Source organism: Streptomyces sp. WMMC1477, from assembly GCF_027460245.1.
Taxonomy (GTDB): Bacteria; Actinomycetota; Actinomycetes; order Streptomycetales; family Streptomycetaceae; genus Streptomyces.
Window position 1 is genome coordinate 4,337,129 of the sequence record NZ_JAPZBD010000003.1, and the last position, 230,686, is coordinate 4,567,814.

At 73.0% G+C, this 230,686-nt stretch carries 194 protein-coding genes, 3 tRNA genes and 1 pseudogene (2 of these 198 cut by a window edge); 142 read left to right on the forward strand and 56 right to left on the reverse strand.

From position 1 onward, the window contains the following. Nucleotides 1-38, reverse strand: partial view of a formate/nitrite transporter family protein gene (locus tag O7609_RS19475; protein WP_269743972.1) — the start only. The gene continues 838 nt to the left of window position 1, outside the view; only the first 38 of its 876 coding nucleotides appear in the window; its start codon is at nt 36-38; its stop codon lies beyond the left edge, outside the window. A 116-nt stretch (nt 39-154) separates the two neighbouring features. Then, nucleotides 155-1,594, reverse strand: a complete 1,440-nt coding sequence (locus O7609_RS19480) for an aldehyde dehydrogenase family protein (protein ID WP_269743973.1) — start codon at nt 1,592-1,594, stop codon at nt 155-157. Between the two features lie 146 nt (nt 1,595-1,740). On the opposite strand from O7609_RS19480, the gene betA reads away from it, so the two are divergent. Together betA and betT are read left to right on the forward strand one after the other, a co-directional pair. Then, entirely contained in the window at nt 1,741-3,399 is a 1,659-nt protein-coding gene (gene betA / locus O7609_RS19485; protein ID WP_269743974.1) for a choline dehydrogenase, read from the forward strand. Between the two features lie 5 nt (nt 3,400-3,404). Next, on the forward strand, nt 3,405-5,501 hold the full coding sequence (gene betT / locus O7609_RS19490) for a choline BCCT transporter BetT (RefSeq protein ID WP_269743975.1): 2,097 nt from the start codon (nt 3,405-3,407) through the stop codon (nt 5,499-5,501). A gap of 58 nt (nt 5,502-5,559) precedes the next feature. Here betT and mnmA read toward each other — a convergent pair whose 3' ends face one another. Further along, nucleotides 5,560-6,711, reverse strand: a complete 1,152-nt coding sequence (gene mnmA, locus O7609_RS19495; protein ID WP_443072173.1) for a tRNA 2-thiouridine(34) synthase MnmA — start codon at nt 6,709-6,711, stop codon at nt 5,560-5,562. A 140-nt stretch (nt 6,712-6,851) separates the two neighbouring features. Here mnmA and O7609_RS19500 point away from each other — a divergent pair, with 140 nt between their 5' ends. Further along, nucleotides 6,852-7,571, forward strand: a complete 720-nt coding sequence (locus O7609_RS19500) for an N-acetylmuramoyl-L-alanine amidase (RefSeq protein ID WP_269735705.1) — start codon at nt 6,852-6,854, stop codon at nt 7,569-7,571. On the opposite strand, the gene O7609_RS19505 is transcribed toward O7609_RS19500, so the two are convergent. The 3 genes from O7609_RS19505 to ligD form a co-directional block, all read right to left on the reverse strand. Further along, nucleotides 7,561-8,202 carry a hypothetical protein gene (locus tag O7609_RS19505; RefSeq protein WP_269735704.1) on the reverse strand — a complete coding sequence of 214 codons (642 nt, stop codon included), beginning with the start codon at nt 8,200-8,202 and terminating at the stop codon, nt 7,561-7,563. The genes O7609_RS19500 and O7609_RS19505 overlap by 11 nt on opposite strands. 132 nt (nt 8,203-8,334) lie before the next feature. Beyond that, complete coding sequence (locus O7609_RS19510) at nt 8,335-9,504, reverse strand: cysteine desulfurase family protein (protein WP_269743976.1); 1,170 nt, start codon at nt 9,502-9,504, stop codon at nt 8,335-8,337. Between the two features lie 121 nt (nt 9,505-9,625). Continuing rightward, entirely contained in the window at nt 9,626-10,513 is an 888-nt protein-coding gene (ligD, locus tag O7609_RS19515) for a non-homologous end-joining DNA ligase (RefSeq protein WP_269735702.1), read from the reverse strand. A gap of 67 nt (nt 10,514-10,580) precedes the next feature. Between ligD and ku the strand changes: the two genes are divergently transcribed. Then, nucleotides 10,581-11,579 carry a non-homologous end joining protein Ku gene (gene ku, locus O7609_RS19520; protein ID WP_269735701.1) on the forward strand — a complete coding sequence of 333 codons (999 nt, stop codon included), beginning with the start codon at nt 10,581-10,583 and terminating at the stop codon, nt 11,577-11,579. A 41-nt stretch (nt 11,580-11,620) separates the two neighbouring features. On the opposite strand, the gene O7609_RS19525 is transcribed toward ku, so the two are convergent. Then, nucleotides 11,621-12,244, reverse strand: coding sequence for a hypothetical protein (locus O7609_RS19525; RefSeq protein WP_269743977.1), 624 nt, complete (start codon nt 12,242-12,244; stop codon nt 11,621-11,623). 47 nt (nt 12,245-12,291) lie between these two features. Here O7609_RS19525 and O7609_RS24620 point away from each other — a divergent pair, with 47 nt between their 5' ends. Further along, nucleotides 12,292-12,645 (forward strand): hypothetical protein, encoded by a 354-nt coding sequence (locus O7609_RS24620; protein WP_332328072.1) that lies wholly within the window; start codon nt 12,292-12,294, stop codon nt 12,643-12,645. Nucleotides 12,646-12,706: 61 nt separating this feature from the next. On the opposite strand, the gene O7609_RS19535 is transcribed toward O7609_RS24620, so the two are convergent. Continuing rightward, complete coding sequence (locus O7609_RS19535; RefSeq protein WP_269735699.1) at nt 12,707-13,180, reverse strand: Dps family protein; 474 nt, start codon at nt 13,178-13,180, stop codon at nt 12,707-12,709. 79 nt (nt 13,181-13,259) lie between these two features. Next, nucleotides 13,260-14,279: a rod shape-determining protein gene (locus O7609_RS19540; protein WP_269735698.1), complete on the reverse strand. Its 1,020-nt coding sequence runs from the start codon at nt 14,277-14,279 to the stop codon at nt 13,260-13,262. Nucleotides 14,280-14,423: 144 nt separating this feature from the next. On the opposite strand from O7609_RS19540, the gene O7609_RS19545 reads away from it, so the two are divergent. The 10 genes from O7609_RS19545 to O7609_RS19590 all read left to right on the forward strand — a co-directional run bounded on the left by O7609_RS19545 (nt 14,424) and on the right by O7609_RS19590 (nt 28,255). Then, a complete protein-coding gene (locus tag O7609_RS19545; protein ID WP_269735697.1) occupies nt 14,424-15,125 on the forward strand; it encodes an SDR family oxidoreductase in 702 nt (233 codons plus the stop codon). A gap of 201 nt (nt 15,126-15,326) precedes the next feature. Beyond that, complete coding sequence (locus O7609_RS19550) at nt 15,327-16,301, forward strand: methionine synthase (RefSeq protein ID WP_443072266.1); 975 nt, start codon at nt 15,327-15,329, stop codon at nt 16,299-16,301. A gap of 27 nt (nt 16,302-16,328) precedes the next feature. Continuing rightward, on the forward strand, nt 16,329-18,530 hold the full coding sequence (gene ligA, locus O7609_RS19555; RefSeq protein ID WP_269735695.1) for an NAD-dependent DNA ligase LigA: 2,202 nt from the start codon (nt 16,329-16,331) through the stop codon (nt 18,528-18,530). A gap of 429 nt (nt 18,531-18,959) precedes the next feature. After that, a complete protein-coding gene (locus O7609_RS19560; protein WP_269737194.1) occupies nt 18,960-21,041 on the forward strand; it encodes a putative bifunctional diguanylate cyclase/phosphodiesterase in 2,082 nt (693 codons plus the stop codon). 134 nt (nt 21,042-21,175) lie between these two features. Further along, nucleotides 21,176-21,472, forward strand: a complete 297-nt coding sequence (gene gatC, locus O7609_RS19565) for an Asp-tRNA(Asn)/Glu-tRNA(Gln) amidotransferase subunit GatC (RefSeq protein ID WP_219091506.1) — start codon at nt 21,176-21,178, stop codon at nt 21,470-21,472. A 5-nt stretch (nt 21,473-21,477) separates the two neighbouring features. Continuing rightward, nucleotides 21,478-22,971, forward strand: coding sequence for an Asp-tRNA(Asn)/Glu-tRNA(Gln) amidotransferase subunit GatA (gene gatA / locus O7609_RS19570; RefSeq protein WP_269735694.1), 1,494 nt, complete (start codon nt 21,478-21,480; stop codon nt 22,969-22,971). Next, nucleotides 22,968-23,210: a hypothetical protein gene (locus O7609_RS19575; protein WP_219091508.1), complete on the forward strand. Its 243-nt coding sequence runs from the start codon at nt 22,968-22,970 to the stop codon at nt 23,208-23,210. The genes gatA and O7609_RS19575 overlap by 4 nt, the downstream gene beginning before the upstream one ends. Before the next feature lie 18 nt (nt 23,211-23,228). Further along, nucleotides 23,229-24,737, forward strand: coding sequence for an Asp-tRNA(Asn)/Glu-tRNA(Gln) amidotransferase subunit GatB (gatB, locus tag O7609_RS19580; RefSeq protein ID WP_269735693.1), 1,509 nt, complete (start codon nt 23,229-23,231; stop codon nt 24,735-24,737). A 221-nt stretch (nt 24,738-24,958) separates the two neighbouring features. Continuing rightward, nucleotides 24,959-25,156, forward strand: a complete 198-nt coding sequence (locus O7609_RS19585) for a hypothetical protein (RefSeq protein WP_269735692.1) — start codon at nt 24,959-24,961, stop codon at nt 25,154-25,156. A 27-nt stretch (nt 25,157-25,183) separates the two neighbouring features. Beyond that, entirely contained in the window at nt 25,184-28,255 is a 3,072-nt protein-coding gene (locus O7609_RS19590) for a helix-turn-helix transcriptional regulator (protein ID WP_269735691.1), read from the forward strand. 86 nt (nt 28,256-28,341) lie between these two features. Here O7609_RS19590 and O7609_RS19595 read toward each other — a convergent pair whose 3' ends face one another. Continuing rightward, nucleotides 28,342-29,532 (reverse strand): PQQ-dependent sugar dehydrogenase, encoded by a 1,191-nt coding sequence (locus tag O7609_RS19595; protein WP_269735690.1) that lies wholly within the window; start codon nt 29,530-29,532, stop codon nt 28,342-28,344. 95 nt (nt 29,533-29,627) lie between these two features. Then, complete coding sequence (locus tag O7609_RS19600) at nt 29,628-30,626, reverse strand: aldo/keto reductase (RefSeq protein ID WP_269735689.1); 999 nt, start codon at nt 30,624-30,626, stop codon at nt 29,628-29,630. 109 nt (nt 30,627-30,735) lie between these two features. On the opposite strand from O7609_RS19600, the gene O7609_RS19605 reads away from it, so the two are divergent. The 7 genes from O7609_RS19605 to O7609_RS19635 all read left to right on the forward strand — a co-directional run bounded on the left by O7609_RS19605 (nt 30,736) and on the right by O7609_RS19635 (nt 41,617). After that, nucleotides 30,736-31,677: a 2-hydroxyacid dehydrogenase gene (locus O7609_RS19605; protein WP_269735688.1), complete on the forward strand. Its 942-nt coding sequence runs from the start codon at nt 30,736-30,738 to the stop codon at nt 31,675-31,677. 584 nt (nt 31,678-32,261) lie between these two features. Continuing rightward, entirely contained in the window at nt 32,262-35,237 is a 2,976-nt protein-coding gene (locus tag O7609_RS19610; protein ID WP_443072174.1) for a diguanylate cyclase, read from the forward strand. Nucleotides 35,238-35,538: 301 nt separating this feature from the next. Next, on the forward strand, nt 35,539-37,416 hold the full coding sequence (locus O7609_RS19615) for an acetolactate synthase large subunit (protein WP_269735687.1): 1,878 nt from the start codon (nt 35,539-35,541) through the stop codon (nt 37,414-37,416). A 36-nt stretch (nt 37,417-37,452) separates the two neighbouring features. Then, nucleotides 37,453-37,977: an acetolactate synthase small subunit gene (ilvN, locus tag O7609_RS19620; protein ID WP_269735686.1), complete on the forward strand. Its 525-nt coding sequence runs from the start codon at nt 37,453-37,455 to the stop codon at nt 37,975-37,977. Nucleotides 37,978-38,186: 209 nt separating this feature from the next. Further along, nucleotides 38,187-39,185 carry a ketol-acid reductoisomerase gene (gene ilvC, locus O7609_RS19625; RefSeq protein ID WP_269737192.1) on the forward strand — a complete coding sequence of 333 codons (999 nt, stop codon included), beginning with the start codon at nt 38,187-38,189 and terminating at the stop codon, nt 39,183-39,185. Nucleotides 39,186-39,463: 278 nt separating this feature from the next. Further along, nucleotides 39,464-41,056, forward strand: coding sequence for a phosphoglycerate dehydrogenase (gene serA / locus O7609_RS19630; RefSeq protein WP_269735685.1), 1,593 nt, complete (start codon nt 39,464-39,466; stop codon nt 41,054-41,056). A gap of 111 nt (nt 41,057-41,167) precedes the next feature. Continuing rightward, nucleotides 41,168-41,617 (forward strand): hypothetical protein, encoded by a 450-nt coding sequence (locus O7609_RS19635; RefSeq protein WP_269735684.1) that lies wholly within the window; start codon nt 41,168-41,170, stop codon nt 41,615-41,617. A gap of 6 nt (nt 41,618-41,623) precedes the next feature. Here the strand turns inward: O7609_RS19635 and O7609_RS19640 are convergent, their stop codons facing one another. From O7609_RS19640 to O7609_RS19655, 4 genes are all read right to left on the reverse strand, one after another. Beyond that, a complete protein-coding gene (locus tag O7609_RS19640; RefSeq protein ID WP_269735683.1) occupies nt 41,624-42,352 on the reverse strand; it encodes a hypothetical protein in 729 nt (242 codons plus the stop codon). Continuing rightward, the gene (locus tag O7609_RS19645) at nt 42,349-42,855 is read right to left on the reverse strand and encodes a SigE family RNA polymerase sigma factor (RefSeq protein WP_269735682.1); all 507 of its coding nucleotides are present in this window, start codon (nt 42,853-42,855) and stop codon (nt 42,349-42,351) included. The genes O7609_RS19640 and O7609_RS19645 overlap by 4 nt, the downstream gene beginning before the upstream one ends. A gap of 76 nt (nt 42,856-42,931) precedes the next feature. Beyond that, the gene (locus tag O7609_RS19650) at nt 42,932-43,597 is read right to left on the reverse strand and encodes a hypothetical protein (protein WP_269735681.1); all 666 of its coding nucleotides are present in this window, start codon (nt 43,595-43,597) and stop codon (nt 42,932-42,934) included. Nucleotides 43,598-43,665: 68 nt separating this feature from the next. Next, nucleotides 43,666-44,616 carry a LysR substrate-binding domain-containing protein gene (locus O7609_RS19655; protein ID WP_269743978.1) on the reverse strand — a complete coding sequence of 317 codons (951 nt, stop codon included), beginning with the start codon at nt 44,614-44,616 and terminating at the stop codon, nt 43,666-43,668. An 86-nt stretch (nt 44,617-44,702) separates the two neighbouring features. Between O7609_RS19655 and O7609_RS19660 the strand changes: the two genes are divergently transcribed. Further along, entirely contained in the window at nt 44,703-46,085 is a 1,383-nt protein-coding gene (locus O7609_RS19660; RefSeq protein WP_269735679.1) for an aspartate aminotransferase family protein, read from the forward strand. A 17-nt stretch (nt 46,086-46,102) separates the two neighbouring features. Here the strand turns inward: O7609_RS19660 and O7609_RS19665 are convergent, their stop codons facing one another. Continuing rightward, entirely contained in the window at nt 46,103-47,341 is a 1,239-nt protein-coding gene (locus tag O7609_RS19665) for a PucR family transcriptional regulator (RefSeq protein ID WP_269735678.1), read from the reverse strand. Nucleotides 47,342-47,539: 198 nt separating this feature from the next. Here O7609_RS19665 and O7609_RS19670 point away from each other — a divergent pair, with 198 nt between their 5' ends. The 8 genes from O7609_RS19670 (at nt 47,540) to O7609_RS19705 (ending at nt 59,522) form a co-directional block, all read left to right on the forward strand. Continuing rightward, nucleotides 47,540-48,466: a proline dehydrogenase family protein gene (locus O7609_RS19670; protein WP_269743979.1), complete on the forward strand. Its 927-nt coding sequence runs from the start codon at nt 47,540-47,542 to the stop codon at nt 48,464-48,466. Between the two features lie 70 nt (nt 48,467-48,536). After that, the gene (gene pruA, locus O7609_RS19675; protein WP_269735676.1) at nt 48,537-50,168 is read left to right on the forward strand and encodes an L-glutamate gamma-semialdehyde dehydrogenase; all 1,632 of its coding nucleotides are present in this window, start codon (nt 48,537-48,539) and stop codon (nt 50,166-50,168) included. A gap of 155 nt (nt 50,169-50,323) precedes the next feature. Then, on the forward strand, nt 50,324-50,653 hold the full coding sequence (locus O7609_RS19680; RefSeq protein WP_269735675.1) for a DUF6247 family protein: 330 nt from the start codon (nt 50,324-50,326) through the stop codon (nt 50,651-50,653). After that, complete coding sequence (locus tag O7609_RS19685) at nt 50,650-50,889, forward strand: hypothetical protein (RefSeq protein WP_269735674.1); 240 nt, start codon at nt 50,650-50,652, stop codon at nt 50,887-50,889. The genes O7609_RS19680 and O7609_RS19685 overlap by 4 nt, the downstream gene beginning before the upstream one ends. A gap of 278 nt (nt 50,890-51,167) precedes the next feature. Next, a complete protein-coding gene (locus O7609_RS19690) occupies nt 51,168-52,745 on the forward strand; it encodes a TIGR02677 family protein (protein ID WP_269735673.1) in 1,578 nt (525 codons plus the stop codon). Beyond that, nucleotides 52,742-54,004: a TIGR02678 family protein gene (locus tag O7609_RS19695; RefSeq protein ID WP_269735672.1), complete on the forward strand. Its 1,263-nt coding sequence runs from the start codon at nt 52,742-52,744 to the stop codon at nt 54,002-54,004. The genes O7609_RS19690 and O7609_RS19695 overlap by 4 nt, the downstream gene beginning before the upstream one ends. Before the next feature lie 38 nt (nt 54,005-54,042). After that, complete coding sequence (locus O7609_RS19700) at nt 54,043-58,185, forward strand: TIGR02680 family protein (protein ID WP_269735671.1); 4,143 nt, start codon at nt 54,043-54,045, stop codon at nt 58,183-58,185. A gap of 2 nt (nt 58,186-58,187) precedes the next feature. Then, entirely contained in the window at nt 58,188-59,522 is a 1,335-nt protein-coding gene (locus O7609_RS19705) for a TIGR02679 family protein (RefSeq protein WP_269743980.1), read from the forward strand. Between the two features lie 39 nt (nt 59,523-59,561). On the opposite strand, the gene O7609_RS19710 is transcribed toward O7609_RS19705, so the two are convergent. Together O7609_RS19710 and O7609_RS19715 are read right to left on the reverse strand one after the other, a co-directional pair. Next, nucleotides 59,562-59,993, reverse strand: coding sequence for a GNAT family N-acetyltransferase (locus O7609_RS19710; protein WP_443072175.1), 432 nt, complete (start codon nt 59,991-59,993; stop codon nt 59,562-59,564). Nucleotides 59,994-60,105: 112 nt separating this feature from the next. Further along, the gene (locus tag O7609_RS19715) at nt 60,106-60,321 is read right to left on the reverse strand and encodes a hypothetical protein (RefSeq protein ID WP_269735670.1); all 216 of its coding nucleotides are present in this window, start codon (nt 60,319-60,321) and stop codon (nt 60,106-60,108) included. A 117-nt stretch (nt 60,322-60,438) separates the two neighbouring features. On the opposite strand from O7609_RS19715, the gene O7609_RS19720 reads away from it, so the two are divergent. From O7609_RS19720 to O7609_RS19735, 4 genes are all read left to right on the forward strand, one after another. After that, nucleotides 60,439-61,149 carry an HAD family hydrolase gene (locus tag O7609_RS19720; RefSeq protein WP_269735669.1) on the forward strand — a complete coding sequence of 237 codons (711 nt, stop codon included), beginning with the start codon at nt 60,439-60,441 and terminating at the stop codon, nt 61,147-61,149. A gap of 254 nt (nt 61,150-61,403) precedes the next feature. After that, entirely contained in the window at nt 61,404-61,532 is a 129-nt protein-coding gene (locus O7609_RS19725) for a hypothetical protein (protein WP_269743981.1), read from the forward strand. Between the two features lie 107 nt (nt 61,533-61,639). Further along, nucleotides 61,640-62,683: a 3-isopropylmalate dehydrogenase gene (locus tag O7609_RS19730; protein ID WP_269735668.1), complete on the forward strand. Its 1,044-nt coding sequence runs from the start codon at nt 61,640-61,642 to the stop codon at nt 62,681-62,683. A gap of 219 nt (nt 62,684-62,902) precedes the next feature. After that, complete coding sequence (locus tag O7609_RS19735) at nt 62,903-64,006, forward strand: branched-chain amino acid aminotransferase (RefSeq protein WP_269743982.1); 1,104 nt, start codon at nt 62,903-62,905, stop codon at nt 64,004-64,006. 53 nt (nt 64,007-64,059) lie between these two features. Here the strand turns inward: O7609_RS19735 and O7609_RS19740 are convergent, their stop codons facing one another. The 3 genes from O7609_RS19740 to O7609_RS19750 form a co-directional block, all read right to left on the reverse strand. Continuing rightward, on the reverse strand, nt 64,060-64,530 hold the full coding sequence (locus O7609_RS19740; RefSeq protein ID WP_269743983.1) for a hypothetical protein: 471 nt from the start codon (nt 64,528-64,530) through the stop codon (nt 64,060-64,062). A gap of 64 nt (nt 64,531-64,594) precedes the next feature. After that, nucleotides 64,595-66,406 carry an alpha/beta hydrolase gene (locus tag O7609_RS19745; protein WP_269743984.1) on the reverse strand — a complete coding sequence of 604 codons (1,812 nt, stop codon included), beginning with the start codon at nt 66,404-66,406 and terminating at the stop codon, nt 64,595-64,597. Then, nucleotides 66,400-66,921 carry a hypothetical protein gene (locus O7609_RS19750; protein WP_269735664.1) on the reverse strand — a complete coding sequence of 174 codons (522 nt, stop codon included), beginning with the start codon at nt 66,919-66,921 and terminating at the stop codon, nt 66,400-66,402. The genes O7609_RS19745 and O7609_RS19750 overlap by 7 nt, the downstream gene beginning before the upstream one ends. Nucleotides 66,922-67,391: 470 nt before the next feature. Between O7609_RS19750 and cimA the strand changes: the two genes are divergently transcribed. Further along, nucleotides 67,392-69,020, forward strand: a complete 1,629-nt coding sequence (gene cimA, locus O7609_RS19755; RefSeq protein ID WP_269735663.1) for a citramalate synthase — start codon at nt 67,392-67,394, stop codon at nt 69,018-69,020. A 1-nt stretch (nt 69,021) separates the two neighbouring features. Here cimA and O7609_RS19760 read toward each other — a convergent pair whose 3' ends face one another. The 4 genes from O7609_RS19760 to ureA form a co-directional block, all read right to left on the reverse strand. Continuing rightward, on the reverse strand, nt 69,022-69,618 hold the full coding sequence (locus O7609_RS19760; protein ID WP_269737189.1) for a TetR/AcrR family transcriptional regulator: 597 nt from the start codon (nt 69,616-69,618) through the stop codon (nt 69,022-69,024). Between the two features lie 167 nt (nt 69,619-69,785). Beyond that, nucleotides 69,786-70,850, reverse strand: a complete 1,065-nt coding sequence (locus O7609_RS19765; protein ID WP_269735662.1) for an agmatine deiminase family protein — start codon at nt 70,848-70,850, stop codon at nt 69,786-69,788. Nucleotides 70,851-70,963: 113 nt separating this feature from the next. Beyond that, nucleotides 70,964-72,652, reverse strand: a complete 1,689-nt coding sequence (locus O7609_RS19770; RefSeq protein WP_269735661.1) for an urease subunit alpha — start codon at nt 72,650-72,652, stop codon at nt 70,964-70,966. Continuing rightward, complete coding sequence (ureA, locus tag O7609_RS19775) at nt 72,649-73,413, reverse strand: urease subunit gamma (protein ID WP_269743985.1); 765 nt, start codon at nt 73,411-73,413, stop codon at nt 72,649-72,651. The genes O7609_RS19770 and ureA overlap by 4 nt, the downstream gene beginning before the upstream one ends. A 246-nt stretch (nt 73,414-73,659) precedes the next feature. On the opposite strand from ureA, the gene O7609_RS19780 reads away from it, so the two are divergent. From O7609_RS19780 to O7609_RS19790, 3 genes are all read left to right on the forward strand, one after another. Next, complete coding sequence (locus tag O7609_RS19780) at nt 73,660-75,084, forward strand: cytosine permease (protein WP_269735659.1); 1,425 nt, start codon at nt 73,660-73,662, stop codon at nt 75,082-75,084. Nucleotides 75,085-75,337: 253 nt separating this feature from the next. Further along, nucleotides 75,338-76,933 carry an acyl-CoA carboxylase subunit beta gene (locus O7609_RS19785; protein ID WP_269735658.1) on the forward strand — a complete coding sequence of 532 codons (1,596 nt, stop codon included), beginning with the start codon at nt 75,338-75,340 and terminating at the stop codon, nt 76,931-76,933. Between the two features lie 212 nt (nt 76,934-77,145). Then, complete coding sequence (locus O7609_RS19790; protein WP_269735657.1) at nt 77,146-77,361, forward strand: acyl-CoA carboxylase subunit epsilon; 216 nt, start codon at nt 77,146-77,148, stop codon at nt 77,359-77,361. Nucleotides 77,362-77,513: 152 nt separating this feature from the next. On the opposite strand, the gene O7609_RS19795 is transcribed toward O7609_RS19790, so the two are convergent. Continuing rightward, nucleotides 77,514-77,666 (reverse strand): hypothetical protein, encoded by a 153-nt coding sequence (locus O7609_RS19795; protein WP_269737310.1) that lies wholly within the window; start codon nt 77,664-77,666, stop codon nt 77,514-77,516. A 563-nt stretch (nt 77,667-78,229) separates the two neighbouring features. Here O7609_RS19795 and O7609_RS19800 point away from each other — a divergent pair. The 13 genes from O7609_RS19800 to O7609_RS19860 all read left to right on the forward strand — a co-directional run bounded on the left by O7609_RS19800 (nt 78,230) and on the right by O7609_RS19860 (nt 91,331). Beyond that, entirely contained in the window at nt 78,230-81,673 is a 3,444-nt protein-coding gene (locus O7609_RS19800) for a sensor histidine kinase (protein WP_269735656.1), read from the forward strand. A gap of 9 nt (nt 81,674-81,682) precedes the next feature. Then, nucleotides 81,683-82,096: a roadblock/LC7 domain-containing protein gene (locus O7609_RS19805; protein WP_269735655.1), complete on the forward strand. Its 414-nt coding sequence runs from the start codon at nt 81,683-81,685 to the stop codon at nt 82,094-82,096. Between the two features lie 66 nt (nt 82,097-82,162). After that, nucleotides 82,163-82,573 carry a DUF742 domain-containing protein gene (locus tag O7609_RS19810; RefSeq protein WP_269735654.1) on the forward strand — a complete coding sequence of 137 codons (411 nt, stop codon included), beginning with the start codon at nt 82,163-82,165 and terminating at the stop codon, nt 82,571-82,573. After that, entirely contained in the window at nt 82,554-83,132 is a 579-nt protein-coding gene (locus O7609_RS19815) for a GTP-binding protein (protein WP_269735653.1), read from the forward strand. The genes O7609_RS19810 and O7609_RS19815 overlap by 20 nt, the downstream gene beginning before the upstream one ends. A 353-nt stretch (nt 83,133-83,485) precedes the next feature. Further along, entirely contained in the window at nt 83,486-86,740 is a 3,255-nt protein-coding gene (locus O7609_RS19820; RefSeq protein ID WP_269735652.1) for a sensor histidine kinase, read from the forward strand. A 10-nt stretch (nt 86,741-86,750) separates the two neighbouring features. Then, a complete protein-coding gene (locus O7609_RS19825; protein WP_219091459.1) occupies nt 86,751-87,164 on the forward strand; it encodes a roadblock/LC7 domain-containing protein in 414 nt (137 codons plus the stop codon). A gap of 114 nt (nt 87,165-87,278) precedes the next feature. Continuing rightward, nucleotides 87,279-87,827: a DUF742 domain-containing protein gene (locus O7609_RS19830; RefSeq protein ID WP_269735651.1), complete on the forward strand. Its 549-nt coding sequence runs from the start codon at nt 87,279-87,281 to the stop codon at nt 87,825-87,827. After that, the gene (locus O7609_RS19835; RefSeq protein ID WP_219091389.1) at nt 87,808-88,386 is read left to right on the forward strand and encodes a GTP-binding protein; all 579 of its coding nucleotides are present in this window, start codon (nt 87,808-87,810) and stop codon (nt 88,384-88,386) included. The genes O7609_RS19830 and O7609_RS19835 overlap by 20 nt, the downstream gene beginning before the upstream one ends. A 128-nt stretch (nt 88,387-88,514) precedes the next feature. Continuing rightward, a complete protein-coding gene (locus O7609_RS19840) occupies nt 88,515-89,297 on the forward strand; it encodes a fumarylacetoacetate hydrolase family protein (protein ID WP_269735649.1) in 783 nt (260 codons plus the stop codon). After that, on the forward strand, nt 89,290-90,777 hold the full coding sequence (gene gltX, locus O7609_RS19845) for a glutamate--tRNA ligase (RefSeq protein WP_269735648.1): 1,488 nt from the start codon (nt 89,290-89,292) through the stop codon (nt 90,775-90,777). Before O7609_RS19840 ends, gltX begins: the two co-directional genes overlap by 8 nt. A 281-nt stretch (nt 90,778-91,058) precedes the next feature. Next, nucleotides 91,059-91,130 (forward strand) — tRNA-Gln (locus O7609_RS19850). Between the two features lie 27 nt (nt 91,131-91,157). Next, nucleotides 91,158-91,230: transfer RNA gene (locus O7609_RS19855), tRNA-Glu, on the forward strand. A 28-nt stretch (nt 91,231-91,258) separates the two neighbouring features. After that, nucleotides 91,259-91,331: transfer RNA gene (locus tag O7609_RS19860), tRNA-Glu, on the forward strand. Nucleotides 91,332-91,433: 102 nt separating this feature from the next. Here the strand turns inward: O7609_RS19860 and O7609_RS19865 are convergent. Beyond that, complete coding sequence (locus tag O7609_RS19865; RefSeq protein ID WP_269743986.1) at nt 91,434-92,078, reverse strand: MerR family transcriptional regulator; 645 nt, start codon at nt 92,076-92,078, stop codon at nt 91,434-91,436. A 138-nt stretch (nt 92,079-92,216) separates the two neighbouring features. Here O7609_RS19865 and O7609_RS19870 point away from each other — a divergent pair, with 138 nt between their 5' ends. Further along, on the forward strand, nt 92,217-92,717 hold the full coding sequence (locus tag O7609_RS19870; protein WP_269743987.1) for a DUF4188 domain-containing protein: 501 nt from the start codon (nt 92,217-92,219) through the stop codon (nt 92,715-92,717). Nucleotides 92,718-92,965: 248 nt separating this feature from the next. Here the strand turns inward: O7609_RS19870 and ndgR are convergent, their stop codons facing one another. Continuing rightward, nucleotides 92,966-93,691 (reverse strand): IclR family transcriptional regulator NdgR, encoded by a 726-nt coding sequence (ndgR, locus tag O7609_RS19875; protein ID WP_191211955.1) that lies wholly within the window; start codon nt 93,689-93,691, stop codon nt 92,966-92,968. Nucleotides 93,692-93,843: 152 nt separating this feature from the next. On the opposite strand from ndgR, the gene leuC reads away from it, so the two are divergent. The 5 genes from leuC (at nt 93,844) to O7609_RS19900 (ending at nt 97,607) form a co-directional block, all read left to right on the forward strand. Then, a complete protein-coding gene (gene leuC, locus O7609_RS19880) occupies nt 93,844-95,268 on the forward strand; it encodes a 3-isopropylmalate dehydratase large subunit (RefSeq protein WP_269735645.1) in 1,425 nt (474 codons plus the stop codon). A 5-nt stretch (nt 95,269-95,273) separates the two neighbouring features. Continuing rightward, nucleotides 95,274-95,867, forward strand: a complete 594-nt coding sequence (gene leuD / locus O7609_RS19885) for a 3-isopropylmalate dehydratase small subunit (protein ID WP_269735644.1) — start codon at nt 95,274-95,276, stop codon at nt 95,865-95,867. Between the two features lie 229 nt (nt 95,868-96,096). Beyond that, nucleotides 96,097-96,321 carry a hypothetical protein gene (locus O7609_RS19890; protein WP_269735643.1) on the forward strand — a complete coding sequence of 75 codons (225 nt, stop codon included), beginning with the start codon at nt 96,097-96,099 and terminating at the stop codon, nt 96,319-96,321. Nucleotides 96,322-96,447: 126 nt separating this feature from the next. Next, nucleotides 96,448-97,080 (forward strand): HU family DNA-binding protein, encoded by a 633-nt coding sequence (locus O7609_RS19895; RefSeq protein ID WP_269743988.1) that lies wholly within the window; start codon nt 96,448-96,450, stop codon nt 97,078-97,080. A gap of 278 nt (nt 97,081-97,358) precedes the next feature. Then, entirely contained in the window at nt 97,359-97,607 is a 249-nt protein-coding gene (locus O7609_RS19900; protein ID WP_269735641.1) for a hypothetical protein, read from the forward strand. Here O7609_RS19900 and cofC read toward each other — a convergent pair. Beyond that, nucleotides 97,579-98,238 carry a 2-phospho-L-lactate guanylyltransferase gene (gene cofC / locus O7609_RS19905; protein ID WP_443072176.1) on the reverse strand — a complete coding sequence of 220 codons (660 nt, stop codon included), beginning with the start codon at nt 98,236-98,238 and terminating at the stop codon, nt 97,579-97,581. The two genes, O7609_RS19900 and cofC, sit on opposite strands and share 29 nt — an antisense overlap. A 159-nt stretch (nt 98,239-98,397) precedes the next feature. Here cofC and O7609_RS19910 point away from each other — a divergent pair, with 159 nt between their 5' ends. From O7609_RS19910 to O7609_RS19920, 3 genes are all read left to right on the forward strand, one after another. Beyond that, nucleotides 98,398-99,261, forward strand: coding sequence for a lysophospholipid acyltransferase family protein (locus O7609_RS19910; RefSeq protein ID WP_269735639.1), 864 nt, complete (start codon nt 98,398-98,400; stop codon nt 99,259-99,261). After that, on the forward strand, nt 99,258-100,259 hold the full coding sequence (locus O7609_RS19915) for an NAD(P)H-dependent glycerol-3-phosphate dehydrogenase (protein ID WP_269743989.1): 1,002 nt from the start codon (nt 99,258-99,260) through the stop codon (nt 100,257-100,259). Before O7609_RS19910 ends, O7609_RS19915 begins: the two co-directional genes overlap by 4 nt. Nucleotides 100,260-100,401: 142 nt before the next feature. Beyond that, complete coding sequence (locus O7609_RS19920) at nt 100,402-101,559, forward strand: D-alanine--D-alanine ligase family protein (protein ID WP_269735637.1); 1,158 nt, start codon at nt 100,402-100,404, stop codon at nt 101,557-101,559. Between the two features lie 205 nt (nt 101,560-101,764). Here the strand turns inward: O7609_RS19920 and O7609_RS19925 are convergent, their stop codons facing one another. Further along, nucleotides 101,765-101,998 carry an Lrp/AsnC family transcriptional regulator gene (locus tag O7609_RS19925; protein WP_269735636.1) on the reverse strand — a complete coding sequence of 78 codons (234 nt, stop codon included), beginning with the start codon at nt 101,996-101,998 and terminating at the stop codon, nt 101,765-101,767. Between the two features lie 98 nt (nt 101,999-102,096). Here O7609_RS19925 and O7609_RS19930 point away from each other — a divergent pair, with 98 nt between their 5' ends. Together O7609_RS19930 and thiD are read left to right on the forward strand one after the other, a co-directional pair. Continuing rightward, nucleotides 102,097-103,083 (forward strand): thiamine-phosphate kinase, encoded by a 987-nt coding sequence (locus tag O7609_RS19930; protein ID WP_269743990.1) that lies wholly within the window; start codon nt 102,097-102,099, stop codon nt 103,081-103,083. A 68-nt stretch (nt 103,084-103,151) separates the two neighbouring features. Next, nucleotides 103,152-103,952 (forward strand): bifunctional hydroxymethylpyrimidine kinase/phosphomethylpyrimidine kinase, encoded by an 801-nt coding sequence (gene thiD, locus O7609_RS19935; protein WP_269735634.1) that lies wholly within the window; start codon nt 103,152-103,154, stop codon nt 103,950-103,952. An 81-nt stretch (nt 103,953-104,033) separates the two neighbouring features. On the opposite strand, the gene rpmB is transcribed toward thiD, so the two are convergent. Beyond that, a complete protein-coding gene (gene rpmB, locus O7609_RS19940; protein ID WP_219091405.1) occupies nt 104,034-104,219 on the reverse strand; it encodes a 50S ribosomal protein L28 in 186 nt (61 codons plus the stop codon). A gap of 439 nt (nt 104,220-104,658) precedes the next feature. Here rpmB and O7609_RS19945 point away from each other — a divergent pair, with 439 nt between their 5' ends. The 9 genes from O7609_RS19945 (at nt 104,659) to mutM (ending at nt 113,951) form a co-directional block, all read left to right on the forward strand. After that, nucleotides 104,659-106,254, forward strand: a complete 1,596-nt coding sequence (locus O7609_RS19945) for a DAK2 domain-containing protein (protein WP_269743991.1) — start codon at nt 104,659-104,661, stop codon at nt 106,252-106,254. 84 nt (nt 106,255-106,338) lie between these two features. Then, on the forward strand, nt 106,339-108,582 hold the full coding sequence (gene recG / locus O7609_RS19950) for an ATP-dependent DNA helicase RecG (RefSeq protein ID WP_269743992.1): 2,244 nt from the start codon (nt 106,339-106,341) through the stop codon (nt 108,580-108,582). Nucleotides 108,583-108,750: 168 nt separating this feature from the next. Beyond that, nucleotides 108,751-109,338, forward strand: coding sequence for a 16S rRNA (guanine(966)-N(2))-methyltransferase RsmD (gene rsmD, locus O7609_RS19955; protein ID WP_269735631.1), 588 nt, complete (start codon nt 108,751-108,753; stop codon nt 109,336-109,338). 26 nt (nt 109,339-109,364) lie between these two features. Further along, nucleotides 109,365-109,844, forward strand: a complete 480-nt coding sequence (coaD, locus tag O7609_RS19960; RefSeq protein WP_269735630.1) for a pantetheine-phosphate adenylyltransferase — start codon at nt 109,365-109,367, stop codon at nt 109,842-109,844. A 71-nt stretch (nt 109,845-109,915) separates the two neighbouring features. After that, a complete protein-coding gene (locus O7609_RS19965) occupies nt 109,916-111,196 on the forward strand; it encodes a cell division initiation protein (protein WP_269743993.1) in 1,281 nt (426 codons plus the stop codon). Nucleotides 111,197-111,409: 213 nt separating this feature from the next. After that, the gene (locus tag O7609_RS19970; RefSeq protein ID WP_269735628.1) at nt 111,410-112,021 is read left to right on the forward strand and encodes a YceD family protein; all 612 of its coding nucleotides are present in this window, start codon (nt 111,410-111,412) and stop codon (nt 112,019-112,021) included. A 2-nt stretch (nt 112,022-112,023) separates the two neighbouring features. After that, nucleotides 112,024-112,197 carry a 50S ribosomal protein L32 gene (gene rpmF, locus O7609_RS19975; RefSeq protein WP_191211935.1) on the forward strand — a complete coding sequence of 58 codons (174 nt, stop codon included), beginning with the start codon at nt 112,024-112,026 and terminating at the stop codon, nt 112,195-112,197. A gap of 19 nt (nt 112,198-112,216) precedes the next feature. Then, a complete protein-coding gene (rnc, locus tag O7609_RS19980) occupies nt 112,217-113,029 on the forward strand; it encodes a ribonuclease III (protein WP_269735627.1) in 813 nt (270 codons plus the stop codon). Between the two features lie 7 nt (nt 113,030-113,036). Further along, nucleotides 113,037-113,951: a bifunctional DNA-formamidopyrimidine glycosylase/DNA-(apurinic or apyrimidinic site) lyase gene (mutM, locus tag O7609_RS19985; protein WP_269735626.1), complete on the forward strand. Its 915-nt coding sequence runs from the start codon at nt 113,037-113,039 to the stop codon at nt 113,949-113,951. 23 nt (nt 113,952-113,974) lie between these two features. Here mutM and O7609_RS19990 read toward each other — a convergent pair whose 3' ends face one another. After that, the gene (locus tag O7609_RS19990) at nt 113,975-114,790 is read right to left on the reverse strand and encodes a CAP domain-containing protein (RefSeq protein WP_269743994.1); all 816 of its coding nucleotides are present in this window, start codon (nt 114,788-114,790) and stop codon (nt 113,975-113,977) included. Between the two features lie 222 nt (nt 114,791-115,012). Between O7609_RS19990 and O7609_RS19995 the strand changes: the two genes are divergently transcribed. From O7609_RS19995 to ftsY, 5 genes are all read left to right on the forward strand, one after another. Next, nucleotides 115,013-115,330, forward strand: coding sequence for an acylphosphatase (locus tag O7609_RS19995; RefSeq protein ID WP_269737188.1), 318 nt, complete (start codon nt 115,013-115,015; stop codon nt 115,328-115,330). Between the two features lie 325 nt (nt 115,331-115,655). Beyond that, nucleotides 115,656-115,862, forward strand: a complete 207-nt coding sequence (locus O7609_RS20000) for a hypothetical protein (RefSeq protein ID WP_219091414.1) — start codon at nt 115,656-115,658, stop codon at nt 115,860-115,862. 216 nt (nt 115,863-116,078) lie between these two features. Continuing rightward, the gene (smc, locus tag O7609_RS20005; RefSeq protein WP_269743995.1) at nt 116,079-119,654 is read left to right on the forward strand and encodes a chromosome segregation protein SMC; all 3,576 of its coding nucleotides are present in this window, start codon (nt 116,079-116,081) and stop codon (nt 119,652-119,654) included. A gap of 240 nt (nt 119,655-119,894) precedes the next feature. Continuing rightward, nucleotides 119,895-121,316: a sugar porter family MFS transporter gene (locus O7609_RS20010; protein WP_269735622.1), complete on the forward strand. Its 1,422-nt coding sequence runs from the start codon at nt 119,895-119,897 to the stop codon at nt 121,314-121,316. Nucleotides 121,317-121,479: 163 nt separating this feature from the next. Continuing rightward, nucleotides 121,480-122,700, forward strand: coding sequence for a signal recognition particle-docking protein FtsY (gene ftsY / locus O7609_RS20015; protein WP_269735621.1), 1,221 nt, complete (start codon nt 121,480-121,482; stop codon nt 122,698-122,700). Between the two features lie 94 nt (nt 122,701-122,794). On the opposite strand, the gene O7609_RS20020 is transcribed toward ftsY, so the two are convergent. Beyond that, on the reverse strand, nt 122,795-123,520 hold the full coding sequence (locus O7609_RS20020; protein ID WP_269735620.1) for a bifunctional DNA primase/polymerase: 726 nt from the start codon (nt 123,518-123,520) through the stop codon (nt 122,795-122,797). Between the two features lie 325 nt (nt 123,521-123,845). Here O7609_RS20020 and nsdA point away from each other — a divergent pair, with 325 nt between their 5' ends. The 5 genes from nsdA to ffh all read left to right on the forward strand — a co-directional run bounded on the left by nsdA (nt 123,846) and on the right by ffh (nt 131,657). After that, a complete protein-coding gene (nsdA, locus tag O7609_RS20025) occupies nt 123,846-125,357 on the forward strand; it encodes a transcriptional repressor NsdA (protein WP_269735619.1) in 1,512 nt (503 codons plus the stop codon). A gap of 364 nt (nt 125,358-125,721) precedes the next feature. Next, nucleotides 125,722-127,026 (forward strand): ammonium transporter, encoded by a 1,305-nt coding sequence (locus tag O7609_RS20030; protein ID WP_269743996.1) that lies wholly within the window; start codon nt 125,722-125,724, stop codon nt 127,024-127,026. Continuing rightward, on the forward strand, nt 127,023-127,361 hold the full coding sequence (locus O7609_RS20035) for a P-II family nitrogen regulator (protein ID WP_219091420.1): 339 nt from the start codon (nt 127,023-127,025) through the stop codon (nt 127,359-127,361). The genes O7609_RS20030 and O7609_RS20035 overlap by 4 nt, the downstream gene beginning before the upstream one ends. A gap of 63 nt (nt 127,362-127,424) precedes the next feature. Continuing rightward, on the forward strand, nt 127,425-129,929 hold the full coding sequence (locus tag O7609_RS20040; protein WP_269743997.1) for a [protein-PII] uridylyltransferase: 2,505 nt from the start codon (nt 127,425-127,427) through the stop codon (nt 129,927-129,929). Between the two features lie 162 nt (nt 129,930-130,091). Next, on the forward strand, nt 130,092-131,657 hold the full coding sequence (ffh, locus tag O7609_RS20045; RefSeq protein WP_269743998.1) for a signal recognition particle protein: 1,566 nt from the start codon (nt 130,092-130,094) through the stop codon (nt 131,655-131,657). Between the two features lie 61 nt (nt 131,658-131,718). On the opposite strand, the gene O7609_RS20050 is transcribed toward ffh, so the two are convergent. Then, nucleotides 131,719-132,513: a methyltransferase domain-containing protein gene (locus O7609_RS20050; protein ID WP_269743999.1), complete on the reverse strand. Its 795-nt coding sequence runs from the start codon at nt 132,511-132,513 to the stop codon at nt 131,719-131,721. Nucleotides 132,514-132,789: 276 nt separating this feature from the next. Here O7609_RS20050 and proS point away from each other — a divergent pair, with 276 nt between their 5' ends. The 17 genes from proS (at nt 132,790) to O7609_RS20135 (ending at nt 147,615) form a co-directional block, all read left to right on the forward strand. Continuing rightward, on the forward strand, nt 132,790-134,205 hold the full coding sequence (gene proS, locus O7609_RS20055; RefSeq protein WP_269735614.1) for a proline--tRNA ligase: 1,416 nt from the start codon (nt 132,790-132,792) through the stop codon (nt 134,203-134,205). 280 nt (nt 134,206-134,485) lie between these two features. Continuing rightward, on the forward strand, nt 134,486-135,076 hold the full coding sequence (locus O7609_RS20060) for a hypothetical protein (protein ID WP_269735613.1): 591 nt from the start codon (nt 134,486-134,488) through the stop codon (nt 135,074-135,076). A gap of 342 nt (nt 135,077-135,418) precedes the next feature. Then, a complete protein-coding gene (gene rpsP / locus O7609_RS20065) occupies nt 135,419-135,868 on the forward strand; it encodes a 30S ribosomal protein S16 (RefSeq protein ID WP_269744000.1) in 450 nt (149 codons plus the stop codon). A gap of 2 nt (nt 135,869-135,870) precedes the next feature. Beyond that, nucleotides 135,871-136,110, forward strand: a complete 240-nt coding sequence (locus O7609_RS20070; RefSeq protein WP_219091427.1) for an RNA-binding protein — start codon at nt 135,871-135,873, stop codon at nt 136,108-136,110. Nucleotides 136,111-136,279: 169 nt separating this feature from the next. Beyond that, nucleotides 136,280-136,924 carry a ribosome maturation factor RimM gene (rimM, locus tag O7609_RS20075; RefSeq protein ID WP_269735611.1) on the forward strand — a complete coding sequence of 215 codons (645 nt, stop codon included), beginning with the start codon at nt 136,280-136,282 and terminating at the stop codon, nt 136,922-136,924. Beyond that, nucleotides 136,921-137,730: a tRNA (guanosine(37)-N1)-methyltransferase TrmD gene (gene trmD, locus O7609_RS20080; RefSeq protein WP_269735610.1), complete on the forward strand. Its 810-nt coding sequence runs from the start codon at nt 136,921-136,923 to the stop codon at nt 137,728-137,730. Before rimM ends, trmD begins: the two co-directional genes overlap by 4 nt. 128 nt (nt 137,731-137,858) lie before the next feature. Then, on the forward strand, nt 137,859-138,209 hold the full coding sequence (gene rplS, locus O7609_RS20085; protein ID WP_269735609.1) for a 50S ribosomal protein L19: 351 nt from the start codon (nt 137,859-137,861) through the stop codon (nt 138,207-138,209). Between the two features lie 343 nt (nt 138,210-138,552). Further along, nucleotides 138,553-139,275 carry a signal peptidase I gene (lepB, locus tag O7609_RS20090; RefSeq protein ID WP_269735608.1) on the forward strand — a complete coding sequence of 241 codons (723 nt, stop codon included), beginning with the start codon at nt 138,553-138,555 and terminating at the stop codon, nt 139,273-139,275. Then, nucleotides 139,268-140,515, forward strand: coding sequence for a signal peptidase I (lepB, locus tag O7609_RS20095; protein ID WP_443072178.1), 1,248 nt, complete (start codon nt 139,268-139,270; stop codon nt 140,513-140,515). The genes lepB (O7609_RS20090) and lepB (O7609_RS20095) overlap by 8 nt, the downstream gene beginning before the upstream one ends. Continuing rightward, on the forward strand, nt 140,505-141,320 hold the full coding sequence (gene lepB, locus O7609_RS20100; RefSeq protein ID WP_269744001.1) for a signal peptidase I: 816 nt from the start codon (nt 140,505-140,507) through the stop codon (nt 141,318-141,320). The genes lepB (O7609_RS20095) and lepB (O7609_RS20100) overlap by 11 nt, the downstream gene beginning before the upstream one ends. 96 nt (nt 141,321-141,416) lie before the next feature. Continuing rightward, entirely contained in the window at nt 141,417-142,160 is a 744-nt protein-coding gene (gene lepB, locus O7609_RS20105) for a signal peptidase I (RefSeq protein WP_269735607.1), read from the forward strand. Nucleotides 142,161-142,198: 38 nt separating this feature from the next. Continuing rightward, the gene (locus tag O7609_RS20110) at nt 142,199-142,522 is read left to right on the forward strand and encodes a DUF2469 domain-containing protein (protein ID WP_219091434.1); all 324 of its coding nucleotides are present in this window, start codon (nt 142,199-142,201) and stop codon (nt 142,520-142,522) included. Between the two features lie 135 nt (nt 142,523-142,657). Continuing rightward, nucleotides 142,658-143,032, forward strand: a complete 375-nt coding sequence (locus O7609_RS20115) for a YraN family protein (protein WP_269735606.1) — start codon at nt 142,658-142,660, stop codon at nt 143,030-143,032. 1 nt (nt 143,033) lies between these two features. Further along, nucleotides 143,034-144,641 (forward strand): YifB family Mg chelatase-like AAA ATPase, encoded by a 1,608-nt coding sequence (locus O7609_RS20120; RefSeq protein WP_269735605.1) that lies wholly within the window; start codon nt 143,034-143,036, stop codon nt 144,639-144,641. Continuing rightward, the gene (gene dprA / locus O7609_RS20125) at nt 144,638-145,819 is read left to right on the forward strand and encodes a DNA-processing protein DprA (protein WP_269744002.1); all 1,182 of its coding nucleotides are present in this window, start codon (nt 144,638-144,640) and stop codon (nt 145,817-145,819) included. The genes O7609_RS20120 and dprA overlap by 4 nt, the downstream gene beginning before the upstream one ends. A 304-nt stretch (nt 145,820-146,123) precedes the next feature. Continuing rightward, nucleotides 146,124-146,966: an RNA polymerase sigma factor WhiG gene (whiG, locus tag O7609_RS20130; protein WP_269735604.1), complete on the forward strand. Its 843-nt coding sequence runs from the start codon at nt 146,124-146,126 to the stop codon at nt 146,964-146,966. 88 nt (nt 146,967-147,054) lie between these two features. Beyond that, on the forward strand, nt 147,055-147,615 hold the full coding sequence (locus O7609_RS20135; RefSeq protein WP_269737184.1) for a TetR/AcrR family transcriptional regulator: 561 nt from the start codon (nt 147,055-147,057) through the stop codon (nt 147,613-147,615). Here O7609_RS20135 and O7609_RS20140 read toward each other — a convergent pair. After that, the gene (locus O7609_RS20140; RefSeq protein WP_269744003.1) at nt 147,578-148,378 is read right to left on the reverse strand and encodes a M23 family metallopeptidase; all 801 of its coding nucleotides are present in this window, start codon (nt 148,376-148,378) and stop codon (nt 147,578-147,580) included. The genes O7609_RS20135 and O7609_RS20140 overlap by 38 nt on opposite strands. Before the next feature lie 431 nt (nt 148,379-148,809). On the opposite strand from O7609_RS20140, the gene rpsB reads away from it, so the two are divergent. The 10 genes from rpsB (at nt 148,810) to O7609_RS20190 (ending at nt 159,272) form a co-directional block, all read left to right on the forward strand. Then, a complete protein-coding gene (gene rpsB / locus O7609_RS20145; RefSeq protein WP_269735602.1) occupies nt 148,810-149,685 on the forward strand; it encodes a 30S ribosomal protein S2 in 876 nt (291 codons plus the stop codon). Nucleotides 149,686-149,847: 162 nt separating this feature from the next. Beyond that, nucleotides 149,848-150,684 (forward strand): translation elongation factor Ts, encoded by an 837-nt coding sequence (gene tsf, locus O7609_RS20150; RefSeq protein ID WP_269735601.1) that lies wholly within the window; start codon nt 149,848-149,850, stop codon nt 150,682-150,684. 137 nt (nt 150,685-150,821) lie between these two features. Further along, nucleotides 150,822-151,571, forward strand: a complete 750-nt coding sequence (gene pyrH / locus O7609_RS20155; RefSeq protein ID WP_269735600.1) for a UMP kinase — start codon at nt 150,822-150,824, stop codon at nt 151,569-151,571. A gap of 151 nt (nt 151,572-151,722) precedes the next feature. Then, nucleotides 151,723-152,280: a ribosome recycling factor gene (gene frr, locus O7609_RS20160; RefSeq protein WP_219091442.1), complete on the forward strand. Its 558-nt coding sequence runs from the start codon at nt 151,723-151,725 to the stop codon at nt 152,278-152,280. 30 nt (nt 152,281-152,310) lie between these two features. Beyond that, nucleotides 152,311-153,414, forward strand: coding sequence for a phosphatidate cytidylyltransferase (locus O7609_RS20165; protein ID WP_269735599.1), 1,104 nt, complete (start codon nt 152,311-152,313; stop codon nt 153,412-153,414). Between the two features lie 48 nt (nt 153,415-153,462). Beyond that, nucleotides 153,463-154,005 carry a GNAT family N-acetyltransferase gene (locus tag O7609_RS20170; RefSeq protein ID WP_269735598.1) on the forward strand — a complete coding sequence of 181 codons (543 nt, stop codon included), beginning with the start codon at nt 153,463-153,465 and terminating at the stop codon, nt 154,003-154,005. 30 nt (nt 154,006-154,035) lie between these two features. Beyond that, nucleotides 154,036-155,142: a 23S rRNA (adenine(2503)-C(2))-methyltransferase RlmN gene (rlmN, locus tag O7609_RS20175; protein ID WP_269735597.1), complete on the forward strand. Its 1,107-nt coding sequence runs from the start codon at nt 154,036-154,038 to the stop codon at nt 155,140-155,142. 200 nt (nt 155,143-155,342) lie between these two features. Further along, nucleotides 155,343-156,446 carry a thiamine ABC transporter substrate-binding protein gene (locus tag O7609_RS20180; protein ID WP_269735596.1) on the forward strand — a complete coding sequence of 368 codons (1,104 nt, stop codon included), beginning with the start codon at nt 155,343-155,345 and terminating at the stop codon, nt 156,444-156,446. 77 nt (nt 156,447-156,523) lie between these two features. Further along, nucleotides 156,524-158,137 (forward strand): ABC transporter permease, encoded by a 1,614-nt coding sequence (locus O7609_RS20185; protein ID WP_269737183.1) that lies wholly within the window; start codon nt 156,524-156,526, stop codon nt 158,135-158,137. Nucleotide 158,138: 1 nt separating this feature from the next. After that, nucleotides 158,139-159,272: an ABC transporter ATP-binding protein gene (locus O7609_RS20190; protein ID WP_269735595.1), complete on the forward strand. Its 1,134-nt coding sequence runs from the start codon at nt 158,139-158,141 to the stop codon at nt 159,270-159,272. On the opposite strand, the gene O7609_RS20195 is transcribed toward O7609_RS20190, so the two are convergent. From O7609_RS20195 to O7609_RS20210, 4 genes are all read right to left on the reverse strand, one after another. Then, entirely contained in the window at nt 159,229-160,359 is a 1,131-nt protein-coding gene (locus O7609_RS20195; protein ID WP_269735594.1) for a hypothetical protein, read from the reverse strand. The genes O7609_RS20190 and O7609_RS20195 overlap by 44 nt on opposite strands. Next, entirely contained in the window at nt 160,341-161,144 is an 804-nt protein-coding gene (locus tag O7609_RS20200; RefSeq protein ID WP_269735593.1) for an ABC transporter ATP-binding protein, read from the reverse strand. The genes O7609_RS20195 and O7609_RS20200 overlap by 19 nt, the downstream gene beginning before the upstream one ends. A 353-nt stretch (nt 161,145-161,497) precedes the next feature. Continuing rightward, entirely contained in the window at nt 161,498-162,877 is a 1,380-nt protein-coding gene (locus tag O7609_RS20205; protein ID WP_269737182.1) for an aspartate aminotransferase family protein, read from the reverse strand. Beyond that, nucleotides 162,862-163,356, reverse strand: coding sequence for an Lrp/AsnC family transcriptional regulator (locus O7609_RS20210; RefSeq protein WP_219091451.1), 495 nt, complete (start codon nt 163,354-163,356; stop codon nt 162,862-162,864). The genes O7609_RS20205 and O7609_RS20210 overlap by 16 nt, the downstream gene beginning before the upstream one ends. A gap of 164 nt (nt 163,357-163,520) precedes the next feature. Here O7609_RS20210 and O7609_RS20215 point away from each other — a divergent pair, with 164 nt between their 5' ends. Then, on the forward strand, nt 163,521-164,954 hold the full coding sequence (locus O7609_RS20215; protein ID WP_269735592.1) for a gamma-aminobutyraldehyde dehydrogenase: 1,434 nt from the start codon (nt 163,521-163,523) through the stop codon (nt 164,952-164,954). A gap of 147 nt (nt 164,955-165,101) precedes the next feature. Here O7609_RS20215 and O7609_RS20220 read toward each other — a convergent pair whose 3' ends face one another. Further along, nucleotides 165,102-166,178 (reverse strand): adenosine deaminase, encoded by a 1,077-nt coding sequence (locus O7609_RS20220; protein ID WP_269735591.1) that lies wholly within the window; start codon nt 166,176-166,178, stop codon nt 165,102-165,104. A 118-nt stretch (nt 166,179-166,296) separates the two neighbouring features. Between O7609_RS20220 and O7609_RS20225 the strand changes: the two genes are divergently transcribed. Continuing rightward, nucleotides 166,297-167,055, forward strand: a complete 759-nt coding sequence (locus tag O7609_RS20225) for a DUF4190 domain-containing protein (RefSeq protein WP_269735590.1) — start codon at nt 166,297-166,299, stop codon at nt 167,053-167,055. A gap of 45 nt (nt 167,056-167,100) precedes the next feature. Here the strand turns inward: O7609_RS20225 and O7609_RS20230 are convergent, their stop codons facing one another. Both O7609_RS20230 and O7609_RS20235 read right to left on the reverse strand, forming a co-directional pair. Next, nucleotides 167,101-167,682, reverse strand: a complete 582-nt coding sequence (locus O7609_RS20230) for a TetR/AcrR family transcriptional regulator (protein WP_269735589.1) — start codon at nt 167,680-167,682, stop codon at nt 167,101-167,103. A gap of 73 nt (nt 167,683-167,755) precedes the next feature. After that, nucleotides 167,756-168,313, reverse strand: a complete 558-nt coding sequence (locus tag O7609_RS20235; RefSeq protein WP_269735588.1) for a TetR/AcrR family transcriptional regulator — start codon at nt 168,311-168,313, stop codon at nt 167,756-167,758. A 240-nt stretch (nt 168,314-168,553) separates the two neighbouring features. Between O7609_RS20235 and O7609_RS20240 the strand changes: the two genes are divergently transcribed. The 6 genes from O7609_RS20240 (at nt 168,554) to O7609_RS20265 (ending at nt 174,731) form a co-directional block, all read left to right on the forward strand. Then, a complete protein-coding gene (locus O7609_RS20240; RefSeq protein WP_269735587.1) occupies nt 168,554-169,402 on the forward strand; it encodes an SDR family NAD(P)-dependent oxidoreductase in 849 nt (282 codons plus the stop codon). Between the two features lie 251 nt (nt 169,403-169,653). Further along, entirely contained in the window at nt 169,654-170,685 is a 1,032-nt protein-coding gene (gntD, locus tag O7609_RS20245) for a guanitoxin biosynthesis L-enduracididine beta-hydroxylase GntD (RefSeq protein WP_269735586.1), read from the forward strand. A gap of 11 nt (nt 170,686-170,696) precedes the next feature. Beyond that, nucleotides 170,697-171,551, forward strand: coding sequence for an SAM-dependent methyltransferase (locus O7609_RS20250; RefSeq protein WP_269735585.1), 855 nt, complete (start codon nt 170,697-170,699; stop codon nt 171,549-171,551). Further along, entirely contained in the window at nt 171,548-172,819 is a 1,272-nt protein-coding gene (locus O7609_RS20255) for an ATP-grasp domain-containing protein (RefSeq protein ID WP_269735584.1), read from the forward strand. Before O7609_RS20250 ends, O7609_RS20255 begins: the two co-directional genes overlap by 4 nt. Next, the gene (locus tag O7609_RS20260; RefSeq protein ID WP_269735583.1) at nt 172,816-173,406 is read left to right on the forward strand and encodes a hypothetical protein; all 591 of its coding nucleotides are present in this window, start codon (nt 172,816-172,818) and stop codon (nt 173,404-173,406) included. Before O7609_RS20255 ends, O7609_RS20260 begins: the two co-directional genes overlap by 4 nt. Next, nucleotides 173,403-174,731, forward strand: coding sequence for an MFS transporter (locus O7609_RS20265; RefSeq protein WP_269735582.1), 1,329 nt, complete (start codon nt 173,403-173,405; stop codon nt 174,729-174,731). The genes O7609_RS20260 and O7609_RS20265 overlap by 4 nt, the downstream gene beginning before the upstream one ends. Before the next feature lie 68 nt (nt 174,732-174,799). Here O7609_RS20265 and O7609_RS20270 read toward each other — a convergent pair. The 3 genes and pseudogenes from O7609_RS20270 to gabT all read right to left on the reverse strand — a co-directional run. Further along, nucleotides 174,800-175,294: pseudogene (locus O7609_RS20270) on the reverse strand (amino acid transporter); the annotation flags it as partial. Between the two features lie 8 nt (nt 175,295-175,302). Then, nucleotides 175,303-175,896, reverse strand: coding sequence for a phosphatase PAP2 family protein (locus O7609_RS20275; protein WP_269735581.1), 594 nt, complete (start codon nt 175,894-175,896; stop codon nt 175,303-175,305). 376 nt (nt 175,897-176,272) lie between these two features. Continuing rightward, nucleotides 176,273-177,619 (reverse strand): 4-aminobutyrate--2-oxoglutarate transaminase, encoded by a 1,347-nt coding sequence (gabT, locus tag O7609_RS20280; RefSeq protein WP_269735580.1) that lies wholly within the window; start codon nt 177,617-177,619, stop codon nt 176,273-176,275. A 272-nt stretch (nt 177,620-177,891) separates the two neighbouring features. On the opposite strand from gabT, the gene O7609_RS20285 reads away from it, so the two are divergent. The 9 genes from O7609_RS20285 to O7609_RS20325 all read left to right on the forward strand — a co-directional run bounded on the left by O7609_RS20285 (nt 177,892) and on the right by O7609_RS20325 (nt 192,352). Then, nucleotides 177,892-180,414, forward strand: a complete 2,523-nt coding sequence (locus O7609_RS20285) for an ATP-binding protein (protein ID WP_269744004.1) — start codon at nt 177,892-177,894, stop codon at nt 180,412-180,414. Between the two features lie 69 nt (nt 180,415-180,483). Beyond that, nucleotides 180,484-182,073 (forward strand): PucR family transcriptional regulator, encoded by a 1,590-nt coding sequence (locus O7609_RS20290; RefSeq protein ID WP_269737181.1) that lies wholly within the window; start codon nt 180,484-180,486, stop codon nt 182,071-182,073. A gap of 234 nt (nt 182,074-182,307) precedes the next feature. Beyond that, nucleotides 182,308-183,375 carry an IS110 family transposase gene (locus tag O7609_RS20295; protein WP_269733058.1) on the forward strand — a complete coding sequence of 356 codons (1,068 nt, stop codon included), beginning with the start codon at nt 182,308-182,310 and terminating at the stop codon, nt 183,373-183,375. A gap of 249 nt (nt 183,376-183,624) precedes the next feature. Then, nucleotides 183,625-185,079 carry an aldehyde dehydrogenase family protein gene (locus tag O7609_RS20300; RefSeq protein WP_269735578.1) on the forward strand — a complete coding sequence of 485 codons (1,455 nt, stop codon included), beginning with the start codon at nt 183,625-183,627 and terminating at the stop codon, nt 185,077-185,079. Between the two features lie 217 nt (nt 185,080-185,296). Beyond that, entirely contained in the window at nt 185,297-187,255 is a 1,959-nt protein-coding gene (locus O7609_RS20305) for an acyl-CoA dehydrogenase family protein (protein WP_269735577.1), read from the forward strand. Nucleotides 187,256-187,343: 88 nt separating this feature from the next. Further along, nucleotides 187,344-188,606 carry a 1-deoxy-D-xylulose-5-phosphate reductoisomerase gene (dxr, locus tag O7609_RS20310; protein ID WP_269735576.1) on the forward strand — a complete coding sequence of 421 codons (1,263 nt, stop codon included), beginning with the start codon at nt 187,344-187,346 and terminating at the stop codon, nt 188,604-188,606. Further along, nucleotides 188,606-189,910, forward strand: a complete 1,305-nt coding sequence (locus tag O7609_RS20315) for a M50 family metallopeptidase (protein WP_269737180.1) — start codon at nt 188,606-188,608, stop codon at nt 189,908-189,910. Before dxr ends, O7609_RS20315 begins: the two co-directional genes overlap by 1 nt. A gap of 153 nt (nt 189,911-190,063) precedes the next feature. Continuing rightward, the gene (gene ispG / locus O7609_RS20320; RefSeq protein ID WP_269744005.1) at nt 190,064-191,218 is read left to right on the forward strand and encodes a flavodoxin-dependent (E)-4-hydroxy-3-methylbut-2-enyl-diphosphate synthase; all 1,155 of its coding nucleotides are present in this window, start codon (nt 190,064-190,066) and stop codon (nt 191,216-191,218) included. A 288-nt stretch (nt 191,219-191,506) separates the two neighbouring features. Then, a complete protein-coding gene (locus tag O7609_RS20325) occupies nt 191,507-192,352 on the forward strand; it encodes a GNAT family N-acetyltransferase (protein WP_269735574.1) in 846 nt (281 codons plus the stop codon). A 112-nt stretch (nt 192,353-192,464) separates the two neighbouring features. On the opposite strand, the gene O7609_RS20330 is transcribed toward O7609_RS20325, so the two are convergent. Both O7609_RS20330 and O7609_RS20335 read right to left on the reverse strand, forming a co-directional pair. After that, a complete protein-coding gene (locus O7609_RS20330; protein WP_269735573.1) occupies nt 192,465-193,808 on the reverse strand; it encodes an NAD(P)/FAD-dependent oxidoreductase in 1,344 nt (447 codons plus the stop codon). Nucleotides 193,809-193,910: 102 nt separating this feature from the next. Continuing rightward, nucleotides 193,911-194,186 (reverse strand): phosphopantetheine-binding protein, encoded by a 276-nt coding sequence (locus O7609_RS20335; RefSeq protein WP_269735572.1) that lies wholly within the window; start codon nt 194,184-194,186, stop codon nt 193,911-193,913. Nucleotides 194,187-194,388: 202 nt separating this feature from the next. On the opposite strand from O7609_RS20335, the gene O7609_RS20340 reads away from it, so the two are divergent. Continuing rightward, nucleotides 194,389-195,054, forward strand: a complete 666-nt coding sequence (locus O7609_RS20340; RefSeq protein ID WP_269735571.1) for a TetR/AcrR family transcriptional regulator — start codon at nt 194,389-194,391, stop codon at nt 195,052-195,054. 234 nt (nt 195,055-195,288) lie between these two features. Then, complete coding sequence (locus tag O7609_RS20345) at nt 195,289-196,356, forward strand: IS110 family transposase (RefSeq protein WP_269733058.1); 1,068 nt, start codon at nt 195,289-195,291, stop codon at nt 196,354-196,356. On the opposite strand, the gene O7609_RS20350 is transcribed toward O7609_RS20345, so the two are convergent. Then, nucleotides 196,299-197,165: a thioesterase II family protein gene (locus O7609_RS20350; RefSeq protein WP_269735570.1), complete on the reverse strand. Its 867-nt coding sequence runs from the start codon at nt 197,163-197,165 to the stop codon at nt 196,299-196,301. The two genes, O7609_RS20345 and O7609_RS20350, sit on opposite strands and share 58 nt — an antisense overlap. 158 nt (nt 197,166-197,323) lie before the next feature. On the opposite strand from O7609_RS20350, the gene O7609_RS20355 reads away from it, so the two are divergent. The 3 genes from O7609_RS20355 (at nt 197,324) to O7609_RS20365 (ending at nt 211,730) form a co-directional block, all read left to right on the forward strand. Continuing rightward, complete coding sequence (locus O7609_RS20355; protein WP_269735569.1) at nt 197,324-203,533, forward strand: type I polyketide synthase; 6,210 nt, start codon at nt 197,324-197,326, stop codon at nt 203,531-203,533. A 70-nt stretch (nt 203,534-203,603) separates the two neighbouring features. Further along, nucleotides 203,604-210,389, forward strand: a complete 6,786-nt coding sequence (locus O7609_RS20360) for a type I polyketide synthase (RefSeq protein WP_269744006.1) — start codon at nt 203,604-203,606, stop codon at nt 210,387-210,389. A gap of 267 nt (nt 210,390-210,656) precedes the next feature. Further along, the gene (locus O7609_RS20365; RefSeq protein WP_269735567.1) at nt 210,657-211,730 is read left to right on the forward strand and encodes an ABC transporter permease; all 1,074 of its coding nucleotides are present in this window, start codon (nt 210,657-210,659) and stop codon (nt 211,728-211,730) included. A 189-nt stretch (nt 211,731-211,919) separates the two neighbouring features. On the opposite strand, the gene O7609_RS20370 is transcribed toward O7609_RS20365, so the two are convergent. After that, the gene (locus tag O7609_RS20370) at nt 211,920-213,572 is read right to left on the reverse strand and encodes an NAD(P)/FAD-dependent oxidoreductase (RefSeq protein ID WP_269735566.1); all 1,653 of its coding nucleotides are present in this window, start codon (nt 213,570-213,572) and stop codon (nt 211,920-211,922) included. A gap of 289 nt (nt 213,573-213,861) precedes the next feature. Between O7609_RS20370 and O7609_RS20375 the strand changes: the two genes are divergently transcribed. The 3 genes from O7609_RS20375 to O7609_RS20385 all read left to right on the forward strand — a co-directional run bounded on the left by O7609_RS20375 (nt 213,862) and on the right by O7609_RS20385 (nt 216,254). Next, nucleotides 213,862-214,035 (forward strand): hypothetical protein, encoded by a 174-nt coding sequence (locus tag O7609_RS20375; protein WP_269735565.1) that lies wholly within the window; start codon nt 213,862-213,864, stop codon nt 214,033-214,035. Nucleotides 214,036-214,189: 154 nt separating this feature from the next. Continuing rightward, nucleotides 214,190-215,857 carry a hypothetical protein gene (locus O7609_RS20380; protein WP_269744007.1) on the forward strand — a complete coding sequence of 556 codons (1,668 nt, stop codon included), beginning with the start codon at nt 214,190-214,192 and terminating at the stop codon, nt 215,855-215,857. A 67-nt stretch (nt 215,858-215,924) separates the two neighbouring features. Beyond that, nucleotides 215,925-216,254 (forward strand): acyl carrier protein, encoded by a 330-nt coding sequence (locus O7609_RS20385; protein WP_269735563.1) that lies wholly within the window; start codon nt 215,925-215,927, stop codon nt 216,252-216,254. An 85-nt stretch (nt 216,255-216,339) separates the two neighbouring features. On the opposite strand, the gene O7609_RS20390 is transcribed toward O7609_RS20385, so the two are convergent. The 4 genes from O7609_RS20390 to O7609_RS20405 are packed head-to-tail and all read right to left on the reverse strand — an operon-like array spanning nt 216,340 to nt 220,885. Continuing rightward, entirely contained in the window at nt 216,340-216,891 is a 552-nt protein-coding gene (locus O7609_RS20390) for a flavin reductase family protein (protein WP_269735562.1), read from the reverse strand. Beyond that, complete coding sequence (locus tag O7609_RS20395) at nt 216,891-218,357, reverse strand: amino acid adenylation domain-containing protein (RefSeq protein WP_269735561.1); 1,467 nt, start codon at nt 218,355-218,357, stop codon at nt 216,891-216,893. The genes O7609_RS20390 and O7609_RS20395 overlap by 1 nt, the downstream gene beginning before the upstream one ends. Beyond that, the gene (locus O7609_RS20400) at nt 218,354-219,508 is read right to left on the reverse strand and encodes an acyl-CoA dehydrogenase family protein (protein WP_269735560.1); all 1,155 of its coding nucleotides are present in this window, start codon (nt 219,506-219,508) and stop codon (nt 218,354-218,356) included. Before O7609_RS20400 ends, O7609_RS20395 begins: the two co-directional genes overlap by 4 nt. Before the next feature lie 21 nt (nt 219,509-219,529). Next, nucleotides 219,530-220,885, reverse strand: a complete 1,356-nt coding sequence (locus O7609_RS20405) for a cation:proton antiporter (protein WP_269735559.1) — start codon at nt 220,883-220,885, stop codon at nt 219,530-219,532. Between the two features lie 383 nt (nt 220,886-221,268). On the opposite strand from O7609_RS20405, the gene O7609_RS20410 reads away from it, so the two are divergent. After that, the gene (locus O7609_RS20410; protein ID WP_269735558.1) at nt 221,269-221,811 is read left to right on the forward strand and encodes a GNAT family N-acetyltransferase; all 543 of its coding nucleotides are present in this window, start codon (nt 221,269-221,271) and stop codon (nt 221,809-221,811) included. Between the two features lie 28 nt (nt 221,812-221,839). Here the strand turns inward: O7609_RS20410 and O7609_RS20415 are convergent, their stop codons facing one another. The 3 genes from O7609_RS20415 to O7609_RS20425 all read right to left on the reverse strand — a co-directional run bounded on the left by O7609_RS20415 (nt 221,840) and on the right by O7609_RS20425 (nt 223,920). Next, nucleotides 221,840-222,745 carry an aminoglycoside phosphotransferase family protein gene (locus O7609_RS20415; protein WP_269735557.1) on the reverse strand — a complete coding sequence of 302 codons (906 nt, stop codon included), beginning with the start codon at nt 222,743-222,745 and terminating at the stop codon, nt 221,840-221,842. 118 nt (nt 222,746-222,863) lie between these two features. Continuing rightward, the gene (locus O7609_RS20420) at nt 222,864-223,337 is read right to left on the reverse strand and encodes a ferritin-like domain-containing protein (protein ID WP_269744008.1); all 474 of its coding nucleotides are present in this window, start codon (nt 223,335-223,337) and stop codon (nt 222,864-222,866) included. 1 nt (nt 223,338) lies between these two features. Next, nucleotides 223,339-223,920: a hypothetical protein gene (locus tag O7609_RS20425; RefSeq protein ID WP_269744009.1), complete on the reverse strand. Its 582-nt coding sequence runs from the start codon at nt 223,918-223,920 to the stop codon at nt 223,339-223,341. A gap of 340 nt (nt 223,921-224,260) precedes the next feature. Between O7609_RS20425 and rimP the strand changes: the two genes are divergently transcribed. The 7 genes from rimP to truB all read left to right on the forward strand — a co-directional run. Next, nucleotides 224,261-224,797, forward strand: a complete 537-nt coding sequence (gene rimP / locus O7609_RS20430) for a ribosome maturation factor RimP (RefSeq protein WP_269744010.1) — start codon at nt 224,261-224,263, stop codon at nt 224,795-224,797. A 2-nt stretch (nt 224,798-224,799) separates the two neighbouring features. Continuing rightward, nucleotides 224,800-225,813, forward strand: coding sequence for a transcription termination factor NusA (gene nusA, locus O7609_RS20435; RefSeq protein ID WP_269735553.1), 1,014 nt, complete (start codon nt 224,800-224,802; stop codon nt 225,811-225,813). A gap of 106 nt (nt 225,814-225,919) precedes the next feature. Next, nucleotides 225,920-226,240: a YlxR family protein gene (locus O7609_RS20440; protein WP_269735552.1), complete on the forward strand. Its 321-nt coding sequence runs from the start codon at nt 225,920-225,922 to the stop codon at nt 226,238-226,240. A gap of 154 nt (nt 226,241-226,394) precedes the next feature. Beyond that, the gene (infB, locus tag O7609_RS20445) at nt 226,395-229,403 is read left to right on the forward strand and encodes a translation initiation factor IF-2 (RefSeq protein ID WP_269735551.1); all 3,009 of its coding nucleotides are present in this window, start codon (nt 226,395-226,397) and stop codon (nt 229,401-229,403) included. 259 nt (nt 229,404-229,662) lie between these two features. Continuing rightward, the gene (locus tag O7609_RS20450; RefSeq protein ID WP_269735550.1) at nt 229,663-229,959 is read left to right on the forward strand and encodes a DUF503 domain-containing protein; all 297 of its coding nucleotides are present in this window, start codon (nt 229,663-229,665) and stop codon (nt 229,957-229,959) included. 93 nt (nt 229,960-230,052) lie between these two features. Beyond that, nucleotides 230,053-230,586 (forward strand): 30S ribosome-binding factor RbfA, encoded by a 534-nt coding sequence (rbfA, locus tag O7609_RS20455; RefSeq protein WP_269735549.1) that lies wholly within the window; start codon nt 230,053-230,055, stop codon nt 230,584-230,586. A 3-nt stretch (nt 230,587-230,589) separates the two neighbouring features. Continuing rightward, nucleotides 230,590-230,686, forward strand: the start of a protein-coding gene (gene truB, locus O7609_RS20460) for a tRNA pseudouridine(55) synthase TruB (RefSeq protein WP_269735548.1). 836 nt of this gene lie beyond the right edge of the window; only the first 97 of its 933 coding nucleotides appear in the window; it begins with the start codon at nt 230,590-230,592; its stop codon lies off the right edge, out of view.

Below are 230,686 nucleotides of genomic sequence, written 5' to 3' on the forward strand. Positions count from 1 at the left end.
ATCTTGACGGCGAGTTCCGACGGACTCAGATACGACATGGCGGCATTCTTGCGCTGTCGGGCCTCCAGCGGGAGAGCCCTTCCCGCCCCGGGGGAGACGTCTGCGCGAAGGCGCGGGGACGGCGAGCGGGGCCCCGCGCCTTCGCGCACTGGTGTCAGCGGGCGAACCAGCGTTGCGGCTCCGGTGCGGTGTTCTCGTAGATGTGCTTGGCCTGCCGGTACTCGGCGAGCCCGTCGTGGCCGAGCTCCCGGCCGATGCCGGAGCGCTTGAACCCGCCCCACTCGGCCTGTGGCAGATACGGTCCGAAGTCGTTGATCCAGACCGTGCCGTGCCGCAGCCTCCGCGCCACCCGCTCGGCCCGGCCGGCGTCCCTGGTCCACACGGCCCCGGCCAGCCCGTACTCGGTGTGGTTGCCCAGCTCGACGGCCGTCGCCTCGTCGCTGAACCGCTCCACCGTCAGGATCGGCCCGAAGGTCTCCTCCTGGACGATGCGCATGTCCCGGCTGCAGTCGTCGAACACCGTGGGCCGGAAGAAGAAGCCGCCCAGCAGCTCGGGGTCCTCCGGTCGGGAGCCGCCCGCGACGAGCCGGGCCCCCTCCTTGCGGCCCAGTTCCACGTACGCCTCCACCTTGGCCAGGTGCGCGGCCGAGACCAGGGGCCCGCTCTCGGTGGCCTCGTCCATGCCGTTGCCCAGCCGGATGCGCTCGGTGCGCTCCACCAGATGGGCGACGAACTCCTCGTGCAGCGACTCCTCGACGATGAGCCGGGTGCCGGCCGAGCAGACCTGCCCGGCGTGGAAGAACACCGCCATGAGGGCGTAGTCGATCGCCGCGTCGAAGTCGGCGTCGGCGAAGACGATGTTGGGGTTCTTGCCGCCGAGCTCCAGCGCGATGTCCTTGACGGTGTCCGCGGCCGAGCGCATGATCCGGCGCCCGGTCTCCAGCCCGCCGGTGAAGGACACGAGATCGACCGCCGGGCTCTCCACGAGCGGTGCGCCGGTGGCCGCGCCGTCGCCGAGCACCAGGTTGACGACGCCGCGCGGGGCGCCCGCCTCCGCCAGCAGCTCCACCATCCTGATGGTGGACAGCGGGGTGATCTCACTGGGCTTGACGACCATGGTGTTGCCCGCCGCCAGTGCCGGGGCCACCTTCCAGGAGGCCTGCAGCAGCGGGTAGTTCCAGGGGGCGATGAGGGCGCAGACGCCGACCGGCTCGTACACGACCCGGCTGCGCACACGGGGGTCGCCCGCGTCCACCACCCGGCCGGCGTCCGCCTCGGCCTGCCCGGCGTAGTACTCGAAGACCCGGGTGACGTCGTCGACGTCGATGCCGCTCTCCACCAGCGTCTTGCCGGTGTCGAGTGTCTCCAGCCGGGCGATCTCCGCCTTGTCCCGCTGGAGGTACTCGGCCATCCGGCGCAGCAGCGCGGCGCGTTCCCGGGGCGCCCAGGAGGGCCACTCACCGCCGTCGAACGCGGAGCGCGCCGCGGCGACCGCGGCCCGGGCGTCGGCCGGACCGCCCTCGTCCACGGTGCGGACCACGGACTGGTCGTAGGGGTTGATGACTTCGCGTGTGGCGCCACCGGCCGCCGCCACCCACTCTCCGTCGATATACAGACTGGACGTGGGAAGTCCTTTCCCGGTTGCGCCGAGTGCGGCCTTACCGTTGTGCGTCGGAATTCGCTACGCATTACGTTAGGCGCGTAATGCAGCGGAGTGCAACGAATAGCCCAGGGAGCGGCATGGGTCAGGCAGAGTACGACTACATCATTGTCGGCGGCGGCTCCGCGGGATGCGCGCTGGCGAACCGGCTGAGTGCGGACCCGGCCCAACGTGTTCTGGTGCTGGAGGCCGGGCGTCCGGATTACAAGTGGGATGTCCTCACCCATATGCCCGCCGCCCTCACGATGATCATCGGAAATCCGCTCTACGATTGGTGCTACGAATCCGAGCCGGAGCCGTATATGAACGGCCGTCGGGTCAGCCATGGCCGGGGTAAGCTGCTTGGCGGATCGAGTTCCATCAATGGGATGATTTTCCAGCGCGGCAATCCGATGGACCTGGAACGCTGGGCCTCCGACCCGGGAATGGAGACCTGGGACTACGCCCACTGCCTGCCCTACTTCAAGCGGATGGAGCACTGCGCGGCCGGGGCCGACGAGTGGCGGGGGCAGGGCGGGCCCCTGTGGCTGGAGCGCGGGGAGGCCGCCAACCCCCTGTTCTCCGCCTTCCTGGAGGCGGCCCAGCAGGCCGGCCACTCGCTGACCTCGGACGTCAACGGCTACAAGCAGGAAGGCTTCGCCCGCTTCGACCGCAACATCAAGGACGGCCGCCGGTGGTCGGCCGCCCAGGCGTATCTGCACCCCGTCATGAAGCGGCGCAACCTCACCGTCCAGTGCTTCTCCCAGGCCGACACGGTGCTGTTCCAGGGAAAGCGGGCGGTGGGCGTCGCCTACCGCCGTTTCGGCCGGGACCGCCGCGAGGTGTACGGCGGCGAGGTGATCCTGTGCGGCGGCGCCATCAACACCCCCCAGCTGCTGCAGCTCTCCGGCGTCGGAAACCCGGGCGAGCTGACCCGGGTGGGCGTGGAGATGGTGCACGAACTGCCCGGCGTCGGGGAAAACCTCCAGGACCACCTGGAGGTCTACGTCCAGCACGCCGCCAAGCAGCCCGTCTCCTTCAACCCGCTCATCAAATGGCGTAACCGGCCCGGCGTCGGGCTGCGCTGGATGACGTCCCACACCGGGCCCGCGGCCACCAACCACTTCGAGGCCGGCGGTTTCGTGCGCGGCAACGACGAAGTGGAATACCCCAACCTCATGTTCCACTTCCTGCCCATCGCGGTGCGCTACGACGGCACTCCGGTGGACGCCGAGCATGGCTACCAAGTGCACATCGGCCCGATGTACTCCGACGTGCGCGGCTCAGTGAAGATCACGTCGGGACACCCCGACGAGCACCCGGCGCTGCGGTTCAACTACCTCTCCACCCCCAACGACCGCAAGGAGTGGGTGGAGGCGATCCGGGTGGCGCGGGACATCCTGAAGCAGCCCGCCTTCGCCGAATACGACGCGGGCGAGATCTCCCCCGGCCCCGAGGTCGCCGACGACGAGTCCGTCCTGGAGTGGGTCGCCCGCGACGCGGAGACGGCCTACCACCCGTCCTGCACCGCCCGGATGGGCGTCGACGAGATGTCCGTCGTGGACCCGGCCTCCATGCGCGTCCACGGACTCGAGGGGCTGCGGGTGGTCGACGCCTCGGCCATGCCCTATCTGACGAACGGCAACATCTACGCGCCCGTGATGATGCTCGCCGAGAAGGCCGCCGACCTGATTCTCGGCAACACCCCCCTGCCGCCCTCCGACGCACCGTTCTACCGCCACCGCGCACAGGAGGACTGACGTCCGTGACCGAACCCACCAGCGGCGCCACGGCCGTCACTCCGCCGCCGCACCAGGTGAAGACCCTCGTCTTCGCCGGTTCCGCCACGCTGATCCTCGCGGTGTCGATCTGGGCGATCATCACACCGGAGGGAGCAGAGGAGGCGATCGGCCACGTCGTCGGCTGGGTCTCCGACGGACTCGGCTGGTACTACTTCGTCGCCGCGACCCTGTACCTGCTCTTCGTGGTGTTCGTCGCGGTGTCCCGGTACGGGCGCATCAAGCTGGGCCCGCAGCACTCCCGCCCGGACTACGGGCTGTTCGCCTGGGCGGCCATGCTCTTCGCCGCGGGCATCGGCATCGACCTGATGTTCTTCTCCGTCGCCGGGCCGGTCAGCCACTACCTGGCCCCGCCCGAGGGCGATCCGGAGACCGTCGAGGCGGCCCGGCAGGCGGTCGTGTGGACGCTGTTCCACTACGGCATCACCGGCTGGGCGATGTACGCCCTCATGGGCATGGCGCTGGGCTACTTCTCCTTCCGCTACCGGCTGCCGCTGGCGATCCGCTCGGCCCTGTACCCGATCATCGGCCGGCGCATCCACGGCAGGATCGGCGACGGCGTCGACCTCGCGGCCGTCCTCGGCACCGTCTTCGGCATCTCGGTCTCGCTGGGTATCGGTGTCGTCCAGCTCAACTACGGGCTCAACTTCCTCTTCGACGTCCCCGAGGGACTCTCCGCGCAGATCGGCCTCATCGTGGTCGCCGTCGTCCTCACCACGGTCTCCGCCGTCGCGGGCGTGGACCGGGGCATCCGCCGCCTGTCCGAGCTCAACGTGGTGCTCGCCATCGGTCTGATGCTCTATGTGCTGATCGCCGAGAGCCCGACCCGGCTGCTCAACGCCCTCGTCCTGAACATCGGCGACTACGTCAGCCGCTTCCCGTCGATGACGCTCAACACCTTCGCCTACGACCAGCCGACCGACTGGCTCAACGCCTGGACCCTGTTCTTCTGGGCCTGGTGGGTGGCCTGGGCGCCCTTCGTCGGGATGTTCCTCGCCCGGATCTCGCGAGGCCGCTCCATCCGGCAGTTCGTCGCCGCCACGCTGGTGATCCCCTTCTTCTTCACGCTCACCTTCCTGTCCATCTTCGGCAACAGCGCGCTGTTCATCGTGCGCGGCGGCAACACCGCGTTCGGCGAGACCGCCATGAACCTCCCCGAGCAGGGCTTCTACGGGCTGCTGGACCAGTACCCGGGCGTGGGGTTCAGCGCGGGCCTCGCGACCCTGGTGGGGCTGTTCCTCTACGTCACCTCGGCCGACTCGGGCTCGCTCGTGCTGGGCAACCTCAGCTCCCACCTGCCGAGCCCGATCACCGACTCCCCGCCGTGGCTGCGGGTCTTCTGGGCGTGCACCATCGGCCTGCTCACACTCGCCATGCTGATCGTCGACGGCGTGGACGCGCTGACCAACGCCACCATCATCATGGGCCTGCCGTTCTCGCTGGTGATGTTCCTGATCATCGCGGGCCTCTACAAGGCGCTACGGGTCGAACGGATGCGGGAGGACGCGCTGACCACCACCCTGCCGTCCTCCCTCTCCGGACGGACGTCGAGCGCCGGGCCGGCGGCCGAGCGCAACTGGCGGCTGCGGCTCGCCCGCGCCATGAGCTTCCCCAGCCGGCGCACGGCCCTGCGGTTCGTCGACGAGGTCTGCCGCCCGGCCTTCCACGAGGTCGCGGGGGAGCTGCGGGACCAGGGCGAGGAGGCCACCGTCAGCGAGATCGCCGACGAGGAGAACGGCGTCCCGGCCCTGGAGCTGCGGGCGCCGATGGGCCGCACGGAGGAGTTCGTGTACCAGCTCTGGCCGATCGAGCGGCCCACGCCGGCCTTCGCCACCAGGACGATCGGCGAGCACGACACCTACGTGCGCTTCGAGGTGCACCTCGCCGACGGCAGTCAGGGCTACGACGTGATGGGCTACAGCAGGGAGCAGCTCCTCGGCGACATCCTCGACCAGTACGAGCGCCACCTGGAGTTCCTGCGGCTGCACCGCGAGGCGATCGCCCACGCCCGGCTGCCCGACCACCGCCCGGACACCGCGGACCTCCAGCTCCCCCAGGACTGACGCCGCCGTTCCCCCGGGACCACGGGGCCCGGGGGAACGGCGGAGGGGAACGTGAGGTTCAGCCGCCGACGCGGGCGGCCCGGGTCGTCGTGGCGATCGTGGCGGAGCCCACGACGCGCGTTCCGTCGTACAGCACCACCGCCTGGCCCGGGGCCACCCCGCGGACCGGGGAGGCGAAGGCGACCCGCAGCTCCCCGCCGGCCAGCTCGGCCGTCACCGGCGTCTCGTCCCCGTGCGCCCGCAGCTGCGCGGTGTACGCCCCGGGACCGGTGGGCGGGGTGCCGCACCAGCGCGGCCGGATCGCCGTGAGCGCGGTGACGTCCAGCGCCTCGGCCGGGCCGACGGTGACCGTGTTCGTCACCGGGGAGATGTCGAGCACGTAGCGGGGCTTGCCGTCCGGCGCCGGGCGGCCCAGCCGCAGGCCCTTGCGCTGCCCGACGGTGTAGCCGTACGCGCCGGTGTGCGTGCCGAGCCGCTCCCCGTCCTCGTCGACGATGTCGCCCTCGGACGTCCCCAGCCGGCGGGCCAGGAAGCCCTGGGTGTCGCCGTCGGCGATGAAGCAGATGTCGTGGCTGTCCGGCTTCTTGGCCACGGCCAGATCCCGGCGCCCGGCCTCTTCCCGGATCTCCTCCTTCGTGGCCCGGGTGTCGCCGAGCGGGAACATGGCGTGCGCCAGCTGCCGCTCGTCCAGCACGCCGAGGACGTAGGACTGGTCCTTGGCTGCGTCGCTCGCCCGGTGCAGCTCCCGGCCGCCGTCCGGCCGCGTCACGACCGTCGCGTAGTGCCCGGTGCACACGGCGTCGAAGCCGAGCGCCAGCGCCTTGTCGAGCAGGGCCGCGAACTTGATCTTCTCGTTGCAGCGCAGGCACGGGTTCGGGGTGCGCCCGGCCTGGTACTCGGCGACGAAGTCGTCCACCACGTCCGCCCGGAAGCGGTCGGCCAGGTCCCACACGTAGAAGGGGATGCCGATGACGTCGGCGGCCCGCCGCGCGTCCCGGGAGTCCTCCAGGGTGCAGCAGCCCCGGGCTCCGGTGCGGAAGGACTGCGGGTTCGCCGAGAGGGCCAGGTGCACTCCCGTCACGTCGTGGCCCGCCTCCACCGCGCGGGCGGCGGCCACGGCGGAGTCCACACCGCCGGACATGGCGGCGAGCACCCGCAGCCGACGGTGCGGGCCGGGAACGGCGGGGAGGTCAGCGGTGGAGTCAGTCATAGCGCCTCCCAGGGTACGGTCCCGCCGGAGCGGGGCGCGGCCCGGAACCGCGCGGAGCCCCACGGCGTTATGGCTTCGGAAGGACGGAGGCGCGGCCCGGCCCGGTGGGCGGGCGAGCGCGAGCGAGACCAGGGGGAGCCATGGCGGCGGAACGCGGGACGAGCCCGGCCGGCGGCGGCCGGAGCCGGGGCCGCCGGGGCGTCAGCAGGAGGACCCTGCTCGTCGGCGGCGGGACGGCCGCGGTGCTCGGCGGCGTCGGCTACGGCATGCGGGAGGACCTGCGCGGCCTGTGGTACCGCATCCCGGGCAACGCCGCGCCCCGCATCGAGGGCGAGGTGGACTTCCCCGAGGCCCGCTGGGTCGCGGCATCGGGCGCCAACTGGCGCCTGGCCAGCCGCCCCCACGACTTCACCGTCGACCGGGTGGTGATCCACGTCATCCAGGGCAGCTACGCCACCGCGCTGCGGGTCTTCCAGGACGCGGGGCACGGCGCGGCCACGCACTACGTCGTGCGCACCTCCGACGGCCGGGTCGCGCAGATGGTGCGCGAGCTGGACGTCGCCTACCACGCGGGCAACCGGAGCTACAACGAACGCAGCGTCGGCATCGAGCACGAGGGCTTCGTCGACCGCCCCGAGGACTTCACGGACGGCATGTACCGCGCCTCCGCGCGGCTGACCGCCGACATATGCGACCGCTACTCCCTGCCCAAGGACCGCGAGCACATCGTGGGGCACAACGAGGTGCCGGGCGCCGACCACACCGACCCGGGTCCCCACTGGGACTGGGAGCGCTACCTGCGCATGGTGCGCGACGCCCGGCCGGTGCCGCGGCCCTCGGCCACCCCGGTCAGCGGTTGAGGTCCTCCTCGAACTCCCGGTTGCACTCGTCGATCTTCGACTGGTCGGTGCCCGCGTTCTCGATGCACTCCCGGTAGGTGTCGAACTCCTCGGTGTTCCAGAACGCGATGCCCACCGCGAGGGCGATGGTCGAGCCGATCAGGGCCAGGGCGCCGAGCACGAGTCCGACGACGCCGAGGGCCGGGCTCGTCGCCTCGCCGCGGTTCTTGCGCCGCACGTGCAGGATGCCGAAGATCACCGCGAGCAGCCCGAGCAGCAGCCCGCCGAGCACCGTCCAGAACAGCAGTGCGGCGATGATGCCGAGCACCAGTGCCGTGATGCCGAAGCCGTTGCGCGGGGGGCGCGGTGGCGCGCCGTAGGGGCCGCCGTAGCCGCCCGGTCCGCCGTACCCGCCGGGTGGGCCGCCGTACCCGCCAGGTGGGCCGCCGTACCCGCCGGGTGGTCCGCCGTATCCGCCCGCGCCGCCGGGCCCGCCCGGCCCCGGCGGCCCGCTCCAGCCGGGGGGCTCGCCCCCGCCGCCGGTTCCGCCCGTGCCGGGTGACGGGCCGTACGGGTCCCGGGGAGGCTCCCCGTGCCCGCCCTGCGGTTCCTCGGGGCCGCGACCTGGCGGAGGCGGGGGGTTCGACGTCATGGCGCAATCCCTTCGGACGGGGCCGGAGCATGGAACACCTCGGCGGTGAGGTGCCGACCCGTGCCGGTTACCCGGATCCGGCCGGCTGTAACGGACCCTCGTCCGTTCGGGGGAGTGCGGATGCCGCGCGGGTCAGCTCAGCCCGGCCGTACGGGCTCGCGCGACGGCCGGGCCGATGGCCGCGGCCAGGGCGTCCACGTCGGCCCGGGTGGAGGTGTGGCCGAGCGAGAAGCGCAGGGTGCCGCGCGCCAGCTCCGGGTCGGCGCCGGTGGCGAGGACGACGTGGCTGGGCTGGGCGATGCCGGCCGTGCAGGCGGACCCCGTCGAGCACTCGATGCCCTGGGCGTCCAGCAGGAGCAGGAGGGAGTCGCCCTCACAGCCGGGGAAGGCGAAGTGGGCGTTGGCGGGCAGCCGGCCGCCCGGGTCCGGGTCGCCGCCGAGTACGGCGTCGGGGACGGCGGTGCGGACGGCGTCGACCAAGGCGTCCCGCAGGGCGCCGACTTCGCGGGCGAAATCGGCGTGCTGCTCCGCCGCGCGCTCGGCGGCCACCGAGAAGGCGGCGATGGCCGGTACGTCCAGGGTGCCCGAGCGCACGTCGCGCTCCTGGCCGCCGCCGTGCAGGAGGGGCTCGGGCGCCTGGTCCCGGCCGAGGACGAGCGCGCCGATGCCGTAGGGGCCGCCGGTCTTGTGCCCGCTGACGGCCATCGACGCGAGCCGTGAGGCGCCGAAATCCACCTCGGTCTGGCCCAGCGCCTGGACGGCGTCCGAATGCAGGGGCACCTCGGCCGCGCGGGCCACCTCGGCCAGCTCCGCCACCGGCTGGAGGGTGCCGATCTCGTTGTTGGCCCACATGACGGTGGCCAGGGCCACGTCCGCCGGGTCGCGCTCGATCGCCTCGCGCAGCGCCTCGGGGTGCACCCGGCCCACGCCGTCGACGGGCAGCCACTCCACCCGGGCGCCCTCGTGGTCGGCCAGCCAGTGCACGGCGTCCAGCACGGCGTGGTGCTCGACGGGACTCGCGAGCACCCGGGTGCGGCGCGGGTCGGCGTCCCGGCGCGACCAGAACAGGCCCTTGACGGCCAGGTTGTCGGCCTCGGTGCCGCCGGAGGTGAAGACGATCTCGCTGGGGCGGGCCCCCAGCGCGGCGGCCAGGCGTTCTCTGGCCTCTTCGACCGTGCGCCGGGCCCGGCGCCCCGCCGCGTGCAGGGAGGAGGCGTTTCCGGTGACGGCGAGCTGGGCGGTCAGCTCCCGGACCGCCTCCGGCAACATGGGCGTGGTGGCGGCGTGATCGAGGTAGGCCATGGTGCGGCAATTCTACGAGCCCCCGTCACCCGTCCGGAGGCACCTACCGGTCGACTGCCGCCGGGACGCCGGTGGCGGCCCGATCGTGCGGGGGGAACGCGCCGTGCGCCGGGCCCGGGCGTCAGTGGCCGGGCAGCCGGCGGGCCCGGGCGGCGTCGAGCAGCGGGGCGAGGAGGTCGCCGTGCTCCGCGATGCGGCCGGGCAGGGCGTGGATGTCGAAGCTCAGGGGGCGGCCGGCGCGGCCTGCGGCGACTTCTTCCCAGGTCAGCGGCGTGGATACGGTCGGCGTCGGGGCCGCCCGCGCGGTGTAGGGCGCGGCGGTGGTCTTGGCCGCGTTGTTCTGGCTGTGGTCGATGAAGACCCGGCCCGGGCGCAGGCTGCGGTCCATCCGGTGGACGGCGAGGCCGTCCAGCTCGCGTTCGGCGCGGGCGGCGAGCCGTTTGGCGTAGCGGCTCACCTCGTCGGACGGCGTCGGGCGCAGGGCGGCCATGAGGTGGAGGCCCTTGCCACCCGAGGTCTTCGGCCACGCCTCCAGTCCGTCCTCGGCGAGCCGCTCGCGCAGCCACTCCGCGACGGCGCAGCACTCGGCGACGCTGGCCGGCGCGCCGGGGTCGAGGTCGAGGACCAGCCGGTCGGCCCGGGCCGGGGTCTCGTGCCGCCACTGCGGCACGTGCAGCTCCGTGACGAGGTTGGCCGCCCAGACGAGGGCGGGCAGGTCGTCGATGACGACCTGTCGGCCGGTCGAGCGGCTGGAGCGGGGCACGTCGGCGACCGTCACCCACTCGGGGGTGCCCGGGGGCACGTTCTTGCTGAAGAACGCCTCGCCCGTCGAGCCGTCGGGGTAGCGCAGGAAGCTGACCGGCCGCCCGGTGAGGTGGGGGAGGAGGGCGTCGGCGCAGGTCGCGTAGTAGTGGAGCAGCTCGCCCTTGGTGGTGCCGTCGGGGTACAGGACCTTGTCCAGATTGCTGAGGGCCAGCCGTCGGCCCGCCACGTTCGTCATCGGCGGCATAACCTGATAATCCCATGGAATGCTCACAAACAGGGCGTAGTGGACGACTCCGGCGAGGAGTGATGACGTGCGGTCCATCTGGAAGGGCTCGATCTCGTTCGGCCTGGTCAGCATCCCCATCCAGCTCTACGGCGCGACGCAGAGCCACACGGTCGCCTTTCACCAGGTCCACACGGCCGAGGGCTGCGGTGGGCGCATCCGCTACCGCAAGTTCTGCGAGCTGGAGGAGGTCGAGGTGCCGCCCGAGGAGATCGGCAAGGGGTACAGGACGGCCGACGGCGACACCGTCCTCCTCACCGACGAGGACCTGGCCTCCCTGCCCCTGCCGACCGCCCGGACCATCGACATCCTCTCCTTCGTGCCGCTGGACGACATCGACCCGATCCAGCTCGACCGCGCCTACTACCTCAGCGCCGAGACGGCCGCGGCGGGCAAGCCCTACGTCCTGCTGCGGGAGGCGCTGAAGCGCAGCGGCAAGGCAGCCGTGGCCAAGTTCGCCCTCCGCGGGCGGGAGTCGCTCGGCCTGCTGCGGTCCGTGGACGACACCCTCGTGCTGCACTCCATGCTCTGGCCCGACGAGGTGCGCTCCTCCGGCGGCCTCGCGCCCGCCGCCGACGTCACCGTCCGGGACGCCGAACTGGACATGGCCGAGACGCTGATGGACTCCCTGGGCGAGCTGGACTGGGGCGAGCTGCACGACGACTACCGCGCCGCCGTCGAGGAGCTCGTCGAGGCCAAGCAGGAGGGGCGGGAGCCGGCCGAGGTGGTCCCCGAGCCGCGCGGCCGCGTCATCGACCTGATGGCCGCGCTCGAGAGCAGCGTGGCCGCGGCCCGGGAGGCGCGCGGCGGTGAACCGGAGGGCGCCGGCACCGTCACCGAGCTGCGGCGCGAGGAGGAGAAGCCCCGCAAGCGGGCGGCGAAGAAGGCCGCCGCGAAGAAGCCACCGCCCCGGAAGCGCGCCGAGAGGCAGACCGCCTCCGGTGAGACGCCCCCGCGCAAGGCGGCGAAGAAGCAGCCCGCGAAGAAGACGGCCGCCAGGAAGACCACGCGCAAGCGGGCCTCCTGAGCGCCGCGCGGGGCTCAGGAGGCCCGCCACGGGAGGCGGGCTCAGGCCTGCCACAGGAAGAGGGACTCCCGGCACGGCTCGCAGGCGAAGCCGTAGCCGCAGCCCCCGCCCCCGAAGTAGGCCGCCGTCCGGTGGTCGTGGCCCTCCTCCCACTGGGCCACGAAGGCCGTCCGCCGGCCGCAGCGCGCACACGTCGGCGTCTCGTCGCCCTGGAGCCACGAGGGCTCGCCGCCGAGCTGTCCCAGGACGTCGCCCAGCGGCCGGTCCCGCGTCTTGGCCCAGCCCGTGGACGCGTCGTAGTAGGTGGCGGCGTCGACGTCCGCGTACCGCACGGCGCAGACCTCACCCAGACGAGTGCGCCCCGACGGCGGTGCCTGCGCCGGGCTCACCCCTTCGGCGGGCAGGAGCAGCGCCCGGTTGCCGCCGGAGTGCGGAGCCCAGGCCGCGCAGTTGCCGCGGTCGTTGTCGCACATGAAGACGGCGAACAGCCCCCGGCCCGTGCCCCCGAGGTCGTCCATCCGCACCTGCGCGAGGAACTGCAGGGCGCCGTCGCAGGTCGAACAGCGCGGCCACGTGAACCCTGTGGGCACGAGCGGCAGCCCGCCCGTCCGCGTCACCGCCACGTCCTCGGCCGCCGTGCCGCCGTACGTCATCAACCTGATCACAGCCCCAGCCTGACACCCGCCGCGTCCCCCGCGCATCCGCGGCCCGAGTGCGGCCCTACGCCAACCTGCCCTACAACATCTGGGACCGCCCGCCCCGCGGCCCCTACGCCGCGTCCGCCGAGGCGGCGGACGCCCGGCTCCACGCCGGAGGCAGCAGCATGACCACGGCAGCCCGCAACCTGCTCACCGAGCCGGAGTTCACCTCCGTCCGTTCCACGGTCCTCGACGGCAACCCCGGCATGAGCGAGGCCATGGCCTCCCGCATCGTCGACGAGGCGCTCAAGTTCGTTGTCGCCTGCGCCAAGAACCCCGGCATCGGACTCGCGCCGTCCCGGGTCGTCGACGAGGGCTGGCACGCCCTCCTCCTCGTCCCGGGCTCCGGTCAGTCCACAGTGGGCTGACCCCGACCGCCTCCCGTCCGCCAGCGCCTCTGGTGCGGGCGGAGGGGAGGGCTACCCGGCCTTACTGCTTGTGCTCGGCCTGGAACATCCAGTGGTGCTTCTCGAGGTCCCCGGTCAGGCCGATGAAGACGTCCTCCGTGACCGGGTCGACCTTGCCGACGGCGCCCATGCGCTCGCGCATGCGGGCCACCACGGTGCCCAGCGCGGCCGTCATGGTGGCGACGGCGTCGACGTCCTGCTGCCAGCCGTCGACCACGTGCTCGATGCCGCTGTCCGAGGCGACGGTGCCGACCCGGCCGTCCGGCGGCAGCCCGAGGGCGGACGCGCGCTCGGCCACGGTGTCCGAGTACTGGCGCGCGGTGTCGACGACGTCGTCGAGCTGGAGGTGGATGGTGCGGAACCGCGGGCCGATGACGGTCCAGTGGATCTGCTTGGCCACCAGCGACAGGTCGACGAGGTCGACGAGGGCGCCCTGCAGCGCCTCACCGACCACCTTGAGGTCCTGCTCGGGGAGAGTGCTCTTGACGGCGTACATCCGTTGACCTCGCTCCTTGCGTGTCGGGGGTACGAGTTGTGGGGAGTTGTCCGAGGCGGGTACCCGGGTCGCGGGCGGATCACGCCACCGCGACGGTGGCGGGTGCGGCGAAACTCGTCTCCAGCCGGGCGAAGTCCTCCAGGCAGCGGCCCGTGCCCACCGCCACGCAGTTCATCGGCTCGTCCGCGACCGTGACCGGCATGCCGGTCTCCCGGGAGAGGCGCTCGTCCAGCCCGTGCAGCAGGGCGCCGCCGCCGGTCAGGACGATGCCGCGCTCCATGATGTCGCCGTACAGCTCGGCGGGGCACGCGTCGAACGTCCCGCAGACGACGTCGACGATCGACTGGACCGGGGCCTCCAGCGCCTCCAGCACCGCGTCCGAACTGAGCTGGACCGACTTCGGCATCCCGGTGACCTTGTCCCGGCCGCGGACGACGATCTGGCCGTCCCGGCCCAGCGCCACCTTGATCTGCTCGGCCGTGCGCTCGCCGACGGCGATGGTGTGCTGCTTCTCCACGTAGGTGGAGATCGCCGCGTCCAGCGAGTCGCCCGCCACCCGGGAGTGCCGCGCCGCCACCACGCCGCCGAGGGAGATGATGGCCACCTCGGTGGAGCCCGCGCCGATGTCGACGATCATCGAGCCGCACGGCTCGTAGACCGGGAGCCCGGCGCCGATCGCGGCGGCCATCGGCTGCTCGATCAGGTGCACCGAGCGGGCCCCGGCGCGAGAGGTGGCCTCCAGCACCGCCCGCCGCTCCACCCCGGTGACGCCGCTCGGTGTGCAGACGACGATCCGTGGCGCGCGGCTGCGGCTGCGGCGCGCCTTGGCGATGAAGTGCCGCAGCATGCCTTCCGCGGCCTCGTAGTCGGAGACGACGCCGCCCTTGAGGGGGCGGGTCGCGACGATGGTGCCGGGGGTCCGGCCCACCGCCTGGCGGGCCTCGTCTCCGACGGCGAGCACGTTCCCGTTGCGGGAGTCGATGGCCACCACGGAGGGTTCGTCGAGTACGACGCCGCGCCCGCGGGCGTACACGAGGGTGTTGGCGGTGCCGAGGTCTATGCCGAGGTCACGGGTGCTGAACGACGTCATGTTGGCCATGGACGTGACTTTCGCTTTCGTGGTGGTTCACGGGTCTTGTATGTGATTGTCGTGGTTTTCGCGGGGGCTGCCACCGGGCGCCGGACCGGCTGTGGCAATCGGGTCACCGGCCCGTCCGGGCGGCGGCGGCCATAGGGTGGCCGCATGGCTACGCATCTGATCACCGGGGCGGGTTCGGGCATCGGCGCGGCGCTCGCCCGCGAACTCCTCGCGCGAGGGGACACGCTGTGGCTGCTGGCCCGGAACGCCGGACGGGCCCGTGAGCTCGCGGAGGAGTTCGGCGACGGCAAGGGCACCGTGCACACGCTCGTCGGCGACCTCGCCGAACCCGAGCGGCTGTCCTGGGCGTTCGGGCACCAGACCCTGCCCGGGGAGCTGGACTCGCTCGTCCACAGCGCCGGGGTGTGCGACCTGGGCGAGGTCGGCGAGCTGACCCCCAAGGTGTGGCAGGCAACCCTCGCCGCCAACCTCGTCGCCCCCGCGGAGCTGACCCGGCTCCTGCTGCCGCAGCTCCGGCTCGCCCGCGGGCACGTCGTCTTCGTGAACTCCGGCGCCGGGCTGCGCGCCAACCCGCGGTGGAGCGCGTACGCCGCGAGCAAGCACGGGCTGAAGGCGCTCGCCGACTCCCTGCGCGGCGAGGAGACCGGGAACGGGGTGCGGGTCAGCAGCGTCTACCCCGGGCGCACGGCGACGCCGATGCAGGAGAAGGTGCACCGCCAGGAGGGCCGGACCTACCGCGCGGAGGACTGGATGACGCCCGAGTCCGTGGCCCGCACCGTGCTCACCGCCCTCGACCTGCCGCGCGGCACCGAGATCACCGACCTCAGCGTCCGTCCCACCGGCTGACCCGTCGCGCCCGGGCCCGGCTCATCCCCGACTCGCTCCGGCTCCGGGGCCCGGGCCCCGGGCCGCGGGCCCCGGCTTCGTCCCCGGCCCGTGGCCTCCTCGCCTTCCGGACCGCCACGGCGCGCACCGTAGGCTGCGGCTGTGAGTGAGAGCGAGTCGAGGTTCAGCTGGGGTCCGGGCGCGGCGAGCGGCATCGGTTCGATGCCCGGCGAGGATGTGCGGGAGGCCGTCCGCACCGTCGTGGGAACGCTGGAGGGCCCACGCCACCTGCCCTTTCTGCCGGAGCTGCCCGCCCGCGGCCCCGGCGCCGACATGACCGGGCGGACGGTCGGGCTGCTGGTGGAGATGTTCGCCCACGTCGAGCCGAGCGGCTGGCGGATCAGCGACCGGCCCGGGCGCGACACCCGCAGGGCCCGGGCCTGGCTCGGCGAGGACCTGGACGCGCTGGAGGAGTTCACCCAGGGGTACACCGGCGGGCTCAAGCTCGCCGTCACCGGCCCCTGGACGCTGGCCGCCACCGTGGAGCGGCGGTCCGGCGAGGCCATGCTCGGCGACGCCGGGGCCTGCCGCGACCTGACGGCGTCCCTCGCCGAGGGACTGCGGGCCCACCTCGCCGACGTCCGGCGCCGGATCCCCGGTGCCCGTCCGGTAGTCCAGCTCGACGAGCCCGCGCTCACCTCCGTCCTCGACGGCTCCGTCCCCACGGCCAGCGGGTACCGCAGGCATGCCGCGGTCGACCGCGCCGTCGTCCGGGACGCGCTGGCCGAACTGGTGCGCGCGGCGGTCGAGGTGCCCGTCGTCGTCCACTCCTGCGCCCCCCGGGTGCCGTTCGCGCTGCTGCGCCAGGCCGGCGCGGCCGGGGTCTCGTTCGACGCGGCGCTGCTCACCGAGCGTGACGACGAGGCGATCGGCGAGGCGGCCGAGGCGGGCTTCGCGCTCTTCGCGGGTGTCGTGCCGGGCACGGGCACGGCCCCCGAGGCATTGTCAGACCCGGCCGGTAGCGTCATGGGTGTCAGGTCGCTGTGGCGCAGGCTGGGGCTGTCGCCCGGGCTCCTCCCGGAGTCCGTGGTGGTCACTCCCGCCTGCGGTCTCGCCGGTGCCGCACCGGGCTATGCCCGCGGCGCGCTGGCCCACTGCGTCCGGGCGGCACGATCACTGGCCGACAACCCGGAGTGACGGCCCGAGCAACGGGAGGACGAGACGGTGGCTGCCGAGGAGCGCTCGATCGAGCACGGGGCCGTGCCCGCCGAGGCGCGGGAGGAGCACAAGCGTCTGGCGGAGGAGGTCGAGGAACACCGCTTCCGTTACTACGTGAAGGACGCGCCCGTCATCTCCGACGCCGCGTTCGACCGGCTGCTGCGCGAGCTGGAGGCCCTGGAGGAGCGCTACAGCGCGCTGCGCACGCCCGAGTCGCCCACGCAGCGCGTCGCGGGGCGGTACGAGACGGAGTTCACCGAGGTCGCCCACCGCCAACGGATGCTCTCCCTGGACAACGCGTTCGACGACGAGGAGCTGGCCGGCTGGGCCGAGCGCGTCGCCCGGGAACTGGGGGACGTGCCCTACCACTTCCTGTGCGAGCTGAAGATCGACGGCCTGGCCGTCAACCTCACCTACGAGCACGGGCGGCTCACCCGGGCCGCGACCCGTGGCGACGGCCGCACCGGCGAGGACATCACGCCCAACGTCCGCACCATCGCCGGCATCCCCGAGCGGCTCGCCGGCGAGGGCGTCCCGGAGCTGGTGGAGATCCGCGGCGAGGTCTACTTCCCGATGGAGCGCTTCCAGGAGCTCAACGCCGGGCTCGTCGAGGCCGGCAAGCCGCCCTTCGCCAACCCGCGCAACGCCGCGGCCGGTTCGCTGCGGCAGAAGGACCCGCGGGTCACGGCGAGCCGCTCGCTGCGCATGCTCGTCCACGGCATCGGCGCGCTGGAGGGGATGAGCGTGGCCAGCCTCTCCCAGGCCTACGCGCTGCTGCGCGGCTGGGGCCTGCCCACGTCCGAGCACAACCGCGTGGTCGACTCGTTGGAGGGCGTGCGGCAGTTCATCGCCGACTCCGGCAGACGCCGGCACGACCTCGGCCACGAGATCGACGGCGCCGTCGTCAAGCTGGACGAGATCCCCCTGCAGGGCCGGCTGGGCTCCACCTCGCGAGCGCCGCGCTGGGCCATCGCCTGGAAGTTCGCCCCCGAGGAGGTCAACACCAAGCTGGTGGACATCCGGGTGGGCGTCGGCCGCACCGGGCGCGTCACCCCGTACGCCGTCGTGGAGCCGGTCACCGTGGCCGGCAGCGAGGTCGAGTTCGCGACGCTGCACAACCAGGACGTCGTCAAGGCCAAGGGCGTTCTCATCGGGGACACGGTCGTGCTGCGCAAGGCCGGTGACGTCATCCCGGAGATCCTCGGCCCCGTGGTGGACCTGCGGGACGGTGGCGAGCGCGAGTTCGTCATGCCCGCGGAGTGCCCGGAGTGCGGCACGGCGCTGCAGCCCATGAAGGAGGGCGACATCGACCTGCGCTGCCCCAACGCCCGCTCCTGCCCCGCCCAGCTGCGCGAGCGCCTCTTCTACCTCGCGGGCCGCAAGTGCCTGGACATCGAGCACTTCGGCTACGTCGTCGCCTCCGCGCTCACCCAGCCGCTGGAGCCCGCCGAACCGGTCCTGAAGGACGAGGGCGGACTGTTCGACCTGGCGGTCGAGGAGCTCCTCCCCATCCGGTCGTACGTGCTCGACCCGGACAGCGGCCTGCCCAAGCGGGACCCGAAGACGGGGGAGAAGAAGGTCGTCACCCTCTTCGCCAACCAGAAGGGCGAGCCGCGCAAGAACACCGTCGCGATGCTGGAGAACATCGGGGCGGCCCGGGAGCGCCCGCTGGCCCGGATCATCACCGGTCTGTCCATCCGGCACGTCGGGCCCGTCGCCGCCGAGGCGCTGGCCCGGGAGTTCCGCTCCATCGACCGCATCGCCGAGGCGAGCGAGGAGGAGCTGTCCGCCACCGAGGGCGTCGGTCCCACCATCGCCGCCTCCCTCAAGGCCTGGTTCGCGGTGGACTGGCACCGCGACATCGTCGAACGCTGGCGGGCGGCGGGCGTGCGGATGGTCGAGGAGGGCGGCGAGGAGAGCGGCCCCCGTCCGCTGGAGGGCCTGACCATCGTCGTCACCGGCACCCTGGAGACCTACACCCGGGACGGCGCCAAGGAGGCGCTGCAGAGCCGGGGTGCCAAGGTCACGGGTTCGGTGTCGAAGAAGACCTCGTTCGTCGTCGTCGGCGACAATCCCGGATCGAAATACGACAAGGCGGTCCAGCTCAAGTTGCCGATTCTTGACGATTCAGGGCTCACGCTCTTGCTCGAACACGGGCCCGACGCCGCGCGGGAAGCGGCCCTGACCACGGCGGAAGAGGGCTCCTGACGTGCTGTCATGCACCAGGCGTCACCGCCGCCCCTCTGGTAACACCCTTGATTTCCGGGTCAGATGACGGAGAATTAGCCGACCCGCGCGGATAACCACGGCCCGATCGGTGCCTCCGACGCCAGCTCGGCACCTACTGTGGGAATCGTGCGCCTGCCGTGGCGCGGTGCACCGACGGCCGTGAGAGGGACGCGCATGCAGCAGACACCCGAAGAGCGCGACGCCGCCTCCGCGAGCGGTGGGCGCGGCCGCGCCCACACGGCCGTCGGGGGCGCCGGCTCGCGGGCGCCGCGCGGCGGGCCGCGGACCCCGCGTGGCGGCGAGCGCCGGCTCTCGGCCGCCGCCTTCGTCCGCCCCGGCACCCTCAGCCAGCCCGTCTGCGGCCCCGAGGGCGCCTCGGCCCCCGTCTCCGCCGTGCGCCGCGCCGTCATGGCCTCCGTCCCGTGGCTGCGCGGGTTCGTCGTCACCCTGGGCGCGGCGGCGCTGCTGGTCTGCCTGTTCCTGTCGGCTCGCGCGGGCCGGGCCCTGTTCCCCGGCGGTACCGCCGGCTGGGCCTTCGCGGCCCTGACCGGCATCGTCGTCATCCACCTCGTCGCCCTCGGCCGGGACCGCTGGTGGGGCGGCACCGGCTCCGGCTCCGCCCTCACCCTCGCCATCCTGTTCCTCTACGGCTGCGCCCCGGCCAGCCTCGTCAGCATCGCCGTCGTCGTCTTCGTCGGGGCCGCCCGGCACCGCAGCTGGCGCCAGTCCGTCGTGCACGGCGCCGTGGACATCCTGGGCATTGTCAGCGCCACCCTCGCCCTCGCGGCCTTCGGTACCCGGCCTACCGTCGAGGACCCCTGGGGGCCCGTCAGCTGGACGTGGGCCGCCGTCCCCGAGATGCTCGCCGTCGCCTGCGTGTACCTGTTCGTGACCCGGGTCCTGGAGTGGTACTGCCGCAGCCGCCGCACCACCCTGCCCGCCCCCGCCGTGCCGACCGCCGCCCGCACCGCGCTGATCCGCCAGGGGCTGATGTGCGTCGCTCTCGTCGGCATCTCCCCGCTCATCGTCGTCGTCGCCGAGGCCAGACCGCTCGTCCTGCCGCTGTTCGCCGTCCCGCTCATCGCCCTCGACTCCACCCTCTGGATCGCCCGTGTGCGCGCCGAGGAGCAGCTGCGCGACCCCCTCACCGGGCTGCCCAACCGGCTGTGGCTGATGGAGCGCACCTGGACGGCCCTCGACGACGCCGACCGGCAGAAGGCCCGTTCGGCCCTCGTCCTCATCGACCTCGACCGCTTCCGCTCCGTCAACGACACCCTCGGCCACCTCGCCGGCGACCGGCTCCTCCTGCAGATCGCCGACCGGCTGCGGCTCGCTCTGCCCCGCGGCGCCGAGGCCGCCCGGCTCGGTGGTGACGAGTTCGCCGTGCTGCTGCCGCTCGCCGCCTCCGCCACCAGCGCGCAGCGCGTCGCCCGCAACCTCGTCTCCGCGCTCAGCTCCCCCCTCCACCTCGACGGCCTCAGCCTCGTGCTGGAGGCCAGCGCGGGCGTCGCCGTCTTCCCCGACCACGCGCTGGAGGCCGAGGGGCTGCTGCGCCGCGCCGACGTGGCGATGTACGCGGCCAAGCGCGACCGCAGCGGCGTCGAGGTCTACGACGCCGCCCGCGACGGCAACACCCCCGACCGCCTCGGCCTCCTCGGCGATCTGCGGCGCGCCCTGGACGCCGGTGAGGTGGAGCTGCACTACCAGCCCAAGGTCCGCTTCGACGGCCAGGTGACGGGCCTGGAGGCGCTGGTCCGCTGGGTCCACCCCGAGCGCGGCCGGGTCCCGCCCGACACCTTCATAGCCATCGCCGAGACCTCCGGGCTGATGCCCCGGCTCACCGAGTACGTGCTGGAGACGGCGCTCAGCCAGGTCGCCCGCTGGCGCGCCGCGGGGCTGGCCGTGCCCGTCGCCGTCAACGTCTCGCCGCGCGACGTGCACACGCCCGGCTTCGCCGGTGCCGTCGCCGCCCGGCTCGCCCGGCACGGCGTCCCGGCTGGCGCCCTTCAGCTCGAGATCACCGAGCACGTCCTCCTGGAGGACCCTCAGCAGGCCGCCGACACCCTCGCCGGGCTCACCGGACACGGCGTCAAGATGTCCCTCGACGACTTCGGCACCGGCTACTCCTCCCTCGTCCACCTGCGCAGGCTGCCGGTCAGCGAGTTGAAGATCGACCGCTCCTTCGTGGCCCGGCTCGCAGTGGACACCCAGGACGCCGAGATCGTGCGCTGCACCGTCGACCTGGCGCACTCCCTCGGCCTGCTCGTCGTGGCCGAGGGCGTGGAGGACGACGAGACCTGGGAGCGGCTGCGTGATCTCGGCTGCGACGCCGTGCAGGGCTGGCTGGTATCCGCCGCGATGCCGGCCGCCGAGACGACGGCCTGGCTGCGCGCCCGGGGCGTCGGCCCCGCCCTGCCCGCCCCCGTCCCCACGGTCGCGCCCGCGCTCCCGCCGGGCATGGCCCATCCCTCGCTCCCCTCGGCGGACTGAGCGCGCCTCTCCGTGCCGCCCGCCCGCGCCGGTGCCGTGTCCCCTCGTCGTCGGCTGTCGGGCGCGGGAGGCGAAGCGCATAGGATTGGGCGGCAACCGGAACATCCCATGCCCAGACCCGTAAGGACCGCCGCATGCCTGGCATCACGCGCGAGGAGGTCGCGCACCTCGCCAAGCTGGCACGCCTGGAGCTGAAGGACGAAGAGCTCGACCACTTCGCCGGACAGCTCGACCAGATCCTCGGAGCGGTCGCCGCCGTCTCCGAGGTGGCCACCGAGGACGTGCCGCCGACCTCCCACCCGCTGCCGCTGACCAATGTCATGCGCCCGGACGAAGTCCGTCCGAGCCTGACGCCCGAGCAGGCGCTCTCCGGCGCCCCGGCCCAGGAGCAGCAGCGTTTCAAGGTGCCGCAGATCCTGGGTGAGGAGTGACCGGTATGACCGACCTGACGAAGCTCACCGCCGCGCGGACGGCCGAGCGCATCGCGCGTGGCGAGAACTCCGCGGTCGAGGTGGCCGAGGCGCACCTCGCCCGCATCGAAGCCGTGGATGAGAAGGTGCACGCCTTCCTGCACGTCGACCGGGAGGGCGCGCTCGCCGCCGCCCGCCGGGTGGACGACAAGCGCGCGGCCGGCGAGCCGCTCGGCCCGCTCGCGGGCGTCCCGCTCGCGCTCAAGGACATCTTCACCACCGAGGGCGTGCCGACCACCGTCGGCTCGAAGATCCTCGAGGGCTGGGTGCCGCCCTACGACGCGACGGTGACGCGCCGGCTGAAGGAGGCCGGCGTCGTCGTCCTCGGCAAGACCAACATGGACGAGTTCGCCATGGGGTCCTCCACCGAGAACAGCGCCTACGGCCCCACCGCCAACCCGTGGGACCTCACCCGCATCCCCGGCGGTTCCGGCGGCGGCTCCTCGGCCGCGCTCGCCTCCTTCCAGGCCCCGCTGGCCATCGGCACCGACACCGGCGGCTCCATCCGCCAGCCCGCCGCCGTCACCGGCACCGTGGGCGTCAAGCCGACCTACGGCGGCGTCTCGCGCTACGGCATGGTGGCGTTCTCCTCCTCGCTGGACCAGGGCGGCCCCTGCGCCCGTACCGTGCTGGACGCGGCGCTGCTGCACGAGGCCATCGCGGGCCACGACCCGATGGACTCGACCTCCATCGACGCCCCCGTGCCCGCCGTCGTCGAGGCCGCGCGCAACGGTGACGTCAGGGGACTGCGCGTCGGCGTCGTCCGGGAGTTCTCCGGCGAGGGCTACCAGACCGGCGTCATGCAGCGGTTCACCGAGTCGGTCGAGCTGCTGCGCGAACTGGGCGCCGAGATCGTGGAGATCTCCTGCCCGTCGTTCACCAAGGCGCTCGCCGCCTACTACCTGATCGCCCCCAGCGAGTGCTCCTCCAACCTGGCCCGCTTCGACGCGATGCGCTACGGCCTGCGCGTCGGGGACGACGGGAGCCGCTCGGCGGAGGACGTCACGGCGCTCACCCGCGAGGCCGGCTTCGGTGCCGAGGTCAAGCGCCGCGTCATGCTCGGCACCTACGCGCTCAGCTCCGGCTACTACGACGCCTACTACGGCTCGGCGCAGAAGGTCCGCACCCTCATCACCCGGGACTTCCAGCGGGCCTTCGAGTCGGTGGACGTCCTGGTCTCCCCGACGACGCCGACGACCGCGTTCCCCATCGGCGAGCGCGCCGACGACCCGATGGCGATGTACCTGGCCGACCTGTGCACCATCCCGTCCAACCTGGCCGGCAACGCCGCCATGTCGCTGCCCTGCGGCCTGGCGCCGGAGGACGGGCTCCCCGTGGGGCTGCAGATCATCGCCCCCGCCATGGCCGACGACCGGCTCTACCGGGTGGGCGCCGCCGTCGAGGCCGCGTTCCAGTCCCGGTGGGGACACCCGCTGCTGGAGGAGGCACCCGTACTGTGAGCAAGATCAAGAAGGCCACGCGGTTCAAGAAGACCAAGGCCGGCACCTACCTGTCCATCGGCAGCTCGCTGTTCGGCGCCGTCAGCGTGGTCCGGCAGGCGCGGCAGGCGCGCGAGGAGAGCGACGGGCTGCGGCTCGTGGACGCCGTCGTCTCGGCCGCCGCCATCACCACCGGCGTCCTCCTCCTCGTGCGAGAGCTGCGCAGCTGGGGCAGCGACGACGTCCTCGCCGGTGACTGATCGAGAGGCTGTACTTCCGTGACTCTGCTCGACCTGGTGTCGTACGAGGACGCCCTCGCGACCTACGACCCCGTCATGGGCCTGGAGGTCCATGTCGAACTCGGCACCGAGACCAAGATGTTCTGCGGCTGCGCCACCGAACCGGGCGCACCCGCCAACGCACAGACCTGCCCGACCTGCCTCGGCCTGCCCGGCTCCCTGCCCGTCGTCAACGCGACGGCCGTCGAGTCGGCGGTGAAGATCGGCCTCGCGCTCAACTGCTCCATCGCCGAGTGGTGCCGCTTCGCCCGGAAGAACTACTTCTATCCGGACATGCCGAAGAACTTCCAGACCTCCCAGTACGACGAACCGATCGCCTTCGACGGTTATCTGGACGTCCAGCTGGAGGACGGGGAGATCTTCCGCGTCGGCATCGAGCGCGCCCACATGGAGGAGGACACCGGCAAGTCGACGCATATCGGCGGCGCGACGGGCCGCATCCACGGCGCCTCCCACTCGCTGCTGGACTACAACCGGGCCGGCATCCCGCTCATCGAGATCGTCACCAGGCCGATCACCGGCGCCGGTGACCGCGCCCCGGAGATCGCCCGCGCCTACGTCGCCGAGCTGCGCGAGCTGATCCGCGCCCTCGGCGTCTCCGAGGCCCGCATGGAGATGGGCCAGATGCGCTGCGACGTCAACCTCTCGCTCATGCCGAAGGGTTCCGAGACCTTCGGCACCCGCAGCGAGACCAAGAACGTCAACTCGCTGCGCAGCGTGGAGCGCGCCGTGCGCTTCGAGGTCCAGCGGCACGCCGCGGTCCTGGACGGCGGCGGCGTCATCGTCCAGGAGACCCGCCACTTCCACGAGGACGACGGCAGCACCACCTCCGGCCGGGTCAAGGAGGAGGCGGAGGACTACCGCTACTTCCCCGAGCCGGACCTCGTGCCCGTCGCCCCGGCACGGGAGTGGGTCGAGGAGCTGCGGGCCGGCCTGCCCGAGCTGCCGCGGCTGCGCCGCAACCGGCTCCGCGAGGAGTGGGGCATCTCGCAGCACGAGATGGAGTCCGTGCTCAACGCGGGCGCCCTCGACCTCATCATCGCCACGATCGACGCCGGGGCCCCCGCGGACCAGGCGCGCAAGTGGTGGATGGGCGAGCTGGCCCGGCGGGCCAACGAGACCGGCACCGAACTGGCGGCGCTGACCATCACCCCGGAGCAGGTCGCCCGGGTGTGCGCGCTCGTCGCCGAGGGCTCGCTCAACGACAAGCTGGCCCGGCAGACCATCGAGGGCGTCCTCGACGGCGAGGGCGGCCCGGACGAGGTCGTCGAGAAGCGCGGGCTGAAGGTCGTCTCGGACGAGGGCGCGCTCGGCGCGGCCGTGGACGAGGCCATCGCGGGCAACGCGGCCATCGCCGACAAGATCCGCGGCGGCAAGGTCGCGGCGGCCGGTGCTCTCGTGGGTGCCGTCATGAAGGCGACCCGCGGCCAGGCCGACGCCGCCCGGGTCCGCGAGCTGATCCTGGAGAAGCTCGGCGTCGAGGGCTGACACCCGGCCGGACCGCCCGCCGGACCCCGGCCCCGGGGTCCGGTGGACGGCGCGTCCGAAGTCCGGACTAAGGCGTCCGGGCTTCGGCCTAAGGCCCCGACGCCAGGGGACTGAGGCCGCCGGGGCGCCGGGGCCTAAGCCCGCGGCGCCCCGGAGATCGGGAAGTCGTCCGATGCGCACCGGCCTCCTCAGAGCGGAAGCTGAAGGAGCCTCACCGAACGGTGGGGCTCCTGTCGGCTCCCGAGGAGACCACCATGTACGAGGACTTCCTGGCGCACGAGGCCCGCACCCGCATCGACCGGCTCCGCGCCGAGGCCGCGCAGCAGCGGCTGGCCGACGTGGTCCGGCGGGACGCCTCGGACGACGGACGACGGAGGGAGGGGCCCTGGCACCGGGGCCGCTGGGTGAAGGCCGCCTGAGGCGCGGGCGGAAAAAGCTCTGCCACCATGTCCATCCCCTGTGCGATGCTCGACGGCGTGCAAGCCTCCAGCATCAGTCCCGTGTTCGTCGGCCGCGGCGCCGAGCTGTCCGAGCTGACCGATGCGCTCGCCCGCGCGGCCGTGGGTGAGCCCCAGGTCGTGGTGGTGGGCGGAGAGGCCGGCGTGGGCAAGACGCGCCTGCTGGAGGAGTTCCTCACCGCCGCCCGCCGCGCCGCCGCGGTGACGGCCGTCGGCGGCTGCATCGAGATCGGCGCCGACGGGCTGCCCTTCGCCCCCGTCTCCACGCTGCTCCGCTCGCTCTACCGCCAGTTCGAGGCCGAGCTGTCCGCCGCCGTGGCGGGCCAGGAGGGAGAGCTGGCCCGGCTGCTGCCGGAGCTGGGAGAGCCCACCCACCAGTTCGACGACGAGGTCGGCCGCGCACGGCTCTTCGAGCTCACGGCCCGCCTGCTGGAGTCCCTCTCCAAGGAGTGGACCCTCGTCCTGGTCGTGGAGGACCTGCACTGGGCGGACCGCTCCACCCGCGAGCTGCTCGCCTACCTCATCCGCTCCGTCCACCACGCCCGCCTGGTCCTCATCGCCAGCTACCGGTCGGACGACATCCACCGCCGCCACCCGCTGCGGCCCTTCCTGGCCGAGCTGGACCGCCTGAGAACGGTCCAGCGGGTCGAGCTGCCCCGGCTGGGCAAGGAGGAGGTACGCGGCCAGATAGCCGGCATCCAGGGCGTCCCCGAACCGGCGGGCGAGCTGGTGGAGGACGTCTTCCAGCGCTCCGAGGGCAATCCGTTCTTCGTCGAGGAGCTGGTCGCCCACTGCGCCACCTGCGACATCAGCGAATCCCTGCGCGACCTGCTGCTCGTCCGCGTCGAGGCGCTCCCCGAGGCCGCCCAGCGCGTCGTCCAGATCGCCGCCGAGGGAGGCACGACGGTCGAGTTCGGCCTGCTGGCCGCCGTCGTCGGGGCTCCGCAGGACGAGTTGCTCGCCGCTCTCCGTGCCGCCGTAGGCGCCCACGTCCTCGCCCCCACGGAGGACGGGGACGGCTACCGTTTCCGGCACGCGCTCGTCCGCGAGGCGGTCAGCGACGACCTGCTGCCCGGTGAGCGCGCCGCGCTCAACCGCCGCTACGCCGAAGCCGTCGAGGCGAACCCGGAGCTCGTCCGGGCCGAGCACTGCGCCGCCCGGCTGGCCAGCTACTGGTACCACGCGCACGACACCGCGAAGGCGCTGCCCGCCGTGCTGGAGGCGGCCGTCGAGGCCCGCCGCCGCTACGCCCACTCCGAGCAGCTGCGGCTGCTGAACCGGGCCCTGGAGCTGTGGGAGAGCGCCACCCCCGAGACCCGCCGCTCCCTGCGGCCCTTCGACCACGCCGACGCCTACCCGGCCTGCGGCTGTGAGGACGACGCCGTGCGCTACATCGACCTCCTCGCCGAGACGGTATCCACCGCGCTGCTGGCCGGCGAGCGCAAGCGTGCCCAGACCTCCATCAAGCAGGCGCTGCGGATCCTGGAGGAGGCCGAGGGCGGCCACCTCGGCGACCCGCTGCGCGCCGCCTGGTTCTGGACGCAGAAGAGCAAGCTGAAGGGGCTCAACCGGCAGGGCGACGGCTGGGACGAGCTGGCCAGGGCCCAGGACCTCGTCCGGGGGCTGCCGCCCTCGCCGGTGCACGCCGAGGCGCTGGCCAACGTCGCCGCCTACGCAGCCCTGCACCCGCACGGCCCGGACACCATCACCACCGCCCAGCGCGCCGTCGACCTGGCCGGGGTCGTGGGCGCCGAGGCCATCGAGCTCCACGCCCGCGTCACGCTCGGCTACCTCCTCGTCGAGTCCGGGAACGCGGAGGCGGGCGTCACCGAGATGCGCGCCGCCGCCCGCCGCAGCGGCGAGCAGGGCATGGTGGCCGTCGTCGGGCGGGCCTACACCAACCTCGGGGACGTGCTGCACAGCCTGGGGCGCTTCGCCGAGGCGCTGGAGGTGCTGGAGGAGGGGCTGCGCCTGCTCAAGCGCTTCGGCCAGCCGAGCTTCCGGGGCTGGCTGCACGGCAACCGGGGGGAGACGCTCTACGCCCTGGGCCGCTGGAACGAGGCCGAGCGGGCCTTCTTCGACTCCCGGCAGAACGCCGACAGCCCCTGGTCGCTCATCACCTCCTCGCTGGTGGCCGGGCAGCTCGCGGTGGCCCGCGGCCGCCCCGGCGCCGCCGCCGAAGCGCTGGAGGAGGTGCGCCGGCTGTGCGGCACCCACGACCCGCAGCCGCAGCACATGATCCCGATGTTCGCCCTGGAGATGGACATCGAGGCGGCCCGGGGCCGGCTGGACGCCGCCCGGGAGCTGTTCGCCAAGGCCGTCGAGATCGGCTTCCCCATGGGCAGCGAGCGCTACGCCTGGCCGCTGCTGTTCTCGGCGGCCACGGCCGAGTCCGAGGCCCGGGGGCTGCCCTCGGCGGAGCCGGGCCGTGCCGAGGTCCTGGCCGTCATCCGCCGCACGGCACGGCGGTTGCCCCGGCTCTACCCGGCCCCGACGGTCTACGGGCTGCTGATCGACGCCGAGGTGCTGCGGGCGGAGGGACGCAGCGACGTCACGCGCTGGGAGGAGGCCATCGCCGGGCTCGGCCGGCTCGACATGCCCTACCTGCTGGCCTTCGCCCGGTGCCGGCTGGCCGAGGCCCTGCTGGACGCGGGAACCGACCGCGCGGGGCGCGAGCGGGCCGCCGGCCTCCTGCGCCAGGCCCACGCGGTGGCCGACGGGCTGGACGCCACCCCGTTGCGGGACGCGGCCGAACTGCTGGCCGCCCGGGCCCGGCTCGCCCTGCGGCCGGAGCCGGACGGGCCGGCGGCGCTGGCCCCGCCGCCGGACACCGCGGGGGAGTCCTTCGGCCTCACGCGGCGCGAGCGGGACGTGCTGACGCTGGTGGCGGCGGGCCGCAGCAACCGCCAGATCGCGGAGGAGCTGTACATCTCACCGAAGACGGCGAGCGTCCACGTCTCGAACATCCTGTCCAAGCTGGACGTCGGCAACCGGGGGCAGGCCGCCGCGCTGGCGCACCGGATGGGCATGGTCTCCCCGCAGCCCGCCACGGCACGCTGAGCGGCGGCGGGCGGGCCGGAGCACCCCGGCCCGCCCGCGTCTCACCGCCGCCCCGGTCGCCGCGGGTCCGACGGGACGCCGCGCGGTCACCGCACCTCCAGCTTCAGGACGCGGTCGTCGTCCCCCTCCGGACTGCCCCGGCCATCCGTCTCGTTCGTCACCAGCCACAGCTCTCCGCCCCGGTCCGCGACGACGGTACGCAGCCGCCCGTACTCGCCCTCCAGGAACGCCTCGGGCTCGGCCACGGTCTCCTCGCCGTCCAGCGGGACGCGCCACAGCCGTTCGCCGCCCAGCCCCGCCATCCACAGTGAGCCCTCGGCCCAGGCCAGCCCGGACGGCGAGGCCTCGGCCGGGCGCCACTGCGCGACGGGGTCGACGAAGCCCTCCTCGCCCGCGGCGCCCTCGGCCTCGGGCCAGCCGTAGTTGCCCCCGGACTCGATCAGGTTGACCTCGTCCCACTCGTCCTGCCCGAACTCCGAGGCCCACAGCCGCCCCTGGCCGTCGAAGGCGAGCCCCTGCACGTTGCGGTGGCCCAGCGAGAACACCCGCGAGCCCGGCTCGGCGTTGCCCTCGGCCGGCGCGCTGCCGTCCGGCTCGACGCGCAGGATCTTCCCGGCCAGCGAGTCCAGGTCCTGGGCCGCGCCGCGCCGGTCCGCGTCCCCGGTGCCGACGTAGAGCATGCCGTCGGGGCCGAAGGCCATCCGTCCGCCGTTGTGCCGCGGTCCCTTGGGGATGCCCCGGACCAGGATGTCCGGCTGGCCCAGATCGGATTCGGGGTCGTCGGCGTCGTAGGCCATGCGCACCACGCGGTTGTCGGAGTTGGTGGTGTAGTACGCGTAGAGGTGGCCGCCCGCCGCGCCGCCGCCGAGCGCGATGCCCAGCAGCCCGCCCTCGCCCCCCGGCTCCACGCCCGTCACCTCGCCGACCTCGGTGACGCTGCCGTCCTCCCCGCTCACCCGCAGGATCGTCCCCGTGTCGCGGGAGGAGACCAGCAGGTCCCCGCCGGGGAGCGGTGCCAGGCCCCAGGGGGAGTCCAGCCCGGTGGCGACCGTGTTCAGCACCTCGACCGAGCCCTCGGCCGGAGGCGGCTCGACGGGACGCGTCGGGCGGGGTTCGCTGGCTGAGGGAGCCTCCGATGGCGGAGTCCGCTGCTCCTGCGCCGAGGGGCGCGGGGCCGTCCGCCCCGCGGTGCCGTCGTCCGCCGGGCCGCCCGCGCAGGCGGCGGTGAGCAGCAGTGCGGTGATGGCCAGCGCGGCTGCGCAAGCGGGGCGTCGCACGGTGGATTCCTCTCTTCGGCCTGTCCCTCTCAGGACACCACATCGGGCCGACGGATGCGGGGTGATCGTCAGGACGGACGGGCGTCGCCCGGCCGTCAGTCCCAGGAGCCCTGGGCGGGCGGCAGGCCGCGGATCTCGGCCAGGTCCTCGGCGGTCAGCCGCAGCCGCGCGGCGCGGGCGTTCTCCACCGCCCAGCGGGCCTTCTTGGTGCCGGGGACGGGGATGACGTGCGGGCCCTGGGCGAGCAGCCAGGCCAGCGCCACCTGGGCCGGGGTGGCCTGCGGGTGCCGGGCCGCGACGCGCCGCAGCCCGGCCACGACCGGCTGGTTCGCGGCCATCATCTCGGCGGTGAAGCGCGGGTGCCGGGCGCGGATGTCGTCGGGCTCGAAGCCGCTGCCCGGGGTCAGGGTGCCGCTGAGGAAACCGTGTCCGAGCGGCATCGCCGCCAACAGGCCGACGCCGCGCTCCGCGCACCACGGCAGCAGCGCGCCCAGCGCCTCCCGCGACCACACGGACAGCTCCGCCTGTACCGCGCTGACCGGGAACACCTGCTGGAGCCGGCGCAGTTGGGCCAGCGTCGGCGCGTGCAGGTCCGTGCCGGGGCCGCGCCGGTGTGCGCGGGCGTCGACCGCGCACAGCCCGAGAGCGCGCACCTTCCCCGCCGTCACCAGCTCGGCCATGGCGCCCCAGGTCTCCTCGACGGGCACCTCGGGGTCCGGACGGTGCAGTTGGTAGAGGTCGATGACGTCGGTCTGCAGCCGCCGCAGCGAGGCGTCGCAGGCGCGGCGGATGTAGCCGGGGCGGCCGTTGGCCACGATGTGCTGGTCGCCCACGAGCAGCCCGGCCTTGGTGGACACGAAGGTCTCCGCCCGGCGCTGCCTGAGTACCCGTCCCACCAGCAGTTCGTTGGTGAACGGCCCGTACATGTCGGCGGTGTCCAGCAGCGTCGTCCCCTCGTCGAGGGCGGCGTGCAGGGCCCGCAGCGCGCCCTCGCCCCCCTGCTGGGACGTCGTGTAGGCCCAGCTCATCGGCATGCAGCCGAGGCCGATCGCCCCCACGCGCAGCGCCGCAGCGCCGAGTGTCCTGCCCTCCACCGGCTCCGCTCCCCCTTTCACCGTCGAAGCCCCCAAACTAACGGGTCGGCGCGACCCCGCTCGCCCGAGGTCACGGCGGTTCCGAGCCGACGGCATAACCTGGACCGCCATGAGCGCAACAGACGTGTGGCTTCCGCTGCCTCCGGACGAGTTCGACGACCTTCCCGGCGCCTTCACCTACCGGTACTGGAACGCCGACGGCCCCCACCCGGCGGACCCGGCCGACTGCCTCGCCTACGTCGTCCCCTACCTCAGGCCGCCTGCTGACGTGCTGGCCCCGCTGGAACGGATGCGCTCCGTGCGGCTCGTCCAGACCCTCACCGCGGGCACCGAGCACATGCTCCCCGGGCTGGCCGCCCTGCCGCCCGGAGCCGTGCTCTGCAACGCCGTCGGGGTGCACGACGCCAGCACCGCCGAGCTCGCCCTGACCCTGATCCTCGCCTCCCTGCGCGGCGTACCCGACTTCGTCCGGCAGCAGGACGCGGGCCGCTGGCGCGGGGGGTTCCGGCCCGCGCTCGCCGACCGCCGGGTGCTGATCGTCGGCTACGGCGGGATCGGGCGCGCCGTCGAGGAACGGCTGCTGCCCTTCGAGGTGGCCCGCGTCGACCGGGTGGCCCGTACCGCGCGCGCCGAGCGGCACGGCCCGGTCCAGAGCCTCGACGCCCTGCCCACGCTGCTGCCCGAGGCCGATGTCGTCGTCGTGGCAGTGCCGTTGACCGAGGGCACGCGGCACCTGGTCGACGCCGGCTTCCTGGCCCGGATGCCGGACGGTGCGCTGCTGGTGAACGTCGCCCGCGGCGGCGTGGTGGACACCAAGGCGCTGCTGCCGGAGCTGGAGTCCGGCCGGCTGCGGGCCGCCCTGGACGTGACCGACCCCGAACCGCTGCCCGAGGACCACCCGTTGTGGCGTGCGCCGGGTGTCCTGATCACGCCGCACGTCGGCGGCCCCTCGACCGCGTTCCGGCCCCGGGCGCGCGCCCTGGTGCGGGCTCAGCTCGACCGGCTCGCGGCCGGCGAGCCCCCCGGGCACGTCGTCCACCGGGCCGCCTGACGGCGCGGCCGGGCCGCCGCGCGCCCGTCGCCGAACCCGTCGAAACCGGCACCTCCCGCGCCCCCTTGGCAACGCGCCGGAGGCGCTCGGGTGCGGAGTGTATCGGTAAATCCCCAAGTCGTCACGTTCCGTAGAGGCCCTATACCCGTGTGTGACGGAACTGGTGTATCGTCCGGACGGGGAGATACCAGGACACCCAGGGGGGGCGACGGGCGAATGCGTGGCCAAAGGACGAACTGCCTGAACGGGGACGGTCGCCGGTGCGACGCGCCCGCGCGGGCCGGTTGGCTGGAAGCCGCTCCCGGCGGGCGGGAGGTGGTGCCGTGACCACTGACGGAACGACCCTGGCGAACGCCGGTCCGGCCGCCCCGCCCCCGCGGGCCGCCCGGACGCCGCAAGCCGGCCGTCGAAGGGACGCTCGTCCGGGGGCGGCGGCGGGCCCGGCGTCGGGGGCCGAACCGGCGTCGGCACCGCTGGAACCGGCGCCGCTGGAACGCGTACACCCTGAACGCGTCCCCCCGGAACGGGCGTCGCAGGAACCCGCACCCCCGGAACCGGCGCCGCCGGGAGCCGCGCCGCCGGGCGTGGCGCGGCTGGGCGCGGACCCGGCGGCAGCCGCGCCGCACCCCCGGCCGCCGTCGGCCCCGGCCCGGCAGCCCCTGCTGCCCCAACTGGCCCTCGCCGCCATCTGCCTGGGCTACGCCGTCGGCGCCGCGCTCGGCTGGGGCTCGCGTGGCGCCGCACTGTTCATGGGGGACTTCGGGCTGAGCGCGGCCGCCTTCCTGGCCACCGGCTCCTGCTACTGGTACGCCCGCTCCCGCTCCGGGGCCTTCCGGCCCGCCTGGTACCTCTTCGCGTTCTCCTCCGCCATGGCCGGCGTCGGCAACGCCGTCTGGGGCTACTACGAGGTCGTCCTCGGGCGCCCCGTGCCCTCGCCCTCCCCGGCGGACTTCACCTTCCTGCTCTTCGCCCCGCCCGCGGTGGTCGGCCTGCTCGTCCTCGCCAAGCGCCCGGTCACCCGGGCGGGCTGGGCCTGCCTCGGGCTGGACGCCTGGCTGGTCGGCGGTTCCCTGCTCACCCTGTCCTGGAGCCTGGCCCTCTCGCACACCGACGACTGGCAGCGCGGTTCCGTGGCCCACCTGGCGCTGAGCCTCGCCTACCCGTTACTCGACATCGTGCTGGTGACCATGGTGCTCGTGCTGCACCTGCGGCGCGGCTCGGCCCAGCGGTCGGCGATCAACACGGCGGTGGGGGCCCTCGCGCTGACGGTGCTGTGCGACGCCCTGTTCACCTCCCCGCTGCTCCAGGCCCACTACCGCTCCGGGCAGCTGCTCGACGCCGGGTGGTTCGCCGGATCGCTGCTCCTGGCCTACGCGCCCTGGGCCAGCGGGGCCCGCCCGGCGCCGGAGCCCCCCACCGTCCCCGGGGCCGGGCGGCCGGTCACGGGCTCCCTCGCCGCGCTGACGCCCTACCTCGCGGGCGCGGTGTGCACCCTGGGCGTCCTCTACAACGTCCGGGACGGCAGCCCCGTGGACCCGGTCGTCCTGTGGACGGCCTGCACCGTCGTGCTGGCCCTGGTCGTGCGGCAGGGTGTCATGCTGCTGGACAACATCCGCCTCGCCCGCGAACTGGCCCACAAGGAGAAACACTTCCGCTCCCTCGTGCAGGGGTCCAGCGACGTCATCATGATCACCTCCTCCTCGGGGCTGCTGCGGTACGTCAGCCCGGCGGCGGTCGGCGTCTTCGGGCGGCGGGCGGACGCCCTGGTCGGCGCCGAGCTGGACCGCCTCGTACACCCCGACGACCTGGGCCGCCTCCACCACGAGGTGCGCCGCTATCTGGCCACCGCCCCGGAGGAGGGGGCGGCCACCCGCATCGAGTGCCGCTTCCGGCACTCCGGCGGCGACTGGCTCAACGTCGAGTCCACGGTCAGCCGCTACCAGGGCGGGCTCATCTTCAACAGCCGGGACGTGACCGAACGCGTCCGTCTCCAGGCCCAGTTGCAGCACAACGCCTCCCATGACCCGCTCACCGACCTGCCCAACCGCGCCCTGTTCACCGACCGGGTGCGCCAGGCCCTCACCGGCCGCCGCGAGGGAGACGGCCCCGACCGGGACGCGGCGGTCCTCTTCATCGACCTCGACGGCTTCAAGGCCGTCAACGACCGCCTGGGCCATCAGGCCGGGGACGAGCTGCTCGTCCAGGCCGGGCGGCGGCTCCTGGAGTCGGTGCGGGCGGGCGACACCGCGGCGCGGCTCGGCGGGGACGAGTTCGCCGCCTTCATCCTCGGTGACGGCTCCGGCGGCCAAGCCGAGCGTGAGGTCCGGGTGCTGGAGATAGCCGACCGGCTGCGCGCCCGCCTCTCCCAGCCGTATCCGCTCGACGGCTCGGCGGCCGAGCCCGAGGCGCGCGTCGCGGCCTCCATCGGCGTCGCGTTCGCCGAGCCCGGCATCACTCCGGCGGCCCTGATGCGCAACGCAGACCTGGCGATGTACCGGGCCAAGCGGCTCGGCAAGGGGCGCGTCGAGCTGTACGCACCCGAGCTGCTCAGCGACCCGCAGCCGCCGCCCCCGCTCGTCGCGGGCACCCGGCAGCCGACGGCGCCGTCCGTGCCGTCCGGCCGCGCGCCCCAAAGCTCCCGGACCCACGGTGGCCGCCGCCCCGGGGCGAGCGGCCCGGGCCGGGCGGGCGCGGGGGAGGAACCCGTCGTGCTCGTGCACCAGCCCGTCGTCGCGCTGGCCACCGGCGAGATCACCGCGGTCGCAGCCCTGCCGCGCCGCCGTTCCCCGCACGGTCTGGTGGCCGACAGCCGCCACGAGTGGCCCCTGCTGCGGGAGGCCGTGGTCCAGGCGGCCCGGCGGCAGCGGTCGGGATTCACCATCCCGGTCGTCGTCCGGGTGCACGCCCGCGCCCTGTGCGGGGGTGCGGGGCGCCGCAGCCGCGTCGAGCGGCTGCTGGAGCGCCACGCGCTGCCCGGCGAGGCCCTCGTCCTGGAGCCCGTCGGGTTCCCCGGTCCGCCGCTGAACCGGCGGGAGCTGGCCGAGGTGACCGACCGGCTCGCCGTGCTCCGCGGGCTCGGCGTCTCCGTCGTGCTGGACGGGTTCGGCGGCGGGCCGGGCGGGCTGGCCACCCTGCACGGCGTCCCGGCGGGCTGGATGCGGCTGGAGGCCGCGCTGGTCGCGGGTGTCGTGGACGCGCCCCGGCTGCACACCGCCGCCGCCGGGCTGCTGCGGATCGCCGTCGACCTCGGCCTGGACTCGCTGGCGGCCGGGGTGGACACGGCGGAGCAGGCCAGCGTGTTGCGCAGGCTGGGCTGCACCCACGGGCAGGGCGCGGCCCTGTGCGGGCCGCTGGACGAGCACCGGCTCCGGCACGCGCTGCGGCAGCGCAGCCTCCCGGTGCCGCGGCACCCCGCGACGGTCCCGGCGGCCCGCGGCGCGGAACGCTCCGTCGTCGTGGCCGGCGCACTGCCGGTGCGGCGGAGCGGCGCGCTCGGTCCCGACGCCGTCACGCATCCCCCATTGAGACCAAATAGTGAGACGTCTGTCCCACCCACTTGACACCTTCCGTACCGCCGGAGGAAGGTCAATGGCATGCGCACCCGAATTCTCGTACTTGGACAGCGCGTCGGCTGACCCGGGCCCCCACCGCCCCGTGAACCCAGCGACGCGCTCCCCTCGCTTGCCACCTCGGCACGGGGGGTTTTTTGTTGCACCAGCACCCTGAACAATCCCCTGCCAAACGTGACAACCGTCACCGGACGTCACACCGCACGACCCGCCCGAAACCGCCCGCGCCCCTCCAGCGTCACGCTCCACAGGGCGGCACCACCACCCTCACCTCGCCGAGAAGAGAAAGCCGATGACCGAGCACGCCACCGGGACACCCCGACCCACGCCGAGGGCCCGTAACGGCGGAGCGCCGCAGCCCGCCACCGTCGAGCACGTCACGGGCGCGCAGTCCCTCATCCGTGCGCTGGAGGAGGTGGGAGCCGACACCGTCTTCGGCATTCCGGGCGGGGCGATCCTTCCCGCGTACGACCCGATGATGGACTCCGGCCGGGTGCGGCACATCCTCGTGCGTCACGAGCAGGGCGCCGGGCACGCGGCCACCGGCTACGCGCAGGCCACCGGCAAGGTCGGCGTGTGCATGGCCACCTCCGGGCCGGGCGCCACCAACCTGGTCACCCCGATCGCCGACGCCCACATGGACTCCGTCCCGATCGTGGCGATCACCGGCCAGGTCGCCTCCAAGGCCATCGGCACGGACGCCTTCCAGGAAGCGGACATCTGCGGTATCACCATGCCGGTCACCAAGCACAACTTCCTGGTCACGGACGCGGCCGACATCCCCCGCACCATCGCCGAGGCCTTCCACATCGCGAGCACCGGCCGCCCGGGTCCGGTGCTGGTCGACATCTCCAAGGACGCCCTCCAGGCCAGGACGGTCTTCTCCTGGCCCCCGGTCCACGACCTGCCCGGCTACCGCCCGGTCACCAAGCCGCACGCCAAGCAGATCCGCGAGGCGGCCAAGCTGATCGGCGAGGCCCGGCGCCCCGTGCTGTACGTCGGCGGCGGCGTGCTCAAGGCCGGGGCCACGGCGGAGCTCAAGGTCCTGGCGGAGCTGACCGGCGCCCCCGTCGTCACCACGCTGATGGCGCTGGGTGCCTTCCCCGACAGCCACCCGCAGCACCTGGGCATGCCGGGCATGCACGGCTCGGTGGCGGCCGTCACCGCCCTGCAGAAGTCCGACCTGATCATCGCGCTCGGCGCCCGCTTCGACGACCGGGTCACCGGCAAGCTGGACTCCTTCGCCCCGCACGCCAAGATCGTCCACGCCGACATCGACCCGGCCGAGATCGGCAAGAACCGCGCCGCCGACGTGCCGATCGTCGGCGACGCCCGCGAGGTCATCGCCGACCTGGTCGTCGCCGTCCAGGCCGAGTACGAGGCCGGGCGCCGGGGCGACTACACGGCCTGGTGGCAGATGCTGACCCGCTGGCGCGACGCCTACCCGCTCGGCTACGACCTGCCGGAGGACGGTTCGCTCTCCCCGCAGCAGGTCATCGAGCGGATCGGCCGGCTCGCCCCGGCGGACACCATCTACGCGGCCGGCGTCGGCCAGCACCAGATGTGGGCGGCCCACTTCATCGGCTACGAGCAGCCCGCCACCTGGCTGAACTCCGGCGGCCTGGGCACCATGGGCTACGCCGTCCCCGCCGCCCTCGGCGCCAAGGCCGGCGCTCCCGACCGTCCGGTGTGGGCGATCGACGGCGACGGATGCTTCCAGATGACCAACCAGGAGCTGGTCACCGCCGCTCTCAACAACATCCCCATCAAGGTCGCCGTCATCAACAACGGCGCCCTGGGCATGGTCCGGCAGTGGCAGACGCTGTTCTACAACCAGCGCTACTCCAACACCGTCCTTCACTCCGGCCCCGGTTCCGAGGCCGAGGAGGCCGGGGAGGCAGGGGCCGGGCAGCCGGCCCTGGGCACCCGCTGCCCCGACTTCGTGAAGCTCGCCGAAGCCATGGGCTGCGTCGGCCTGCGCTGCGAGGACCCGGCCGACCTGGACGCGGTGATCGAGAAGGCCAACGCCATCAACGACCGGCCCGTGGTCGTGGACTTCATCGTCCACGAGGACGCCATGGTCTGGCCCATGGTCGCGGCCGGCACCTCCAACGACGAGGTCATGGCGGCCCGCGGGGTCCGCCCGGACTTCGGCGACAGCGACGACTGAGACCACCGGCGCGAGTAGCGAGAGAGACCCCAACCCATGTCCAAGCACACCCTCTCCGTCCTGGTGGAGAACAAGCCCGGCGTCCTGGCCCGGATCACCGCCCTGTTCTCCCGGCGCGGCTTCAACATCGACTCCCTGGCGGTCGGCACCACCGAGCACCCGGAGATCTCCCGCATCACCATCGTGGTGAACGTCGAGGACCTCCCGCTGGAGCAGGTCACCAAGCAGCTCAACAAGCTCGTCAACGTGCTGAAGATCGTCGAGCTGGAGCCGGGCGCGGCCGTGCAGCGCGAACTCGTTCTGGTGAAGGTCCGCGCCGACAACGAGACGCGCTCCCAGATCGTGGAGATCGTCCAGCTGTTCCGGGCCAAGACCGTCGACGTCTCCCCGGAGGCCGTCACCATCGAGGCGACCGGCAGCAGCGACAAACTGGAGGCCATGCTCAGGATGCTGGAGCAGTACGGCATCAAGGAGCTCGTGCAGTCCGGCACCATCGCGATCGGACGCGGCGCGCGCTCCATCACCGACCGCTCGCTGCGCGCCCTGGACCGCAGCGCGTAGCGGCCGGCCGGGAGCGGGGGCCCCTCACGGGCGTCGCCTCGCTCCCGGCACCGGCCGCTCCGCCGCACCCACCACCCTGACCGGTGTCAACACCGTGGACCGCATCGCGAGACCCGGCGGTACGCACCGGCCGATCACCATACGGTTGGACCCGACGCGGGGCTCCCGTGCCGGGTCCGCGAAAGAAACACAACAAGGAGATGTCCGAAGTGGCCGAGCTCTTCTACGACGACGACGCCGACCTGTCCATCATCCAGGGCCGCAAGGTGGCCGTGCTCGGCTACGGCAGCCAGGGCCACGCCCACGCGCTGTCGCTGCGCGACTCGGGCGTCGACGTGCGCGTCGGCCTGCACGAGGGCTCCACGTCCAAGGCGAAGGCCGAGGAGCAGGGCCTGCGCGTCGTCACCCCGGCCGAGGCCGCGGCCGAGGCCGACGTCATCATGATCCTCGTCCCGGACCCGATCCAGGCCCAGGTCTACGAGGAGTCCGTCAAGGACAACCTGAAGGACGGCGACGCCCTGTTCTTCGGCCACGGCTTCAACATCCGCTTCGGCTTCATCAAGCCCCCGGCCAACGTCGACGTGTGCATGGTCGCCCCGAAGGGCCCCGGCCACCTCGTCCGCCGTCAGTTCGAGGAGGGCCGCGGCGTGCCGTGCATCGCGGCCGTCGAGCAGGACGCCACCGGCAAGGCCTTCGAGCTGGCCCTCTCCTACGCCAAGGGCATCGGCGGCACCCGCGCGGGCGTCATCAAGACGACCTTCACCGAGGAGACCGAGACCGACCTCTTCGGCGAGCAGGCCGTCCTCTGCGGTGGCGCCTCCGCTCTGGTCAAGGCCGGTTTCGAGACCCTCGTCGAGGCGGGCTACCAGCCGGAGATCGCCTACTTCGAGTGCCTGCACGAGCTGAAGCTCATCGTCGACCTGATGTACGAGGGCGGCCTGAGCAAGATGCGCTGGTCCGTCTCCGAGACCGCCGAGTGGGGCGACTACGTCACCGGCCCGCGGGTCATCACCGACCAGACCAAGGCCGAGATGAAGAAGGTCCTCGACGACATCAAGGACGGTACCTTCGCCAACAACTGGATGGCCGAGTACAAGGCGGGCCTGCCCAAGTACAACGAGTACAAGAAGGCCGACTCGGACCACCTCCTGGAGACCACGGGCAAGGAGCTGCGCAAGCTCATGAGCTGGGTCGACGACGAGGCCTGAGCCGCCGGGCGCCGCGGCGGCCGAGGCCGTCGCGGCGCCCCGCCTCCCTGCCCGCGCCGGGCAGGCCATCCGTACGGGGGATGATCGGCGTCTGCGCGGAATCGGCCCCGGATCACGGCTAGACTGCGCAGCAGATTCGCGTCACAGGCTCACAGCGTCGTGCGTCTCCACGCGGCTGCCAACCTCCACCGCCTTCGGCCGTCGAGACGCGGCCGTCCTCCCCCTCGCCCAGGCGGGCGCGGGCGGTACTCCCAGGACTAGTGAGGACTGAGACCGAAGTGAGCAAGCCCGTAGTACTCATCGCCGAGGAGCTCTCCCCGGCCACCATCGACGCCCTCGGCCCGGACTTCGACGTCCGGCACTGCAGCGGGGCCGACCGTGGCGAGCTGCTGGCCGCGATCGCCGACGTCGACGCCATCCTGATCCGCAGCGCGACCAAGCTGGACGCCGAGGCCATCGGCGCCGCCCGCAAGCTCAAGGTCGTGGCGCGCGCCGGCGTCGGCCTGGACAACGTGGACGTCGCCGCCGCCACCAAGGCCGGCGTGATGGTCGTCAACGCACCGACCTCCAACATCGTCACCGCGGCCGAGCTGGCCTGCGGCCTCCTCGTCGCCACCGCCCGCAACATCCCGCAGGCGAACTCCGCCCTCAAGCAGGGCGAGTGGAAGCGCAGCAAGTACACGGGCGTCGAGCTGTCCGAGAAGACGCTCGGCGTCGTCGGCCTCGGCCGCATCGGCGTGCTCGTCGCCCAGCGGATGTCCGCCTTCGGCATGAAGGTCGTCGCCTACGACCCCTACGTGCAGCCCGCCCGCGCCGCGCAGATGGGCGTCAAGCTGCTGACGCTCGACGAGCTGCTCGAGGTCTCGGACTTCATCACCGTCCACCTCCCCAAGACGCCGGAGACGCTCGGCCTCATCGGCGACGAGGCCCTGCACAAGGTCAAGCCGAGCGTGCGCATCGTCAACGCAGCCCGCGGCGGCATCGTGGACGAGGACGCGCTCTACGCCGCCCTCAAGGAGGGCCGCGTCGCCGGCGCCGGGCTCGACGTCTACGCCTCCGAGCCCTGCACCGACTCCCCGCTCTTCGCCTTCGACCAGGTCGTGTGCACCCCGCACCTGGGCGCCTCCACCGGCGAGGCCCAGGAGAAGGCGGGCGTTGCCGTGGCCCGTTCCGTGCGGCTCGCCCTCGCCGGTGAGCTCGTGCCGGACGCGGTCAACGTCCAGGGCGGCGTGATCGCCGAGGACGTCCGCCCCGGGCTGCCGCTGGCCGAGCGGCTCGGCCGGATCTTCACGGCGCTGGCCGGCGAGGTCGCCGTCCGGCTCGACGTCGAGGTCTACGGCGAGATCACCCAGTACGACGTCAAGGTGCTGGAGCTGTCCGCGCTCAAGGGCGTCTTCGAGGACGTCGTCGACGAGACCGTCTCCTACGTCAACGCGCCGCTGTTCGCCCAGGAGCGCGGCGTCGAGGTCCGCCTCACCACCTCCAGCGACTCGCCGGACCACCGCAACCTCGTCACCGTGCGCGGCACCCTGAGCAACGGCGAGGAGATCGCCGTCTCCGGCACGCTGGCCGGGCCCAAGCACGTGCAGAAGATCGTCGGCGTCGGCGACCACGAGATCGAGCTGTCCCTCGCGGAGCACATGGCCTTCCTCCGCTACGGCGACCGCCCCGGTGTCGTCGGCACCCTGGGCCGCATCCTCGGCGAGGCCGGCATCAACATCGCCGGCATGCAGGTCTCCCGCGCCGAGGAGGGCGGTGAGGCGCTCGTCGCCCTCACCGTGGACGACACCATCCCGCCGTCCGTCCTCGCGGAGATCGCCGAGGAGATCGGCGCCACCTCCGCCCGCGCGGTCAACCTCCTCGACGGCTGACGGCTGACGGCACGCGGATCGAGCTGATGGCGGGTCACCGGGCTCCGGTGACCCGCCATCGGCGTTCCAGCCCCGTCCCCGCCCTGCTGCTCGGCCCGCTACTCTGCGTGCATGCATCCCCAACAGCCGTTTCCGCAACAGCCGCCCCCGCCGATAGGCCCGCCCCCGCCGCCCGTGCCCCCGCGCAGGCCTGTCGGCCTCCTCTTCGCCGCTCTGCTGGCCGGGGCGCTCCTCGGCGCAGTGGGAGGCGCCGCAGCCGTCGCGCTCGCGGGTGACGACGACGCGTCCGGCGCGCGCGCCGACGCGCTGGCGGCCTGCGGGGCGCTGGAGCGCTTCGACCACGAGAAGTACTACGACGAGGGACAGGACGGTATCGTCCACCTCCACCGCTGGAGCGGCGCGCACACACTGTCCCGGGCCGCCGGTGAGGCAGACTCCCGGTACCTGCCCCTGGCCGAGAACATCGACGAGGTGCGGTTGCAGGTCAATCAGCAGTACGAGTTCACCGATGCGGCGAAGCGTCACCTGGACGAGGCGCGGCGGCTCTGCGGCGAGCTCTGACCCGCCTCAGGCGCCGTCAGACCATCGGCCGACGTCGACCCTGTCGAAGACTTCCCCCTCCGCGTCGTACGCCGTGACCGTGAAGGTGTCGAAGCGGGGCAGCGCGGTGGTGTCGAGGAAGTACACGCCCCAGCCGGGGTCACCGGGCAGCGTGAACAGCTCAGCCGGGTACTCCTTTCCCGCCACGGTCACCACGATTCGCCGCGGCGGCTCCGGCAGCCGCCAGGCACCCTCGACCCGCTCGACGCCCGTGCCCGCCATGGCCAGGTACCCGGCACTGATGCTGCGGGGACGGATGTTCTCCCCCAGCCCCTGCTCGCGGGCGTGTTCCACGGCCTCCCGGAACCCCTCCGGCTCGGCGAGGACGTAGGTCTGCCGCCCCCCGGGCAGCAGCCCGAGCCGCAGTCCCGGCGCGACGGTGACCGGGGCGTAGGGCTCGACCGTCCGCGGCCCGGTGCCGGACGGGTCGGCGGGTGCGGGTGAGGGCACGGCGGGCTCCACGCGTCCCGGGTCGGCGGCGCCGGGCAGCAGGGGTAGTGCGGCCAGCACGGCCACGGCCGCCGCCGAGCCCAGGACGACGGCCCGCCGGGTCCGCCGTCGGGACCGGCCCGCCCGTACCACGGCGTCCACCGGCGCCGGGCCGGTCGGCAGCGCGTCGGCCTCCCGGCGCAGGGCGGCGCTCAGTTCGGCCTCCGCCCGCTCCGGCGCGGCCGGGAACTCTCGCTCGTCTCTCATACCGTCTCGCTCGTTGTGAGTCGGGGCAGTTCGGCGCGCAGCCTGGCCAGCGCCCGGGCCGTGTGGCTGCGCACGGTACCCACGCCGGTGCCCAGCAGCTCGGCCACCTCCGTCTCGCTCCGGTCCTCCAGGTACCGCAGCACCACGGTGGCGCGCTGCCGGGCGGGCAGGCGGCGCAGGGCGTCCAACAGGAGGCTGCGTTCGACGAGTTGGTCGGTGCGGTCCGGTGCCGCCCGCTCCGGCAGCCATTGGGTGAGCCACTCGCCGAGCCTGCGGCGGCGTATCCGGTCCGCGTTGGTGTTGATCAGAATGCGCCACACGTACGCCTCCGGGTCACGGGCGTTCCGCACCCGCTCCCAGCGCGTGTACGCCCGCGCCAGTGCGGCCTGCACCAGGTCCTCCGCGTCCTGGTGATGGCCGGTCAGCAGATAGGCCGTACGCAGCAGGCGCGGCCAGCGGCCCTCGACGAACGAACGGAAGTCGTCCTCCGCGCTCTTGTTCACCTGGCTCCTGTGTCCGGTCGTCGGTCTCCGGGCCGCGCCGGGGCCCCCATCACCCGGCGCGGCGGTCGGTCGAGGGTCAGCCGGCCGGCCAGGGCTCGACGTCCATGGTGTCGAAGACGTCGCCGTCGGCGTCCTTGGCGATCACCGTGAAGCTGTCCGGCAGCTCCTGGCCCCGGAGGTCGAGGTAGTAGGTGCCCCAGCCGGGCTCGCCCGGGAGCCGCACGATCTGCGCCGCGTAGTCGACGTTGTCTCCGAAGGAGACGATGATCTCGCGCGGCGTCTCGTCCAGCCGCCACGCACCGTCGATGATCTGGACCTCGCCCGACTCGGAGTAGACGCCGACGCTGATGCTGTCGGGGCGGATGTCGGAGCCGACGTAGCCCTTGGCGGACTCGATGTCCTCCGCGAAGCGCTCGTTCGGGCTGACCACGTAGTTCTGCTTGCCCGTGGGCAGCAGACCCATCCGCCAGTCCTCGCCGATGGCCACGGGCTCGTACGGCTCGACGACCTTCACCTCCAGGCCGCCGAACGTCTCCAGGCCGGAACGCGCGCTCTCCGACGCGGGGGCCTCTCCGGGCACCGCGGCCTCCGGGGCGGCGGCCTGGGCCCGCGTCGGCGCGGGCTCGGGCTGGTCCGCTGTCGCGATGCCGGCCCCGGCCAGCAGCAGCGTCGCCATCGCGCCGGTGGTGGCGGCCAGCCGACGACGCGTGGCCCGGCCGTGGCGGGTGCGGTTCTCGTTCATGGTGTGACTCCCGAAGGTGGCGGCGGGCCCGTGCGCGGCCCGCCTGGTTGCCTGTCACCTCTCAGACGTCACGCCGTGCCGGGATCTATGTCACGGCCGGAGAATTCTTCGTCGGCGGAGCCGGCGGGCAGGACGTCCGGACCGTGACGGAGCGTCTCCAGCAGGGCGCGTACCGCCGCGCGGCGGGGCGGGCCGCGGCGGAGTGCCGCGGTGATCGTGCGGGTCACCGGAGTCGTGAGTTCCCTGGTGACGACGTGATACCGGCGATCGACCGCCAGCCCGGGAAGCAGGGCGATCGACAGGCCGGCCTCGACGTGCTGCAGGGACATCAGGTAGTTGCTGAACCGGCAGACCACGCGCGGCTCGAACCCCGAATGACGGCACAGCCGCACTGCGAGGTTGGCCATGTAGGACTGCGGCACGTCGAACGCCCACGGCTCGTCCGCGACGGCCGTGAGGTCCACGGGGCCTCGGCCGGCCGCGGGGTGGCCCGGCGGGAGGACCAGCAGGACGGGGTCCGTGGCCAGCGGCACGAGGTCGAGGTCCGGGCCGAGCGGCAGCTCGTCGAAGTCCGTGGTCGTGATGACGAGGTCCGCGTCACCGGCGCGCAGGGCGGGGATGCTCGCGTGCGGTTCGAGCTCCAGCAACTCGACGTCCAGGTGCGGGTGTGCGCGGGCGAGACGGGTCACCGCCGGCACTGCCACGGAGTGGATCGCGCTCTGGAACGCGCCGAGCCGCACCAGCCCCGACGGCTCCTCGCCGAACCCGCGCAGCTCCGCCTCGATGCTCTCCATGTGGTCGAGGAGCGCTCGCGCACGCCGCGCGAGGATCACCCCGGCCGAGGTCAGTCGTACCCGGCGGCCCGTCCGCTCGAAGAGCTGGGTGCGGGTCTCGGCCTCGAGCACGGCCAACTGCTGCGAGACACTCGACGGACTCATGCTGGCGGCCTGGGCGACGGCCCGGACGGTGCCGAGGGTGTCCATCTGCGTGAGGAGGCGGAGCCTCCAGGGGTTCATCATGCGCCCATTGTTGTGCGGTTTCACCGAACAGCAGAGCCGGAAATGTGAGATGGACGTGCCGCTCGCCGTCTCCCTACCGTCGGGGCATGGTTGCTCCGTCCACGGACCCGACGTCCCCCGTTTTCACGACGACCGTTCCCACGACGACCGATCCCACCGCGCCCGCGTCCGGCGACGCCTTCTGGGCCGATGCCGAACGGCATCTCGTCCGCTACGGCGGCGCGTTCACCCCGGAGATCATCGATCGCGCCGCAGGGAGCTTCGTGTACACCGCGGCGGGCCGGAAGATCCTCGACTTCACCTCCGGCCAGATGAGCGCGATCCTCGGCCACTCGCACCCGGCGATCGTCGAGACCGTCCAGCGGCAGGTCGCGCACCTGGACCATCTGTACAGCGGCATGCTCAGCCGCCCGGTCGTCGACCTCGCCCGGCGCCTGTCCGACACCCTGCCCGCACCGCTGTCGAAGGTGCAGATCCTGACCACCGGCGCCGAGTCGAACGAGGCCGCGATCCGGATGGCCAAGCTCGTCACCGGCAAGCACGAGATCGTCTCGTTCGCACGGTCCTGGCACGGCATGACGCAGGCCGCCGCCTCCGCCACCTACAGCGCGGGCCGCAAGGGGTACGGCCCGTCCTCGCCCGGCAACTTCGCGCTCCCGGTGCCGAACGCGTACCGGCCCGACTTCACCACGCCCGACGGCTCCTTCGACTGGCGCCGCCAGCTCGACCTCGCCTTCGAACTGATCGACGCCCAGTCGACCGGCAGCCTGGCCGCCTGCCTGGTGGAGCCGATCCTCAGCGCGGGCGGCATCATCGAGCCGCCGCCCGGGTACTTCGCCGCCCTGCGGGAGAAGTGCCGGGAGCGCGGCATGCTCCTGATCCTCGACGAGGCACAGACGGGCCTGTGCCGCACCGGGACCTGGTACGCGTTCGAGCGCGACCGGGTCGTGCCCGACATCCTCACCCTGTCCAAGACGCTCGGTGCCGGACTGCCGGTCGCGGCCGTGGTCACCAGCGCCGACATCGAGCAGGAGGCGTACGAGCGCGGGTTCCTGTTCTTCACCACCCACGTCTCCGATCCGCTGGCGGCGGCGGTCGGCAACACGGTCCTCGACGTCCTGACCGCCGAACGGCTCGACGAACGGGCCCGGTCGCTCGGTGCCTTCCTGCGCCGGGGGCTGGAGGACATCGCCACGCGTCACGCGTGCGTCGGCGACACCCGCGGCCGGGGCCTGCTCGCGGCGCTCGAACTCGTCGCCGAGGACGCCGACGGCCCCGGCGTCGACGAGCTGGGCGCGGGGGTCACTCGCCGCTGCCTCGAACTCGGCCTGCACATGAACATCGTGCAGCTCCCCGGCATGGGTGGCGTGTTCCGGATCGCGCCGCCGCTGACCGCGACGCAGGACGAGCTGGCCCTCGGTCTGGAGATCCTGGACACGGCGATCGGCGACACGCGAGCCGCCCGCTGACCGTCCCGCCCCCCGCGTCACAGGCGGGTGGCCTTGAGGGCCATGTGGAGGAGGAGCCGGGACTCGCCGTCGCCCAGATCGAGCCCGGTGAGCTGCTCGACGCGGGAGAGCCGGTAGTAGAGGGTCTGCCGGTGGACGCCGAGGGCCGCGGCGGCCCGTCCGGCCTGCCCGGCGCAGTCGAGGTAGACCTCGGCGGTGCGCGCCATCTCCCGGTGGGCCGGGTCCAGCAGCCGTCTGAGGACCGGGTCGGCCCTGACGGTGTCCGGCAGGGCCGTCAGGAGACGGTACGGGCCCAGCTCCGGCCACAGGGCGACGGGCCCCAGCCGTGGCTCCGCCCGGGCCGCGCGGGCGGCGGCGAGGGCCTGCCGCCAGGCCTCGGCGGGCTCGGCGAGCCCGGGCAGCCCGGCGCTGACCCCGGCCGTGGCGACCGGCCCGGCGCCGGGCACGACGACCGGCCCCGGGCCCGCCCCGGCGCTCGTGGCGGAGCCGGTGCCGTCCGGGGCGCCGCTGCGGGGCGAGCGCAGGAGCCGCTCACCGGCGCTGCGGGCGGGGTCGAGCCCCTCGGGCGTGTGCAGCCGGACCAGGGCCGCCAGGGCCCCCTCGGCTGGGGCGGCGGCGTCCCCGGGCCGTACCGGGCACGTCACCGGCACCTGGGGGAGGCGGGTGGCCGGGGGCCCGGCGCCCTCGGCGCGCCACGGGGTGACGGCGACGACGGCCAGCGGGCGCCCGGCCGCCGGGCCGAGCGCCGAGCGCAGCTCCTCCGCGGCGGTCAGGCGCTCACCGGCCGGACCGGTGAGCGCGGTGTGCAGCAGCTCGCCCAGGCGGGCACCGGAATGGGCCTCGGCCGCCAGGAGCGCCCCGATGCGGTCGGCCGTGGCGAGAGCCTCGGTGAGCCGGGGGTCGTCGAGCTCCAGGGTGCCGTCGTCCAGGAGCCAGATGTAGCCGTGCGCCACGCCGCCGTGCCGCACGGGCAGGCAGATCCGGCCCTTGACGACCCCGGCGGCCGGGTCGGGCGGGATCCGGACCGGGCCACGCGCCCGGGTGATCCCGAACCGCTCGAACCAGGCCCGGACGGCGGCCGAGGAGCGGCGCTGCATGATCGACCGCGTGCGGACGGGGTCGAGCACGAGGTCGTCGTCGCTCTCGGTGCTGTGGGCGCCGAAGGCGATCAGCGTGAAGTCGCGGTCCTCCAGGGTGGCGGGGGCGCCCAGCAGCGCCGACACCTCGTCGATCAGGCCCTGGTAGTCCTCGCGCATCGCCGGTCCGCCCCTCTCGTCGCAGCCTGTGGCGCCGGCCCCGGCGCCGACGCGTCCCGCCCACCCCATTCTCATACAACTGTCTGAGATTCGTGCCACGCGAGCGTGACAGGTGTCGATGGCCGGTCGCCGGCGCGATCCTTAGATTTTGCGGCGGCTCACCCCGCCGTTGAAAGAATGTCCTGTTGGAGGTGCCCGTTGCTGGGTCCTGTGCTTCTCGCCGCCGCGCGCAGTGACGGCATCCGCCGCCTCGTCTCGGCCGCCCCGTTCACCCGGCCCGTCGTGGACCGTTTCGTGGCCGGAGAGCGCCTGGAGCACGCCGCGTGGGCCGTGCGCGACCTGACCGGTCGCGGGCTGGAGGTGACCCTCGACCACCTCGGCGAGGACGTCACCGACCCCAGCGAGGCCCTCCGCGCCCGCGACGCCTACCTCGCCCTCGCCGACGTCCTCGGGGAGGAGGACCTCGACGGGCGCGCCGAGATGTCGGTGAAGCTGTCCGCGTTCGGCCAGGCACTGCCCGGCGGCCACGACATCGCCTACGCGAACGTGCGCCCCGTCGTCGAGGCCGCGGCGGCGGCCGGGACCACGGTGACCCTGGACATGGAGGACCACACCACCGTGGACTCCACGCTCGCCATCCTCGCCGAGCTGCGCAAGGACTTCCCGCAGACCGGAGCCGTCGTCCAGTCCTACCTCTTCCGCACCGAGGAGGACTGCCGCGCGCTGGCCGGGGAAGGCTCCCGGGTGCGCCTGGTGAAGGGCGCCTACAAGGAACCCGCCGAGGTCGCCTATCAGAACAAGCACGACGTCGACCGGGCGTATGTACGCTGTTTGAAGATCCTCATGGCCGGTCAGGGCTACCCCATGATCGGCTCGCACGACCCGCGGATGGTCGCCATCACCCAGGAGCTCGCCCGCCGCTTCGGCCGCAAGCCGGACGAGTACGAGTTCCAGATGCTCTACGGCATCCGCGAGGCTGAACAGGAGCGCCTGGTCGCCGCCGGTCACCGGATGCGCGTGTACGTGCCGTACGGCACCGACTGGTACGGCTACTTCATGCGCCGCCTCGCCGAGCGCCCGGCCAACCTCGCGTTCTTCCTGCGCTCGCTCGCCACCCGCGGCTGAGCGCGGGCCCACCCGGCGGCCCACCGCCACTGCCGTCCCTCTCCCCGACCCCGAAGGAGACATGCCAGCCATGGATGCTGTGACCCAGGTCCCCGCCCCGTACAACGAGCCGGTGCACGGCTACGCCCCCGGCAGCCCTGAGCGGGCCCGCCTGGAGCGCAGGCTGAAGGAGCTGGCCGAGAACCCGATCGACCTCCCCATGACGATCAACGGGGAGAAGCGCATGGGCGGCGGCGAGCGCTTCGACGTCGTCCAGCCGCACGCCCACGCCAAGCGGCTGGGCACCTATGCGAACGCCACCCGGCAGGACGCCAAGGACGCCGTCGACGCCGCCCTGGCCGCCGCCCCGGCCTGGCGCGCCCTGTCCTTCGACGACCGCGCCGCCATCATCCTCAAGGCCGCCGAGCTGCTGGCCGGCCCCTGGCGCGAGACGATCGCCGCCTCCACCATGCTGGGCCAGTCCAAGACCGCCCAGCAGGCCGAGATCGACGCGCCCTGCGAGCTGGTCGACTTCTGGCGCTTCAACGTGCACTTCGCCCGCGAGCTGCTCACCGAGCAGCCCCCCATCCAGCCCAAGGGCGTGTGGAACCGGCTGGACCACCGTCCGCTGGAGGGCTTCGTCTACGCGATCACGCCGTTCAACTTCACGGCCATCGCGGGCAACCTGCCCACCGCCCCCGCGCTGATGGGCAACGTCGTCGTCTGGAAGCCCTCGCCCACCCAGACCCACTCCGCCGTGCTGCTCATGGAGCTCCTGGAGGAGGCCGGGATGCCCCCCGGCGTCATCAACCTGGTCACCGGTGACGGCAAGGACGTCTCCGAGGTCGCCCTGCCGCACCCGGAGCTGGCCGGCATCCACTTCACCGGCTCCACCGGCACCTTCCAGCACCTGTGGCGCGAGGTCGGCAACAACATCGCCGGCTACCGCTCCTACCCGCGTATCGTCGGCGAGACCGGCGGCAAGGACTTCATCGTCGCCCACCCCACCGCCGACCCGGCGATCCTGAAGACCGCCATCACCCGCGGCGCCTTCGAGTACCAGGGCCAGAAGTGCTCCGCCGCCTCCCGCGCCTACGTCCCGCGCACCCTGTGGGAGGGCGGCCTGCGCGACGAGCTGGCCGCGGAGGCCGAGGGCCTGACGATGGGCGACGTCACCGACCTGTCCAACTTCATCGGCGCCGTCATCGACGACCGTGCCTTCGCCAAGAACAAGGCCGCCATCGACGCCGCCAAGGCCGACCCGTCCTGCGAGATCATCGCGGGCGGCACCTACGACGACTCGGTCGGCTATTTCGTCCGCCCGACCGTCATCGCCTGCTCCGACCCCGAGAACGACGTCTTCAAGACCGAGTACTTCGGGCCCATCATCGCCGTCCACGTCTACGAGGACGAGAAGTTCGACGCCATGCTGGAGCAGATGGAGTCCGTCTCCGCCTACGCGCTGACCGGCGCCGTCCTCGCCAAGGACCGGGCCGTCCTCGCCAAGGCCTCGGACAAGCTGCGCTTCGCGGCCGGCAACTTCTACCTCAACGACCGTCCCACCGGCTCCATCGTCGGCCAGCAGCCCTTCGGCGGCGCCCGTGCCTCCGGCACGAACGACAAGGCGGGCTCGAAGTTCAACCTGCTCCGCTGGATGTCGCCGCGCTCCATCAAGGAGACGCAGGTCGCCCCGACCGACTACCGCTACCCGCACATGGGCTGACCCCCAGCCCCACCGGGCCCGGCCCCCGCACCGCGGGCGCCGGGCCCGCCCCTTTCCCGCCGGGGTTCGCTGCCGCGCCCCGTGCGCCCCTGCCGGCGCCGCTCCGCGCCTGCGTAGCATCGGCAGCACCGTCAGTCCCCGTACGAGGAGCCGCCGTGGCCCGCGAAGTCGACACGACAGCGTGCGAGAAGACACCTGCCGCGATCCGCGCGGCGCTGGAGCGCCGCCCCGACTGGCTACGCGGCTTCGAGCAGGACTTCCTCAGCGCGGCGGCGGAGTTCGACCAGGCGGCGCTGGACACCGCCGTGGACCGCTGGTTCCCCGCGGCCTGCGCCTGCGCGACGCCCGGCTACCTGGATCAGGTCGAGAACGACGTCCGCCGGGTACAGCAGGGCGACACCGAGGGCATGATCTTCCGGGACGCGGAGGGGAACGCCTACGACGCCCAGGGAACGCCCCTGTCCCTCTGCGCGGGTGAACGATGAGCACGTACGCGATCCGGTACGCCGAGCGCGCGGCTCGCCGCAAGGCGGCGTTACCGGCACCTCAGCGCAGTGCACTGGAACGGCTGGAGAAACAGCTCAGCGCCAATCCCTTCGGGAACGGCGCGCGGAGCAACCAGGACAACAGCTGGACGGCGTTCTTCACCGGCGGAATGACCGTCTACGTCGTCTCCAACCGCCACGTCGTGATCAACGTCATCGACCTGGTCGCCGTGTGACGGCTCCGCCGTCACTGTCCTCCACCCGCGGAACTACGCAACGTCGCCCTCCGAACACCCCTTAGGGTGGTCTGTTCGACCTCCGAGCCTCGGGAGGCCTGGTCGGCCTGGATCTTCCGCCAAGGGAACCGGAAGCCAGGCTGGACGCACTGGCACACCGGCTCGTGGCCCTGCGCACCACCGCGTCCGGCGGCCGTGCTGAGCAGGTTTCCGAGGCGCGGGGAGGATACGCCACTTCCCTGCGCCGGGATCGCCCGATGCGGGATGATGGCGCCGGTATGACTGATCCCGCAGAGCGGCCCACGCGGGCCGAGTACAGCCCGTTCGCCCACCTGACGGCGCCGAACGCCCCCTTGTACCGGCAGGTCACGGGCGCCTTCCTGGCCGCGAAGGACAGGTTCGCCGTCCATCTGCGCCCCGAGGACGTCCACGCCGCGCTGCCCGCTGACCAGCGTCCGGAGGCGGAGGCGCTCGTCCAGGCCCTCGACCGGCTCGTGGAGTGGGGCAACCTGCGGTCCGACCCGGACACCGCCCGGGTGACGGCGGTCGAGGACTTCTACCGCAAGCGGTTCATCTATCAGCTCACGCGGGAGGGCGAGGCGGCAGAGGCGGCGCTCGGCACCTTTGACGAGGCGCTGGGGCGACGGGGCGAGCTACAGGCCGTCGCCCTGCACGACATCGTCACCCAGCTTCGGGCGCTGCTGGTGATCGCCTCCGAGGGCGATCCAGATCCGAGTAAGGCCCACCTCGCACTGGACGCGCTCACCGGACGGTTCAGCGCACTCGCCGAGAACGCCCGCGTCTTCATGGGGTCGCTCCAGCGCACCATCGACCTGCACGATGTCGAGGTCGACGCGTTTCTCGCCTACAAGGACCGGTTGATCCAGTACCTGGAGCGGTTCATCCAGGATCTGATCACCCTGGGCGGCCGGATCGCCGCGCTCATCGGCGAGCTGGAGTCCCAGGGCCGGGTGCAGCCGCTGCTGCGGCTGGCCGCCGCCCGTGAGGCGACCGACGCGGTACCGGAGGAAGCGGAGCTCGCGGAGGCGGCGGCCCACGAGCGCTGGTCGGCGCGCTGGTCAGGGCTGACGCGGTGGTTCGTCTCGGGGGAGGGACGCGAGTCCCAGGCCCGGCTGCTGCGCGGCCGTGCCCTGGGCGGAATCCGGCAGCTCCTGGCGGTCGTCCGGCAGCTCAACGAGCGGCGCTCCGGTCGCTCGGACCGCTCGGCCGACTTCCGCACCCTCGCCCGCTGGTTCGCCGAGGCCCCGGATGACGCGGCGCGGCACCGGCTGTGGCGGGTCGCGTTCGGCCTGTACTCCTCGCGGCATCTGACCGTGGACGCCGACACCCTCGCCCAGCGCACTGCCGAGCCCGTACCGGCGGCGACGCCCTGGGCGGCGGCCGAGCCGCTGCGGATCAGCCCGCAACTGCGCCGCACCGGAAGCTACGAACGGCGCGGCAAACCGCGCCGGGTCGCCGATCGCGGCGCGGCCCGGGCCCGGTTGGCGGAGATCGCCGCCCGTGAGGCCGAGCAGACCGCGCAGGCGCGCAGACGTCTGGTCACACAGGGCGAGCTGCGGCTGTCACAGCTGAGCGAGTTCGACCCCCGTGCCTTCGAGCTGTTCCTGCGGCTGCTCGGCGACGCCCTGGCCACCTGGCGGCCGGGCATGACGACGACGTACGCCACCAGCGGCGACGGCTCGCTGGACATCCGGCTCACCGCCCTGGACGACGGCTCGACAGCCGAGATCCACACCCCGGCGGGGATGTTCCGGGGCCCGGACCACCTCGTGGAGATCACCGACCTCTCCTCGGACCGGCCGGCACTGCGGGCGGAAGGGAGGCCGAGGGGATGAGCACCCACCTCGCCGACGTGCTCGAAGGCCAGCGCGCCGCCGACGTCCGACGGGCCGCACGGGCTCTGCTCAAGGAGCCGCTGCTGACCTCCGAGGGCCCGTCCGCAGACGCCTTCCGCCTGGTGCGCCAGCACCAGGCCGAGCTGCGGGAGTGGTTCGAGCGCAACACCGGCTGGAGCCTGCGCGTGGACGCGGAGGCCGCGCGGCTGCGCAAGACGCCCGGCACCCTGTCCGACGCCACGCACCCCGCCCGGGAGGCCCGCCGCACCCCGCTGCCCTTCACCCGCCGACGCTACGTGCTCCTCTGCCTGGCCCTGGCCGCGCTGGAGCGGGGCGAGGCACAGGTCGCCCTCGGCCGGCTGGCCGAACAGGTCGTGCTGGCCGCGGCCGACCCACGGCTGAGCGAGTCCGGCATCACGTTCACCCTGGAACGCCGCGAGGAGCGGAGCGATCTGGCCGCGGTCGTCCGGGTGCTGCTGAGCCTGGGCGTGCTGCGCCGGGTCGCCGGGGACGAGGACGCCTACGTCAGCGGCTCAGGTGACGCGCTCTACGATGTGCGCCGCCGCGTCCTGGCCGGGATGACGGCGACGAGCCGTGGCGCCTCCCTGGTCACCGCCGAGGAGTTCGACGACCGACTGGCCGAGCTGACGGCCCAGAGCGCGCTGGAAAGCGACGAACTCCGCTTCCGCGCCATCCGCTGGAAGCTCACCCGCTGCCTGCTGGACGACCCGGTCCTCTACTACGAGACGCTGAGCGACGAGGAGCTGGCCTACCTCACCCGGCAGCGCGGTTTCATGACCGTGCGGATCACCGAACTCACCGGGCTCGTCCCGGAGGTGCGGGCTGAGGGCATCGCCATGGTGGACCCGCTGGACGACCTGACCGACGTGCGGATGCCGGAGCAGGGCACCCATGGCCATGTCACGCTGCTGCTCGCCGGGCACCTGGCGGCAGCCGACAGCGCGGTGCGGCCCGCTGAACTGGAGGGCCGGGTACGGGAGCTGGCCGTGGAGCACGGCGGCTTCTGGTCCAAGACCGCCCGGGAGCCGGGAGCGGAGCCCGAACTGGTTGAGCAGGCACTGAGCAAGCTCGTGGCTCTCGGCCTCGTGCGGCGAACGCCGGAAGGCGTCGTCCCGCTGCCCGCGCTCGCCCGGTACGCCGTCGGCGAACCCGAGGTGCGAGAGCCCGGGGCCACACGTGCCCGGCGCCCGTCGGGGAGCCCACGGACATCACGCCGCTCGGCCGACAGAAGCCCATGACGCCCCTCCAGCCCCTCCGCGAAAGGCGGCCCGCCGCGTTGACCGCTCTGCCCATCCCCGCCGCCGGCCGGTGGCGCCCGCTGCGCATCGGCCTCGTCGACATGTTCCACTACGACGCCGAGGAGTTCTGGTTCCACGACGGACGGCTCCTGCTGCGGGGCAACAACGGCACCGGCAAGTCCAAGGTGCTGGCGCTCACCCTGCCCTTCCTCCTGGACGGCGACCTCTCGGCCCGCCGTGTCGAACCCGACGGCGATCCCGGCAAGCGGATGGAGTGGAACCTGCTGCTCGGCGGTGAGCATCCGCACCCCGAACGGCTGGGCTACGCCTGGATCGAGTTCGGCCGCGTGGAGGAGACGACGGGCCAGGAGCGGTTCCGCACCCTGCTGTGCGGCCTGAAGGCGGTCAGCGGGCGCGGCATCGCCCGTCACTGGTTCGCCGTCACCGAACAGCGGATCGGGGCCGGGCTGCACCTGCTCGATGCTACGGGCACCGCCCTGTCCCGGGACCGCCTGGCGGAGGCCATCGCAGAACACGGCATGGTCTACGACACGGCGACGTCCTACCGCAGGGCCGTCGACGAGTCCCTCTTCGGCCTGGGTGAACGCCGCTACGCGGCCCTGGTCGACCTGCTCATCCAACTGCGCCAGCCGCAGCTCTCCAAGCGCCCCAACGAGGCCGCCCTGTCCCGGGCGCTGACCGAGGCGCTGCCGCCGATGGACCAGGCGGTGATCGCCGACGTCGCCGAGGCGTTCCGGTCCCTCGACGAGGAGAAGGACGAGCTGCGCGCCGCGCAGGATGCGTCGGCGGCCTCATCCACCTTCCTGGAGCATTACCGCCGCTACGCCCGGATGGCGTCCCGGCGCAGGGCTCGCCTCCCGCGCACCGAACACGCCCGCTACGAGAGCGTGCAGCGTGATCTGAGCAGGGCGCAGGCAGAGCGGGAACAGGCTGTCGCCGAGCGGGCGGAGGCCGAGGAACGTCTCGTCCAGCTGGAGGAGCGGGCCACCCGGTTCGCCGCCCAGGACGCTGCGCTGCGCGCAGGCCCCGAGATGCGCGACGCCCGGGCGCTGGAGCGGGCCACAGAGGACGCCGCCCGTACCGCCGCCGAGCTGAGCCGGGCCCGGCAGGACCGGGAGCAGGCCTCCCAGACGCACACCCGGGCGCAGGGCCGCACCCGGACCGCCGAGAACCGCCTCGCCCTCGCCCAGGAAGCGTTGGACGGGCTGCGCAAGCGCCTGGACGAGAGTGGGAACATCGCCGGGCTGGACGGAGCCGTGCGCACCGACGGCGCGTCCGAGGCCGAGCTGCGGCGGGCGGCCGAAGAGACGCGGGCCCGCCGTCTGCGCGCTGTGGAACACGTTGAGGGGCTGGCGGCGCGGGCCGGGCGCGCGGAACGGGAGCGGCGTGCCGCTCTCCTGCGCGCCGAGGAGGCCGAAGCGGACGTCACGCACAGCGCGGAACACCTCGCCGGGACGGAGGCCCGGGCGGCGGAGGACGGGCGCGCCCTGGTGGAGCGCGTGCGCGACCACCTGACCGCGAGCACCGAGTTGCGCGTGCCCGGCCTGCCGGGGGTGCTGGACGCCACGCAGGAGTGGACCGGCCGGCTGGACGGGGCGAACCCCGCGCGGCAGGCCGCCACCGGAGCGCACCGTGAGGCCACCGCGCGGCTGGCCGAGGAGTCGGCCCGCTGGGAGCACCGCTCGGCGGAGACGGAGGAACACCGCGGCCGGCTGGCCGAGGAACTGGCCGGACTCGAAGCGGGCGGGCAGCGCGCTCCTCGCCCACCGGGCACCCGGGCACCCGGAGCCCGCGACCACAAGGCCGGCTCCCCCTTCTGGCGGCTGGTCGACTTCCGGCCGTACGTCACGGCAGCCGAACGCGCCGGACTGGAAGCGGCCTTGCAGGCGTCCGGGCTGCTCGACGCCTGGGTGTGCCCCGACGGCACCGCAGTTGGCGCCGACGAGCACGACGTGCTGCTGACGGCCGATGGGAAGGCTGCAGGAGCCTGTCTCGCCGAGGTGCTGCGGCCCGCGATCGACCAGGGTGACCCCCGCGCCGCCGCGGTGGGTGAGGCGACCGTCGACCGCCTGCTCGCGTCGGTCGGACTCGTCCGCGCCGGCACGCCCGCACGACCCTCGCCGGAGACCGGCACGTGGATCGCGGAGGACGGCGGGTTCCGCGTCGGCGCGCTGAACGGGAGCTGGACCAAGGCGCAGGCGGAGTACGTCGGAGAGGGCGCCCGGGAGGAGGCGCGCCGTGCCCGGATCACCAGGCTGCGCCAGGAGCACGGGGCGCTGACGGCTGAGCGGGATCGGATCGGCGCCGCGCTGCGGGAGCTCGTCGCACGGCAGGGCACGCTCGACGCCGAGCTGGCGGCGCTGCCCGACGACGACGCCGTGCGCCGCGGTCACGCCGGAACCGCCGCCGCCCTGGAGGCCCTCACCCGGGCCCGCGAGCGCCACGAGGAACGGTCGGCGGAACTGGCGCGGGCGACGCGGCTGGCCGTCGCGGCGGCGGAGGAGCTCACCACCACCGCCACGGACATGCGGCTGCCCTCCGACCCCGCCGGGCTGGCCGGCGCCCGCGAGGCGCTCACCGAGCACGCGCTCCTCCTGGCCGGGCTGTGGCCCGCGCTGCGCGAGGCCAACGACGCCGGGCGCGCGCTGGGCGAGGAGCGGGAGGACGCGACTCGCGCCGCGCGGCAGGTCGCGGAGCTCGCCGAACGCGCCGACGAGGCAGCCCGTTCGGCCGCCGCCGCGGACGAACGCCGCACCACCCTCGCCGCCACCGTCGGCTCGGCCGTGGCCGAGCTCCAGCGGCGTCTGGAGGAGACGGCCGCCGCGGCGCGGGAGTGCGAGGGGCAGCGACGACGCACTCGCGCCGCCCACGGCGAGGCCGACCGTCTGGCCAGCCGCGTCGAGGGACGCATCGAGCGCCTGGAGCAGGAGATCACCACGGTGACTGCGGCCCGGGAGGAAGCCATCACCGCCCTCCAGCGGTTCGCCCGGACGGGACTGCTCGCCGTCGCTCTTGCGGAACTCGCGGTGCCCGACGCGGACGGGGAGCCTTGGGCCGCCACCCCGGCCATCGCCCTGGCCCGGACGATCGAGGCCGAACTGGCCGCCACAGACGAGTCCGACAGCGCCTGGGAGCGCGTGCAGAAGCGACTGAGCGAGGAGTTCACCAAGCTTCAGGACGCTCTCTCCCGGCACGGCCACACGGCCTCCGCCTATCCCGGCGACGACGGCATGCGGGTCGAGATCGTCTACCAGGGCCGTAGCCGCTCCGTGCCCGAACTCGCCCGCGCGCTCGGCGAGGAGGTGACGGAGCTGGAGCGCATCCTGTCCGCCCACGAGCGGGAGATCCTGGAGACCCACCTGATCACCGAGGTGGCGGGTACGCTGCACGAACTGATCGGCGCGGCCGAGCGGCAGGTGCGGGCCATGAACGCCGAGCTGGAGCAGCGCCCCACGTCCACGGGGATGCGGCTGCGGCTGGCCTGGCGCCCTTCGCGCAAGGCGCCCCCGGGGCTGGCCCAGGCCCGGGAACGGCTTCGGCAGAGCGTCGACGCGTGGTCGGCGCAGGACCGTGCGGCGGTCGGGGAGTTCCTCCAGGAGCAGATCGCGCGGCAACAGGCCGCCGACAGTTCGGGGAGCTGGCTGGAGGATCTCACGGCGGCTCTCGACTACCGGGCCTGGCACGAGTTCGGCGTCGAGCGCCACCAGAACGGCACGTGGGTTGCGGCGACAGGACCCGCCTCCGGGGGTGAGCGGGTGCTCGCCGTCTCCGTACCGCTGTTCGCGGCGGCGTCCTCCCACTACGCCAGCGCCGCGGTGCCCCACGCGCCCCGACTGGTCACTCTCGACGAGGCTTTCGCTGGCGTGGACGACGACTCCCGGGCGAAGTGTCTGGGGCTGCTGCACGCCTTCGACCTGGACGTGGTGATGACCAGCGAACGCGAGTGGGCCTGCTATCCCCAGGTGCCCGGCATCGCCATCGCCCAGCTCTCCCGCGTCGACGGCATCCCGGCCGTTCTGGTGACCCGCTGGCAGTGGGACGGCGCACAGCGGCTGCGCGGCCCGGAGCCCGACCTCCGGGTGCCCACAGCGGCGGTGCCGCCGCAGAGCCGGACGAGCGAGTCGGGCACGACGCTCCGACCGACGACCCCCCGGGAGTGACGGTGGAGCTGAATCACGCGCCGGACCCGGGGGCACGGAGCCCGAGGGAGGGCATACTGTCGCCGTTTGAGGCCGACACCGACGGCAGTGAGAACGTGGACGCCGAGCGGCTGGAGCGCCTGCTCGGTGTTCCGGCCATGTCCTGGCTGGTGGCCCGGGTCCGGGACCGGCTGGTACGCGGCCGGCCGCTGACCGGCGCCGTCTCGCTCAAGGCGCCGGACGACGCCCAGCGGGCGGCGGTCGAACGGCTGCTGGGCCGCGCGCCGAGCTCTGGCGGCTCGCTGACCGTGCGCCTTGACACGGTCGACGCGACGCTGCGCCGTTCCGGCGTCAGCCCGCACGGGCTGGCGGTGGCCGTGGCGTTCCTCGATGGCCCGGTGACTCCTCGAAGCGAGCTGCGCGACCGGGAGACCCGGGCATGGGATGAGGCCTGCGCCCCGTTGAGCACGCTCGGCCCCGAGCTCGCCGGCTGGGCCGAGCGCATCCGCGGCGAGGGTCTCCTCCGACGGCTTGCCCGCACCCCGGAGACGGCCCGGCCCCTGCTGGCCGACGCGGTGACGGTGCTGCGCGCACTGCCGGTCGAGCCCGCCACGTCGCTCGCCGCCTTCGCCGCCCGCACGCTGGGGCGCTCCCACGCACTGGACGCCGGAACACCCCTGGCCACGCTGACCCTGTCCGGCGCTCGCGCGCTCACCGGCTTCCCCGACGGCTCGGGTGCCGAGTGGCGCCGCGAGGCGTGGGCATCGGCCGGGCTGCTGAAGGACGACCTCTCCTCGACGGTTCTCGTCCTGAACCTCCGCGGCACCCTGGCACTGGACGCGCTGGCCGACGCGGGAGAGCCCGCCGTCCTCACCCTGCGTCAGGTCGCCCGCCAGTACCCGGCGCGGGGCGGAAGCCCCGCCGGAGCGGTCTACGTCTGCGAGAACCCGACCGTGCTGTCGTCCGCGGCTGACGCCTACGGCCCGCACTGCCCGCCGGTGGTCTGCCTGGCCGGACATCCCTCGACCGCCGCCGTTCTGCTGCTGCGCCGCCTGGTAGCCGGTGGGGCGACTCTGCGCTACCACGGAGACTTCGACTGGGGCGGGCTGCGCATCGCCGGCGCGCTGCGCCGGCGGGTGCCCTGGGAACCGTGGCGCTACACGGCGTCCGACTACCGTGCCGTTGTAGGTGCCGGTGTCGGCTTGGTGCGCGGCTGGTCGCGCCTCAGCGGCCCGGCGGCCGAGTCGCCCTGGGACGAGGGCCTGGCCGTGGCCCTGGCCGAGCACGGGGTCCGGGTCGAGGAGGAGGCGGTGCTCCCCGATCTCCTGTCCGACCTCCGGTCACCGACCAAGCGCTGAGGAGCACACTCGGGCCACGCCGGCGGTCGACCGGGGGCGTCAGCGGTCGGTGCGCACGGGGAGGGCGGTGACGATCTCGTCGTCCTCCACCTCTCCGGTCGGGGTGAAGCCGAGCGACTCGTACAGCCGGGCCGAGGCGTGGTTGGCCGGATGGTAGGAGAGGCGCAGTTCGCGGCAGTCGGGCTGCTCGGACAGCCACCGCATGAGCGTCCGGAGCGCCGCCCGTCCGATGCCCTGCCCCTGGTGGTCCGCGTCGATCAGCAGGCCGCCCAGCCAGTGCGCACCGTCCGCCGGGTCGAAGCCCCACATCACGTGCCCGACGACGTGGCCGTCCGCGCGGACGGCCACCGAGTTCCACGCCTCCTCGCGCATCGACAGCAGCAGGTAGCGGGCACCCAGCGCCGCGACGAAGGCGCGCTGCTCGTCGCGCGGGGCGACGTCGGCGACCGCCCGCCAGTTGTCCTCGGTCACCGTTTCGAGTGAGACCGTCCGTCCCCGCCGGTCGCTGAGTCCATAGTCGATGGCATCCACAAGCAGGCATCCGACCACGTTTCCCGGCCGGACGCACCCCGGTAAGGCGCCCCTACGCGGTACGCAGGACGGGGCCGGTGATCTCCTCGGTGATCGTGAAGCCCTTCGCCGGCCCCTCCGGGATCGTCACGTCCTTCCCGTAGGGCACGCGGGTCTCGGCGGCGTAGACGGCCTCGTCCGGCGCCGGGTCGGTGAGAACGGTGACTCGGCGGCAGCGGGGACGGAGCTGGTCATCGGCGCCTCCGGGGCGACAGTGGTCATGGGACACCTCCTCCTCAGGTCTGGGCGTGTGGGTACACGTCGCACAAGCGACGCGGTCACGCCAAGCAGCCGGGTATACGAGGAACCGATACTGCGGTCGGACCGTCACTCCTAAGGTGGGCACATGGCGATTCGGGCGATTCTGTGGGACGTCGACGACACCCTCTTCGACTACACCGGGGCCGATCGGGCCGGTGCGCTGCGGCACCTCGCCGAGGAGGGGCTCCTGGGCGCCTACCCCACGCCCGAGGCCGCGCTGGAGCGGTGGCGGGAGGTGATGGAGGAGCAGTTCGCGCTGTTCCTCGCCGGGGAGCTGGAGTTCCACGAGCACCGCCGGGGGCGGGCGAGGGGCTTCCTCGGGAACGCCGGGCTGTCCGACGCGGAGGCCGACGCCTGGTTCAACCGCTACGTCGTGCACTACGAGGCCGCCTGGTGCCTGTTCCCGGACGTCCTGCCCGCCCTGGACGCGCTCAGGGACGGCTACCGGCACGGAGTGCTGTCGAACTCCTCCACCCGCAACCAGGATCGCAAGCTGCGCAGGCTCGGCATCCGGGACCGGTTCGAGGTGCTGGTCTGCGCCGACGACATCGGCTGCGCCAAGCCGGACCCCGGGGCGTTCCGGGCGGCCTGCGCCGCCCTCGGGCTGCCGCCACACGAAGTGGTCTACGTGGGAGACCAGTTGACGACGGACGCGCTGGGTGCCCTGGACGCGGGGCTCGCCGGGGTGTGGCTCGACCGGCTCGGCCGGGAGGCCCCGGACGGGATCTTGTGCATCAGGGGGCTGGACGAGCTCCGGCAGGCACTCCTGTCCCACCCGCCCCAGAATGCTCAGTAACCCCTGCTGACCTGCCGTGATACCGCAGGGGAGTGGTGTTCGTCTCAGATAGTAGGAAGGCCAACTATTTGGCGAGACATCACAGCCGATCGCTCGTACCTTAGGAGGAGCCGAACGTCTCGCTCTATCAGCGAACGGCGGATGAGGCACCGTGCCCGACGCAGGTCACCCCTGCCGCGCGGAGGCCCCCGCCCCCTCTCCGGCGTTTCCGTATTTCTCTTCTCGGGGTCCGCCTGCCTGAAGGAGCCTTGATCATGGACGCCAACACCCGCCGCCGCACCCGCCGTGTTGCCCGCACCACCGACCCCGCCCGCAAGAACGCCGCCGCCGCGCTCCAGCGTGCGCTGGACCGTCGTGACAACGGCGGAGCCACCGGCCACTGAGTCCCGCAGGGCGGCTCCGGGTGGCGGTAGGGCCCCTACCGCCACCACGTCGTCCGTATGGTGGACGAAGTCTGGTCGAGGCATGGGACGGGAGTAGGGTCCGGCGCATGGCGCGAAGCATCAATCTCGCAGTGATTCCCGGTGACGGCATCGGCCCGGAGGTCGTGGCCCAGGGTCTGAAGGTCCTCACCGCCGTCCTCCCGCAGGACGTCAAGCTGGAGAGCAGGGAGTACGACCTCGGCGCGGCCCGCTGGCACGCGACGGGGGAGACGCTCCCGGACGACGAGCTGGAACAGCTGGGGCAGCACGACGCGATCCTGCTCGGCGCCGTCGGCGACCCGAGCGTGCCGTCCGGTGTGCTGGAGCGGGGGCTGCTGCTCAAGCTGCGCTTCGCGTTCGACCACTTCGTGAACCTGCGCCCCTCGAAGCTGTTCCCCGGCACTGCCACGCCGCTGGTCGGCAGCCCCGACATCGACTTCGTCGTCGTCCGCGAGGGCACCGAGGGCCCCTACACGGGCAACGGCGGCAGTCTGCGCGCGGGCACGCCCGCCGAGGTCGCCACCGAGGCGAGCGTCAACACCGCCTACGGCGTCGAGCGCGTCGTGCGGGACGCCTACGCGCGCGCCCAGGCGCGTCCGCGCCAGAAGCTGACCCTCGTGCACAAGAACAACGTCCTCGTGCACGCCGGCTCCCTGTGGACGCGCGTCTTCGAGCGCGTCGGCCAGGAGTACCCGGACGTCACCACCGACTACCTGCACGTCGACGCGGCGACGATCTTCCTGGTCAACGACCCCGCGCGGTTCGACGTCATCGTCACCGACAACCTCTTCGGCGACATCATCACCGACCTCGCCGCCGCCGTCACCGGCGGTATCGGCCTGGCCGCCTCGGGCAACGTCAACCCGACGGGCGCCTTCCCCTCGATGTTCGAGCCGGTGCACGGTTCCGCCCCGGACATCGCCGGCAGCGGCAAGGCCGACCCCACCGCCACGGTCCTCTCCGCGGCTCTGCTGCTGCGCCACCTCGGCTACGAGGCCGAGGCCGCCCGCGTCGAGGACGCCGTCACCGCGGACCTCGCCGAGCGCGAGGGTGCCGCGGCGCGCTCCACCGACGAGATCGGCGACGTGCTCGCCGCACGCGTAGCCGGCTGAGTCCGGCTTCCGCTGCCCAGCGTGCCGGACTCCGCGTCCGGTCGCTGTGCCTCGCGGCGGCCGGGTGCGACCATCTCACCCAGGGCCGCCGCACACCCGTCTCCTTGACGCGGCACCCCACGCGCGATAATCGGACGTGGGGCCGCCGCGTCAGGAGAAGCTAGGACGTCCACGTATGTGCGCGCGGTCCGCCACACCACCACAGTGAAGGACGCGCTCATGACGACGCCCCGAATCGCATTCGGCCTCAAGCCCTCCGCCCACCCGCTGTCGGCCGCGGAGCGTGACAAGGTGCTGGCAGCCCCGGGCTTCGGTCGACACTTCACCGACCACATGGTCACCATCCGGTGGACCGAGGGCCGCGGCTGGCACGACGCCCGGCTGGAGCCGTACGCGCCGTTCCAGATCGACCCGGCGAACATGACGCTGCACTACGCGCAGACGATCTTCGAAGGGCTCAAGGCCTACCGCCAGGCCGACGGCACGGTCGCCACCTTCCGTCCCGAGGCCAACGCGCGGCGCTTCCAGCGTTCCGCCCGCCGCCTGGCCATGCCGGAACTGCCGGTCGAGACGTTCATCGAGGCCTGCGACCTGCTGGTCCAGCAGGACGTCGACTGGGTGCCGGGCGTCGGCGAGGAGTCCCTCTACCTGCGGCCGTTCATGTTCGCCAGCGAGGTCGGTCTCGGCGTCCGGCCCGCGGGCGAGTACCTCTTCGTCGTCATCGCCTCCCCGGCCGGCCCGTACTTCCCGCAGGGCGTCAAGCCCGTCTCCGTCTGGCTCTCGGAGGAGTACGTGCGCGCGGCCCCCGGTGGCATGGGCGAGGCCAAGACGGGCGGCAACTACGCCGCCTCCCTGGTCGCCCAGGCCGAGGCCGCGGCCCAGGGCTGCGACCAGGTCGTGTGGCTCGACGCCATCGAGCGCCGCTACATCGAGGAGATGGGCGGCATGAACCTGTACTTCGTGCTCGGCAGCGGTGACGACGCCAAGGTCGTCACCCCCGAGCTCACCGGCACCCTGCTGCCCGGCATCACCCGCGACTCCCTGCTGACCATCGCCGCCGACATGGGCCACGCCACCGAGGAGCGCCGCATCTCCACCGAGGAGTGGCACGAGGGCAACGCGAGCGGCACGATCACCGAGGTGTTCGCCTGCGGCACGGCGGCCGTCATCACGCCGGTCGGGTCCGTGAAGTCGGCCCGCGGGAACTGGACCGTCGGCGACGGCGAGCCCGGGCCGATCACGATGAAGCTGCGTGAGTCGCTCCTGGCCCTCCAGTCGGGCCGCCGCCCCGACCCCCACGCCTGGATGCACCGCCTGGCCTGACGGCTACTTCGTTGGGGGGCTCGCGCCGCGAGCTCCCCAACGTGCCGCTCGCATCAGTAGTGCTCGACTGTCTGGCCGGCTGGCACCTGGTAACACGCAGATGCCACGCTGACGAGAATCATCGGTGTGGCATCTTCCTTGCGCTTATCCCAGAGCTGGATATTGATGCCGAATTGGCGCGCAGGGTGGTCTGCGACCAACGTCAGGGTGCGGGCACGGCTTTTGTTCGGGCCGTAACTCACAATCTCCCACCCTTTTTCGGGGAGTACGTCACGTAGGGACTCCATGGACGTGGCGAGACCGCCCTCGTCGTTGCTGGAAATGCTCCACGTGTGCCGCATCATGAAGTGTTGATCCGAATCCGTATCATCCCCCGGGCAGGCACCTACGCCCGGGCCTGGCTCCGAGACCTCACCTATCAACGCGATGATGTTCAGGATTTCACTGGACACGTCTTGTGTATCGGACCGTACCTCTGATACGGCGCGGATTTCGGCCGGTTCGCTTGCAGATTCCTTTTCCATGAAGCCACATCCCGTGAGAACTATCGCGAGCAAGGGTACCCACAGGGGGGTGCGGAGGTTCTGGCTATTCTTCAAGGGTGACCCTGTCATAATTTCCGGTCACAACGGCTGCCTGGTTCAGTAGGCTCTCAGAGTCCTCTTTCCAGTAATCGCTGTGCCCGTGGGTGTCGGTGGACATTTGGTTGGAGCCGAAGATCTCGTCACTTGGGACGATGCGGACGCCACCCTCGTATTCCCACTGCTCACCGCCATGACTCCACCGGCCGATGTCAGGGACGGCGTCACCCTCCGCCTCCTGGTTCCATACGTGACCCTTCGGTACGTCCATTTCGGAAGCCTTGCCCACTTCGACGCCGGGGCTCCCCGCCAAGACGATGTCGTCTGCCTGTAGATCGTGTAGACGTGCTGTCGCTCCGATGAGCGTAGTGCCGTAGGAGTGCCCGACCGTCGTGTAATGTCCACCTGAGTTCGTTGTGTTTGACTCGTGTACGCCGTTCATGAATTTCGCGAACCCCTCGGACCCGTCGTGAGCGTAATGCGAGAATGGGGCGTCCTTCACTACGGAGTCTGGCGCATCGTAGTCCATCCACACGATGGTGGAGACGTTTTCTCCGGAAGCCATTGGTGCTGAGGCACCCCAAAGGCTGTTGACGCGCTTGATGTCGCCTTCCACTTTGCTCAGTTCGGACCCTGTTCCTGGAACGTAAACGGCGGTGTGATCGGCTGTATCCGGGTTGCCGTTGGCGATGACGACACGGCCGTCTGCTTCAGGGATGAACTTGAGAAGATACGCTTCAGGGAGCCCCTGGACTCCGGTGGAGTCGAAGCGGTCCTCAATTGCTTCCATGCCCTTCAGGGCTTTGGTCAGCCTTTCGTGCTCATCGCCGTACTTGTCCTTCCACTCCTGGACCTTGGCCGCTCGCTCCCGCCAGTCCGTCTGCTCGGACTGTCCAGGCTGGGCATAGAGCGCGGGCGTTGGCGGGATGGCCGTGAGTCGGGTCTCGTAATCGCCCTTGGTCTGGGCGAGGACGGCGCGGTTAGCCTCGTCGCGGACGTCGGAAGGGATGCCGTCGAGGGCGCCGATGGAGGCGGGGTAGAGGGCCGTGTAGTCGGCCTGCTCCTCCGGGGTGAGGCCGTTCCACCAGGCGGCGTTCTCCTTGGGGGGCCTGCCCTCGGGGATGTACTTCTCGTCGAGGTAGACCCCGGCGACCTCCTGGACGGCTTCCCGGTCGCCGTGGACGTCCGCCCAGTCCTTGGAGCTGACGGTGAGGTCGTTCTGGGCCTTCAGCTCGCGGAGCTTGGGGGCCCAGGTCTGGTCGGCCTCGGTCGCCTCCTTGAGGGCCTGGGCGATGCGGTCGGCACAGTCCTTGGCCACGGCGTGCTTGGGGTTGGGGTCGAGGTGGGCGGCCTGGTCGGCGAGTCCGTTCGCCGCCGCGTCCTCGTAGGACACCGCGGTGCCGCCCTCGGGAGTCTTGCCGTCGGCCTTCTCACCCGCGGCCGGGTAGCTGACGGAGCCGTCGCCGTTCACCGTGAGGCCCGAGGCCGCGGCGTCGTCGAGGGCAGCGTCGAGCTTCTTTCTCGCCGCCCTGAGGTCCGCCGCGAAGCCGTTGAGGGTGGCGCGGACCAGCCCGCACTCGACCTGGGTGTAGTGGAGGTTCTCGCCGAGGCGTTCCAGGCGTCGGCGGGCCGCGGAGGCGGCTTCGCCGACGAGGCCGTCCGACCCGCCTTCGGCGGGTGCGGGCATGGTCTTGGCGATGATCTCGTTGGACAGGCGGTCCTTTGCGGTGCTGGCCGCGGTGCTCACCGCGTGGTAGCCGTCCGCCGCTTCCTCGAACTCGTCCGGGTTCACGGCGCGGAGCGTTGCGAGCGTCACCATGGCAGCGCATCGCTCCAGGAGGGCAGGTCCGCGAGCGGGGGAGGGGCGCTGCCCGGGCCGGACTCGACCGGCCGTGTCTGCTGCTGCCGGAAGGCCGCGGCGGTGGCCTCCTCGTTCTTGTAGTGGTCATTGCCCGCCTTGGTGAGCTTGTCGCCGAGTTCGTCGGCCTCGCGCCGGATCAGGTCCAGGTAGCGGTCCCATGAGTGGTGGACGGTCGACTGGGCGGAGCCGGTGAGGAAGCCCGTCGCGGCCTTGTCGCCGGTGCTCATGCCGTTCTGGCTCTCGTCGAGCCGGGTGATGGCCGTGCCGAGGTTGCCGCGCAGGGCGCCGACGCCTTCTGACGCGGTGTTCCACAGCTTCGTGCCGGACTTGAGGCTGGGCGGCCCGCCGGCCGGGCCGGAGGTGTCGTTCCCGGGGCCGTCTGCTGATGCCAGCGACAGGTGTACCTCGGCCCCCGCGTCCCGAGGCTCGCTCCCCTGGATCAGGGTCCAGATGGCTGAACTGTGCTCTCGCACGGTGAGTGGTCCCCTCCCCGCGCGGCCGGGACAGCCGCGCGCCGGTCTGTGTTCGTCGCGGTCGGAGACATTCTGCATACGGAGGGTGAGAGCACGCCTGAGTACGGATACTCAGATCAGGGGAGGGAGAGCCCGGAGTGGACACGGAGTCCCGGATGCTGAGACGGCGGCCACCGCCGGACGTCGGTGTGGTTGACTTCCGTCGTGCTCTCGTTCGCCATGATGATTGGTGACAGCGCGCCGGTCCGCAGTGACCGCTGAACCGCAGGTAACCCGATGGCGGCAGTGGACACCGTGTCCCAGACCCGCGCGCCGACCTCTCGCACCCGCGAGGGGTTTTTTCGTTATCCGGCACCTTCCGGTCCACCCGCACCGGAGGAATCCGGGGCGCGGGGGATGATGGGGACAAGTGGAGCTGTGTCAGACAGAACTACCGGTCCCACTCGTTTCGCGTAGGAGTCGAACCCACCATGACCACGGCAGCCCCCGACGATTCGTTCCACGTCTTCGACACGACGTTGCGGGACGGTGCCCAGCGTGAGGGCATCAACCTCTCCGTATCCGACAAGCTGACCATCGCCCGGCACCTGGACGAGTTCGGCGTGGGGTTCATCGAGGGCGGGTGGCCGGGGGCGAACCCGCGGGACACCGAGTTCTTCGAGCGGGCCCGCACCGAGCTCGATCTCCGCAACGCGCGGCTCGTCGCGTTCGGGGCGACCCGCAGGGCGGGGGTGGCGGCGGCCGACGATCCGCAGGTGCGGGCGCTGGCCGACTCCGGCGCACCGGTGGTGACGATCGTCGCCAAGTCCCACGACCGCCACGTGGAGCTGGCGCTGCGCACCACGCTGGAGGAGAACCTGGAGATGGTCGCGGACACCGTGGCCTACCTGCGGGAGCGCGGCTGCCGGGTGTTCGTGGACTGCGAGCACTTCTTCGACGGCTACCAGGCGAACCCGCAGTACGCGAAGCGGGTCGTGCGGGCCGCGCACGAGGCCGGGGCGGACGTCGTCGTGCTGTGTGACACGAACGGCGGCATGCTGCCCGCGCAGGTGCAGGCCGTGGTGCGGACCGTCGCGGCGGACACGGGCGCGCGGCTGGGCATCCACGCGCAGGACGACACCGGGTGCGCGGTGGCCAACACGCTGGCGGCGGTGGACGGCGGGGCGACACACGTCCAGTGCACGGCCAACGGGTACGGGGAGCGGGTGGGCAACGCCAACCTCTTCCCGGTCGTCGCCGCGCTGCAGCTCAAGTACGGCAGGACGGTCGTCCCGCCCGAGGCGCTGCCGGAGATGACCCGCATCTCGCACGCCATCGCCGAGGTGGTGAACCTGACGCCGTCGACACACGAGCCGTACGTGGGGGTGTCGGCGTTCGCGCACAAGGCCGGGCTGCACGCGTCCGCGATCAAGGTCGATCCGGACCTGTACCAGCACATCGACCCGGACGCCGTGGGCAACTCCATGCGCATGCTCGTCTCGGACATGGCCGGGCGGGCCTCCGTCGAGCTCAAGGGCAAGGAGCTGGGCTACGACCTGGCCGGTGACCGGGACCTGGTGGGCCGGGTGGTGGCGCGGGTCAAGGAGCAGGAGCTGCGGGGCTACACCTACGAGGCCGCGGACGCGAGCTTCGAGCTGCTGCTGCGCGACGAGGTGCACCGTGCGGCGCGGGACGACGCGGAGGGGCGCGGCGCGCCGCGGTTCTTCCGGGTGGAGTCGTGGCGGGCCATCGTCGAGGACCGCCCGGACGGCACCCACGCCAACGAGGCGACGGTGCGGCTGTGGGCCAAGGGGGAGCGGGCCGTGGCGACGGGCGAGGGCAACGGGCCCGTCAACGCGCTGGACCGGGCGCTGCGGGTGGCGCTGGAGAGCGTCTACCCGGAACTGGCCCGGCTGGAACTGGTGGACTACAAGGTGCGCATCCTGGCGGGCACGCACGGCACGGAGTCGACGACGCGGGTGCTGATCTCCACGACGGACGGAACCGGTGAGTGGTCCACGGTGGGGGTGGCGGACAACGTCATCGCCGCGTCCTGGCAGGCCCTGGACGACGCCTACACCTACGGGCTGCTGCGGGCCGGCGTCGAGCCGGCGGAGTAGCTCAGCCGCCGGCGGAGGGTGCCCCGGACGGTGCCCCGGACGGAGGCCCGGACGCGGGCTCGGCCATGAGCGAGTCGTCGAAGTAGTCGCGGATGTGGCCGAGCACCGTCCGCCGGTCCATGCCGGGCAGGCCGACGACGAGGTGGACGGCGAGGCCGTCGAAGAGGGCGCGGGAGCGGGTGGCGAAGCGGTCCGCGTCCACGGTCCGGAACTCGCCGCGGGCCATGCCCTCGACGAGCAGGGCGACGAGGTCGCGGTGCCAGGCCAGCTCCAGTTCGAGCTGGCGGGTGCGCACCTCGTCGTCGGCGTTCTGGGAGCGGTTCCACACCTCCAGCCACAGCGCCCAGGCCGGGTCGCGAGGCCCGTCGGGGAGGTAGAGGTCGACGAGGTGGTCGAGGCGCTGCCGTGCGGGGACCTGGCGGGCGAGGGCGGCGCGGCGTTCGACGCCGAGCCGCTCCTCGCTCCACTGCAGGGTCTGGAGCAGCAGCTCGTCCTTGGTCTTGAAGTAGTACAGGAGGTGGCCGCTGCTCATGCCGACCTGGCGGCCGAGCCCGGCCATGGTGAGCCGTTCGAGCCCGAGCTCGGCGATGGTGTCCATGGCCGCCGCCAGCAGTCGTTCGCGTGGCTGGGCGGGCCTGCGGGAACGGCTCTCGCGTGTCGTCGTCCCTTTGCCGGCGTCCGCCCGACCTGCCACGTTCCCACTCCCTGTGCGCCTGTGCGCCTGTGTGCCGCGGGCCCCGGCCGTCCGGGGCCGCGGGCGGTGCTCTACCGGCTCGTCGTGACCCCTGGTCCCTGGGCCGCGACGCGCGGCTGCTGCTGCGTGATGCAGTGGATGCCGCCGCCCGCTGCGAAAATCGTACGTGCGTCGACGAGGGTGACCGTACGGTCGGGGAAGAGGCGGCGGAAGATGTCCGCGTTGTGCTCGTCCATCGGGTCGTCGAAGCCGCACAGGACGACGCCGTCGTTGCACAGGTAGTGGTTCACGTAGGAGTAGTCGGCCAGCTCGCCGTCCACCTCGGTGACCGTCGGCGCGGGGAGCTCGACGACCTCCAGCGGGCGGCCCCCGGCGTCGGTGGAGGCGCGCAGCAGCTTGACGGTCTCCTGGCAGAGGGCGTGGTCGGGGTGGGCCGGGTCGGGCTGCACGTGGGCGACGACGACGCCGGGGGCGACGAACGCGGCCGCCAGGTCCACGTGGCCGCGGGTGCCGAACTGGCCGTAGTCGGCCGTGAGTCCGCGCGGCAGCCAGATGGCCTTGGTGGTGCCCAGGTGGTCGTGGACCTCCCGCTCGACCTGCTCGGCGGTCCAGCCGGGGTTGCGGCCGGGGTCGAGCTGGACGGTCTCGGTGAGCAGGACGGTGCCCTCGCCGTCGACGTGGATGCCGCCGCCCTCGTTGACGAGGAGGGAGGCGTAGGTCCGGGCGTCGGCGAGCGAGGCGACGTGGGCCCCGGCCTTCGCGTCGTGTTCCCAGCGGGCCCAGGGCTGGGCGCCCCAGCCGTTGAAGATCCAGTCCACGGCGGCGAGTCGGCGGCCGTCGGTGACGAACGTGGGGCCGATGTCGCGCATCCACGCGTCGTCGACCTGCTGTTCGACGACGGTGATCTCCGGGCCGAGCTGAAGGGCGGCCGCGGCGGCCTGGTCGGGGGAGGCGACGACGGTCACGGGCTCGAAGCGGCTGATGGCCCGGGCCACGTCGGCCCAGGCGGTGCGTGCCTCGGCCAGCGACTCCTCGGTGTCGAAGGTCGGGTTCGGGCCGGGCCAGGCCATCCAGGTGCGGTCGTGGGGCGCCCATTCGGGCGGCATGTGGAAACCGTGCGCGGCAGGGGTCGGCATGGTGGGTGTCCTTCGCGGGAAGCGGCGGCCCGGACTGCGGGCCGCGGAATCGGCTCGGTTGGCGGGAGGCGAGGGGGAGTCGGGGAGACTCGGCGGAGGGGTGTTGAGCGTGCTCAGAGGAAGTAGAGGCGGTTGAGCGACACGCTCTCGGCCGGCTCGGAGCTCAGCGGTTCCCCGTCGAGGGTGACGAGACCGGTCCGCTCGTTGACGTTCACGTGCCCGATGCGGGCGTTGTGGACGAGGTCGGCCGGGCCGATGCCGCGGGTGCCGCGGACGGCGACGCGGCGGCGGCGCGTGGGCAGGGTGTCGCGCCCCTCGGCGAGGGCGGCCTGGGCGACGAAGGCGACGGAGATCTCCGCGGGTGTGGCCCCGTGGGATCCGAACTGCGGGCCGAGCACGAGCGGTTCGCAGGTGTCGGTGGCGGCGTTCGGGTCGCCGGTGACGCCGTAGGCGGGGAAGCCGGACTTGAGGACGAGCTGCGGCTTGGCGCCGAAGTAGGCGGGGTGCCAGAGCACGATGTCGGCCATCTTGCCCACCTCGATGGAGCCGATCTCGTGGGAGAGGCCGTGGGCGATGGCGGGGTTGAGGGTGAGCTTGGCGATGTAGCGCAGCACGCGGGCGTTGTCGTCGCCCTCGCCGTCGCCCTCCATGGGGCCCAGTTCGTGCTTGAGCTTGGCGGCCATCTGGAAGGTGCGGCGGATGGTCTCGCCGGCGCGGCCCATGCCGAGGGCGTCGGAGGAGGTGATGCCGATGGCGCCGAGGTCGTGGAGGACGTCCTCCGCGCCCATGGTCCCGGCCCGGATGCGGTCGCGGGCCATGGCGGCGTCGCCCGGGAGGTCCGTCTTCAGGTCGTGGACGGAGACGATCATGCCGTAGTGCTCGCCGACGGCATCCCGTCCGAAGGGGAGGGTCGGGTTGGTGGAGGAGCCGATGACGTGGGGGACCCCGGCCATCTTGAGCACGTTGGGGACGTGTCCGCCGCCGCAGCCCTCGATGTGGAAGGCGTGGATCGTGCGGCCGTCGAGCACCGCGAGGGTGTCCTCGACGGCGAGGCACTCGTTGAGTCCGTCGCTGTGCAGGGCGACCTGCACGTCGTGTTCCTCGGCGACGCGCAGCGCGGTGTCCAGGGCGCGCCGGTGGGCGCCCATGTCCTCGTGCACCTTGAACCCGCAGGCCCCGCCCTCGGCGAGGGCCTCGACGAGCGGGGCGGGGTGGGAGGAGGAGCCGCGGCCGAGGAATCCGATGTTGACCGGCCAGGCGTCGAAGGCGCTGAACGCGTGGCCCAGCGCCCAGGGGGAGTTGACGCCGACGCCCCACACCGGGCCGAACTCCTGGCCGATGATCGTGGTGACGCCGGAGGCGAGGGAGGCCTCCATGACGCGGGGGGCGAGCAGGTGGACGTGGGTGTCCACGGCGCCCGCGGTGGCGATCATGCCCTCGCCGGAGACGATGGTCGTCCCGGTGCCGACGACGACGTCGACGCCGTCGAGCGTGTCCGGGTTGCCGGCGCGGCCGATCGCGTGGATGCGGCCCTCGCGAATGCCGACGGACACCTTCCGGATGCCCTGCACGGCGTCGATGACCAGCACGTTGCTGATGACGACGTCGCAGGTCTCGCGGACGGCGGCGGCCTTCAGATGCAGGCCGTCGCGCGCGGTCTTGCCGAACCCGGCCAGGAACTCGTCGCCCGGCTTCTGGGAGTCGGACTCGACGCGGACGACGAGGCCCGAGTCGCCGAGGCGGACCCGGTCGCCCGCCCGGGGGCCGTGGACCGAGGCGTACTCGTGCGGGTCGATCGTCATCCTTCGCTCCCGTCGGTGGTCGTGCCCGGTGTCGTCCGCGGACCGGAGGGCGTGGTGTGGGGGCCGTCCTGGGACCCCTCCTGTGGCGCGGGCGCGCCCAGGTAGCCGCAGGCGGCGGCGCGGCGCAGGGCCTCTTCGCGGGCGCCGGGGGCGTCCAGCGGGCCGTCGACCAGCCCGGCGAAGCCGATCGCGACGCGTTCGCCGCCGATCGGCACGAGCGGGGCGCGCACGCTCTCTCCGGGGCCGAAGCGCCGGGAGGAGCCGGCCGGGACGGCGAGGCGCATGCCGTAGGCGGCGGCGCGGTCGAAGTCGAGCCGGGGGTTGGCCTCGAAGAAGTGGAAGTGAGAGGTGACGCTGACGGGGACGGACGCGGTGTTCCGCACCGTCAGCGTCACCTCCGGCTCGGGCTCCGCGGATGCGGGCCCTGGCAGTACCGCGCCCGGTCCGTCCACCGTCGCGGCACCGATCGGCTCGGGTACCACTGCGAGCCGTGAGCCGTCCTCGAACACCGCCTCGACGTTGACCTCGGTGATCACCTCGGCCACGCCGGGCAGCACGTCGTCGGGGCCGAGCACCGTCTGGGCGGCGGAGATCGCTTCCGCGAGGCGGGCGCCGTCGCGGGCGGCCTCGCAGACGGTGTCGGCGATGAGCGCCGTCGCCTCGGGGACGTTCAGCCGCAGGCCGCGGGAGCGGCGTGCCCTGGCCAGCTCGGCGGCGCTGAACAACAGCAGCCGGTCGCGTTCCGTCGGGGTGAGCCGCACCCGGCACCTCCTGCTCGTCGTGGCGTGTCGGTCCCGATCCGCGGGCCCGCTCGACGGGTCCCGGGCCGGGGCGGGGCCTACGACGGGCCCCGGTGTTTGAGCGTCACTCTAAACGTTATCGCGAGTTTCGTGGAAAGTCTTGACCTGGGTGCTGTGGCGCCTCACATTGAAACGCATGTCTGGTTAGAGCAGTGCTCTAAGTAAATGAACTGAGTAGTAACCGCCACGTCCCCAGGAGATCCGCGCATGGAGATCGAGCAGTACGGCGTCGACACCATTCCCGAGAAGGACCGCACCAGTCGCCCGCGCGACCTGGTCAGCTTCCTCATCGGCTCGAACCTGGCACTCGGCGTGGTCATCTTCGGCTGGCTGCCGGTCTCCTTCGGCCTCGGCTTCTGGCCCTCCGTCTCCGCTCTCGTGCTGGGGACGGTCGTCGGCACGCTGCTGATCGCACCGCTCGCCCTCGTCTCCCTGCGCACGGCCACCAACCTGTCCACGTCCAGCGGCGCCCAGTTCGGCGTGCGCGGCCGGCTCGTCGGGTCGACGATCGGGCTGCTGCTCTCCCTCGGGTACTCGGCGCTGACCCTGTGGGTCGGCGGTGAAGCGATGGTCGCCTGCCTGCACCGGATGTTCGGGCTGCCGGAGAGCTCGACCGGCTACGCGGTCGTCTACGCGCTGCTCGCCGCCTGTACGGCCTGCGGCGCGCTGTACGGCTACAAGCTGCTGCTGCGGGTGAGCAAGATCCTGGCCATCGGCATGACCGCCCTGCTGGTGCTCGGGCTGTTCGCCTACGCCCCCGACTTCACGACCGCGCCGGTCGCCGACACCCCCTACCTGCTGGACGGCTTCTGGCCCACCTGGGTGCTCGCCGTCGTCGCCGCCGGACTGAGCGGCCCGGTCGCCTTCATCCTGCTGCTGGGCGACTACACCCGCTACATCTCCCCGAAGCGCCACTCCTCCCGCGGCGTGTGGCTGGCCACCTGCCTCGGCCTGGTCGCCGGCCTGCTGATCCCGCAGCTCTTCGGCACCTTCACCGCCCTGGCCGTGGGAGCGGGCGCCGACTACGCGGGCCCGCTGGTCGCCGGCGCCCCCGTCTGGTTCCTGGCTCCGCTGCTGCTGGCCGCCTCGGCCGGTTCGGTCGGCAACGCCGGGCTGATGCTCTACTCCATGGGCCTGGACCTGGACGCCATCGTCCCGCGCACCACCCGGCGGCGCGCCACCTACGCCGTGGCTGTGGGCTCGACCGCGCTCGTGTACCTCGGCCACTTCGCCTGGGCCGCGCAGGACGCCATGACCTCGTTCGTCCTGCTGCTGACGGCGGTGGGCACGCCCTGGGCCGTCATCGTGCTGATCGGGTACGTGCGCTGCCGGGGCGCGTACGACAGCGAAGCGCTGCAGGTCCTCAACCGGCGGGCGCACGGTGGCGCCTACTGGTATCGGAGCGGCTGGAACCCGCTGGCCACCGGTGCCTGGGCGGCCGGTTCCGTGGTGGGGCTGTTCGCCGTGGACACCCCGCTCTACACCGGCCCGCTGGTGGACACCCTCGGCGGACTGGACTTCAGCTTCCTGCTGTCGGCCGCCGTCGCCGCCGTCCTGTTCTGGCCGTTCTCCCGGCCCGCCGCGCCGGTGCCCGCCCCCGCCCCCGACCCGGAGCCGGCCGTCGCAGCCTGACCCTGCGCCCCGCCTCGCGTCGCGTCCTGACCTGCGATGGTGCCGTCCGGACAACGCCCGGCGAACCGCGGGTAACCAGCGAGTGGCGCCGCACTGTGGAACCCCTACAGCGCGGCGCCACTCGCTTCTGTGGCATCACCGCTGGAGCTCCCCCGTGACAGGGGGGTTCTGTCCAGCGCGGCCATGAAATTCCGGCGGAGACTGTACGAATCCAACGACAGGGATAGCGCCCCCGGTTTCGTAGGGTCTATACATGACCGATCTCTCCCAGGCCCCGGAGGCCGCCGCCGTGAACGCGACGGACGCGCGTGGCCGCACCGCCGAACTGCATGCCCTCCGTGAGCAGGCCCACCGCGGCCCCAGCGAGCGGGCGACCGAGGCGCAGCACGGGAAGGGGAAGCTGACGGCGCGGGAGCGGATCGCGCTGTTGCTGGACGAGGGGTCGTTCCGTGAGGTGGAGCCGCTGCGGCGGCATCGTGCTTCGGGGTTCGGGCTGGAGGCGAGGCGTCCGTACACCGATGGTGTGGTGACGGGGTGGGGGACGGTGCACGGGCGGACGGTGTTCGTCTACGCGCACGACTTCCGGATCTTCGGCGGGGCGTTGGGTGAGGCGCATGCGACGAAGATCCACAAGATCATGGACATGGCGATCGCGGCGGGTGCGCCGCTGGTGTCGTTGAACGACGGTGCGGGGGCGCGGATCCAGGAGGGGGTGACGGCGCTGGCGGGGTACGGGGGGATCTTCCAGCGCAACACGCGGGCGTCGGGGGTGATTCCGCAGATCTCGGTGATGCTGGGTCCGTGTGCGGGGGGTGCGGCCTACTCGCCGGCGTTGACGGACTTCGTGTTCATGGTGCGGGACACCTCGCAGATGTTCATCACGGGTCCGGACGTGGTCAAGGCGGTCACGGGCGAGGACATCACGCAGAACGGGCTGGGCGGTGCGGACGTCCACGCGGGCACCTCGGGGGTCTCGCAGTTCGCCTACGACGACGAGGAGACCTGCCTGGAGGAAGTCCGCTACCTGCTCTCCCTCCTCCCCCAGAACAACCGCGAGAACCCGCCCGGCGTCGTCACCGAGGACCCGGCGGACCGGCGGTGCGAGTCTCTTCTGGACCTCGTCCCCGCGGACGGCAACCGGCCCTACGACATGCGGAAGGTGATCGAGGAGCTCGTCGACGACGGCGAGTACCTGGAGGTCCACGAGCGCTGGGCCGAGAACATCATCTGCGCCCTGACCCGCCTCGACGGGCAGGTCGTGGGCATCGTGGCGAACCAGCCGCAGAACCTGGCCGGGGTGCTGGACATCCACTCCTCGGAGAAGGCCGCGCGGTTCGTGCAGATGTGCGACGCCTTCAACATCCCGATCGTCACCCTGCTGGACGTGCCCGGCTTCCTGCCCGGCGTCGACCAGGAGCACGGCGGCATCATCCGCCACGGCGCCAAGCTCCTGTACGCCTACTGCAACGCCACCGTCCCCCGGGTCTCGGTCGTCCTGCGCAAGGCCTACGGCGGTGCCTACATCGTCATGGACAGCCAGTCCATCGGAGCCGACCTCACCTTCGCCTGGCCGACGAACGAGATCGCCGTCATGGGCGCCGAGGGGGCCGCCGGAGTGATCTTCCGTCGGCAGATCGCCGAGGCCGACGACCCCGAGGCCATGCGCAGCCGCATGGTCAAGGAGTACAAGACCGAGCTCATGCACCCGTACTACGCCGCGGAGCGCGGACTGGTCGACGACGTCATCGACCCGGCCGAGACCCGGGAGGTCCTGGTCCGTTCGCTCGCCATGCTCCGCACGAAGCACGCCGACCTGCCGTCCCGCAAGCACGGCAATCCGCCGCAGTGACCCTGCCGCAGTGAAAGGGAGAAGCTCTGTGAGCGACGCACGCGCGGCCGTTCGGCCGCGGATGACGATGATGCCCGCACTTCTGCGCCGCGCGGGCGGAGAAGCGAACGGAGAAGCCCTGTGAGCGACGCACGCGCGGCCGTTCGGCCGCGGATGACGATGATGCCCGCACCTCTGCGCCGCGCGGGCGGAGAAGCGAACGGAGAAGCCCTGTGAGCACCACCGAAGCCGCCAGTCTGGTCCGCGTCGAGAAGGGGCGCGCGAGCGACGAGGAAGTGGCCGCCGTCACCGCGATCCTGCTGGCCCGGGCCGCCGGGAGCGGTACGGCCCACCCTGCCGCCGGACACCGGCCGACGCGTACGGCCGCCCGCTGGCGGCGGCTGGAGCGCACGCCGGGGTTCCGTGCCCCGCACAGCTGGCAGCTCTGAGACGCCGTCACACGCGATGAGGCCCGCACCGGTGCGGGCCTCATCGCGTGTGACGGCCTGCGGAGGCGGGGGCCTGTGGCTCCGGTGCGCCGCCCGGGGGCTTCGCTCCCGTCCGGCCGCTCCCGTCCAGCGCCACGATCCGCCGCCCGAGTTCAGCGCTGGGGCGCGTCCATCAGCGTCGTGCGCCGGGGGTTGGCCGTCGCCTCGGGCAGCTCGGTGCCGTGGTCGTGGCCTTCCGGCAGGAGCTCTTCGGTATCCGTGAGGTGTGCCAGCGTGGTGCGCTGGGGGTTGGCAACGCTACGCATGCTCAGGGTCGTCTTCACGGTGACTATGCCTCTTCGTCGTCCGGACGCGGTTACTGATCAGTGTGCAAATCACGAGAGTAAAACGATCTGCCCGTCGGATGGTCGTCACAGTCACTCCGAGGCTTGTGATTTTGCTCACCCATTGAGCGACAAAACGGGCAAAGGATTCCAGGGGATAGGGGTGGTGAAAGCGGCGAAAGTGGATAGACCGTTACGTTCCACTTCGGGCTGCGACGAGCGGGGCGGTCGGCACCTCTGACCATCTCGTGGGGAAAAGTCCGAAATTACGTGTCGCGAATTCTGCAATCAGTGACGGAATTGCTGCACACGGTCATTGCGTACCCGGGGTGATCCGTGGCCCTTGTTGGGAGATCGGGCACTGTGCTGGAATCTCACGGACCGCCGTAGGGCTTCAGCCGGCGCGCAGGGGGCGCTCAGCGCCGCGCGGCGGGTTGCGGACTCGCGTCGGTCGCTCACGACCGTCGGACGGACCATGCGGTCCACCGACTCGATACCGTCTCCCCGGACCCGGGGAGACGCCTGGTCCAGAGGTTGCGACGCTAGTGCAGGGACGTTTCAAGAGGGATGGCAGCGCTGCGGGGGACCCGGAGCTGCGCGGTGCAGGTGACCGCGGCTCCGCCCCTCAGCGCGCACAGGACGGCGGTTCCGGCACCGTCGCACCGGACGGCATGGACGGCCGGTCGCCGGTCAAACCCTCGGCAGCCACACCGGCGTCGGGTGCCGCGGAGGGTGGCGAGCCGTCCGGCTCCGCGCCCAAGGCGCCCAAGGGCGCCGGCTCCCGCCTGGCCCTGAAGAACTGGCGCATCAGCACCCGTCTGGTCTCGCTCCTCGCTCTCCCCGTCGCCGCGGCGACCGTCCTCGGTGGCATCCGCATCGCGGACGCCACCAGCGAGGTCGAGCAGCTGGAGAACATGCGGCTGCTCACCGAGATGACCGAGCAGGCGACCCAGCTCGCCATCGCCCTCCAGGAGGAGCGCGACCGCTCGGCCGGTCCGCTGACCGCGCACGGCAACGCCAAGGACGACACCGTCGTCGGCCCGCGGGAGGCCACCGACCGGGCCCGGAAGGCGTTCAACGACGCCGCCGAGGCCCTCACCGAGGACAAGGACAACCACCTCACCGGTGTCCAGGCGACGATCATCGACATCGGCCGCCAGCTCAACACGATCAAGAACATCCGGGATCGGGCCTACGACGACCCGAAGGCCGTCGGTGACACGGTCAGCGAGTACAACGGCCTGATCGACTCCCTGCTCGCCCTCTCGCGGGACATGGCCCAGGCCACGAGCAACCCGGAGATGATCCAGAGCACCCGCGCGCTGGCCGCCTTCTCCACGGCCAAGGAGTACGCCTCCATCCAGCGTGCGGTCATCAGCGCCGGGCTCGCCCACCCCGACGGGCCGCAGCTGTCCGAGAACGACCGCCGCTACGGCCGCTCGGCCAACGAGAACGAGACGGCGTTCCTCAACCGCTTCAACGTCATCTACGGCCCGGAGGGGGCCGCCGAGCTGATGACGCCGCTGAACGGCGGCGACCACAACATCACCTCGGCCAACGAGTACGCGGACCGCGTCTTCAAGCGGCCCCACGGCATCACGTCCGAGACGCGCTCGTACATGGACTGGTACGACCAGGACCGGACGAAGATCGACGCGATGAAGCGCATCGAGCAGACCCTGCTCGACGAGATGGACGACCAGGCCCGCGAACTGCGCGCCGAGGCACAGCAGGACGCCCTCATCAACGGCGCCGTGATCCTGCTCGTGCTCGGCATCTCGCTGGTCGGTGCGTTCGTCGTCGCCCGCTCCATGGTCCGCTCCCTGCGCCGGCTCCAGGACACGGCCCAGGACGTCGCCCGCAAGCGGCTGCCCGAACTCGTCCGGGAACTCTCCGAAGCCGACCCGCAGGACGTCGACACCACCGTCGAGTCCGTCGGTGTGCACAGCCGCGACGAGATCGGCCAGGTGGCCGCGGCCTTCGACGACGTGCACCGCGAGGCCGTCCGGCTCGCCGGTGACCAGGCCATGCTGCGGGGCAACGTCAACGCGATGTTCACCAACCTCTCGCGGCGCAGCCAGGGCCTTATCCAGCGTCAGCTCTCGCTCATCTCCGAGCTGGAGTCCCGCGAGGCCGACCCGGACCAGCTCTCCTCGCTGTTCAAGCTCGACCACCTCGCCACCCGCATGCGCCGGAACGGCGAGAACCTCCTCGTCCTCGCCGGTGAGGAGCCGGGCCGCCGCTGGACGCGCCCCGTCCCGCTCGTCGACGTGCTCCGCGCCGCGGCCTCCGAGGTGGAGCAGTACGAGCGCATCGAGCTGAGCGCCGTGCCCGCCACCCAGGTCGCCGGACGCGTCGTCAACGACCTCGTGCACCTGCTCGCCGAGCTGCTGGAGAACGCCACCTCGTTCTCCTCGCCGCAGACCAAGGTCAAGGTCACCGGCCACGCCCTGCCCGACGGCCGGGTGCTGGTCGAGATCCACGACACCGGTATCGGCCTGTCCCCCGAGGACCTCGCGGCGATCAACGACCGGCTCGCCAACCCGCCGACGGTGGACGTGTCCGTCTCCCGCCGCATGGGTCTCTTCGTGGTCGGCCGGCTCTCCCTGCGGCACAACATCCGCATCCAGCTCCGCCCCTCCGAGTCGGGCGGCACGACGGCCCTCGTCATGCTCCCCGTCGAGGTCAGCCACGGGGCCAAGGCCAAGCCGGCCGCCCCCGGCGGGACCGGAGCACCGGGTGGTCCCGGCGCTCCCGGCGGCAGCGGTGCCCCCGGCGGCAACGCCGGCATGGCGAGCGCCTCGCTCCAGCGTGAACCCCGGGGCGGCTCGGGTGCCCCCGGCCCCGGCGGCAGCAAGCTCGCCGCCCTGCACACCCGCGGTAAGGGCCCGGGCGGCTCGCGACCCGCGCTCCCGGCCAACCCCGGCTCCGGGCCCGGTGGCCCCGGGGGCGGCAACTTCGGCGGTGCGCCGGGCAGCCCCGGCCCCGCGCCGGGCAACCCCGGAATGGGGAACTCCCGCGCGGGCAGCCCCGCGGCCCGTCCCGGCCCGGGTGCGCCCGCGGCAGGCGGCCGGCCCGGTCCTGCCGGCCGGCCCGGTCCCGGGGGCCGGCCCGGTGCCGGGGGCGGCCCCGGTTCCCTCGGCGGCCCCGGCTCTCACGGCGCGGGCAACCGACCGGCCGCCCCCCAGGGCGTCCCCGGTACGCCGCCGCCGTCCGCGCCGCGCCCCGTCGCCGAGCTGCCCACGCGCGACCGGCAAGCCCAGGGCCAGGCCCCGGCCCACGGCCAGCAGCAGACACCGGGCGACCGTGCGGGCGGGCAGCGTCCGAGCTGGGCACGGGACACGGCGGAGCAGATACCCGACGGCCGGGGCTCCGGCCGGGAGGCCTCGCGCGGCCATGGGGACGCCGAGTCCACGGGAGGGCACCCGCTGCCGCCCTTGCCCGCGGGCCGGGCGGAGGCCCCGTCCGCCAGGCCGGACGACACCAGCGAACTGGACCTGCCCATCGCCCCGACGGCCGCGGCGTCCGCCCGGACGCCGATATTCGAGGAGATGGAGTCCAACTGGTTCTCCTCCCGGCGCGCGAGCCGGGAGGCCGAGCCGGACCACGGGCAGTCGCCCCCCGGCTCCGCCCCCGGCCCGCAGGAGCGGGTCAACGGGCACGCCGGCGGTCCGGCTCCCGCCGAGGCCTCCTGGCAGGCCTCGCCCAACGACGAGCGGTGGCGCCGCGCGGAACAGGTCCGCGAGCCCGCCGCCGGGGGTATCACCACCTCCGGCCTGCCGCGCCGCGTACCCCGTGCGAACCTCGTCGCGGGTACCGCGCAACAGCAGAACGAGACCCGCTCGGGTCCGCAGGTCTCCCGCGCTCCCGACGACGTGCGCGGCCGGCTGACCAACCTCCGTCGAGGCATCCAGCAGGGCCGCGAGGCCGGCGGTGCCTCGGACAGCACCAACCGGGGCTCCGGCCCCACGTACCGGCAGGAGCGTTAGTTGAGTCCGATGAGCCAGGCGGCGCACAATCTGAACTGGTTGATCACTAACTTCGTGGAGAACACCCCGGGGGTGTCGCACACGGTGGTGGTCTCCGCCGACGGTCTTCTTCTGGCGATGTCCGAGGGTTTTCCGCGGGATCGTGCCGACCAGTTGGCGGCGGTGGCTTCTGGGTTGGCGTCGTTGACCCAGGGGGCGTCGCGGATCTTCGAGGGCGGCGGTGTCAATCAGACGGTGGTGGAGATGGAGCGTGGTTTCCTCTTCATCATGGCGATCTCCGACGGTTCGTCCTTGGCGGTGCTCGCGCATCCCGACGCGGATATCGGTCTGGTGGGGTACGAGATGGCCCTTCTGGTCGACCGGGCCGGTACCGTACTGACTCCCGAAGTTCGGGCCGAACTCCAAAGCACTATTCTCAACTGACGGAAAGCTCCCCCCACATGAGCACCACAGTCCGCTTAGACGCCTCATGCCTCGCCCGGAGGAGCCATGACCCCGCCGCCCGCCTCGTCTGATCCCTACGGCATGGACCATCACGTGCCGTACGACGACGAGGGCGATCAGCCACTGGTGCGCCCGTACGCCATGACGGGGGGTCGTACCCGGCCACGCTACCAGCTCGCCATCGAGGCACTGGTCAGCAACACCGCCGACCCCGGGCTCATGGACGGACTGCTCCCGGAGCACCAGCGCATCTGCCACCTGTGCCGCGAGGTGAAGTCGGTGGCAGAGATATCGGCGCTGCTCGGGATTCCGCTCGGTGTGGCCCGCATTCTTGTCGCCGACCTCGCCGAGGCCGGGATGGTGGCCATCCACCAGCCCGGCGGCAGCGACGAGCCCGGCGGCTCTCCGGACGTGACACTGCTCGAAAGGGTGCTCAGTGGACTTCGCAAGCTCTAGCGGCGCGGCGCGCGCCACCACCTCCGCGAAGATCGTGGTGGCCGGTGGATTCGGCGTGGGCAAGACGACCTTCGTGGGCGCCGTGTCGGAGATCAACCCGCTGCGCACGGAGGCGGTGATGACGTCGGCGTCCGCGGGGATCGACGACCTCACCCACACCGGCGGCAAGACGACGACGACCGTCGCGATGGACTTCGGCCGCATCACGCTGGACGACGACCTGATCCTGTACCTGTTCGGTACGCCGGGACAGGACCGGTTCTGGTTCATGTGGGACGACCTGGTGCGGGGTGCGATCGGTGCGGTGGTGCTGGTCGACACGCGGCGGCTGGCGGACTGCTTCCCGGCGGTGGACTACTTCGAGAACAGCGGTCTGCCGTTCGTGATCGCGCTCAACGGGTTCGACGGTTACCAGCCGTACAACCCGGAGGAGGTGCGGGAGGCGCTGCAGATCGGCCCGGACACGCCGATCATCACCACCGACGCCCGGCACCGCGCCGACGCCAAGAGCGCACTGATCACCCTGGTGGAACACGCGCTGCTGGCTCGCCTGCGCTGACGAGCCGCATACACCTTCCCGTCGGACCGGGCAACGGCTGCGACAAGGCTGTGTGGTTGACCACACGGCCTTGTCGCCGTACTCGCGGACATTCATAACGTTTCGACAGAGAATCCCCGGTCGCCGACCACGCGCGGCTACGAGATCGCTTCGGTCTGCGTACGTTTCTCTCGTCATTTGCCGACGAATGCACCTTGTGTCTGTTTTGTTGATTGAAGGTTCAGTGAAACCGGGTCAGTTCGTCACTCCTTCAAATATTTGGAAAGCACCCTCCGGCGTGCTGGAATTCGCTGAACTCAGCAGTAGTCGCGGCACCCCGAATCCGAGGTGCCGACGCCGAGAGGTTTGGTCGAGTGAGGCGAAGCAAGACGGCGCCCCCGCCGCCGGAGTCGCGGGGCAACTTCACCCCGCATGCCGCGGCCGTGCCCACCGGGGACACCGAACCGGCCGGAGGCGGCGGGAACTCCAGCAAGCTGGCGGTGCGCAACTGGCGCGTGGCCACGCGGCTGAACGCGATCCTGCTCATCCCCGTGATCGTGGCCCTGATCTTCGGTGGCTTCCGGGTGCAGAGCTCCATCGAGACGCTGACCGAGGCGCAGGACGCCGAGGCCACCGCCGAGCTCGTCCGTGCCGCGTCGGCCTACGGCCACGCGCTGCTCGACGAGCGTGACCGCACCGCCGCGCCGCTGCTGCGCGGGGAGCGGGACGCCCCCGAGGTGTCGGAGGCCCGCCGCGCCACCGACGCGGCCAAGGCCGCCTTCGACGAGGCCGCCGAGGCCGCGCCGAGGACGGCCGGCCTCGAACGCCGGCTGAACGCCATCCGCGACGTCGAGGCCAGGCTCGGTCCACTGCGGGAGGCCGCCTACAGCGAAGAGCTCAGCGGCGTGGAGACCGAGCTCGGCTACGTCGAGGTCCAGCACCCGCTGATGAACCTCTCCAACGAGCTGGGTCTGGGCACGGGCAACGTCACCTCCTACGGCCGCACCGTCTATGCCATCTCCCTCGCCAAGGCTGCCGAGTCGCTGACGCGTTCGATCGGCACGCACCTCCTGGTCGCCCCCGGGCCCTCCAAGGAGGACAAGCAGGAGCAGGTCGTGAACCTCTCCTCCTACGCCTACCTGGAGAGGATCGCCCTCACCGAGTACACGAACGCCGGTACCGAGGAGGACGTTAAGCGGCTCCGCTCGGAGCTGGCCGCGCTGCAGAAGCAGGCCAACGAGAACGCCGCGGAGGCCAGGGCGGCCGCCGAGGCCGCCGACCGGCCCTTCGTCACGCCGCCGCCCTTCGAGGAGATGGTCACCCTCATCGCCTCGGGCGCCGAGCCCGAGGACCTGGCGAAGAAGGGCGTGACCGAGGAGGTCTGGTACCAGGCCACCACCGCGAAGTTCGACGTCTACCGGGGCATCGAGCAGGACCTCGCCAACCGCGCCGTGGCCGAGTCACAGCAGATCGCCTCGGACGCCAAGACCGAAGCCGTCATCAACTCCGCGATCGTGCTCGTGGCCCTGCTCTTGGCCTTCATCGTGGCCGGGCTGATGGCCCGTTCGATGAGCAAGTCGATGATCCGGCTGCGCACCGCCGCGTTCGACGTCGCCGAGCAGCGGCTGCCGATGCTGGTCGACCAGCTCTCGCGCACCGACCCCGGCCGTGTCGACACCCAGGTCAAACCGATCGACATCGACACCAAGGACGAGATCGGCGAGGTCGCCCGGGCCTTCGACCAGGTGCACCGCGAGGCCGTCCGGCTGGCGGCCGAGCAGGCCCTCCTCCGGGGCAACGTCAACGCGATCTTCACCAACCTCTCCAGCCGCAACCAGGGCCTCATCGAGCGCCAGCTCGGCCTGATCACCGACCTGGAGAACAACGAGGCCGACCCGGACCAGCTGGAAAGCCTCTTCAAGCTGGACCACCTGGCCACCCGTATGCGCCGGAACGGCGAGAACCTCCTCGTCCTCGCGGGCGAGGAGCCGGGCCGCCGCTGGAACCAGCCGGTTCCCCTGGTGGACGTCATCCGCGCGGCCTCCTCCGAGGTGGAGCAGTACGAGCGGATCGAGATCACCGGAGTCCCCGAGAGCGACATCCACGGCTCCGTCGTCACCGACCTCGTGCACCTGCTCGCCGAGCTGCTGGAGAACGCCACCTCGTTCTCCTCGCCGCAGACCAAGGTCAAGGTGACCGCGACCCGGCTGCCCGACGGCCGCGTCATGATCGAGATCCACGACAAGGGCATCGGCCTCACCGCCGAGGACTTCGCGGACATCAACCACAAGCTCGCCAACCCGCCCACCGTGGACGCGGCGATCTCCCAGCGCATGGGCCTGTTCGTGGTCGGCCGCCTCTCCGACCGGCACGGCATCCGCGTCCAGCTCCGCCCCTCGGGCGAGCAGGCCGGTACGACGTCGCTGGTCATGCTTCCGGACGCCATCACCCACGGTGGCGGCGGCGAGGAGCTGATGGAGGAGGACTTCACCGTCTCGCGGATCATGCCCGAGGCCACGGAGACGACCCAGGCCACGCCCAGCCCCCTCCAGGGCGGGGCCACCGCGGCCGCGCTCGGCTTCGACGACAGCCGCTACGGCGGCGAGGTGTCCGTGCCGGACGACCTCTCCGCCCTGGAGCCGGGCGGCCGTGCTCCGCACCGTGACGATCACCGTTCCTCGCCCGAGCGGCCGGTCGCGGGCGGGAACGCCTTCGACGCCCCGCAGGACGCGTTCGGCGGCCGGGACAGCCACGCCGCACCGGCGCAGCCGTTCGCGGAGCAGGCCGGACCCGCCCGGGAGTACGACACGGGCGGGGGCTACGACGCGGGGCAGGTCTACGACGCCGGTCAGGACTATGACACCGGTCAGGGGTACGACGCGGGCGGCTATGACCAGTACGGTCAGGACGCTTTCGCGCCGGGCGGCTACGGCTCCGGCTATCCCCAGGACGTCCGTCAGCAGGGGCAGGGCGGTCCGGGCCACGACGGCGGCTACGGTGACCGCGCCGCGTTCGAGGAGCAGTCGGCCACCGGCCCCTCCTACGAGGAGAGCGGGTTCGAGGCGACGGCCCAGATTCCGCAGGTCCAGGACGGCGGCCAGCAGCGGCAGTCGGTCTTCGGCGTGCAGGAACCACGCCCCGGCACTCCCGCGGCGGCGGATGAGCGCGTAGGCTTCGAGCCTCCGACCGGCTCGGCCGTCGGCTCCGTCACCGAAGCCGGTCTGCCGCGCCGGGAGAAGCGGTCCAAGCCGTCCGACGGCGCCGGTGCGGTTCAGCAGCCACCGCCCCGGCAGGACGTTCCGGCCCCCCGCGAGGAGCCGGAGTCGTCCGACTGGCGTTCGGCCAACGACGACCGCTGGGAGCGCGCGGAAGGCCTGCGCGACCCCAGGGCCGGTGGTATCACCTCCTCCGGGCTGCCCCGACGCGTGGCCGGGGCCAACCTCATCGAGGGCACCGCCGAACAGACGGACCCCGGAGGCCCGCAGGTCTCCAGGAACCCGGAGGACGTGCGGGGCAGGCTGAGCAACCTGCACCGCGGTGTCCGCCGGGGGCGCGGGTCCGCGCCCCAGAACCCGCAGAACGAGCGACCGGGCGACAACCCCGGCAGCACCTACGAGCAGGAGCGTTAGTGTGAGCCCGATGAGCCAGGCGGCGCAGAACCTGAACTGGTTGATCACTAACTTCGTGGAGAACACCCCGGGGGTGTCGCACACGGTGGTGGTCTCCGCCGACGGTCTTCTTCTGGCGATGTCCGAGGGTTTTCCGCGGGATCGTGCCGACCAGTTGGCGGCGGTGGCTTCTGGGTTGGCGTCGTTGACCCAGGGGGCGTCGCGGATCTTCGAGGGCGGCGGTGTCAATCAGACGGTGGTGGAGATGGAGCGTGGTTTCCTCTTCATCATGGCGATCTCCGACGGTTCGTCCTTGGCGGTGCTCGCGCATCCCGACGCGGATATCGGTCTGGTGGGGTACGAGATGGCCCTTCTGGTCGACCGGGCCGGTACCGTACTGACGCCGGACCTCCGCGCGGAACTGCAAGGCAGTCTTCTCAACTAACAGACACGTGTGCGTGTCGCGTTGTCCGCGCCATAGGGTGCGGGAACGCGGACGCCGTTGCAGCACTTCGGGAGTGCGGCGGTTCCCCGCAAGCCGGCAGTTGGAGGAGGAAACGTGACAACGCCCCAAGGCGGTCCGTACGGCAGCGAGCAGCAGGGCGATTTCGGCTATTCGCGCTACAACTTCCCCTCGACGCCGAGCCGGCAGCAGCCGCAGGCGGGACAGGACTCCCAGCAGCAGGTGCCGCAGCAGAACCGGTCCCCGCAGCGTTCGGCACGCGGCGGGGGAGCGGACGGCGGAGCCGGATCCGGTGGCGGTCAGCCCCACCCTCTGGTGCGCCCGTACGCCATGACGGGCGGTCGCACCCGCCCGCGGTACCAGCTCGCCATCGAGGCGCTGGTCAGCACCACGGCGGACCCGGCCCGGCTGCAGGGCCAGCTCCCGGAGCACCAGCGGATCTGCCGCCTGTGCTACGAGATCAAGTCGGTCGCCGAGGTCTCCGCACTCCTCTCCATTCCTCTTGGCGTCGCCCGGATCCTCGTCGCCGACCTCGCCGAGGCCGGACTCGTCGCCATCCATCAGCCCGGCGGCGACGAGACCGCCGGTGGTCAGCCAGACGTGACACTGCTCGAAAGGGTGCTCAGTGGACTTCGCAAGCTCTAGCGGTGCCGCCCGTTCCACCACCTCCGCGAAGATCGTGGTGGCCGGTGGATTCGGCGTGGGCAAGACGACCTTCGTGGGCGCCGTGTCGGAGATCAATCCCCTGCGCACCGAAGCCGTCATGACCTCCGCCTCCGCGGGGATCGACGACCTCACCCACACCGGCGACAAGACGACGACGACCGTCGCCATGGACTTCGGCCGCATCACCCTCGACCAGGACCTGATCCTGTACCTGTTCGGTACGCCGGGACAGGACCGGTTCTGGTTCATGTGGGACGACCTGGTGCGGGGTGCGATCGGTGCGGTGGTGCTGGTCGACACGCGGCGGCTGGCGGACTGCTTCCCGGCGGTGGACTACTTCGAGAACAGCGGTCTGCCGTTCGTGATCGCGCTCAACGGGTTCGACGGTCACCAGCCGTACAACCCGGAGGAGGTGCGGGAGGCGCTGCAGATCGGCCCGGACACGCCGATCATCACCACCGACGCCCGGCACCGCGCCGACGCCAAGAGCGCACTGATCACCCTGGTCGAGCACGCCCTCATGGCCCGCCTGCGCTGACCTGGGCCCGGACCGCCCCCGGTGCCCGGCCCGGGGGCCGCGGCCTCCCCCGCGCGGCCGGTGAACGGCAGCGGATACGCTGAAACCCCACCGTTCGTCCGAGGCCACCCGAAAGGGCACCGTTCACCGTGCGCATCGCCAGATTCTCCATCGACGGCAACGTCGGATTCGGCGTCGTGGAGGGCGACGCCGACACCGAGCCCGGCCTGGTGCTCGATCTCATCAAGGGTCACCCCTTCGGCGAGTTCGAGCGCTCCGGCCAGAAGGTGCCGGTCAGCCAGGTCCGGCTGCTCGCCCCGGTGCTTCCCAGCAAGGTCGTCGCCGTCGGGCGGAACTACGCGGAGCACGCGAGGGAACTGGGCCGGACCGTCCCCGAGACCCCGGTCGTCTTCTTCAAACCGTCCACGTCCGTCGTGGGCCCCGGCGACCCGGTGGCCTACCCCGGATTCTCCGCGGAGGTGCACCACGAGGCGGAGCTCGCCGTCGTCATCGGCCGCATGTGCCACCAGGTGCCCAGGGAGCGCGTGTCCGAGGTGATCCTCGGCTACACCTGCGCCAACGACCTCACAGCCCGGGACGTCCAGCGCCGCGAGGAGCAGTGGGCCCGGGCCAAGGGCTTCGACGGCGCCTGCCCGCTCGGCCCCTGGGTCGAGACCGACCTGGATCCCTCCGACCTCACCGTCGGGTGCACCGTCAACGGGGAGCAGCGGCAGCTCGGCCGCAGCGCCGAGATGGCCCACTCCGTGGCGGACCTGGTCGTGCACATCAGCGAGGCGATGACCCTCCTGCCGGGCGACGTCATCCTCACCGGCACCCCCGCGGGCGTCGGCCCCCTCAACGTCGGCGACGAGGTCGCCGTCACCATCGAAGGCATCGGCACTCTCACCAACAAGGTGATCAAGCGTGGCTAGCGCAACCACCCCGGCACCCGTCCGGGTCCGTTTCTGTCCGTCCCCGACCGGCAACCCGCACGTGGGACTGGTCCGCACCGCCCTGTTCAACTGGGCGTTCGCCCGCCACCACGGCGGCACCCTGGTCTTCCGCATCGAGGACACCGACGCCGCGCGGGACTCCGAGGAGTCCTACGAGCAACTCCTGGACTCCATGCGCTGGCTCGGGTTCGACTGGGACGAGGGCCCCGAGATCGGCGGTCCGCACGCCCCGTACCGCCAGTCGCAGCGCATGGACATCTACGCGGACGTCGCCCGGAAGCTGCTGGAGTCCGGCCACGCCTACCGCTGCTACTGCACGGCCGAGGAGCTCGACGCCCGCCGCGAGGCCGCCCGCAAGGCGGGGCGGCCCTCGGGCTACGACGGCCTGTGCCGCGAGCTCACCCCCGAGCAGATCGCCGCGCACGAGGCCGAAGGCCGCACGTCCATCGTGCGCTTCCGGATGCCGGACGAGCCGATCACCTTCACCGACCTCGTCCGCGGTGAGCTGACTTTCCAGCCCGAGAACGTGCCGGACTTCGGCATCGTCCGGGCGAACGGCGCGCCGCTGTACACCCTGGTCAACCCGGTGGACGACGCGCTGATGGAGATCACCCACGTGCTGCGAGGCGAGGACCTGCTCTCCTCGACGCCGCGCCAGATCGCGCTCTACCGCGCCTTGGCGGAGATCGGCGTCGGCAGCGGCCGGACGCCCGAGTTCGGCCATCTGCCGTACGTCATGGGGGAGGGCAACAAGAAGCTCTCCAAGCGGGACCCGGAGTCGTCCCTCAACCTCTACCGGGAGCGTGGCTTCCTGCCGGCGGGGCTGCTCAACTACCTGTCCCTGCTGGGCTGGTCGATCGCCGAGGACCGGGACATCTTCTCCATGGACGAGATGGTCGCGGCCTTCGAGATCACCTCGGTGAACGCCAACCCGGCCCGCTTCGACCTCAAGAAGTGCGAGGCGATCAACGCCACGCACCTGCGCGAGATGCCGGTGGCGGACTTCGTCACCGCGTGCGAGCCGTGGCTGCGGGCGCCCCACGCACCGTGGCGTCCCGAGGCCTTCGACCGCGCCGAGTTCGACGCGCTCGCCCCACTGGCCCAGACCCGGCTGACCGTGCTGTCGGACATCACCGCCAACGTGGACTTCCTCTTCCTCGACGAGCCGGCCGAGGACGAGGCGTCGTGGAAGAAGGCGATGAAGCCCGGAGCCGAGGCCCTGCTCGCGACGGCCCGGGAGAAGCTGGCGGCGGCCGACTGGAACGCCGAGGCCCTCAAGGCGGCCGTGCTGTCGGCCGGCGAGGAGCACGGCCTCAAGCTCGGCAAGGCCCAGGCGCCGGTGCGGGTGGCGGTCACCGGCCGGACGGTCGGTCTGCCGCTGTTCGAGTCCCTGGAGGTGCTCGGGCGGGAGCGCACGCTCGCCCGCGTCGACACCGCCCTGAAACGCCTGACGGCCTGAGCCCGGGCCCGGAGCCCGCTCCCGGCGCCCCGCGGCCCCGCGCTCCCGCTCCCCGCGCCCCCGGTACCCGCTGGCACCGGGGGCGCGGGCGTTCGTGTCCCGTTCCCGTTCCGGTGGACGACGGGTCGGCCTACCCGCCGGTGGCCGGGGCGTAACCCGTTTTGGAGCACCGCACGCGATCAGGTAATGTTCTTCCTGTCGCCGAACGGGGCAGGCCGAAAGGCCGGAACACCGGGAAGCGGCTCACCTGAATGAAACCCCCTCAGGGGGTTGAGTTTTGGTGGGGTATGGTGTAATTGGCAGCACGACTGATTCTGGTTCAGTTAGTCTAGGTTCGAGTCCTGGTACCCCAGCGCGATCTTCGCCCAGCAAGATCGAATGCCCCCGTTGTGTAGCGGCCTAGCACGCCGCCCTCTCAAGGCGGTAGCGCCGGTTCGAATCCGGTCGGGGGTACTGGCTCTCTTCGGAGAGCCGAGCTGGGGCCCCCGTTGTGTAGCGGCCTAGCACGCCGCCCTCTCAAGGCGGTAGCGCCGGTTCGAATCCGGTCGGGGGTACTCGATCAGGAAGACCCCGCACCTCGTGGTGCGGGGTTTTTCGTTCTCGGCCTTCCGTGCCGAGGGGGCCGCCCGTCGGGCGTCCCCCTCCCGGCGGCGTGCTCAGGCCCCGTCCGGCGCGCCCGAGTAGCGTCGCGTCGACTCCTCGGCGTGCGCCATGCGCCGCAGGCCCAGCAGTACCGGCTCGTACAGCACCGTCAGGGCCACCGCGGCCTCGAGCTGAGTGGTCGGCGCGGCGAAGCGCTCAATCATGTCCACGTCGTGCACGGCGAGCTCCCCGGTCAGGCGGGCGTACGGCAGGAGGTCCTCCAGGGCGCAGGGGTAGCCGAGCTGCATCAGGGTGGCTACCGCCTCGACGAGCGCCTCCTGGCCGCAGGACGTGGTGACCTGCTGCCAGCCGAGCCGCTCCCGCAGCTCGGCGACCCGGCTCCGGGCTGCTTCCCGCTCCTTCGGCCCGGCCGTGGACGGCCGTCCGCCCGGCACCGCCTCCACGGCCGTACTGAGCCGCGAGCCCTGGTCCAGCCCCTCGTCCTCGATGGCGCTCAGCACGTCCCGCGCCGTCGCGACCGGTACCCGGCCGACCTGGATCAGGGCCCGTGCCAGGCCGAGTCGCCGCAGGTGTTCCTCGCCGTACTCGGCCTGCGTCGCGCTCACCCGCTCGCCGGGCGGCAGCAGCCTCTCCCGCAGGTAGTACTTGATCGTCGCGGTGGGGATGCCGCTGCGTTCGCTCAGTTCGGCCAGTCGCATACCGGCCATTCTCGCCCGAGGCGGCCCGCGTCATGCCCGCGTCGTCGGCCGGGAGCCTGCTTGCGATCTTCATTGGAGAGTGGCACTATCCAAGTGGGGAGTGAGCGGCGCTCCCGTGGTTCGAGGGGTGGATTCGTCATGGCCGAGCAGGTGCGCGAGGGACGGATGACCGCGGCCGCGCAAGGGGAGCTGACCGTGTTCCTCATCGGGATGCGCGTCAACCGGATGCTGGCGGTGCGCACGTGGTGGCCGGTGCTGCGGGCCATGCCGCGCATGCTGCGGGAGCTGAGCCGGGACGACGAAAGCGGGCTGCTCGGTTTCCAGACGCTGATCGGGGGCCCGCAGCTGGTCTACGTCGTCCAGTACTGGTCCTCGCACGAGAAGCTGATCGCCTACGCCTCGGCCCGGGGTGCCGAGCATCGCCCGGCGTGGGCGGCCTTCAACCGGCGGGCGAGGGGGTCCAGAGGCGCGGTGGGGATCTGGCACGAGACGTACGTGGTCCCGGACGGGGCTTACGAGAGCGTCTACGTCTCGATGCCGCCCTTCGGGCTGGCTGCGGCCACTGGCGTCGAGCCGGTGGGGCACCGAGGCGAGCGTGCCGCTCAGCGGCTGCGGCTGGGCCGCAGTCCGCTGGGCTGACGCCGCGCGCCCCCAGGGGTGCGGGGAGCTGCGCGAATAGTCACAGTGCGCCCGCAGTCCGCGCTGCGTGGGAGGGGGCAGCGTCCTGCCCCGCGCAGCGCCTGGGGCCGGTGGCTGCGCTTGCCAGCCCTGTGCCTTCGCGCAGACTTCCCCAGCGCGGGGGCGTGCGTCCAGCCCTGGGCCGGGGGAGGGGTGATGCGCGGAGTGGGGGAGCCTCCTGGTCCGGGCTGGTTTCACCTCGGGCAGCCTCAACCGCGGCGCAGGGCCTCGGAGAGCCGGTTGGCGGCGTCCACGATGGCTTGGGCGTGCATCCGGCCCGGGTGTCGTGTCAGGCGCTCGATCGGTCCGGATACCGAGACGGCGGCGACGACGCGGTTGGACGGGCCGCGCACCGGGGCGGATACGGAAGCCACCCCCGGCTCGCGTTCGCCGACGGACTGGGCCCAGCCCCGCCGTCGCACGCCAGAGAGCGCTGTCGCGGTGAACCGGGCGCCCTGGAGTCCCCGGTGTAGCCGCTCCGGCTCCTCCCAGGCCATGAGGATCTGGGCGGCGGAGCCGGCCTTCATCGGCAGCGTCGAGCCCACGGGCACGGTGTCGCGCAGGCCGGAGAGCCGCTCGGCCGCAGCCACGCAGATGCGCATGTCGCCCTGACGCCGGTAGAGCTGCGCGCTCTCTCCGGTGACGTCGCGCAGGTGCGTGAGCACCGGGCCGGCGGAGGCCAGGAGCCGGTCCTCCCCGGCCGCGGCGGCCAGCTCGGAGAGCCGGGGGCCGAGTATGAACCGGCCCTGCATGTCCCGTGCCACGAAGCGGTGGTGCTCGAGAGCCACCGCGAGCCGGTGCGCCGTGGGGCGCGCCAGGCCGGTCGCGCTCACCAGTCCGGCGAGCGTGGCCGGACCGGACTCCAGAGCGCTCAGTACCAGAGCTGCCTTGTCGAGAACGCCCACACCACTTGAGGCGCCGCTAGAGTTGTCCATGCGTCGATACTTGCGTCTCACATTACGAAACGCAAGTTCAATATCCCGGAGAACCCGCCAGTCTGGGGTGACGGCTACCACCTGGGCACACCAGTGGGTGGGGCGAGGATCTCTATGTGTGGTCGGCGGCGCGGCCGGCCGGAGGGACAGCGATGGGACGGACACTCGCGGAGAAGGTCTGGGACGACCACGTCGTCCGGCGTGTGGAAGGCGAGCCTGACCTGCTCTACATCGATCTTCACCTGCTGCACGAGGTGACCAGCCCGCAGGCCTTCGACGGTCTGCGCAAGAGCGGGCGTGCCGTGCGTCGCACCGATCTCACCATCGCCACCGAGGATCACAACACCCCGACCCTCGACATCGACAAGCCGATCGCCGATCCCGTCTCCCGTACGCAGCTGGAGACCCTGCGGAAGAACTGCGCGGACTTCGGTGTGCGCCTGCACCCGCTGGGCGACGTCGAGCAGGGCGTCGTCCACGTCGTGGGACCGCAGCTCGGCCTCACGCAGCCGGGTATGACCGTGGTGTGCGGTGACAGCCACACCTCCACGCACGGCGCCTTCGGCGCGCTGGCCTTCGGTATCGGCACCAGCCAGGTCGAACACGTTCTGGCCACCCAGACGCTGCCGCTGGCGCCGTTCAAGACGATGGCGATCACCGTCAACGGCGAGCTGCCGGCCGACGTCACCGCCAAGGACCTGATCCTCGCGGTCATCGCGAAGATCGGCACCGGCGGCGGCCAGGGCTACGTGCTGGAGTACCGGGGCGAGGCCATCGAGAAGCTCTCGATGGAAGCGCGCATGACCATCTGCAACATGTCGATCGAGGCCGGTGCCCGCGCGGGCATGATCGCCCCGGACGAGACGACGTTCGCGTACGTCAAGGGCCGTCCCCACGCCCCCGAGGGCGCCGACTGGGACGCGGCCGTCGAGTACTGGCGCACGCTGCGGACCGACGAGGACGCGGCGTTCGACCGTGAGGTCGTCATCGAGGCCGCCGAGCTGGCCCCGTTCGTGACCTGGGGCACCAATCCCGGCCAGGGCGCGCCGCTGTCGGCCAGCGTCCCGGACCCGGCGTTCTTCAGCGACGAGAGCGAGAAGCTGGCGGCCGAGAAGGCTCTGGAGTACATGGGCCTGTCCGCGGGCCAACCGCTGCGGGACATCGCGGTGGACACCGTCTTCGTCGGCTCGTGCACCAACGGCCGCATCGAGGACCTGCGCTCGGCCGCCGCCGTCATCGAGGGTCGCAGGGTCGCCGACGGCGTCCGCATGCTGATCGTGCCCGGTTCCGTGCGGGTCGCCCTGCAGGCCGTGGAAGAGGGCCTGGACAAGGTGTTCACTGCCGCCGGGGCCGAATGGCGGCACGCGGGTTGCTCGATGTGCCTGGGTATGAATCCCGACCAGCTCGCCCCGGGGGAGCGCTCGGCTTCCACCTCCAACCGCAACTTCGAGGGCCGGCAGGGCAAGGGTGGACGCACCCATCTGGTCTCGCCGCCGGTGGCCGCCGCGACCGCGGTGCTGGGCCACCTCGCCTCGCCCGCCGACCTGTCCGACAACGCCGTGCCCGCGGGAGTCTGATCACGATGGAAGCCTTCACGACCCACACCGGCCGGGCCGTTCCGCTGCGCCGCAGCAACGTCGACACCGACCAGATCATTCCGGCGCACTGGCTGAAGAAGGTCACCCGCGACGGGTTCGAGGACGGACTCTTCGAGGCGTGGCGCAAAGACGACGCGTTCGTCCTGAACCAGCCCGAGCGCCAGGGCGCGACCGTCCTGGTGGCCGGGCCGGACTTCGGCACCGGTTCCTCGCGTGAGCACGCTGTCTGGGCCCTGCAGAACTACGGCTTCAAGGCGGTCATCTCCTCCCGCTTCGCCGACATCTTCCGGGGCAACTCGCTCAAGAACGGCCTGCTCACGGTCGTTCTGCCGCAGGAGACGGTGGACGCCCTGTGGAAGCTGACCGAGTCCGACCCCGCGGTCGAGGTCACCGTCGACCTCGTAACCCGCAAGGTCGTCGCCCCGGGCGTCGAGGCGGACTTCGAACTGGACGAGAACGCCCGCTGGCGCCTCCTGGAGGGGCTGGACGACATCAGCATCACGCTGAAGAGCGAAGCCGACATCGCGACGTACGAGGGTCGGCGCCCCGCCTTCAAGCCGCGCACGCAGGCGGCCTGAACTCCCTGCGGCAGACCCCCGTTCGCAGCAACGCGGTGCCCCCGTTCTCCGGAACGGGGGCACCGCGTTTTTGTCCGCTCTGGGCGGGTACGGGAGCGCTGAAGTCGGGGGGGTTATCGTGCAGTTGGCTGGATAGGTACCCTGGGTGGCTGGAACCGCACGGGTCTGGCGGGGTGGAGCGTTGACGCCCCCTGAGGCGACAACTCCCCCCAGATGGCACAATCGGTGCATGGAAGGCGACGACGAACTGGCTCTGTACGGTCTCGTCGCCGACCGGCTCAAGGAAGCACACCGCAAGGTGCGCGCACTGCAAGTCCCGGAGAGTGAACGGGAGGCGCTCATCCGGAAGCTGCTCGTTGTCACGGCCGCGGCGAAGCACGACCTGGCCTCGGCGGCGCAGCGGCTCGAACGGCTGATGGAGGAGATCGACGGCCGCCGCTTCCCTTCTGCGTGACCGACGGAGTTCGTTGCGGCACAAGGGTGATTAGCCCGTTTCGTGTTTGATTTGCGGTATATATCTGCCTACCGTGCGAAAAAGCTTGAACACCATTCGTTACGGAATGCCTCCGAAGGGGAAGACGTGAACAAGGCGCAGCTCGTTGAAGCGATCCAAGACAAGTTGGGCGGTCGCCAGCAGGCCGCCGACGCGGTCGATCACGTGCTGGACGCGATCGTCCGCACGGTGTGCGCGGGTGAGCGCGTCTCGGTCACCGGCTTCGGCTCGTTCGAGAAGGTCCAGCGGCCCGCCCGCTACGCTCGCAACCCGCAGACGGGTGAGCGGGTTCGGGTCAAGAAGACGGCCGTGCCCCGCTTCCGCGCCGGTCAGGGCTTCAAGGACCTGGTGAGCGGCGAGAAGAAGCTCCCCAAGAACGACGTCGCGGTGAAGAAGGCGCCCAAGGGCAGCCTCTCCGGGGGTACCACCACCAAGAAGGCCGCCACCAAGAAGGCGGCAGCCAAGAAGGCGGCGGCGAAGAAGACGACGGCCAAGAAGGCGCCCGTGGCGAAGAAGACCATGGCGAAGAAGACGACGGCCAAGAAGGCGCCCGCGGCGAAGAAGACCACGGCGAAGAAGACGACCGCCAAGAAGGCCGGCGCGGCGAAGAAGACGACCGCCAAGAAGGCGCCCGCGAGGAAGAGCAACGCCAAGAAGGCGCCCGCGCGCAAGACCACCGCGCGCAAGACCACCGCGAAGAAGACCGCGCGCAGCCGCTGAGCACCGCTCGGGCAGCCGGGCCGGGCCCCCTGGGTCCGGCCCGCGGCATGTCCGGCCCCGGTGGCGCCCCGACGGGGCGCGGGGGGCCGCGCGAAGGGCTTCGGCCTCTCTCGGGGCGCGCCGTGGGTGAAGGGGCAGTTCCCGTGCGGGCCGGGCCTGGAGGCCTGGGCCCTGGGCCTGCCGGCCGCGCGTCTTCGGGCGGCCTTCCCCGGCGCGAGGCGGCGAGGAGCGCTCCCTCCCTTAAGGCCCGTCCGCCGGACAGGCCTTAGGCTCTGGGTATGCAGGCCACCGCGTACACCTACGATCCGCAGACCCGCACGGGCAGCGTCCTGTTGGACGACGGTACTCCCGTGCCCTTCGACGCCGCCGCCTTCGACGCGGGCGGCCTGCTCCTCCTGCGCCCCGGCCAACGGGTCCGCATCGAGACCGAGGGCGGCGAGGCCGAAGGCGGTGAGCCCAAGGGGGACGAGACCGAGGGCGCCAGGGCGGAGCGCCGCATCACCCTGGTGACGTTGCAGACGCTGTGAGGGTGTGACGCCCGACGCCCAGGGTCAGCGCCGCACCGAGATCCGCGCCGGTGTCCACGTCCCGGCGCACGCTGTCCACCCCGGTGACGCAGAGCTCCACCGCGCCGGACGCCCGGTGCCGCCGCCGGGACGTTCCGCCGAAGGCCGGTGAGAGGGCCACTCCCGGGCGTGCGGTCAGGAGCGTCGTCCCCACTCCGGCGGCGTCCGCCAGAAAGGCGCGGGGGAATCGCGCCGCGACGGCGAGGGCCCGGCCCAGTTCCGCCGGGCGCAGCGCCGGCAGATCCGCGTTGAGGGCCGCCAGATGCGTGTGCGGGGCCTCGGCCCGCACCCGCTCGGCGCCGTGGCGCAGGGCCGGGTTCAGGCCGGCCCCCGGTGTGTCCGGCAGGACCCGCGCCCCCAGCGACGCCAGCTCGCGGCTCGCCAGCGGGTCGTCGGTGACGACCACCACACCGCGCACCTCCGGGCAGGCCAGCGCCGCCGTCACGGTGTCCAGGGCGAAGGCCAGCGCGAGCCGCGGGCGCAGGGCGTCGTCGAAGGTGGGAGCCAGTCTGCTCTTGGCCAGCCCCAGGGTCTTGAGGGGAACGACGACCGACCAGCGCGCTCCGGCCACCCCTCGCGTCTCCTGCTGCATCGGGCCCATTCTCACCCGGCTGTGAACCCTGGGGTTACGGTGTCCTCGACAGGGTGGTGGCCGAGGGCCACACTTGTGCGGTTGTCCCCGGCGCACAGCGCGAGCCGGCCGGTCCGGTGCGACCGCCCGGTGAGAAGAGCAAGAGGAGATGGTGTCCCGGTGTCCCGCCGAAAGATCGGGTTCTGGTATCGCTTGGCGGCGGTCATCGCCAAACCCCTGTTGCTCCTCCTCTTCAAGAGGGATTGGCGCGGAATGCAGAACATTCCGGCATCGGGCGGATTCATCGTCGTGGTGAATCACAACTCGTATCTGGACCCGCTGTCCTACGCGCACTTCCAGTACAACACCGGACGGGTTCCCCGCTTTCTCGCGAAGGTGAGCCTTTTCGGCCGCGGCTTCGTGGGCGCCGTGATGCGGGGCACCGGTCAGATCCCCGTGTACCGCGAGTCCGCCGACGCCATCGGCGCCTTCCGGGCGGCCGTGGAGGCAGTCAACAAGGGAGAGTGTGTGGTCTTCTACCCGGAGGGCACCCTCACCCGCGATCCGGAGCTGTGGCCGATGGAGGGCAAGACGGGGGCCGCCCGGGTCGCCCTGCTGACCGGGGCACCCGTCATCCCCGTCGCCCAGTGGGGCGCTCACGAGGTCGTGCCGCCGTACGCGAAGCGCAAGCGCGTGCGGCTGTTCCCGCGCAAGACGCTGCGCGTCCAGGCCGGGAAGCCGGTCGACCTCTCCGCGTTCCTCGGCCGGGAGCCGACCGCCGAGTTGCTGCGCGCCACCACCGACGCCCTCATGGACGCCGTCACCGCCGAGCTGGCCGACCTGCGCGGTGAGCCCGCGCCGCGGGAGCGCTACGACCACCGCAAGGCCGTGGCGGAACGTCGCCGCACCCGCCGCCCGGCGGCAGCGGAGGCCGCCCCGGGCGCGGAGGCCGGCCAGGAGGGGCAGGCCGGCCGGGAAGAACAGGCCGCCCCGCCCGCGCAGGACCGCCCGCGCACCTCGGCCGCAGGGGAGGACCCCGCGTGACGAAGGCAGCCGTGTTCGGCACCGGCTCCTGGGGCACCGCCTTCGGCATGGTGCTCGCGGACGCCGGCTGCGAGGTGACGCTGTGGGGGCGCAGGCCCGAGCTGGCCGAGGCGGTCAACATGCGGCACACGAACCCCGACTATCTCCCCGGCGTGGTACTGCCCGCGTCGCTGCGGGCCACGACGGACGCCGCGGAGGCCGCCGCGGGCGCCGAGTTCACCGTCCTGGCCGTACCTTCCCAGTCGCTGCGCGGCAACCTGGCCGCCTGGGCGCCGTTGCTGCCCACGGACACCGTCCTCGTGTCGCTCATGAAGGGCGTGGAGCTGGGCAGCACCAAGCGCATGAGCGAGGTCATCCAGGAGGTCGCGGGCGCCCCGCCGGAGCGCATCGCCGTCCTCACCGGGCCGAACCTGGCCAAGGAGATCGCGGCCCGGCAGCCTGCGGCCTCGGTCGTCGCCTGCCGGGACGAGGAGGTCGCGCGGCGGCTCCAGAAGGTCTGCCACACCCCCTACTTCCGGCCCTACACCAACACCGACGTCGTCGGCTGCGAGCTGGGCGGCGCCGTGAAGAACGTCATCGGGCTCGCCGTGGGCATCGCCGACGGCATGGGGCTCGGCGACAACGCCAAGGCCTCGCTCATCACCCGCGGCCTGGCGGAGACCGCCCGCCTCGGCGTCCGTCTCGGCGCCGACCCCGCGACCTTCGCCGGTCTGGCGGGCCTCGGCGACCTGGCGGCGACCTGCTCCTCCCCGCTCTCCCGCAACCACACCTTCGGCGCCAACCTCGGCCGGGGCATGACGCTGGAGGAGACCATCGCCGTCACCCGGCAGACGGCCGAGGGCGTGAAGTCCTGCCGGTCCGTGCTGGACCTGGCCACCCGGCACGGCGTCGAGATGCCCATCACCGAGACGGTCGTGGAGATCGTGCACGAGGGCAAGGCGCCCCTGGTGGCACTCAAGGAGCTGATGGGACGCAGTGCCAAGGCAGAGGGCCGCTGACGGTTCCGTCCGGGGCTCCGCGCGCCCTCAGGAGCCGCGGGGCGGCGGCCGCACAGGCCCGGTCGTGCGCGGTGCGTAGCGTGGGGGCCACCGCCCGTGCCGTGCCTGCGCCGGAAGCCGATCAGCCGGTAATCTCAGCGCGATGAGCACGTCAGACACCTCCAGCACCTCCCCCCGTCCGTCGCGCAAGCCGCGCGTCGCCGTCGTCTTCGGTGGGCGCAGCTCCGAGCACGGCATCTCCGTCCTGACCGCGGGAGCCGTGCTCCGCGCGATCGACCGCGAGAAGTACGACGTGCTGCCGATCGGCATCACACCCGACGGGGGCTGGGCGCTCACCAGTGACGCGCCCGAGCGCATGGCGATCACCGACCGCCGACTGCCCAGCGTGCCGGAGCTGACCGAGTCCCGAACCGGCAGTGTGGTCATGCCCGTGGACCCGGCCAGCCGCGAGGTGGTCTACAGCGAGCCCGGCCGCGTGCCCGAGGCGCTGGGCGACGTCGACGTCGTCTTCCCCGTCCTGCACGGCCCCTACGGCGAGGACGGCACCCTCCAGGGCCTGCTGGAGCTCTCCGGCGTCCCCTACGTCGGCTCCGGCGTGCTGGCCTCGGCGGTCGGCATGGACAAGGAGTACATGAAGCGGGTCTTCCTCTCCTACGGCCTGCCGGTCGGCCCGTTCACCGTGATCCGGCCCCGCGAGTGGGAGCAGGACCAGGCCGCCGCGCGCAAGAAGATCGTCGACTTCGCCGCCGAGCACGGCTGGCCGGTGTTCGTGAAGCCCGCCCGGGCCGGCTCCTCCATGGGCATCACCAAGGTGGACGACCTCACCGGGATCGACGAGGCGATCGAGGAGGCCCGGGCACACGACCCCAAGATCCTCGTCGAGTCGCTGCTGCGCGGCCGGGAGATCGAGTGCGGCGTGCTGGAGTTCGGCGACGGCCCCCAGGCCAGCGTCCCGGCCGAGATCCCGCCCGTCACCAGCCACGACTTCTACGACTTCGAGGCCAAGTACATCGACTCGGCCACCGGCATCGTGCCCGCGCCGCTCACCGACGAGCAGACCGCCGAGGTCCGCGCACTCGCCGTCCGGGCCTTCGACGCCGTCTCCTGCGAGGGCCTGGTCCGGGCGGACTTCTTTCTTCTGGAGGACGGCCGGTTCGTCATCAACGAGATCAACACGATGCCCGGCTTCACGCCGATCAGCATGTACCCGCGGATGTGGCAGGAGTCGGGCGTGGGCTACGCCGAGCTCGTGGACCGGCTGATCCAGGCCGCGCTGCACCGCTCCACGGGTCTGCGCTGACCCCGGCGGCGTCCGCCCCCGGGTTGTAGGGTTCGCTCCCGGGGGCGGGGCCCGGGCTCCGGAATGCGGACGCGGAAGCGTGCCCGGGCCGGACGGAAAGGGTGCGCGCAACGCGCGCAGAGGCCGCGAGGAGGCCGCGCGGAAGGCGCGCGGGCAGGGTGGAACGACGGCGGGAGCCAGGGCTCCCGCCGCGACTGCGGGGGAGCTACAGATGGACGACCGGGCAGGTCAGCGTCCGGGTGATGCCGTCCACCTGCTGGATGCGGGCGACCACGAGCTTGCCCAGTTCGTCCACGGTGTCGGCCTGGGCTCGGACGATCACGTCGTAGGGTCCGGTCACGTCCTCGGCCTGGACGACACCCGTGATCTCCCCGATCACCTGCGCGACGGTCGACGCCTTGCCGACCTCGGTCTGGATCAGGATGTAGGCCTGTACCACGGGACCTCCAGGGCGGCTTCGAGGATCATGGGAGTGGGAGGGACGCTACGGTATCGCGTCGTCACCACCAGCGGCGAGCTTTGTGAAAGGGCAGACGGATGCTGAGTTTCCCCGGGGGCCGTCCCCCGACTCCTGGGACCGTCGGCGATCTCGGGGAGTTCGGCCTGATCCGGGAGCTGACCGCCCGGCTGACGGCCACGCCGGCCGTCAAGCTGGGCCCGGGCGACGACGCCGCCGTCGTCGTCGCCCCGGACCGCCGTGTCGTCGCCAGCACCGACGTGCTGCTGGAGGGGCGGCACTTCCGGCGGGACTGGTCCACCGCCTACGACGTCGGGCGGAAGTCCGCCGCCCAGAACCTCGCCGACATCGCCGCCATGGGCGCGGCGCCCACCGCGCTCCTGCTCGGCCTCGTCCTGCCCGCCGACCTGAACGCCAACTGGCCGGTGGAGCTGATGGACGGGCTGCGGGACGAGTGCGACGTCGCCGGAGCCGCCGTGGTCGGCGGGGACGTGGTGCGCGGTGAGACGATCACCATCGCCATCACGGCCCTGGGCGACCTGAGGGGGCGGGAGGCGGTCACGCGCGCCGGGGCCCGGCCCGGAGACGTCGTCGCCGTCACCGGCTGGCTGGGCTGGTCGGCCGCCGGGTACGCGATACTCAAGCGCGGCTTCCGGTCCCCGCGGGCGTTCGTCGAGGCCCACCGCCGGCCCGAGCCGCCCTACCACGCGGGCCCGGCCGCCGCGGGGCTCGGCGCCACCGCCATGACGGACGTCAGCGACGGCCTCGTCGCCGACCTCGGGCACATCGCGGAGGCCAGCAAGGTCCGCATCGACCTGAGCACCGAGGCGTTCGACATCCCCGCGCAGATGCACGACATCGGACAGGCCGTCGGCGTCGACCCGCTGCGCTGGGTCCTGACCGGGGGAGAGGACCACGCGATCGTCGCCACGTTCCCGCCCGGACGGAAGCTGCCCGCGCGCTGGCGCGTCGTCGGCGAGGTGCTGCACCCCTCGGCCTCCTCCCGCGTCACCGTCAACGGCGCGCCCTGGCACGACGGCGGCGGCTGGGACCACTTCGGCGCCTGACCCCGGCCCCGGACGGCCCCCGACCCGGACGCCGAGGGCGGCCACGGGCGTTGCGTAGGCTTCCGCCCATGCGCATACCCCCAAGGGTTCTCACCATCGCCGGCTCCGACTCCGGGGGCGGGGCGGGCATCCAGGCGGACCTGAAGGCCATGCTGGCCCTGGGCACCCACGGCATGAGCGTCCTGACCGCCGTCACCGCACAGAACTCGCTCGGCGTGCAGGGCGCCTGGGAGCTCCCGGCCCAGGCCGTGCGGGCCCAGTTCCGCAGCGTGGTGGAGGACATCGGCGTCGAGGCCGTGAAGACCGGCATGCTGTCCTCCGCCGAGCTGGTCCTCACCGTGGCCGGGCTCCTGCGGCGGCTGGAGGTGCCCGTCGTCGTCGACCCGGTCGGCGTCTCCAAGCACGGAGACCCGCTGCTGGCCGCCGAGGCGCTGGAGGCGGTGCGCACGGAGCTGCTGCCGACGGCCACGGTGGCCACCCCGAACCTGGACGAGGTGGCTCAGCTCACCGGCATCACCGTCACCACGGAGGGCGAGCTGCGCAAGGCGGCGTCGGCGGTCCTCGGTTTCGGCCCGCGCTGGGCGCTGATCAAGGGCGGCCACCTGCGCGGGGAGGCCACCGACCTCCTCACCGACGGCGACCGGGAGCACTGGCTGCGCGCACCCCGCCACCTGAACCGCCACACCCACGGCACCGGCTGCACGCTCGCCAGCGCCGTCGCCGCCGAGCTGGCCAAGGGCGCGGACGTTCCCGCGGCGGTGGCGGCGGCCAAGGAGTACGTCACCGGGGCCATCGCGGCCGGCTTCGCCCTCGGCTCCGGCATCGGCCCCGTCGACCACGGCTGGCGTTCCCGTCGCGACACCCGGTGACGACGGCCGGGCAGCACAAAGCCGGTCCGCCCGAGACGGACCGGCTTGCGGCAACCGGGAGGCTGCGCTGCGACTAGGGCGTCAGCGCGAGACCTTGCCGGCCTTGATGCACGAGGTGCAGACGTTGAGGCGCTTCGGCGTCCCACCGACCGTGGCACGCACGCGCTGGATGTTGGGGTTCCAGCGACGCGGGGTGCGGCGGTGCGAGTGGGAGATGCTGTTGCCGAAGCCCGGCCCCTTGCCGCAGACGTCGCAGTTGGCAGCCACGGGTCACTCCAAAGACTTCAGATACACGTACGGTGGGTCCTGGCCTCGCGGAGATCAGACCGAACGCTTCGGAGCGAAGTCCCGATCCGACGGGATCGGACCGAACGCTCACAGGACTGACCGGCTTTGCCAGGGAGATGGTCACCTGACTCAACGCATCGCGTCAGGCAACCGAAGCAGCATACAACGACTGCTTACAGACCCTGAAATTACCACGGGTCGCCTCGCTCCCGCCCGGCGCCCTTCCCCGCAGCCCGCCCACCCGCCGACGCATCCCTGCTCCCGGCACGGACGGCACTCCCGTCCCGATCGGCACTCCGCCCCGGACGGCCGCCGCGGCGTGCGACTACCCTTCCCGGCTGGGCCCCGTGGGCCGGGCGCACCGCGCCGGTCACGGGAAGGGCGGGGCCGGACACGAGCTGAGGAGGTGCGTCGCCCGGTGCCGCACACGCTGGACGCCGCCACGGTCCGCACCTGGTGTGCCCGCGCACTGGACGCCCTGGGCAGCGCCCGGGAGACGATCGACGCGATCAACGTCTATCCCGTCGCCGACGCCGACACCGGCACCAACCTGTACCTCACCGTGGAGGCCGCCGCGCAGGCCGTGGAAGCCGCGGGAGCGGGCGAGCCCACGCTCGCCGAGGCCACGGCCGCCATGGCCCACGGTGCGCTGCTGGGCGCCCGCGGCAACTCCGGCACCATCCTCGCCCAGCTCCTGCGCGGTCTGGCCGGGGAGATCGCGGCGGGCCGTGACCTGCGCTCCGCGCTGCACGGCGCGGCCCGGCTGGCCCGGGCCGCGGTGGCCCACCCCGTGGAGGGGACCATCCTCACCGTCGCGACGGCCGCCGCGGAGTCCGCCGAGTGCGCCGGGGGCGGGGACGCCGAGGTGGTCCGGGCCGCGTGCGAGGGCGCGCGGGCGGCGCTGGCCGCCACTCCCGCACGTCTGACGGTGCTGGCGGGCGCCGGAGTGGTGGACGCCGGCGGCTACGGCCTCGTCACCGTGCTCGAAGCGCTGCTCACCGCGCTCACCGGTGAGCAGCCGGCGGCGCCGCCCCCCGAGCGCGTCCGCCCCGCCGGAAGCCCGCCGTCTGCGTTCGGCGGCTGCGCGGCCGGCCCGGAGGCAGGCGCGGAGACGGAGGGGCCGGAGTTCGAGGTGATCTACCTCCTCGACGCCGCCGAGCCCGCCGTCGACCGGCTCCGGGAGCGGCTCGACGGGCTCGGGGACTCCCTCGTCGTCGTGGGCGGGGACGAGCTGTGGCACGTCCACGTGCACGTCGACGACGCGGGTGCCGCCGTCGAGGCGGGCATCGAGGCGGGGCGTCCGCACCGGGTGCGCATCAGCCACCTGGCCGGACGGCACGCCGCCCCGGAGCCGGCGGAGCGCGCGGTGGTCGCCGTCGTCCCGGGTGAGGGGCTGGCCCGGCTGTGCGACGAGGCGGGCGCCCTCGCCGTCACCGTGCGCCCCGAGGAGCCGCCGGGCAGCGGCGAACTGGCCGCCGCTGTGCGGCGGGCGCACGCCCGCGAGGTCGTTCTGCTGCTCGGCGGGCCGGAGCTGCGGCACACCGCGGCCGCCGCGGCCGAACAGGCGCGATCGGAGGGCGTCCGGGTGGCGATCATCCCGGCCCGCTCCCCGGTGCAGTCCCTGGCGGCGCTCGCCGTGCACGAGGCGGAGCGGCGCTTCGACGAGGACGTCGTGGCGATGACCGCCGCGGCCGGAGCGACCCGCTACGCGGAGCTGACCGTCGCCGAGCGGCGCTCGTGGACGACGCGGGGGGTGTGCCAGGCCGGGGACGTGCTCGGGCTCATCGACGGCGACGTCGCCGTGATCGGCGGGGACCTGACGGACTGCGCGGCCGAGGTCCTGGACCGGATGCTCGCCGCGGGCGGCGAACTCGTCACGCTCGTCCTCGGCGGCGGGGCGCCCGAGGGGCTCGTCCGCGTCCTCACCGACCGGGTGCGCCGTTCGCACCTCGGGGTGGACACCGTCGTCTACGAGGGCCGCCAGCCCTCGCCGCTGCTGATCGGCGTGGAGTAGCGGGCCCGGCGGCGAGGGCGGCACCGGCGTGGGACGCGGTGCTCCCCGCCGTTGTCGGCGTCGTGGGGGAAGATGGGCCGCACGATGGAGAGTCCACTGGCCGAGCCGCTGAAGAAGACGGTCGGCGGCACCACCGCGAAGGTGCTCGCCGACCACCTCGACCTGCACACCGTCGGCGACCTGCTGCACCACTATCCGCGCCGGTACGCGGAGCGCGGTGAGCTGACGCGCCTGGCCGACCTGCCGTTGGACGAGCACGTCACGGTGGTCGCGCGGGTGGCCGACGCCCGGCTGCTGTCGTTCAACCGCGGCCGGGGCCAGCGGCTGGAGGTGACGCTGACGGACGGCAGCGGGCGGCTCCAGCTCGTCTTCTTCGGCCGGGCGGCCTACGCGCACGAGAAGAAACTCGTCCCCGGGCGGCGGGGCATGTTCGCGGGCAAGGTCTCCGTCTTCAACCGCAAGCTGCAACTGGCCCACCCCGACTACAAACTGCTGGACGAGGACGGCGACGCCGCGGCGGTGGAGCGCTTCGCCCGGGCACTGCTGCCGCTCTACCCGGCCGTCAGACAGCTCAACTCGTGGAAGATCGAGCAGGCCGTGGAAACGGTCTTGACCTCGATGGAGGCCATCGGGTGGAAGGGCCTGGGCGATCCGCTGCCCGCCTCCCTGCGGGAGGGCCGGGACCTCCTGCCGCTGCCCGAGGCCCTGCGGTCCGTCCACCGCCCGCGGTCGTGGGCGGAGGTGGGGGCGGCACGGCGGCGGCTGAAGTGGGACGAGGCGTTCGTCCTGCAGGTCGCGCTGGCCCGCCGCCGCTCGGCGGAGGCGCAGCTGCCGGCCGTGCCCCGCGCCGCGCGGGACGACGGCATCCTCGCGGCCTTCGACGCCCGGCTGCCGTTCACCCTGACGGAGGGCCAACGCCGCGTCAGCGAGGAGATCTTCACCGATCTGGCCGCCGCCCACCCCATGCACCGGCTGCTCCAGGGCGAGGTGGGCAGCGGTAAGACGATGGTGGCGCTGCGGGCGATGCTCACCGTGGTGGACGCCGGCGGCCAGGCGGCCCTGCTCGCCCCGACCGAGGTGCTGGCGCAGCAGCACCACCGGTCCATCGTGGAGATGCTGGGCGAGCTGGCCGAGGGGGGCCTGCTCGGCGGCGCCGAGCACGGCACCCGGGTGGTTCTCCTCACCGGCTCGATGGGCGCCGCCGCGCGCCGTCGGGCGCTGCTGGAGCTGACCACGGGCGAGGCCGGGATCGTCATCGGCACGCACGCGCTCATCGAGGACAAGGTGCGCTTCCACGACCTCGGGCTCGTCGTCGTGGACGAGCAGCACCGGTTCGGCGTCGAGCAGCGGGACGCGCTGCGCGCCAAGGGCGAGCAGCCGCCGCACCTGCTGGTGATGACGGCGACGCCGATTCCGCGCACCGTGGCCATGACGGTCTTCGGCGACCTGGAGACGTCCGTGCTGGACCAGTTGCCCGCGGGGCGGTCGCCCATCGCCAGCCATGTCGTTCCCGCGGCCGACAAGCCGCACTTCCTGGCCCGCGCCTGGGAGCGGGTGCGCGAGGAGGCCGAGGGCGGGCACCAGGCCTACGTCGTCTGCCCGCGCATCGGGGACGAGGAGACAGCCGGCGGGGCGGCGGAGGAGGACGCGGCGGGCTACGGGGCCGAGGAGGACGAGGAGGCCGGGAGTGGCGGTGCCGAGGGCGGCGAGCGGCGGCAACCCCTCGCCGTGCTGGACCTGGCCGCGCAGCTCACCGGGGGACCGCTCGCCGGGCTGCGGGTCGAGGTGCTGCACGGCCGCATGGCCCCGGAGGCGAAGGACGACGTGATGCGCCGCTTCGCGGCGGGCGAGGTCGACGTGCTCGTGGCGACGACGGTCATCGAGGTCGGCGTCAACGTCCCCAACGCCACGGTCATGGTGATCATGGACGCCGACCGCTTCGGCGTCTCCCAACTGCACCAGCTCCGCGGCCGGGTCGGGCGCGGTTCCGCGCCCGGGCTGTGCCTGCTGGTGAGCGAGATGCCCGAGGAGAGCGCGGCCCGCACGCGGCTGGACGCCGTGGCGGGCACGCTGGACGGCTTCGAACTCTCCCGGATCGACCTGGAACAGCGGCGGGAGGGAGACGTCCTGGGGCAGGCCCAGTCGGGGGTGCGCTCCAGCCTGCGGATGCTCACGGTCGTCGAGGACGAGGACGTCATCGCCGAGGCCCGGGCCGAGGCCACGGCCGTCGTCGCGGCCGACCCGGGTCTCGACGACCATCCGGAGTTGCGCACGGCCCTGGCGGCCCTGCTCGACGAGGAGCGCGAGAGCTACCTCGACAAGGGCTGAACCGCCCGGCGAGCCGGTCCGGGAGCCGGGCGGGCGGCCGGACGGCCCGTGGGCCCGGCCGGAGTGCGGCCCGGGGCATATCGTGGGGGCGAGGCGGCCGGTGGCCGTCGCGACCGATCAGGCCGGCACGTCGCACGTGCCCACGTCAGCAGCTAAGGAAGCCTCGCCATGACCCGCGTGATCGCCGGAGCCGCAGGGGGGCGGCGGCTGGCCGTGCCGCCGGGGCAGTCCACCCGGCCCACCTCCGACCGGGCCCGGGAGGGGTTGTTCTCCAGCTGGGAGGCCCAACTCGGCGGCGGCTGGGAGGGGCTGCGCGTCCTGGACCTCTTCGGGGGCTCGGGAGCCGTCGGTCTGGAGGCGCTCTCCCGGGGCGCCGAACACGTCCTGCTCGTCGAGTCGAACGCCCGGGCGGCCCGCACCATCAGGCAGAACGTCGCGGCTCTCGGGCTGCCCGGCGCGGAGGTGCGGGTCGGCAGAGCCGAGCAGGTCGTCGCGGGTGCACCGGGCGTTTCCTTCGATGTCGTCTTCCTGGACCCGCCGTACGTGGTCCCGGACGACGATCTTCGCGAGATCCTCCTCACACTCGCCGGTCAGGACTGGTTTGCGGACGGCGCACTGGTCACCGTGGAGCGGAGCACCAGGGGCGGGGAGTTCCGTTGGCCCGAGGGCTTCACGGCGCTGCGCTCCCGGCGCTACGGCGAGGGGACGCTCTGGTACGGTCGCGCCGCCCGAACGGAAGTCACCGCCGCGTCATGAACAGCCCGGAGAGCGAGGGAAAGCCAGTGCGCCGCGCAGTCTGTCCGGGGTCCTTCGACCCCATCACCAACGGCCACCTCGACATCATCGCCCGCGCGGCCAGGCTGTACGACGTCGTGCACGTCGCCGTGATGATCAACAAGAGCAAGCAGGGGCTGTTCACGGTCGAGGAGCGCATCGAGCTGATCGAGACGGTCACCTCGGAGTTCGGCAACGTCGTCGTCGAGTCCTTCCACGGGCTCCTGGTCGACTTCTGCAAGCAGCGCGACATCCCGGCCATCGTCAAGGGCCTGCGCGCCGTCAGCGACTTCGACTACGAACTCCAGATGGCGCAGATGAACATCGGCCTCTCGGGCGTGGAGACGCTCTTCGTGCCGACCAACCCCACCTACAGCTTCCTCTCCTCCAGCCTGGTCAAGGAGGTCGCCACCTGGGGCGGCGACGTCTCCCACCTGGTGCCGCCGCAGGTCTCCGCGGCGCTCGCCCAGCGGCTCACGCGTCCCTGACGGTGCGCCGCGGCCGCCCGGGCGTCCCTCGCGCTGTTCCCCCGGCCGTCCCTGCCCGTACAGTCGCTCCCGTGGACGTACAGTCAAGACTCGACGACATCGTCGCGGCGGTCCGTAACGCCCGAGCCATGCCCATGTCCGCCTCCTGCGTGGTGAACCGGGCGGAACTGCTCGGCCTGCTGGAAGAGGTGCGCGACGCCCTCCCGGGCTCCCTCGCGCAGGCGCAGGAACTGCTCGGTGGCCGGGAGCAGATGGTCGCCGAGGCCCATGAGGAGGCCCGGCGCATCATCGAGGCCGCCCGCACCGAGCGCGGCTCGATGGTCTCCGACACCGAGATCGCCCGCCGCTCCCAGGCGGAGGCCGACCGCATCCTGGCCGAGGCGCGCCGGGAGGCGGAGACCATCCGGGCCGAGGCGGACGACTACGTCGACAGCAAGCTGGCCAACTTCGAGGTCGTCCTCAGCAAGACCATCGACTCGGTCGGCCGTGGCAAGGACAAGCTGCTGGGCCGCGCCACCGACGCGGACGCCGCCTTCGGTCACGATCCGGATCAGGGCCACGAGGGCCTCGCGGCCCCGGAGCGGTCCGCGGACCCGGACGAACTGCGGGAGCGTGCGGACACGTACGTGGAGGCGCAGTTCCAGGCGTTCGAGTCGGTGCTGACGAAGACGCTCGGCGCCGTCGGTCGGGGCCGCAAGAAGCTCACCGGGCACCGTCCGATGGACGAGCTGGGAGCCCATCTGGCGGCCCAGGAGGAGGCCGGAGCGGAGGGGCACCACCACGTCCACGTCTCCGACGCGGAGTATCTGGCCGGGCTCGCGGAGCCGCAGGCTGACATCCCCGCCCAGGCGCGGCAGCCCGTCGCGGAGCCCGCTCCCACCGGGGGCGTGCCCGAGCCCCTCGCCGCGCCGCAGCCGGCCCCGCCGCCCGCCGATCCCTACGCCCCGGCCGCTGTCTACGACCAGGGCGGCTTCCAGACCGCCTACGGCCAGGAGGCCGACCCGTACCAGCAGGGCGGCTACGCCTACCCGCCCCAGCCCGGCTACGCCCAGCAGGGTTACCCCCCGCAGCCGGTGCCCGAGGCCCGGCAGCAGGGGCACCCCGGGGGCTACGCCGAGACCGACCCTTACGGTTACCCGCAGCAGGCCTACCCGGACGGCTACGGCCAGGTCCCGGCGTACGGCACCGAGGCGGGATACCCGCAGCAGGCGGCGGGCGACGGCTACCCGCAGCAGCACGCCCAGCACCAGGCCCACGCCCAGCACCAGGCCCCGGCCCTGGACGAGACCAGCTTCTTCGACACCAGCATGATCGACATGGAGGAGCTGCGCCGCTACGAGCAGGGGCGCTGACCGGCCACGGAACCGCGTGTTCCGGGTCGGCCGGGCCGTCCGTCCCGGCCGGTCGGTGGCGATTGGGCCGATCGGAGCCGGTGAAGTATCCTGGCTCATCGGTCGCGCGTACGCCCGCGGCTTTCGGCTGCCCGGCGATGCCGGGCCGGGCCGCAGTCACACCGATGAAAGCAGGAAGCCCTGAACGCCCCCCTCGACCACCGTGCCCCGCTCGTGTTCGACACACGCGAGCTGGGTCGTCGTCCCGGTGCGCTCAAGCGGCTCTCCCGCACCGTCGAGGCGCCCCGCGACCTCGGCACCGAGGTCATCGGGGTGCCCGAGGGCGCGTCGGTCGAGCTGGAGCTGCGGCTTGAGGCGGTCATGGAGGGCGTGCTCGTCACGGGGACCGCCCGCGCACCGCTGACCGGCGAGTGCGTAAGGTGTCTGGAGCCGCTGGAGCAGGAGTGCGAGGCGGACTTCCAGGAGCTGTACTCCTACCCCGAGACCGATGACCGCGGCCGCGCCGTGGCCGCCGGTGACGACGCCGAAGGCGCCGAGGACGAGGAGGACACGCTCTTCCTCGAGGCCGACCTGTTCGACCTCGAACCCGTGCTGCGGGACGCGGTGGTGCTGTCGCTGCCCATGCAGCCCGTGTGCCAGGAGGACTGCCCGGGGCTCTGCCCGCGGTGCGGCGCCCGGCTCGCGGATGAGCCGGACCACCAGCACAACGAGGCCGCCGACATCCGGTGGGCGGCCCTGGAGGGACTCGCCGAGAGCATCCGCCACGGCGAGAAGGACAACGTGAACGGCACCCGACCGGGTGCCGACGAGAAGCAGGAGAAGTAGCCGTGGCCGTTCCCAAGCGGAAGATGTCGCGCAGCAACACGCGCCACCGCCGGTCGCAGTGGAAGGCTGCGGTCCCCACCCTGGTGGCGTGCGAGCGCTGCTCGGAGCCCAAGCAGCAGCACATCGCGTGCCCCAGTTGCGGTACCTACAACAAGCGTCAGGTTCTCGACGTCTGATCGGCGGGTGACAGGCTCCATGTCAGACGCCAGTACGCCCAAGCGGGCAGCGGCGAGTCTGGTGGATGCGGCCTCGTCCCACACGCTTCTGGAAGGGCGGCTCGGGTATCACCTTGAGTCCGCCCTTCTGACGCGTGCGCTGACGCACCGCAGTTTCGCGTACGAGAACGGCGGGCTGCCCACGAACGAGCGCCTGGAGTTCCTCGGCGACTCGGTCCTGGGCCTCGTGGTGACCGACACGCTCTACCGTGCCCACCCGGAACTGCCGGAGGGCCAGCTCGCCAAGCTGCGCGCCGCGGTGGTCAACTCCCGCGCCCTCGCCGAGGTCGCCCGGGGGCTGGACCTGGGTGCCTTCGTCCGGCTCGGCCGCGGCGAGGAGGGCACCGGGGGCCGCAACAAGGCATCGATCCTCGCGGACACGCTGGAGGCGGTGATCGGCGCCGTCTACCTCGACCAGGGGTTGACGGCGGCGGAGGAGCTGGTGCACCGGCTCTTCGACCCGCTGATCGAGAAGTCCGCACTCCTCGGTGCCGGCCTGGACTGGAAGACCAGCCTCCAGGAGCTCACGGCGGCCGAGGGGCTCGGGGTGCCCGAGTACGTGGTCACCGAGACCGGCCCCGACCACGAGAAGACCTTCACGGCTGCTGCCCGCGTCGGTGGTGTCGCGTACGGCACCGGCACCGGCCGCAGCAAGAAGGAAGCCGAACAGCAGGCCGCCGAGACGGCCTGGCGGGAGATCCGGGCCGCGGCGGACGCGGCGGCCGCCGGCGGAACCCCCGCCGAGGGCGCCCAGGACACCACGGCCGGCGGCACCGCCGACCCGGCGGGCTGAGGGCGCCGTGCCCGAGCTGCCCGAGGTGGAGGTCGTCCGGCGCGGACTGGACCGCTGGGTCGCCGGCCGGACCGTCGAGGCGGTCACGGTGCTGCACCCGCGCGCCGTGCGCCGCCATGTGGCGGGCTCGGCGGACTTCGCCGCCCGGCTCTCGGGCCACCGCTTCGGCGCCGTCCAGCGCCGGGGCAAGTACCTGTGGCTGCCGCTCGGCCCTCCGGACGCGGGTCCGGAGGACGCCGAGCGGCAGCCGTTCGCCGTCCTGGCGCATCTGGGAATGAGCGGGCAGCTCCTCGTCCAGCCCGCCACGGCACCGGACGAGCGGCATCTGCGGGTGCGCATCACCTTCACCGACCGCGGCGAGGGCGAGCTGCGCTTCGTCGACCAGCGCACCTTCGGCGGACTCTCCCTGCACTCCGTCACGGAGGACGGGCTGCCCGACGCCATCGCGCACATCGCCCGCGACCCGCTCGACCCGGCGTTCGACGAGGCCGCCTTCGACGCCGCCCTCCGGGCCAAGCGCACCACGGTCAAGCGGGCGCTGCTGGACCAGTCCCTGGTCAGCGGCGTCGGCAACATCTACGCCGACGAGGCGCTGTGGCGCTCCCGGCTGCACTACGACCGGCCCACGGCCACGCTCACCCGGCCGCGCGTCGCCGAACTGCTCGGACACGTACGCGAGGTCATGTCCGCGGCCCTCGCCGTGGGCGGTACGAGCTTCGACAGCCTCTACGTGAACGTCAACGGCGAGTCCGGCTACTTCGAGCGGTCGCTGGACGCCTACGGCCGCGAGGAGGAGCCCTGCCGTCGCTGCGGCACCCCGATACGCCGCCGCCCCTGGATGAACCGTTCCAGCTACTACTGCCCGCGTTGCCAGCGGCCGTACCGCCCGCGGTCGACGGGCGCCACGGCCGCGGCGCGCTGACCGGGCCGCGGGGTCCGCTCGGGTCAGTAGCCGAAGGACTGGGTCCACCAGGGGCCGCCGCCGGCGAAGTGCGCACCGACGCCCAGGCTGGTGAAGCCGCAGTTCAGGATGTTCTTCCGGTGGCCCGGACTGTCCATCCAGGCCCGCATGACGGCCTCGGCGTCGGCCTGGCCGCGGGCTATGTTCTCACCGCCCAGGTGGGTGACGCCGTCCTCCTCGGCGCGGTCCCAGGGGTCGCGGCCGTCCGGGTCGGTGTGGGAGAAGTAGCCGCGGCGCGCCATGTCCGCGCTGTGGTCGCCGGCCAGCCGGGCCAGCGACGCGTCGGCCCGCAGCGGGCTGCACCCCGCCCGGGAGCGTTCCTGGTTGACCAGGGTCAGCACCCGGGCCTCGGCGGCCGAGTGTGCGCCGGAGTCCCCGGGGGGCGATGGCGGGTCGGCGGTCGGCGCGGGCGGCTTCGGGGCGGGGGTGGGCTTCGCGGGCGCGGAGGTCTCGGGCGCGGGCTTCGCGGACCGCTCCTCCTCTTCCCGCGGCTTCTCCTCGGTGGGCTCGGCGGACGGCGTCGGCTCGTCCTCGGGCGTCGTGGACGGCTCGGGAGTGGGCGTGGGCGAGGGCGAGCGGCGCTCCTCACCGCGCGAGGCGGCGGTGTCGTCCCGGCCCCCGGCGCCCTCCGACGCGCCGGGTGTGCGGGAGGAGGCGCTGTCGGTCCGGGCCGTTCCCGGCTCGCCGTCGAGGAGACCGAACCCCTCGCCGAGCCCCGGGACCACTCCGGCTCCCACGGCCACGGTGCCCAGCACGGCCGTGGCGGAGACCGCCAGCAGGCCGGCTCTGAGCGGCGTCACCCTGCGTTTGCGATGTCGGTGGCGGCCCATCTGCTGCAGTCCTCACGTACTCGACGGCGATCGTGTCACTCGATGGAGTGAGACTCGTGTCCGGGGACAGTACGCCATCGCTCTTCGCACGGAGGTGCGGAGGGGGGAATCCGACCGATAGCGTGCGTCACATGAGCACAGGGCGAAACAGGGCGAAACAGGGCGGTCACCGAGACGGGTGAGGCACCCGGGGTGTCGGCGGGGACGAGGGCGGAGGCCCGTGACGACGCGGCGGCCGACGTCCGGCTGACCGCCTGGGTGCGCGGACGCGTGCAGGGCGTCGGTTTCCGTTGGTACACACGGGCGAACGCCCTGCGGATCGGCGAGCTGACCGGTTTCGTGGTGAACCTGTCGGACGGCCGGGTGCAGGTCGTGGCCGAGGGCCCGCGGGCGAACTGCGCCGCGCTGCTGGAGTGGCTGACCAGTGCGGACACGCCGGGAGACGTGACGGGCGTCACGGAGATCTGGGACGCGCCGCGGGGCGGCTACCCGGTTTTCGAGATCCGCTGAGCCGAAACGGGTCGGTGTCCTCGACGTGAACTGGTTGCCAATCCGGGCGTGACGTGCAAGGCTGCGGCACGAGTGATCGACAGTGCGCCACCCGCCACGGGGTTCGCAGCTCCGGCCGAAGCAGCCGTCGAGCCGGGCCGTCCGTGCACGCGGCGTGTGACCGTGTTGACCGTCGTAACTTTTGGTGAGACGCTGGAAGCCCCGCGCACCTTGCTACTTCAGCCCTGAGAACCTCTGTGCAGAGCGGACGTTGCGGGTGCCCTATCCCTCACGACCCAGACGACCACCACTGCGGTCGGTCACTCATTGTGGAGGACCATCCATCATGGCAAAGGCGCTTCTCGGTTACGTCGGCGGCTCCGACCCCCGAGTCCTCGCCGAGATGCGACGGCTTCAGCAGCGCGTCCAGGACCTGGAATCCGAACTGATCCGGATGCAGGCCGAGAACGACGCGCTGTCGGCCGCCGCACGTCACGGCGACTCGCTGCTTGACAGCATCGACGTTTCCAAGGGCGAGCCGGCACTCACCTGACCCGAGACCCGGGGCAGGTGCGCTTACGGCGCTCATCCTGTTGCAGAACCGCGAGGGACGCTTCGGCGTCCCTTCGTCATGTCTCGCGCTGTCCGTCGTGGCCGTGTGGTGATCCGTCCCCCCGGGGCGCCCCCTGGCTGTCGGCTACTCGTTACCGTGTGATGTGCCCTGCACCTTCTGCGGTGAAACCGCGCCCCGGAGGTAAAGTCACCCGGCGTGCACCTCAAGAGCCTGACCCTGCGCGGGTTCAAGTCCTTCGCCTCGGCCACCACGCTGCGCTTCGAGCCCGGCATCACCTGTGTGGTCGGGCCGAACGGCTCGGGCAAGTCGAACGTGGTGGACGCCCTGTCCTGGGTGATGGGGGAGCAGGGGGCGAAGTCCCTGCGCGGCGGCAAGATGGAGGACGTCATCTTCGCCGGGACGTCCGGCCCCACGGGCCGGGCGCCGCTGGGCCGCGCCGAGGTCTCGCTGACCATCGACAACGCCGACGGCGCGCTGCCGATCGACTACGCCGAGGTCACGATCACCCGGATCATGTTCCGCAACGGCGGCAGCGAGTACCAGATCAACGGCGACACCTGCCGGCTGCTGGACATCCAGGAGCTCCTGTCGGACTCCGGCATCGGCCGGGAGATGCACGTGATCGTCGGGCAGGGGCAGCTCGACGGCGTCCTGCACGCCGACCCGACCGGCCGCCGGGCCTTCATCGAGGAGGCCGCCGGTGTCCTCAAGCACCGCAAGCGCAAGGAGAAGGCGCTGCGCAAGCTCGACGCGATGCAGGCCAACCTCGCCCGCGTACAGGACCTCACGGACGAACTCCGCCGCCAGCTCAAGCCGCTCGGCCGCCAGGCCGCCGCCGCCCGCAAGGCCGCCGTCATCCAGGCCGACCTGCGCGACGCCCGGCTGCGGCTGCTGGCCGACGACCTGGTGGCGCTGCAGAACGCGCTGCGGGCCGAGGTCGCCGACGAGGCCGCGCTGAAGGAGCGCAAGGAGGCGGCCGAGGCCGCCCTGCGCACCGCACAGCAGCACGAGGCCGAACTGGAGGAACGGGTTCGCCGTCTGACGCCGCGTCTGGAACAGGCGCAGCAGACCTGGTACGCCCTCTCGCAGCTCGCCGAACGCGTCCGCGGGACCGTCAGCCTCGCCGACGCCCGGGTCACCAGCGCCCGCTCGGCTCCGTCCGACGAGCGGCGCGGCCGGGACCCGGAGGACCTGGAGCGCGAGGCCGAGCGCATCCGCGAGCAGGAGGCGGAGCTGGAGGCCGCGCTGGACGCGGCGAGCCGCGCGCTGGAGGACACCGCCGAGCACCGCGCCGAGCTGGAGTCGCGGCTGAGCGAGGAGGAGCGCCGGCTCAAGGACGCCGCCCGGGAGATCGCCCAGCGCCGGGAGCAGCTCGCCCGGCTCGGCGGTCAGGTGAGCGCGGCCCGCAGCAAGACGGCCTCCGCGCAGGCGGAGATCGATCGCCTCACCGCGGCACGGGACGACGCCGTCCGGCGCCGGGCGGGCGCCCGGGAGGAGTACGAGGCGCTCCGGGCCGAGGTGGACGGGCTGGACGAGGGGGACGCCGAACTGGCGGCCCGCCACGAGGCCGCCCGCGAGGAGCTCGCGGCCGCGGAGGCCGCGCTGAGCGCCGTGCGCGACGAACTGGCCGCCGCCGACCGGGAGCGCGCGGCCACCGCCGCCCGCCGGGACGCCCTGGCCCTCGGTCTGCGCCGCAAGGACGGCACCGGGGCCCTGCTGCAGGCCCGGCACGAGCTCGTCGGCGTCCTCGGGCCGGCCGCCGAACTGCTCACCGTGGAGCCGGGGTACGAGGTGCCGGTCGCCGCCGCGCTGGGCGCCGCCGCTGACGCCGTCGCCGTGACGACCCCGGGCGCCGCGGCCGAGGCGCTGCGGCGGCTGCGCAAACAGGACGAGGGGCGGGCGGTCCTGCTGGTCGGGGGCGCCGAGCCGCCGGGGCCCGAGGCTGCGCACGATCCGGGCCCCGAGAGCCCCCGGTACGCGGCCGGGCTGGTCGGCGGCCCGGAGGAGCTGCTGCCGGCCGTGCGGCTGCTGTTGCGGCACATCGTCGTCGTCGACACCCTGGACCACGCCGAGGAGCTGCTGCGTGCCCGCCCGGGGCTCACCGCGGTCACGGCGGACGGCGATCTGCTCGGCGCCCACTTCGCGCAGGGCGGCTCGGCCGGCGCGCCGAGCCTGCTGGAGACACAGGCGGCGGTGGACGAGGCGAGTGCCGCCGTGGAGCGGCTGGACGCCCGGTGCGCGGAGCTGACCGAGGAACGGGAGCGGGCCGCGCGGCGGCTCCGGGAGTGCTCGGCGGCGGCCGAGGAGCTGGGACGGCAGCGCAGCACCGCCGACCGGGAGAAGTCCGCCGTGGCCGCCCGGCTGGGCCGGCTGGCGGGCCAGGCCAAGGGGGCCTCGGAGGAGGCGGAGCGCTGCGAGGCGGCGGTGGCCAAGGCCGAGGACGCCCTCGTCCAGGTCACCGCTTCGGCCGCCGAGCTGGCGGAGCGGCTGGCCGTGGCGGAGGAGGCGGCCGACGCCCTGGAGGAGCCCGACGCCTCGGTGCGGGACCGCTTGGCCGCGGACAGCGCGAACGCGCGGCAGACGGAGATGGAGGCCCGCCTCCAGGTGCGCACCCACGAAGAGCGGGTCCGGGCGCTCGCGGGCCGGGCGGACGGGCTGGACCGCGCCGCCCGCACCGAGCGGGAGGCGCGGGCGCGGGCCGAGCGGCGCCGGGAGCGGCTGCGGTACGAGGCCGAGGTGGCGGCGGCGGTCGCCTCCGGTGCCCGGCAGCTGCTCGCCCACGTCGAGGTGTCGGTGGCCCGGGCGGAGCAGGAGCGGGCCGCGGCCGAGGCGGCCCGGGCCGAGCGGGACCGGGAGCTGACGGTGGAGCGGGGGCGGGGCCGGGAACTCAAGGCGGAGTTGGACAAGCTCACCGACTCGGTGCACCGGGGCGAGGTGCTGGGCGCGGAGAAGCGTATGCGCATCGAGCAGCTGCGCACCCGGGCGCTGGAGGAGCTGGGGGTCGAGCCGGAGGTCCTGGTCGCGGAGTACGGGCCGGACCAGCCCGTGCCGCCCTCCCCGCCGGCGGCGGGTGAGGAGCTACCGGAGGACCCGGACGACCCGCGCAACCGGCCGGTGCCCTTCGACCGGGCGGAGCAGGAGAAGCGGCTGGCGGCCGCCGAGCGGGCGTACCAGAAGCTGGGCAAGATCAACCCACTGGCGCTGGAGGAGTTCGCGGCGCTGGAGGAGCGGCACCAGTTCCTGAGCGAGCAGCTTGAGGACCTGAAGAAGACGCGCAGCGACCTGCTGCAGGTCGTGCGGGACGTGGACGAGCGGGTGCGGCAGGTCTTCACCGAGGCGTTCCACGACACCGCGCGCGAGTTCGAGGGGGTCTTCGCCCGGCTGTTCCCGGGGGGCGACGGACGGCTCGTGCTGACCAACCCGGACGACATGCTCGCCACCGGGGTCGACGTCGAGGCCCGGCCGCCGGGCAAGAAGGTCAAGCGGCTGTCCCTGCTGTCCGGCGGCGAGCGCTCGCTGACCGCCGTCGCGCTGCTGGTGTCGATCTTCAAGGCGCGGCCCAGTCCGTTCTACGTCATGGACGAGGTGGAGGCCGCGCTGGACGACACCAACCTCCAGCGGCTGATCCGGATCATGAAGGAGCTCCAGGAGAGTTCGCAGCTCATCGTGATCACTCATCAGAAGCGGACGATGGAGGTCGCCGACGCGCTCTACGGGGTGTCCATGCAGGGCGACGGCGTCTCCAAGGTGATCAGCCAGCGGCTGCACTGAGTTGCCACCGTCCGTGCACCGTTTCGGCGCATTCTTCATCCCTTGAACTCATGTTGTGAACTCTTGTCGGGGGAAGCGCGTAGATCTGGTTCATCACGCGGTATTGACTTCGAAACATGAACGCATAGTCTCTCCACGTCGCTGCTGGCTTCGGCCGGCGGGCGCACGGTCAGGCGTGCGCCACCGCGACAGCGACACGCCCCCCATCCCGGCTCCGAGGCCGGGCCGCAGGAGTGCACCGTGACCAGAACCGAGCCGGTGGGCCCGGACGCCGCGAGACGGCCCCGGCAGCTCACGTTCGTCGTCTTCATCGCCGCCTCGGCCGCCATGGGCGGCTTCCTCTTCGGATACGACAGCGCCGTGATCAACGGTGCCGTGGAAGGCATCCGCGGCAAGTTCGACGTCGGCGACGCCACCCTCGGCGCCGTCATCGCCATCGCCCTGCTCGGCGCCGCGCTGGGCGCGATGGTCGCCGGACGCCTCGCCGACCGCCTCGGCCGACCGCGCGTCATGCAGCTCGCCGCGGTCCTCTTCACCGCCAGCGCCATCGGTTCCATGCTCCCGTTCTCCCTGTGGGACCTGGCCTTCTGGCGCACGCTCGGCGGTGTGGCCATCGGCATGGCCTCCGTCATCGCCCCCGCCTACATCGCCGAGGTCGCCCCGGCCGCCTACCGTGGCCGGCTGGCCTCCTTCCAGCAGGCCGCCATCGTCCTGGGCATCGCCTTCTCCCAGCTGGTCAACTACGGGCTGCTCACCGCGGCCGACGGCGAGCAGCGCGGGGACCTCCTCGGGCTGGAGGCCTGGCAGGTCATGCTCGGCGTCGAGGTGCTCCCGGCCGTCCTCTACGGCCTGCTCGCCCTGCGCATCCCCGAGTCGCCCCGCTACCTCGTCGCCCAGGGCCGGACCACCGAGGCCCAGGCGGTGCTGGCCCAGGTCGAGCCGGAACGCACCGACCTGGAGGCCGAGGTCTCGCGGATCGCCCAGCAGATGCGCCGGGAGCACAAGCCGAGCCTGAAGGACCTCACCGGCGGGCGCTTCGGGCTGCTGCCCATCGTCTGGGTCGGCATCGGACTGTCGATGTTCCAGCAGCTCGTCGGCATCAACGTGATCTTCTACTACAGCTCCTCGCTGTGGCAGTCCGTCGGCATCGACCCGGCCGACTCGTTCTTCTACTCCTTCACGACGTCCATCATCAACATCGTCGGCACCGTCATCGCGATGCTGCTCGTCGACCGGGTGGGGCGCAAGCCGCTCGCCCTCGTCGGCTCGGCCGGCATGGCGCTGTCGCTCGGACTGGCCGCCTGGGCCTTCTCCTTCAAGTCCGGCGTGGGGGACGACGTCACGCTGCCGGACACCCAGGGCGCCGTGGCGCTGGTGGCCGCCCACGCGTTCGTGCTCTTCTTCGCGCTCTCCTGGGGCGTCGTCGTCTGGGTGATGCTCGGCGAGATGTTCCCCAACCGCATGCGCGCCGCCGCGCTGGGCGTGGCCGCCGGCGCCCAGTGGGTCACCAACTGGCTGATCACCGCGAGCTTCCCCTCGCTCGCCGAGTGGAACCTCTCCGGCTCGTACATGATCTACACGGCCTTCGCCGTGCTCTCCATCCCGTTCATCCTCAAATGGGTGCCGGAGACGAAGGGCAAGGCGTTGGAGGAGATGGGCTAACCCGACCCCGCCGCCCACTCCTCAGCGCTGCCCCGGCTCACCGAGCCGGGGCAGCGCTGCTTGCGGACGCCGAGGGACCCATGGCCGATACTGGTCGGGCCGCCCGCCAAGCGGCCGGCCGCCCAGCGGAAGATCAGGCAACAGCTAGGAACCCAGGGAATCCATGGAAATCGTCATCCTCCTCGTCGTCATCGCCGTGGTCGCCCTCGGCGCCATCAGCGGGCTCCTCATCAGCGGGCGCCGCAGGAAGAAGGAGGTGCGGCCCCCGCAGGGGGGTGCCCCGACGATCACCGCGCCCCCCGCCGAACCGCATGTCGGTGAGGAGGCCGAGGGCGCGCCCGAAGCCCCCGGACGCACCGTGGACGAGGTGGGGCTGCCCGGCACCACCGAGGCCCCGCCGGTCACCGAGGAGGTCGTCGAGGAGCTTCCCGAGGCACCGGCCGTCGAGGTCCCGCCGCCGAGCGCCGGCCGCCTCGTGCGGCTGCGCTCCCGCCTGTCCCGCTCGCAGACCAGCCTCGGCAAGGGGCTGCTGACGCTCCTCTCGCGCGACCGGCTCGACGAGGACACCTGGGAGGAGATCGAGGACACGCTGCTGACCGCCGACGTCGGTGTCGCCCCCACCCAGGAGCTCGTCGACCGGCTGCGCGAGCGCGTCCGGGTCCTCGGCACCCGTACCCCGGACGAGCTGCGCGCACTGCTCCGCGAGGAGCTGCTGAACCTCGTGGGCACCGAGGCCGACCGCACCGTGCACACCGAGACCTCGGGTGCCGAGGACCGCCCGGGCGTGATCCTCGTCGTCGGCGTCAACGGCACCGGCAAGACGACGACCACCGGCAAGCTCGCCCGCGTCCTCGTCGCCGACGGCAGGTCCGTCGTCCTCGGCGCGGCCGACACCTTCCGCGCCGCCGCCGCCGACCAGCTCCAGACCTGGGGCGAGCGCGTGGGTGCCCGCACCGTGCGCGGCCCGGAGGCCGGCGACCCGGCGTCCGTCGCGTTCGACGCCGTCAAGGAGGGCGTCGACGAGGGCGCCGACGTCGTGCTCATCGACACCGCGGGGCGGCTGCACACCAAGACCGGCCTCATGGACGAGCTGGGCAAGGTCAAGCGCGTCGTGGAGAAGCAGGGGCCGGTGGACGAGGTCCTCCTCGTGCTGGACGCCACCACCGGACAGAACGGGCTGGTGCAGGCCCGGGTGTTCGCGGAGGTCGTCGACATCACCGGCATCGTGCTGACCAAGCTCGACGGCACCGCCAAGGGCGGCATCGTCGTCGCGGTGCAGCGGGAGCTGGGCGTCCCGGTCAAGCTCGTCGGTCTCGGCGAGGGCCCGGACGACCTGGCCCTCTTCGAGCCCGAGGCCTTCGTGGACGCCCTCCTGGGCGACTGAGCCCGCGCCCCGAGCGCACCGACGGGTCCGGGGGACACCCCGGGCCCGTCGCTGCGTCACGACGTCGGCCCGTCGCCTCTCGGTCCCCGCCTTGTCAGGCCGTCGTCGGCAGCCATCCCGCGGAGGCCGCGCCGACGCGGCGGCTCAGCCGCAGCAGCGTGCTCAGCAGCAGCCGCGCCTCCGGTGGACGCCCCGCGGACTCCGGCGTCGGCGGGCGCAGCCAGCGCACAGGCCCCAGCCCGCCCACGACCGAGGGCGGTGCGGTGATGTACCCGCCGGGCCCGAGACAGCTCAGGCCCAGCCCCTCGCGGCCGCCCCCCGTCCGCCGCAGCAGCTCGGGCAGCTCCACCGCCGCGCCGGGGGCCACCAGAAACCAGGCGCGGCCGTGCGGGGCGAGGGCGACGGGCCCGAGCGGCGCCCCCATGCGTTCGAGCCGGACGAGCGCTCGCCGCCCGGCCTCCTCGGGCACCTCGACGACGTCGAAGGCACGCCCCGTCGGCAGCAGCAGCGCCGCGCCGGGCACGCCGGCCCACGCCCGGCCCGCCTCGTCGAGCGTCGCGCCCGCCGGCACCTCCAGCCCGGCGTCCAGAGGGTGGGCGCCGGGCGCCGGGCAGGCCCGCGAGCCGCAGGAGCACTCCGGGCCGTCGACGCCGCGCACCGCCCGCGCGCCGGGGGCGACGTCCCAGCCCCACAGCCCGGTGTACTCCGCCACCGCGGTGCTCATCGGATCCGAACCCCGGGGCCGCCCCGGCCGTCGCCCGCGCCGTGCGGCCAGCCGCAGCTCCCGGAGCTCGCGGATGCCGCCGATCGTGAAGCCCATGCTCCCTCCAACGGGTCTCCCGGGCCGATGGTTACGCCGCGTGCCGCACGCCGGGCCCGCCGTCCCACCGTTCCGCGCGTTCGGCGGGTCCTGCCGCACGCGTCACCCGACCGAGTGGTCGTTGCCGTAGGCCAAGTGTTAGCCAGCCCGCTCGTCGTTAGCGTCTCCGGGAGGGGTGGCGAATGGTGGCGTTTCCTCGATCCGCCCTCGCCACCGGGTAAGCGCCGGACTACATTCGGTGCAGGCAGTGACCAGGCAGCGGCGTTCCGGGTATGACGGGGGCACCACCCGAACGCGCTTTCTCCCGGAGAAGTGGGGGCCTCCAGTGGGCGGCAACGGCAGTAACGGCGCCTCGGCCGACAAGCGCCCGAACGAACAGCTCCGTTCGTGGTTCGTGCGCAGCGGCTGGTCCAAGGGCGAGCTGGCCCGGCAGGTGAACCGCCGGGCCCGTGAGATCGGCGCCCATCACATCAGCACGGACACCTCGCGGGTGCGCCGGTGGCTCGACGGCGAGCAGCCGCGGGAGCCGATCCCGCGCCTCCTGTCCGAGCTGTTCTCCGAGCGTTTCGGCTGCGTCGTCCCGGTGGAGGACCTGGGCCTGCGCCAGCCCCGGCAGACGGCCGCGGGCTCGGGCATCGACCTGCCCTGGACGGGCCCGCAGACGGCCTCGTTGATCAACGAGTTCTCCCGCAGCGACCTCATGCTCGGCCGCCGCGGATACCTCGGCACCTCGCTGGCCATGTCGGCGGGCCCGGCGCTCATCGAGCCGATGCAGCGCTGGCTGGTGCCCACGCCGAGCGCGCCCGGCGACACCGCGGGGCTCGTGCCGGTGCCTGCCCAGGGCGGCCCCCGTCGCGGTCACCGGCTCTCCGGCCCCGAGCTGGAGCTGCTGGAGGAGACGACCCGCATGTTCCGCGGCTGGGACGCGCAGTGCGGCGGCGGGCTGCGGCGCAAGGCCGTCGTCGGCCAGCTGCACGAGGTCACCGACCTGCTCCAGGAGAGCCACCCGGAACCGGTGCGGCGCCGGCTCTTCTCCGTCACGGCCCAGCTCGCCGAACTGGCCGGCTGGATGAGCTACGACGTCGGCATCCAGCCCACGGCGCAGAAGTACTTCGTTCTGGCCCTGCACGCGGCCAAGGAGGCGGGGGACCGGCCGTTCGGCGCGTTCGTGCTGTCCAAGATGGCCCGGCAGATGATCCACCTGGGCCGGGCCGACGACGCGCTGGAACTCATCCACCTCGCCCAGTACGGCAGCCGGGACGGTGCCACCGCCGGCACCCAGTCGATGCTGTTCACGCTGGAGGCCCGCGCCCACGCCAACATCGGCCAGCCCAAGCAGTGCCACCGCGCGGTGCGGATGGCCGAGGAGACGTTCCGCGACGTCGACGCAGCCCGGGAGCCCGAGCCGGACTGGATGGGCTTCTTCTCCGAGGCCGAGCTGAACGCGGAGAACGCCCACTCCTACCGCGACCTCGCCTACGTCGCCGGGCTCAGCCACACCTACGCCCGGCTCGCCCAGCCGCACATGGAGACGGCGGTGCGGTTGTTCGGCGAGGAGTGCGAGGGGAAGGGCGGCGGCCACCCCCGCTCCTACGCGCTCAACCTCGTCGGGCTCGCCACCGTGCACCTGCTGCGCAAGGAGCCGGAGCAGTGCGCCGCCCGCGCCGGCCAGGCCCTCGACGTCGCCAAGGGGCTGCGCTCGGAACGGGTGAACACCCGCATCCGGAAGACGGCGGCCAACGCCCGCCGCGAGTACGAGCACGTCGCCGACGTCATCGCTCTCGGTGACCGGCTGTCCGGGGAGTTGCAGACGGCGGAGGCCGCGACCGCCGTCTGACCCTCCGGCCCCGCGGGCGTCCACCCCGCCACCCGTGCCCCGCGCACACCACCGGACCGCCGACCGCGCACCCCGCCCCGAGCACCCGACACGGCTCCTCCACGCCAGGTCACACCGGGCGGGGGCGCGGTCGGCCCGTCATCCGCCCCACCGCCCCGCCGTGCTCTCCCGCGCGGTCGCGCGCCCCGGCGCGCGCGGGGCTGCGGGCCGACGCCGTCGTTCATGCGGTCGTAACACGACGGCCGCCTTCGTCACGGCACCGAAACAGCGGGGCGCATCACAGGAAACCGGCCGACCCCACGCTGATGGACATCCCCAGCCCCAGATCCGCCCCCACGGGTCGTGACATGAGGAGACGTCCACTTTGAACGGCGCGGATACCGCTTTCGTCCTGATCAGCGCAGCGCTGGTCATGCTGATGACCCCAGGCCTGGCCTTCTTCTACGGCGGCATGGTCCGGGTGAAGAGCGCACTCAACATGCTGATGATGAGTTTCATCGCGCTCGGCATCGTCAGTGTGCTCTATGTCCTCTTCGGCTACTCGCTCTCGTTCGGCGCCGACACCGGGGGGATCATCGGCAGCCTGGAGTTCGTCGGGCTCGACGGCATCGACCCCGACACGCTGACCGGCGGCGACGAGGGCATCCCCGTCTTCGCCTTCGTCCTCTTCCAGATGCTGTTCGCCGTCATCACCCCGGCCCTGATGAGCGGTGCGCTCGCCGACCGGGTGAAGTTCAGCGCTTGGGCGGTGTTCATCACCCTGTGGGTCAGCATCGTCTACTTCCCGGTCGCGCACTGGGTGTGGGCTGAGGGCGGCTGGCTGTTCGACCTCGGTGTCATCGACTTCGCCGGCGGCACCGCCGTCCACATCAACGCCGGCATCGGCGGCCTCGCGGCCGTCCTCGTCGTCGGCAAGCGCATCGGCTTCAAGAAGGAGCCCATGCGCCCGCACAGCCTGCCGCTCGTGCTGCTGGGCGCCGCGCTGCTGTGGTTCGGCTGGTTCGGCTTCAACGCCGGCTCGGCCCTCGCCGCCGACGGCACCGCCGCCAACATGGCCCTGAACACGCAGGTCGCCACGGCCACGGCCGTCCTCGGCTGGCTGCTGTACGAGCGCATCAGGCACGGCGCGTTCACCACGCTGGGCGCCGCCTCCGGTGCCATCGCCGGTCTGGTCGCCATCACCCCGGCCGGTGCCTCGGTCAACGCCCTCGGCGCGATCGCCATCGGCCTCGTCGCCGGTGTGGCCTGCTCCTGGGCCGTCAGCTGGAAGTTCAAGCTCAACTACGACGACTCGCTGGACGTCGTCGGCGTCCACCTGGTCGGCGGTCTGATCGGCACCCTCATGGTCGGCTTCCTGGCCACCGAGGGCGCGGGTCTCACGCAGTTCGGCAAGCAGGCACTCGGCGCCTTCTCGGTCATGGCCTTCACCTTCGTCGTCACCTGGGTCCTGGCCAAGCTGGTCGATGTCACGATGGGCCTGCGCGCCAGCGAGGACGACGAGGTGGCCGGCGTGGACCAGGCGTTCCACGCGGAGACCGCCTACGACTTCAGCCAGGTCGGCACCTCCTCGGCCCGGGCAACCGTCACCCCGGCCGCGAAGCCCGCCGCGGGCGAGGCCGATGCCGCCGGCGCCACCACCACCGACGAGGGCAAGAAGGTCGACGCATGAAGCTGATCACCGCAGTCATCAAGCCGCACCGTCTCGACGAGGTGAAGGACGCGCTCCAGGCGTTCGGCGTGCACGGGCTGACCGTCACCGAGGCCAGCGGCTACGGGCGGCAGCGCGGCCACACCGAGGTCTACCGCGGCGCGGAGTACACCGTCGACCTGGTGCCGAAGATCCGCATCGAGGTGCTGGTGGAGGACGACGACACCGAGCAGCTCATCGAGGTGATCGTGAAGGCCTCGCGCACCGGGAAGATCGGTGACGGGAAGGTGTGGAGCGTCCCCGTCGACGAGGCGGTCCGGGTGCGGACCGGGGAACGTGGCCCCGACGCGCTCTGACGCGCGGGGCCCCGCTGGACGTACGGAACCGAACAGCGAACACCACGGGAGTTGGGTGACCGGATGACGGCCGAGACCACGGAAACGACCGGAAAGACGGAACCCGACGACGGCTACGCGGCGGCCCGGCTGCGCCTCCTGACGGGGGCGGAGTCCGGGCCGCCGCGCCGTGCCGCGCTCGCGTCCCTCACCGACGCCTGGCTCGGCCGGCTGCTGGCGGGGGCCGGGGCGGGGGCGCCGCCGTCCGGGGTCGCCCTGGTGGCCGTCGGCGGCTACGGGCGGCGCGAGCTGTCCCCGCGCAGCGACCTCGACGTCCTCCTGCTGCACGACGGCACGATGGACCCCGGCGAGCTGGCCGCGCTGGCCGACCACCTCTGGTACCCGGTCTGGGACCAGGGCCTCGCCCTCGACCACGCCGTCCGCACCCCGGCCGAGGCCCGCAGGACCGCGGCCGAGGACCTCAAGGCGCAGCTCGGCCTCCTGGACGCCCGGCACATCGCCGGCGACGCCGGACTGACGGCCGTCCTGCGCACCGAGCAGTTCGCCCAGTGGCGCGCCCACGCCCCGCGCCGCCTCCCCGAGCTGCGGGAGCTGGGCCAGGAGCGCGCCGAGCGCCACGGCGAACTGCAGTACCTGCTCGAACCCGACCTCAAGGAGGCGCGCGGCGGACTGCGCGACGCCACCGCCCTGCGCGCCGTCGCCGCGTCCTGGCTCGCCGACGCCCCGCGCGAGGGGCTGGCCGCGGCCCGCGCCACCCTGCTCGACGTCCGCGACGCCCTGCACCTGACCACCGGGCGCGGCGGCGACCGGCTCGCCCTCCAGGACCAGGATCAGGTGGCCGTGAGCCTCGGCGTGCACGGCGCCGACGCACTCCTGCGCCAGGTCTACGAGGCCGCCCGCACCCTCACCTACGCCCAGGACGTCACCTGGCGCGAGGTCGACCGGGTGCTGCGGGCCCGCAGCACCAAGCGCGGCCTGCGCTCGCTCGTCGGCCGCGGTGACGCCCGGCGCGGAGCGCCCGAGCGCACCCCGTTGGCCGAGGGCGTCGTCGAGCAGGACGGCGAGGTCGTCCTCGCCCGGACCGCGCGCCCCGAGCGCGACCCCTGCCTCGTGCTGCGGGCGGCCGCCGCGGCGGCCCAGGCCGGGCTGCCCCTCGCCCTGGCCACCGCACGCCGGCTGGCGAAGGACGCGGCCCCGCTGCCCGTCCCCTGGCCGGCCGAGGCCCGCGAACTCCTCGTCACCCTGCTGGGCGCGGGCGCCGACACCGTGCCCGTGTGGGAGGCGCTCGAGGCCGAGGGCCTCGTTACCGCCCTCCTGCCCGACTGGGAGCGGGTGCGCTGCCGCCCCCAGCGCAACCCCGTGCACCGCTGGACCGTCGACCGCCACCTGGTCGAGACCGCCGTACAGGCCTCCGCCCTCACCCGCCGCGTGCACCGCCCCGACCTCCTCCTCGTCGGCGCGCTCCTGCACGACATCGGCAAGGGCTGGCCCGGGGACCACTCCGTGGCGGGGGAGACCATCGCCCGCGACATGGCCGCCCGCATCGGCTTCCCGCCCGAGGACACCGCCGTCCTCGCCCGCCTCGTCCGGCACCACTTGCTGCTCGTCGAGACGGCCACCCGCCGGGACCTGGCCGACCCCGCGACCGTCGGCGCCGTGGCCACGGCCGTCGGCGACACCGGAACCCTGGAGCTGCTGCACGCCCTGACCGAGGCGGACGCGCGCGCCACCGGCCCCGCCGCCTGGTCCGCGTGGCGGAACAGCCTCGTCACCGAGCTCGCCCGCCGCACCGCCGCCCTGCTGGCCGGCGAGGCCCCGGCCGGGCAGGAGGACGCCGAGCCCGCCGCGCTGAGCGCCGAGGCCGAGCGCCTCGCCGTCGAGGCCGCCCGCACCGGCGGCCCGGTACTCGCCCTGCGCCCGCGTCCGGAGGGTCCCGCCGGACGTGCGGAGGACGCCGTCGGGCAGGACGCCGGGGCGCCCGACGGGGAGGCCCCGGACGCGCCCGTCGGCGTCGAGCTGGTGGTCGCGCTGCCGGGACACCCCCGCGCCCTGTCGGCCGTGGCCGGGGTGCTGGCGCTGCACCGGCTGACGGTGCGGGCGGCCGACCTGACCCGCACGGACCCGGTCGGCGCGGGGCCGGTGCTGCTGCTCACCTGGCGGGTGGCCGCCGAGTACGGCTCCCTCCCGGAGGCCGGGCGGCTGCGCGCCGACCTCCGGCGGGCGCTGGAGGGCACCCTGGACGTGGCCGCCCGGCTCGCCGAGCGCGAGAAGGCGTACCGGGGCAGGCGGCGCGGGCTGCAGGCGCCGCCGCCGCGCGTCTCCGTCCCACCGGAGGGCTCGCGGCGGGCCACGGTCATCGAGGTGCGGGCGCAGGACGCCTCCGGGCTGCTGCACCGCATCGGGCGCGGCCTGGAGGAGGCGGGCGTCACAGTGCGCAGCGCCCACGTCAGCACGCTCGGCGCCAACGCCGTCGACGCCTTCTACGTGACCGACGCCACGGGGGCGCCGCTGGTGCGGCCCGCCGCCGAGGAGCTCGCCCGCGCACTGCAGACCTCCCTGGGCGGCTAGCCCAACGTTTCCTGCACGAGCGGCACGTACCGTCCATGGGCGGAACGGATACCCTTGGTCGGTGCGTGCCGTGATGCCCTGCCCCGCCCGGCTCAGGGCCGGCCGGGACACCGCGGCACGACTGACCGCCGGCACCGATGAACGTGAGGATTCGCGACCGCCGTGTTCGACACTCTTTCCGATCGCCTCGCAGCAACCTTCAAGAACCTCAGGGGCAAGGGCCGCCTGAGCGAGGCGGACATCGACGCCACGGCGCGCGAGATCCGCATCGCTCTGCTGGAGGCGGACGTCGCCCTGCCCGTGGTGCGCGCGTTCATCAAGCAGATCAAGGACCGGGCGCTGGGTGCGGAGGTCTCCAAGGCCCTCAACCCCGCCCAGCAGGTCATCAAGATCGTCAACGAGGAGCTGATCGGCATCCTCGGCGGCGAGAGCCGCCAGGTGCGGTTCGCCAAGCAGCCGCCGACCGTCATCATGCTCGCCGGTCTGCAGGGCGCCGGTAAGACGACGCTGGCCGGAAAGCTGGGCAAGTGGCTCAAGGGCAAGGGACACGCACCGCTGCTCGTCGCCTGTGACCTCCAGCGGCCGAACGCCGTCGGCCAGCTCTCCGTCGTGGCGGAGCGGGCCGGGGTGGGCGTCTACGCCCCCGAGCCCGGCAACGGCGTCGGTGATCCGGTGGAGGTCGCACGGGACTCCATCGAGTACGCGCGCACCAAGCAGTTCGACGTCGTCGTCGTGGACACCGCGGGCCGCCTCGGTATCGACGAGGAGATGATGCGGCAGGCCGCCGACATCCGGGACGCCGTGCGGCCGGACGAGACGCTGTTCGTCGTCGACGCGATGATCGGTCAGGACGCCGTCCACACGGCCGAGGCCTTCCGGGACGGCGTCGGGTTCGACGGCGTCGTGCTCTCCAAGCTCGACGGCGACGCCCGCGGTGGCGCGGCCCTGTCCATCGCCCACGTCACCGGGCGCCAGATCATGTTCGCCTCCAACGGCGAGAAGCTGGACGACTTCGACGCCTTCCACCCGGACCGGATGGCGTCGCGCATCCTGGGCATGGGCGACGTGCTCAGCCTCATCGAGAAGGCCGAGCAGACCTTCAGCCAGCAAGAGGCCGAGAAGATGGCCGCCAAGCTGGCGAAGGGGCCCAAGGAGTTCACCCTCGACGACTTCCTGTCCCAGATGGAGCAGGTCAGGAAGATGGGCTCCATCTCCAAACTGCTCGGCATGATGCCGGGCATGGGTCAGATCAAGGACCAGATCAACAACCTCGACGAGCGGGACGTCGACCGCACCGCCGCGATCATCAAGTCCATGACGCCCGGTGAGCGCCACGACCCCACGATCATCAACGGCTCCCGCCGCGCGCGCATCGCCCGGGGTTCGGGCGTGGACGTCAGCGCGGTGAAGAACCTCGTGGAGCGCTTCTTCGAGGCCCGCAAGATGATGTCCCGCATGGCCCAGGGCGGCGGCATGCCGGGGATGCCCGGGATGCCGGGGATGCCGGGCATGGGGGGCGGCGGCGCCAAGAAGAAGGGCAAGCAGCAGAAGAAGGGCAAGGGCAAGCGCCAGTCGGGCAACCCGATGAAGCGCCGCGAGGAGGAGCAGGCCGCCGCGGCGCGCCGCTCGGAGAGCGGCGGCGGCGCCTTCGGTCTCCCCGGCGCCGGCCAGGGCCCGGAGGACTTCGAGCTGCCCAAGGAGTTCCGCGACCTGCTGCCCCCGAAGTGAGGGCGGCCCTTCGCCGGAGGTGACGCGGTGGCGCCGGGCCCGGCCCGGCGCCACCGCCGTCTCACACCCGGGCGATCACGTAACGGAACAGGTTGGGCAGCCACACCGTGCCGTCGGAGCGGACGTGCGGGTGCAGGGCCTCCGCCAGCTCCTTGCTGACCTGCACCTCGTCGGTCGCCCGCACCGCCGCCGCGTAGAAGCCGGTGGACAGCAGCCCGCGCACCGCGCTGTCGAGATCCGCGTAGCCGAACGGGCAGGAGACCCGCCCCGAGCCGTCCGGGCGCAGACCCGCCTGCCGGGCCAGGTCCTCCAGGTCGTCCCGGCCGCGCGGCTGCCAGCAGGCCGCGTGGTGCGGCGGCTGCGCCAGCCGGGTGGCGATCCGCAGCGCCGGGGTGGCGGCACAGCGTTCGGCGGGGCCCCAGTCGGCGACCACGACGGCGCTGCCCCGTTGGGCGTGGCGCGCGGCGGCGGCGAGGGTCTCCGCGCCGGGGCGGGCGTCGAAGGCCGTCACCAGGTTGGGCGCCGGGCCCTCCGGGGGCGAGTGGTGCGTGGGGGAGCCGTGGGCGAGCCGTACCCGGTAGGGCCGCGCCCCCCACTGGGGCTCGGCGCAGAGCCGGGCCCGGGCGAGTGCAAGGCGGTGCTCGTCGGTGTCCATGCCCGTGACGTCCGCGCCCCGGCTCGCGGCCAGCAGCAGGGCGAGCCCCGAGCCGCAGCCGAGACCGAGCAGGCGGGTATGGGGGCCGATCTCAAGGCGGTCGTATACGGCCTCGTAGAGCGGCACGAGCATCCGCTCCTGGATCTCCGCCCAGTCGCGGGCGGCGCGTGGAAGCTGCTGAGCCGTGAACGTGGCTGTCATCACAGGCGCCCCTATCCGGTCCGCGTGTCCGTCTGTCCGCCGGAGCTGTGCCGCGCGGCTGCTGTCGGTCTCCCCCGAGGTGTGGACGCGTCCGGTTCCGAGAGGAGCCGCGCCCTATGCCAGGGAACTGCCGATCGGTCCCGGCGTCCAGTGGACGGGCCGGATGGACGCGTGGCGTTTCGAGGGGCCGGGGCCGCGCGTGGCGCCTGCCGCGGCGGTCGGGGCGGAGGCCCACCGATTCACGCTTTGCCGCCGCGTCGCCGTAACATGCGCGCCATGGCAAAGGCTCCCGTACTCACACCCCAGGCGGACGATTTCCCGCGCTGGTACCAGGACCTGATCAACAAGGCCGAGCTGGCCGACAACGGGCCGGTACGCGGCACCATGGTGATCCGACCGTACGGGTACGGGCTCTGGGAGCGTATGCAGCGGGAGCTCGACCTGCGGATCAAGGCCGCGGGCGCCGAGAACGCCTACTTCCCGATGTTCATCCCCCAGTCGTACCTGACCCGCGAGGCCGAGCACGTCGAGGGCTTCGCGCCGGAGCTGGCCGTGGTCACGCACGGGGGCGGCAAGGAGCTGGACGAGCCGGTCGTCGTCCGGCCCACGTCAGAGACGATCATCAACGAGTACTTCTCGAAGTGGGTCCAGAGCTATCGCGACCTGCCGCTTCTCATCAACCAGTGGGCCAACGTGGTCCGCTGGGAAATGCGTCCCCGGGTGTTCCTCCGAACGAGTGAGTTCCTGTGGCAGGAGGGCCACACCGCCCACGCCACCTACGAGGACGCCCGCGCCTACGCGGCCCGCATCCACCGGGACGTGTACGAGGACTTCATCAAGGGCGTCCTCGGCATCGACGTCGTCATCGGACGGAAGACGGCCCGCGAGCGCTTCGCGGGGGCGATCAACACGCTGACCCTCGAGGGCATGATGCGGGACGGCAAGGCCCTGCAGATGGGCACCAGCCACGAGCTGGGCCAGAACTTCGCGAAGGCCTTCGACACCAGATACCTGTCCAAGGACGGCGACCAGCAGCTCGTCTGGCAGACGTCCTGGGGTGTCTCGACGCGCATGGTCGGTGGGCTGATCATGTCGCACGGCGACGACAACGGGCTCCGGGTGCCGCCGCGGCTCGCCCACGTCCAGGCCGTCGTGCTCGCCATCAAGGGCGACGACGCGGTGCTGGCCGCCGTGCGCGAGGTGGGCGAGCGGCTCGCCGACGCCGGGGTGCGGGTGCACGTCGACGACCGCACCGACACCCCCTTCGGCCGCCGTGCGGTGGACTGGGAGCTCAAGGGCGTCCCCGTCCGCATCGAGATCGGCCCGCGCGACCTGGAGAACGGCACCGCGATGCTGGTGCGGCGGATCGCCGGCGGCAAGGAGCCCGTCCGGCTCGAGGCCCTCCCCGAGCTGCTGCCGAAGGTCCTGGAGGAGGACCAGTCCCAGCTGCTGCGGGAGTCGCGGGAGCGCCGGGAGGCGAACACGACCGACGTGGCCACCGAGGCGGAGGCGGCGGAGGTCGCCGTCGGCGGCGGCTGGGCCCGGATCCCGTGGGACCGGCTCGGCCCGGAGGGCGAAGCCCGCCTCGCCGAGCAGGCCGTGACGGTGCGCTGCCTGCACCTCGAGGACGGCTCGGTCCCGGACAGCGACGATACGCCGGGTGCGCTCGCGGTCGTCGCGCGCGCGTACTGACCCGCGCGTAACTGACCCGCGCCCACGCGGGCGGCGCCCCGCACGTGCCGCCGTGACGTCCCGGCGTGGGGCCTGACGTCACGGCCCGGCGCCCCGTCTGTTCCGGCGGGGCGGCCTGCACGGTCTGCACGGCCGGATGATGATCGGCGGATGTACGGATTCGACCGGAAACCGTACATCCGCCGTCGTCGATCGGGCGCAAAACTGACTGGTACGTGCAAATTATTGGGAAAGGCCCCGTAATCGGAACACTCGGTGGTTCCGGCTCGTTGTACACGACGTGAGCACGACACCACCTGTTCTCGCCGCCGAGCTGGCTTCCGCGTGGTCCGACATCCAGCGTCGTCACCCGGAGCTGCCCGACCTGGCCGCACCCGAGTCCCTGATCGGAGAGTCCTCGTCCGCCTGTGGCGCGGAGCTCTCCTTCGAGCGCCTGCTGCATGAGGCCGTCCACGGGGTCGCCGCCGCGCGCGGTGTCCGGGACACCTCACGCGCGGGCCGATACCACAACCGTCGTTTCCTGGCCATCGCCGAGGAGATGGGCATGGCACACACCGAGGAACCGCACCCGAGCAGCGGTTTCTCGCTCGTCACGCTGACGCCGGAGGCGCGTCGGCGGTACCGGAGCACGGCCGAGCGGCTGCAGCGTGCGCTCCGGGCGCACACGGCCGCCACCCGTACCGACACCGCCCGGTCCTTCCGCGGCCCCGCCGCCCGTCACGGCTCCTCCGGGGGCGGTGTGCGGGTGAAGGCTGTCTGCGACTGCGGGCGCAACGTGCGCGTCGTCCCCTCCGTGCTGGAGCAGGCGCCCATCATGTGCGGGGCCTGCGGCAAGCAGTTCCGCATCCCCGAGGTGATGGCCGTGGGCTGAGCCGTGAATCCGACGATCCGACGATCCGACGAGTCGATTCCGAAGCGACACGACGTCGCCTCGCCCCGGCGAACCCTCGCCAGGACGGACGGCGCCAACGGCTGGCCCCCCTCGACTGCCGTAGCGCCGCGACCGTGATCCGCACCGTGCCGTGCCGACTGGGGTGCCCCCAGACCCCCGTCGGGCGGTTGCCCGCCCGTGTGGCAGAATGGACGGCTGTACTCGACAGCCGTCCGGACCCTCTCTCCATCGGCTGACGCGTCCACCGGGTACCCGGGCGCCACAACCCCACGTGGTTCTCCCCGATGCCCACCCACGTCAAGACCAGGAGACACCACACCCGTGGCAGTCAAGATCAAGCTGAAGCGTCTGGGCAAGATCCGTTCGCCTCACTACCGCATCATCGTCGCCGACTCGCGCACCCGCCGTGACGGGCGTGCCATCGAGGAGATCGGCCTGTACCACCCGGTGCAGAACCCCTCCCGCATCGAGGTCGACAGCGAGCGCGTCCAGTACTGGCTGGGTGTCGGCGCGCAGCCGACCGAGCCGGTCATGGCCATCCTCAAGGTCACCGGCGACTGGCAGAAGTTCAAGGGTCTGCCCGCGCCGCCGCCGATGAAGGTCGCGGAGCCGAAGGCCGACAAGAAGGCCCTCTTCGAGGCCGCCGCCAAGGAGTCCGCCGACGAGCCGAAGGGTGAGGCGATCACCCCCAAGGCCAAGAAGGCGGACAAGGCCGAGAAGGCCGACAAGGGTGCCGAGGCCGCGGCCTCCTCCGAGACCACCGAGGCCTGAGCATGCTGGAGGAGGCCCTCGAACATCTCGTCAAGGGCATCGTCGAGCATCCGGAGGAGGTGCAGGTCGCGTCCCGCAACCTGCGCCGCGGGCGTGTGCTGGAGGTCCGGGTCCATCCCGACGACCTCGGCAAGGTGATCGGCCGCAACGGCCGCACCGCCCGGTCCCTGCGCACCGTCGTGGGGGCACTCGGGGGCCGTGGCATCCGTGTCGACCTGGTCGACGTGGACGCCGTCCACTGACGCCGTTACCCGGCGCGGCCTCACCCACAGCACCGGCACGGGCCGGGAACGGCTCAGCCGTTCCCGGCCCGTGTGCGCTGGAGGGCCGCCCCGAGGCCGGCGCCCGGCCCGGGCCCGGGCGCCCGGCCCGAAGCAGTCCGGAAGCAGAGCTGGAGAAGAAGGAACACACGTGCAGCTCGTAGTCGCGCGGATCGGCCGCGCCCACGGCATCAAGGGCGAGGTCACCGTCGAGGTGCGCACGGACGAGCCCGAGCTGCGGCTCGCTCCCGGCGCGGTACTCGCCACCGACCCGGCCGGGGTCGGCCCGTTGACCATCGAGCACGGCCGTGTCCACAGCGGCCGGCTGCTGCTGCGCTTCGCCGGGGTGGCCGACCGCTCCGCCGCCGAGGCCCTGCGCAACACCCTGCTGATCGCCGAGGTGGACCCGGACGAACTCCCCGACGACCCGGAGGAGTTCTACGACCATCAGCTCATCGACCTGGACGTCGTTACCCGGGACGGCGAGGAGGTCGGCCGCATCGCCGAGATCGCGCACCTGCCCGCCCAGGACCTGTTCGTCGTCAAGCGTCCGGACGGCGGCGAGGTGCTCATCCCGTTCGTCGCCGAGATCGTTCCCGAGATCGACCTGGAGGAGCAGCGGGCCGTCATCGATCCGCCGCCCGGACTGCTCGGCGAGGCCGCGGAGACGGACGGGCGGCCGGAGCCGAACGCGGAGCCGCCCGTGGACGCCTCCGCGCAAGCCTCCACCCGCGGCGCCGGTGAAGAGGGCGAAGACGGCCGGGACGGACTGGAAGGCGAGGGTCGGCCGCGGTGAGGCTCGACGTCGTCACGATCTTCCCCGAGTACCTCGAGCCGCTGAACGTCTCACTCGTCGGCAAGGCCCGCGCCCGGGGGCAGCTCGACGTGCGCGTCCACGACCTGCGCTCCTGGACCCACGACCGCCACCACACCGTGGACGACACGCCCTACGGCGGCGGCCCGGGCATGGTCATGAAGCCCGAGCCGTGGGGCGAGGCGCTGGACGAGGTCCTCGGATCGGGCGAGGGCGAGCCCGTCCTCGTCGTCCCCACACCGAGCGGTCGGCCCTTCACCCAGGAGCTGGCCGCCGAGCTGGCCGGGCGGGACTGGCTGATCTTCACCCCGGCCCGCTACGAGGGCATCGACCGCCGGGTCATCGACGAGTACGGCGAGCGCTGCGATGTCCGCGAGGTCTCCATCGGCGACTACGTCCTGGCCGGGGGTGAGGCGCCCGTCCTCGTCATGGTCGAGGCGGTGGCCCGGCTGCTGCCCGGCGTCCTCGGCAACGCGGACTCCCACCGCGACGACTCCTTCGCCGCCGGTGCCATGGCCGACCTGCTCGAAGGACCCGTCTACACCAAGCCCCCCAGCTGGCGCGGCCGGGAGATCCCCGAGATCCTCGTCAGCGGCCACCACGGTCGCATCGCCCGCTGGCGCCGGGACCAGGCCATCACCCGCACCGCCGCGCACCGGCCCGACCTCATCCGGCGCTGTGACCCCGCCGCGCTCGACGCCCACGACCGGGAACTCCTGGCGGAACTGGGCTGGAGCCTCCTGCCCGAGGGCCGATTTGGGCAGGCCGGGGAGACCGTGGAAGAATAGGCCGTCGGCCTCAGCCCGCGCGTGCGACCCTGCCACAGGGGGATCAACGCCGCCGTGGCGCGGCCACCCGAACCATCAACGACCATTCCGCTGCTGACCTGTGGCAGTGGCGAGGAAAGCAGACGAGCATGTCTCACCTTCTCGACAGCGTCGACGCGGCGTCGCTCCGCAGCGACATCCCCGCGTTCCGCCCCGGCGACACCGTCGACGTCCACGTCCGCGTCATCGAGGGCAACCGCTCCCGTGTGCAGCAGTTCAAGGGCGTCGTCATCCGCCGGCAGGGCTCCGGCCTGCGGGAGACCTTCACGGTTCGCAAGGTGAGCTACGGCGTCGGCGTCGAGCGCACCTTCCCGGTGCACACGCCGATCGTGGAGAAGATCGACGTGGTCACCCGCGGCCAGGTCCGTCGCGCCAAGCTCTACTACCTGCGTGAGCTGCGCGGCAAGGCCGCGAAGATCAAGGAGAAGCGCGAGCGCTGAGCCTTCTCGCTCGGTCTGCCTCCGGGCACTCTGGCCCGGTGTCGACGCTCGTCGGGACGCGGCTCGCTCCTTCGTCTCTTCCCAGGCCAGCGCTGGGGGGCTACCTCGCTCTCCTCACCCTCGACACCGGCGCGCCCTTCGGCTGATGCGCGCACCGAAGCACACCCGGCGGCCGGGCCCCATCGACGGATGTGGCCCGGCCGCCGCTTCGTCGTGGGGGCCGGCCGCACCGTCCCGGCCTGCCCGAACGTTCGCGTGATCCACTGGACACCGCTTAGGCTCTCCCTCCGGTGACACACCGCCCACCCGACGAGCCGGGCGGGCGACGACGGAAGCGGACTCCATGACCGACACCTCTGGACCGGAGGAGGAGGCACCTCCGGCGGTTCCGGCCACCCCGGAGGCCCCGGCAGGGGTGCGCGCGCGTCGGTCGCGCCTGCGGCGGGCGGCCGTGTGGGCGGCGGCCGTCCTCGTCCTCCTGCTGCTCGTGAACGTCTTCGCCGTGCAGCCCTACCGGATCACGAGCGGCTCGATGGAGAACACGCTCCAGGTCGACGACCGGGTCCTGGTGAACAAGCTCGCCTACCGGTTCGGCGACACTCCGGGGCGCGGGGACGTTGTCGTCTTCGACGGGACGGGTACGTTCGCCGTGGAGGAGACGGACGGCAACACCGTCTCCCACGTCCTGCGCACGGCCGGCGCACTGGCGGGCCTCGCCGAGCCGCCGGGCAACGACTACGTGAAGCGGGTCGTCGGCGTCGGCGGGGACAGGGTCACCTGCTGCGACGAGCAGGGGAGGATCAAGGTGAACGGGGAGCCGTTGACAGAGGACTACCTCCATCCCGAGGGCGGCGACGCACGCGCCTCAGCGGTCGACTTCGACATCGTCGTGCCCCCGGGACGCCTGTGGGTGATGGGGGACCACCGCGCCGACTCCCGCGACTCCCGCGACCACCTCGGCCGCCCCGGCGGGGGCACCGTGCCCGTCGAGGACGTCATCGGCCGCGTCGAGTGGGTCGGGTGGCCGGCCGGCCGTTGGGCCTGGCTGCGGACGGCACATGGGTAGGCGCGGGCGGCCCCGCCCCGCCGCACCCGCGCTCGCCCGCGGGGCCCGGACCGCCGACGACGCCGGCTCCGGTGCCGCGGAGGCGCGGAGCCCGGCCGGGGTGCCGGGCCCCGCGGGGGCGCCGGACGCGTCGGCCGGGCCGGAGCCCGCGGAGCCGTCCGCGCCCGTCGCCGAGGAGGCGCCCTTCCCCGGCGAGGGTCGCGCGGCCCGGCGCAAGGCCGCCCGACGGATGCGGCGCCGCCGTCGGCTGTCGGCCACCAAGGAGATCCCCATCCTGCTCGGCGTCGCCGTGCTCATCGCGCTCCTGCTGAAGACGTTCCTCGTACAGGCCTTCGTCATCCCCTCCGGCTCTATGGAGCAGACGATCCGCATCGACGACCGGGTGCTGGTGGACAAGCTGACGCCGTGGTTCGGCTCGGAGCCCGAGCGCGGCGACGTCGTCGTCTTCGAGGACCCGGGCGGCTGGCTGGAGGGCCAGCAGCAGCCCGAACCCCAGGACGACCCCGTCGGCATCGCGCAGGCCAAGTCGTTCCTGACCTTCATCGGCCTGCTGCCCTCCGACGACGAGCAGGACCTCATCAAGCGCGTCATCGCGGTGGGCGGCGACCGGGTGGTCTGCTGCGACGAGGACGGCCGCGTCACCGTCAACGGGACGCCGCTCGACGAGCCCTACCTCCACCCCGGCAACCGCCCCTCCGAGATTCCCTTCGACGTCACCGTGCCCGAGGACCGGCTCTTCGTCATGGGCGATCACCGGAGCAACTCCGCCGACTCCCGTTTCCATCTGGAGGACCCGGGCGAGGGCACCATCCCCACCGAACTCGTCGTCGGCCGGGCCTTCGTGATCGCCTGGCCGCTCTCGCACTGGACCGGTCTCGGAGAGCGGGAGACGTACGCTTCGGTGCCGGACCCGTCAGGCCGGGCGCCCACGGCGGCGGCCGCTCGACGGGACGGGGAAGCACAGGAAATCACGCCCATCCCGATGCCTGGGGAACTCGCGCTCGTTATCGGAGTGGCGGGCCTGCGCCGTTGGACGGGTAGGCGGTGGCACAGCGTAAGGAGAGATCGTGGGGAACGTGGCGGTCGGCCCCCGGGCCGGGTCCGGTGGAGACGATCCGGAGGACCGGCCCGAGGAGCAGCGCGGCGGACGTCCCGGGGCGGACGGCTCGCCGGCCGACGACACGGCCGGCGCTCCCGGCGCGATTGGCGAGTCCGGCGAGTCCGGCGCCGTGGACGGTGAGGGCCCGCGGGGGCCGGAGGACGGCACCCCGGGCACCGGGGAGAGCGGCGGGCAGGGCCGCCGCGGCGGCAGGCAGCACCGCTCCTTCTGGAAGGAGCTGCCCCTCCTGGTGGGCATCGCGCTCGTCCTCGCGCTGGTGATCAAGTCCTTCCTGCTCCAGGCCTTCTCCATCCCCTCGGACTCCATGCAGAACACCCTGCAGCGCGGCGACCGGGTGCTGGTGGACAAGCTGACGCCGTGGTTCGGCTCGGAGCCGGAACGCGGCGAGGTCGTCGTCTTCGAGGACCCGGGCGGCTGGCTCGACACGCCGCCGCCCGAGCCGAACCCCGTGCAGCAGGTGCTGAGCTTCATCGGCCTGATGCCCTCCGCCGACCAGCAGAACCTGATCAAGCGCGTCGTCGCGGTCGAGGGCGACCGCGTGGAGTGCCGCAGGGGCGGCCAGGTCATGGTCAACGGTGAACCGCTGGACGAGTCCGCCTACCTCTATCCCGGCAACACCCCCTGCGGCGACCGTCCGTTCGGCCCGCTGACGGTGCCCGAGGACCACGTCTGGGTGCTCGGGGACCACCGGCAGGAGTCGCAGGACTCCCGTTACCACATGGAGGACCCGGGGAGCGGCGGCGCCGTGCCCGAGGACAAGGTCGTCGGCAGGGCCGTCGTCATCGCCTGGCCGGTCGGCCGCTGGGACTTCCTGTCCGTGCCCGACTCCTACGACCGGCTCTCCGCTGCGGCCCCCGCCGCCCTCGCCGTCGTCGGGACCCTGCCCGTGGCGCTCTGGCTCCGACGCAGGCGCCCCGCGGCCTGACCGTCCTTCCCGGGTGGAGCCCGCCCGGGCTCGGCCGGTGTCCACCTACCGCGGGTAAGGTGCGGCCAGCACATCCGCACCGGAGGTGAGCCCCGCATGACCACGGCAGCAACGCCGTCCCGAACGCCCGGACGGCGCCGCAGCAGCACCGCAGCCATCCTGGCCAACGTCGCCACGGGCCTGGGCGCCGTTCTCTTCCTCGGTGCCTTCGTCTGGGCCGCCCTCCTCTACCGCCCCTACGCGGTGCCGACGGACTCGATGGCGCCGACGATCAACGCGGGGGAGCGGGTGCTCGCCGAGCGCGTCGAGGGCACCGAGGTGCGCCGCGGGGACGTCGTCGTCTTCCGGGACACGACGTGGGGCGACCTCCCGATGATCAAGCGGGTGGTCGGCGTCGGGGGCGACACCGTGGTCTGCTGCGACGCCGAGGGCCGTCTGACGATCAACGGCGAACCCGTCTCCGAGCCCTACCTAGACACCCCCGGCCGGGCCTCCGCGACCGAGTTCTCCGCCACGGTGCCGGAGGGCAGGCTGTTCCTGCTGGGCGACCACCGGCGGGACTCCGTGGACTCCCGCAGCCGGCTCGCCGGGGGCGCCACGGCCGACGGCGCGGTGCCGCGGGACGCCGTCGTGGCGCGCGTCGACGTCACCGCCTGGCCGTTGGGGACGGCCGGGGTGGTGGAGCGTCCCGAGGGCTTCGCGGAGCTGCCCGGCGGGATCTCCGAGCCGGGCCCTCTGCCCACGCTCTTCTGGGCGGGAGCGACGGGTGCCGTGCTGATCCTGGGCGGAGCCGCGCAGGGACCGATCGCGCGGCGGGCCGGACGGCGCGGGCGGCACTGACGCACAATGGGGGGACGCAGGCTGAAGGGGAACATGCCATGAGCGCCGAGGACCTCGAGAAGTACGAGACCGAGATGGAGCTGAAGCTCTACCGGGAGTACCGGGACGTCGTCGGCCTGTTCAAGTACGTCATCGAGACCGAACGCCGTTTCTACCTCACGAACGACTACGAGATGCAGGTGCACTCGGTGCAGGGCGAGGTGTTCTTCGAGGTCTCCATGGCCGACGCCTGGGTGTGGGACATGTACCGTCCCGCCCGCTTCGTCAAGCAGGTCCGGGTGCTGACCTTCAAGGACGTGAACATCGAGGAGCTCAACAAGAGCGACCTCAACCTTCCGGAGGACTCCGGCTTCAGCGGCTGACGTCGCCCCAAACCTCCCGTCGATCACTCGACCGGGTGATCCAGTTGTCCACAGTCGGCCGGCTGTCCACAGAAACGGGGCAAGATCCCCGCGGCTCCCGCGCCCCCGCCACAGTCGGCGCTGGAGGTGGGTGACATGAACCGACAGGGAGCCCTGGGCCGGTACGGCGAGGATCTGGCGGCCCGCAGGCTGCGGGAAGCGGGCATGGCCGTCCTGGAACGCAACTGGCGCTCGACGGACGGCGAGATCGACATCGTGGCGCGGGACGGGGACGCGCTGGTGATCTGCGAGGTCAAGACGCGCAGCGCGGGCGCGGGCCAGCATCCGATGGAGTCCGTCACGCCGCGGAAGGCCGCCCGGCTGCGGCGGCTCGCGTCACGCTGGCTCGCCGAACGGTGGCTGGTCCGTTACGGCAGGCCACCGACCGGCGGAGTGCGGATCGACGTGATCGGTGTGCAGCTGCCCCGGCGCGGCGCCCCGGTCGTCCAGCACGTCCGAGGGGCGGCGTGACATGGCCTTCGCACGCACCTGCTCGGTGGCCCTCGTCGGAGTGGAGGGCGTGGTCGTCGAGGTCCAGGCGGACCTGGAGCCCGGCGTCGCCAACTTCACGCTGATCGGCCTGCCGGACAAGTCCCTGATGGAGAGCAAGGACCGGGTCAGGGCCGCCGTGGTGAACTCCGGCGTCGAGTGGCCGCAACGCAAGCTCACCGTAGGGCTGAGCCCCGCCTCGGTGCCCAAGGGCGGCAGCGGCTTCGACCTCGCTGTGGCCAGCGCCGTCCTCGGCGCGGCCGAGCGGGTCGACCTGCGGCGGCTGGCCGACACGATGATGATCGGCGAGCTCGGCCTGGACGGCCGGGTCCGCCCCGTACGCGGGGTCCTGCCCGCGGTGCTGGCCGCCGCCGACGCCGGGTACCGACAGGTCGTGGTGCCCGAGCAGGCGGCCTGCGAGGCCCGGCTCGTGCCCGGCGTGGCCGTCCTCGGCGTCCGCAGCCTGCGCCAGGTCATCGCGGTGCTGGCCGACGAGCCGGTCCCGGAGGAGGACGCGGCCGAGGAGATCGGTCCGGAGCCGGTGCTCGGCGGCTCCGGCCTCGCCGGCACGGTCGCCGGCGGCACCGGGCAGGCGGAAGCCCGGCCCGTGGACCTCGCGGAGGTCGCCGGGCAGCTCGCGGCTCGGCGGGCCCTGGAGATCGCCGCCGCGGGCCGGCACCACCTTCTCCTGAAGGGGCCGCCGGGTGCCGGCAAGACGATGTTGGCGGAGCGGCTGCCCGGCCTGCTGCCGCCGCTCAGCCGTGATGAGTCGCTGGAGGCCACCGCCGTGCACTCCGTCGCCGGGGTCCTGCCGCCGGGGGAGCCGCTGATCTCCCGGCCGCCGTACTGCGCCCCGCACCACTCGGCGAGCATGGCCTCGCTCATCGGGGGCGGGACCGGCCTGCCCCGCCCCGGGGCCGTCACCCTGGCCCACCACGGCGTGCTGTTCATCGACGAGGCCGCCGAGGCGAGCGCCCGGGTGCTGGATGCCCTGCGGCAGCCGCTGGAGTCGGGCAGCGTCGTCGTCGCGCGGGCTCAGGGCATGCTGCGGATGCCCGCCAGACTGCTGCTCGTCCTGGCGGCCAATCCCTGTCCCTGCGGGCGCCACGGCGCCACCGGAGAGCCCTGCGAGTGCCGCCCCTCCGCCATCCGCCGCTACCGTGCGCGGCTCTCGGGCCCCCTCCTCGACCGCGTGGATCTGCGCGTCACCGTCGAGCCGGTGGCCCGGGCCGAGCTCCTCGCTCCCGACGGCTGCGCCGAGAACACCGCGACCGTCGCCGCACGGGTGCTGGCCGCCCGGGAACGCGCCGCCCAGCGCTACACGGGCACGCCGTGGCGGACGAACAGCGAGGTGCCCGGGCACCAGCTGCGCACGCGCTGGCGGGTCGCGCCCGGCGCCCTGAGCTCGGCCGAGGCCGACCTGGAGCGCGGGCTGCTGACGGCTCGCGGGCTGGACCGCGTCCTGCGCGTGGCGTGGACGGTGGCCGATCTGGCCGGGCACGACCGCCCACGGGCCGAGGACGTCGACTGCGCCCTGCAGCTCCGCACCGGCGTCAGCCGTGGCACCGCGCTCCTCGGGGCCGGGCGGTGAACGGTGGCCGGGCGGAGGGCGGCGGGGCCAAGCCCGCGGGGCAGGGCGAAGTCGCGGAGGAGGACCGGCTGGCCCGGGTGGCGCTCAGCCGGATCCTGGAGCCGGGGGACGAGCTCGCGGGCGGCTGGGTCGCCCGGTACGGGCCGGTCGAGACGGCGCGGGCGCTCGCCGGTGAGCGCCCGCTGCCCGGGGCGGGTGCCCGCCGCTGGGCGGGCCTGCGGCTGCGGGCCGCCGCCGTGGCCCCGGCCGCCGATCTGGCCGCGGTCACCGCGCTCGGGGGCCGGTTCCTGTGCCCCGGTGACGCCGAGTGGCCCGGGCAGCTCGACGACCTCGGAGCCGTCCGTCCGCTGGGGCTGTGGGTACGCGGTGCGTCCTCCCTGCGCTTCGCCGCGCTGCGGTCCGTCGCCCTGGTCGGCGCCCGGGCCTGCACCGAGTACGGCGCCCACGTCGCCTCCGTGCTGGGCTCCGGCCTCGCCCGGCGCGGCTGGACGGTCGTCTCGGGCGCCGCCTACGGAGTGGACGGCGCCGCGCACCGGGGAGCGCTCGCCGTGGGCGGCGCCACCGTGGGCGTGCTGGCCTGCGGGGTGGACGTCGCCTATCCGCCGGGCAACCGGGAACTGCTCGCCCGGCTCGGGGAGCAGGGCTGGCTCCTCGCCGAACTCGCTCCCGGGGAGCATCCCACCCGCCCCCGCTTCGTCCTGCGCAACCGCGTCATCGCCGCGCTCACCCGGGGCACCGTCGTGGTGGAAGCGCAGCTCCGCAGCGGCTCGCTGGTCACCGCTCGGTGGGCCGAGCGGCTCGGGCGGCAGACGATGGGCGTGCCCGGCCCCGTCACCTCCGGGCTGTCGGCCGGAGTCCACCGGCTCCTGCGTACCGAGGGGCGGCTGGTGACCTGTGCCGACGAGGTCGTCGAGCTGGTCGGGAGCATCGGAGAGCTGGCCCCCGAGCCGCGGAGCCCGCTGCTCCCGCGCGACCTGCTCCCCGCGGCCACGGCACGGGTGCTCGAGGCCCTGCCCGCGGGGCGTGCCGTCACGGTGCCGTGGCTGGCGCGCGCCGCGGCGACCGCGGCGGAGGAGACCCGGGTGCGGCTGACCGAGCTGCGCTCGCTCGGCTTCGTCGAGTGCTCACGAGACCGCTGGCAATTGACGCGCCCGGCCGGGCGACACCCCAACGGGTGACGAAACGGTCCTTGACCTGGAACAACCGCGTGGAAGGGTGAGCATATGAGCCCGGAACGGCAGATACCGGCGGCCCGTGCGCGGCGCCGCGGGGGTGCCTTGTCCCACCAGGGTGCGGGCCGAAGAACGTATCTGCGCATCCCGCATCGCCCCCTCATCGCCCGGCGCGACACGCTGATCACGCTACGCTCACGAGGTTCTCCGTCTCCGTCGCGAGAGACACGGTCCGTGTCGCCACGACGACCGCCGTCCGTCCACGACTTCCCCGTCCGCACCGACCCCGCAGAACGGCTCCAGGTAACGCATGCCCCACCACATGTCCGCGTCACCCCGGCCGGCCCCGGCGCCGCCGGCCGCGACCGGTACGGAGGCGCCACCCGTCGCCCCCAGCTCGCTGGAGCAGTTGTGGCGGGCGTACAAGGACACGGGCGACGAACGGCTGCGGGAGCAGCTCATCCTGCACTACTCGCCACTGGTGAAATACGTCGCCGGGCGCGTCAGCGTGGGGCTGCCGGCCAATGTGGAGCAGGCCGACTTCGTCTCGTCCGGTGTCTTCGGGCTCATCGACGCGATCGAGAAGTTCGAACCGCAGCGGTCCATCAAGTTCGAGACGTACGCCATCACCCGCATCCGCGGGGCGATGATCGACGAGCTGCGCGCGCTCGACTGGATTCCCCGGTCGGTGCGCCAGAAGGCCCGCGCCGTCGAGCGCTCGTACGCCTCGCTGGAGGCGAAGCTGCGCCGGACGCCCAGCGAGACCGAGGTCGCGGCGGAGATGGGCATCCCGGTCGAGGACCTGCACGCCGTCTTCAGCCAGCTCTCGCTGGCCAACGTCGTCGCGCTGGAGGAGCTGCTCCACGCCGGCGGCGAGGGCGGCGACCGGCTCAGCCTCATGGACACTCTGGAGGACACGGCGGCCGACGATCCGGTCGAGGTCGCGGAGGACCGGGAGCTGCGCCGCCTGCTGGCCCGGGCGGTGAACACCCTGCCGGAGCGGGAGAAGACGGTGGTCACGCTCTACTACTACGAGGGGCTGACCCTCGCCGAGATCGGCGAGGTGCTGGGCGTGACCGAGAGCCGGGTGAGTCAGATCCACACGAAGTCCGTGCTCCAACTCCGCGCCAAGCTCGCGGAGGTGGGCCGCTGAATCGTCTTTCCGGACGTGTGCGCCCCTCCTGACCGGTCCGTCGGGAGGTCGTAGGCTGGAACACGTGCCCAGGATCCGAGCGGCCACAGTGGCCGAGCATCGCACCATGCAACGCCACGCCCTGCTGGAGGCGGCCCGGACGCTGCTGTCCGAGGGAGGCACCGAGGCGCTGACCTTCCCCGCGCTGGCCGAGCGAACGGGGCTGGCCCGCTCGTCCGTCTACGAGTACTTCCGCTCCCGCGCGGCCGTCGTCGAGGAGCTGTGCGCGGTCGACTTCCCCGTCTGGGCCGCCGAGGTCGAGGCGGCGATGGCCGCCGCGAGCACTCCGGAGGGGCAGATCGAGGCCTACGTCCGGCGGCAGCTCGTCCTCGTCGGGGACCGGCGGCACCGGGCGGTCGTGGCGATCTCCGCCAGCGAGCTGGACCAGGGCGCCCGCGAGCGCATCCGTGCGGCCCACGGCGGGCTCGTCGCGATGACGGTCGAGGCACTCGAAGCGCTCGGCCACGAGCAGCCCCGGCTCGCGGCGGTGCTGCTCCAGGGCGTGGTCGACGGTGCCGTCCGCCGTATCGAGCTGGCTGTGGAGGACCCGGAAGCCGTGACGGAGGCAGCCGTCACCATGGCCCTGCGCGGGGTGGCGGGCGGCTCCTGACCCGCGGCGTCCGCGCGGCCTGGCGGCGCAGGGCGCGGCGGGCCAGGGCAGCGGCGCCGGCCAGCCCGGCGGCCACGCCCAGCGGGGCCGTCGAGCCGGGAGGCACACGGACGCCGGTCGGCAGCCAGCCGGGCGCCCCCGGGCGGACCGGCCCCGTGCCCGCTCCACGCCCCTCCGGGGGCGAGCCGTGCCCCGGCAGCGGCACCCCGAAGACCGGCAGCAGGACCGAGGGCCCGCGCAGCGCGGCGAGCGGGTCCAGATAGGTGTCGCCCCGGCGCAGGCCCCAGTGCAGACAGGCCCGCGGCGCACAGTGCGAGGGCCCGTCCGCCAAGGCGCCGAGGGTGGCGCCGACAGCCACCCGCTCACCCGCGGTGACGGAGGGCCGCAGCGGTTCGTAGGTCGCGCGCAGCACCGGCCCGCCCCGCCCCGTCAGCTCGACGGAGACCACGTCCCGCCCCGCCACCCGGCCGGCGAAGACGACGCGCCCGCCCCAGGCCGCGCGGACCGGCTGCCCCGCCCGGCCCGCCAGGTCGACCCCGCGGTGCCCCGGGCGCCAGGGCGCGGCCGGGAGTTCGACGTCCCGCACGACTTCGGCGCGCGGCAAGGGCCACGTGGGCCGCCCGCCGCCGGGAGCCGGAGCGCCGGGGGAGGCCGGAGCGCCGGCGGAGGGCGGCGGAGCCGCGGAAGCCACCGCCGTCCGGCCGCCGAGCAGCGCGCCCGGTGGCAGGGTGAACGGGACGAGGGCCAGGGCGAGCGCGAGCACGCCCGCGAGGGCGCCCGGCAGGCCGGTCGGCCGCGCGCCCGGCCGGGCACCCGGAAAGACAGTAGGTGACGATCTTGCGACGCAAGGTGACTGCCTCATGGGTGCAGCGTGGCAGCTTCGGCGGCCGGGCGTCGCACCCGCGCGGAAGCTGTGGACTACTCGCCGGTTGTGGACAAACCGGCGAACAACCGAGCGTGTCGCTTGGCGTGCGGCGGTTCCCGTACACTTCTGCTGGCGACCCGGGTCACCGGGTCGACTTCGCACGCCCCGCCACCTCGTCGGCTCTACCGTCGGGTGGCCGCGTATCCCGGTCCTGACAAGCCGCCCCACCGTGTGGACGGGGCCGCTCGTCGGGCACGACGCGTCCGGGGCGTCAGGGGCACGGCCACCGGCCGTCGCCGACAACCGAGGACACAACAAGGAGAACGGCCATGGCCGTCGTCACGATGCGGGAGCTGCTGGAGAGCGGCGTCCACTTCGGGCACCAGACCCGCCGCTGGAACCCGAAGATGAAGCGCTTCATCTTCACCGAGCGCAACGGCATCTACATCATCGACCTGCTCCAGTCGCTGTCGTACATCGACCGCGCCTACGAGTTCGTCAAGGAGACGGTCGCCCACGGCGGCACCGTCATGTTCGTCGGCACCAAGAAGCAGGCCCAGGAGGCGATCGCCGAGCAGGCGACGCGCGTGGGCATGCCGTTCGTCAACCAGCGCTGGCTCGGCGGCATGCTGACCAACTTCTCGACCGTGCACAAGCGGCTGCAGCGCCTCAAGGAGCTGGAGCAGATCGACTTCGAGGACGTGGCCGCCTCCGGCCTCACCAAGAAGGAGCTGCTGGTCCTCTCCCGCGAGAAGGCGAAGCTGGAGAAGACGCTCGGCGGTATCCGCGACATGCAGAAGGTGCCCAGCGCCGTCTGGATCGTGGACACCAAGAAGGAGCACATCGCCGTCGGCGAGGCCCGGAAGCTGAACATCCCGGTCGTCGCGATCCTGGACACCAACTGCGACCCGGACGAGGTCGACTACAAGATCCCGGGCAACGACGACGCGATCCGCTCCGTCACCCTGCTCACCCGCGTGATCGCCGACGCGGTCGCCGAGGGCCTCATCGCCCGTTCCGGCGCCGCCGAGGGCAAGGGCGGCGGCGAGCAGGCCGTGGCCGAGCCGCTGCCGGAGTGGGAGCGGAACCTGCTGGAGGGCGAGAAGGCGGCGGAGGCCACCGAGGCCAAGCCCGCCGAGGAGAAGCCGGCCGAGGAGAAGGCCGAGGAGAAGCCCTCCGAGGCCCCGACCGAGCAGCAGGGCTGACACCCGGGCACACCGTGTATGTCAGGAGCACGGCGGGAGCGGGGCGCGAACGCGCCCGCCCCGCCGTGCGCCCGCACCTGAATCGGGTCGATCCCGTCGCACCCGGGCTCGACACAGACCACTCGATTTCCTTCATCGACTTTTCGGGAAGAGATTCACCCCATGGCGAACTACACCGCCGCTGACGTCAAGAAGCTCCGGGAGCTCACCGGCGCCGGCATGATGGACTGCAAGAAGGCGCTCGACGAGGGCGACGGCAACGTCGACAAGGCCGTCGAGATCCTGCGCGTCAAGGGCCAGAAGGGCGTGGCCAAGCGCGAGTCCCGCACCGCCGAGAACGGCGCCGTCGCCGCGCTCATCGCCGACGACAAGGCCTCCGGCGTGCTGGTCGAGCTGAAGTGCGAGACGGACTTCGTCGCCAAGGGTGACAAGTTCCAGGCCGCCGTGAGCACCGTCGCCGCGCACATCGCCGCCACCTCGCCGGCCGACACCGCCGCCCTGCTCGCCTCCGAGATCGAGAGCGGCAAGACCGTCCAGGCCTTCGTGGACGAGAAGAACGCCGAGCTCGGCGAGAAGATCGTCCTGGACCGCTTCGCCCAGTTCTCCGGCGGCTACGTCGCCACCTACCTGCACCGCACCAACCCGGACCTGCCGCCGCAGGTGGGCGTGCTCGTGCAGCTCGACAAGGAGAACGCCGAGGTCGCCAAGGACGTCGCGCAGCACATCGCGGCCTTCGCGCCGAAGTACGTCTCCCGCGACGAGGTTCCGGCCGAGACGGTGGAGAACGAGCGCCGTGTCGCCGAGGCCACCGCGAAGGAGGAGGGCAAGCCCGAGGCCGCCCTGCCGAAGATCGTCGAGGGGCGTGTCAACGGCTTCTTCAAGGAGAACTGCCTCCTTGACCAGCCCTTCGCGAAGGACAACAAGAAGACCGTCCAGAAGGTCCTGGACGAGGCCGGCGTCTCGCTGAGCCGCTTCGCGCGGATCCGCGTCGGAGCCTGAGCGACCCCCGGGCCCGGCCGCTGTAGGGTCGGGCACACGGCAGCCCGGACAAGCCGCTACGAGGAGGCCATTGCCACAGGAACCCGCCAGTTCCGCACCGGCAATGGCCTTCCTCGTATGTGCACGAGGAGATTCCCATGAGCAGGACCGAAACCGACCCCGACGTTCCCCGCCGTTTTCTGCTGAAGCTCTCCGGCGAGGCGTTCTCTGGCGGCGGCGGTCTGGGCGTCGACCCCGACATCGTGCACAAGATCGCCCGGGAGATCTCGGCCGTCGTGCGGGACGGTGCGCAGATCGCCGTCGTCATCGGCGGTGGCAACTTCTTCCGCGGAGCCGAGCTGCAGGTCCGCGGCATGGACCGGGCCCGTTCCGACTACATGGGGATGCTCGGCACGGTCATGAACTGCCTCGCCCTCCAGGACTTCCTGGAAAAGGAGGGCATCGACTCGCGCGTGCAGACCGCCATCACCATGGGGCAGGTCGCCGAGCCGTACATCCCGCTGCGTGCGATCCGGCACCTGGAGAAGGGCCGGGTCGTCATCTTCGGCGCGGGCATGGGCATGCCCTACTTCTCCACGGACACCACCGCGGCCCAGCGCGCTCTGGAGATCCACGCCGAGGCGATGCTCATGGGGAAGAACGGCGTCGACGGCGTCTACGACTCCGACCCGGCCAAGAACACGGAAGCGGTCAAGTTCGACGCCCTCAGCTACGACGAGGTCATCACCCGGGACCTCAAGGTGGCGGACATGACCGCGATCACCCTGTGCCGCGACAACAAGCTGCCGATCCTCGTCTTCGAGCTGCTCGCCGAGGGGAATATCGCGCGGGCGGTCCAGGGTGAGAAGATCGGCACGCTGGTCAGCAGCCAGAGCAACAGGGGCTGACCTCCGCCCCGGTGGACACGGGCCTGCCGGTCGGACACCGTGCAGGCACCTGGGCTCTGCCCGCGACACCCGGTACTCCGCGGAGGCCGGGAGGCCGGGGGCACCGTCCGAACCCGCTCAATCCGCCCAGTCATCGAACCAGGAGCACGTGGTGATCGAAGAGACCCTCCTCGAAGCCGAGGAGAAGATGGAGAAGGCGGTCGTCGTCGCCAAGGAGGACTTCGCCGCGATCCGTACCGGACGCGCGCACCCGGCCATGTTCAACAAGATCGTGGCCGACTACTACGGGGCGGCGACCCCGATCAACCAGTTGGCGTCCTTCTCGGTCCCCGAGCCGCGCATGGCCGTCGTGACCCCGTTCGACAAGAGCGCGCTCCGCAACATCGAGCAGGCCATCCGCGACTCCGACCTCGGGGTCAACCCGTCGAACGACGGCACCATCATCCGGGTGGTCTTCCCGGAGCTGACCGAGGAACGGCGCAAGCAGTACATCAAGGTCGCCAAGGGCAAGGGCGAGGACGCGAAGGTGTCCATCCGCAGCGTCCGCCGCAAGGCCAAGGAGACCATCGACAAGGCCATCAAGGACGGCGAGGTCGGCGAGGACGAGGGCCGCCGCGCCGAGAAGGAACTGGACGACACCACCTCGAAGTACGTCGGCCAGATCGACGAGCTGCTCAAGCACAAGGAAGCCGAGCTGCTCGAGGTCTGACGGTTCTTCAAGGTATAAGGGCTGCAATCAGTGAACGACTCACCCTGGGGTGCGCCGCCGCCCACCGGGCACGGGTTCCGTCCCGGCTCCGGGAACGTCCCGTCGGCGGGTCCCGTACACGACGTCCGCGATCCGGCGCAGACTCGGCCCATGCCCATCGTGCCCGACGCCGACGGAAACCAGGGGGAGCACGGCGGCCCCACCGGCCCCGCGCCGGACGGGGCTGCCACCGGCGGCAGCCCGCCCCTCCCGCCAGGAGACCCGGGGCCCGGAGCGTCCCCGGCGACCTCCGTGCCCGCTTCGCCGCCCGGCCGCGCGAAGCGGGCAGGCCGTGACCTGCGCGCTGCCATAGGGGTCGGCGTGGGGCTCGGCGCCGTCATCCTGGCGTCGCTGTTCCTCGTCAAGGACGTCTTCGTCGCGGTGATCGCGCTCGCCGTCGTCGTCGGCCTGTGGGAGCTGACGTCCCGGCTGGCCGAGCGCAAGGGCATCCACGCGCCGCTGGTGCCGCTGGCCCTCGGCGGGCCGGCGATGGTCGTCGCCGGATACGTGGGCGGCGCCGAGGCGGCCTGGGTGGCGATGGCCCTGACCTGCCTCGCCGTCCTGGTGTGGCGGATGGCGCAGACGCCGCACGGCTACCTCAAGGACGTCACGGCCGGGGTCTTCACGGCCTTCTACGTGCCCTTCCTCGCCACGTTCGTCGCGCTCATGCTCGCCGCCGACGACGGTGCGCAGCGGGTGCTGACGTTCCTCCTGCTGACCGTGGTGAGCGACACCGGCGCCTACGCGGTCGGCTGGCGCTTCGGCAAGCGCAAGCTCGCCCCGCGCATCAGCCCCGGCAAGACCCGGGAAGGGCTGCTGGGCGCCGTCGCCTTCGCCATGATCGCCGGTGCCCTGTGCCTGCAGTTCCTCATCACGGACGGCACCTGGTGGCAGGGCCTGCTGCTGGGCCTCGCCGTGGCCGCCAGCGCCACCCTCGGCGACCTGGGCGAGTCCATGATCAAACGGGACCTGGGCATCAAGGACATGGGCAGGCTCCTGCCCGGCCACGGCGGCATCATGGACCGCCTCGACTCCCTCCTCCCGACCGCCCCCGTCGTCTGGCTCCTCCTCGTCGTCTTCGTCGGCACCGGCTGAGCCGAATACCCCGCGCCGCGTCCGCTCTCCCCGCGTTAGCGTGCCGGGGTGCTTCGGATACGCGAGATGTGCCGGGACGACGTCGACGCCGTCGCCGACCTGCGCGTGCGCGGCTGGCAGACGGCGTACGCCGGGATCCTGCCGCAGCCGCACCTGGACGCGATGAGCGTCGAGGAGGACGCCCGACGCCGTCGTGAGGCCTTCGCCGGTCCCCGCTCACGAGCCGTGCAGCTGGTGGCCGACGACGGGACGGGCGCGGTGGGCTGGGCCGCCTACGGGCCCTACCGCGGCACGCCGCCCGAGCCGGACACGGGCGAGCTGTACGCCCTGTACGTCCGCCCGGAGCTGGTGGGCACGGGTGTGGGGCGTGCCCTCGTCGAGGCCGTGCACACCGGGTTGTGGCGGGACGAGGGCTGGGCGGGATGCGCCCTGTGGGTGCTGCGGGACAACGCGCGGGCCAGGCGCTTCTACGAGGCGGCCGGATACCGGCCGGACGGCGCCGTGCAGGCGGAGAGCTACGAGGGCCGAGAGGTGGCGGAGGTGCGGTATCACCGGAGCCGTCCGCCGGGGCGTGGGCGGCCGGTCGGGTGACGCCGGACGATCTGCGACACTGGACGGGTTATGCCTGCGCCTGGAGAACTGACCTTTGTCGCGCCGCGGGGGGCTGCCAAGCCGCCGCGGCACCTCGCCGACCTCGCACCCGTCGAGCGCAAGGAGGCGGTGGCCGGGATCGGGGAGAAGCCGTTCCGGGCCAGGCAGCTCTCCCAGCACTACTTCGGCCGGTACGCGCACGACCCCGGGCAGTGGACGGACATCCCGGCCGCGGCGCGGGAGAAGCTGGCGGCGGAGCTGCTGCCGGAGCTGATGACGGTCGTCCGGCACATCAGCTGCGACGACGGGGACACCCGCAAGACGCTGTGGCGGCTGCACGACGGAACGCTGGTCGAGTCGGTGCTCATGCGCTACCCGGACCGCGTCACGATGTGCGTCTCCTCGCAGGCCGGCTGCGGGATGAACTGCCCGTTCTGTGCGACGGGGCAGGCCGGTCTCGACCGGAACCTGTCGACGGCGGAGATCGTGCACCAGATCGTGGAGGGCATGCGGGCCCTGCGCGACGGCGAGGTGACCGGCGGGCCCGCGCGGCTGTCCAACATCGTCTTCATGGGCATGGGCGAGCCGCTGGCCAACTACAAGCGGCTCGTGGGTGCCATCCGGCGGCTGACGGACCCGGCCCCGGACGGGGTGGGGCTCTCCCAGCGCGGCATCACGGTTTCGACCGTCGGTCTGGTTCCGGCGATGCGGCGCTTCACGGACGAGGGCTTCAAGTGCCGGCTCGCCGTCTCGCTGCACGCGCCCGACGACGAGCTGCGCGACACCCTCGTGCCGGTCAACACGCGGTGGAAGGTGCGCGAGGTGCTGGACGCGGCGTGGGAGTACGCCGAGGTCTCCGGTCGGCGGGTGTCGATCGAGTACGCGCTGATCCGGGACATCAACGACCAGGCGTGGCGGGCGGACCTGCTGGGCCGGCTGCTCAAGGGCAAGCGGGTGCACGTCAACCTGATCCCGCTGAACCCGACGCCGGGTTCGAAGTGGACGGCGTCCCGTCCGGAGGACGAGCGGGAGTTCGTCCGCGCCCTGGAACGGCACGGTGTTCCGGTGACGGTCCGGGACACCCGGGGCCAGGAGATCGACGGCGCCTGCGGCCAGCTCGCCGCGTCCGAGCGCTGAGACCGCGGCTGGGGCACGGCCGGGCGCTGGTATCGTCCGAACATACGTATAACCATCCGACAGGGGAGCGCGCAGCGCTGAGAGTGCGGTAGGCCTCGAACAAGGAACCGCAGACCCTCGAACCTCGCCCAGGTCATGCTGGGTAGGAAGTTCGGAACCTCTCGTGCTGCCCGCATGCGCCCGTACCCGAAGGCAGCACGATGAAGCGCAGTACGACCGTGTTCAGCACGACGCTCAAGGGAGCCCTCGCCGCGACGCTGGGCACTGCCCTGCTGGTGGGCTGCGGGGCCTCCGACGACTCCGACGACTCCGGCTCGTCCGGAAAGAAGGACGAGACGGTCACCCTCGTCACGCATGGCTCCTTCGTCGTCTCCGAGGACGTCCTGAAGCAGTTCACCCAGGAGACCGGCTACCGCGTGGAGGTGCTCCAGAGCGGGGACGCCGGGGTCATGGTCAACAAGGCCGTCCTCAGCGCCGGCAACCCCGAGGGCGACGTCCTGTTCGGGGTGGACAACACCCTGCTCTCCCGGGCCCTGGACGCCGGGGTGTTCACCCCCTACGAGGCGGCGGGGCTCGACGGCGTCGACGACAAGCTCCAGCTCGACGCGGAGCAGCACCGCGTGACGCCCGTGGACACCGGCGCCGTCTGCGTCAACTACGACCGGGCGTACTTCGCCGACCAGGGCGTCGAGCCGCCCCAGACCCTCGACGACCTCACCGACCCGGCGTACGAGGACCTCCTCGTCGTGCAGAACCCGGCGACGTCCTCACCCGGTCTGGCCTTCCTCCTGGCCACCGTCGGCGCCTACGGGGAGGAGGGCTGGCAGGACTACTGGAAGGACCTGAAGGCCAACGGCGTCATCCAGTCCGAGGGCTGGGAGCAGTCCTACAACGACCTCTTCAGCGGCTCCTCCGGGGGCCGGGACGGGGACCGCCCGCTCGTCGTCTCCTACGCCTCCAGCCCGGTCGCCGAGGTGCTCTACGGCACCGAGGAGAACCCCGAGCAGGCGCCGACCGGCGTCGCCACCGGAACCTGCTTCCAGCAGACGGAGTTCGCCGGACTGCTCAGGGGCGCGGACAACCCCGAGGGCGGCAAGGCTCTTCTCGACTTCATGCTGGGCACCTCCTTCCAGGAGGACATCCCGCTGAACATGTTCGTCGCCCCGGCGCACGGGGACGCCGAGCTGCCCGAGATCTTCGAGCGGTACGGCGCCGACGTCGAGGACCCGCACACCGTCAGCCCGGAGAAGATCGACGCCAGCCGGGAGCAGTGGGTCAAGCAGTGGTCCGCGCTGATGCGGTGACCGAGGGGCGAACCGGAACCGTCCGCGTCGCCCGCGCGGGGGGCGGGCGACGCGGACTCGCGGTACGGCTCGGGCTCATGGCCGTGCCCGTGGCGTTCTTCGCCGTCCTCTTCGGCTATCCCGTCACCGCGATCGTGGCGCGCGGGCTGCGCGAGGGCGGGCGCTGGCGCTTCAGGCGCGCCTGGGAGGTGCTGACGGACCCGGTGACGCTGGACGTCGTCGGCTTCACCGTCGGCCAGGCCGCCGCGTCCACCGCGCTGACCCTGGCCGTCGCCCTCCCCGGCGCCTACGTCTTCGCCCGCCTCGACTTCCCCGGCAAGCGGCTGTTGCGCGCGGTGGTCACCGTGCCGTTCGTGCTGCCCACCGTCGTCGTCGGCTCGGCCTTCCTCGCGCTCCTCGGGCGCGGCGGACTGCTGGACGGGGCATGGGGCGTGCGCCTGGACACCTCCCTGTGGGCCATCCTCCTCGCCCACGTCTTCTTCAACTACGCCGTCGTCGTCCGGACGGTGGGCGGGCTGTGGGCGCAGCTCGACCCGCGCCAGGAGGAGGCCGCCCGGCTGCTCGGCGCCTCCCCCTTCGCGGCCTGGCGCCGCGTCACGCTGCCCGCGCTGGCCCCCGCGGTGGCCGCCGCCGCCCTCATGGTCTTCCTGTTCACCTTCACCTCCTTCGGCGTCGTCCAGATCCTCGGCGGCGCCCGCTACGCCACGCTGGAGGTGGAGATCTACCGGCAGACCGCCCAGTTCCTGGACCTGCCGACCGCCGCCGTGCTGAGCCTCCTGCAGTTCGCCGCCGTGGGTGCGCTGCTGGCCGTCCACGCCTGGACGGTGCGGCGCCGCGAGTCGGCGCTGCGTCTCGTCGACGCCGCGCACACCGCGCGGGCGCCGCGCGGCGCGGGGCAGTGGACGCTGATGGCCTCGCAACTGGCCGTCATCGTCGTCCTGCTGCTCGCCCCGCTGGCCGTCCTCGTGGAACGCTCGCTGGCCACCCCGGACGGGTACGGGCTGCTGTTCTACCGGGAGCTGGCGGCGCCGGCCGACGCGACCAGCACCTTCGTCGTCCCGGCCATCGAGGCCGTGGGCAACTCCCTCGCCTACGCGGCGGTGGCCACGCTCATCGCCGTCCTCGTCGGCGGGCTGGCCGCCGCCGCCCTCACCCGTAGGGCCGGACGGTTCGTCCGCGGCTTCGACGCCCTGCTCATGCTGCCGCTGGGCACCTCGGCCGTCACCGTCGGCTTCGGGTTCCTCATCGCCCTGGACGAGCCTCCCCTCGACCTGCGGTCCTCCTGGCTCCTCGTGCCGCTCGCGCAGGCGCTGGTGGGCGTGCCGTTCGTCGTCCGCACGATGCTGCCGGTGCTGCGGGCCGTCGACGAGCGGCTGCGCGAGGCCGCCGCCGTGCTGGGGGCCACCCCGCTGCGGGCCTGGCGCGAGGTGGACCTGCCCCTGGTGCGGCGGGCGCTCGCCGTCGCCGCCGGGTTCGCCTTCGCCGTCTCGCTCGGCGAGTTCGGGGCGACGGTCTTCATCGCGCGCGCCGACTCGCCCACCCTCCCGGTGGCCGTCTCCCGGCTCCTCGGCCGGGCGGGCGAGCTCAACTACGGGCAGGCGATGGCCCTCAGCACCGTTCTCATGCTCGTCTGCGCGGCCGGGCTGCTCGCCCTGGAGCGCGCCCGCACCAACACCTCGGGGGAGTTCTGACATGGCGTCGCTCGACGTGGAGGCCCTGACCGTCCGCTTCGGTGAGCGGGCGGTGCTCGACGCCGTCGGGCTGGCGGTGGACGAGCGGGAGACGGTGTGCGTGCTGGGCCCCAGCGGCAGCGGGAAGTCCACGCTGCTGCGGGCCGTCGCGGGCCTGCAGGAGACCGACGCCGGCCGCGTCCGGCTCGCCGGACGCGACCAGGCCGGCATCCCCGCCCACCGGCGCGGGCTCGGGCTGATGTTCCAGGACCACCAGCTCTTCCCGCAACGCGACGTCGCCGGGAACGTGGCCTTCGGGCTGCGCATGCAGGGCGTGCGCCGGGACCGGGCCGCCGCCCGCGTCGCGGAGCTGCTCGACCTCGTCGGTCTGCCGGGCTCCGGCGGGCGTGCCGTCGCCTCGCTGTCCGGCGGGGAGCAGCAGCGGGTGGCGCTGGCGCGGGCGCTGGCACCCGAGCCGCGGCTGCTCATGCTCGACGAACCGCTCGGCCAGCTCGACCGCGGCCTGCGGGAGCGGCTCGTCGTCGAGTTGCGGCAGCTCTTCGACCGGCTGGGCACCACCGTCCTCGCCGTCACCCACGACCAGGGGGAGGCGTTCGCGCTGGCCCACCGCGTCGTGATCATGGCGGAGGGCCGGGTGGCGCAGAGCGGTACGCCCATGGAGGTGTGGCAGCGGCCCGCCTCCGCCTTCGTGGCGCGTTTCCTCGGCTTCGACAACCTGATCGCCGCCACCGTGAAGGAGCCCGGCGCCGAGACCGCGCACACCGCCTGGGGGCCGCTGCCGGTTCCGCCTGGCACGCCGGAGGGGGAGTGCACGCTGCTGGTGCGCCCGGCCGGGGTGCGGCTGGTCGGCGCGGGGAAGGGCCCCGGGAAGGGCTCCGAGGACGGCCCGGGCGACGGGCCGCGGGCGCGGGTGCTGGCCCGCACCTTCCGGGGCGACCACCTCGCCGTGCTGCTCGACGTCGAGGGGGCGCCCCGGCTGGAGGCGTCCTGCGCCCTGCGGGACGCGCCCGCCGTCGGGGAGGCCGTGCGTCCGCGCTTCGACGCGGCGGAGATCGTCCGCCTGCCGCCCGTCGCGGCTGACGGCGGGCCGACTAGGACAGGGGCAGCGCGGCCAGCCGCGCCACTCCCCAGGTGACCGGAACGAGCACGACGAGCACCGACGCCGCGCGCAGGGCGGCGGCCCGCCGGAGCAGTTCCCGGCTGGCGCCGAGCTGGGCGAGCGCGGCGCGGGCCGGAGCCAGTGCCGTGCGGGCTCCGGCGGCCGCGGTGAGCACGCCCGTCAGCGCGCAGAGCACGACGACGGCGCCCCCGAGGACGGCCAGCGGCCCGGGCGAGTCGTCGGGGCCGTAGACGTAGAGGGCGGCTACGCCCCCGCAGCCCGCCGCGCACAGGACGCCGATCGGGGCGCCGATCAGCGTGGCCTCCTCCTGGAGGAAACGGCCCGCGAGCAGCCGGGTCGCCCCGGGCCGGAAGGCGGCGAGGAGGCGGCCGGTGAGGCGGGTGAGGCCCGGGCCCGCCAGGGCCAGGCCGAGCGCGGTCAGCAGCCAGCCGACGATGACACCGGGCGGTACCCCCGCGGCGTCCCGGGCCGCGAAGGCCTCCAGGGCGAGGCCGAGCCCGACCAGCCCGACGCCGTAGGGCAGGCCGGCGGGCAGCGGGGGCCGGGGCCCGGGCCGGTCGAGGACGGGCTGCGGTGACGCCGGCCTGCGGGCGGCGGCGGCCCGCAGGCTCAGCGCGCTGGCCCCGGCGGCGGCGAGCGGCACCGTCAGCAGCAGGGTGACGGTGGCCACGAGGGGGACGGGGCGGCCGGCGGCGAGCAGCTCGCCCGCGGCGCCGTCGAAGGGCAGCCCGACGACGTCTCCGCGCAGGTAGAGGAAGACGAGCAGGGCGAGCCCGCTGCCGAGCAGACAGCACGCCGCGATCTGGACGGCGGACAGCAGCGGCAGCCCGGCCGTGCGGAGCCCGAGGGCGTCGAGCGCGGCCCGGGACCGGGGCCCGGGGTCGGTGCGCGCGACGACGAGGGCGAGGTGGACGGTGGCGGCCAGCGGGACAAGGCACCACAGCAGCCGGGGGACGGCGACGCCGGCGTCCCCGGGGTGGGCGAGGGCGTAGCTGAGGGCGGACAGCAGAAGGAAGCCGACGCCGGCCGCGGCGGCGGCGACGGTGAGCCGGGGGAGCTGGGTGAGAGCCCGCGAGCCGCGGATCAGACGGAGAGGGAGCACGATTCCTGATCCTCTGCGCTGGTGGCGGTGGTGGCCCCCGGGGTGGGCCGGGTGGCGGTGCGGCCGTCGCGCAGCCGCACGGTCCGGTCGATGAGGGCCTCGCGGGGCGCCGGGGGCGTGCCGGGGGCTCCGTCCGGGGCGCCGCTGTCCGGGCCGGTCAGGACGAGGGTGATGCCGTGGGAGCGGACGGCGGTGGTGAGGGTGCGCAGCACCTGGGCCCGGTCGGCCGTGTGCAGGGGCGCGGTGGGCTCGTCGGCGAAGAGGACCTGCGGGCCGTGGACGAGGGCCCGCGCGACGGCGACGCGCTGCCGCCGGGCCTGGGGAAGCTCGGCCGGGCGCTTGCGCGCGCAGTCGGCGACGTCCAGGCGCTCCAGCCACTCCTGCGCGCCGCGGCGGGCCGCGCGGCGGCCGGCGCCCACGAGCATCAGCGGGAGGGCGGTGTTCTCCCAGACGGTGAGCTCGGGGACGAGGGCGGGCTCGTCCCCGATCCAGCCGAAGCGGTCGCGGCACAGCCGCTCGCGGTCGGCCGGGGGGAGGGTGTGGACGGCGAGTCCGTCGAAGAGCACCTTGCCCTGGTGGGGGAGCAGCCGGCCGCTCAGGCAGTGCAGCAGGGTGCTCCTGCCGCTGCCGCGCGGCCCGGTGACGGCGACGATCTCGCCCTCGGCGATGTCGAGCGAGACGCCGAGGAGCGCGGGGGAGGGGCCGTAGGAGCAGTGCAGCCCGCGGGCGCTGAGGAGTGCCTCACCGGTGCGCGGGCCGGAGGGAGGGTTCTCGGGGGACGCCATTCCTGCACGGTAAGGAGGCGAGGCGGCCGCTCGGGGCCGCCGGGCGCGGGGCGCGGCGCAGGTTGCTCCACCCGGGTGACGCGGGTCCGCAGACGGCCGGTCCGCGACGGCCGGTCCGAACCGGGGACGGACGAACCCGGGGACGGACGGGCCGGGGGCGGGCGGGCATCCCGCCGGGCGCGACGCGGCGGACGCGTCGCGCCCGGTGCCGTGCCGGGGCGGATGAGGGAGAGCGCCCCGGTACGGCGGTCTGGGATGACCGGGGTGGTGCGGGCCTGGCCGGTGGCCGCAGCCACGTGCCGGGCCGGTGCCCGGAGCGCGCGGATCCGGGCACGTGGCCCGGCGTGTGTGGATCAGAGCCTGGTCCACGCCTCCGTCAGCACCGCGCGGAGGGTCTGCTCGATCTCGTCGAAGGTGCTCTGGTCCGAGATGAGCGGCGGCGCGAGCTGCACGACCGGGTCGCCCCGGTCGTCGGCGCGGCAGTAGAGGCCGTTGTCGAAGAGCGCCTTGGAGAGGAAGCCGTACAGGACGCGCTCGGTCTCCTCCTCGTTGAACGTCTCCTTGGTGGCCTTGTCCTTCACGAGCTCGATGCCGTAGAAGTAGCCGTTGCCGCGGACGTCGCCGACGATCGGCAGGTCGAGCAGCTTGCTCAGCGTTCCGTGGAAGGCGCTCTCGTTGTCCAGCACGTGCTGGTTGAGGCCCTCGCGCTCGAAGATGTCGAGGTTCGCCAGCGCCACGGCGGCCGAGACGGGGTGGCCGCCGAAGGTGTAGCCGTGCAGGAAGGTGTTGTCCCCCTGGTAGAACGGCTCGGCGAGGCGGTCGGAGACGATCGCGGCGCCGATCGGGGAGTAGCCCGACGTCATGCCCTTGGCGCAGGTGATGATGTCCGGCACGTAGCCGAACTTGTCACAGGCGAAGACCGTGCCGAGGCGGCCGAAGGCGCAGATGACCTCGTCGGAGACGAGCAGCACGTCGTACTGGTCGCAGATCTCGCGCACGCGCTGGAAGTAGCCGGGCGGCGGCGGGAAGCAGCCGCCGGCGTTCTGCACCGGCTCCAGGAAGACGGCGGCCACCGTCTCCGGGCCCTCGAAGAGGATCTGCTGCTCGATCTGGTCGGCGGCCCAGCGGCCGAAGGCCTCCGGGTCGTCACCGTGGATCGGGGCGCGGTAGATGTTGGTGTTGGGCACCTTGTGCGCGCCGGGGACCAGCGGCTCGAAGGGGGCCTTGAGCGCGGGCAGGCCGGTGATGGACAGGGCGCCCTGCGGGGTGCCGTGGTAGGCGACGGCCCGCGAGATCACCTTGTACTTGGTGGGGTTCCCGGTGAGCTTGTGGTACTGCTTGGCCAGCTTCCACGCGGTCTCGACGGCCTCACCGCCACCGGTGGTGAAGAAGACCTTGTTCAGGTCACCGGGGGCGTGCTGGGCCAGCCGCTCGGCCAGCTCGACGGCCTTGGGGTGGGCATAGGACCACACCGGGAAGAAGGCCAGCTCCTGGGCCTGCTTCGCGGCGGCCTCGGCCAGCTCGGAGCGGCCGTGCCCTGCCTGGACGACGAACAGCCCCGCGAGTCCGTCGAGGTAGCGCTTGCCCTTGTCGTCGTAGATGTAGGTGCCCTCGCCGCGCACGATGGTCGGTACGGGGGCGTTCTCGTACGACGACATGCGGGTGAAGTGCATCCACAGGTGGTCGTACGCGGTACGGGAGAGGTCCTTGCTCACGGTTATCGGGTTCCCCAGGTGTAGGTCTGCTTGCGCAGCTTGAGGTAGACGAAGCTCTCGGTGGACCGGACGCCGGGCAGCGTGCGGATGCGCTTGCTGATCATTTCGAGCAAGTGCTCGTCGTCCTCGCAGACGATCTCGACGAGGAGGTCGAACGACCCGGCCGTCATGACGACATAGGCCACCTCCTCCAGCTCCGCGAGGGCTTCGGCCACGGGCTCGAGATCGCCGTCGACGTTGATGCCGACCATGGCCTGCCGCAGCAGCCCGACGGTCAGCGGATCCGTCACGGCGACGATCTGCATGACGCCCTGGTCCTGCAGCTTCTGCACGCGTTGGCGCACCGCCGCCTCGGACAGGCCCACGGCCTTGCCGATGGCGGCGTACGGTCGCCGCCCGTCTTCCTGGAGCTGTTCGATGATGGCCAGGGAGACGGCGTCGATCGATCCGGTGCCGTTCGGTTTCTTCTCATCACGAGCCACGACCCCACTGTGCATGAGGTCTGCTCCGTCATGCAAGCCGTGAGCGATGTTTTTCGTTGTGTGTCGCTGTTTCCACGACTGATTTCGCAGTTACGGGGGAGTCGCCCTGTTGAAAACGTGGGTCTGGCGGTTAAGGTGTATGTCTCACCCATTGGACAACGGAGCAGGAGGGTGTTGACGTGACCACCGAGCTGCGTCGGCTGCGCAACTACATCGACGGGGAATTCCGGGACGCCTCCGACGGGCGGACCACCGAGGTGGTCGACCCGGCTACCGGCGAGACCTACGCCTTGGCCGCCCTCTCGTCCCCGGCGGACGTGGACGCGGCGATGGCCGCGGCCGAGGCCGCCTTCCCGGCCTGGCGCGACACCACGCCGGGCGCCCGGCAGCTGGCCCTGCTGAAGATCGCCGACGCCCTGGAGGCACGGGCCGACGAACTGCTGGCCGTCGAGTGCAAGGACACCGGCAAGCCCCTGGAGCTGACCCGGCAGGAGGAACTGCCGATGATGCTCGACCAGATCCGGTTCTTCGCCGGTGCCGCCCGCATGCTGGAGGGCAAGTCCGCGGGCGAGTACATGGAGGGCATGACGTCCTTCGTCCGGCGCGAGCCCGTGGGTGTGTGCGCCCAGGTCGCGCCGTGGAACTACCCGATGATGATGGCCGTGTGGAAGTTCGCCCCGGCCATCGCCGCGGGCAACACGGTCGTCCTCAAGCCCTCGGACACGACGCCGGCCTCGGCCGTCTTCCTCGCCGAGGTGCTGGGCTCGATCCTGCCCAAGGGCGTCTTCAACGTCGTCTGCGGCGACCGGGACACGGGCCGTTCGATGGTCGAGCACAGGACGCCGGCCATGGCCTCGATCACCGGTTCCGTACGGGCCGGCATGGAGGTCGCCGCCAGCGCGGCCAAGGACGTCAAGCGCGTCCACCTGGAGCTGGGCGGCAAGGCGCCCGTCGTCGTCTTCGGTGACGCCGACATCCCCGCCGCCGTCGAGGGCATCCGCGACGCCGGGTTCTTCAACGCCGGGCAGGACTGCACGGCCGCCACCCGCGTCCTCGTCCACGACAGCGTCCACGACGAGTTCGTCTCCGCCCTGGCCAAGGCCGCCGCCGAGGTCAAGACGGGCGATCTGGGCGACGAGGACTGCTTCTACGGCCCGCTCAACAACTCCGTCCACCTGGAGAAGGTGGAGGGCTTCATCGAGCGGCTCCCTGCCCACGCCAAGGTCGAGACGGGCGGCGAACGGGTCGGCGACACGGGCTACTTCTTCGCCCCGACCGTCGTCTCCGGCCTCAAGCAGGACGACGAGATCGTCCAGAACGAGGTCTTCGGCCCGGTCATCACCGTCCAGCGCTTCAGCGACGACGAGCAGGCCGTCGAGTGGGCCAACGGTGTCGAGTACGCCCTCGCCTCCTCGGTGTGGACCTCCGACCACGGTCGCGCCATGCGGCTGTCGAGGGCGCTGGACTTCGGCTGTGTGTGGATCAACACCCACATCCCGCTGGTCGCGGAGATGCCGCACGGCGGCTTCAAGAAGTCCGGCTACGGCAAGGACCTCTCGGCCTACGGCTTCGACGACTACACCCGCGTCAAGCACGTGATGACCGCGCTGTAAGGGGTGTCCGTACGCGGGGGTCCGGGGGTCCGTCAGACCGCCGGACCCCCGCCGTCGCTCACCCTGGCGGCGGAAGGGCCCCGGGGCGTCGTCCCGGGGCCCTTGGCCTCGCCCGGCCCGGCCTCGGTCCGCCCCCGGCGGGGCGGGTCAGGGCCGGCGGAGGGCCTCGGAGCGCCGGGCCAGGTACGCCGTGAGGTAGGCGTCGATCTCCGCCGTGAGCGCCGCCTTCGCCGGGGTCTCCAGGAAGGACGCCTCCACCGCGTTCTTCGCCAGCCCGGCGAGCCCCGCCTCGTCCAGGTCGAGCAGGCGGGCGGCGATGCCGTACTCGGTGTTCAGATCGGTGCCGAACATCGGCGGGTCGTCGCTGTTGATGGTCACCAGCGCGCCCGCCGCCACCATCTCGCGCACCGGGTGCTCCGCCAGGTTCTCCACCGCGCGCGTGGCGATGTTGGACGTCGGGCAGACCTCCAGCGGGATGCGCCGCTCGGCCAGGTGCTCCAGCAGCCTCGGGTCCCGCGGGGCGCTCGTGCCGTGCCCGATGCGCTCGGCGCGCAGATGGGTCAGGGCGTCCCAGACGGTGCCGGGCCCGGTGGTCTCGCCCGCGTGCGGCACGCTGCGCAGCCCCTCGGCGACGGCCCGGTCGAAGTACGGCTTGAACTGCGGGCGGGGCACGCCGATCTCGGGACCGCCGAGCCCGAAGGAGACCAGGCCGTCCGGCCGCAGCTCGCAGGCCTGCCGTACGGTCTCCTCCGCGGCCTCCAGCCCGGCCTCGCCGGGAATGTCGAAGCACCAGCGCAGGGTGACGCCCAGCTCGCTGCCCGCGGCCTTCCGCGCGTCTTCTATGGCCTCCATGAACGCCACGTCGGGAATGCCGCGCCGGGTGGAGCTGAACGGGGTGACCGTCAGCTCCGCGTACCGGATGTTCTGCCCGGCCATCTCGCGGGCGATCTCGAACGTGAGCAACCGCACGTCCTCGGCGTCGCGGATGAGGTCGACGACGGAGAGGTAGATCTCGATGAAGTGCGCGAAGTCCCGGAAGACGAAGAACTCGGCCAGCGCCTTCTCGTCGGCCGGGACCCTGGCGTCCGGGTGGCGGGCCGCGAGTTCGGCCACGATCCGCGGCGACGCCGAACCCACGTGGTGTACGTGCAGTTCGGCCTTGGGTAGGCCCGCGATGAATCCGGCCAGCTCGTCCGGGACCGTCAGGTCGGTCGGTTCTGACAAGGGTGCACCTCCGCTAGAACACCTCCGGGGGACATGGCCGTGAGGCCGCCGTCCATCGTATGCCGCCCCTCGCGGCGCCCGGCATACGATGGCGGGACACCGGATGGGGAGGGGCGCGATGACGCAGGACGACGGGGCACGGGGCGGCGGTCACCCCGGGCCGGGCCCGGAGCAGCCGAACCCCTGGGCCCCGCCCGGGCAGCGCGGCTCCCTGGAGAAGGGGGACGCCCAGCCGGCCCCGCCCGGGCCGCCGGTACCGCCGGTGGCGGAGCAGCAGACCGTGACCGACTTCTCCGTGCACCCCGGCGGGGGCTCCCGGGTGCCGCCCGTGCCGCCGGCGCCCATGCCGCCCCCCGCGGCCGTCCAGCAGTCCGCGGGCCCGCCGTACGGCCCCGGAATTCCGCCGCAGCCGGGTCCGCCCGCGGCGGCCGGGCCGGTGCAGGGCTACGGGTACGGCTTCGGCGGCGGGCCCGCCTACGGTCCCGGCGCCGCCTACCCCTACGGGGCGCCGTGGCAGCAGTTGCCGCCCACCCCGGAGACGAGCGGGATCTGCACGGCGGCCATGGTGCTCGGCATCGTCGGTCTCACACTGACACTCACGTTCTTCGGCGCACTCGTCGGCATCATCTGCGGCCCGATCGCCCTCTGCCTGGCCGTCGCCGCCCGGCGCGGCATCCGGCGCGGTGACGTGCACGGTTCCGGACAGGCCACGGCCGGCCTCGTGCTCGGCATCATCACGACCGTGCTCTCGGCCCTCTTCGTCGTCCTGCTCGTCATCGGGATGACGGGTGGTTTCGACGAGGAGCCCGACTACTACGACGACCCGTACCGGGGCTACGACGCGTTCACGACGGCCCCGCGCGCGCCGGGGAACTGAGGCCCGTAGGCGGTGGCCGCCCCGGCCGCCGCCTACGGACCGGCACTAACCGGCGGGCCGTCGGCCCACTCCGTGGAGCAGCGTGTCGACGACGAGGGCGGCGCGGGCGTCCGGGTTCGGGTCGCGGCCGTCGTGGTGGAAGGCCTCGCCGATCAGCGCGTAGTACACGCGCCGCACCCACGCCAGGTCGGCGGAGGGGGCGAGGAGCCCCTCCTCCCGCGCGCGGGCCAGGAGTTCGAGACAGCGGGCGCCCACCGCGTCCCAGCCCGCGGAGGCCGCGCTGTCCGGCTCGGCGGGGCGGCCCAGGGCGAAGCCCCACGCGCCCTTGACGCGCAGCACGTTGGCGGTGATGCGATGCAGGGCGACGAGCGGCGGGGCGGTGTCGGGGCGGCCGTCCTCCACCGCCTCGGCCAGCTGCGCCACGGCGGACTCGGTGAGCGCCTCGATCAGCGCCTGCCGGTTGGCGAACCGCCGGTGCACCGTCGTGCGGGCGACGCCCGCGGCCTCGGCGATCTGCTCGACGGACGCACCGGGGTCGGCGGCGAGGACGCGCTCGGCCGCCTCCAGGATCACGCGGACGCTGCGCTCGGCGTCCGCCCGGAGCGCCCGCCCACCGCTCTTCGCCATCGGAACCCCGGCCTCCCGGATATCGCGTCAGCGGACACGATACGCGCAGGCCCGCGGGCGCGCGCCCGTGCGGTCAGACCGCGGTGTCCAGCACCGTCCGTGCCGTGCGCCGGGCGTGCTGGGCGGCGTCGAGGTCGCCGGTGAACGTGGCCAGGGCCATCGCACCGTCGAACAGCACCGCCAGCTGTGCGCCGACGGACCGTGGGTCCTTCGCCCGCGCCTGCGCGGCCAGTTCGGTCGCCAGGTCGCGCAGCGCCTGCTTGTGGGCCTGGACGGCGGCCACGACCTCCGGGGCCGCCGCTCCGGCCTCGCCGAACGCGCCGGCGAACACGCACCCGTGGAAGCCGGGTTGCCGGAACCAGTCGTGCAGGAAGTCGAAGAGGCCCAGGGCCCGCTCCACCGGGTCCTCGGCGGCGCCGACGTAGTCCCGGATCGCGCTCCGGGCGATCCGGTCCCGCCGTGCCAGACAGGCGGCCAACAGGACGTTCTTGGAGGGGAAGAGCCGGTAGAGGGTCTTGAGCGGTACTCCGCTGGCGTCCCGGATGCGCTGCATGGTCACCGCATGGACGCCGTGGGTGTAGAACAGCTCGTCCGCGACCGCGACCACATGAGCGGACGTGTCCTCCTGCATGGCCGGCCTCCCTCCCGAAGTGACTGATGGCTGCCCTGACTCCCAGCGGGAGAACCCCGGTTCTCGGAGGGGAGTTCCTTCGCGGCTGGGGCGGATGGCTGCCCGAATTCTTCGACGCGGCGGGCGGGGACGTCCAGCGGAACCGCTGATCGGCCTTATCTGAGACAAGCATGTTGCAGTTATCGCTCAAGTGGCTACTCTCTCGTTCTGTATCGTGTGATGTCGATCAAGGGGAGAGCGATGTCCCGTTCAGTGGCGCAGACCCGGCCCACCGCCCTGGTCACCGGAGCGTCCTCCGGCCTCGGCACCGAGTTCGCCGCCCAACTCGCGGCCCGCGGACACGACGTGGTGCTGACGGCGCGGTCCGCGGAGCGTCTCCACGCGCTCGCCGAGCGGCTGCGCACGACGTACGGCGTGGCGGCCCACGTCCTCGTCCAGGACCTCGCGGAGCCGGACGCCGCCCGGCGTATCGCCGAAGGCCTCGCCGAACGCGGCCTGGACATCGGCGTGCTGGTGAACAACGCCGGGTTCGGCACCTGCGGGCGGTTCGAGGAGATCGAGCCGCGGCGCGACCACGACCAGCTGATGGTCAACGTCGTGGCACTGGTCGGCCTCACCCACGCCCTGCTGCCCGGCATGCTGGCCCGCGGCGGCGGCGCCGTCCTCAACGTCGGCTCCACGGCGGGCTACCAGCCGAGCCCGTACTTCGCGGTCTACGGCGCCGCAAAGTCTTTCGTCCTCACCTTCTCGCTGGCGCTGCGTCAGGAGTGCCGCGGCCGCGGAGTCCGGGTCACGGCCCTGTGTCCCGGCCCGGTCGAGACGGGCTTCTTCGAGGCGATCGGCACCCGCAGGGCCGCGGTCGCCGGCGGGTTCGCGCAGCCGGAACCCGTCGTCCGCGCGGCGCTGCGCGCGCTCGACCGGGACCGTGCCTACGTCACGCCGGGGCTCGGCAACGCGCTGGGCGCCCACCTCTCGCCGCGGCGTCCGCGCGCCCTGGTCGCGGCCCTGGCCGAGCGGGTCACCCGCAAGGTCCTGGGGCCCGAGGACGTGCGTGGCGGCAGCGCTCCGGAACCCGGCACGGGCGGCTGACCGGGGGTGGACTTACGCGTCGGAGTCTTGCCCTGTCATCTTCGCGACTGGCGTCATGATGACGTCATCGCGAACTTGCCAGCGAAAAAACGTAGTTGGAGCCTTGCTCTGCGAGTTGCACCAGCGCGGTACCAGGCACAGACCGTCGCGGCGGACAGTGTTCGCAGTCGCTCCCCACGCTCCTCACCACAGCGTCCTCTGCGGCGGTCTGAACGCACCGTAGTGAACTGCTTTCAGGTAGCTCCAGGGGGATGACGATGTTCCAGATCGATCTCAGTCCTGACGACGCACAGATCATCGACCAGATCGTGAACGATCTCGACGCGCGGTACGACAGCGTCGAGGACCCGGACTTCCTCGACGAGGCGGTCGTGCGGGCCCACGAACTCCCCGGCACGCTGCGCAGCGGGCTCGCCCGGTTCAAACTCCGGGAGCACGCGCCGGTGTGCCGGGTGAGCGGCTGGCGGTTCGACGACGCTTCGATCGGCCGCACGCCGGGTCACTGGAACGACCGGGAGGCCGTGGCCCGCACCAGGCGGCAGGACTTCTACCTCCAGCTCGCCTCTCACCTCCTGGGCGAGACCGTCGCGTGGGCGACCGAGCAGGGGGCCCACATGGTGCACGAGGTGCTGCCGATCGCCGGCAACGAGGGCGGGCAGCTGGGCACCAGCACCGACCAGCTGTACTGGCACACCGAGGACGCCTTCCACCCCGAGCGCATGGACTACGTGGCGCTCCTGTGCCTGCGCAACCACGACCGCGTGGCGACGACCTACGCCTCCGTCGACGACCTCGACCTTGACGCGGAGACCAGGTTCGAGCTGTTCCGTCCCGCCTACCCGTTCCTGCCGGACGAGGGCAACCGGGCCGAGCGGGAGATGTCAGCGGAGGCCTCGGGGCTCGCACTCGACCTGGCCGCTCGCGGGCACGCGCAGGTCCAGCGCATGTACCACGAGCCCGAACTCGTCCCTGCGCTCTTCGGCTCGGAAGACAGCCCCTACATCCGCGTCCACCCCCACTACATCGCCGACTTCGGGGACGATGTCGCGGCGGCCAAGGCCTTCGACCGGCTCAAGGACGCCGTGAACAACGCGTTGCGCGACATCGTCCTGGCCCCCGGAGACCTCTTCTTCATCGATAACTTCAAGGCCGTCCATGGGCGGCGCGAGATCCCCGGTCGCTTCGACGGCACGGACCGCTGGCTCAAGCGCTCCTTCATCGTCCGGGACCTGCGCAAGACCCGGGCGCTCCGGGTCAGCTCGCAGGACCGCGTCGTTTATTGAGTGGAGAAGCGATGAATCCCGAGCCATCGACCAACCCCTTCGAGATCTCCGCGGACGGCCGCGACGCGGTGATGGGGGACCGCCAGCACCGCGCGTGGGTCGGCCCGCCCGACTACTACGACCGGCTCGGCGCCCTGCAGTTCGTCGTCCTCCTGCTGCTGGGCATGCGGGAGAACGACACTCTGCTCGACCTCGGCTGCGGTTCCCTGCGCGGCGGCCGGTTCTCCCTCGTGTACCTCGGCCCCGGGCGCTACCACGGCATCGACCCGGCCCGCTGGAGTGTCGAAGAGGGCATCGCCGCCGAACTGGGCCATGAGCTCGTCGAGCTCAAGCGCCCATCGTTCCGGTACAACCCCGACTTCGACGCCCGGGGCTTCGGCCGCACCTTCGACTACGTGATGGCGAGCGGCATCTTCATGCACGCCGCGCCCGGACAGGTCTCCCAGTGTTTCCAGCAGGTCGCGCACGTGCTTGCGGAGGACGGCGTGTTCGTGGGCGCCTACCTGCCCGGCGAGAAAGACAGCGAGGAGGAGGGCTGGACGTATCCGGAGATCCAGCGGTACCGGCCCGCCACGCTGGCCGCCACCGCCGAGGAGGCCGGCCTCCGGCTGACATTCGTCGACGCCCCGCACACACTGGACCACCGGTGGTTCGTCGCGACCCGGCCGGACGGTGCCCGTGACGTGCCCAACCGCCTCGATCTCGGGGTCTTCTCCTGGACGGAGTACCTCGCCGACGAGGTCCGGCGGCGGGGAGGTACGCCGCACAGCCTTGAGCACTACCTCAAGGCAGAACTCAACTCGCGGCTGTCGCCGCAGAACGAAGCGGGTCTGATGCCCCAGGCGCGAAGCTGCGGGCTCCGATGACGCGGCCCGCAGCGGTCATCGTCGACCCGTTCGGCAGCGGCTCCCACCTCGCGCCCTTCTTCGACGACGGGGGATGGGACTCGGTGGCGGTGTTCAGCTCGTCGACGACGCCCGAGTCCTTCCTGCGCAGCTTCCGCCCCGAGCACTTCCGCGAGGTCGTGCGCGTCGAGCGGGACGGGCCCTCCGTCGCGGAGCGGCTGCGCGGACTGCCCGTCGTTGCCGTGCTGCCAGGTACCGAGACTGGTGTGGAACTGGCCGACGAGCTGGCCGAGTTCTTCGGGGTGCCGGGCAACTCCACGGAGTTCAGTGGCGCCCGCCGGGACAAGGCCGCCATGGCCGACCGGTTGCGGGCGTGCGGGGTGCCCGCCCCTGACCACGTCGTGGGGTCCGATCCGGACGTGATGGCCACGTGGGCCGAACGGCGCGGCCGGTGGCCCGTCGTGGTCAAGCCGCGGGACAGTGCGGGCTCCGACGGCGTCGCGGTGTGCGAGGACGCCGGGCAGGTGCGGGCCGCTGTCCAGGCGACGGTCGGGACGCTCAACCGGCTCGGCCTCGTCAACGAAAGTGTCCTGTGCCAGGAGTTCCTCGACGGGCAACAGTACCTGGTGAACTCGGTCAGCGTTGACGGTAGCCACCGTGTCGGCGAGATCTGGAAGTTCGACTCGTTCTACAGCGACGGGCACCAGATCTACGACCGGCAGCGGCTGCTGCCGGCCGAGGGACCGCTGCAGGACCGCATCGTGTCCTACACCCACGACGTCCTGGATGCGCTGGACATCCGGTACGGGGCGGCCCACACCGAGGTCATGCTGACCGAGCGCGGGCTGCTGCTCATCGAGACGGCGGCCCGGACTACCGGGCTGATCGAACAGCGGGCGCTGAACGCCGCCGTGGGGCACCACCACATCTCGCTGACCGCCGAGGCCTATCTGACGCCCGAACGCCTGCTGCGAAGGCCACCGCGCTACACGCTGCACCGGGAGCTGGGCATCCTCGCGCTCAGGTCGCCGGTGGACGGTCGCATCCGGTCGGGTCCGGCTCTGGAGAAGTTGCTGGCGCTGCCGGCCTTCGCCGGGATCCGCGGTGGTGCGCTGGAGCCGGGAACGCCGGTCCAGCGCACCCGGGACCTGCTCACCTGTCCAGGGCTGGTCTACCTCCTGGCCGACACCTGGCGGGAGGTGGAGGAGACGGCGGACGCGATCCGTGCCGTGGAGGCTTCCGGAGACCTCTACGAGCCCGACCCGGGCCCGAGGGGAGACGGGGCGTGACCGGCCCGCCCGCGGCACACGACCACGTCCTGGTCCCCAACCGGTGGACGGAGCGGTTCGCCGAGTACGAGAGCTTCCGCGACCGCCGCCGGGCCGTGGTCACCTGTGCGACCACGGCGGAGGCCGCCGCCCGGGCGCCCGGGAGCGCCGCCGGGTTCGCGGTCGTGCGCGCCCCCGACAACCTGGACCAGGTTGTCGCTGCCGTGGCGGGGCTGATCGCTGCGCACGGTCCGCTCACCGGCCTGCTCGGCCTTCAGGAGCGGGGTTTGCTGGTCGCGGCCCCTCAGCTCGGGCTGGAGGCCGCGCCGCCGGAGCTGCCCATGGGGCTGCCCTGGACCGGCCGGCTGCTCGTTCCGACCTCTGTACCGCGTCCGCGCATCATCACACGGGCGGTCTCGCTGCTGGGCGAGGCGGACACCCTCTACGCCAAGTCCGGGCCCGGCGTCGGGCACGTCGTCCCCGCGGTCGGTACCCACTGCGAGCAGGTGGCTGGGCGGTTCCGCGTCTCCGGTGTGAACACGGTGGAGGTCGAGAAGGACATCCGCGCCGCCGGTGAACGCTCCGAGATAGCGGGGCAGCCGGTATGAAGCGGAAGGTCCTCACCGCCAGTGAGCGGGACGTCCTGCGCAACCGGCCGTTCCGACGGCTCCTCCTGGCCCGCACCTCGGTCCTGTTCGGCAACGGGATGGGGCCGGTCGGCCTCGCCTTCGCGGTGTTGGCGCTGCCCGGCGGCGACGGCCGCGAGTTGAGCTTCCTCCTCTTCGCCCGGGCCGTCGCTCAGATCGCGATGCTGCTGTTCGGCGGTGTGCTGGCCGATCGCTACTCCAAGGTGGGCGTCATGCTCGTCTCGGACGCTACGGCCGGTGCGGCGCACGCCGGGATGGCGTTCCTGTTCCTCACGGAGCGGAATCCGGAGGCTGTGCTGATCGCGCTGGCCGCGCTGTCCGGCGCCGCGAACGGGGCCTTCCTCCCCGCCTCGACGGGGGTACTGCCCGAGCTGGTGAGGTCGGAAGGCGTGCAGTCGGCGAACGCGCTGCTGCGGGTGTCGCAGAACGCTGCCAGCATCGGCGGCGCCTCCCTGGTGGGTGGGCTCATCGTGTGGATCGGCGCCGGGGGCGCGGTCGCCGTGAACGGCGTCATGTACCTGCTGTCGGCGTTCGCCCTCATCGGCATACCCCGCCGGGGCAGGAAGACCGCGGCGGTCGGCGCCAGCATGCTCCGCGAACTGGTCGAGGGGTGGCAGGCGGTGCGGAGCCGCACCTGGGTGTGGGTCATCGTCGCGCAGTGCGCCATCGTCAACGCGCTGTTCCACGGCGCGATCCGGGTGCTGGGCCCCGTCGTCGCGGAGGAGACGCCGTCCGGCCCCTCGCAGTGGGCCTTCGCTCTCGCCGCCCAGTCCGCCGGGCTGCTCGTCGGCGGGGCGTTCGCGCTGCGGCTCAACCCCAGGTGGCCGTTGCGGACCGCGGCGTACTGCATCGGCGGGTTCGCCCCTCCGCTGCTGCTGCTCGGCCTGGGGTCGCCGCTGTGGACGGTCGCGGTGGCGCTGTTCTGCGCGGGCGTGTGCATCGACGTCTTCACTGTGCTGTGGGAGACCGCCCTCCAGCGCCGCGTGCCTCCCGAGCAGCTGTCGAGGGTCAGCTCCTACGACGCTCTGGGCTCCTTCGCCCTGATCCCGCTGGGGACCATCGTCGCCGCCCCGATCGCCGGGACGGAGGCGCAGGAACCGGCTCTGGTCACGGGCGCCCTCCTGATCGTGCTGCTCACCGTCTGGGTCCTGCTCGTTCCCGGGGTCCGCAGGCTGCCGCGGCTGCCCGAGCCGGTGGACGAGGCCGGGCGGGACGGTGGGACGGAGCGCCGCGACGGGCCGGACGAGCGGCGTGGCGACCCGGTCGCCGAAGAGACCGGGGCCTGAGACGGGCGACGGTGGCGCCCCGCACGAAGCCGTGCGGGGCGCCACCGTCGCCCGTCGGAGCGGTGCCGTCAGTCCTTCGCCACCAGCGCCGGGGTGGAGTGGGTGAGCACCTCGCCCCGGAAGAACGCCGGGCTGCGGCGCTGCATGACGAGCATGAGCACGACGCCCACGAGCAGCAGGCCGACGCCGATGACGAAGACGCTGCCGACTCCGGCGATGGAGCTGCCGCTGCCGTAGGCCGGATCCCACATGTCCGCCATCGTCTTGACGAACACGGTGGTCAGCAGCACGCCGCCGAGCAGGGGCAGGACGCCCTTGGTGACCGCGTCCCGCACGCCGCGCGTGAACGCGCGGCGGAAGTGCCACACGCAGGCGAACGCCGTCAGTGCGTAGTAGAAGCAGATCATCAGGCCGAGGGCGTAGATCGTGTCGATGAGCACGTTCTCGCTGACCAGCGTCATGACCGCGTAGAACACCCCCGTCGCCACACCGGCGGCCACCGTGGCCCGGCCCGGGGTCTCGAACCTCGGGTGAACCTTGGCGAAGGAGGTCGGGGAGGCCTCGCAAATCCTCACCCCTCGCGGGGGGCGGAACGGCCGCCCACCGCCAGGGCCACGCACGCGAGCAGGAGCCCGCCGAGGCACCAGCTCGCCAGGACGTCCAGCGGCCAGTGGTAGCCGCGGCGCACCAGCCCGGCTCCGGCGGCCGCGACCACTACGGCCGCCACGGCCACCAGCGCCCCTCGAAAGCGCGGCCGGGACAGCCCGGGGAGGACGACGAGCGCCGCGCCCCCGTAGGCGACCAGCGCCATGGCCGCGTGCCCCGAGGGGAAGTAGCCCTCGCCGCCCAGCGGGCCCGGACGGTCGAAGAGTGCCTTCAGCGGGCCGACCAGCAGCGGGACCGCCGCCGTAGCCGCGAGGGCGGCCAGTGGCGGACGCGGTGCGCGGCCCGCCGCGTAGACGCCCGCCAGGGTCAGCAGCAGCACGGGCCCGGCGACGTACCAGTGCCCCAGGTCCGCGGCGAACTCGGCGAGCCCGTCGTCCGCCGCAGGGGCGCCCGGGTGGGGCTGCCGCCACCGCTCGGCCAGCCGCTCCTCGGCCTCGCGCACCGGGCCGCCCAGCGCCACCTGGGCGCCGATGACGGCGAACAGCGTGCCGCAGGCCACGGCCAGGAGGCGGGCGGCCGGCCGCCGGCGCCCCGGAACGCCGAACGGCCGCCCGGGAACAGGGGGGAGTATTCCCAGGCGGCCGTGTTGCCGACCGGTCACCGCACGCCCCGGGGGGTTTGGGGCGGGCGGCGGTCCGATCGGAGTGCTGTCTGCGCCGAGGCGCAGCCCGGACGCGGCCCGGGGGCCGTCGCTCCGGTGGAGCCCGCAGTCCCGTGCGGGCGGGGTGTTCCGTACATCCGCCCTCGAAGGTACGGCACCGCTGTGCGGTCCCGGGAGGCCGGTGACCGAACGGCCATCGGCCTCCCACATCTCCTTCACCGCGCCGGATCTCCTTCACCGGGTCCGACGCCGAGGGCGGGGGCGGCGTGCCGGCTCAGGCCAGCTCGGCGAACGCGCTCTCCAGCACGTCCAGGCCCTCGTTGAGCAGGTCCTCGCCGATGACCAGCGGGGGCAGGAAGCGGACCACGTTCCCGTAGGTGCCGGTGGTGAGGATGACCAGACCGGCCTGGTGGCAGGCCTTGGCGAGCTTGCCGGTCAGCTCGGCGTCCGGCTCCTTGGTGCCCGGCTTGACCAGCTCGATCGCGAGCATGGCGCCGCGTCCCCGGATGTCGCCGATGGCCGGGTGGTTCTCGGCGATCTTGGCCAGCCGGGGCTTCATGATCTCCTCGATGCGCCTGGCCTTCGCGTTGAGGTCCAGCTCGCGCATCGTCTCGATGGCGCCCAGCGCGCCGGCGCAGGCCACCGGGTTGCCGCCGTAGGTGCCCCCCAGGCCGCCGGGGTGGGCGGAGTCCATGATCTCGGCGCGGCCGGTGACCGCCGCCAGCGGCAGGCCGCCGGCGATGCCCTTCGCGGTGGTGATCAGGTCCGGGACGATGTCCTCGTCCTCGCAGGCGAACCACTGTCCGGTACGGCAGAATCCGGACTGGATCTCGTCCGCCACGAACACGATGCCGTTCGCCTTGGCGAACTCGGCGATGCGCGGCAGGAAGCCCTTGGCCGGCTCGATGAAGCCGCCCTCGCCGAGCACCGGCTCGATGATGATCGCGGCGACGTTCTCCGCGCCGACCTGCTTGGAGATCTGGTCGATGGCCTGGGCCGCGGCCTCCTCGGCGCAGTTCTCCGGGCCGGTCAGCCAGCGGAAGGGGTAGGCCACCGGAACCCGGTACACCTCGGGCGCGAACGGGCCGAAGCTGTGCTTGTACGGCATGCTCTTCGACGTCAGCGCCATGGTGAGGTTGGTGCGGCCGTGGTAACCGTGGTCGAAGACGACGACGGCCTGGCGCTTGGTGTGGGCCCGCGCGATCTTGACGGCGTTCTCCACCGCCTCCGCGCCGGAGTTGAACAGCGCCGTCTTCTTGGCGTGGTCGCCGGGCGTGAGGGCCGCCAGCTCCTCGGCCACCCTCACGTAGCCCTCGTACGGGGTCACCATGAAGCAGGTGTGGGTGAAGTCGGCGAGCTGGGCCGTCGCCTCCCGCACCACGGCCTCCGCGCTGGCGCCCACCGAGGTCACGGCGATGCCCGAGCCGAAGTCGATGAGCGAGTTGCCGTCGACGTCCTCGATGACGCCGCCGCCCGCCCGGCGCACGTACACCGGCAGCACGTTGCCGACACCGTCGGCCACCGCGGCCTGCTTGCGGGCGTGCAGCTCCTGGGACTTCGGGCCGGGGATCGCGGTGACGACGCGGCGCTCCTGCGCGGGCGTCGAAGAGGTGGAGCTCATCGCACTCTCCTTGGGGGTGACGGGGAAGAAAACGGAAGAAAGTGTGTGGTCGCTTCTCGCAGGCTAGGGGCAGCCGTGACGCCGAGACATGCACCGCCGAGTAAAAGTCGGCGGGGCGTGTTGGCCGTCGCGGACAGGTGGCCGGCCCGTCCCGGAGGACGGGCCGCGGGCCGCCCGGGCGCCCGGGACCCGGCCCGAAGTGGGCGGCGATGGGACTAGATTGGGGCCGCGACACTTACACGACGGCGGGCCGGCAGGGGGCGGAAAGGCAGATGAGCGCGGGCGGCGGGCTGTACGGCGGCACGGGCGCGGTACCGGGCGGCAAGGACGCCGGACCCCCGGGGCGCGGCGCGTCCGGGGGTCCGGGCTCTCCGGGCCAGAACCCCCCGGGCCAGGGTTCCCCCGGGCCCGGTGCCGGGCACATGGCGGTGCCCCGGCGCCCGGCCGCGCCCCCCGTGCCCCGCCAGGCGCCACCGGCCCTCGCCCCCCTGGTGGCCTGGCTGCGCGCCCCCCGCCCCGAGGCCGGCCCCGGCATCTGGCGGTACGGCCACACGCCCCGTCCCGCCGAGGAACCGGAGGAGCTACCCGAGCGCCAGCTCCTCGGCGGCGCGCTGCTCGCGCTGCTGTGCGCGCTCCTCGTCGGCTCGCTCAGCATCAACGAGTACCTGCCGTTCGTCTCCTGGGTCTACGCCGTGCTGCCCGACTCCTGGGTCCTGCACGGCGGCTACGGGCAGTTCCAGATCACGCTGCTCTTCTACGCCGTCCACGCCCTGGTGCTCATCCCCGTCGTCTGGCTCGCCGGACGCTACGGCCGCTGGCCCGCGGTCTGGCGGCGGTACGCCGGCGAACCCTGGCGGCGCCGCGGCGAGGCCCTCGCCCGGGTCTGCGGAGCCCTGCGCCCCCACCGCCGCGCCCTGTGGGCCCTGGCGGCCGCGGTCGCCGTGTGGGTGCTCTCCTTCAGCGAGGGCGGCTGGACGTTCTGGCTCGCCCCGCTGGACTGGCTCACGCCGCAGAGCTGGCAGGAGCCGGCGCAGACCACGGCCTACGTCGTCTCCTACAACGTCTACTACGTCCTCTACACCCTGCTGCTGCTCCTGCTCGCCGCCCGGGCCGGCGGCTGGCGGCGGCTGTGGCGGCGGCGGCTGGACGAGGAGAGTGCGCGCCCCTGGGAGCCGACGCCCGAACGCGACCCGCACGCCGCCCTGGAGGAGTGGCCCGAGCTGCGCACCGCCGGGCTGGCCGAGCCCGCCGAGCGGCTCACCGCCGAGATCCGCGCGGGCCGGGCGAGCGACCTGGACTTCGTCCGCGTCGAGCGCGTCTGGCGCGGTGTCCGCTCCCGCCCCGAGGCCCTGCCCGCCTTCGCCGAGGCCGTGCTGGAGCACGGGGCGGCGGCCTTCCTCCACCCCTCCGGCGCCCGCGACCTGTCGGTGCGCACCGCCGCCCACGATCTGCTCACCGGTCAGGTCCGCATCGGCGCCGCCCTCGACGACCGCCGCAACCCCTACCGCCACCGCGCCTGCGCGCTCGCCCTCAGCCCGGACCTGCTGGGCACCTCGCTCCTGGCCGTGGGCCCCCCGGGCTCCGGCAAGACGGGCCGGATCGTGCGCCCCGCCGTGGAGGCCCTGTGCCTGCAGGCGCTCTCCGGGCAGGCAGCCGTCGTCGCCGTCGGCACCGCCCGCGCCGCGCTCGGGCCGGACGACGCCTTCGACGTCATCGTCCGCCTCGGCGACCCGCGCTCCACCCACGACCTCGACCCCTACGGCGGCACCACCGACCCGGACGAGGCCGCCGCCCTGCTCACCGAGGCCCTGCTCGGCCCCGACACCGCCGACCGGCGTGCCGCCACCGCCGCCCTCGCCCAGCTCCTCGGCCCCTACCAGGCCGCCCACGGGCGCTTCCCCGCCCTGCGCGAGCTGCGCGACCTGCTGGACGGGGACGCCGTCGCCGTCGCCGCGCTGCGCAAAGCGCTCGACTCCGCGGCGGAGTTCGGTCAGCAGCGCGAGCTGGACGCCCGGGCCCGCCAGGCGGGCCGCCCCGGCGACGTCGGCACCCTGCTGGCCGACCGGCTCGCCGTCCTGCTGCGCCCGGCCTTCGACGGCTTCTTCGGCGGCGCGGACACCGCCCGCGGCCCGCGCCCCTTCTCCCTGCGCACCCTCCAGCACCCGCTGCGGGTCCGGATCGACCTGCCCGAGCGCGGCCACGCCGAGGCGTCCCGCATCCTCTCCCGCCTGGTGCTGGCCCAGTTCACCGCCGGCGTCACCGACCGCACCGACCGCTCGCTGTTCGCCTGCCTGGTGCTCGACGACGCCGAGCACACCATCACCGCCGAGGCCGTCCGCGGCCTGCGCCAACTGCGCTCGGCGGGCGCCGGCGCCGTGCTCGCCCTGCGCACCCTGGACGACGTGCCCGAGGCGCTGCGGGCCGCCCTCATCGGCACCGTCGGCTGCAAGGTCGCCCTGTCCGGCGTCACCACCTGGGACGGCGAGGTCTTCGCCCGCGCCTGGGGCCAGGACTGGGTGGAGACCGAGGACGTCACCCGCAACCCGGACTTCTCCGGCGGCACCCTCAAGCGCGCCCTGCGCGCGGTGCGGACCGCCTTCACCGGGGTCCGGGCCACCACCACCTCGGTCACCGTCCGCAAGGTGCGGCGCGAGCGCTGGTCCGCCTCCGACCTCGCCCACCAGGTGCCCCCCGGCCACGCGGTGCTGTCGTTGACCAGCGTCTCCGGGGAGGCGAGCCCCCCGCTGCTGGCCCGGCTGGGCGGGGGCGGCGGGCCGGGGTCGGCTGTACGCTGAGGCAGAGTCGGATGGTGCCGTACTACCGTGCGGCCAAGTCCCCAGCTCCAGCCCGATCGGTTCCGCGCCATGCAGCCCACGCTCGCCTCGCTCGTCCAGCACTCCGCCCTCAAGCTGAAGGTGCTCGCCGGCGCCGGCCGGCTGGACGTCCCGGTGCGCTGGGCCCAGGTCAGCGAACTGACGGACCCGGTGCCCTACCTGGACGGCGGTGAGCTGCTGCTCGTCACGGCGATGAAGCTGGACGCCGAGAACCCCGCCGCGATGCGGTCCTACGTGCGGCGGCTCGTCGACGCGGGCGTCGTGGGCCTCGGCTTCGCCGCCGGCGTCAACTACGAGCACGTGCCCGAGGCCCTCGTGGAGGCCGCCCGGGCCGCGGACTTCCCGCTGCTGGAGGTCCCGCGGCGCACCCCGTTCATCGCGATCACCAAAGCCGTGTCGGCCGCCATCGCCGCCGACCAGTACCGCTCGGTGACGGCGGGCTTCGAGGCCCAGCGCGAGCTGACCCGGGCCGCGCTGTCGGCCGAGGGCCCCACCGCCCTGCTCTCCCGCCTCGCCGCGCACGTCGGCGGCTGGGCCGCGCTCTTCGACGTCTCCGGGACGCTGGTGGCCGCCGCCCCGTCCTGGGCCGCGCGCCGCGCCGCGCGGCTCACCGCCGACGTCGAGCGGCTCCGGGAGCGGCCGGCCCCCGCCAGCGCCGTGGTGAGCGCCGACGGCGACGACCGCGTCGAGCTCCAGTCCGTCGGCGGCGCGCGGCGCACCCGGGCCGTCCTCGCCGTCGGCACCGACGCACCCCCCGGCACCGCCGAGCGCTACGCCGTCAACTCCGCCGTCGCCCTCCTCACCCTCACCACGGAACGCTCCCGGGCGCTGCGCGAGGCCGAGCAGCGGCTCGGGGGCGCGGTGCTGCGGATGCTCGCCTCCGGTGAGGCGGAGCACGCCCGCGCGGTGGCCGGGACGCTCTACGGCGGGCTGTTCGACGTCCCGCTGCGGTTCGCCGTCGCCCAGGAGAGCTCCGCGGCGCGCCCGGAGGCGCCCTCCGGCACGGGGCGCGGCCGGCCGGCGGAGTTCGGGGCGCTGGAGATTCTCGCCGAGACCGTCGAGTCGGCCGCCGCCCGCCGGGGGGAGACCGTCCTCGCCGTGCCCGAGGACGGCCGGCTCCTGCTGCTGGCGGCCGACGGCGGCGCGGCCCTCGACGCCTTCCGCGAGCACCTCGCGGCGGTGGGGGAGTCCGCCCTCACCGCCGGGGTGTCGGCCGCGACCGACCTCGACGGCGCCCCGAACGCCGGCCGGCAGGCCGAGCAGGCCCTGTCCGTCGCCCGGCGGCGCGGCGTGCCACTCGTCGAGCACGAGGAGATGGCCGCCGGTTCCGTGCTGCCGCTGCTCGCCGACGACGCCGTGCGCGCCTTCGCCGACGGCGTGCTGCGTCCGCTGCGCAGCCACGACGCGAGCGGGCGCGGTGACCTCGTGGCCTCGCTGCGGGCGTGGCTCTCCCGGCACGGCCAGTGGGACGCGGCCGCCGCCGACCTCGGCGTCCACCGGCACACCCTGCGCTACCGGATGCGGCGCGTCGAGGAAATCCTCGGCCGCTCCCTGGACGACCCGGACGCCCGCATGGAGCTGTGGCTCGCGCTGAAGGCGAGCGACACCCGCCCCGACTGACAGTGAGGATTGGCCATGGCACCGCTCGGGGGTCTGACTCTTCGACTGACTGGCGCTTCGGCTGTCCTTCTGCGGAATCGTCGGCCTGCCGGGCGGTGCCACCTGGCGTGTGGCCGGTCGGGCTTCTGTGACTTCATAGGAGCCCGGCCAAAGGTCCCATCACTGTCTTGTCCGTCTGCCCGACCGGCCCGCGCCCTCCCATCGGCGCGCGTTGGAAGGGCAGCACACAACAGCATGGCAGCACAGGACATAGCGGTGGTCGGCGGGATCGACACCCACACCGACCTCCACCAGGCCGCGGTCATCGACAGCATCGGCCGGCACCTGGCCACCGAGCAGTTCGAGACCACCCCAACCGGCTACCGCAGGCTGCTGGACTGGCTGCGCTCGCACGGCGAGGTCCTGGCCGTCGGGATCGAGGGGACAGGCGCCTACGGTGCCGAGATCGCCCGGTTCCTCACCGCGAACGAGATCACCGTGGTCGAGGTGGACCGGCCCGACCGCAAGGCCAGGCGTGACAACGGCAAGTCCGACGCCATCGACGCCTACGCGGCCGCGACCGCGGTCCTGTCGGGGCGGGCCGCGGGCACGCCCAAGGCCCGTAACGGGATCGTAGAGGCGATCCGGGCCCTACGGGTGGTCCGCAAGAGCGCCGTCAAGGCCCGCACCCAGACCATCAACCAGGTCCGCACCCTCATCGTCACCGCGCCCTCCAGCGTCCGGGACAAGCTGCGCGGGCTGTCCCCGAAGGAGCTGATCGATACCCTGGCCCGCTCCCGCCCCACGGGCGAACTCGCCGACCCGGCCTGCGCGGTGAAGACCGCACTACGCAGGCTCGCCCGCCGCTACCAGGCACTCGACGAGGAGATCAAGGAGGCCGACCGGGAGATCGGTCCGCTGGTCACCCAGGCCGCTCCCAGGCTCATCGCCCTGCCCGGCGTCGGCCCGGAAACCGCTGGCCAGCTGCTGGCCAGCGCGGGCGATAACCCCGACCGACTTCGCTCCGAAGCCGCTTTCGCCCACCTCTGCGGGGCCGCTCCGGTCCCGGCCTCCTCCGGCCGCACCAACCGCCACCGCCTCAACCGCGGCGGCGACCGCGCGGCCAACAACGCGCTGCACACCATCGTCCTGGTCCGCATGAAGTACGACCAGCGCACCCAGGAGTACGTCGCCCGCCGCACCGCCGAAGGCATGACCAAGAAGGACATCGTCCGCTGCTTGAAACGGTTCGTCGCCCGCGAGGTCTACCGCCATCTACCCCACACGGCCCGAAACCGCGAACAGCTCCCGCAGACCGCTTGACGATCTATAGGAGCTTCCGCCCGGCCCGGTCGACCGCGTCCAGCCCCGGCCGACCGCGTCCGGCGCGCGCCCAGCGCCGTTCCGCCCGGCCCCGCCCGCCCCGTGCCGGACGCCTCTGACGATTCGTAGCGACACGAGGCGCCACTGCTACGCGGCGGACAAGACACACCCCGGCACACTGCCCCTAACGTGGCCATGAAGCACCCGAGCGACCCCAAGCGACCACGATCCGGAAGGCCGGTAATCGCAGTGACTGACGCGACTTCCACGCACCCGTTCTGGCTCGCCGGCCGAAAGGCGACCGGCGACGACACCTTCGAGGTGACCTCCCCCTGGGACGGCCGGACCGTCGGCCGGGTCAGCGTGCCCACCGACGCCCAGGTCGAGGAGGCGGTGGCCGCCGCCACCGCTGTCGCCCCGGAGTTCTCCGCCGCCCCGGCCCACGTCCGGGCCGCCGCGCTCGACCACGTCGTGCGCCGCCTCGGCGAGCGCGCCGAAGAGATCGCCGAGCTGATCAGCGCCGAGAACGGCAAGCCCATCAAGTGGGCCCGCGGCGAGGTCGCCCGCTGCGTCTCCGTCTTCCGCTGGGCGGCCGACGAGGCCCGCCGCTTCAACGGCGGCGAGGCGCAGCGCCTGGACTCCGACGCCGGCGGCACCGGCCGCCTCGCGCTCACCCGGCGCTTCCCGCACGGCCCCGTCCTCGGCATCGCCCCGTTCAACTTCCCGCTGAACCTGTGCGCGCACAAGGTCGCCCCCGCCATCGCGGTCGGCACGCCGATCATCCTCAAGCCCGCCCCCGCCACCCCGCTGTCCGGGCTGGTCCTCGGCGAGCTGCTGGCCGAGACCGACCTCCCGGCCGGCTCGTGGTCCGTCCTGCCCGTCGCCAACGAGAAGATGCCCGTCCTCGTCCAGGACCCGCGGCTGCCCATCATCTCCTTCACCGGCTCCGAGCCCGTCGGCTTCGCCATCCTGGACTCCGTGCCGCGCAAGCGCGTGACGCTGGAGCTCGGCGGCAACGGCGCGGCCGTCGTCCTGGGCGACTACGCCTCCGACGCCGACCTGGACTTCGCGGCCCAGCGCATCGCCACCTTCTCCAACTACCAGGGCGGCCAGTCCTGCATCTCCGTGCAGCGGGTCATCGCCGACGCCGCCGTCTACGACCGCCTCGTGCCGCGCGTGGTCGCCGCCATCGAGGCCCTCAGCACCGGTGACCCTTCCGATCCGGCCACCGACGTCGGCCCGCTGGTCAGCGAGGCGGCGGCCCAGCGCGTGGAGTCCTGGGTGCAGGAGGCCGTGGACGCCGGGGCCCGGCTGCTCACGGGCGGCAAGCGGGACGGCGCCACCTACGCGCCCACCGCCCTGGAGAACGTCCCCGCCGACACCCAGCTCGGCTGCGAGGAGGTCTTCGGCCCGGTCATGAGCTTCACCCGGGTCGAGGGCGAGGCGGAGGCCTTCGCCGCCGTCAACAACTCCAAGTACGGCCTCCAGGCGGGGGTGTTCACCCACGACCTCCAGGCCGCGTTCCGGGCCCACCGCGAGCTGGAGGTCGGCGGCGTCATCGTCGGCGACGTGCCCTCCTACCGCGCGGACCAGATGCCCTACGGCGGCGCGAAGCAGTCCGGCGTCGGCCGCGAGGGCGTGCGCTTCGCGATGGAGGACTACACCTACGAGCGCGTCCTCGTCCTCACCGGTCTTGCGCTCTGACACGACGCACGACCCCGGCCGCCGGTGGCCTCCGACCGGGCTCCGCGCCCCTGGTCGGAGGCCACCGGCGCATCGCCGCGGGGCCACAGGGCGACTCCGGCGGCGGAACCGCTGACACGCCATCTGGTATGAATCCTCCCCTTCGGGTACATACGGCTCAGTAGCGCCTGCCCGTAGGCGACAGGGCCTGGACCGCCCGATGCGACGAGGTGAGCCGATGTCCGCCGAACCCTCCAGCCCCACCACCAGCCCCCAGGCCAGCGCCGGTCCGCGCACAGTCTCCGAGCGCGAGTCGCGCGACGTGGCCGAGGCCGCCCGCGATCAGGAGTGGCGACGGCCGAGCTTCGCCAGGGAACTCTTCCTCGGACGGTTCCGGCTCGACCTCATCCACCCCCACCCCGAGCCCGACGCGCAGTCCGTGGCCCGCGGTGAGGAGTTCCTCGCCCGGCTGCGCAGGTTCTGCGAGACGAAGGTGGACGGCGCGCTCATCGAGCGGGAGGCCCGGATCCCCGACGACGTGGTGGACGGGCTGCGCGAGCTCGGCGCCCTGGGGATGAAGATCGCCCCGCGATACGGCGGGCTCGGGCTCAGCCAGCTCTACTACAGCAAGGCGCTGGCCCTCGTCGGCTCCGTCAGCCCGGCCGTGGGCGCGCTGCTGTCCGCGCACCAGTCGATCGGCGTCCCGCAGCCGCTCAAGCTCTTCGGCAGCCAGGAGCAGCGCGACCGCTACCTGCCCCGCTGCGCCGCGCACGACATCTCCGCCTTCCTGCTGACCGAGCCGGACGTCGGCTCCGACCCGGCCCGGCTCGCCACGACCGCCGTGCCCGACGACGGCGACCACTACGTCCTGGACGGCGTCAAGCTCTGGACGACCAACGGCGTCATCGCGGACCTGCTGGTCGTCATGGCGCGGGTGCCCCGCTCGGAAGGGCACCCGGGCGGCATCAGCGCCTTCGTCGTCGAGGCCGACTCCCCGGGCATCACCGTCGAGCACCGCAACGCGTTCATGGGGCTGCGCGGCATCGAGAACGGCGTCACCCGCTTCCACCGGGTCCGGGTTCCGGCGGCCAACCTGATCGGCGCGGAGGGCGCCGGGCTGAAGATCGCCCTCACCACCCTCAACACCGGACGGCTGTCCCTGCCCGCGGTCTGCGCCGGCGCCGGCAAGTGGTGCCTGAAAGTCGCCCGGGAGTGGTCGGCCGCCCGCGTCCAGTGGGGCAGGCCCGTAGCCCGGCACGAGGCCGTCGGCGCGAAGATCTCCTTCATCGCCGCGACGACCTTCGCCCTGGAGGCCGTCCTCGACCTCGCCTCCCAGCTGGCCGACGAGGAGCGCAACGACATCCGCATCGAGGCCGCCCTGGCCAAGCTCTTCGGGTCCGAGATGGCCTGGCGCATGGCCGACGAGCTCGTCCAGATCCGCGGCGGCCGCGGCTACGAGACGGCCGCCTCCCTGGCCGCCCGCGGCGAACGCGGCGTCCCCGCCGAACAGCTGCTGCGCGACCTGCGCATCAACCGGATCTTCGAGGGTTCCACGGAGATCATGCACCTCCTCATCGCCCGCGAGGCCGTGGACGCGCACCTCAAGGTCGCCGGTGACCTGATCGACCCGGGCAAGGACGTCTCCCAGAAGGCCAGGGCCGGGATGCGGGCCAGCGGCTTCTACGCCCGCTGGCTGCCCCAGCTCGTCGCCGGGCCCGGGCAGCTCCCCCGCTCCTACCAGGAGTTCGGTGCGCTGGCGCCCCACCTGCGCTACGTCGAGCGGCACGCCCGCAAGCTCGCCCGCTCGACGTTCTACGCGATGTCCCGCTGGCAGGGGAGGATGGAGACGAAGCAGCCCTTCCTCGGCCGCGTCGTCGACATCGGCGCCGAACTGTTCGCGATGAGCGCCGCCTGCGTACGCGCCGACCGGCTGCGCCGCGAGGGCGTCCACGGGCGCGAGGCCACCCAGCTCGCCGACGTCTTCTGCCGGCAGGCCCGCATCCGTGTCGACGAGCTCTTCGCCCGGCTGTGGCACAACACCGACGAGGCCGACCGCCGGGTGGTCGCGCGAGTCCTCGACGGCGCCTACGCGTGGCTGGAGGAGGGCATCCTCGATCCCAGCAGTGAGGGCCCCTGGATCGCCGACACCACGCCCGGCCCCGCCACCACGGACAACCTCCACCGCCCCGTCCCGTAGCCTCCCGCTTCCGCGCACCCCCGGTCCGTGGTGGTCCCCGTCCCGGGGGGCCGTCCCCGGCGTCTCGGCGAGCGGACACAATAGGGCCATGACGGAGATGCTCGCTGACCCGCATGTCAGCTACCCGGTGGGGGACGGTACGGAAGAAGGACCGCGGGATGTCGTCATCCTGGGGTCGACGGGGTCGATCGGCACGCAGGCCGTCGACGTGGTGCTGAACAACCCGGAGCGGTTCCGGGTGACGGGTCTGTCGGCCGCCGGGGGGCGGGTCGGGCTGCTGGCCGGGCAGGCGCACCGGCTCCAGGTGCGCACGGTCGCCATCGCGCGGGCGGACAAGGCGCCGGAGCTGCGGGAGGCGCTGCGGGCGGAGTACGGCCCGGGCGTGCCGGTCCCCGAGGTGCTGGCGGGCCCCGACGCGGCGACGGAGCTGGCCGCCTCGCCGTGTCACACGGTGCTCAACGGCATCACCGGCTCCATCGGCCTGCGCCCGACGCTGGCCGCGCTGGAGGCGGGCCGGGTGCTGGCGCTGGCGAACAAGGAGTCGCTGATCGTGGGCGGGCCGCTGGTGAAGGCCGTGGCCAGGCCGGGGCAGATCGTGCCGGTGGACTCCGAGCACATGGCGCTGTTCCAGGCACTGATGGGGGGTGCGCGGCCGGAGGTACGCAAGCTGCTCGTCACCGCCTCGGGCGGCCCGTTCCGCGGCCGGAGCCGGGCGGAGCTGGCCGACGTCACGCCGAAGGAGGCCCTGGCGCACCCGACGTGGGCGATGGGACCGGTCATCACCGTCAACTCCGCGACCCTCGTCAACAAAGGGCTCGAGGTGATCGAGGCGCACCTCCTCTACGACATCCCCTTCGACCGCATCCAGGTCGTCGTCCATCCGCAGTCCGCGATCCACTCGATGGTGGAGTTCGTCGACGGCTCGACGCTCGCGCAGTGCGGCCCGCCCGACATGCGGCTGCCCATCGCGCTCGGGATGGGCTGGCCGCGCCGGGTGCCGGACGCCGGGCCCGTCTACCCCTGGACGGAGGCGATGAGCTGGGACTTCTACCCGCTGGACGAGGAGGCCTTCCCCGCCGTGCCGCTCGCCGCCCACGTGGGTGGGCTGGGCGGCACCGCGCCCGCCGTGTACAACGCCGCGAACGAGGTCTGTGTCGAGGCGTTCCTCGCGGGCAGGCTGCCGTTCCTGGCAATCATGGATACGGTGGCCGCCGTGGTCGAGGAACACGGCCGGCCGTCGGGTGAGCACCTGACGCTGGAGGCCGTTCTCGACGCGGACGCGTGGGCGCGAAAGCGCGCCCACGAACGGGCGCAACGCGCCATGACCACGACAGCGGAGGCCCGGACGTGATGACGGCTCTCATGACGGTCCTCGGGATCGTCGTCTTCGTCCTGGGCCTGCTGTTCTCGATCGCCTGGCACGAGCTGGGCCACCTGTCGACGGCGAAGCTGTTCGGCATCCGGGTGCCGCAGTACATGGTGGGCTTCGGTCCGACGATCTTCTCGCGGCGCAAGGGCGAGACCGAGTACGGCATCAAGGCGATCCCGCTCGGCGGCTACATCCGCATGATCGGCATGTTCCCGCCCGGCGAGGACGGGAAGGTGCAGCAGCGCTCCACCTCCCCCTTCCGGAGCATGATCGAGGACGCCCGCTCGGCGGCGTACGAGGAGCTGCGCCCCGGCGACGAGAAGCGGCTCTTCTACACGCGCAAGCCGTGGAAACGCGTCATCGTCATGTTCGCCGGGCCGTTCATGAACCTCGTCCTCGCCGTGGCGATCTTCCTCGGCGTCCTGCTGACGTTCGGCATCAACACCACCACGACGACGGTGTCCAGCGTTTCCCAGTGCGTCGTCGCGGCGGACGCGAAGGACGACACCTGTCCGAAGGACGCCCCGGCCACCCCGGCCAACGCAGCGGGGCTCCGCCCCGGTGACGAGATCGTCGGCTACGACGGGCAGGAGGTCGCCGGGTGGCAGGAGCTCCAGCGGCTCATCCGGGACGCCTCCGGCGAGGTCACGATCACCGTGGAGCGGGACGGCGAACGGCAGACGCTGACGGCCGAGCCGATCCGGAACAAGGTCACGAAGATCGACGACGACGGCCAGTACGTCCCCGGCGAGTACGTCACGGCCAACTTCCTCGGCTTCACCCCGGCCAGGGGCGTGGTGCAGCAGAGCTTCCCGCAGGCCGTCGACCGCATGGGCCAGATGATGGAGGACGGCGCCGAGGCGCTGGTCGCCGTGCCGTCGAAGGTGCCCGGGCTGTGGGACGCCGCGTTCAACGGCGGTGAGCGCGCCCAGGACTCCCCGGTCGGCGTGATCGGCGCGGCCCGGGTGAGCGGTGAGATCGTCGCGCTCGACATCCCGGCCAGTCAGCGGGTGGCGGTGTTCCTCTTCGTCGTGGCCGCGTTCAACCTGTCGCTGTTCCTGTTCAACATGCTGCCGCTGCTGCCGCTGGACGGCGGCCACATCGCCGGGGCGCTGTGGGAGTCGGTGCGCCGCTTCCTCGCCAGGGTGCTGCGGCGTCCGGACCCGGGCCCCTTCGATGTGGCCAAGCTCATGCCCGTCGCGTACGTGGTGGCGAGCATCTTCATCTGCTTCACCCTGCTGGTGCTGGTCGCGGATGTGGTCAATCCCGTGCGTCTGACGGGCTGACCAGGGTCTCGAACGAACAGGCCGAGCCCGACGCTGTCTCCCTGTGGGGGGCCGTGCCGGGCTCGGTGTGCTCCGGTCGGGTGGTGTGCCGTAATCTCGGGACCGGAGCCCGCCGATCACGGCACCGAGTACCAGACCTTGGGGTTGCGCCACATGACAGCGATTGCGCTGGGAATGCCGTCCGTACCGATCAAGCTCGCCGAGCGCCGGGTCAGCCGGAAGATCCAGGTGGGCTCGGTGGCCGTGGGCGGGGACGCCCCGGTGTCCGTGCAGTCGATGACGACGACGCGTACCTCGGACGTGGGGGCGACGCTGCAGCAGATCGCGGAGCTGACGGCTTCGGGGTGTCAGATCGTGCGGGTGGCGTGTCCGACGCAGGACGACGCGGACGCGTTGGCCACGATCGCGCGGAAGTCGCAGATCCCGGTGATCGCCGATATTCATTTCCAGCCGAAGTACGTGTTCGCGGCGATCGACGCGGGCTGTGCGGCGGTGCGGGTGAATCCGGGGAACATCAAGCAGTTCGACGACAAGGTGAAGGAGATCGCGAGGGCGGCCTCCGCGGCGGGGACGCCGATCCGGATCGGGGTGAACGCGGGGTCGCTGGACCAGCGGTTGCTGCGCAAGTACGGCAAGGCGACGCCGGAGGCGTTGGTGGAGTCGGCGTTGTGGGAGTGCTCGCTGTTCGAGGAGCACGGGTTCGGGGATATCAAGATCTCGGTGAAGCACAACGATCCGGTGGTGATGGTGAACGCCTACCGGCTGCTGGCGCAGCGGTGTGACTATCCGCTGCATCTGGGGGTGACGGAGGCGGGTCCGGCGTTCCAGGGGACGGTCAAGTCGGCGGTGGCGTTCGGTGCGTTGCTCAGTGAGGGGATCGGGGACACGATCCGGGTGTCGTTGTCGGCGCCGCCGGCCGAGGAGGTGAAGGTCGGTATCCAGATCCTGGAGTCGCTGGGGTTGCGGGAGCGGGGGCTGGAGATCGTGTCGTGTCCGTCGTGCGGGCGGGCGCAGGTGGATGTGTACAAGCTGGCCGAGGAGGTCACGGCGGGGCTGACGGGGATGGACGTGCCGTTGCGTGTCGCGGTGATGGGGTGTGTGGTCAACGGCCCCGGTGAGGCGCGGGAGGCGGATCTGGGGGTGGCCTCGGGCAACGGGAAGGGGCAGATCTTCGTGAAGGGCGAGGTCATCAAGACCGTGCCGGAGTCGAAGATCGTGGAGACCCTCATCGAGGAGGCGATGAAGATCGCCCAGCAGATGGAGAGCGAGGGCACCCCCTCCGGCGAACCCGAGGTGACGGTCAGCTAGGCCCTCCCCGCCGCCCGGACGCCCCGGTTCGGTGTGGTGCCCCGGCAGGGCGCGCGGAGCACCGCGCGCCCGCCCCCAGCGCGCCGGCAGGCCGCGACGAGAGGCGGGGCGTCCCCCGGCGTCACCCGGTCCGGCCCGGCTGACGCCGGGGGACGCCCCGCCGGGGCGCGGGGCAGGCACGAGCCGCCGACCAGGAGTACAGTGCGGAGAATCGCTCCAAGAGGGATCGTTTCCCCAGGACCGCTCCGGCCCCTCGGGGGCCCCGCACGGTGAGGCACCATTGCGCACGTGTTGACGACGACTTCCACCCGGCCCCTCGCGCCCGACGACCTCGACGAGGCGCTGGCCGTACTGGACCGGGAGCCCGTCGCCAACGCCTTCGTCGCCGCCCGGGTCCGGGCCTCGGGGCTGGACCCCTGGCGGCTGGGCGGGGAGATGTGGGGCTGGTACGCGGGCGGCCGGCTCATCTCGCTCTGCTACGCGGGCGCGAACCTCGTGCCGGTCTGCGCCGGCCCGGAGGCGGTGGCGGCCTTCGCCGAGCGGGCCCGGAGGCAGGGGCGGCGCTGCTCGTCGCTCGTGGGGCCCGCGGAGCCCACGGCCGCCCTGTGGGCCCGGCTGGAGCCGCACTGGGGCCCGGCCCGGGAGGTGCGGCCCCGGCAGCCGCTCATGGTCACCCGTGTGCCCGCGCCCGACGTCGCGCCCGATCCGCTGGTGCGCCGGGTCCGCAAGGAGGAGCTGGACGCGGTGATGCCGGCGTCCGTGGCGATGTTCACCGAGGAGGTCGGCGTCTCCCCGCTGGCCGGTGACGGCGGCCTCGTCTACCAGGCCAGGGTGGCCGAGCTCGTCGGCGCGGGCCGGGCCTTCGCCCGGTTCGAGGACGGCCGTGTCGTCTTCAAGGCCGAGATCGGCGCCGTCACCCCGCACGCGTGCCAGATCCAGGGTGTGTGGGTGCACCCGGAGCGCCGTGGCCAGGGGCTGTCCGTGACCGGCATGGCGGCGGTGCTGCGCTTCGCGCTCGCGGAGTTCGCGCCGGTGGTGAGCCTGTACGTGAACGACTTCAACGCCCCGGCGCGGGCGGCGTACCGCCGCGTGGGCTTCCGCGAGGTCGGTTCGTTCATGTCCGTCCTGTTCTGACCGCCGGACCCCACGCTGACTCCCGCCGCACCGGACGCGCCCGGGCCCGCCCCGGGGACACGAGGTCCCTCGGGGCGGGCCCGGCCGTCGGCTGTCCGGCCGCGGGGGCGGGTCAGAAGCTCGGAGCCGCCGACGGGGCCTTGAGCTGCCCCAGGAACGGGTGCCACAGGTGGGTCGGGTCCTCCTCGACGGCCTTGACGATCTCGCGCATCGCCGCGAGCGCCTTCGGCTCCTCGTCGTCGTACACGTCGCCCTGGAGGAGCTTGAGGACGTCGAGGCGGTAGCGGTCGTCCTGGACGAACGCCGTGAACAGGATGTTCAGGCGGTAGTAGATCGTGATGAACTCGTACCAGTTCTTCACGCCCCGCCGCAGCTTCTCCTCGTAGTCCGCGAAGCGGGCCTTGGAGAAGTCGCCGGCCTCGGCCGCCGCGATGATGTCCTTGCAGGCGATGCGGGCACTGTTGAGCGCGACGCTGACGCCGCTGGAGAAGATCGGGTCGACGAACCGGGCGGCGTCGCCGATGAGCACGAACTTGTCGCCGGCGACCTGCTTCATGCCGTAGCTGTAGTCGCCCTCGGTCTTGAACGGCTTGACCTGGTCCGCGTTCTTCAGCACGTCCAGCAGCTCGGGACGGCTCGCGACGGTGTCCCAGAAGTACTTCTCCCGGTCGCCGTCGTACTCCTTGAACCGGGCCTTCTGGCTGACGACGCCGATCGAGGTGATGGTGTCCGTGATCGGGATCTGCCACACCCAGGTGTCCGAGACCGGCAGGAAGTGGATGAAGATGTAGTCGGCCTGGTCCTTGTTGACGGCGAGCGCCTTGCGGTCCAGGTTGTCGAACCAGGTGTGGACGGCGTACTGGTTGAACACCGGGTCCGGCACCTTGAACTTGAGCTGGCTGCCCAGGTGGGTGCGGCGCCCGCTCGCGTCGACGACCATCTTGACCGGGACGTGCGTCTTGCTGCGGCCGATCTTGGCCTCGATGACGGGGTGTTCCCCGTCGAAGTCGACCTTGCCGACGTGGACGCCCTGGAACACCTTGGCGCCCAGCTCCTCGGCGTGCTTGAGAAGGATCTGGTCGAACTTGGCGCGGTCCACGTGGAACGTGTAGTCCCGGTCCACGCCGGCCTGGTCCCGCTCACTGAACAGGACCTCGGCGGCGCGGAAGTCGTGCTCCAGGCCGCGGAAGCCGTTGTGATCGATGGCGCGGTCCTCGGCGGACGTCCACGCCGCGCCGTACTTCTTGGGGAAGCCGGCCGCCTCCACCTTGTCCATGGCGCCGATGTCGAGGAGTACCGGGGTGGTGGCCGGCACCAGCGACTCGCCGACGTGCTCGCGCGGGAAGTTGTCTGCCTCGAAGACGGCGACCTTCAGACCCGCCTTGGCGAGGTAGGAGGCAGCCGTCGATCCCGCAGGGCCGCCGCCGATGATGCCGATGTCGAACTCTGCGTCCACGACGCACTCCGTTCTGCCGTTCTGCTGATGAGGACTGTGCTCAGGCTGAGCAGGGTGTGCTGGGTGTGAAGCTGAGGTACGCCGACGTACGGGGGCCGCCCCTCAGGAGGCGGGCTGCGGCGCCAGTCCGTGGACCATGTCCGTGATCGTCGTCAACGTCTGGAAGTGCTTGCCCGTGATGTGCGTCGGCGGCACGGTCACGCCCAGGTCGTTGCGGATGAAGCTGAGCAGCAGGGAGGTGTTCATCGAGGTGAGAACGCCCCACTCCAGAAGCGGCGTGTCGGGCTTCAGTTCCGACACGCCGCTGTCGCCGAGGAACTGCTCCTGGATGTACTCGCTGATCTTGGCGTAGATCGCGTCTCGGTCGAGTGCCGTCACTGGGTGCCTCCGTGCGGGCCGAGTTGGTCGCCGAGCGGGCTGCCCGGCCGTTGGGCCCACGATGGGCGGCGTTCCTGGAAGGCCGCTCGCCTCTCACTCAGGCGGCTCTGTGGAGACCGGCGCCGCGGGCTTTCCCCGTCGGCGATCAACGGGCATAGAGTGTGGCCGCATCGGGTGAGGCGGCTGTGCGGGAGGTGGGCCGGTGTCGGCTCGTCGGGGAGTGGAGAGCGCGGCGGACGGCGCTGGTGAGGCGGCGCGCGGGCGCAAGCGCACCGGCCGCCGGCCCGGAGTCACCCTCAGCAGACAGGCGATCCTGCACGCCGCGCAGTCGCGGTTCGCCGAGCACGGCTACGGAGGCGCGTCCATCCGCGGCATCGCCCAGGACGCGGGCGTGGACGCCGCGCTCGTGCACCACTTCTTCCTGTCCAAGGAGGGCCTGTTCACCGCGTCGATACACGACGCGCTGCACCCGAAGGAGCTGGTGGAGGCCGTGCTGGGCACCAAGGGGGTGCGAGGTACGGGGGAGCGGCTGCTGCGGGCGTTCCTCGCCCTGTGGGAGGGCGAGGAGACGTCCCGGCAGATGCTCAGCATCCTGCGGTCGGCGGTGACCCACGAGGCGGCGGCGCGGATGCTGCGCCAGTTCGTCACCGAGGAGGTGCTGGTCCCGGTCGCCGTGGCCACCGGGGGGACGCACGCGCGGGTGCGCGCCTCCCTGGCGGCCGCGCAGCTCGTCGGGCTGGCCCTGACGCGCTACATCGTGGCGATAGAGCCGGTGGCCTCGATGTCGGAGGACGAACTGGTCGCCTCCGTCGCCCCCACCCTGCAGCGGTATCTCACCGGCGCGCTGCCGGCTCCCTACGACGACTGACAGTGAGGATTGGCCATGGCACCGCTCGGGGGTCTGACTCTTCGACTGACTGGCGCTTCGGCTGTCCTTCTGCGGAATCGTCGGCCTGCCGGGCGGTGCCACCTGGCGTGTGGCCGGTCGGGCTTCTGTGACTTCATAGGAGCCCGGCCAAAGGTCCCATCACTGTCTTGTCCGTCTGCCCGACCGGCCCGCGCCCTCCCATCGGCGCGCGTTGGAAGGGCAGCACACAACAGCATGGCAGCACAGGACATAGCGGTGGTCGGCGGGATCGACACCCACACCGACCTCCACCAGGCCGCGGTCATCGACAGCATCGGCCGGCACCTGGCCACCGAGCAGTTCGAGACCACCCCAACCGGCTACCGCAGGCTGCTGGACTGGCTGCGCTCGCACGGCGAGGTCCTGGCCGTCGGGATCGAGGGGACAGGCGCCTACGGTGCCGAGATCGCCCGGTTCCTCACCGCGAACGAGATCACCGTGGTCGAGGTGGACCGGCCCGACCGCAAGGCCAGGCGTGACAACGGCAAGTCCGACGCCATCGACGCCTACGCGGCCGCGACCGCGGTCCTGTCGGGGCGGGCCGCGGGCACGCCCAAGGCCCGTAACGGGATCGTAGAGGCGATCCGGGCCCTACGGGTGGTCCGCAAGAGCGCCGTCAAGGCCCGCACCCAGACCATCAACCAGGTCCGCACCCTCATCGTCACCGCGCCCTCCAGCGTCCGGGACAAGCTGCGCGGGCTGTCCCCGAAGGAGCTGATCGATACCCTGGCCCGCTCCCGCCCCACGGGCGAACTCGCCGACCCGGCCTGCGCGGTGAAGACCGCACTACGCAGGCTCGCCCGCCGCTACCAGGCACTCGACGAGGAGATCAAGGAGGCCGACCGGGAGATCGGTCCGCTGGTCACCCAGGCCGCTCCCAGGCTCATCGCCCTGCCCGGCGTCGGCCCGGAAACCGCTGGCCAGCTGCTGGCCAGCGCGGGCGATAACCCCGACCGACTTCGCTCCGAAGCCGCTTTCGCCCACCTCTGCGGGGCCGCTCCGGTCCCGGCCTCCTCCGGCCGCACCAACCGCCACCGCCTCAACCGCGGCGGCGACCGCGCGGCCAACAACGCGCTGCACACCATCGTCCTGGTCCGCATGAAGTACGACCAGCGCACCCAGGAGTACGTCGCCCGCCGCACCGCCGAAGGCATGACCAAGAAGGACATCGTCCGCTGCTTGAAACGGTTCGTCGCCCGCGAGGTCTACCGCCATCTACCCCACACGGCCCGAAACCGCGAACAGCTCCCGCAGACCGCTTGACGATCTATAGGAGCTTCCGCGGGGGCCTCGGCCGCGGAACCGCCGCCGGGCGGCGGGACGGCGGGAGCGGTGAGGGCGGAGAGCGCGCCGGCCAGCGCCCCCGGGAACCCGGGGTCGGCGACGAAGAAGTGACCGCCCGGCAGCAGCGCGAGCTGGAACCTCTCCGTGGTCTCCCGCTCCCAGGCCAGGACGCCGCGCGGGTCGGTCAGGACGTCGCGGCGGCCGGCGAACGCGGCGAGCGGCAGGGTGAGTCCGGGCCCCGGGCGGCGGGTGTAGGTCTCCACGAGCCGTAGGTCGCCTCGCAGGGCCGGAAGGTACATGCGCAGCAGGGCGGGCTGCTCCAGCAGTGCGTCGGGGAGGCCGCCGAGCCGGTGCAGGGCCTGCGTGAACCGGTCGTCCGGGAGGGTGTGCAGCGGGCGGTGGGACAGCGGCTCGGCGGGGCCGTTGCGCCCGGCGACGAGCAGCGCGGCGGGCGGGGTGCCCCGGGCGGCGAGCCGCCGGGAGACCTCGTAGCCCAGCAGGGCGCCGAAGCTGTGGCCGAAGATCGCGAAGGGCGCGTCCCCGGGCCGGACGCGGTCCGTCACCTCCGCCACGAGCGTGTCCAGGTCGGTGACGAGCGGCTCGCGCAGCCGCACGCCGTGCCCCGGCAGCTCCAGCGGCTCGACGCGGACGGCCGGGGCGAACGACTCCGCCCAGCGTCCGTAGGGCATGGCGCTGCCGCCCGCGTGGGCCAGGCAGTACAGCACGCGCACCGGTCCGCCGGGGGCGGCGGCCGGGCGGCTCGTGGGCAGTGCGTGCGATGACGTCATGCGAACCCTCCCTCGTCGACGGCGGGGCGTGTTCGCCGCACGCCCCACGGCGTTCAGGTCCGTTCTCAAGCCGGGCGCGAGGTTCCTGAACGACCTTTGGCCGAGTACGTGGGCACCCTACCGCAAGTCATCTGATGATGAATTCAACGGGAGAACGCATGTCCAAACCGTTCACCAGCCCCGAGCCCCGGCCCGATGACGCCAGCGCCATCGCCGTCGTCGGGGCCGGCTGCCGCTTCCCCGGAGGCGTGCGCGACCTGGACAGCCTCTGGCGCGTGCTGGCCGACGGTGTGGACGTCGTCGGCGAGGTGCCGTCCGACCGCTGGGACGACTCCTTCCACGACCCGGACCCCAAGTCACCGGGCACCACGTACTGCCGGGAGGGCGGGTTCCTCACCGACATCGACCGGTTCGACGCCGAGCACTTCGGCATCTCCCCGCGCGACGCCCGGGAGATGGACCCGCAGCAACGGCTGCTGCTGGAGGTCAGCGCCGAGGCCCTGGAGGACGCGGGCGGGCCCCGCGAACGCTGGTCCGGCACCCGGACCAGCGTCCACATGGGCATCCTCGGCTCCGACTACATGCTCCTGCACGCCAAGACGAACGGAGTCGCGGGCATCGGCCCCTACTTCGCCGCGGGCAAGGAGTTCAGCTTCGCCGCCGGGCGCATCGCCTACCTCTTCGGCCTGCACGGCCCCGCGATGTCCGTGAACACCGCCTGCTCCTCCTCGCTGGTGGCCGTCCACCTGGCCTGCCAGGCCCTGCGCACCGGCGAGGCCGACACCGCGCTCGCCGGCGGCGTCAACGCCATCCTGACGCCCGAACTCACCGTCTTCATGGGCAAGGTGCAGGCGCTCTCGCCCACCGGCCGCTGCAAGCCCTTCGACTCCCGGGCCGACGGCATCGTGCGCGGCGAGGGCTGCGGTGTCGTCGTCCTCAAGCGCTACGCCGACGCCCTGCGCGACGGCGACCGCATCCACGGCGTCATCCGGGGCAGCGCCGTCAACCAGGACGGCTACAGCGCGGGGCTCATGGCCCCCAACGCCGTCGCCCAGCAGAACCTCCTGCGCAGCGCGCTGGACAACGCCGGCCTCACCCCGGACGCCGTCTCCTACGTCGAGGCGCACGGCACCGGAACGCCGCTCGGCGACCCGCTGGAGATCTCCGCGCTCACCGACGTCATCAGCCGCGACCGCCCGGCGGGGCGACGCCTCGTCGTCGGCTCCCACAAGGCCAACTTCGGGCACATGGACTCCGCGGCGGGCATCGCCGGACTCCTCAAGACGCTGCTCGTGCTGCGCCACCGCACCGTCCCCGGGCAGATCCACCACGAGACGGCCTCCCCGTTCATCGACTGGGACAGCTCCGGCATCGTCATCCCGACCGGCCCCACGCCGCTGCCGGTCGAGGACGGCGCCCTGCCCGTCGCCGGGGTCAGCGCCTTCGGCCTCTCCGGCACCAACGCGCACGTCCTGCTCTCGGCCGCGCCCGCCCGGCCCGCGCCGGAGCCCGCACCCCCGCCCGGCGGCGAGCGCACCCTCGTGCTCTCCGCCTCCACCGAGGCCGGGCTGCGCACCCTCGCCGGGGACTACGCCACCGCCCTGCGCCATGCCGAGGGGGGCGAACTGGACGCCGTGGCCGCGGCCGCCGCCGTCCGCCGCACCGCACTGCGGCACCGGCTCGCCGTCGTCGGCGCGGACGCCGAGGAGCTGACCGAGGCCCTCGCCGCCCACCGCGCCGGCGAGCCGCACCCGAACGCGCTCACCGGCACCGCCCCCGACGACCCGCCGCCCGTCGTGTTCGTCTTCTCCGGGCAGGGCTCCCAGTGGGCCGGGGTCGGCACCGACCTCTACGAGACCGAACCCGTCTTCCGCTCCGCCCTGGACGAGTGCGCCGAACTCATCGGCGAACACACCGACTGGGAGCTGCTGGACGCGCTGCGCGACCCGGACCCGGCCCGGCTGCGCGCCACGGAGGTGGCCCAGCCCGCCGTCTTCGCGGTCCAGGTCGCCCTGGCCGCCCAGCTCCGCTCCTGGGGCGTGCGCCCCGACGCCGTCATCGGGCACAGCATGGGCGAGGTGGCCGCCGCCCACGTGGCCGGTGCGCTCACCCTCCCGGACGCGGCGCGGCTCATCGTCCACCGCGGCCGGATCATGCAGCGGGCCACCGGCACCGGCCGCATGGTCAACGTCGAGATGAACGCCGACGAGCTGCGCGACCTGCTGATCGACCACCCCGAGGTGTGCGTCGCCACCGTCAACGGCCCGGCCTCGGCCGTCGTCGCCGGCCCGCCCGAGCCCGTCGACCGGGCGGTCGCCGCCCTGCGCGAGCTGGGCGCCACCACGACCCCGCTGCCGGTCACCTACGCCTTCCACAGCCCGCTCATGGAGCCCTACGCGGACGAACTGGCCGACGTCCTCGCGGAGCTGGCGCCCACCGAGCCCACCGTGCCGTTCCGGTCCACCGTCACCCCCGACGAGCAGCCGGTCCCGGACGCGGCCTACTGGGCCGCGAACGTGCGCGAGCCTGTGCTGCTGTGGCCCGCCGTCGACCGCGAGCTGGCCGAACGCGGCCCCGGCGAGGTGGCGTTCCTGGAGATCGGCGCCCACCCCGTGCTCAGCCGGCCGCTGCGCGCCGCCCTGGCCCACCGCGGCGCCAGCGGCCTCGTGACGGGCACTCTCGCCCGCGGCAAGAACGCAGCGCACGAACTGAACCTGAGCCGGGCCCGGCTGCACACCCACGGCGCCCCCGTCGACTGGACGGCCGTCCACCCCGGCCCCGTCCCCTCCGTCACCCTGCCGCCGCACCGCTGGGCCGACGAGCGGCACTGGCTGGAGGGCGTCGAGCGCGGCCGCCAGGGCGGCGCGGGCCTGGACGCGGCCGGACTGCGGGCCGAGGTCCGGCTCTACGACGCCGCGGGCCGGTTCATCGGCGAGGTCAGCGGCGTCCCCGGACCGGCGGCCGCGCCGGCGGCCTCCGCGTCGGCCGTCGGCGCGGCCCGGCAGCCGGAGGCCGTCCCCGTCGCCTCCCCGGCTCCCGCCGCCGTGGCCGCGCCCGGCTCTCCCGCGCCGCCCGCGGCGGACCAGGACGTCGCCACCGTCGTCCAGCGCGTCGTGGCCGAGGTGCTCGGCCACGACCCCGGCAGGAAGCTGCCCCGCAACCGCGGCTTCTTCGAACTGGGCCTGGACTCGGTCACCGTCGCCGAGCTCGCCCGCCGCCTGGGCGCCGAGCTGGGCAGCGAGCTGGACGCCGCCGACGTGCTGGAGCACGCCAGCATCGACGCGCTCACCGCCCACGTCCGGCCGCTGCTGCCCGCCCCCGCCCCGCCCGGCCCGGCCGAACCCGCCGCCGGCACCCCCGCGCCCGCGGTGGCCCCCGGCCCCGCACCGGCCGGTGCGACGGGCGGCCCCGAGCCCGTCGCCGTCGTCGGCATCGGCTGCCGGCTGCCCGGCGGCGTCGACGACCCGGGCGGCTTCTGGAAGCTGCTCGACGGACGCACCGACGCCACGGGCGAGATACCGGCCGACCGCTGGGACGCCGACGCCCTGCACGGTGAGAACGCGCCCGGCACCGTCGTCACGACCCGGGGTGCCTTCCTGGACGCCGTCGACGGCTTCGACCACACCTTCTTCCGGGTCTCGCCGCGCGAGGCCCGCAGCATGGACCCGCAGCAGCGCGTCCTGATGGAGGTGGCCTGGGAGGCGCTGGAGGACGCCGGCGTTCCCGTCCCCGGCCTGCGCGGCGGCCGCACCGGCGTCTTCGTCGGCCTCAACACCACCGACTACCAGCAGCTGGTGACCCGGCAGCAGACGGACATCGACCTCTACTACGGCACCGGGAACTCCTTCAGCGGAGCCGCCGGACGGCTCTCCTACTTCCTCGGCACCCGCGGCCCGAGCATGGCGGTGGACACCGCCTGCTCCTCCTCGCTCACCGCCGTGCACCTCGCCTGCCAGAGCCTGCGCGCCGGGGAGAGCGACATCGCGATCGCGGCCGGCGCCAACGTCATGTCGACGCCCACGGTGTTCCTCGCCATGTCGGCGGCCGGAGCGCTCGCCCCCGACGGCCGCTGCAAGACCTTCGACGACTCCGCCGACGGCTACGGCCGCGGCGAGGGCGCCGGAGCCGTCATCCTCAAACCCCTCTCCAGGGCCCTGGCCGACGGTGACCGGGTCTACGCGGTCATCCGGGGCAGCGCCGTCAACCAGGACGGGGCCAGCGGCGGCCTGACCGTGCCCAGCGGCGAGGCCCAGCAGGAGGTCATCCGCGCCGCCCTCGACCAGGCCCGGCTCAGCCCCGGCGACGTCGACTACGTCGAGGCGCACGGCACCGGCACCCGGCTCGGCGACGCCATCGAGGTCCGCGCCCTGGCGGCCGCGCTCGGCGAGGGCCGGCCGGCCGACCGGCCGCTCCTCGTCGGCTCCGTGAAGACCAACGTCGGCCACCTGGAGGCCGCCGCGGGCATCACCGGGCTCATCAAGGTCGCCCTCGCGCTCGGCCACGAGCGCATCCCCGCCCACCTGCACGTCCACACGCCCACCAAACAGCTCGCCTGGGACAGGCTGCCGGTGCGGGTGACGGACGACGACGTCGTCTGGCGGCGGGGCGGAGGGGCCCGGGTGGCCGGCGTCAGCGCCTTCGGCTTCACCGGCACCAACGCACACGTCCTGCTGGAGGAGGCCCCCGAGACGGCGCGGCGGGAGCCCGCCGCCACCGCCCGGCCCTACGTGCTGGCCGCCTCCGCGACCACCCCGGCCGCACTCACCGAGACCGCCGCCCGGCTGCGGGCCCGGCTCGCCCAGGCCACCGACGGAGAACTGGCCGACCTGTGCTGGACGTCGGGCGCCCGCCGCACCCACCACGAGCACCGGCTCGCGGTGGTCGGACAGACCCGCACCGAGCTGATCCGGCGCCTCAACGCCGTCGAACGCGGCGAGCAGGGCGGCGGCGTCCGCAGCGGGGCCGCGCGCCCCGACGAGGAGCGCACCCTCGCCTTCCTCTACGGCACGGCCGCACCGGAGCTCCCGTGGGCCGAGCTGCTCGCCCCCGCCGCCGACACCCCGCTCGCCGCAGCGCTGCTCGGCGATCCGGAGGCCCGCCGCGCCTTCCGGGCCGTCGTGGCCGAGGCCGACGGAGCCCTGCGCCGCAGTCTCGGCTTCTCCGCCGCGCGGGTGTGGGAGGGCGCCGCACCGCCGCCCGACCCCGGCACGGTCGAGGACACCGCGCTCACCTGGGCCGGTCAGCTGGCCCTGGGCGCCCTGTGGGTCTCCCTGGGCGTGGCCCCGCAGGCCGTCGTGGGCGCCGGGGTCGGCGAGCTGAGCGCCGCCTGCGCGGCCGGCGAGCTGAGCGTCGACGAGGCCGCCGGCCTGCTCGCCGCCGGGCAGCAGACCCCGCCCACCGGGCGCGGCGGCACCATGACCCGCTACTCGGCCGCCTCCGGCTGGCCCGCCCTCGCCGGAGAACTGGCCGCCGACGGCGTCGAGACCGTCCTCGACCTCGGCACCGGCAGCTCCTCCGCCCGGCTGCTGTCCGCCGCACTGGAGGGCCGGGGCGGGGGAGCGGCGGTGCTGAGCACCCCGGTGCGCCGCTCCGCGGGCGGCGGCCAGTGGTCCGCACCCGACGCCACCGACCTGCTCGACCTCGTCGCGCACCTCCATGTGCTGGGCTGCGCGGTGGACTTCGACCGGGTGACCGGAGGCCGCCGCCGGGTCGTGCCGCTGCCCGGGTACGCCTGGCAGCGCCGCAGCCACTGGATCGGCCCGCTCGACGTCACCCCGGCCGCCGCGTCCTCCCCGGCGGCGTCCGCCGCTTCGGCGAGCTCCGCCGTCTCCGCCTCCGCCCCTTCCGCCGGCGGGACGGGCGAGGAGCGGGGGACGGCCCTCGTGGCCGAGGTGTCCGCGCTCCCGGCCGACCGCCGCGAGGAGCGGCTGCTGGACGCCGTCGTCGACTGGGCCTGCGAGGTCCTGGGGGGCGCCGACGACGTCGCGCCCGAACAGGGCTTCTTCGACCTGGGCATGGACTCCGTCCTGTCCCAGGAGCTCAAGCGCCGGGCCGAGGCGGAGCTGGGCTTCGAACTGCCCGGCACCGTGATGTTCGAGTGCCCCAACGCGCTGTCGTTCGCCCGGTTCATCGGTGCCGAACTCGACTCGATGCCGCAGCCGGGGCCCGGGCCGCGGGCGGCAGCCGAGGACGCACCGGCCGCGCCGGAGCCCTCCGCCGAACGGCCGTCCGGCGACGGGCCGTCCGCCGGACAGCGGTCCGACGCCCAGGAGCTGGACGACCTCAGCGACGAGGCGCTCATGGCCCGCGCCCTGTCCCTGCTCGACAGCTCGGAGGCCATGCTCACCGAGGGAGGGGAGCGGCCGTGAACCGACCCCGCGGCCCCCTCCCCGCCCGCCCTCTCTTCCGTCAGCACGCGCACCGACGCAAGGAGTCCGCATGACGACGCAGGCAAGCCAACCCGCCCAGGAGGACTACCGGGCGCGTCTCGTCGACGCCCTGCGCACGATCGAACGGCTCCAGGGCCGGGTGAAGGACGCCGAACGCCAGGCGGAGCAGCGCAAGCCGCTGGACGAGCCCGTCGCCGTCATCGGCCTCGGCTGCCGGCTGCCCGGCGGCGCCGACAGCCCCGAGGAGTTCTGGCAGATGCTGCGGGCGGGAACGGACACGATGTCCGAGTTCCCCGCCGACCGGGGCGACGCCTCCGCCCTGTACGACCCTGACCCGGACACCCCGGGCCACGCCTACGTCATCCGCGGCGGCTTCCTGGACGGCAAGGTGGACCGCTTCGAGCCGGAGGCCTTCGGCATCACGCCGCGCGAGGCCCACGGCATGGACCCGCAGCAGCGCATCCTGCTGGAGGTCGCCTGGCAGGCCCTGGAGCGGGCCGGGTACGCCCCGGACTCCCTCGGCGGCACGGCCACCGGCGTCTACGCGGGCCTGAGCACTACCGACTACGCGCGCATGCGGCAGTCCGAGGGCGACATCAACGACGTCGACGCCTACCAGCTCGTCGGCGAGCCCAGCTTCGCCGCGGGCCGCATCTCCTACACGCTCGGCCTCCAGGGGCCCTGCAAGGTCATCGACACCACCTGCTCCTCCTCCCTCGTCGCGCTGCACGAGGCGGCTCAGGCGCTGCGGCTGGGGGAGTGCGACCTCGCGCTCGCCGGGGGCGTCAACCTGATGCTGTCCCCGTACGGCTTCGTGATGATGAGCAAGTTCCGGGGGCTGTCCCCGGACGGCCGCTGCGCCACGTTCGACGCCGCCGCCAACGGGTACGCCCGCGGCGAGGGCGCCGTCATGGTCGTCCTCAAGCGCTACTCCGACGCGCTGCGCGACGGCGACCCCATCGCCGCCGTCGTCCGCGGCTCGGCCGTCAACCACGACGGGCGCAGCAGCGGCCTCACCGTGCCCAACCCGGCCGCGCAGCAGCAGGTCATCCGGGCCGCGCTGGAGCAGGCGGGCATCGCCCCCGGCGACGTCGACTACGTCGAGGCGCACGGCACGGGCACCGCGCTCGGCGACCCCATCGAGCTGCGCGCCCTGGAGGCCGTCATCGGCCGCCACCGTCCGGAGGGCTCGCCGCTGCTCGTCGGCTCGGTCAAGACGAACATCGGGCACCTGGAGTCCGCGGCGGGCGTGGCCGGGCTGCTCAAGCTCGTGCTCGCCGTGCAGAACGCCGAGATCCCGCCGCACCTGCACTTCAACGAGCCCAACCCCGAGGCGGGCTGGGACCGGCTGCACATCGAGGTCACCGCCGACGGCCGGCCCTGGCCCGAGGCCGCGCGCCCCCGCATCGGCGCCGTCAGCAGTTTCGGCGCCAGCGGCACCAACGCGCACGCGGTCATCAGCTCCCCGCCCGATCCGGCCCCCGCCCCCTCCCCGGGCCCCGAGGCCGCCGAGGACGGCGAGCCGGGTGTCGTCGTGCTGTCCGCGCACACCGAGGAGGCCCTCGCCGAGGTGGCCGGGGACTACGCCCGGCACCTGCGCCGCACCCCCGGCCTGTCCGTGGCCGACGTCTCCTGGACCACCCAGGTCGGCCGCTCCCGGCAGGCCAGCGCCGTGGCCGTCGCCGGGGATTCGGCGGACGCCCTGGCCGACGCGCTCGACGCGCACGCCCGCGGTGAGCGCGACGGCCGCGTCACCGCCACCACGCTGCCCGTGCACAAGTACCGCAAGACGGCATGGCTGTTCACCGGGCAGGGCGCCCAGTACGCGGGCATGGCCCGCGATCTGGCGGCCGAGCCCGCTTTCCGCGCGGCCTTCGACGAGTGCGTCGCGCTCTTCGACGCCCAGGGCATCGGGGACGGCCGTGGCCTGCGCTCGGTGATCTGGCCCGAGACGGACGGTGAGGGCGCCGAGGGCGACCTCGACGACACCCGGTGGACCCAGCCGGCCCTGTTCACCGTCGAATACGCGCTTGCCAAACTGTGGGAGTCCTGGGGGGTCCGGCCCGCCGGGCTGCTCGGGCACAGCATCGGCGAGATCACCGCCGCCTGCCTGGCCGGGGTGTTCTCGCTGCCCGACGCCGTCCGCCTGGTCGCGGCGCGGGCCGCGCTGATGGCCGGCCTCCCGGCCGGCGGGGCGATGGCCGCCGCCTTCTGCGACGAGGCCACCGCCCGCGCCGCCATCGCCGACCACCCGCAGACGCTGTCCCTCGCCGCCGTCAACGGGCCGGCGAGCGTCACGCTCTCCGGAGCCGAGGCCGATTTGGCCGCCGTTCGGGAGCAGTTGGCGGCGGCGGGCGTGCGCACCAAGCCGCTGACCGTCTCGCACGCCTTCCACTCGCCGCTGCTGGCCCCGATGCTCGGCGCCTTCCGCGAGGTCGCCGAGTCCCTCACCTACCAGCCGCCCGCCCTGCCGCTGTACTCCAACGTCACCGGCGCGCTGTGGACGGCCGACGAGCTCGGCCCTGAGTACTGGGTGCGCCACGCCGCCGGGGCCGTCCGCTTCCACGACGGGCTCAGCGCCCTGCACGCGGCCGGCGTCCGCACCTTCCTGGAGGTCGGGCCCGCGCCCGTGCTGCTCGGCCTCGGCCAGGCCGCGCTCGACGACGCCGACTGCGCCTGGCTGCCCTCCCTGCTGCGTCCGGGCAAGGGCCCCGGCGACCGGCTGACGGTCCGCCAGGCCCTCGGCGCCCTGCACCTGCGCGGGGCCAAGGTCGAGTGGAAGGCGCTGCACGCGGCCCGTACGCCCCGCCGGGTGCCGCTGCCACCGACCGTGTGGCGCGGCCGGCCGTACTGGTTCCCCGAGCGGTCCGCCGAGGCGGCCGCGCCCGGCGGCGGCCGGCTCTCCGCCGGGCACACCGGCGTCGAGGTCCCCGGTGTCGGCATCCGGCTCCCCGGTGCCGCGCCGACCTACGAGGTCGACCTCGCCGACCCCCGGTGGGAACCGCACGCCCGCACCGCCCCCGACGGCCGCCGCTACCTGCCGCTGGGCGCCGTCGCCGGGGTCACCAAGGCCGCGGCCATCGACGCCGCGGGCGGGCACTGGTCCTGTCTGGAGGACCTGACGATCAGCGACATGATCCCGATGGACGGCGACGGGCGCATCCTGCACATCGTGTTCTCCCCGCAGGCCGCCGACAGCCACGTGGCCTTCGCCTGGCACAGCATCTCGCCCACCGAGGAGGCCGCCGGCGCGCCCTGGCGCTGCCACGCCCAGGGCATCCTGCGCCGCCGCGCGGCCGGCCGGCGGCACGGTCCCGGAACGATGTCCTGGCTCCAGACCGACCACTACGGCGAACCCGTGCGCTACGAGTCGTCCTCCCTGTCCGCGGCTCTGGTCGGCGCCGTGACGGGCGCCCACCGCGGGGGCGGCGGTGTGCTCGTGGCCCTGAGCCACGACAGCGACGCCGCGGACAGCCACCCCCTGGACGCCGCCGTGGCCGCCCTCTCCTGGGACGGCCTGGCCCCCGACCGCGCCGACCGCGGGGTCGGCTTCGGACTGCGGCTGTCCGACGCCTCCTGCACGAGCCCCGACCGGATCCGCTACGTCCGCGCCACCGCCCACCAGCGCCCGGGCACGGCGGCGGGCGCCGGGACGGTCACCGGCGAGGTGGAGTTCTTCGCGGAGGACGGATCCGTGATCGGCGGCATCCGGGAACTGCAGATCGTCGACCTCGCGGAGCAGTCCGCGCCGCCCGCCCCCTGGCGGCACCCGGACGAGCTGCTGCTGGAGACCGCCTGGGACCGCACCGGACTCCCGCCGCTCCCCGAGGACCTGAGCGGGGAGTCGGTCCTGCTGCTGCCGGACGGGCCGGGCACGGTGGCCGGGCCCCTGGCCGCCGCGCTGCGCGACCGCGGCGCCCACTGCCTCGTCGCGGACCCGGCGGAGGCCCGCCCCGACCGCGCGGTCGTCGGCGCGCTGCTGGACCGCTGGCGCGCCGAGCGGGAGGCGTGCGAGGACGAGGTCACGCCCGGGCGCGTCGTCCTGCTCACCGGCCTGGACGCACCCGAGCCCGAGGACGCCGGGCCCCGCTCCCTGACCGAGTTCCGCGACCGCACCGAGCTGACCGCCGTCGCCCTCGTGCAGGAACTGCTGGAGCGGCCCGAGTGCGCCCGCACGCTCCTCGCCCTCGTCTCCCGCGGCACCGTCCCGGCCGGCGGCGACTCGGCCGACTCCCCGGGCGTCACCAGCCCGTTCGCCCACACCCTGTGGGGCCTGGGCCGCGTCATCGCGCTGGAACACCCCGACCACTGGGGCGGCGCGGTGGACCTGGACCCGCACGGCGCCGCCACGGGGACCGCGGAGGAGGCCGCCGCGCTGCTCGCCGCCCTGTGGGACGGCCGCACCGAGGACCAGCAGGCCCTGCGCGGCAACGGGCGCCACATCGCCCGGGTCCGCCGCCGGGCGATCACCCCGGAGGAACTGCGCCGCACCCCGCCCGTCCGCTCCGACGGCACCTATCTCGTCACCGGCGCGTTCGGCGGCATCGGCCAGGCCGTCTCCCGTTGGCTGGCCGATCACGGGGCCGGGCGGCTCATCCTGCTCGGCCGCACCCCGCTGCCGCCCCGCGACAACTGGGACCTGCCCGGCCTGCGGCCCGCCGTGCGCGAACGCGTCGCCGTCGTCCGCGCGCTGGAGGAGACCGGCGTCCAGGTCGAGGTGGCCGCCGCCGACGTGTGCGACCCCGAGCAGCTGCACACCGTCCTGGACCGCCTCGTCGGTGCCGAACAGCCGCTCGCCGGCGTCGTCCACGCGGCGGGCGTATCCGAGCCGCAGTTCCTGCGGGACATCCCCGTGGCCGAGCCGGCGGACTACGACGCTGTCTGGCGGCCCAAGGTCGTCGGCGGATGGCTGCTCCACCGCTACACTAAGCAGTTCGACCTCGACTTCTTCCTCGGCTTCTCCTCCATCGCCGCCACCTGGGGCTCCCAGCACCTGACGAGCTACTCGGCCGCCAACGCCTTCCTGGACGGGCTCGCCGAGTACCGCACGGCCCGCGGCGCCGCGGCGCTCACCGTGAGCTGGGGCCCGTGGGAGCTGCCCTCGGCCCTCTTCGGCGAGGACGTCCTGGAGTTCCTGACCTCCACCGGGCTGCGCACGCTCTCCTCCCCGCAGTGCCTCAAGCTCCTCGGGGCCCTGCTCGCCGGCGACGCGCCGCAGGCCGTCGTCTGCGCGGCCGACTGGTCCGTCTACAAGCCCGTCATGGAGGCCAGGCTGGAGCGGCCGGCGCTGCGCGAGCTGGAGGCGGCCGAGGACTTCGGCGGCGAGGAGTCCCCGCTGCTGGCGGAGCTGGCCGCCGCGGCCCCCGCCGAGCGCCGGGCCCGGCTCACCGCCCTGCTGCGGGAGATCCTGGGCGAGATCGTCGCCGTCGCGCCCGAGCGCATCGACCCCGAGGCCGACGTCATGTCGCACGGGCTGGACTCGCTCATGGTCATGGACGTCGTCAAGCGCTGCAAGCAGGAGCTGCGCATCAGCCTGCGCCCCAACCAGCTCTTCGAGCGCTCCACGCTGGAGGACTGGGCGGAGCTGCTGGACGGCGAGCTCGCCACGGGTGACGGCGGCGAGGAGCCCGCGGAGGCCGCCGAGTCGCCGATGTGCGACCCGGCCCGCATCGCCGAGGACGTCACCCTGGCCGACGACATCCGGCCGGGCGGGCAGCTGCGCACCGGTTACACCGACCCCGAGCAGGTCTTCCTCACCGGCGCCACCGGGTTCGTCGGCGCCTACCTGCTGGACGAGCTGCTCGCGACGACCCGGGCCACCGTGCACTGCCTGGTGCGCTGCGCCAACGAGGCGGAGGGGCTCGCCCGCGTCCGTGCCAACGTCGAGCAGTACCTGCCCTGGCGCGAGGACGCCGACGTGCGCATCGCCGTCGTCCCCGGCGACCTCGGCAAGCCGCTGCTGGGCCTCGACCGGGAGCGTTTCGAGGCGCTCGGCGAGCAGCTCGACGCCATCTACCACAACGGCGCCTGGGTCAACTTCTCCTACACCTACGAACAGTTGCGCGCCGCGAACCTGACCGGCTGCGAGGAGATCCTGCGCCTCGCCTGCCACGGGCCGCTGACACCGGTCAGCCACGTGTCCACCTACGGCATCTGGGGACTGCCGGCCGACGGGCGCACCGTCATCGGCGAGGACGACGACATCAGCGGCGCGGGCAAGCTGGTCACCGGCTACGTCCAGACCAAGTGGGCCGCCGAGCGGCTGATGGAGCTGGCCCGGGAGCGCGGCATCCCGGTGGACGTCCACCGGCCCGGCCGCGTGCTGGGCGACTCGCGCAGCGGCGCCTGCCTGACCACCCACTTCACCACCCGGGTCATCAAGGGCTGCCTCCAGCTCGGCCAGGCGCCGGAACTCGACCTGGAAGTGGAGATGACGCCGGTCGACTACGTGGCCGGGGCGCTCGTGCGGATCTCCCGGGAGCCGCACACCTTCGGGCACACCTACCACCTCGTCAACCGCGCCAAGCTGGGCTTCGGCGCCCTGCTGGACGCCATGGCCGGCTACGGCTGGAAGTTCGACGTGGTCCCGGTGGAGACCTGGTGGCAGTCCCTCCAGGACGCCTACGCGGTGCGGGAGAACGAACTGCACCCGGTCATGGGCGTGGTCGAGGAGTTCGTCGTCGGCGGTGAGGAGGCCATCGACTACCGGGCCGCCAACACCGACGGCGCCCTGGAGGAGACGTCCATCAGCTGCCCCGTCCTGGACGCCGACCTGCTGCGCATCTACTTCGACTGGATGGTCCGCACGGGCTACCTCCCCAGCCCGGCCGGCTGAGCGGGCCGGACTGGCCGCCGGGCCGGGGAACCAAACGGAACGGCGGATTCGAGTCAGGCTCGGCCCGGACTCCAGCGGATCGCCAGAGGATGCCCGCGAGCACCCTCGTGAGCCGGTCCGCGCGACGTGGCGGCCGGCACCGATGAACGGGTTCATCGGTGCCGAGCCGCCATCGGTCATGTCAACTCGTCGGTCACGAAATGGTGTTGACCCCTGATAGTGATGAAGACGCGGCTTCGGGGACGCGGCCGTGGGTAGGGAGAACCAATGACGACAGACCAAGGTGACGACAGCATGGCGCGCCCCGCGGAACAGCACCCTCCGGCCGGGCGGGAAGCCGCGAAGACACTGGTCCCGCCGCTCCTGATCGGCCTGACCGTGCTCACCCTGTTCCTGTGGATCGTCGGCACGGCGATGCACCGGCCGGAACCCAGGGACCTGCCCTTCGGACTCGTCGGCCCGCCCCAGGCCGTGGAGCAGATGGAGGCGCAGCTCGACAAGAAGGCGCCCGACGCCCTCGACATCACCGCCTACCCGGACGTCGAGACCGCCCGCGCGGCCGTCGAGGACCTGGAGGTCTACGGCGCGTTCGCCCCCGGGCCGCAGGAGTCGACGCTCATCGTCGCCTCCGGTGCCGGCCCCGTGCCCAAGAACTTCGTCACCCAGGCCTTCGGCGGCGTGGCCCAGCAGCAGGGCTCCCAGCTCACCGTGGACGACGTGGCCCCGCTGCCCTCCGGCGACCCGCTCGCCAACGTCGCGTTCTTCGCGCTGCTGAGCGCCACGCTGGCCTCGCTGGTGTTCCAGGTCGTGTTCTACTTCCGGGCCCGCGGAGCCGGACTCGGCGCCTGGTTCGGCCTCTCCGCCGCGTTCTCGCTGCTGGCCGGGCTCATCGGCGCCGGTCTGTGCGACTGGGCCTTCAACGCCTACCCGGGCGAGTTCTGGTCCGTCACCGGCGTGATCGCGCTGTACACCTTCACGGCCGTGTCGATCGTCGCGGCCTTCCAGGTCATCGGCATCCCCGGCATCCCACTGGCCGTCCTGCTGCTGGTGCCGTTCGGCGTGGCCAACAGCGGCGGCGCCGTGGACCGGTACTTCCTCGGCGAGCCATACCACTCCTTCGCCGAGTTCGTGCCCTCGAACGCGGTGGTGACGGGCATCCGCAGCGTCGCCTACCTGGACGGTGCGGCCGTCGGCGTCCCGCTGGCCGTGCTCACCTGCTGGTTGCTGGGCTCCGTCACCGTCGTCGCCCTGGGTCGGCTGGTCACGCGCCGCAAGGGCGGCGAGGGCGTGCCGGTGCCCGCGCCCCGGGCCGCGGCGGCGAACACCGTCCCGGCCGACTAGCCCGTCCCGGCCGACCGCCGAGCGGGGCCCGGGCGCACCCCACCAGCGCTGAGCCCGGGTCCCGCGGCCGTCTCGCGCGAGCCTCGGCGCCGCGCGGGCACGCCGGAGGCCGTGGCCCGGTGGTGGGGACCTCCACACGGCCACGGCCACGGCCCCGGCCCCCGGCCGGTCACGCCGGCCCTCGGGGCGTCAGAAGATCCGCTTGCCCCGCACGAAGTGCTTGATGGCGGAGACCGACGTGCCGACCATGTAGTCGCGCATGTCCGCCGGCGCCTGCCTGGCCGACCACCTCAGCATCTTGATCAGCGCCTTGGGGTTCGGGTCGATGAACTTCACGTTCTCGTTGGCGATCCCGAGGGAGGGGGGGATCCAGTCCGCCCGGCGCAGTCTGGCGAACAGCCTGTCTGCGGCGTCCTGCGCCTTCATCTCCCCGGCGTCGACGGCCTCGCAGTAGTCCGCCATCACCTCGAAGATCTCCTTGTACTCCGGCTTGTCCGGCCACCACAGGCCGGGGTTCGGTACGTCCTCCAGCCCCTTCCAGTAGCCGTGGTCACCGGTGGCCCGGGCCTTCTCGTCCTCGTGGATGACGCGGAAGGCGCCCGGCAGCGAACCGTAGCTCCAGATGCGGAACACCGCGTTCCAGAGGTCGTAGTTCTGGAAGGAGATGAAGGCGGAGTTCACCAGCCGGTCGTTGTGGTGGATCAGCCCCTGCTGGAGCCGCTCGACGTACTCGAACTGCCCGGGGTCGAAGTCGTCGTTGCGCAGCGCCCGCAGCAGCCGCCAGGCGAGGACGTTGATGACCTCGGCCGTGTTGGACATGCCGCGGGAGAACAGCGGGTCGATGAACCCGGCGGCGTGGGACAGCAGCGCGTAGCGGTAGCCGACGGTCTGCGTCGACGTGTACTGCAGCCGGTCGGTGCCCACCCACTCGCGCACGCTGCGGGCCTGACCGAGCTGGCGCTTGACCAGCGGGAAGCGGTCCACGTGGTGCCAGAACTCCTGCTCCGGCGTCATGTCCGTGGGCTTCGGGTACCGCCGCGGGTCGAGTTGCACCCCGACGCTGCACAGCGGGTTGGTGGACCGCGGGTGGTTGTCGAAGGGGATGATCCAGAACCAGCCGCGGTCGAACATGTGGTGCATCGTGCCCTCGTGCCAGGGCAGCGGCGGGGTGTCGAGCCCGCGGGTGAGGTCGTCCACCCGCTTCACGCCGGTCATGTGGGTGAAGATGGAACGCGCGTGGTGCTTGAGCAGGTTGGGCTCCGCACGCAGCCCGAACTGGCTGGCCAGCGGGGAGCGGAAGCCGGAGCCGTCGACGATGTAGCGCACGCGGTGCGTCTCGCCCCGGGTGGTCTGGAGCGTGACGCCGTCGTCGTCGATGTCGACCTTCTCGACCCGGCAGTTCTGCTTCGCCTCACAGCCGTACTTGACCGCCGTGTTGAACAGGTACGCGTCCACGTCCTGGCGGAAGTAGTGGCTCGCCGTGTGCAGCACCTTCGGCAGCCGGAACTGGTTGATCTCCCGCGGGTCGGGCTCCTCGCCGTCGCGGTGGATCATGAAGCCGAAGTGCTTCTTCACGCCGGATGAACTGCCGATGTACTTGATGCACTCGTCCAGACTGCCGAGATGCCCCACCTCCGGCACGCCGTACCGGTTGGCGAGCATCCGCAGGTGCACGAGCGTGTACCCGACGGTGGACTCCCCGATGGCGAAGCGCGGATGCGTGCCGGCATCGAACAGGAGCACGCGGTAGCCGGCCTTCGCGAGGATGGCACCCAGTACGGACCCCGCCAGTCCGGTGCCGAGAATGGCGACGTCGTGAGAATGCTGATTCTGGTCGTTCACCTGTTCCTCCTGGTCTGTTCGCGTCGCGACGTTTCGCTGAGCTGTGTCCGTGCGGCTGGACGGACCCCCCGAGCTGGTGGCGCTGAGTGCACAGGACCGAGTGCCGAGTACACGTGAGCCGCCACTCCTGCCGACGACTTCTACGCCGCGCGTCTTGAACAGCGGTGGATGTGTCCTGGGACAGCCGCGTGGTCGAGCCCGTCGCGAGCACGCCTGGAGTGGGCGTCGAGGACCCTGCGGGACAGTGGGGCGGTACCGTCTTGTCCGCTCACCCCCCTGGACAGTCGTCATGAACGCAGTCGTCCTGCTCTCCCTGATCGTCTGCGCGATGCTCGGCCTCTTCCTCACCCATCCGCTGCTCGGCCTCCTGCTGACCGCCGTCGTCATCGCCACCTACTGGGCGGTCGACCGGTTCGCCGCCCGGACGAGCCCCGAGGCCGACGGCGGCGCCTCCCGGCGCTGAGCGTCGCGCGCGCCGCCCCCACGGCGCCCGAGCGGCCGGGCCGACGCCTCCTCAAGGTCCCTTCCAGCGCGTGCGCCTAGCGTGCGGACAGGTCCCCGGCAGCACCGGGGACGTCCCCACCGCCCGTGCCCCGGATGCCGAGAGGACCAGATCCGTGACGCTCCGACCCGACACCGAACAGAATCCCCCGGACGCCGACGCGTCCGCGCCGTACGACGTGGCCATCCTGGGCGGCACCCTCTCCGCCGGCCTGCTCGGCGCCGTCCTCGCCCGCCAGGGAGTGAGGGTGCTCATCGCACGGGCACCCGGCGACGCCGACGAACCCTCCGGCGAGACCACCGTCCCCTACACCGCCGAGGTCTTCCTGCTCCTGGCCAAGCGGTTCGACGTCCCCGAGATCGCCGCCTTCGGCCTCTTCCCCGACCTGCCCGAGTCGGTACGCCGGACCAGCGGCGTCAAGAAGAGCCTCGGCTTCCTCTACCACCGGCCCGGCAGCCCCCAGCGGCCGGAGGAGTCCGTCCAGTTCAACGTGCCCGGCGAGCACGCCGAGTGGCACCTGTACCGCCCGGCCGTGGACGCCTACGGGCTGGAGATCGCCACCCGGCACGGCGCCCGCGTCCTGGCGCCGGACGCCCGGGTCACCGAGGCCACCGCCGAGGGCGGCGGCTGCACGCTGCGCACCGACGACGGCCACACCTACCGCGCCCGCTACCTCGTCGACTGCGCGGGCCCCGGCTCCCCGTTCACCGGGCACCCCGGCGACTCCGAGCGGCCGCGGCTGCGTCACCGCTCCCGCGTCTACGCCGCCCACCTGCGCGGCGTCACCCCCTTTGAGGACGTCGCGCCGCTGTCCCGGTACCGCAAGGCCACGCCCTGGTCGCACGGCACCGTGCACCACCTCTTCGACGGCGGCTGGATCCAGCTCGTCGACTTCGGCAACCACGAGGGCGGCGCCAACGACCTCACCAGCGTCACCCTCAGCCTGGACCCCGAGGCCGCCGAGGACCTCCCCGGCGACCCGGGGAAGGCCTTCGCCCAGGTCGTCGAGCGCTATCCCGACCTGCGCCGCCAGTTCGAGGGCGCCACCGTCGAGGGCTCCTGGACCGAGCAGCCCCTGTGCCAGCGCACCGCCGAGCAGACCGTCGGCGACGGCTGGTTCCTGCTGGAGCGCTCGGCCTCCCGCAACGACATGTTCCTCTCCCGGGACGTGACGATGGGCGCCGAGCTCGTGCACGCCCTGGCCGCGACGCTGCTGCACGCCGTCCGTGAGGACGACTGGTCCACCGAGCCGTTCGCCCGCGTCGCCCGGTTCCAGGAGACCCTCGCCGGGTACAACGACCGCCTGCTGCACGCCGCACGTACCGCCTGCCGCGACTTCCGGCTGTGGAACGCGTTCTCCCGGGTGTGGCTGCTGTGGCAGATCCTCGCCGACCTCTCCCTCAAGCGCGCCCGGCTGGACTGCGAGGCCGGGCCCGAGCGGAGCTGGGCGCCCGTCGAGACCTTCGAGCTGGGCGGCATCTGGTTCCGGGTCCCCGCCGGGCTGCGCGAGACCGTCGACCACGCGCTCGACCTGTGCGACGCCGTCCGGGCCGGACGCAAGGACGCCGGAGCCGCCGCCAAGGAGATCTTCGCCGGACTCCGCCGGGCCTCCTTCGTCCCGCCGCTGTACGCCTTCGGCGACCCCTCGGCGCGGACGTACCACTTCACCTTCCCCAAGCGGCTGCGCATGCTGCTGTGGACCAAGACGAAGGCGCCGGCCGACTTCCGCCGGCTCCTGACCCGCGACAACGTCACGGCGGTCACCTCCGAGTCGAGCCGCTGACCCCCGCCCACCCCACCCACGCAGGCGGCCCCGCCCGGGGCCGCCTGCCGACGTACCGGAGGCACACATGCACACAGCAGCAGGACAGCGCACAGGGGATCGGACAGGACAGCGGCCGGGACCGGCCGGTTCCGCACCACCCCTCCAGGACTGGCTGGTCCGCCGCATCGCACGGCAACTGGACGTCACGCCCGACGCGGTGGACGTCGACGCACCCGTCGCCGACCTGAACCTCGACTCGCTGGACGCCCGGCAGATCGCCCACGACCTGGAGCGCGAGTGCGGCAGCGAACTCACCCTGGAGGCGCTGCGCCACTGCGACACCCTGCGCGCCCTGACCGCCTACCTGGAGTCGGAGCGCCACCACCCGCGGACGCCGGCCTGGCTGCTGGTCTGACCCGCACCCGCCGACGTCTCGCCCGCGGACGCGGAAAGGGGGGCCGCCCACCGGCGGCCCCCCTTCGCGTGCCCCGCTCAGCGCCTCACGCGGCGCTCGGCATCGGGTGCACCGCATGGGCCCCCGGCGCCAGCTTGGCGTAGTCGCTGCGCCAGTACGTCAGCGGCAGCTTGTCCAGGCCCGCGGCACCCGCCACGACCCGGCCCAGCAGCAGGGTGTGGTCACCGGCCACGACCGAGTTGTCCAGCTCGCACTCCGCGTGCGCCACCGTGCCGCGCAGCAGCGGCATGCCCGTCGTCGGGCCCGGTTCCCAGGCCACCTGGTCGAACTTGTCCGGGGCGCCGGAGGCGAACACGTTGGAGGCCTTCTCGTCGTCCGAGGACAGGATGTTCACCGCGAACCGGCCGCGCTCCAGGATCGCCTTCAGCGAACCGCTGCGGCTCGCCACGCTGTTGAGCAGCAGCGGCGGGTCCACGGAGACGCTGCAGAAGGCCGAGCACGTCAGCCCGCGCGGCACGTCCTCGGCGTCCGTGGTCGTGACCACGGTGATGCCGCTGGCGAAGGAGGCCATGACCTGCCGGAACGTCTGGAGGTCGACCGAGGACAGCGCGTCCGACATCAGGTCCTGAGTGCTCATCACAGTTCCCCTGCCTCTATCTTGGCGGCCAGCAGCGGCCGGTCGAGCTTTCCGTTCGCGGTCCTCGGGAGGTCGTCCTGCACGTGCAACTTGTCGATGATCATGTAGGTCGGCAACCTTTCCGCGCAGCAGCGCTTGACGTTGAGCAGGGACGGGCGCCCCTCGGGCGCGGGAACCACGACCGCGTGCAGCGTGGCCTCCAGCCCCGAACCGGCCACCAGCACCGCGACGTCCGCCACGGTGTCCAGGGAACCGATGGCCGACTCGATCTCGCCGAGCTCGATCCGGTGACCGCGGATCTTCACCATGTGGTCCCGGCGGCCGACGTAGTGGAGCCGTCCCTCCTCGTCCCGGCGGGCCAGGTCACCCGTGCGGTACGGGCCGGTGTGCGGCTCCCTGCCCCAGTAGCCGAGCATCACGGTCGGGCCCGCGACCACGACCTCGCCCTCCTCGGCCCCGGGCGGATCGAGCGTCACCTCGTCCCCGGAGCAGGCGACGCCGATGGGCAGCGCGCCGGTCCGCTCCAGGTCGGCGTCGGTGACCTCGTAGGAGGTGCAGACGTTGGTCTCCGTGGGCCCGTACCAGTTCAGCAGCCGCACCTTCGGCCACCGCGTCCGCAGTGCCTGGACGTGGTGGATCGCGAACGGCTCCCCGGCGAAGACGCAGGCGCGCAGGGCCGGCGGCGGCTCCTCGTCCAGCAGGTCACCCTCGCGGATCATCAGGCTGAGCGCCGAGGGCACCGAGTACCAGACGGTGATCTCCCGCTCCCGCATGAACTGCGCGAGCTGGGCGGGCGCGTAGGCCATCTCCTGCGGCACCAGGTGGACGGCGGCCCCGGCGGCGAACGCCGCGTACAGGTCGAAGACCGAAAGGTCGAAGTTGAACGGCGCGTGGTTGGAGAGCCGGTCGTCCGGCCCGACGTCCAGCTCCGCCACCGCCCACTCCACGAACGCGAGCGCGTTGCGGTGGCTGATGCACACGCCTTTCGGCTCGCCGGTGGAGCCGGAGGTGTAGAGGATGTAGGCAGGATCGTCGGGTGCGCTCTCGTGCGGGGACGCCGACGCGCCCTCCGGAGCAGCCTCCAGCAGCTCCCCGAACGTCACCAGCGGCGCCCCTGCCCAGTCCGGACGGGCCCGCTCGGCGGCCTCCGGATCGGCGACGACGAGGGCGGGTGCCGCACTGGAGGTGATCCGGGCCAGCCGCGCCGGCGGATTGGACCCGGTCACCGGAACGTAGATCGCCCCGGTGCGCAGGGCCGCCTGCATGACGGCGACCGTCCGCACCCCCTTGTGGCTCCAGATCACCACCCGGTCCCCCGGACGCACGCCCCGCGCCGTCAGCGCGGCGGCGTACCGGTCGGCGAGCGCGTCCAGCTCGGCGTAGCTCACCGGGCCCTCCGGCCCGTGCACCGCCACCGCCCGCGGGTGCCGCCGCGCCGAGGCCGTGAGGAGTTCGTGCAGTCTCATATGCCCAGCTCCCTCGCTATCAGTTCCCGCTGGATGTCGGAGGTTCCGGAGAAGATGACCGCGGGCACCGCGTCCCGCAGCGCCGCCTCGATGCGTCCGGCCCGCAGATAGCCGCGCCCGCCGAAGAGCCGCACCGCGTCCAGCGCGGCCGTGACCACGCCCTCGGACACGGCCAGCTTCGACAGGGCGATCGCCAGCGTCGCCGGGCGCCGCTCGTCCATCTCCCAGCAGGCCCGGTACAGCAGCAGCCGGGCCGACTCGACGCGCAGTTTCATGTCGGCGATCCGGTGCGAGACGGCCTGGAACTCGGAGATCCGCCTGCCGAACTGGCGGCGGGAGCGCACATGGGCCACGGACAGGTCGATCAGCCGGTCCGCCAGCCCGACGTACCCGGCGAACAGGCACGCCCGCTCCCAGCCCATCGAGTGCTGGAAGATGAACCCGCCCTGGCCCGGCTCGCCCAGCACGTCGGAGTCCGGCACGAAGCAGCCGTCGAACCGCACGGTGCCGGCCGGGCACTGGGACAGGCCCATCTTGGCCATCGGCTCGCCCGCCGTCACCCCCGCGGCCGTGCGGTCCACCACGAAGCCCGTCACGCCCAGGTGCCCGGCCTTCGGGTCCGTCGTCGCGTAGGTGACGTACACGTCGGCGGCCGGACCGTTGCTGACGAAGCTCTTCTCCCCGTCCAGCACCCAACCGCCCTCGACCCGCCGGGCCGTGACGGCCAGCCGGGAGACGTCCGAGCCGGCCTCGTCCTCGGTCATCGCGTTGCCCGCGATCAGCTCGCCCCGGCACATGCCCGGCAGCACCCGCCGCTTCAGCTCCTCGGAGCCGAAGTCGACGATGGGCATCGCACAGGCGAACAGATGCGCGCTGGCCCCGAAGACGAGCCCGGTCCGCGCGCATCCCCGGCCCAGCGCCTCCACCTGGAGCGCCGTGTCCAGGGCCCCGAAGCCCCCGCCGCCGTAGCCCTCGGGCACCGAGAGGCCGAGCAGCCCGAGCTGCCCCAGCAGTAGCCAGTCCTTGCGGTCGTAGTAGCCGGCCGTCACCTCCGCGGAGGTCTCGTCCGCGTCGTCGGCGAATGCCTCCCGCACGGCGGTCAGCGTGTCTTGATACCGGGCGCGTTGCCGCTCGGTCCAGTCGAACTCCACGGTCAGTCTCCTCCGCTGCGATCAGTGGGTGCGCTGGGGATCGGGCGTGGTGCCGCCGACGAGCGAGGCCGGGCCCACGGGAGCGTCCGCCGGCCGCGAGGCGGGGGCGCGCTCCCCGTCCGTGCCGTCGGTCCCGCCGCGACGCAGCAGCCACGACAGCAACGGGGCGGTCATGGCCGTGGTGACCAGCGCCATCATCACCAAGGCCGTGAAGAGTTCGGTGCTCAGCAGGCCCAGTCCGAGCCCGACGTTGAGGATCACCCAGTTGGTCAGGCCGCGGGTGTTCATGAGCAGGCCCAGCACCGTCGCCTCGTGCCAGCCCATGCCGGTCATCCGGGCCGAGAACAGCACGCCGCCGAGCTTGCCGACGCAGGCCACCAGAATGATCAGCAGCATCTGCACCGCGCCCTGCGCCGTCATCGCCGTCACGTCCACCGACAGGCCGGTCACCACGAAGAACAGCGGCAGCAGCAGCTTGCTCAGGTGCTCCAGCGGCAGCAGCGCGGTACGGCGCAGCAGTTGCTGCGGGTCCTTGCGCGGCATGACCAGCCCGAAGAAGAACGCGCCGAAGATGGCGTGCAGGCCGATGTGCGAGGTGACGTACGCCGAGCCCAGCGCCCCCGCCGCGGCCAGCATGGCCAGCCACGGGGCCGCCGCGGCGGTGGCCCGGGCCGCCAGCGCCGCCAGCACCGGCCGGACGACGGCCAGCATCACGATGACGTAGACCGTGCCCCACCCCAGCACGCCGAGGAAGCCACCCGCACCGCCCGCGGTGACGAGGGCGACCACGGTGGCCAGCAGGCACCAGGCGAGCACGTCGTCCAGCGCCGCCAGAGCCAGCGCCAGGTTGCCCACCCGGCTCAGATGGAGCCGCTTGTCGGTGATGATCCGCGCGAGCACCGGGAACGCCGCGATGGACATCGCCGTCCCCAGGAACAGGGCGAAGTCCAGGAACCGGATCTGCTGCCCGTCAACCGTGTCGTGCGCGCCGAACAGCACGGCGGCGAGCCCCAGACCGAGAGCCATCGGCACCAGCGCGCCGCCCAGCCACACCGTTCCGGTGGTCCGGCGGCGGCCGCGCAGGGAGGCGTAGTCGAAGTCCCAGCCGATGCTGAACATGAACAGCAGCAGCCCGACCTGGGCGACGATCCCCAGATACGGCCGCACGTCCATCGGGAAGAGCATCCCCGGCAGATCACCGGGCAACAGGCCCAGCACACTGGGGCCCAGACAGACCCCCGCGGTGATCTCGCCGATGACGGCGGGCTGCCCGAAGCGGCGGGCCAGCGCGGCGAAGGCCGCGCCCGCCGCCAGCGCGAGCGCGATTCCGCCCAGCGTCGTGGTGACGATCCACTCCGCGTGTTCCGGACTGCTCACCACACCACCCCGTCCGTCCCCGGTCCGCGGCACGGCCGCCGTGGCTGTGTTCTGGGCTGCGGCGTGGTGGCCGCACGTGCGTCGCTCGTGTTCTCCGGTTCGCTTCTCCGCCCGTGCGGCTCGGGTGCAGGCTGTGTTCTGGGCTGCGGCGTGGTGGCCGCACGTGCGTCGCTCACGCGTCCCCCCGTCGTGAGAAGTGGCGGGTCGGGCACGCACGCGGCGGACGGTCGGACACCGTGACGCGCCGGAGGGGCCCCTGGTGCGAGCAGCTTGGGCGAACACGCTTGAAGGCCGGTGGACCGCTGCTGCACGCCCGCCCTCGAACCCACCCGCGCCCGCTCCCGGGCTCGAGGCTGCCCCCGGCCGGTGAGTAGGCTCACCCCATGGCAGACGTGGAGGTCGCGGCGCTCGACCTGGCCGGACGGGTGGACGAGGCGCTCGCCGTCCAGGCACTCGCCTTCGGGCTGACCGACGACGAGATCGCGATCCGCCGCCCGATCGTGCTGCGCCACCTCACCGCACCCGGCGCCCGCGCCCTGGGCGCCACCACGGAGAACGGGCGGCTCGTCGGCTTCGTCTACGGCATGCCCAACGACCGTGCCCAGTGGTGGTCCACCGTCGTCGAGCCCTATCTGCGCCGGGCCGGCACCCAGAGCTGGCTGGACGACGCCTTCACCATCACCGAGCTGCACGTCCACCCCGGCTACCAGCGGCGCGGTATCGGCGTGCGGCTCATCACCACGATCACGGACGTCGCCGCCGAACCGCGCTCCATCCTCTCGGCCGTCGACCGGGAGAGCCCCGCCCGGTCGCTCTACCGCCGCCTCGGCTACCGCGATCTCGCCCGCGGCGTCGTCTTCCCGAGCGCCCCGCACCCCTACGCCGTCATGGGCGCCCCGCTGCCGCTGCGCCGCCTGGGAGCCTGAGCGCGCCGCGGCCGACGGCGTGGACCGGCTACAGCCAGGCCGCGAACTCCAGCAGCAGCTCGCCGTCTTCCCGGTCCCCGGCCAGCACGTGCCGCACCCCCGACTCGACCGCCCGGTACAGCGCCCAGCCGCGCAGCCGCTCCCGGTCCACGTCCAGCGAGTCGGCGAGCCGGTGCACGCGGCGCCGCGTGGCCGCCGCCGCACCCGGCGAGGCCACCAGGTCGTGCAGCCGGTCCCGGGCGAGCCGGGCCAGGTCGAACGCCGGCTCGCCCACCAGCGGCTCCGGACCGACCGCGAGCCACGGCGCTCGTCCGGAGTCCGAGGCCAGCACGGCGCCCTGCCGGAAGTCGCCGTGCAGCAGCACCCCCGCGGGGGCGTCCGTCAGCAGCTCCGCGCGGGTCGCCAGCGCGGTGTCCGCGAGGGCCCGGAGGTCCTCGGGCGCCCGCTCCAGCACCCGCTCCACCTCGGCCCCGGTGTGCTCGGCCACCGTCGTGAACGCGAAGCCGTCCCGCTCCGGCGGCACCCACAGCCGTCGCACCGCCGAACAGGCCTCCAGCATGGCCTTGTCCTCCGGGAGCGACCGGAGCGAGACCTCGCCGTGCAGCCGTTCCAGGAGCAGCGCCCCCGCGTCGAGGCCGGCCCGCAGCAGCCGGACGGCGCCGAGCCCGTCCCAGGCGGCCAGCGCCGCGGCCTCGGGCCCGGCCCCCGCCCCGGCCGGCGCGCACAGCTTCAGCGCCGCGGGGGAGCCGTCCGCCTGACGCACCAGCAGCACCACGCTGGACCGCCCGCCCGGCAGCACGGTGCGCTCCGCCGTCAGCTCCCACCGCTCCAGCAGCCGCCTGGTCAGCTCCGGGAGTCCGGCGAGCCAGGGATGTTCCGGGCCGAGGGCGCGGACCAGCCGTCGCGGCGGTTCCGGGGGAAGAGCGGAAACCATCTGCTGCGGGGTGCCTTTCCGTCGGTGGTCGCCGGATCGGTGGTCGGCCGACCGGTCGTGCGCGGGCACCCGCCGGTTCGTCCGGCCACCGCGAGGGCGGCGGCCGTCCGCGAGCGCCTCAGCGCGATCCGGCCTGCTCGGCCCGCTGCGCGTCGGCGGCCCGTTCGGCGAGCCCAGGGAAGGCTACGCCGCCGCCCCGCCAGCGCGCCGACCGGACCGCCGCTTCCCGCAGCGCGTCCGCCGCGGCCCGTCGTCGCGCCCCCTCGGAGGCCCGCACCAGGTCCGCGTACACCCCCGCCACACGGTCCTCCAGCTCGGCGGCGAGCCGGATCGCCGCCTCGGCGTCCGGCACCGGGTACGGCAGGACGTAGCCAGCCCGCGCGGGCTGCGGGGCACCGCCCAGCTCGCGCACCGTCCGCACCAGCCGGTCCCGCCGTGCCCGGTGCGCGGTGTGCGCCTCCCGCGCGGCCCGGCGCTCCTGCCCGTCGGTGCGCGCGCCCACGACGCCGTAGCCGTACACGGCCGCGTGCTCGGCCGCCAGGGCCGCCTGCACGGCCGTCAGCTCCGCCGCGCGCCGCTGCTCGTCCGCCATGTCAGGAACCCCCCGCCGACCGTTCGCCCAGCAGATACGCGTGCACCTCACCGGCCGCCGCGACGGAGGCCAGCAGCCGGGCCAGTTCGGGCCGGGCGTCGGCCAGCGCGCCGACGCGGGCCCGGGCGATGCTCCGCTCCGCCGCCGCCAGCTCGGCGAGCGCCTCCCGCGCCCCCTCGGGCACCGTCGCGTCGCCGGATGCGCCGGATGCGCCGGATGCGCCGGATGCGCCGGATGCGCCGGATGCGCCGGAGCCCGGCCCGGTGGCGGCGGCGTCGGGGGAGCGGGAGGCCGACGCGCCATCAGTTCCCCCGGCCGCACCGAACGCCGTCAGGTGCAGGGCCACGTCGGCCCGCAGCGGCGCCAGCCGTCCCGCCAGGGCCGGGTGGGCTCCGGCCGTCGCGTCGTAGCGCCGCAGCAGGGCGGCGCTGTCCCGCGCCGCCGCCCCGCGCAGACGCGCGTCCCGCTCGTCGGCCCGCCGCTGCTCCAGCTCACGCTCCCGGCCGCCGGAGCAGCCGCTGAGGGCGACGGACGCCCCCAGCGTGCCGAGCGCCGCGAGCCCCGCCGTTCCGGCACCCAGCAAACCGCGTCTGCTCGGCCGTCCGGGCGGATTGGACACCACGTGACACCCCACAGGCAGACGGTCGGCAGGTAGAACGGGACCAGAACAGGTGATCACCGTCGCGGTGAGGGTACCCGGCGCCCTCGCCGCGTCCCCGGTGTGCCCCTGCCTGGCACCCGAGCGGCGGCGCCCCGAGTACCCGAGCGGCGCCGCGGTTCCGGCACGGTCGGCGCAACGCGCTAGGCTGTCCAGGGACGCGCGGTGGCGTGCCGCCTCCGCCTGCCGTCCAGGCGTCCCCCCTCAGACACCCCCCGACCCCCTTTGAGATGACAACAGCACACGCGGCCGAGGAGTCACCCGGATGAGCACCACCCAGATCGACCGGCTGCGCGGGCTGCTGGAACCGCTCGTGACCGAGCGCGGGCTGGATCTCGAGGAACTCACCGTCACCCCCGCCGGCAAGCGCCGGGTCCTGCGCATCGTCGTCGACTCCGACGAGGGCGTGCAGCTCGACGCCTGTGCCGAGCTGAGCCGCGCCGCCTCCGCCGCGCTGGACGAGGACGACCCGATGGGCTCGGCCCCCTACGTCCTCGAAGTGACCTCGCCGGGCGCCGACCGCCCGCTGACCGAGCCGCGGCACTACCGCCGCGCCGTCGGCCGGCTGATCATCGCGCGGCTGCACGAGGGCGGCGACCTGACGGCCCGGATCGAGGCCGTCGACGAGGGCGGCCTCGACCTGGAGGTTCCGGGGGTCAAGGGCCGCAAGCCGACCAAGCGACGCGTGGAGTTCGCCGAGATCGCCCGGGCCCGGGTCGAGATCGAGTTCAACCGCCCCGCCGCACGCGAGAACGACAAGGCAGACGTGAAGGACGACAACGAGATGGACGGGGAGGAGTAGCCGTGGATATCGACATGAGCGCCCTGCGGGGTTTGGTCCGGGAGAAGGAGATCTCCTTCGATCTGCTCGTGGAGGCGATCGAGGCCGCGCTCCTCATCGCCTACCACCGAACCGAGGGCAGCCGCCGGCACGCCCGCGTCAAGCTGGACCGGGACACCGGCCACGTGACGGTGTGGGCCACCGAGGACGCCGCCGACCTCGCCGAGGGCCAGGAGCCCCGCGAGTTCGACGACACCCCCACCGGTTTCGGGCGGATCGCCGCGACGACCGCCAAGCAGGTCATCCTCCAGCGCCTGCGGGACGCCGAGGAGGAGGTCACCTTCGGCGAGTACGCGGGGCGCGAGGGCGACATCGTCACCGGTGTCGTGCAGCAGGGCAGCGACCCGAAGAGCGTCCTGGTGGACATCGGCAAGATGGAGGCCATCCTGCCGCCCCAGGAGCAGGTGCCGGGGGAGGACTACAGCCACGGCACCCGGCTGCGCTCGTACGTCGTACGGGTCGCCAAGGGGGTGCGCGGTGCCTCCGTCACCCTGTCGCGCACCCATCCCAACCTCGTGCGGAAGCTCTTCGCGCTGGAGGTGCCGGAGATCGCCGACGGCTCCGTGGAGATCGCGGCCGTCGCCCGGGAGGCCGGCCACCGCACCAAGATCGCCGTTCACTCCACCCGCTCCGGGCTCAACGCGAAGGGCGCCTGCATCGGGCCCATGGGCGGCCGGGTGCGGAACGTGATGGCCGAGCTGCACGGCGAGAAGATCGACATCGTCGACTGGTCGGACGACCCGGCGGAGCTGGTCGCCAACGCGCTGTCCCCCGCACGGGTGAGCCGGGTCGACATCATCGACGAGGTCGCCCGTTCGGCCCGTGTCACCGTGCCGGACTACCAGCTGTCGCTGGCCATCGGCAAGGAGGGCCAGAACGCGCGGCTCGCCGCCCGGCTGACCGGCTGGCGCATCGACATCCGCCCCGACGAGACGCCGGGCGCCGAGGCCGCCGAGGCCGGGACCGCCGCGGGCTGACCGCTCGGAACGGCCCCGACCACGGGGAATGGACGACTATCCGTATCCGTTATCGTGCCGTCACCCCCCGCCAGGGGGAACCGCGCACGGGGAGGTAGACTAAACGGTGTCTGGCCGGACACGAGCCCGAGCATGCCCCGAGCGCACCTGCGTGGGGTGCCGAGGGCGTTCGGTCAAGGCCGATCTGCTGCGTGTGGTGTTGATCGAGGGTGAATGCGTCCCCGATCTTCGCGGTACGCTGCCCGGCCGGGGTGCGTATCTGCACCCCAGCCTCGCCTGTCTCGATCTGGCGGTCCGCCGCCGGGCGTTTCCACGGGCCTTCCGGGCGACGGTGGGCCGTCGGCCGCTCGGCACGGAGGAGCTGGGTCGACACGTGCGACAGGCGTCCCGGGAAACCGGGGACCACCAGCACAACGCAACACCGTAAGAAGGTCCGCACGGACGGTCGTGCGGACGAGGTACCTCGCGAGTCGGAAGTAGGTCGAGATTGCGATGAGCACTCGATGAGTACGCGATGAGTACGCCCATGCATAAGTAGCGAAGGTCCGGCGGCGCCCACCCCGGACCGTCTAAGGAGCGAAGTGGCTAAGGTCCGGGTATACGAGCTCGCCAAGGAGCTTGGAGTCGAAAGCAAGGTCGTCATGGCCAAGCTCCAAGAACTCGGTGAATTCGTCCGTTCGGCGTCCTCGACGATCGAGGCGCCGGTAGTGCGCAAGCTGACCGACGCGTTGGACGCGTCCGGCGGCGCCAAGAAGTCGGGGAAGCCCGCCGCGAAGCCGGCTGCCCCCAAGTCCGCCGCACCCAAGCCGGGTGCGCCCAAGCCCGCGGCCCGTCCGGGCGCCCCCAAGCCGGGTGCGCCGCAGGCGGCTGCCCCCAAGCCGGGTGCGCCCAAGCCCGGCGCGGCCCGTCCCGACGCGGCCAAGCCGGCCGCACCGGGTCCCCGTCCCGCCGCCGAGGCGCCCCGCCCGGCCGCCGCGGACGGCGGCCGTCCCGCCGCGCCCAAGCCCGGCGCGGCCCCCAAGCCCGGCGCCGCGCGTCCGGGTGCCCCGAAGCCGGCGCCCTCGCGTCCGGAGTTCACCGCGCCCCCGGCCGGTCAGACGCCGCCGAAGCCCGGCGCGGCGCGCCCCGGCGCTCCCAAGCCCGGTGCCCCCAAGCCCGGTGCCGCCGGTCCGAAGCCGGGTGGCCGGTCCTCCGGCCCGCGTCCCGGCAACAACCCCTTCACCTCCGGTGGCAACACCGGTATGGCCCGCCCGCAGGCCCCGCGCCCGGGCGGCGCGCCCAAGCCCGGTGGCCGTCCCGGCGGCCCCGGCGGCCAGGCGGGCCCGCGCCCGCAGGCTCCCGGCGGCGGCCGCGCCACCCCGGGCAACATGCCGCGTCCGCAGGGCGCCGGCCAGGGCGGTCCCCGTCCCGGCGGCCCGCGTCCGAACCCGGGCATGATGCCGCAGCGTCCCGCCGCGGGTCCGCGCCCCGGCCCCGGTCGCGGCGGTCCCGGCGGCGGTCGACCCGGCGGTCCCGGCGGTCGTCCGGGCGGCGGCGGTCGTCCCGGTGGCGGCGGTTTCGCCGGCCGTCCCGGCGGTGGCGGCGGCGGTTTCGCCGGCCGTCCCGGTGGCGGCGGTCGTCCCGGCTTCGGTGGCCGTCCCGGCGGTCCCGGCGGCCGCGGTGGCACCCAGGGCGCGTTCGGCCGTCCCGGCGGTCCGGCGCGTCGTGGCCGCAAGTCGAAGCGGCAGAGGCGCCAGGAGTACGAGCAGATGCAGGCGCCCTCGATCGGCGGCGTGATGCTGCCGCGCGGCAAGGGCGAGACGGTCCGTCTCTCCCGCGGCGCCTCCCTCACCGACTTCGCGGAGAAGATCAACGCCAACCCGGCGTCGCTGGTCCAGGTGATGTTCAACCTGGGCGAGATGGTCACCGCGACGCAGTCCGTCTCCGACGAGACGCTGGCGCTGCTCGGCGAGGAGATGAACTACGTCGTCCAGATCGTCAGCCCGGAGGAGGAGGACCGCGAGCTGCTCGAGTCCTTCGACATCGAGTTCGGTGAGGACGAGGGCGGCGAAGAGGCGCTGGTCTCCCGTCCGCCGGTGGTGACCGTCATGGGTCACGTCGACCACGGCAAGACCCGCCTGCTGGACGCCATCCGCAAGACGAACGTCATCGAGGGTGAGGCTGGCGGCATCACCCAGCACATCGGCGCCTACCAGGCGGCGACGGAGGTCAACGGCGAGGACCGCCGCATCACCTTCATCGACACCCCCGGTCACGAGGCGTTCACCGCCATGCGTGCCCGCGGTGCGAAGTCCACGGACATCGCGATCCTGGTGGTCGCCGCCAACGACGGCGTGATGCCGCAGACGATCGAGGCGCTCAACCACGCCAAGGCGGCCGAGGTCCCGATCGTCGTCGCGGTCAACAAGATCGACGTCGAGGGCGCCGACCCGACGAAGGTGCGCGGCCAGCTCACCGAGTACGGCCTGATCGCGGAGGAGTACGGCGGCGACACCATGTTCGTCGACATCTCCGCCAAGCAGGGGCTGCACATCGACGACCTGCTGGAGGCCGTCGTCCTCACCGCCGACGCCTCCCTCGACCTGCGGGCCAACCCGGAGCAGTACGCACAGGGCATCGCCATCGAGGCCCACCTCGACCGCGGCCGCGGCGCCGTGGCCACGGTGCTGGTCCAGCGCGGCACCCTGCGGGTCGGCGAGACGATGGTCGTGGGCGACGCCTACGGCCGTGTGCGCGCCATGCTCGACGACAAGGGCAACAACATCCAGGAAGCCGGCCCCTCGACGCCGGCCCTGGTGCTGGGCCTCACCAACGTGCCCGGCGCGGGTGACAACTTCCTGGTGGTCGACGAGGACCGCACGGCCCGTCAGATCGCCGAGAAGCGCGCCGCCCGCGAGCGCAACGCGGCCTTCGCCAAGCGCACCCGCCGGGTCTCTCTGGAGGACCTGGACAAGGTGCTCAAGGCCGGCGAGGTCCAGCAGCTCAACCTCATCATCAAGGGCGACGCGTCCGGTTCCGTCGAGGCCCTGGAGTCCTCGCTGCTCCAGCTCGACGTCGGCGAGGAGGTCGACATCCGGGTGCTGCACCGCGGCGTCGGTGCGGTGACCGAGTCGGACATCAACCTCGCCTCCGGCTCCGACGCCATCGTCATCGGCTTCAACGTCCGCGCCGAAGGCCGCGCGACGCAGATGGCCGAGCGCGAGGGAGTCGACGTCCGGTACTACTCGGTCATCTACCAGGCGATCGAGGAGATCGAGGCGGCCCTGAAGGGCATGCTCAAGCCCGAGTACGAAGAGGTCGAGCTGGGCACGGCGGAGATCCGCGAGATCTTCCGCAGCTCCAAGCTGGGCAACATCGCGGGTGTCCTCATCCGGTCCGGCGAGGTGCGGCGCAACACCAAGGCCCGCCTCCTGCGCGACGGCAAGGTCGTCGCGGAGAACCTCAACATCGAGGGCCTGCGCCGGTTCAAGGACGATGTCACCGAGATCCGCGAGGGCTTCGAGGGCGGTATCAACCTCGGCAGCTACAACGACATCAAGGTGGACGACGTCATCGCCACCTACGAGATGCGGGAGAAGCCGCGCGTGTGACACAGCGTGTGACACAGCGCGTCTGACGCCCCAGGCGTCCGCACACGCGGCCCACCGGCCCGGGGCCGTTCGCCGACTCACCGTCGGCGGACGGCCCCGGGCTCGCCGCTGCCCACCCCCCCGCACGTCTCGCCGTGCCCGCCGGAGGCGTCATATATGCGTCGAAGTCGCGCCCCGGGTGCGTGTACGGTTTCTGTTGTTCGACACCGACCGTTGACCAGACGGATGAGGCCCCACGGGTCGGCTTGACCCGCACCGCATGTATGTAGGGACGCTGTCCTTCGACCTGCTGCTCGGCGACGTTCGCTCGCTGAAGCAGAAGCGCTCCGCCGTTCGCCCGATCGTGGCGGAGCTGCACCGCAAACACGCCGTGAGCGTCGCCGAGGTCGGCGACCAGGACCTGCTGCGGCGCGCCCGCATCGGTCTCGCGGTCGTCTCCGGGGACGCCGCGCACGCGAGCGAGATCATGGACGACTGCGAGCGCCTCGTGGCCGCCCGGCCCGAGATCGAGCTGCTGTCCGTGCGACGGCGCTTCCACGGCGAAGATGACGAGTAGACGCCCGAGCCGCCCCGGCGGGACCGGCCGGCCGCCGCTCCCGCCCCTCGCCACAGCACCACCCCGAACTGACCGAACGGAAAGAGTGATCACATGACCGACACCGCGCGGGCACGCAAGCTGGCTGACCGCATCCGGGTCGTCGTCGCCGAGACACTGCAGCGACGCATCAAGGACCCGCGGCTCGGCTACGTCACGATCACCGACACCCGGGTCACCGGCGACCTGCGGGAAGCCACCGTCTTCTACACCGTCTACGGCGACGACACCGAGCGCGCCGCCTCCGCGGCCGCCCTGGAGTCGGCCAAGGGGGTGCTGCGCTCCGAGGTCGGCCGGCAGACCGGCGTCCGCTTCACGCCCACCCTCACCTTCGTCCCCGACGCCCTTCCGGAGAACGCCCGCACCATCGACGACCTGCTCGCCCGGGCCAAGGAGTCCGACGCCCAGGTGCGCGCCGCGGCCACCGGCGCCCGGTACGCCGGTGACGCGGACCCCTACCGCAAGCCCGCGGAGGAGGGCGAGGAGGGGGCCGACGCCGAGGCCGGCACCGGGACCGGTACCGGGTCCGGGTCCGGCACCGGGGCCGGTCCCGCGCAGGACGGCTCGCGGGACGGCGAGGACGCCTGAACCGTGGCCGACACCCCCGCACCCGCACAGCCCGGACGCACCGCCCGCCCCGCACCACCGGACGGGCTCGTCGTCGTCGACAAGCCGGCCGGGTTCACCT

Coding starts and splice junctions, on each gene's coding strand:
- betA (WP_269743974.1), top strand. CDS start 1,741: ATGGGTCAGGCAGAGTACGACTACATCATTGTCGGCGGCGGCTCCGCG.
- mnmA (WP_443072173.1), bottom strand. CDS start 6,711: ATGACTGACTCCACCGCTGACCTCCCCGCCGTTCCCGGCCCGCACCGT.
- O7609_RS19500 (WP_269735705.1), top strand. CDS start 6,852: ATGGCGGCGGAACGCGGGACGAGCCCGGCCGGCGGCGGCCGGAGCCGG.
- O7609_RS19505 (WP_269735704.1), bottom strand. CDS start 8,202: ATGACGTCGAACCCCCCGCCTCCGCCAGGTCGCGGCCCCGAGGAACCG.
- O7609_RS19510 (WP_269743976.1), bottom strand. CDS start 9,504: ATGGCCTACCTCGATCACGCCGCCACCACGCCCATGTTGCCGGAGGCG.
- ligD (WP_269735702.1), bottom strand. CDS start 10,513: ATGCCGCCGATGACGAACGTGGCGGGCCGACGGCTGGCCCTCAGCAAT.
- O7609_RS19535 (WP_269735699.1), bottom strand. CDS start 13,180: ATGTACGCCGTCAAGAGCACTCTCCCCGAGCAGGACCTCAAGGTGGTC.
- O7609_RS19540 (WP_269735698.1), bottom strand. CDS start 14,279: ATGGCCAACATGACGTCGTTCAGCACCCGTGACCTCGGCATAGACCTC.
- O7609_RS19545 (WP_269735697.1), top strand. CDS start 14,424: ATGGCTACGCATCTGATCACCGGGGCGGGTTCGGGCATCGGCGCGGCG.
- O7609_RS19550 (WP_443072266.1), top strand. CDS start 15,327: ATGCCCGGCGAGGATGTGCGGGAGGCCGTCCGCACCGTCGTGGGAACG.
- O7609_RS19560 (WP_269737194.1), top strand. CDS start 18,960: ATGGCCTCCGTCCCGTGGCTGCGCGGGTTCGTCGTCACCCTGGGCGCG.
- gatC (WP_219091506.1), top strand. CDS start 21,176: ATGCCTGGCATCACGCGCGAGGAGGTCGCGCACCTCGCCAAGCTGGCA.
- gatA (WP_269735694.1), top strand. CDS start 21,478: ATGACCGACCTGACGAAGCTCACCGCCGCGCGGACGGCCGAGCGCATC.
- O7609_RS19590 (WP_269735691.1), top strand. CDS start 25,184: ATGTCCATCCCCTGTGCGATGCTCGACGGCGTGCAAGCCTCCAGCATC.
- O7609_RS19605 (WP_269735688.1), top strand. CDS start 30,736: ATGAGCGCAACAGACGTGTGGCTTCCGCTGCCTCCGGACGAGTTCGAC.
- O7609_RS19615 (WP_269735687.1), top strand. CDS start 35,539: ATGACCGAGCACGCCACCGGGACACCCCGACCCACGCCGAGGGCCCGT.
- ilvN (WP_269735686.1), top strand. CDS start 37,453: ATGTCCAAGCACACCCTCTCCGTCCTGGTGGAGAACAAGCCCGGCGTC.
- O7609_RS19635 (WP_269735684.1), top strand. CDS start 41,168: ATGCATCCCCAACAGCCGTTTCCGCAACAGCCGCCCCCGCCGATAGGC.
- O7609_RS19640 (WP_269735683.1), bottom strand. CDS start 42,352: ATGAGAGACGAGCGAGAGTTCCCGGCCGCGCCGGAGCGGGCGGAGGCC.
- O7609_RS19650 (WP_269735681.1), bottom strand. CDS start 43,597: ATGAACGAGAACCGCACCCGCCACGGCCGGGCCACGCGTCGTCGGCTG.
- O7609_RS19655 (WP_269743978.1), bottom strand. CDS start 44,616: ATGATGAACCCCTGGAGGCTCCGCCTCCTCACGCAGATGGACACCCTC.
- O7609_RS19660 (WP_269735679.1), top strand. CDS start 44,703: ATGGTTGCTCCGTCCACGGACCCGACGTCCCCCGTTTTCACGACGACC.
- O7609_RS19665 (WP_269735678.1), bottom strand. CDS start 47,341: ATGCGCGAGGACTACCAGGGCCTGATCGACGAGGTGTCGGCGCTGCTG.
- pruA (WP_269735676.1), top strand. CDS start 48,537: ATGGATGCTGTGACCCAGGTCCCCGCCCCGTACAACGAGCCGGTGCAC.
- O7609_RS19685 (WP_269735674.1), top strand. CDS start 50,650: ATGAGCACGTACGCGATCCGGTACGCCGAGCGCGCGGCTCGCCGCAAG.
- O7609_RS19690 (WP_269735673.1), top strand. CDS start 51,168: ATGACTGATCCCGCAGAGCGGCCCACGCGGGCCGAGTACAGCCCGTTC.
- O7609_RS19695 (WP_269735672.1), top strand. CDS start 52,742: ATGAGCACCCACCTCGCCGACGTGCTCGAAGGCCAGCGCGCCGCCGAC.
- O7609_RS19720 (WP_269735669.1), top strand. CDS start 60,439: ATGGCGATTCGGGCGATTCTGTGGGACGTCGACGACACCCTCTTCGAC.
- O7609_RS19725 (WP_269743981.1), top strand. CDS start 61,404: ATGGACGCCAACACCCGCCGCCGCACCCGCCGTGTTGCCCGCACCACC.
- O7609_RS19730 (WP_269735668.1), top strand. CDS start 61,640: ATGGCGCGAAGCATCAATCTCGCAGTGATTCCCGGTGACGGCATCGGC.
- O7609_RS19735 (WP_269743982.1), top strand. CDS start 62,903: ATGACGACGCCCCGAATCGCATTCGGCCTCAAGCCCTCCGCCCACCCG.
- O7609_RS19740 (WP_269743983.1), bottom strand. CDS start 64,530: ATGGAAAAGGAATCTGCAAGCGAACCGGCCGAAATCCGCGCCGTATCA.
- O7609_RS19745 (WP_269743984.1), bottom strand. CDS start 66,406: ATGGTGACGCTCGCAACGCTCCGCGCCGTGAACCCGGACGAGTTCGAG.
- cimA (WP_269735663.1), top strand. CDS start 67,392: ATGACCACGGCAGCCCCCGACGATTCGTTCCACGTCTTCGACACGACG.
- O7609_RS19760 (WP_269737189.1), bottom strand. CDS start 69,618: ATGGACACCATCGCCGAGCTCGGGCTCGAACGGCTCACCATGGCCGGG.
- O7609_RS19765 (WP_269735662.1), bottom strand. CDS start 70,850: ATGCCGACCCCTGCCGCGCACGGTTTCCACATGCCGCCCGAATGGGCG.
- O7609_RS19770 (WP_269735661.1), bottom strand. CDS start 72,652: ATGACGATCGACCCGCACGAGTACGCCTCGGTCCACGGCCCCCGGGCG.
- O7609_RS19780 (WP_269735659.1), top strand. CDS start 73,660: ATGGAGATCGAGCAGTACGGCGTCGACACCATTCCCGAGAAGGACCGC.
- O7609_RS19785 (WP_269735658.1), top strand. CDS start 75,338: ATGACCGATCTCTCCCAGGCCCCGGAGGCCGCCGCCGTGAACGCGACG.
- O7609_RS19795 (WP_269737310.1), bottom strand. CDS start 77,666: ATGCGTAGCGTTGCCAACCCCCAGCGCACCACGCTGGCACACCTCACG.
- O7609_RS19805 (WP_269735655.1), top strand. CDS start 81,683: ATGAGCCAGGCGGCGCACAATCTGAACTGGTTGATCACTAACTTCGTG.
- O7609_RS19810 (WP_269735654.1), top strand. CDS start 82,163: ATGACCCCGCCGCCCGCCTCGTCTGATCCCTACGGCATGGACCATCAC.
- O7609_RS19825 (WP_219091459.1), top strand. CDS start 86,751: ATGAGCCAGGCGGCGCAGAACCTGAACTGGTTGATCACTAACTTCGTG.
- O7609_RS19865 (WP_269743986.1), bottom strand. CDS start 92,078: ATGCGACTGGCCGAACTGAGCGAACGCAGCGGCATCCCCACCGCGACG.
- O7609_RS19870 (WP_269743987.1), top strand. CDS start 92,217: ATGGCCGAGCAGGTGCGCGAGGGACGGATGACCGCGGCCGCGCAAGGG.
- ndgR (WP_191211955.1), bottom strand. CDS start 93,691: ATGGACAACTCTAGCGGCGCCTCAAGTGGTGTGGGCGTTCTCGACAAG.
- leuC (WP_269735645.1), top strand. CDS start 93,844: ATGGGACGGACACTCGCGGAGAAGGTCTGGGACGACCACGTCGTCCGG.
- leuD (WP_269735644.1), top strand. CDS start 95,274: ATGGAAGCCTTCACGACCCACACCGGCCGGGCCGTTCCGCTGCGCCGC.
- O7609_RS19890 (WP_269735643.1), top strand. CDS start 96,097: ATGGAAGGCGACGACGAACTGGCTCTGTACGGTCTCGTCGCCGACCGG.
- O7609_RS19900 (WP_269735641.1), top strand. CDS start 97,359: ATGCAGGCCACCGCGTACACCTACGATCCGCAGACCCGCACGGGCAGC.
- cofC (WP_443072176.1), bottom strand. CDS start 98,238: ATGCAGCAGGAGACGCGAGGGGTGGCCGGAGCGCGCTGGTCGGTCGTC.
- O7609_RS19920 (WP_269735637.1), top strand. CDS start 100,402: ATGAGCACGTCAGACACCTCCAGCACCTCCCCCCGTCCGTCGCGCAAG.
- O7609_RS19930 (WP_269743990.1), top strand. CDS start 102,097: ATGCTGAGTTTCCCCGGGGGCCGTCCCCCGACTCCTGGGACCGTCGGC.
- thiD (WP_269735634.1), top strand. CDS start 103,152: ATGCGCATACCCCCAAGGGTTCTCACCATCGCCGGCTCCGACTCCGGG.
- recG (WP_269743992.1), top strand. CDS start 106,339: ATGGAGAGTCCACTGGCCGAGCCGCTGAAGAAGACGGTCGGCGGCACC.
- rsmD (WP_269735631.1), top strand. CDS start 108,751: ATGACCCGCGTGATCGCCGGAGCCGCAGGGGGGCGGCGGCTGGCCGTG.
- rnc (WP_269735627.1), top strand. CDS start 112,217: ATGTCAGACGCCAGTACGCCCAAGCGGGCAGCGGCGAGTCTGGTGGAT.
- O7609_RS20000 (WP_219091414.1), top strand. CDS start 115,656: ATGGCAAAGGCGCTTCTCGGTTACGTCGGCGGCTCCGACCCCCGAGTC.
- ftsY (WP_269735621.1), top strand. CDS start 121,480: ATGGAAATCGTCATCCTCCTCGTCGTCATCGCCGTGGTCGCCCTCGGC.
- O7609_RS20020 (WP_269735620.1), bottom strand. CDS start 123,520: ATGGGCTTCACGATCGGCGGCATCCGCGAGCTCCGGGAGCTGCGGCTG.
- O7609_RS20035 (WP_219091420.1), top strand. CDS start 127,023: ATGAAGCTGATCACCGCAGTCATCAAGCCGCACCGTCTCGACGAGGTG.
- O7609_RS20040 (WP_269743997.1), top strand. CDS start 127,425: ATGACGGCCGAGACCACGGAAACGACCGGAAAGACGGAACCCGACGAC.
- O7609_RS20050 (WP_269743999.1), bottom strand. CDS start 132,513: ATGACAGCCACGTTCACGGCTCAGCAGCTTCCACGCGCCGCCCGCGAC.
- proS (WP_269735614.1), top strand. CDS start 132,790: ATGGCAAAGGCTCCCGTACTCACACCCCAGGCGGACGATTTCCCGCGC.
- O7609_RS20070 (WP_219091427.1), top strand. CDS start 135,871: ATGCTGGAGGAGGCCCTCGAACATCTCGTCAAGGGCATCGTCGAGCAT.
- rplS (WP_269735609.1), top strand. CDS start 137,859: ATGTCTCACCTTCTCGACAGCGTCGACGCGGCGTCGCTCCGCAGCGAC.
- lepB (WP_269735608.1), top strand. CDS start 138,553: ATGACCGACACCTCTGGACCGGAGGAGGAGGCACCTCCGGCGGTTCCG.
- lepB (WP_443072178.1), top strand. CDS start 139,268: ATGGGTAGGCGCGGGCGGCCCCGCCCCGCCGCACCCGCGCTCGCCCGC.
- lepB (WP_269735607.1), top strand. CDS start 141,417: ATGACCACGGCAGCAACGCCGTCCCGAACGCCCGGACGGCGCCGCAGC.
- O7609_RS20110 (WP_219091434.1), top strand. CDS start 142,199: ATGAGCGCCGAGGACCTCGAGAAGTACGAGACCGAGATGGAGCTGAAG.
- O7609_RS20115 (WP_269735606.1), top strand. CDS start 142,658: ATGAACCGACAGGGAGCCCTGGGCCGGTACGGCGAGGATCTGGCGGCC.
- O7609_RS20120 (WP_269735605.1), top strand. CDS start 143,034: ATGGCCTTCGCACGCACCTGCTCGGTGGCCCTCGTCGGAGTGGAGGGC.
- whiG (WP_269735604.1), top strand. CDS start 146,124: ATGCCCCACCACATGTCCGCGTCACCCCGGCCGGCCCCGGCGCCGCCG.
- rpsB (WP_269735602.1), top strand. CDS start 148,810: ATGGCCGTCGTCACGATGCGGGAGCTGCTGGAGAGCGGCGTCCACTTC.
- tsf (WP_269735601.1), top strand. CDS start 149,848: ATGGCGAACTACACCGCCGCTGACGTCAAGAAGCTCCGGGAGCTCACC.
- pyrH (WP_269735600.1), top strand. CDS start 150,822: ATGAGCAGGACCGAAACCGACCCCGACGTTCCCCGCCGTTTTCTGCTG.
- rlmN (WP_269735597.1), top strand. CDS start 154,036: ATGCCTGCGCCTGGAGAACTGACCTTTGTCGCGCCGCGGGGGGCTGCC.
- O7609_RS20180 (WP_269735596.1), top strand. CDS start 155,343: ATGAAGCGCAGTACGACCGTGTTCAGCACGACGCTCAAGGGAGCCCTC.
- O7609_RS20185 (WP_269737183.1), top strand. CDS start 156,524: ATGGCCGTGCCCGTGGCGTTCTTCGCCGTCCTCTTCGGCTATCCCGTC.
- O7609_RS20190 (WP_269735595.1), top strand. CDS start 158,139: ATGGCGTCGCTCGACGTGGAGGCCCTGACCGTCCGCTTCGGTGAGCGG.
- O7609_RS20200 (WP_269735593.1), bottom strand. CDS start 161,144: ATGGCGTCCCCCGAGAACCCTCCCTCCGGCCCGCGCACCGGTGAGGCA.
- O7609_RS20210 (WP_219091451.1), bottom strand. CDS start 163,356: ATGCACAGTGGGGTCGTGGCTCGTGATGAGAAGAAACCGAACGGCACC.
- O7609_RS20225 (WP_269735590.1), top strand. CDS start 166,297: ATGACGCAGGACGACGGGGCACGGGGCGGCGGTCACCCCGGGCCGGGC.
- O7609_RS20230 (WP_269735589.1), bottom strand. CDS start 167,682: ATGGCGAAGAGCGGTGGGCGGGCGCTCCGGGCGGACGCCGAGCGCAGC.
- O7609_RS20235 (WP_269735588.1), bottom strand. CDS start 168,313: ATGCAGGAGGACACGTCCGCTCATGTGGTCGCGGTCGCGGACGAGCTG.
- O7609_RS20240 (WP_269735587.1), top strand. CDS start 168,554: ATGTCCCGTTCAGTGGCGCAGACCCGGCCCACCGCCCTGGTCACCGGA.
- gntD (WP_269735586.1), top strand. CDS start 169,654: ATGACGATGTTCCAGATCGATCTCAGTCCTGACGACGCACAGATCATC.
- O7609_RS20250 (WP_269735585.1), top strand. CDS start 170,697: ATGAATCCCGAGCCATCGACCAACCCCTTCGAGATCTCCGCGGACGGC.
- O7609_RS20255 (WP_269735584.1), top strand. CDS start 171,548: ATGACGCGGCCCGCAGCGGTCATCGTCGACCCGTTCGGCAGCGGCTCC.
- O7609_RS20265 (WP_269735582.1), top strand. CDS start 173,403: ATGAAGCGGAAGGTCCTCACCGCCAGTGAGCGGGACGTCCTGCGCAAC.
- gabT (WP_269735580.1), bottom strand. CDS start 177,619: ATGAGCTCCACCTCTTCGACGCCCGCGCAGGAGCGCCGCGTCGTCACC.
- O7609_RS20285 (WP_269744004.1), top strand. CDS start 177,892: ATGAGCGCGGGCGGCGGGCTGTACGGCGGCACGGGCGCGGTACCGGGC.
- O7609_RS20290 (WP_269737181.1), top strand. CDS start 180,484: ATGCAGCCCACGCTCGCCTCGCTCGTCCAGCACTCCGCCCTCAAGCTG.
- O7609_RS20295 (WP_269733058.1), top strand. CDS start 182,308: ATGGCAGCACAGGACATAGCGGTGGTCGGCGGGATCGACACCCACACC.
- O7609_RS20305 (WP_269735577.1), top strand. CDS start 185,297: ATGTCCGCCGAACCCTCCAGCCCCACCACCAGCCCCCAGGCCAGCGCC.
- dxr (WP_269735576.1), top strand. CDS start 187,344: ATGACGGAGATGCTCGCTGACCCGCATGTCAGCTACCCGGTGGGGGAC.
- O7609_RS20315 (WP_269737180.1), top strand. CDS start 188,606: ATGACGGCTCTCATGACGGTCCTCGGGATCGTCGTCTTCGTCCTGGGC.
- ispG (WP_269744005.1), top strand. CDS start 190,064: ATGACAGCGATTGCGCTGGGAATGCCGTCCGTACCGATCAAGCTCGCC.
- O7609_RS20345 (WP_269733058.1), top strand. CDS start 195,289: ATGGCAGCACAGGACATAGCGGTGGTCGGCGGGATCGACACCCACACC.
- O7609_RS20350 (WP_269735570.1), bottom strand. CDS start 197,165: ATGACGTCATCGCACGCACTGCCCACGAGCCGCCCGGCCGCCGCCCCC.
- O7609_RS20355 (WP_269735569.1), top strand. CDS start 197,324: ATGTCCAAACCGTTCACCAGCCCCGAGCCCCGGCCCGATGACGCCAGC.
- O7609_RS20360 (WP_269744006.1), top strand. CDS start 203,604: ATGACGACGCAGGCAAGCCAACCCGCCCAGGAGGACTACCGGGCGCGT.
- O7609_RS20365 (WP_269735567.1), top strand. CDS start 210,657: ATGACGACAGACCAAGGTGACGACAGCATGGCGCGCCCCGCGGAACAG.
- O7609_RS20375 (WP_269735565.1), top strand. CDS start 213,862: ATGAACGCAGTCGTCCTGCTCTCCCTGATCGTCTGCGCGATGCTCGGC.
- O7609_RS20385 (WP_269735563.1), top strand. CDS start 215,925: ATGCACACAGCAGCAGGACAGCGCACAGGGGATCGGACAGGACAGCGG.
- O7609_RS20390 (WP_269735562.1), bottom strand. CDS start 216,891: ATGAGCACTCAGGACCTGATGTCGGACGCGCTGTCCTCGGTCGACCTC.
- O7609_RS20395 (WP_269735561.1), bottom strand. CDS start 218,357: ATGAGACTGCACGAACTCCTCACGGCCTCGGCGCGGCGGCACCCGCGG.
- O7609_RS20410 (WP_269735558.1), top strand. CDS start 221,269: ATGGCAGACGTGGAGGTCGCGGCGCTCGACCTGGCCGGACGGGTGGAC.
- O7609_RS20415 (WP_269735557.1), bottom strand. CDS start 222,745: ATGGTTTCCGCTCTTCCCCCGGAACCGCCGCGACGGCTGGTCCGCGCC.
- O7609_RS20420 (WP_269744008.1), bottom strand. CDS start 223,337: ATGGCGGACGAGCAGCGGCGCGCGGCGGAGCTGACGGCCGTGCAGGCG.
- rimP (WP_269744010.1), top strand. CDS start 224,261: ATGAGCACCACCCAGATCGACCGGCTGCGCGGGCTGCTGGAACCGCTC.
- O7609_RS20450 (WP_269735550.1), top strand. CDS start 229,663: ATGTATGTAGGGACGCTGTCCTTCGACCTGCTGCTCGGCGACGTTCGC.
- rbfA (WP_269735549.1), top strand. CDS start 230,053: ATGACCGACACCGCGCGGGCACGCAAGCTGGCTGACCGCATCCGGGTC.